Annotated in this window: 210 protein-coding genes, 9 tRNA genes and 3 pseudogenes (2 of these 222 only partly in view); 128 read left to right on the top strand and 94 right to left on the bottom strand. The window is 75.7% G+C overall.

What is annotated here, in order from left to right; all coding sequences use genetic code 11:
* From P9841_RS04590 to P9841_RS04535, 12 genes and pseudogenes are all read left to right on the top strand, one after another.
* On the top strand, positions 1–287 hold the 3' portion of the coding sequence (locus P9841_RS04590) for an Rne/Rng family ribonuclease (RefSeq protein ID WP_349306925.1). Its footprint begins 2,494 nt before the window's first position; only the last 287 of its 2,781 coding nucleotides appear in the window; its start codon lies beyond the left edge, outside the window; its stop codon occupies positions 285–287.
* 166 nt (positions 288–453) lie between these two features.
* The gene (rplU, locus tag P9841_RS04585; RefSeq protein WP_222172616.1) at positions 454–762 is read left to right on the top strand and encodes a 50S ribosomal protein L21; all 309 of its coding nucleotides are present in this window, start codon (positions 454–456) and stop codon (positions 760–762) included.
* Between the two features lie 65 nt (positions 763–827).
* On the top strand, positions 828–1,082 hold the full coding sequence (rpmA, locus tag P9841_RS04580; protein WP_147796066.1) for a 50S ribosomal protein L27: 255 nt from the start codon (positions 828–830) through the stop codon (positions 1,080–1,082).
* A gap of 87 nt (positions 1,083–1,169) precedes the next feature.
* The gene (obgE, locus tag P9841_RS04575; RefSeq protein WP_283320904.1) at positions 1,170–2,681 is read left to right on the top strand and encodes a GTPase ObgE; all 1,512 of its coding nucleotides are present in this window, start codon (positions 1,170–1,172) and stop codon (positions 2,679–2,681) included.
* Between the two features lie 58 nt (positions 2,682–2,739).
* Positions 2,740–3,879 carry a glutamate 5-kinase gene (proB, locus tag P9841_RS04570; RefSeq protein ID WP_283320903.1) on the top strand — a complete coding sequence of 380 codons (1,140 nt, stop codon included), beginning with the start codon at positions 2,740–2,742 and terminating at the stop codon, positions 3,877–3,879.
* 112 nt (positions 3,880–3,991) lie between these two features.
* A pseudogene (locus P9841_RS04565) lies at positions 3,992–5,342 on the top strand (glutamate-5-semialdehyde dehydrogenase).
* Positions 5,343–5,402: 60 nt separating this feature from the next.
* Positions 5,403–5,558 carry a hypothetical protein gene (locus tag P9841_RS04560; protein WP_222171850.1) on the top strand — a complete coding sequence of 52 codons (156 nt, stop codon included), beginning with the start codon at positions 5,403–5,405 and terminating at the stop codon, positions 5,556–5,558.
* A gap of 24 nt (positions 5,559–5,582) precedes the next feature.
* Positions 5,583–6,184 (top strand): annotated as a pseudogene (gene nadD / locus P9841_RS04555) (nicotinate-nucleotide adenylyltransferase).
* A 1,248-nt stretch (positions 6,185–7,432) separates the two neighbouring features.
* Entirely contained in the window at positions 7,433–7,741 is a 309-nt protein-coding gene (locus P9841_RS04550; RefSeq protein WP_283320902.1) for a hypothetical protein, read from the top strand.
* Positions 7,742–7,772: 31 nt separating this feature from the next.
* Positions 7,773–8,168 (top strand): ribosome silencing factor, encoded by a 396-nt coding sequence (rsfS, locus tag P9841_RS04545; protein WP_283320901.1) that lies wholly within the window; start codon positions 7,773–7,775, stop codon positions 8,166–8,168.
* Complete coding sequence (locus P9841_RS04540) at positions 8,165–8,860, top strand: histidine phosphatase family protein (RefSeq protein WP_283320900.1); 696 nt, start codon at positions 8,165–8,167, stop codon at positions 8,858–8,860. The genes rsfS and P9841_RS04540 overlap by 4 nt, the downstream gene beginning before the upstream one ends.
* A gap of 87 nt (positions 8,861–8,947) precedes the next feature.
* Positions 8,948–9,020: transfer RNA gene (locus P9841_RS04535), tRNA-Ala, on the top strand.
* Between the two features lie 225 nt (positions 9,021–9,245).
* Here the strand turns inward: P9841_RS04535 and P9841_RS04530 are convergent.
* On the bottom strand, positions 9,246–10,169 hold the full coding sequence (locus P9841_RS04530) for a CE1 family esterase (protein ID WP_283320899.1): 924 nt from the start codon (positions 10,167–10,169) through the stop codon (positions 9,246–9,248).
* Positions 10,170–10,645: 476 nt separating this feature from the next.
* On the opposite strand from P9841_RS04530, the gene P9841_RS04525 reads away from it, so the two are divergent.
* Both P9841_RS04525 and P9841_RS04520 read left to right on the top strand, forming a co-directional pair.
* Positions 10,646–11,440 (top strand): hypothetical protein, encoded by a 795-nt coding sequence (locus P9841_RS04525; protein WP_283320898.1) that lies wholly within the window; start codon positions 10,646–10,648, stop codon positions 11,438–11,440.
* A 461-nt stretch (positions 11,441–11,901) separates the two neighbouring features.
* Positions 11,902–12,900, top strand: a complete 999-nt coding sequence (locus P9841_RS04520; RefSeq protein ID WP_283320897.1) for an alpha/beta hydrolase — start codon at positions 11,902–11,904, stop codon at positions 12,898–12,900.
* A 60-nt stretch (positions 12,901–12,960) separates the two neighbouring features.
* On the opposite strand, the gene P9841_RS04515 is transcribed toward P9841_RS04520, so the two are convergent.
* Positions 12,961–13,431 carry a DUF2000 domain-containing protein gene (locus P9841_RS04515; RefSeq protein WP_283320896.1) on the bottom strand — a complete coding sequence of 157 codons (471 nt, stop codon included), beginning with the start codon at positions 13,429–13,431 and terminating at the stop codon, positions 12,961–12,963.
* Between the two features lie 101 nt (positions 13,432–13,532).
* On the opposite strand from P9841_RS04515, the gene P9841_RS04510 reads away from it, so the two are divergent.
* Positions 13,533–14,006, top strand: coding sequence for an Lrp/AsnC family transcriptional regulator (locus P9841_RS04510; protein WP_283320895.1), 474 nt, complete (start codon positions 13,533–13,535; stop codon positions 14,004–14,006).
* Positions 14,007–14,071: 65 nt separating this feature from the next.
* Here P9841_RS04510 and P9841_RS04505 read toward each other — a convergent pair whose 3' ends face one another.
* The 5 genes from P9841_RS04505 to P9841_RS04485 form a co-directional block, all read right to left on the bottom strand.
* Positions 14,072–15,547 carry an FAD-dependent oxidoreductase gene (locus P9841_RS04505; RefSeq protein ID WP_283320894.1) on the bottom strand — a complete coding sequence of 492 codons (1,476 nt, stop codon included), beginning with the start codon at positions 15,545–15,547 and terminating at the stop codon, positions 14,072–14,074.
* A gap of 32 nt (positions 15,548–15,579) precedes the next feature.
* Entirely contained in the window at positions 15,580–16,587 is a 1,008-nt protein-coding gene (locus P9841_RS04500) for an electron transfer flavoprotein subunit alpha/FixB family protein (protein WP_283320893.1), read from the bottom strand.
* Complete coding sequence (locus tag P9841_RS04495; protein WP_283320892.1) at positions 16,584–17,384, bottom strand: hypothetical protein; 801 nt, start codon at positions 17,382–17,384, stop codon at positions 16,584–16,586. The genes P9841_RS04500 and P9841_RS04495 overlap by 4 nt, the downstream gene beginning before the upstream one ends.
* A gap of 167 nt (positions 17,385–17,551) precedes the next feature.
* Positions 17,552–18,208 carry a response regulator gene (locus P9841_RS04490; RefSeq protein WP_283320891.1) on the bottom strand — a complete coding sequence of 219 codons (657 nt, stop codon included), beginning with the start codon at positions 18,206–18,208 and terminating at the stop codon, positions 17,552–17,554.
* 5 nt (positions 18,209–18,213) lie between these two features.
* Positions 18,214–19,413, bottom strand: a complete 1,200-nt coding sequence (locus P9841_RS04485; RefSeq protein WP_283320890.1) for a GAF domain-containing sensor histidine kinase — start codon at positions 19,411–19,413, stop codon at positions 18,214–18,216.
* Positions 19,414–19,522: 109 nt separating this feature from the next.
* On the opposite strand from P9841_RS04485, the gene P9841_RS04480 reads away from it, so the two are divergent.
* The 6 genes from P9841_RS04480 to P9841_RS04455 all read left to right on the top strand — a co-directional run bounded on the left by P9841_RS04480 (position 19,523) and on the right by P9841_RS04455 (position 23,670).
* Entirely contained in the window at positions 19,523–19,888 is a 366-nt protein-coding gene (locus tag P9841_RS04480) for a DUF2200 domain-containing protein (RefSeq protein ID WP_222171866.1), read from the top strand.
* A gap of 46 nt (positions 19,889–19,934) precedes the next feature.
* Positions 19,935–20,795 (top strand): NAD-dependent epimerase/dehydratase family protein, encoded by an 861-nt coding sequence (locus P9841_RS04475; protein ID WP_283320889.1) that lies wholly within the window; start codon positions 19,935–19,937, stop codon positions 20,793–20,795.
* 10 nt (positions 20,796–20,805) lie between these two features.
* Positions 20,806–21,297 (top strand): NUDIX hydrolase, encoded by a 492-nt coding sequence (locus tag P9841_RS04470; protein ID WP_283320888.1) that lies wholly within the window; start codon positions 20,806–20,808, stop codon positions 21,295–21,297.
* A 35-nt stretch (positions 21,298–21,332) separates the two neighbouring features.
* Positions 21,333–21,932, top strand: a complete 600-nt coding sequence (locus P9841_RS04465; protein WP_283320887.1) for a GNAT family N-acetyltransferase — start codon at positions 21,333–21,335, stop codon at positions 21,930–21,932.
* 108 nt (positions 21,933–22,040) lie between these two features.
* Entirely contained in the window at positions 22,041–22,679 is a 639-nt protein-coding gene (locus P9841_RS04460; RefSeq protein ID WP_283320886.1) for a CYTH domain-containing protein, read from the top strand.
* Positions 22,680–22,767: 88 nt separating this feature from the next.
* Positions 22,768–23,670 carry a VOC family protein gene (locus P9841_RS04455; RefSeq protein ID WP_283320885.1) on the top strand — a complete coding sequence of 301 codons (903 nt, stop codon included), beginning with the start codon at positions 22,768–22,770 and terminating at the stop codon, positions 23,668–23,670.
* A gap of 107 nt (positions 23,671–23,777) precedes the next feature.
* Here the strand turns inward: P9841_RS04455 and P9841_RS04450 are convergent, their stop codons facing one another.
* Positions 23,778–24,833 (bottom strand): glutathione S-transferase family protein, encoded by a 1,056-nt coding sequence (locus P9841_RS04450; RefSeq protein WP_283320884.1) that lies wholly within the window; start codon positions 24,831–24,833, stop codon positions 23,778–23,780.
* Between the two features lie 120 nt (positions 24,834–24,953).
* Between P9841_RS04450 and P9841_RS04445 the strand changes: the two genes are divergently transcribed.
* Positions 24,954–26,819 carry a hypothetical protein gene (locus tag P9841_RS04445; protein ID WP_283320883.1) on the top strand — a complete coding sequence of 622 codons (1,866 nt, stop codon included), beginning with the start codon at positions 24,954–24,956 and terminating at the stop codon, positions 26,817–26,819.
* A gap of 22 nt (positions 26,820–26,841) precedes the next feature.
* Here the strand turns inward: P9841_RS04445 and P9841_RS04440 are convergent, their stop codons facing one another.
* A complete protein-coding gene (locus P9841_RS04440) occupies positions 26,842–28,047 on the bottom strand; it encodes a hydroxymethylglutaryl-CoA synthase (protein ID WP_283320882.1) in 1,206 nt (401 codons plus the stop codon).
* A gap of 242 nt (positions 28,048–28,289) precedes the next feature.
* Positions 28,290–29,363, bottom strand: coding sequence for a hydroxymethylglutaryl-coenzyme A reductase family protein (locus P9841_RS04435; protein ID WP_283320881.1), 1,074 nt, complete (start codon positions 29,361–29,363; stop codon positions 28,290–28,292).
* A 214-nt stretch (positions 29,364–29,577) separates the two neighbouring features.
* On the opposite strand from P9841_RS04435, the gene P9841_RS04430 reads away from it, so the two are divergent.
* A complete protein-coding gene (locus P9841_RS04430) occupies positions 29,578–30,354 on the top strand; it encodes an LLM class F420-dependent oxidoreductase (protein ID WP_283320880.1) in 777 nt (258 codons plus the stop codon).
* A gap of 145 nt (positions 30,355–30,499) precedes the next feature.
* On the opposite strand, the gene P9841_RS04425 is transcribed toward P9841_RS04430, so the two are convergent.
* Positions 30,500–32,233, bottom strand: coding sequence for an alpha/beta hydrolase (locus tag P9841_RS04425; RefSeq protein WP_283320879.1), 1,734 nt, complete (start codon positions 32,231–32,233; stop codon positions 30,500–30,502).
* Between the two features lie 127 nt (positions 32,234–32,360).
* Here P9841_RS04425 and P9841_RS04420 point away from each other — a divergent pair, with 127 nt between their 5' ends.
* From P9841_RS04420 to holA, 7 genes are all read left to right on the top strand, one after another.
* Complete coding sequence (locus tag P9841_RS04420) at positions 32,361–33,053, top strand: metal-dependent transcriptional regulator (protein WP_283320878.1); 693 nt, start codon at positions 32,361–32,363, stop codon at positions 33,051–33,053.
* A gap of 179 nt (positions 33,054–33,232) precedes the next feature.
* Complete coding sequence (locus tag P9841_RS04415; protein WP_283320877.1) at positions 33,233–34,438, top strand: MFS transporter; 1,206 nt, start codon at positions 33,233–33,235, stop codon at positions 34,436–34,438.
* A 245-nt stretch (positions 34,439–34,683) separates the two neighbouring features.
* Positions 34,684–37,629, top strand: a complete 2,946-nt coding sequence (gene leuS / locus P9841_RS04410) for a leucine--tRNA ligase (protein WP_283320876.1) — start codon at positions 34,684–34,686, stop codon at positions 37,627–37,629.
* A gap of 2 nt (positions 37,630–37,631) precedes the next feature.
* Positions 37,632–38,693, top strand: a complete 1,062-nt coding sequence (locus P9841_RS04405; RefSeq protein WP_283320875.1) for a DegV family protein — start codon at positions 37,632–37,634, stop codon at positions 38,691–38,693.
* Between the two features lie 487 nt (positions 38,694–39,180).
* A complete protein-coding gene (locus P9841_RS04400) occupies positions 39,181–39,915 on the top strand; it encodes a ComEA family DNA-binding protein (RefSeq protein ID WP_283320874.1) in 735 nt (244 codons plus the stop codon).
* 142 nt (positions 39,916–40,057) lie between these two features.
* A complete protein-coding gene (locus tag P9841_RS04395; protein WP_283320873.1) occupies positions 40,058–41,629 on the top strand; it encodes a ComEC/Rec2 family competence protein in 1,572 nt (523 codons plus the stop codon).
* Between the two features lie 4 nt (positions 41,630–41,633).
* Positions 41,634–42,671, top strand: a complete 1,038-nt coding sequence (holA, locus tag P9841_RS04390) for a DNA polymerase III subunit delta (protein WP_502848451.1) — start codon at positions 41,634–41,636, stop codon at positions 42,669–42,671.
* Positions 42,672–42,737: 66 nt separating this feature from the next.
* Here holA and P9841_RS04385 read toward each other — a convergent pair whose 3' ends face one another.
* Positions 42,738–43,490, bottom strand: a complete 753-nt coding sequence (locus P9841_RS04385; RefSeq protein ID WP_283320872.1) for an EAL domain-containing protein — start codon at positions 43,488–43,490, stop codon at positions 42,738–42,740.
* Positions 43,491–43,698: 208 nt separating this feature from the next.
* Here P9841_RS04385 and P9841_RS04380 point away from each other — a divergent pair, with 208 nt between their 5' ends.
* Positions 43,699–43,836, top strand: a complete 138-nt coding sequence (locus P9841_RS04380; RefSeq protein WP_283320871.1) for a hypothetical protein — start codon at positions 43,699–43,701, stop codon at positions 43,834–43,836.
* Between the two features lie 136 nt (positions 43,837–43,972).
* The gene (locus P9841_RS04375; RefSeq protein ID WP_283320870.1) at positions 43,973–45,304 is read left to right on the top strand and encodes a helix-turn-helix domain-containing protein; all 1,332 of its coding nucleotides are present in this window, start codon (positions 43,973–43,975) and stop codon (positions 45,302–45,304) included.
* 307 nt (positions 45,305–45,611) lie between these two features.
* On the opposite strand, the gene rpsT is transcribed toward P9841_RS04375, so the two are convergent.
* Entirely contained in the window at positions 45,612–45,872 is a 261-nt protein-coding gene (rpsT, locus tag P9841_RS04370) for a 30S ribosomal protein S20 (protein WP_283320869.1), read from the bottom strand.
* Positions 45,873–46,088: 216 nt separating this feature from the next.
* On the opposite strand from rpsT, the gene P9841_RS04365 reads away from it, so the two are divergent.
* The 3 genes from P9841_RS04365 to P9841_RS04355 are packed head-to-tail and all read left to right on the top strand — an operon-like array spanning position 46,089 to position 49,473.
* Positions 46,089–47,705 (top strand): circularly permuted type 2 ATP-grasp protein, encoded by a 1,617-nt coding sequence (locus P9841_RS04365; protein ID WP_283320868.1) that lies wholly within the window; start codon positions 46,089–46,091, stop codon positions 47,703–47,705.
* The gene (locus tag P9841_RS04360; protein ID WP_283320867.1) at positions 47,699–48,628 is read left to right on the top strand and encodes an alpha-E domain-containing protein; all 930 of its coding nucleotides are present in this window, start codon (positions 47,699–47,701) and stop codon (positions 48,626–48,628) included. Before P9841_RS04365 ends, P9841_RS04360 begins: the two co-directional genes overlap by 7 nt.
* Positions 48,628–49,473, top strand: coding sequence for a transglutaminase family protein (locus P9841_RS04355; RefSeq protein ID WP_283320866.1), 846 nt, complete (start codon positions 48,628–48,630; stop codon positions 49,471–49,473). The genes P9841_RS04360 and P9841_RS04355 overlap by 1 nt, the downstream gene beginning before the upstream one ends.
* A gap of 39 nt (positions 49,474–49,512) precedes the next feature.
* Here P9841_RS04355 and P9841_RS04350 read toward each other — a convergent pair whose 3' ends face one another.
* Positions 49,513–50,322 (bottom strand): maleylpyruvate isomerase N-terminal domain-containing protein, encoded by an 810-nt coding sequence (locus tag P9841_RS04350; RefSeq protein ID WP_283320865.1) that lies wholly within the window; start codon positions 50,320–50,322, stop codon positions 49,513–49,515.
* 43 nt (positions 50,323–50,365) lie between these two features.
* Here P9841_RS04350 and lepA point away from each other — a divergent pair, with 43 nt between their 5' ends.
* Together lepA and hemW are read left to right on the top strand one after the other, a co-directional pair.
* A complete protein-coding gene (lepA, locus tag P9841_RS04345) occupies positions 50,366–52,246 on the top strand; it encodes a translation elongation factor 4 (RefSeq protein WP_283320864.1) in 1,881 nt (626 codons plus the stop codon).
* Positions 52,243–53,487, top strand: coding sequence for a radical SAM family heme chaperone HemW (gene hemW, locus P9841_RS04340; protein ID WP_283320863.1), 1,245 nt, complete (start codon positions 52,243–52,245; stop codon positions 53,485–53,487). The genes lepA and hemW overlap by 4 nt, the downstream gene beginning before the upstream one ends.
* Before the next feature lie 6 nt (positions 53,488–53,493).
* On the opposite strand, the gene P9841_RS04335 is transcribed toward hemW, so the two are convergent.
* Entirely contained in the window at positions 53,494–53,865 is a 372-nt protein-coding gene (locus P9841_RS04335; protein WP_283320862.1) for a DUF4870 domain-containing protein, read from the bottom strand.
* 567 nt (positions 53,866–54,432) lie between these two features.
* On the opposite strand from P9841_RS04335, the gene P9841_RS04330 reads away from it, so the two are divergent.
* Complete coding sequence (locus P9841_RS04330) at positions 54,433–55,104, top strand: hypothetical protein (protein ID WP_283320861.1); 672 nt, start codon at positions 54,433–54,435, stop codon at positions 55,102–55,104.
* A gap of 67 nt (positions 55,105–55,171) precedes the next feature.
* Here P9841_RS04330 and P9841_RS04325 read toward each other — a convergent pair whose 3' ends face one another.
* Complete coding sequence (locus tag P9841_RS04325) at positions 55,172–56,023, bottom strand: DUF3097 domain-containing protein (protein ID WP_283320860.1); 852 nt, start codon at positions 56,021–56,023, stop codon at positions 55,172–55,174.
* 48 nt (positions 56,024–56,071) lie between these two features.
* Between P9841_RS04325 and P9841_RS04320 the strand changes: the two genes are divergently transcribed.
* The 6 genes from P9841_RS04320 (at position 56,072) to P9841_RS04295 (ending at position 64,739) form a co-directional block, all read left to right on the top strand.
* A complete protein-coding gene (locus tag P9841_RS04320) occupies positions 56,072–57,679 on the top strand; it encodes an MFS transporter (RefSeq protein ID WP_283320859.1) in 1,608 nt (535 codons plus the stop codon).
* 132 nt (positions 57,680–57,811) lie between these two features.
* Entirely contained in the window at positions 57,812–58,846 is a 1,035-nt protein-coding gene (gene hrcA / locus P9841_RS04315) for a heat-inducible transcriptional repressor HrcA (RefSeq protein ID WP_283320858.1), read from the top strand.
* Positions 58,847–58,928: 82 nt separating this feature from the next.
* A complete protein-coding gene (dnaJ, locus tag P9841_RS04310; protein WP_283320857.1) occupies positions 58,929–60,056 on the top strand; it encodes a molecular chaperone DnaJ in 1,128 nt (375 codons plus the stop codon).
* 3 nt (positions 60,057–60,059) lie between these two features.
* Positions 60,060–60,827, top strand: a complete 768-nt coding sequence (locus P9841_RS04305) for a 16S rRNA (uracil(1498)-N(3))-methyltransferase (protein ID WP_283320856.1) — start codon at positions 60,060–60,062, stop codon at positions 60,825–60,827.
* 108 nt (positions 60,828–60,935) lie between these two features.
* The gene (locus tag P9841_RS04300; RefSeq protein WP_502848443.1) at positions 60,936–63,674 is read left to right on the top strand and encodes a sodium-translocating pyrophosphatase; all 2,739 of its coding nucleotides are present in this window, start codon (positions 60,936–60,938) and stop codon (positions 63,672–63,674) included.
* A gap of 6 nt (positions 63,675–63,680) precedes the next feature.
* On the top strand, positions 63,681–64,739 hold the full coding sequence (locus tag P9841_RS04295) for a glycosyltransferase family 1 protein (RefSeq protein ID WP_283320855.1): 1,059 nt from the start codon (positions 63,681–63,683) through the stop codon (positions 64,737–64,739).
* Between the two features lie 83 nt (positions 64,740–64,822).
* On the opposite strand, the gene pgi is transcribed toward P9841_RS04295, so the two are convergent.
* A complete protein-coding gene (gene pgi, locus P9841_RS04290) occupies positions 64,823–66,505 on the bottom strand; it encodes a glucose-6-phosphate isomerase (RefSeq protein ID WP_283320854.1) in 1,683 nt (560 codons plus the stop codon).
* Between the two features lie 94 nt (positions 66,506–66,599).
* The gene (locus P9841_RS04285) at positions 66,600–67,649 is read right to left on the bottom strand and encodes an LLM class flavin-dependent oxidoreductase (RefSeq protein ID WP_283320853.1); all 1,050 of its coding nucleotides are present in this window, start codon (positions 67,647–67,649) and stop codon (positions 66,600–66,602) included.
* A gap of 133 nt (positions 67,650–67,782) precedes the next feature.
* Here P9841_RS04285 and P9841_RS04280 point away from each other — a divergent pair, with 133 nt between their 5' ends.
* The 10 genes from P9841_RS04280 to P9841_RS04235 all read left to right on the top strand — a co-directional run bounded on the left by P9841_RS04280 (position 67,783) and on the right by P9841_RS04235 (position 78,010).
* Positions 67,783–68,985, top strand: a complete 1,203-nt coding sequence (locus P9841_RS04280) for an ROK family transcriptional regulator (protein ID WP_283320852.1) — start codon at positions 67,783–67,785, stop codon at positions 68,983–68,985.
* Positions 68,986–69,089: 104 nt separating this feature from the next.
* Complete coding sequence (locus P9841_RS04275; RefSeq protein ID WP_283320851.1) at positions 69,090–70,385, top strand: extracellular solute-binding protein; 1,296 nt, start codon at positions 69,090–69,092, stop codon at positions 70,383–70,385.
* Between the two features lie 73 nt (positions 70,386–70,458).
* Entirely contained in the window at positions 70,459–71,415 is a 957-nt protein-coding gene (locus P9841_RS04270) for a carbohydrate ABC transporter permease (RefSeq protein WP_283320850.1), read from the top strand.
* Complete coding sequence (locus tag P9841_RS04265; protein ID WP_283320849.1) at positions 71,412–72,362, top strand: carbohydrate ABC transporter permease; 951 nt, start codon at positions 71,412–71,414, stop codon at positions 72,360–72,362. Before P9841_RS04270 ends, P9841_RS04265 begins: the two co-directional genes overlap by 4 nt.
* Position 72,363: 1 nt before the next feature.
* Positions 72,364–73,347, top strand: a complete 984-nt coding sequence (locus tag P9841_RS04260) for an ROK family protein (RefSeq protein ID WP_349306924.1) — start codon at positions 72,364–72,366, stop codon at positions 73,345–73,347.
* Entirely contained in the window at positions 73,347–74,141 is a 795-nt protein-coding gene (gene nagB / locus P9841_RS04255) for a glucosamine-6-phosphate deaminase (protein WP_283320848.1), read from the top strand. The genes P9841_RS04260 and nagB overlap by 1 nt, the downstream gene beginning before the upstream one ends.
* 244 nt (positions 74,142–74,385) lie before the next feature.
* Positions 74,386–75,390, top strand: coding sequence for a PDDEXK family nuclease (locus P9841_RS04250; RefSeq protein ID WP_283320847.1), 1,005 nt, complete (start codon positions 74,386–74,388; stop codon positions 75,388–75,390).
* 109 nt (positions 75,391–75,499) lie between these two features.
* Positions 75,500–75,880, top strand: coding sequence for a DUF3039 domain-containing protein (locus tag P9841_RS04245; protein ID WP_283320846.1), 381 nt, complete (start codon positions 75,500–75,502; stop codon positions 75,878–75,880).
* Complete coding sequence (locus P9841_RS04240; RefSeq protein ID WP_283320845.1) at positions 75,877–77,682, top strand: DEAD/DEAH box helicase; 1,806 nt, start codon at positions 75,877–75,879, stop codon at positions 77,680–77,682. Before P9841_RS04245 ends, P9841_RS04240 begins: the two co-directional genes overlap by 4 nt.
* 172 nt (positions 77,683–77,854) lie before the next feature.
* On the top strand, positions 77,855–78,010 hold the full coding sequence (locus P9841_RS04235; RefSeq protein WP_222171906.1) for a hypothetical protein: 156 nt from the start codon (positions 77,855–77,857) through the stop codon (positions 78,008–78,010).
* A 111-nt stretch (positions 78,011–78,121) separates the two neighbouring features.
* Here the strand turns inward: P9841_RS04235 and P9841_RS04230 are convergent, their stop codons facing one another.
* On the bottom strand, positions 78,122–79,447 hold the full coding sequence (locus P9841_RS04230; RefSeq protein WP_283320844.1) for a nicotinate phosphoribosyltransferase: 1,326 nt from the start codon (positions 79,445–79,447) through the stop codon (positions 78,122–78,124).
* A gap of 57 nt (positions 79,448–79,504) precedes the next feature.
* Between P9841_RS04230 and clpS the strand changes: the two genes are divergently transcribed.
* The 7 genes from clpS (at position 79,505) to P9841_RS04195 (ending at position 85,456) form a co-directional block, all read left to right on the top strand.
* On the top strand, positions 79,505–79,792 hold the full coding sequence (clpS, locus tag P9841_RS04225; RefSeq protein WP_283320843.1) for an ATP-dependent Clp protease adapter ClpS: 288 nt from the start codon (positions 79,505–79,507) through the stop codon (positions 79,790–79,792).
* On the top strand, positions 79,793–80,554 hold the full coding sequence (locus P9841_RS04220) for a DUF2017 family protein (protein ID WP_283320842.1): 762 nt from the start codon (positions 79,793–79,795) through the stop codon (positions 80,552–80,554).
* Between the two features lie 10 nt (positions 80,555–80,564).
* Positions 80,565–81,380, top strand: coding sequence for a glutamate racemase (murI, locus tag P9841_RS04215; protein WP_283320841.1), 816 nt, complete (start codon positions 80,565–80,567; stop codon positions 81,378–81,380).
* Positions 81,381–81,509: 129 nt separating this feature from the next.
* The gene (locus P9841_RS04210; protein ID WP_283320840.1) at positions 81,510–82,310 is read left to right on the top strand and encodes an MBL fold metallo-hydrolase; all 801 of its coding nucleotides are present in this window, start codon (positions 81,510–81,512) and stop codon (positions 82,308–82,310) included.
* Between the two features lie 40 nt (positions 82,311–82,350).
* Positions 82,351–83,184: a ribonuclease PH gene (gene rph, locus P9841_RS04205; protein ID WP_283320839.1), complete on the top strand. Its 834-nt coding sequence runs from the start codon at positions 82,351–82,353 to the stop codon at positions 83,182–83,184.
* Positions 83,181–83,831: an RdgB/HAM1 family non-canonical purine NTP pyrophosphatase gene (gene rdgB / locus P9841_RS04200; RefSeq protein WP_222171913.1), complete on the top strand. Its 651-nt coding sequence runs from the start codon at positions 83,181–83,183 to the stop codon at positions 83,829–83,831. Before rph ends, rdgB begins: the two co-directional genes overlap by 4 nt.
* Positions 83,832–83,839: 8 nt before the next feature.
* Positions 83,840–85,456: an ABC-F family ATP-binding cassette domain-containing protein gene (locus tag P9841_RS04195; protein ID WP_283320838.1), complete on the top strand. Its 1,617-nt coding sequence runs from the start codon at positions 83,840–83,842 to the stop codon at positions 85,454–85,456.
* Positions 85,457–85,459: 3 nt separating this feature from the next.
* Here P9841_RS04195 and P9841_RS04190 read toward each other — a convergent pair whose 3' ends face one another.
* Both P9841_RS04190 and P9841_RS04185 read right to left on the bottom strand, forming a co-directional pair.
* A complete protein-coding gene (locus P9841_RS04190; RefSeq protein ID WP_283320837.1) occupies positions 85,460–86,167 on the bottom strand; it encodes a Pr6Pr family membrane protein in 708 nt (235 codons plus the stop codon).
* 10 nt (positions 86,168–86,177) lie between these two features.
* Positions 86,178–86,732, bottom strand: a complete 555-nt coding sequence (locus tag P9841_RS04185; protein ID WP_283320836.1) for an NUDIX hydrolase family protein — start codon at positions 86,730–86,732, stop codon at positions 86,178–86,180.
* Positions 86,733–86,830: 98 nt separating this feature from the next.
* On the opposite strand from P9841_RS04185, the gene trxA reads away from it, so the two are divergent.
* Positions 86,831–87,256, top strand: a complete 426-nt coding sequence (trxA, locus tag P9841_RS04180; protein ID WP_283321849.1) for a thioredoxin — start codon at positions 86,831–86,833, stop codon at positions 87,254–87,256.
* Positions 87,257–87,331: 75 nt separating this feature from the next.
* Here the strand turns inward: trxA and P9841_RS04175 are convergent, their stop codons facing one another.
* Entirely contained in the window at positions 87,332–89,014 is a 1,683-nt protein-coding gene (locus P9841_RS04175; RefSeq protein ID WP_283320835.1) for a methyl-accepting chemotaxis protein, read from the bottom strand.
* Positions 89,015–89,240: 226 nt separating this feature from the next.
* Positions 89,241–89,993: a potassium channel family protein gene (locus P9841_RS04170; protein WP_283320834.1), complete on the bottom strand. Its 753-nt coding sequence runs from the start codon at positions 89,991–89,993 to the stop codon at positions 89,241–89,243.
* Positions 89,994–90,087: 94 nt separating this feature from the next.
* On the opposite strand from P9841_RS04170, the gene P9841_RS04165 reads away from it, so the two are divergent.
* A complete protein-coding gene (locus P9841_RS04165) occupies positions 90,088–90,450 on the top strand; it encodes a hypothetical protein (protein WP_283320833.1) in 363 nt (120 codons plus the stop codon).
* 68 nt (positions 90,451–90,518) lie between these two features.
* On the opposite strand, the gene P9841_RS04160 is transcribed toward P9841_RS04165, so the two are convergent.
* Positions 90,519–90,601 (bottom strand) — tRNA-Leu (locus P9841_RS04160).
* Positions 90,602–90,640: 39 nt separating this feature from the next.
* The gene (bcp, locus tag P9841_RS04155; protein WP_283320832.1) at positions 90,641–91,108 is read right to left on the bottom strand and encodes a thioredoxin-dependent thiol peroxidase; all 468 of its coding nucleotides are present in this window, start codon (positions 91,106–91,108) and stop codon (positions 90,641–90,643) included.
* Between the two features lie 136 nt (positions 91,109–91,244).
* Between bcp and P9841_RS04150 the strand changes: the two genes are divergently transcribed.
* From P9841_RS04150 to P9841_RS04135, 4 genes are all read left to right on the top strand, one after another.
* A complete protein-coding gene (locus P9841_RS04150) occupies positions 91,245–91,541 on the top strand; it encodes a GroES family chaperonin (protein ID WP_255596302.1) in 297 nt (98 codons plus the stop codon).
* A gap of 87 nt (positions 91,542–91,628) precedes the next feature.
* The gene (locus P9841_RS04145; RefSeq protein WP_283320831.1) at positions 91,629–92,021 is read left to right on the top strand and encodes a hypothetical protein; all 393 of its coding nucleotides are present in this window, start codon (positions 91,629–91,631) and stop codon (positions 92,019–92,021) included.
* A gap of 93 nt (positions 92,022–92,114) precedes the next feature.
* Positions 92,115–92,187 (top strand) — tRNA-Lys (locus tag P9841_RS04140).
* 291 nt (positions 92,188–92,478) lie between these two features.
* Entirely contained in the window at positions 92,479–93,987 is a 1,509-nt protein-coding gene (locus P9841_RS04135; RefSeq protein ID WP_283320830.1) for a GH1 family beta-glucosidase, read from the top strand.
* Between the two features lie 33 nt (positions 93,988–94,020).
* Here the strand turns inward: P9841_RS04135 and P9841_RS04130 are convergent, their stop codons facing one another.
* On the bottom strand, positions 94,021–94,233 hold the full coding sequence (locus P9841_RS04130; RefSeq protein WP_283320829.1) for a hypothetical protein: 213 nt from the start codon (positions 94,231–94,233) through the stop codon (positions 94,021–94,023).
* Between the two features lie 264 nt (positions 94,234–94,497).
* On the opposite strand from P9841_RS04130, the gene P9841_RS04125 reads away from it, so the two are divergent.
* Positions 94,498–95,982 carry a dihydrolipoyl dehydrogenase family protein gene (locus P9841_RS04125; RefSeq protein WP_283320828.1) on the top strand — a complete coding sequence of 495 codons (1,485 nt, stop codon included), beginning with the start codon at positions 94,498–94,500 and terminating at the stop codon, positions 95,980–95,982.
* Positions 95,983–96,102: 120 nt separating this feature from the next.
* On the opposite strand, the gene P9841_RS04120 is transcribed toward P9841_RS04125, so the two are convergent.
* From P9841_RS04120 to P9841_RS04110, 3 genes are all read right to left on the bottom strand, one after another.
* Positions 96,103–97,107, bottom strand: a complete 1,005-nt coding sequence (locus tag P9841_RS04120) for a glycine betaine ABC transporter substrate-binding protein (RefSeq protein ID WP_283320827.1) — start codon at positions 97,105–97,107, stop codon at positions 96,103–96,105.
* Between the two features lie 154 nt (positions 97,108–97,261).
* Positions 97,262–98,092: an ABC transporter permease gene (locus P9841_RS04115; protein WP_283320826.1), complete on the bottom strand. Its 831-nt coding sequence runs from the start codon at positions 98,090–98,092 to the stop codon at positions 97,262–97,264.
* Positions 98,093–98,094: 2 nt separating this feature from the next.
* Positions 98,095–98,808, bottom strand: a complete 714-nt coding sequence (locus tag P9841_RS04110) for an ABC transporter permease (protein WP_283320825.1) — start codon at positions 98,806–98,808, stop codon at positions 98,095–98,097.
* A gap of 137 nt (positions 98,809–98,945) precedes the next feature.
* Between P9841_RS04110 and P9841_RS04105 the strand changes: the two genes are divergently transcribed.
* The gene (locus tag P9841_RS04105) at positions 98,946–99,986 is read left to right on the top strand and encodes an ABC transporter ATP-binding protein (protein ID WP_283320824.1); all 1,041 of its coding nucleotides are present in this window, start codon (positions 98,946–98,948) and stop codon (positions 99,984–99,986) included.
* A gap of 10 nt (positions 99,987–99,996) precedes the next feature.
* Positions 99,997–100,914 carry an ATP-grasp domain-containing protein gene (locus P9841_RS04100; RefSeq protein ID WP_343301170.1) on the top strand — a complete coding sequence of 306 codons (918 nt, stop codon included), beginning with the start codon at positions 99,997–99,999 and terminating at the stop codon, positions 100,912–100,914.
* 39 nt (positions 100,915–100,953) lie between these two features.
* On the opposite strand, the gene P9841_RS04095 is transcribed toward P9841_RS04100, so the two are convergent.
* The 6 genes from P9841_RS04095 to P9841_RS04070 all read right to left on the bottom strand — a co-directional run bounded on the left by P9841_RS04095 (position 100,954) and on the right by P9841_RS04070 (position 105,109).
* The gene (locus P9841_RS04095; protein WP_283320823.1) at positions 100,954–102,618 is read right to left on the bottom strand and encodes a phospholipid carrier-dependent glycosyltransferase; all 1,665 of its coding nucleotides are present in this window, start codon (positions 102,616–102,618) and stop codon (positions 100,954–100,956) included.
* Between the two features lie 82 nt (positions 102,619–102,700).
* A tRNA-His gene (locus P9841_RS04090) sits at positions 102,701–102,776 on the bottom strand.
* Between the two features lie 56 nt (positions 102,777–102,832).
* The gene (orn, locus tag P9841_RS04085) at positions 102,833–103,495 is read right to left on the bottom strand and encodes an oligoribonuclease (RefSeq protein ID WP_283320822.1); all 663 of its coding nucleotides are present in this window, start codon (positions 103,493–103,495) and stop codon (positions 102,833–102,835) included.
* Positions 103,496–103,553: 58 nt separating this feature from the next.
* Entirely contained in the window at positions 103,554–103,736 is a 183-nt protein-coding gene (locus P9841_RS04080; protein ID WP_283320821.1) for a hypothetical protein, read from the bottom strand.
* Between the two features lie 93 nt (positions 103,737–103,829).
* Complete coding sequence (locus tag P9841_RS04075) at positions 103,830–104,489, bottom strand: alpha/beta hydrolase (protein WP_283320820.1); 660 nt, start codon at positions 104,487–104,489, stop codon at positions 103,830–103,832.
* Between the two features lie 2 nt (positions 104,490–104,491).
* Complete coding sequence (locus P9841_RS04070; RefSeq protein WP_283320819.1) at positions 104,492–105,109, bottom strand: NADPH-dependent F420 reductase; 618 nt, start codon at positions 105,107–105,109, stop codon at positions 104,492–104,494.
* 88 nt (positions 105,110–105,197) lie between these two features.
* Here P9841_RS04070 and P9841_RS04065 point away from each other — a divergent pair, with 88 nt between their 5' ends.
* Complete coding sequence (locus P9841_RS04065; protein ID WP_283320818.1) at positions 105,198–105,728, top strand: MarR family winged helix-turn-helix transcriptional regulator; 531 nt, start codon at positions 105,198–105,200, stop codon at positions 105,726–105,728.
* A gap of 6 nt (positions 105,729–105,734) precedes the next feature.
* On the opposite strand, the gene P9841_RS04060 is transcribed toward P9841_RS04065, so the two are convergent.
* Positions 105,735–106,082 (bottom strand): PGPGW domain-containing protein, encoded by a 348-nt coding sequence (locus P9841_RS04060; RefSeq protein ID WP_283320817.1) that lies wholly within the window; start codon positions 106,080–106,082, stop codon positions 105,735–105,737.
* 199 nt (positions 106,083–106,281) lie between these two features.
* Between P9841_RS04060 and exaC the strand changes: the two genes are divergently transcribed.
* The 3 genes from exaC to P9841_RS04045 all read left to right on the top strand — a co-directional run bounded on the left by exaC (position 106,282) and on the right by P9841_RS04045 (position 109,742).
* On the top strand, positions 106,282–107,805 hold the full coding sequence (exaC, locus tag P9841_RS04055; protein WP_283320816.1) for an acetaldehyde dehydrogenase ExaC: 1,524 nt from the start codon (positions 106,282–106,284) through the stop codon (positions 107,803–107,805).
* A gap of 64 nt (positions 107,806–107,869) precedes the next feature.
* Positions 107,870–108,325, top strand: a complete 456-nt coding sequence (locus P9841_RS04050; RefSeq protein WP_283320815.1) for a DUF779 domain-containing protein — start codon at positions 107,870–107,872, stop codon at positions 108,323–108,325.
* A 148-nt stretch (positions 108,326–108,473) separates the two neighbouring features.
* Positions 108,474–109,742 carry a sigma-54-dependent transcriptional regulator family protein gene (locus P9841_RS04045; protein ID WP_283320814.1) on the top strand — a complete coding sequence of 423 codons (1,269 nt, stop codon included), beginning with the start codon at positions 108,474–108,476 and terminating at the stop codon, positions 109,740–109,742.
* 32 nt (positions 109,743–109,774) lie between these two features.
* Here P9841_RS04045 and P9841_RS04040 read toward each other — a convergent pair whose 3' ends face one another.
* The gene (locus P9841_RS04040; RefSeq protein WP_283320813.1) at positions 109,775–110,173 is read right to left on the bottom strand and encodes a histone-like nucleoid-structuring protein Lsr2; all 399 of its coding nucleotides are present in this window, start codon (positions 110,171–110,173) and stop codon (positions 109,775–109,777) included.
* Between the two features lie 346 nt (positions 110,174–110,519).
* On the opposite strand from P9841_RS04040, the gene P9841_RS04035 reads away from it, so the two are divergent.
* Positions 110,520–112,160, top strand: a complete 1,641-nt coding sequence (locus P9841_RS04035; RefSeq protein ID WP_283320812.1) for an ArnT family glycosyltransferase — start codon at positions 110,520–110,522, stop codon at positions 112,158–112,160.
* Positions 112,161–112,184: 24 nt separating this feature from the next.
* Here the strand turns inward: P9841_RS04035 and P9841_RS04030 are convergent.
* Positions 112,185–112,257: transfer RNA gene (locus P9841_RS04030), tRNA-Arg, on the bottom strand.
* Between the two features lie 146 nt (positions 112,258–112,403).
* Here P9841_RS04030 and P9841_RS04025 point away from each other — a divergent pair.
* The 7 genes from P9841_RS04025 to P9841_RS03995 all read left to right on the top strand — a co-directional run bounded on the left by P9841_RS04025 (position 112,404) and on the right by P9841_RS03995 (position 122,990).
* The gene (locus P9841_RS04025) at positions 112,404–114,092 is read left to right on the top strand and encodes a dynamin family protein (RefSeq protein ID WP_283320811.1); all 1,689 of its coding nucleotides are present in this window, start codon (positions 112,404–112,406) and stop codon (positions 114,090–114,092) included.
* A gap of 1 nt (position 114,093) precedes the next feature.
* Positions 114,094–115,620: a GTP-binding protein gene (locus tag P9841_RS04020; RefSeq protein ID WP_283320810.1), complete on the top strand. Its 1,527-nt coding sequence runs from the start codon at positions 114,094–114,096 to the stop codon at positions 115,618–115,620.
* A gap of 182 nt (positions 115,621–115,802) precedes the next feature.
* Positions 115,803–116,342 carry a single-stranded DNA-binding protein gene (locus P9841_RS04015; protein WP_283320809.1) on the top strand — a complete coding sequence of 180 codons (540 nt, stop codon included), beginning with the start codon at positions 115,803–115,805 and terminating at the stop codon, positions 116,340–116,342.
* 205 nt (positions 116,343–116,547) lie between these two features.
* Positions 116,548–118,230: an energy-dependent translational throttle protein EttA gene (gene ettA / locus P9841_RS04010; RefSeq protein WP_283320808.1), complete on the top strand. Its 1,683-nt coding sequence runs from the start codon at positions 116,548–116,550 to the stop codon at positions 118,228–118,230.
* Positions 118,231–118,586: 356 nt separating this feature from the next.
* Positions 118,587–120,641 (top strand): dynamin family protein, encoded by a 2,055-nt coding sequence (locus P9841_RS04005; protein WP_283320807.1) that lies wholly within the window; start codon positions 118,587–118,589, stop codon positions 120,639–120,641.
* A complete protein-coding gene (locus P9841_RS04000) occupies positions 120,638–122,359 on the top strand; it encodes a GTPase family protein (RefSeq protein WP_283320806.1) in 1,722 nt (573 codons plus the stop codon). Before P9841_RS04005 ends, P9841_RS04000 begins: the two co-directional genes overlap by 4 nt.
* A gap of 115 nt (positions 122,360–122,474) precedes the next feature.
* Positions 122,475–122,990, top strand: coding sequence for an acyl-CoA thioesterase (locus P9841_RS03995; RefSeq protein ID WP_283320805.1), 516 nt, complete (start codon positions 122,475–122,477; stop codon positions 122,988–122,990).
* A 63-nt stretch (positions 122,991–123,053) separates the two neighbouring features.
* Here the strand turns inward: P9841_RS03995 and P9841_RS03990 are convergent, their stop codons facing one another.
* The gene (locus tag P9841_RS03990; RefSeq protein ID WP_283320804.1) at positions 123,054–124,718 is read right to left on the bottom strand and encodes an SDR family oxidoreductase; all 1,665 of its coding nucleotides are present in this window, start codon (positions 124,716–124,718) and stop codon (positions 123,054–123,056) included.
* Between the two features lie 86 nt (positions 124,719–124,804).
* On the opposite strand from P9841_RS03990, the gene P9841_RS03985 reads away from it, so the two are divergent.
* Positions 124,805–125,467: an O-methyltransferase gene (locus tag P9841_RS03985; protein WP_283320803.1), complete on the top strand. Its 663-nt coding sequence runs from the start codon at positions 124,805–124,807 to the stop codon at positions 125,465–125,467.
* Between the two features lie 13 nt (positions 125,468–125,480).
* On the opposite strand, the gene P9841_RS03980 is transcribed toward P9841_RS03985, so the two are convergent.
* The 3 genes from P9841_RS03980 to P9841_RS03970 all read right to left on the bottom strand — a co-directional run bounded on the left by P9841_RS03980 (position 125,481) and on the right by P9841_RS03970 (position 127,945).
* Positions 125,481–126,476: a DNA topoisomerase IB gene (locus P9841_RS03980; protein ID WP_283320802.1), complete on the bottom strand. Its 996-nt coding sequence runs from the start codon at positions 126,474–126,476 to the stop codon at positions 125,481–125,483.
* Between the two features lie 61 nt (positions 126,477–126,537).
* Positions 126,538–127,434, bottom strand: a complete 897-nt coding sequence (locus tag P9841_RS03975; protein WP_283320801.1) for an acyl-CoA thioesterase — start codon at positions 127,432–127,434, stop codon at positions 126,538–126,540.
* A gap of 13 nt (positions 127,435–127,447) precedes the next feature.
* Positions 127,448–127,945: a globin gene (locus P9841_RS03970; protein WP_283320800.1), complete on the bottom strand. Its 498-nt coding sequence runs from the start codon at positions 127,943–127,945 to the stop codon at positions 127,448–127,450.
* Positions 127,946–128,068: 123 nt separating this feature from the next.
* Here P9841_RS03970 and P9841_RS03965 point away from each other — a divergent pair, with 123 nt between their 5' ends.
* Positions 128,069–128,299, top strand: coding sequence for a PTS sugar transporter subunit IIB (locus P9841_RS03965; protein ID WP_222171944.1), 231 nt, complete (start codon positions 128,069–128,071; stop codon positions 128,297–128,299).
* A gap of 183 nt (positions 128,300–128,482) precedes the next feature.
* Here the strand turns inward: P9841_RS03965 and P9841_RS03960 are convergent, their stop codons facing one another.
* The gene (locus tag P9841_RS03960; RefSeq protein ID WP_283320799.1) at positions 128,483–129,544 is read right to left on the bottom strand and encodes a mechanosensitive ion channel family protein; all 1,062 of its coding nucleotides are present in this window, start codon (positions 129,542–129,544) and stop codon (positions 128,483–128,485) included.
* A 70-nt stretch (positions 129,545–129,614) separates the two neighbouring features.
* The gene (locus tag P9841_RS03955) at positions 129,615–131,819 is read right to left on the bottom strand and encodes a prolyl oligopeptidase family serine peptidase (protein ID WP_283320798.1); all 2,205 of its coding nucleotides are present in this window, start codon (positions 131,817–131,819) and stop codon (positions 129,615–129,617) included.
* A gap of 118 nt (positions 131,820–131,937) precedes the next feature.
* Between P9841_RS03955 and malQ the strand changes: the two genes are divergently transcribed.
* Both malQ and P9841_RS03945 read left to right on the top strand, forming a co-directional pair.
* Positions 131,938–134,094: a 4-alpha-glucanotransferase gene (malQ, locus tag P9841_RS03950; protein ID WP_283320797.1), complete on the top strand. Its 2,157-nt coding sequence runs from the start codon at positions 131,938–131,940 to the stop codon at positions 134,092–134,094.
* A 3-nt stretch (positions 134,095–134,097) separates the two neighbouring features.
* Positions 134,098–134,655: a P-loop NTPase family protein gene (locus P9841_RS03945; protein WP_283320796.1), complete on the top strand. Its 558-nt coding sequence runs from the start codon at positions 134,098–134,100 to the stop codon at positions 134,653–134,655.
* 15 nt (positions 134,656–134,670) lie between these two features.
* Here P9841_RS03945 and pepN read toward each other — a convergent pair whose 3' ends face one another.
* On the bottom strand, positions 134,671–137,301 hold the full coding sequence (pepN, locus tag P9841_RS03940) for an aminopeptidase N (RefSeq protein WP_283320795.1): 2,631 nt from the start codon (positions 137,299–137,301) through the stop codon (positions 134,671–134,673).
* A 226-nt stretch (positions 137,302–137,527) separates the two neighbouring features.
* Here pepN and P9841_RS03935 point away from each other — a divergent pair, with 226 nt between their 5' ends.
* Positions 137,528–138,154 (top strand): mycothiol-dependent nitroreductase Rv2466c family protein, encoded by a 627-nt coding sequence (locus P9841_RS03935; RefSeq protein WP_283320794.1) that lies wholly within the window; start codon positions 137,528–137,530, stop codon positions 138,152–138,154.
* 15 nt (positions 138,155–138,169) lie between these two features.
* The gene (locus P9841_RS03930; protein ID WP_283320793.1) at positions 138,170–138,721 is read left to right on the top strand and encodes a hypothetical protein; all 552 of its coding nucleotides are present in this window, start codon (positions 138,170–138,172) and stop codon (positions 138,719–138,721) included.
* A gap of 122 nt (positions 138,722–138,843) precedes the next feature.
* Here P9841_RS03930 and P9841_RS03925 read toward each other — a convergent pair whose 3' ends face one another.
* Both P9841_RS03925 and P9841_RS03920 read right to left on the bottom strand, forming a co-directional pair.
* Positions 138,844–139,752 (bottom strand): EamA family transporter, encoded by a 909-nt coding sequence (locus tag P9841_RS03925; RefSeq protein ID WP_283320792.1) that lies wholly within the window; start codon positions 139,750–139,752, stop codon positions 138,844–138,846.
* 68 nt (positions 139,753–139,820) lie between these two features.
* Positions 139,821–141,797 carry a M13 family metallopeptidase gene (locus P9841_RS03920; protein WP_283320791.1) on the bottom strand — a complete coding sequence of 659 codons (1,977 nt, stop codon included), beginning with the start codon at positions 141,795–141,797 and terminating at the stop codon, positions 139,821–139,823.
* A gap of 149 nt (positions 141,798–141,946) precedes the next feature.
* On the opposite strand from P9841_RS03920, the gene P9841_RS03915 reads away from it, so the two are divergent.
* Complete coding sequence (locus P9841_RS03915) at positions 141,947–142,399, top strand: ribose-5-phosphate isomerase (protein WP_222171950.1); 453 nt, start codon at positions 141,947–141,949, stop codon at positions 142,397–142,399.
* A gap of 95 nt (positions 142,400–142,494) precedes the next feature.
* On the opposite strand, the gene P9841_RS03910 is transcribed toward P9841_RS03915, so the two are convergent.
* Entirely contained in the window at positions 142,495–143,766 is a 1,272-nt protein-coding gene (locus tag P9841_RS03910) for a GNAT family N-acetyltransferase (protein ID WP_283320790.1), read from the bottom strand.
* 96 nt (positions 143,767–143,862) lie between these two features.
* On the opposite strand from P9841_RS03910, the gene P9841_RS03905 reads away from it, so the two are divergent.
* Both P9841_RS03905 and P9841_RS03900 read left to right on the top strand, forming a co-directional pair.
* On the top strand, positions 143,863–144,972 hold the full coding sequence (locus tag P9841_RS03905; protein WP_283320789.1) for a PP2C family protein-serine/threonine phosphatase: 1,110 nt from the start codon (positions 143,863–143,865) through the stop codon (positions 144,970–144,972).
* 5 nt (positions 144,973–144,977) lie between these two features.
* Positions 144,978–145,349, top strand: a complete 372-nt coding sequence (locus P9841_RS03900) for an MGMT family protein (protein ID WP_283320788.1) — start codon at positions 144,978–144,980, stop codon at positions 145,347–145,349.
* 8 nt (positions 145,350–145,357) lie between these two features.
* Here the strand turns inward: P9841_RS03900 and P9841_RS03895 are convergent, their stop codons facing one another.
* The 4 genes and pseudogenes from P9841_RS03895 to P9841_RS03880 form a co-directional block, all read right to left on the bottom strand.
* Positions 145,358–147,007: an ABC transporter permease gene (locus P9841_RS03895; protein WP_283320787.1), complete on the bottom strand. Its 1,650-nt coding sequence runs from the start codon at positions 147,005–147,007 to the stop codon at positions 145,358–145,360.
* Positions 147,004–147,858, bottom strand: a pseudogene (locus P9841_RS03890) (ABC transporter ATP-binding protein); the annotation flags it as partial. The gene P9841_RS03895 and the pseudogene P9841_RS03890, both read right to left, overlap by 4 nt.
* A gap of 212 nt (positions 147,859–148,070) precedes the next feature.
* Positions 148,071–148,742 carry a TetR/AcrR family transcriptional regulator gene (locus tag P9841_RS03885; protein ID WP_283320785.1) on the bottom strand — a complete coding sequence of 224 codons (672 nt, stop codon included), beginning with the start codon at positions 148,740–148,742 and terminating at the stop codon, positions 148,071–148,073.
* Positions 148,743–148,902: 160 nt separating this feature from the next.
* Positions 148,903–150,399, bottom strand: coding sequence for an MFS transporter (locus P9841_RS03880; protein WP_283320784.1), 1,497 nt, complete (start codon positions 150,397–150,399; stop codon positions 148,903–148,905).
* A gap of 136 nt (positions 150,400–150,535) precedes the next feature.
* Here P9841_RS03880 and P9841_RS03875 point away from each other — a divergent pair, with 136 nt between their 5' ends.
* On the top strand, positions 150,536–151,201 hold the full coding sequence (locus P9841_RS03875; protein WP_283320783.1) for a TetR/AcrR family transcriptional regulator: 666 nt from the start codon (positions 150,536–150,538) through the stop codon (positions 151,199–151,201).
* Between the two features lie 86 nt (positions 151,202–151,287).
* Here P9841_RS03875 and P9841_RS03870 read toward each other — a convergent pair whose 3' ends face one another.
* From P9841_RS03870 to P9841_RS03825, 10 genes are all read right to left on the bottom strand, one after another.
* Positions 151,288–151,779 carry a CoA-binding protein gene (locus tag P9841_RS03870; protein WP_283320782.1) on the bottom strand — a complete coding sequence of 164 codons (492 nt, stop codon included), beginning with the start codon at positions 151,777–151,779 and terminating at the stop codon, positions 151,288–151,290.
* Positions 151,776–153,191, bottom strand: a complete 1,416-nt coding sequence (locus tag P9841_RS03865; RefSeq protein WP_283320781.1) for an O-acetylhomoserine aminocarboxypropyltransferase/cysteine synthase family protein — start codon at positions 153,189–153,191, stop codon at positions 151,776–151,778. The genes P9841_RS03870 and P9841_RS03865 overlap by 4 nt, the downstream gene beginning before the upstream one ends.
* Complete coding sequence (gene acs, locus P9841_RS03860; protein ID WP_502848411.1) at positions 153,188–155,251, bottom strand: acetate--CoA ligase; 2,064 nt, start codon at positions 155,249–155,251, stop codon at positions 153,188–153,190. The genes P9841_RS03865 and acs overlap by 4 nt, the downstream gene beginning before the upstream one ends.
* Positions 155,248–156,135: an ABC transporter permease gene (locus P9841_RS03855; protein ID WP_283320780.1), complete on the bottom strand. Its 888-nt coding sequence runs from the start codon at positions 156,133–156,135 to the stop codon at positions 155,248–155,250. The genes acs and P9841_RS03855 overlap by 4 nt, the downstream gene beginning before the upstream one ends.
* A gap of 61 nt (positions 156,136–156,196) precedes the next feature.
* Positions 156,197–157,255: an aliphatic sulfonate ABC transporter substrate-binding protein gene (locus P9841_RS03850; RefSeq protein ID WP_283320779.1), complete on the bottom strand. Its 1,059-nt coding sequence runs from the start codon at positions 157,253–157,255 to the stop codon at positions 156,197–156,199.
* 67 nt (positions 157,256–157,322) lie between these two features.
* A complete protein-coding gene (locus P9841_RS03845; RefSeq protein WP_283320778.1) occupies positions 157,323–158,216 on the bottom strand; it encodes an ABC transporter ATP-binding protein in 894 nt (297 codons plus the stop codon).
* A 644-nt stretch (positions 158,217–158,860) separates the two neighbouring features.
* Complete coding sequence (locus tag P9841_RS03840; RefSeq protein WP_283320777.1) at positions 158,861–160,069, bottom strand: benzoate/H(+) symporter BenE family transporter; 1,209 nt, start codon at positions 160,067–160,069, stop codon at positions 158,861–158,863.
* A 54-nt stretch (positions 160,070–160,123) separates the two neighbouring features.
* Positions 160,124–161,179 (bottom strand): LLM class F420-dependent oxidoreductase, encoded by a 1,056-nt coding sequence (locus P9841_RS03835; RefSeq protein WP_283320776.1) that lies wholly within the window; start codon positions 161,177–161,179, stop codon positions 160,124–160,126.
* A gap of 96 nt (positions 161,180–161,275) precedes the next feature.
* Complete coding sequence (locus tag P9841_RS03830) at positions 161,276–162,298, bottom strand: DUF1648 domain-containing protein (RefSeq protein WP_283320775.1); 1,023 nt, start codon at positions 162,296–162,298, stop codon at positions 161,276–161,278.
* A complete protein-coding gene (locus P9841_RS03825; protein ID WP_283320774.1) occupies positions 162,295–162,663 on the bottom strand; it encodes a GntR family transcriptional regulator in 369 nt (122 codons plus the stop codon). The genes P9841_RS03830 and P9841_RS03825 overlap by 4 nt, the downstream gene beginning before the upstream one ends.
* A gap of 120 nt (positions 162,664–162,783) precedes the next feature.
* On the opposite strand from P9841_RS03825, the gene P9841_RS03820 reads away from it, so the two are divergent.
* Positions 162,784–163,230: a methylglyoxal synthase gene (locus P9841_RS03820; protein WP_222171968.1), complete on the top strand. Its 447-nt coding sequence runs from the start codon at positions 162,784–162,786 to the stop codon at positions 163,228–163,230.
* Positions 163,231–163,293: 63 nt separating this feature from the next.
* On the opposite strand, the gene epsC is transcribed toward P9841_RS03820, so the two are convergent.
* Together epsC and cysK are read right to left on the bottom strand one after the other, a co-directional pair.
* Positions 163,294–164,016 carry a serine O-acetyltransferase EpsC gene (gene epsC / locus P9841_RS03815; protein ID WP_283320773.1) on the bottom strand — a complete coding sequence of 241 codons (723 nt, stop codon included), beginning with the start codon at positions 164,014–164,016 and terminating at the stop codon, positions 163,294–163,296.
* 13 nt (positions 164,017–164,029) lie between these two features.
* Positions 164,030–164,965 carry a cysteine synthase A gene (gene cysK / locus P9841_RS03810; protein WP_283320772.1) on the bottom strand — a complete coding sequence of 312 codons (936 nt, stop codon included), beginning with the start codon at positions 164,963–164,965 and terminating at the stop codon, positions 164,030–164,032.
* Positions 164,966–165,419: 454 nt separating this feature from the next.
* Between cysK and P9841_RS03805 the strand changes: the two genes are divergently transcribed.
* The 3 genes from P9841_RS03805 to P9841_RS03800 all read left to right on the top strand — a co-directional run bounded on the left by P9841_RS03805 (position 165,420) and on the right by P9841_RS03800 (position 167,468).
* Positions 165,420–166,415: an alpha/beta hydrolase gene (locus P9841_RS03805; RefSeq protein WP_283320771.1), complete on the top strand. Its 996-nt coding sequence runs from the start codon at positions 165,420–165,422 to the stop codon at positions 166,413–166,415.
* A gap of 199 nt (positions 166,416–166,614) precedes the next feature.
* Complete coding sequence (locus tag P9841_RS19065) at positions 166,615–166,839, top strand: DUF8758 domain-containing protein (RefSeq protein WP_502848405.1); 225 nt, start codon at positions 166,615–166,617, stop codon at positions 166,837–166,839.
* Positions 166,755–167,468: a DUF8757 domain-containing protein gene (locus tag P9841_RS03800; RefSeq protein WP_502848848.1), complete on the top strand. Its 714-nt coding sequence runs from the start codon at positions 166,755–166,757 to the stop codon at positions 167,466–167,468. The genes P9841_RS19065 and P9841_RS03800 overlap by 85 nt, the downstream gene beginning before the upstream one ends.
* Here the strand turns inward: P9841_RS03800 and P9841_RS03795 are convergent.
* The 5 genes from P9841_RS03795 to P9841_RS03775 form a co-directional block, all read right to left on the bottom strand.
* Positions 167,454–167,900: a DUF488 domain-containing protein gene (locus P9841_RS03795; RefSeq protein ID WP_283320769.1), complete on the bottom strand. Its 447-nt coding sequence runs from the start codon at positions 167,898–167,900 to the stop codon at positions 167,454–167,456. The two genes, P9841_RS03800 and P9841_RS03795, sit on opposite strands and share 15 nt — an antisense overlap.
* Positions 167,901–168,008: 108 nt before the next feature.
* The gene (locus tag P9841_RS03790) at positions 168,009–168,800 is read right to left on the bottom strand and encodes an SCO1664 family protein (protein WP_283320768.1); all 792 of its coding nucleotides are present in this window, start codon (positions 168,798–168,800) and stop codon (positions 168,009–168,011) included.
* Positions 168,797–169,348: a DUF3090 domain-containing protein gene (locus P9841_RS03785; protein ID WP_283320767.1), complete on the bottom strand. Its 552-nt coding sequence runs from the start codon at positions 169,346–169,348 to the stop codon at positions 168,797–168,799. Before P9841_RS03785 ends, P9841_RS03790 begins: the two co-directional genes overlap by 4 nt.
* 9 nt (positions 169,349–169,357) lie before the next feature.
* Positions 169,358–170,077, bottom strand: a complete 720-nt coding sequence (locus P9841_RS03780) for an MSMEG_4193 family putative phosphomutase (RefSeq protein ID WP_283320766.1) — start codon at positions 170,075–170,077, stop codon at positions 169,358–169,360.
* A gap of 50 nt (positions 170,078–170,127) precedes the next feature.
* Positions 170,128–170,198: transfer RNA gene (locus P9841_RS03775), tRNA-Gly, on the bottom strand.
* Positions 170,199–170,274: 76 nt separating this feature from the next.
* On the opposite strand from P9841_RS03775, the gene P9841_RS03770 reads away from it, so the two are divergent.
* Positions 170,275–170,348, top strand: a tRNA-Pro gene (locus P9841_RS03770).
* A 59-nt stretch (positions 170,349–170,407) separates the two neighbouring features.
* Entirely contained in the window at positions 170,408–170,983 is a 576-nt protein-coding gene (locus P9841_RS03765) for a hypothetical protein (protein WP_283320765.1), read from the top strand.
* A 31-nt stretch (positions 170,984–171,014) separates the two neighbouring features.
* Here P9841_RS03765 and P9841_RS03760 read toward each other — a convergent pair whose 3' ends face one another.
* Positions 171,015–172,433: an MFS transporter gene (locus tag P9841_RS03760; protein ID WP_283320764.1), complete on the bottom strand. Its 1,419-nt coding sequence runs from the start codon at positions 172,431–172,433 to the stop codon at positions 171,015–171,017.
* A 101-nt stretch (positions 172,434–172,534) separates the two neighbouring features.
* Here P9841_RS03760 and P9841_RS03755 point away from each other — a divergent pair, with 101 nt between their 5' ends.
* The 8 genes from P9841_RS03755 to P9841_RS03720 all read left to right on the top strand — a co-directional run bounded on the left by P9841_RS03755 (position 172,535) and on the right by P9841_RS03720 (position 180,595).
* A complete protein-coding gene (locus tag P9841_RS03755) occupies positions 172,535–173,464 on the top strand; it encodes a phosphotransferase family protein (RefSeq protein ID WP_283320763.1) in 930 nt (309 codons plus the stop codon).
* Between the two features lie 125 nt (positions 173,465–173,589).
* Positions 173,590–174,051 carry a DoxX family protein gene (locus tag P9841_RS03750; protein WP_283321846.1) on the top strand — a complete coding sequence of 154 codons (462 nt, stop codon included), beginning with the start codon at positions 173,590–173,592 and terminating at the stop codon, positions 174,049–174,051.
* A 237-nt stretch (positions 174,052–174,288) separates the two neighbouring features.
* On the top strand, positions 174,289–175,656 hold the full coding sequence (gene tig / locus P9841_RS03745) for a trigger factor (RefSeq protein ID WP_283320762.1): 1,368 nt from the start codon (positions 174,289–174,291) through the stop codon (positions 175,654–175,656).
* A gap of 279 nt (positions 175,657–175,935) precedes the next feature.
* Positions 175,936–176,556, top strand: coding sequence for an ATP-dependent Clp protease proteolytic subunit (locus P9841_RS03740; protein WP_222171979.1), 621 nt, complete (start codon positions 175,936–175,938; stop codon positions 176,554–176,556).
* Between the two features lie 40 nt (positions 176,557–176,596).
* Complete coding sequence (locus P9841_RS03735) at positions 176,597–177,301, top strand: ATP-dependent Clp protease proteolytic subunit (RefSeq protein ID WP_283320761.1); 705 nt, start codon at positions 176,597–176,599, stop codon at positions 177,299–177,301.
* 269 nt (positions 177,302–177,570) lie between these two features.
* On the top strand, positions 177,571–178,857 hold the full coding sequence (clpX, locus tag P9841_RS03730) for an ATP-dependent Clp protease ATP-binding subunit ClpX (RefSeq protein ID WP_283320760.1): 1,287 nt from the start codon (positions 177,571–177,573) through the stop codon (positions 178,855–178,857).
* Between the two features lie 31 nt (positions 178,858–178,888).
* Positions 178,889–179,224: a chorismate mutase gene (locus P9841_RS03725; RefSeq protein WP_283320759.1), complete on the top strand. Its 336-nt coding sequence runs from the start codon at positions 178,889–178,891 to the stop codon at positions 179,222–179,224.
* A 168-nt stretch (positions 179,225–179,392) separates the two neighbouring features.
* Positions 179,393–180,595, top strand: coding sequence for a baeRF2 domain-containing protein (locus P9841_RS03720; protein ID WP_283320758.1), 1,203 nt, complete (start codon positions 179,393–179,395; stop codon positions 180,593–180,595).
* Positions 180,596–180,647: 52 nt separating this feature from the next.
* Here P9841_RS03720 and P9841_RS03715 read toward each other — a convergent pair whose 3' ends face one another.
* From P9841_RS03715 to P9841_RS03685, 7 genes are all read right to left on the bottom strand, one after another.
* Positions 180,648–181,901 (bottom strand): TM2 domain-containing protein, encoded by a 1,254-nt coding sequence (locus P9841_RS03715; protein ID WP_283320757.1) that lies wholly within the window; start codon positions 181,899–181,901, stop codon positions 180,648–180,650.
* Between the two features lie 130 nt (positions 181,902–182,031).
* On the bottom strand, positions 182,032–183,843 hold the full coding sequence (locus tag P9841_RS03710) for an AMP-dependent synthetase/ligase (RefSeq protein WP_283320756.1): 1,812 nt from the start codon (positions 183,841–183,843) through the stop codon (positions 182,032–182,034).
* A 119-nt stretch (positions 183,844–183,962) separates the two neighbouring features.
* A complete protein-coding gene (locus tag P9841_RS03705) occupies positions 183,963–184,736 on the bottom strand; it encodes an amino acid ABC transporter ATP-binding protein (RefSeq protein WP_283320755.1) in 774 nt (257 codons plus the stop codon).
* On the bottom strand, positions 184,733–185,575 hold the full coding sequence (locus P9841_RS03700) for an amino acid ABC transporter permease (protein WP_283320754.1): 843 nt from the start codon (positions 185,573–185,575) through the stop codon (positions 184,733–184,735). The genes P9841_RS03705 and P9841_RS03700 overlap by 4 nt, the downstream gene beginning before the upstream one ends.
* A 1-nt stretch (position 185,576) precedes the next feature.
* Positions 185,577–186,392: a transporter substrate-binding domain-containing protein gene (locus P9841_RS03695; protein WP_283320753.1), complete on the bottom strand. Its 816-nt coding sequence runs from the start codon at positions 186,390–186,392 to the stop codon at positions 185,577–185,579.
* A gap of 155 nt (positions 186,393–186,547) precedes the next feature.
* On the bottom strand, positions 186,548–189,253 hold the full coding sequence (gene valS, locus P9841_RS03690) for a valine--tRNA ligase (protein ID WP_283320752.1): 2,706 nt from the start codon (positions 189,251–189,253) through the stop codon (positions 186,548–186,550).
* Between the two features lie 183 nt (positions 189,254–189,436).
* Positions 189,437–190,873, bottom strand: coding sequence for an MFS transporter (locus P9841_RS03685; protein WP_283320751.1), 1,437 nt, complete (start codon positions 190,871–190,873; stop codon positions 189,437–189,439).
* Between the two features lie 190 nt (positions 190,874–191,063).
* Between P9841_RS03685 and P9841_RS03680 the strand changes: the two genes are divergently transcribed.
* The 3 genes from P9841_RS03680 (at position 191,064) to P9841_RS03670 (ending at position 193,848) form a co-directional block, all read left to right on the top strand.
* Positions 191,064–191,912, top strand: coding sequence for a LysR family transcriptional regulator (locus tag P9841_RS03680; protein ID WP_283320750.1), 849 nt, complete (start codon positions 191,064–191,066; stop codon positions 191,910–191,912).
* A 155-nt stretch (positions 191,913–192,067) separates the two neighbouring features.
* On the top strand, positions 192,068–193,039 hold the full coding sequence (locus P9841_RS03675) for a TIGR03557 family F420-dependent LLM class oxidoreductase (protein ID WP_459349090.1): 972 nt from the start codon (positions 192,068–192,070) through the stop codon (positions 193,037–193,039).
* A 2-nt stretch (positions 193,040–193,041) separates the two neighbouring features.
* Positions 193,042–193,848 carry a coenzyme F420-0:L-glutamate ligase gene (locus P9841_RS03670; protein ID WP_283320748.1) on the top strand — a complete coding sequence of 269 codons (807 nt, stop codon included), beginning with the start codon at positions 193,042–193,044 and terminating at the stop codon, positions 193,846–193,848.
* A gap of 11 nt (positions 193,849–193,859) precedes the next feature.
* On the opposite strand, the gene P9841_RS03665 is transcribed toward P9841_RS03670, so the two are convergent.
* The 3 genes from P9841_RS03665 to P9841_RS03655 are packed head-to-tail and all read right to left on the bottom strand — an operon-like array spanning position 193,860 to position 195,310.
* Positions 193,860–194,060 (bottom strand): type II toxin-antitoxin system PemK/MazF family toxin, encoded by a 201-nt coding sequence (locus tag P9841_RS03665; protein WP_283320747.1) that lies wholly within the window; start codon positions 194,058–194,060, stop codon positions 193,860–193,862.
* Positions 194,057–194,887 (bottom strand): SAM-dependent methyltransferase, encoded by an 831-nt coding sequence (locus P9841_RS03660; protein WP_283320746.1) that lies wholly within the window; start codon positions 194,885–194,887, stop codon positions 194,057–194,059. The genes P9841_RS03665 and P9841_RS03660 overlap by 4 nt, the downstream gene beginning before the upstream one ends.
* 51 nt (positions 194,888–194,938) lie before the next feature.
* Complete coding sequence (locus P9841_RS03655) at positions 194,939–195,310, bottom strand: YbjQ family protein (protein ID WP_283320745.1); 372 nt, start codon at positions 195,308–195,310, stop codon at positions 194,939–194,941.
* Positions 195,311–195,562: 252 nt separating this feature from the next.
* Here P9841_RS03655 and P9841_RS03650 point away from each other — a divergent pair, with 252 nt between their 5' ends.
* From P9841_RS03650 to P9841_RS03640, 3 genes are all read left to right on the top strand, one after another.
* Complete coding sequence (locus P9841_RS03650; RefSeq protein WP_283320744.1) at positions 195,563–196,297, top strand: SDR family oxidoreductase; 735 nt, start codon at positions 195,563–195,565, stop codon at positions 196,295–196,297.
* Positions 196,298–196,327: 30 nt separating this feature from the next.
* Positions 196,328–197,263: an RNA polymerase sigma factor SigJ gene (sigJ, locus tag P9841_RS03645; RefSeq protein WP_283320743.1), complete on the top strand. Its 936-nt coding sequence runs from the start codon at positions 196,328–196,330 to the stop codon at positions 197,261–197,263.
* Positions 197,264–197,357: 94 nt separating this feature from the next.
* A complete protein-coding gene (locus P9841_RS03640) occupies positions 197,358–198,116 on the top strand; it encodes an SDR family oxidoreductase (RefSeq protein WP_283320742.1) in 759 nt (252 codons plus the stop codon).
* Between the two features lie 32 nt (positions 198,117–198,148).
* On the opposite strand, the gene P9841_RS03635 is transcribed toward P9841_RS03640, so the two are convergent.
* Positions 198,149–198,721, bottom strand: a complete 573-nt coding sequence (locus tag P9841_RS03635; protein WP_283320741.1) for an HhH-GPD-type base excision DNA repair protein — start codon at positions 198,719–198,721, stop codon at positions 198,149–198,151.
* 60 nt (positions 198,722–198,781) lie between these two features.
* On the bottom strand, positions 198,782–199,003 hold the full coding sequence (locus tag P9841_RS03630) for a hypothetical protein (protein WP_283320740.1): 222 nt from the start codon (positions 199,001–199,003) through the stop codon (positions 198,782–198,784).
* Between the two features lie 199 nt (positions 199,004–199,202).
* On the opposite strand from P9841_RS03630, the gene P9841_RS03625 reads away from it, so the two are divergent.
* Both P9841_RS03625 and cofC read left to right on the top strand, forming a co-directional pair.
* Positions 199,203–199,568: an iron chaperone gene (locus tag P9841_RS03625; protein WP_283320739.1), complete on the top strand. Its 366-nt coding sequence runs from the start codon at positions 199,203–199,205 to the stop codon at positions 199,566–199,568.
* A 25-nt stretch (positions 199,569–199,593) separates the two neighbouring features.
* On the top strand, positions 199,594–200,274 hold the full coding sequence (gene cofC, locus P9841_RS03620; protein WP_283320738.1) for a 2-phospho-L-lactate guanylyltransferase: 681 nt from the start codon (positions 199,594–199,596) through the stop codon (positions 200,272–200,274).
* A gap of 55 nt (positions 200,275–200,329) precedes the next feature.
* Here cofC and cofD read toward each other — a convergent pair whose 3' ends face one another.
* The 5 genes from cofD to P9841_RS03595 all read right to left on the bottom strand — a co-directional run bounded on the left by cofD (position 200,330) and on the right by P9841_RS03595 (position 205,955).
* On the bottom strand, positions 200,330–201,307 hold the full coding sequence (cofD, locus tag P9841_RS03615) for a 2-phospho-L-lactate transferase (protein WP_283320737.1): 978 nt from the start codon (positions 201,305–201,307) through the stop codon (positions 200,330–200,332).
* Entirely contained in the window at positions 201,304–202,113 is an 810-nt protein-coding gene (locus P9841_RS03610) for a putative F420-0 ABC transporter ATP-binding protein (protein WP_283320736.1), read from the bottom strand. Before P9841_RS03610 ends, cofD begins: the two co-directional genes overlap by 4 nt.
* The gene (locus P9841_RS03605) at positions 202,104–203,120 is read right to left on the bottom strand and encodes a putative F420-0 ABC transporter permease subunit (RefSeq protein ID WP_283321845.1); all 1,017 of its coding nucleotides are present in this window, start codon (positions 203,118–203,120) and stop codon (positions 202,104–202,106) included. The genes P9841_RS03610 and P9841_RS03605 overlap by 10 nt, the downstream gene beginning before the upstream one ends.
* A gap of 112 nt (positions 203,121–203,232) precedes the next feature.
* Positions 203,233–204,243, bottom strand: coding sequence for a putative F420-0 ABC transporter substrate-binding protein (locus P9841_RS03600; RefSeq protein ID WP_283320735.1), 1,011 nt, complete (start codon positions 204,241–204,243; stop codon positions 203,233–203,235).
* 314 nt (positions 204,244–204,557) lie between these two features.
* Entirely contained in the window at positions 204,558–205,955 is a 1,398-nt protein-coding gene (locus P9841_RS03595) for an aminotransferase-like domain-containing protein (protein ID WP_283320734.1), read from the bottom strand.
* Between the two features lie 217 nt (positions 205,956–206,172).
* On the opposite strand from P9841_RS03595, the gene P9841_RS03590 reads away from it, so the two are divergent.
* The 9 genes from P9841_RS03590 to P9841_RS03550 all read left to right on the top strand — a co-directional run bounded on the left by P9841_RS03590 (position 206,173) and on the right by P9841_RS03550 (position 215,921).
* Complete coding sequence (locus P9841_RS03590) at positions 206,173–207,021, top strand: nitrilase-related carbon-nitrogen hydrolase (RefSeq protein WP_283320733.1); 849 nt, start codon at positions 206,173–206,175, stop codon at positions 207,019–207,021.
* 31 nt (positions 207,022–207,052) lie between these two features.
* Complete coding sequence (hydA, locus tag P9841_RS03585) at positions 207,053–208,486, top strand: dihydropyrimidinase (RefSeq protein WP_283320732.1); 1,434 nt, start codon at positions 207,053–207,055, stop codon at positions 208,484–208,486.
* 29 nt (positions 208,487–208,515) lie between these two features.
* Complete coding sequence (locus tag P9841_RS03580; RefSeq protein ID WP_283320731.1) at positions 208,516–209,547, top strand: TIGR03842 family LLM class F420-dependent oxidoreductase; 1,032 nt, start codon at positions 208,516–208,518, stop codon at positions 209,545–209,547.
* Positions 209,544–210,491 carry an ABC transporter permease gene (locus P9841_RS03575; protein WP_283320730.1) on the top strand — a complete coding sequence of 316 codons (948 nt, stop codon included), beginning with the start codon at positions 209,544–209,546 and terminating at the stop codon, positions 210,489–210,491. Before P9841_RS03580 ends, P9841_RS03575 begins: the two co-directional genes overlap by 4 nt.
* Entirely contained in the window at positions 210,488–211,339 is an 852-nt protein-coding gene (locus P9841_RS03570; RefSeq protein WP_283320729.1) for an ABC transporter ATP-binding protein, read from the top strand. Before P9841_RS03575 ends, P9841_RS03570 begins: the two co-directional genes overlap by 4 nt.
* Positions 211,336–212,106, top strand: a complete 771-nt coding sequence (locus P9841_RS03565; RefSeq protein WP_283320728.1) for an ABC transporter permease — start codon at positions 211,336–211,338, stop codon at positions 212,104–212,106. The genes P9841_RS03570 and P9841_RS03565 overlap by 4 nt, the downstream gene beginning before the upstream one ends.
* A gap of 117 nt (positions 212,107–212,223) precedes the next feature.
* On the top strand, positions 212,224–213,390 hold the full coding sequence (locus tag P9841_RS03560) for an ABC transporter substrate-binding protein (RefSeq protein ID WP_283320727.1): 1,167 nt from the start codon (positions 212,224–212,226) through the stop codon (positions 213,388–213,390).
* A gap of 192 nt (positions 213,391–213,582) precedes the next feature.
* Positions 213,583–214,899 (top strand): aspartate aminotransferase family protein, encoded by a 1,317-nt coding sequence (locus P9841_RS03555; RefSeq protein ID WP_283320726.1) that lies wholly within the window; start codon positions 213,583–213,585, stop codon positions 214,897–214,899.
* Positions 214,900–215,156: 257 nt separating this feature from the next.
* Complete coding sequence (locus tag P9841_RS03550) at positions 215,157–215,921, top strand: SDR family oxidoreductase (RefSeq protein WP_283320725.1); 765 nt, start codon at positions 215,157–215,159, stop codon at positions 215,919–215,921.
* An 88-nt stretch (positions 215,922–216,009) separates the two neighbouring features.
* On the opposite strand, the gene P9841_RS03545 is transcribed toward P9841_RS03550, so the two are convergent.
* Both P9841_RS03545 and P9841_RS03540 read right to left on the bottom strand, forming a co-directional pair.
* Positions 216,010–217,533, bottom strand: coding sequence for a peptide MFS transporter (locus P9841_RS03545; RefSeq protein ID WP_283320724.1), 1,524 nt, complete (start codon positions 217,531–217,533; stop codon positions 216,010–216,012).
* A 265-nt stretch (positions 217,534–217,798) separates the two neighbouring features.
* Positions 217,799–217,872 (bottom strand) — tRNA-Ile (locus tag P9841_RS03540).
* Between the two features lie 62 nt (positions 217,873–217,934).
* Between P9841_RS03540 and P9841_RS03535 the strand changes: the two genes are divergently transcribed.
* Together P9841_RS03535 and P9841_RS03530 are read left to right on the top strand one after the other, a co-directional pair.
* Positions 217,935–218,438: a hypothetical protein gene (locus P9841_RS03535; protein WP_283321844.1), complete on the top strand. Its 504-nt coding sequence runs from the start codon at positions 217,935–217,937 to the stop codon at positions 218,436–218,438.
* Between the two features lie 87 nt (positions 218,439–218,525).
* A tRNA-Asn gene (locus tag P9841_RS03530) sits at positions 218,526–218,598 on the top strand.
* Positions 218,599–218,677: 79 nt separating this feature from the next.
* Here P9841_RS03530 and P9841_RS03525 read toward each other — a convergent pair.
* The 5 genes from P9841_RS03525 to P9841_RS03505 form a co-directional block, all read right to left on the bottom strand.
* Positions 218,678–219,268 carry a signal peptidase I gene (locus P9841_RS03525; protein WP_283320723.1) on the bottom strand — a complete coding sequence of 197 codons (591 nt, stop codon included), beginning with the start codon at positions 219,266–219,268 and terminating at the stop codon, positions 218,678–218,680.
* Entirely contained in the window at positions 219,265–219,957 is a 693-nt protein-coding gene (locus tag P9841_RS03520) for a hypothetical protein (RefSeq protein ID WP_283320722.1), read from the bottom strand. Before P9841_RS03520 ends, P9841_RS03525 begins: the two co-directional genes overlap by 4 nt.
* Positions 219,954–221,408: an RCC1 domain-containing protein gene (locus P9841_RS03515; RefSeq protein ID WP_283320721.1), complete on the bottom strand. Its 1,455-nt coding sequence runs from the start codon at positions 221,406–221,408 to the stop codon at positions 219,954–219,956. The genes P9841_RS03520 and P9841_RS03515 overlap by 4 nt, the downstream gene beginning before the upstream one ends.
* A 92-nt stretch (positions 221,409–221,500) precedes the next feature.
* On the bottom strand, positions 221,501–222,184 hold the full coding sequence (locus tag P9841_RS03510) for a hypothetical protein (protein ID WP_283320720.1): 684 nt from the start codon (positions 222,182–222,184) through the stop codon (positions 221,501–221,503).
* 84 nt (positions 222,185–222,268) lie between these two features.
* Positions 222,269–222,910 carry a hypothetical protein gene (locus P9841_RS03505; RefSeq protein WP_283320719.1) on the bottom strand — a complete coding sequence of 214 codons (642 nt, stop codon included), beginning with the start codon at positions 222,908–222,910 and terminating at the stop codon, positions 222,269–222,271.
* Positions 222,911–223,306: 396 nt separating this feature from the next.
* Between P9841_RS03505 and P9841_RS03500 the strand changes: the two genes are divergently transcribed.
* The 3 genes from P9841_RS03500 to P9841_RS03490 form a co-directional block, all read left to right on the top strand.
* Entirely contained in the window at positions 223,307–224,440 is a 1,134-nt protein-coding gene (locus P9841_RS03500; RefSeq protein ID WP_283320718.1) for a hypothetical protein, read from the top strand.
* Positions 224,441–224,620: 180 nt separating this feature from the next.
* Positions 224,621–227,221: a hypothetical protein gene (locus P9841_RS03495; protein ID WP_283320717.1), complete on the top strand. Its 2,601-nt coding sequence runs from the start codon at positions 224,621–224,623 to the stop codon at positions 227,219–227,221.
* Positions 227,222–227,478: 257 nt separating this feature from the next.
* Positions 227,479–228,414, top strand: the beginning of a protein-coding gene (locus P9841_RS03490) for a DUF4118 domain-containing protein (RefSeq protein WP_283320716.1). The gene runs 1,689 nt beyond the window's last position; only the first 936 of its 2,625 coding nucleotides appear in the window; it begins with the start codon at positions 227,479–227,481; its stop codon lies beyond the right edge, outside the window.

Here is a 228,414-nt window from a genome sequence, read left to right as displayed (position 1 = left end):
GGACGTCTTCGCCGCGCTCGGCGACCTGGCCACCCGCGCCGGCACGTCCGGCGAGGGCGCGAGGTCGACCGGGGAGCGGCCGCCACCGCGGACGACGCGCCGGACCGGCTCGAGCTGACCCCGGTGGACCCCGGCCTGTTCGAGCTCCCCGAGGCGGACGAGCCCGACGAGGCCTGAGGTGCGGGGCCCGGTGCACCGGCACCGGGCCCCGCACCCACCCCGGGATACCGGTACGGTTTGACCCTCGGGGACGGGCTTGCGTATCCTTGAACGTCGGTGCGTTCTGACGAGAGCCGCTCGTGCGGTCCTCGCCGGAGAGCACCGTTCGCGCGTACCGCCCCTGCGGTGCCGACGCTCCCGAGTCCCGCTGCCACCGCGGTGGCGCGCCGGGACGCGGCCCGGGTCGGGACGCCCCCAGAACCTGTAGTTCGACGAGCAGAGATGAGCAGCAACGTGGTGTACGCGATCGTGAAGGCCGGCGGCCGTCAGGAGAAGGTCGCCGTCGGCGACGTCGTCGTCGTGGACCGCATCGCGGCCGAGGCCGGCTCGACGGTCCAGCTGCCGGCGCTGCTGCTGGTCGACGGGGAGGCCGTGACGTCGGACGCCGCGGCGCTCGCCAAGGTCACCGTCACCGCGGAGGTCGTCCGGGACGAGAAGGGCCCGAAGATCGACATCCTGCGGTACAAGAACAAGACCGGCTACCGCCGCCGCCAGGGCCACCGCCAGGCGCTCACCCGCCTCAAGGTCACCGGCATCAAGTGACCCCGCGGGCCGCGCGCGCCGTGACCGACCTCCCGTAGACAGCACCGCAGGAAAGCAGGCCTGAGATGGCACACAAGAAGGGCGCGAGCTCCTCGCGCAACGGTCGCGACTCCAACGCCCAGCGCCTCGGCGTCAAGCGCTTCGGCGGCCAGGTCGTCAACGCCGGCGAGATCATCGTCCGCCAGCGCGGCACGCACTTCCACCCCGGCGTGAACGTCGGCCGTGGCGGCGACGACACGCTGTTCGCCCTCGCCGCCGGTGCGGTGCAGTTCGGCACCCGTCGTGGCCGCAAGGTCATCGACATCGTGACGGCGGGCTGACGCCGCCGCACCCCAGCACGCAGGCCGGAGGGGCGCACCGCACGACGCGGTGCGCCCCTTCGTCCATGAGGAAGGAACCACCCGCACATGGCCGCGTTCGTCGACCGAGTCGTCCTCCACGCCAGCGGCGGTGACGGCGGCCACGGCTGCGCGTCCATCCACCGCGAGAAGTTCAAGCCGCTCGCCGGCCCCGACGGGGGCAACGGGGGCAACGGGGGCAGCGTCGTCCTGGTCGTCGACCCGCAGGTGACGACGCTCCTGGACTACCACCACGCCCCGCACCGCCACGCCCCGTCCGGCACCCAGGGGATGGGTGACCACCGGCAGGGCTCCACGGGCCAGGACCTGGTGCTGCCCGTGCCGGACGGCACCGTCGTGAAGTCGGCCGACGGCGAGGTGCTGGCCGACCTCGTGGGCGCCGGCGCGCAGTTCGTCGTCGCCGAGGGCGGTCACGGCGGTCTGGGCAACGCCGCGCTGTCCTCCCCGCGGCGCAAGGCCCCCGGCTTCGCGCTGCTCGGCGAGCCGGGCGAGGCGCGCGACGTCGTGCTGGAGCTCAAGACGATCGCCGACGTCGCCCTCGTCGGCTTCCCGAGCGCCGGCAAGTCGTCGCTGGTCGCGGCGATGTCCGCCGCCCGGCCCAAGATCGCCGACTACCCGTTCACGACCCTGGTGCCGAACCTCGGTGTCGTGCAGGCGGGCGACGCGCGCTACACGGTCGCGGACGTGCCGGGCCTCATCCCCGGTGCGAGCGAGGGCAAGGGCCTGGGCCTGGAGTTCCTGCGGCACGTGGAGCGCTGCGCGGTGCTCGTGCACGTGCTCGACTGCGCGACCCTGGAGCCGGGGCGCGACCCGCTGACCGACCTCGAGGTCATCGAGGCCGAGCTCGCCGCGTACGCCGGGGACCTCGGCATCGAGGGCGGCCGGGTGCCGCTGACGGAGCGCCCGCGGCTGGTCGTGCTCAACAAGATCGACGTGCCGGAGGCCCGCGAGCTCGCGGACCTCGTGCGGCCGGACCTCGAGGCGCGCGGGCTGCGCGTGTTCGCGGTCTCGACGGCGAGCCACGAGGGCCTGCGCCCGCTGACGTTCGCGCTGGCCGAGCTGGTCGAGCAGGCCCGCCGGGAGGCCCCGGCGCCCGAGGCCACGCGCGTGGTGCTGCGTCCGCGCGCCGTCAACGAGTCGGGGTTCACCGTCACGCGCCGGGCCGAGGGCGACCACGAGTACTTCCAGGTCCGCGGCTCGAAGCCCGAGCGGTGGGTGCGCCAGACGGACTTCGCGAACGACGAGGCGGTCGGCTACCTGGCGGACCGGCTGGCGCGGCTGGGGGTCGAGGACGCCCTGCTGAAGGCCGGTGCCGTCGCTGGCGCCGAGGTCGTCATCGGCGACGGGCCGTCCGCGGTGGTGTTCGACTGGGAGCCCACGCTGCTGACCGGCGCGGAGCTGCTCGGCGGCCCGCGCGGCTCGGACGTGCGGCTGGAGGACCACAACCGGCCCACCCGCGGCCAGAAGCGCCAGGAGTACAAGGAGCGCATGGACGCCAAGGCCGAGGCCCGGGCCGAGCTGTGGACCGAGCGCGAGGCCGGTCTCTGGACCGAGGACTGAGGCGTCCGGCCCGCGGAATCCCGTGGGGCCGCCGCCGTCCCCGGGGCAGAATGCCCGCGTGAGTGCCGCCGCGCTGTCCGACCGCCGCCTGCTGCCCCAGGTCCACCGCGTGGTGGTGAAGGTCGGCTCCTCGTCGCTGACGGACGCGGACGGCCGCCTCGACCCCGAGCGGCTGCGGGCGCTGGTGGACGTGCTGGCGTCCCGCGTCGCGGACGGCCGTCAGGTCGTGCTCGTGTCCTCCGGGGCCATCGCGACCGGCATGGACCCCCTGGGTCTCGCTCGGCGCCCGCGGGACCTCGCGACGCAGCAGGCCGCCGCGTCGGTGGGCCAGGGGCTGCTCGTCGCGCACTACACGCGGGCGTTCCACGCGCACGGCCTGCGGGTGGGGCAGGTGCTGCTCACGGCCGACGACACGATGCGGCGCGGGCAGTACCGCAACGCGCAGCGTGCCCTGGACCGGCTGCTCGACCTGGGCATCGTGCCGATCGTCAACGAGAACGACACCGTGGCGACCGACGAGATCCGGTTCGGCGACAACGACCGGCTCGCCGCCCTCGTGTCGCACCTGGTCCACGCGGACGCGATGGTCCTGCTCACCGACGTCGACGGGCTCTACACGGGCCCGCCGTCCCGGCCGGGCTCGCGCCGCATCCCGGAGGTCCGCGGGCCGCGCGACCTGGAGGGCGTCGACGTGTCGGCGCGCGGCAGCCACGTCGGCACCGGCGGCATGGTGACCAAGCTCGAGTCCGTGGCCATCGCGACGGCGTCGGGCGTGCCCGTGGTGCTGACCTCGGCCGCGCAGGTCGCGGCGGCGCTGGCGGGCCAGGACGTGGGCACGTGGTTCGCGGCGACCGGGCGCCGCACGTCGACGCGGCTGCTGTGGCTCGCGTACGCGGCCCGGACCCGGGGTCGGCTCGTCCTCGACGACGGGGCGGTGCGGGCCGTCGTCGAGCGCGGCACGTCGCTGCTCCCGGCGGGCGTCACCGCGGTCGAGGGCGACTTCGAGGCCGGCGACCCCGTGGAGCTCGCGGGGCCGGACGGCACGGTGGTCGCCCGCGGCCTCGTCGCGTACTCCGCGCAGGAGGCGCCGGGGCTGCTCGGGCGCTCGACGCAGGACCTGCGTGCCGACCTCGGGGAGGGGTACGACCGGGAGCTCGTGCACCGGGACGACCTCGTGCTGGTGCGCCGGCGGCGCTGAGCGCGGAGCGGGGCGCCGGGGCGGGCGCGGTGGGCCGGGCGCGTCGGCGGCCGCCCGACCAGCCCCCGGACGGCTCCGGGGCGTGTCCGGCGCCCGGGACTACCCTGGTGCGATGACGACCTCCCTCGACGCCCCGGCCACCGACGGGGCGCAGCACCTCGACGCGGCCCCGGCACCGGGGAGCGGCACGCAGCCCGACGTCACCGAGCAGGTGCTCGCCGTGGCCCGGCGCGCGCAGGTCGCCGCCCGCGCGCTCGCCGTGGCCACCCGGGCCACGAAGGACGCCGCGCTCGGGGCGCTCGCGGACGCGCTCGTCGCGGACGCCGACGCGATCGTGACGGCGAACGCCGAGGACGTGGCCCGCGGTCGCGAGCAGGGCACGTCCGTCCGCCGGCCTGCTCGACCGGCTCACGCTCACGCCCGAGCGGATCGCCGGCATCGCGGACGCCCTGCGGGAGGTCGCGGCGCTGCCCGACCCGGTCGGGGAGGTCGTGCGCGGCTCCACGCTGCCGAACGGCCTGCGGATGCGCCAGCTCCGGGTCCCGATGGGCGTGGTCGGCATGATCTACGAGGCGCGGCCCAACGTCACCGTCGACGCCGTCGGGCTCGCGCTGAAGAGCGGCAACGCGGTGGTGCTCCGGGGCGGGTCGGCCGCCGCGCGCAGCAACGAGCGGATCGTCGCGGTGCTGCGGGCCGCCCTCGAGGCCCGCGGGCTGCCCGCCGACCTCGTCCAGTCGATCGACGCGTACGGCCGCGCGGGCGGCGTCGCGCTCATGCACGCCCGCGGCCTGGTGGACGTGCTGGTGCCGCGCGGCGGCGCCGACCTGATCCGGACCGTCGTGCGCGAGGCCACCGTGCCGGTCATCGAGACCGGCGTCGGCAACGTGCACGTGTACGTCGACGCCACGGCCGACCCCGCGGTCGCCCTGCCGATCCTGCTCAACGCGAAGACGCAGCGCGTCGGCGTCTGCAACGCGGCGGAGACGCTGCTGGTCCACCGTGACGCCGCCGCGGGGTTCCTGCCGTCGGCGCTGACCGCGCTCGCGGACGCCGGGGTCACGGTGCACGGCGACGCCGCGACCGCGGGCCTCGCGCCCGCGGGGTTGGACGTCGTGCCGGCCACCGACGAGGACTGGGCGACCGAGTACCTGTCGCTCGACCTCGCCGTGCGGGTGGTCGACGACCTCGACGCCGCGCTGGAGCACATCCGCACCTGGTCGTCGGGGCACACCGAGGCGATCGTCACGCGCGACCTCGCCGCGTCCGAGCGGTTCGTGGCCGAGGTCGACTCCGCGGCCGTCATGGTCAACGCGTCCACCCGGTTCACGGACGGCGGCCAGCTCGGCCTCGGCGCCGAGATCGGCATCTCCACCCAGAAGCTGCACGCCCGCGGCCCCATGGGGCTCGCCGAGCTGACCACCACCAAGTGGGTGGTGCACGGCGACGGGCACGTCCGTCCCTGACGGGGACCCGCCGGACGTGCGACACTGGACCCTCACTTCGACCCCTCCCGGGAGGACCACGTGAACGCTGCGCTGCGCGCCGCCGAGGCCGCCGCCGAGCAGACCGTCGAGCTGCCCTTCGAGCCCGTCGTCTTCGGCATCGCCGGCTTCGGCGTCCTCATCGCCCTGCTGCTCGTGACGTTCGCCTTCCGGAGCGTCGGCACCCGCCACGACTGACCGGCCGCGAGGGACCCGCCACCGATGACGCAGCGACGATCCCGGCTCGGGGTGATGGGCGGCACGTTCGACCCGATCCACCACGGCCACCTCGTCGCCGCCAGCGAGGTCGCCGCGCAGTTCGACCTGGACGAGGTCGTGTTCGTCCCGACGGGCGCCCCGTCGTTCAAGCAGGACGTCGAGGTCACGCCCGCCGAGCACCGCTACCTGATGACGGTGATCGCGACCGCGTCGAACCCGCGGTTCACGGTCAGCCGCGTCGACATCGACCGGCCCGGCCTGACCTACACGGTCGACACGCTGCGGGACCTGGCGCACGAGCGGCCCGACACCGACCTGTACTTCATCACCGGCGCCGACGCCATCGAGCAGATCCTCACCTGGAAGGACTCCCCGGAGCTCTTCGAGCGCGCCCAGTTCGTCGCGGTCACCCGGCCCGGCCACGCCCTGTCCACGGACGGCCTGCCGTCCGACCGGGTCAGCCAGTGGGAGATCCCGGCGCTGGCCATCTCGTCCACCGACGTGCGCGCCGCGCGCGCGCCGGGAAGCCCGTCTGGTACCTCGTCCCGGACGGGGTCGTCCAGTACATCGCCAAGCACGGTCTGTACCGAGGAAGTCAGTCATGAGCACACCCGGCATGCCGCTGACCCGTCGGGAGCTGCGGGAGCGCGAGGCCGCACGGCGCGCGGCGGAGCAGGCGGCCGCAGCAGGCGGGACGCCGGCCGACGCCGGGCGCCCCGGTTCCCCGTGCAGCCCGCCGCCGGTGCCGCCCGCGCCGCGGCGGCGTCCGGTTCCCCGCTCCCGCGGTGCGCCCCGACGTGCCGGCGGGAGCCGGTGCGGCGGGCGGTGGTGAGGCGACGCCCGCCCGCGGCACGAGCCGGGCCGGCGAGGCGCCGTCGACGGGGAGCGCCCCCGGCGCACCCGGTGCCCCGGGTGCCGCGGCGACCGGCGGGGCGGGTGCAGCAGCCGTGGCCTCGCGCCGCGCCCTGCGCAACCGCCCGGTCTCCGCGGTCGGCCCCGACGGCCGCCCGGGCGGGTCGACGCCCTACCAGGTGCCGGGCCTGCAGCCGGAGGCACCCGCGCGCACGCGCCGTTCGATCCGCACCGCCTCGGCCCCTGACGCGACCGCGGGCCCGGGGACGGCGCCCGGCGGGACGGAGCCGCGGGCCGCTGCGTCCGGCGGCCGGGACGCCGCCCCCACGGCCGCACCACGGCCTGCTGCGCCTGCCGCGCCTGCCGCGCCTCGGCCGGAGGCACCGGCCGCCGGATCGCGTCCGGCCGCCCCGACGCCCGCGCGCCCCGACCCCGCCGGGCGTCCCGGGGTGGCCGCCGGCCCCTCGGCCGCAGGTGCCCCGGCGCCTGGCGCTACCCCCGCGGGTGCCGTGCCGCCCCGACCCGACCGCGCCGCCCGCTGGGCCGACCGGCCCGCACCCGTCGCCCCCGCGCAGGGGAGCCGCGCCGGGAGCGGACCCGCGGGGCAGGAGCGCGCGTGGGTGCCGTCCGGCGGCGTCGCGCCGGCTGCACCCCCGACCGCCGTCACCCCCGCCGCACCGGTCTCCGGCGCGCCGCAGGGTCCCGGGCAGCCCGGGTCCCGGACGTCCGCACCCGACGCCGCGGCGGGGAGCCGGCCGGGACCCCGGTCGTGGTCGCCCGCCCCGCAGCCCGGCGCGCCGTCCGCGTCCGGGGCGCCGGTTGCCGGGACGCGTCCGGCGAGCCCCGCCGGCCCCGCGGCCACGGGCGCCGCCGCTCCGCCGTCCGCAGGTGCCGCGCCCGGCGCACCGGCTCCGGCCCCGTCGCCGTGGGCGTCGCTCCCTCCCGCCGCCGCGAGCCCCGCCCCGGCCGCGGAGCAGGCGTCGGACGAGGACGACGTCCCGGTGCCGCAGTGGCAGAGCCTGCTCAAGGCGATGGCTCCCGCGCCGGTCCCCGAGGCCGAGCAGACCGACCCGACCGGCACCCTGGTGCCCGCGTCGGTCACCGAGGACGCCGACGACGAGCCGGAGCAGCCCGAGCGCCTGCGCCGGCCGCTGCCGTTCACGTGGCTGCAGTGGATCATCCTGGCGGTCGTGGCGTTCGTGCTCGGCTTCCTCATCATCTTCGTCGCCAACACGGCGTCGGACAGCGCCACGGCCGCCGGGCCGTCGGTCCCCGCCGTCGCGCTCGCGGCCACCAGCGCCGCACCCTGACCTGCCCCACCCCATCGAACCGAGGAGTGCCGTGCCGGCATCCGACCGCGCCGTCGAGCTCACCGTCGCAGCAGCCCGTGCTGCCGCCGACCTCAAGGCCCAGGAGATCATCGCCCTCGACGTGAGCGGCCAGCTCGTGCTGACCGACGCGTTCGTCATCGCGTCGGGCACCAACGAGCGGCAGGTCGGCGCGATCGTCGACGCCGTCGAGGAGTCCCTGCACAAGCTCGGCGCCAAGCCGCTGCGCCGCGAGGGCAAGCAGGAGGGCCGCTGGGTCCTCATCGACTTCGGCGACGTCGTCGTGCACGTGCAGCACGCCGAGGACCGCGTCTACTACGCGCTCGAGCGGCTCTGGAAGGACTGCCCGGTCATCGAGCTCCCGGCGGACGTGCACGGGACGCCCGAGGGAGCCGAGGCGGGGGAGTGACCGCCGGGCGCGTCGTCCTCTGGCGCCACGGCCGCACCGCCCACAACGCGAGCGCGCGGCTGCAGGGCCAGTCCGACATCCCGCTGGACGACGTCGGCCGGTGGCAGGCGGAGACCGCCGCGGCGGCGCTCGCGAGCCGGTACGCCCCGACCCGCATCGTGTCGTCCGACCTCGGGCGCGCGCGGGAGACGGCGCAGGCGCTCGCCGACCGCACGGGCCTGCCCGTCCACACCGACACGCGGGTGCGTGAGCGGTCCTTCGGGGAGTGGGAGGGCATGACGTCCGCGGAGATCGCGGAGCGCTGGCCCGAGCAGCACGCCGCGTGGGTGTCGGGCCGTGAGCCGGAGCGGGTCGGCGCGGAGACGCGCGCGGACGTGCTCGCCCGCATGGTCGAGGGCGTCACGGAGCTGGCCGGCGCGCTGGAGCGAGACGACACGCTCGTCGTCGTGTCGCACGGCGCGGCGATCACCCTCGGCGTCGTGGGGATGCTCGGGCTGCCTCCGACGTGGAAGGGCATCTCCGGCATGTCGAACGCCCACTGGACGGAGCTGCAGCCCGGGCGCCCCGGGTCCGGCCTGGCGTGGCGCCTGGAGGCCCTGAACGTCGGCCCGGTGCACGCGTCGTCGGACTGGAACGCCGGCCCCGACCGCCCCGCGCCGACGATGGACGAAGAGGTGCGAGACCCCGCGTGACCTGCCGATTCGCGTCCGGGCGAGGCGTCGAGTAGAGTTCAGGTCGCCCGCTCAGCGGGTGGTGTGACGGTCTACGGGCCTGATCACGGGGCTGTGGCGCAGCTGGTAGCGCACCTGCATGGCATGCAGGGGGTCAGGGGTTCGAGTCCCCTCAGCTCCACCGACGTAGCAGGTCAGAGGCCACGCCGGCATCCTGGAGACAGGGCCCGGACGTGGCCTCTTGGCATGTGATGACACGTGAGGACCGCGACGTGCCGTCGTGCGCTGCGACCTGGATCGGCGTGGTCCCGGGGCGCGCGGAGGTGCCCAGGAGCACCTCGCGGATGTCACAGATCCCGTCGTCCGGCGTCGGCCGGGCCCCCTTCAGGCCGACCCACGCCCGACGTCAGGCCTTTCCGTGCGCCAGCATCCAGTCGGTCACGTCAGGGGCGAACGCGTCCGACCACGTCGGACCGTGCTTGCCGCCCACGATCGTCCAGAGACCGACCTCGGTGCCCTGGGAGCAGGACCAGCTGCTCGTCACGGTCTCGGGGCCGGCGAGCGTCGAGTCGTAGTCCGCGGTGCCCTGTGTCGCGCTGTCCTCGCACTCGTCGATCGCTCGCCAGTCCGCGACCGTCTGCTCAGCCCCCGGATAAGGATCCCCCGGGCCGACACTGCCGCCCGTGTAGCTGATGACCTCGTCGGTGTCGGCCTGCACCTGCAGGACGCTGACGGGTTGGCCCGGGGCGCACGCCGACGGGTCGACGTCGTTCTCTCCGGCGACCGACACGGCCGCAGCGATCAGGTCGGGGTGGTGGCACGCCATGCGCAGCGCCATGAACGCGCCGTTCGAGTGGCCGATGACGAAGACCCGCTTCGCGTCCACCGCGTACTGCGCCCGGATCGTCTCGATGACGCTGGTCAGGAAGCCGTCGTCGTCCGGGTCGACACCGTCGAAGGAGCAGCAGGCGCCTGTCGCGTTCCAGTACTGCTTGCCCGCCCTGTCGACGAGGCCCTCCGGGTAGGCGAGCAGGTAGCCCTTCGCCTCCGACTGGTCCCGCAGGCCGAGGTAGGTGGCCGTGCTCTCTCCGACCTCCGAGTAGCCGTGCAGCGACACGACCAGGGGCGCAGGTTCGGCGGCGTCATAGCCGGAGGGGACGTCGAGGGTGAACGTGCGGTCGTCGAGGTCGATGGTGCCCGAGCCACCCGGTGCGACCAGGGTGGGCGTCGGCGTCGGCGCAGCGGCGTCCGAGCCGCCGGTGCACGCAGCCAGCACGAGCAGCAGGGCAGCGGCCCATGCACCGGTCTTCCGCGCGGACGTCATCGTCATGGGCGGATGATTGCGCAGGTCAGAGCGATTGAGCAAATGGCTCCTGCGTCGATTCCTGCGCGGTGACCGACCAGACGGGCGAAGGAATTCGCCCCGGGTTCCAGGGGACACTCCGTCCCCGGAGGGTGGGCATCATGGCTGCGCCGAGGACGCACCTCGACGCGCCGGGTGTGCGCGCATTCAGGCTCGTTGAACGCGAAGAGAGCCACGATGACGCCCGGTGGCGTCCCGGCGGATAGGGGACCGGTCGGGCGCGGAGGGCGCGCAGTGGATCGAGCGTCAGGGCGGAGATCGCGCACGGGAGGAACCTGATTCCCCACTGATCGTCGTTCTCGGCGTTCACTCGAACGGGGTGGCGTGGGGACCAGGAACGGCAGGACCAGCCCGACCGGCCGGCGTCGCCTCGTGATCCGCGGGCGGGTGTCCGGGGTGGGACACCCGTGCGCGTCCCGGAGCTCGCCCCTACCCTCGGGGCCGTGACCCGACCCGTCCGCGCCGCCGTCGCGCTGTCCGCCGTCCTGCTGCTCGCGTCCTGCGGTGGGGGAACCGCGTCGCCGGAGCCGGGCGCCTCGACCGCCTCCCCGTCGTCGCCCCCCGCAGCCCCGAGCAGTGCGCCGCCGGCCGCAGCGGCCCCCGGCGTCGTGGCCCCGTCGGAGTGCGACGACGTCGACCTCTCACCCGGCGCCGCCGTGCCGGGCGATGTGCTCGCGGCGTGCGTGGTCGCGTTCTCGACCGCCGCGGGGACCGGGCACGAGCACCTGGAGTCCGGGTCGGACTCGGCGGAGGTCGACTTCGTCTACGGCGAGCGGCCCGAGATGGCGGGGACGATGACGACCAGCGAGGGCCCGCGGCAGTTCGTGCTCACGCAGGACGAGGCGTGGGTCACGTTCGACGGCGTCTGGGTCCGCGGGGACCTGACCAGCAGCGACCCGCAGGCCCTGCTCGCCGCGACGGTCGGGGAGGCGTACCGCGCCGCCGCGGACCCGTCGATGACCGCGGCCATGATCGGCTCGGTCGGCTGGGAGGTGCAGCCCGACCAGGACGTCCTCACCCAGGAGGACGGCACCGGGCTGCACGCCTGGCGGCTGGAGGCGACCGAGCCGTTCGACGCGCTCGGCGCCCGGGTCGTCGAGATGGTCGTCTGGCTGGGGTCGGACCACACGGTCGCGGGCAACCAGGCGACGGTCGACGTCGGCGGCATCCAGACGACGACGGTGCAGCGGTACAGCCGCTGGGGTCTCCCGGTGACGATCGAGCCGCCCCGCCCCTGACGGGCCCCGCGCGCCCGGCCCTCGCCCTGTCTCACTCGTCCCGCGCGCCCCCGATCGAGCCCGCGCGCCCCGGACTCTCGCCCCTTCCGCGCTGCCCTCGCACGTCCGCGCGGCGTCGCCGAGAGACCAGGACACGCCCGGGATGAGCACGCGCACGCGGCGTGTCCTGGACTCTCGGCGCGGGGGCGCGAGTGCGGAGTGCGGGTGGTGGGCGCGCGCGTGAGTGCGCGCGTCCGTGCTGGCCTCGCACGCCCGCGGGGCATCACCGAGAGTCCAGGACATGCCCGGGACGAGCGTGCACACACGGCGTGTCCTGGACTCTCGGCGCGGGGGTACGGGTGCGAGTGCGGGTGGTGGGCACGGGTGCGGGGCTGGGTGAGGTGCGCGGGGGTGGGTGCGGGGTGCGGGGGTGGGCACGGGTGCGAGGTGGGTGCGGGGTTGGGTGAGGGGTGCGGGCGCGGATGCGGGTCCGCGAGGGGTCCGGCGCGGTAACCTCGCTGGTCGTGGAGCTGGACCCGGAGTTCGTCGACGCACCCCCGCAGCCCGACCCGTCGGCGCCGCCCGAGACGTTCCCGAGCGGGACGCACGCCGAGCGCGTGACGACCGCCCGGCGGATGCGCGCGGCGGACACCGGGCAGTTCGGGCCCGTGCCGGCGCCGGGGGTCGAGCGCTCGGAGCTGTCCGTGCCGACCCGGGCCGGCTCGATCGCCGCCCGCCTCTACCGGCCGCACAGCGTCTCCGCCCCCGGCGCGGGGTTCGCGGTCTGGGTGCACGGTGGCGGCTTCGTGCTCGGTGACCTCGACACGGCCGAGCACACGGCGGCCGAGCTCGCCCGGTGCTCGGGGCTGCCGGTCATCAGCCTCGACTACCGGCGCGCGCCCGAGCACCCGTTCCCGGCGGCCGTGGAGGACGCGCAGGACGCCGTGACCTGGCTGACGGGAGAGGGTGGCGCCGGCCTGGGTCTGCGCGGGCCGTGCGCGGTCGCGGGCGACTCCGCCGGCGCGTCGACGGCGCTCGCGGTGTGCCAGCTCGCGGTGCGCGGCGAGGTCCCGCGGCCGGCGTTCGCGCTGCTCGCGTACCCGGACGTCGACCACGTGACGACGCGCGCGGACGAGCGCGACGAGATCGGCCTGCTGTTCGAGCGGTCGTACCTGCCCGACGACGCCGCCCGGACGGACCCGCTGGTCTCGCCGGTCCTCGCGTCGCCGGAGGTGCTGGCCGCGCTGCCGCCGAGCCTGCTGCTCATCGCGGAGCGCGACGGGTTCCGCGCCGGCGAGGAGCGGTTCGCCGAGCGCGTGCGCGCGGCGGGCGGCCCGCTGACGGTGCTCACGGCCGGCGGGATGCCGCACGGGTTCCTCGACCAGACGTGGCGCTCGCCGGTGGCCCGCACGCACGCCGTCGCGGCGTTCGGCCTGGTCGGTGCGGCGGTCCGGGAGGCCGCGGCGGCCGACGTCGGCTGAGCCCGGCCCCACCCGGCCCCACCCGGCCCCACCCGGCCCGGCCCGGCCCGGCCCGGCCGCTCAGGCCAGCAGCGGCAGCCGCCCGACCACGCGGTCGACGCGGTTGCGCGGCCCCACGACGCCGACGGCGAGGTAGCCCAGGTCCGGCCCGGTGCGCCGCGCCACCTCCGCCAGGTACTCGTCGTAGACGCGGGTGTGCTGGGCCGCGGCGGGCATGTCGACCACCAGGACGCCGTCGGAGGCGCCGGCCTTCTGGCGGACCGCCGCCAGCTGCTCGGGCGTCGCGCCCAGCACCGTGCACCCGGCCCACGGCAGGCCGGGGTGGACGGTGCCGTCCGCGTCCGTGGCGTCAGGGCCGAGCAGCCCGGTCACGGCGGCCCCGGTCGCCGCAGCGACGCAGACGGCGGCGTTGGTCGCCCGGCCCGCGGGCAGGGACGCGTCGACGACGACGACCCACTTGAGGCGCGCCCGGCGGGTGGGTGCGGCGGTGTCGATCTCCTCGGGCGTGAACCCGAACGGTGTGGCGCTCATCGGTGCTCCAGGGGGACGGAGTGCGGCGGACCCGGCGAGCGTAAGGACATCCGTCGGCTGCCGTTGACCGCTGCCGGACTTCGTCCGGATGATGGGGCCGCATGGAGCACATCGACGAACTTGATGCGGCGATCCTGGCGGAGCTGCAGTCGGATGCACGGCAGACGAACCGCGGCGTGGCAGCCGCCGTCGGGGTCTCGCCCACCACGGCGCTCGACCGGACGCGCGCGCTGCGCCGGCGGGGGATCATCCGCGGCGCGCTGCTGGACGTGGACCTCGCGAAGGCCGGGCGCCCCGTCCAGGCGCTCATCAGCGTCCGCGTGCGGCCGCCGTCGCGCCGCACCATCGAGGCGTTCCGGGACTGGGTCAGCGCGCTGCCGGACGTGCTGGGGGTGTTCGTGGTCAGCGGGGACGACGACTTCGTCATCCACGTGGCCGTCCCCGACAACGACAGCCTCTACGCGTTCGTGATCGACCGGCTCACGCAGCGCTCGGAGATCAGCAACGTGCGCACGACGGTCGTGTACGAGCACCTGCGGAACCGGAAGGTGCAGGTCCCGCCGCGTCGTGGGTGACCGGGACGCGCCGCGGCCGGCCGGGACCCGCGCGCCCCGGCCGGCCGCCGTCCGTCCCCCTGCGGCTACAGGCTCCCGGCCCCGATCCGCTCGGCGATGTCGTCGGCCGTCAGCCAGCCCGACGTGAGCGCGAAGCCGTTCGCGGACCCGGGGATCGGCAGGCTGTACGACTCGCCGAACAGGCCGCCGGCGTCGCACCCCACGCTGTACAGGCCGGGGATGGGCCGGCCGTCGGCGTCGAGGCACCGCATGCGGTCGTCGATCCGGATCGCGCCCATCGTGACCATGATCCCGGTCTCCATCTTCACCGCGTAGAACGGCGGCGTCGCGACCGGGAGCAGGAACTTCGCGGGCTTGTGGAACCGGCTGTCGACGCCGTCCCCGCAGGCGGCGTTGTACGCGTCGACCTCGGCGCGCAGCACGGCGGGGTCGACGCCCATCGCGGCCGCGAGGTCCTCGATCGTGTCCGCGCCGACGACGTTGGTGCGCGCGGGGTCGGCGGCGTCGGCCGCGATCTCGTCGGGCAGGCCGACCAGCTTCTCGCCGTTGCGCACGTAGATGCCGAGCCCGACCTCGTTGCCGTCCTCGACGAGGTGGCGCACCGTCCCGGAGTCGAACACCGACCAGAACATCGCGCCCGGCAGGCCCGCGACCACGTCGCCGGCGTTGCCGAAGCTCAGGGCCACGGCCTCGTCCGTGAAACGGCGGCCGTCCGCGTCGACCCAGAGGTACGGCTGGAACCCCGCCGCGTTGGTCTGGCTGGTGATGGTCTTGTCCCGCATGAACGGGAACAGCAGCAGCGTGCCGATGGACCGGTGCTCCGTCCCGCCGGCGTCGAGCACCATCCGCAGGCCGTCCCCGGTGTTGCCGGGGCCGCCGACGTTGATGAGCTTGCCGCCCAGCGCGTCGTAGCGCGTGTAGCGGTCGATCAGCTCCGGGTTGCCCGCGTAGCCGCCGGTGGCGACGACGACGGCCCGTGCCCCGAGCCGCACCTCGGCGCCGTCCGCGTCCCGGGCGGTCACGCCGACGACCCGGCCGGACCCGTCCTGCAGCAGGGACGTCGCGCTGGTGCCGAGGAACACGTCGACCCCGCGGTGCCGCGCGTCGGCCTCGAGCAGCTCGATGAGGTGGGCGACCTCGCCCTGGGGCAGGTGCCAGGTCACGAGCTCACCGGGCTGGTCCACCGCGGTGACCGTGACGTCCTCGTAGACGGCGCCCTCCTCGTCGCGCATCTTGGCGATCGTCGTCGCCGCGTTCTCCACGAACCGGGACACGATCGACGCGTCCGCCCGCCAGTGCGAGTAGTCCAGGTACGTGTCGAACGCCTGGGTCTTCGTGACGGTGATGCCCCGCTTGGCCTGCTCGTCGGACTCGAACGCCGCGTGGCCCTCCGCGAACGCCGAGCTGCCGCCGGTGCGCTCCTCCTTCTCCAGCAGGGCGCACGTCAGGCCGTCCTTGGCCGCCTGCACCGCGCACGACAGGCCGGAGGCGCCCCCGCCGATGACGACGACGTCGTAGTGGGAGTCGAACTGCTCGCTCATGATGCTCTCCTGATCCGGAACTCGTGACTGCTTCAGCCCTGCAGTGCCGTGATGAGCGCCGGCACCACCTCGTACAGGTCGCCCACCACGCCGTAGTCGGCGACGCGGAAGATGCGGGCGGCCGGGTCCTGGTCCACCGCGGCGACGACCTGCGCGCCGCGGACGCCCTCCAGGTGCTGCGGCGCCCCGGAGATGCCGACCGTGAGGTACAGCCGGGGCGCGATGTGCCGGCCCGACCGGCCGACGTAGCGCGACCGGTCCAGCCAGCCGCGGTCGTCCGCCACCGGCATGGAGCAGGCCACCTGCGCGCCGAGCGCGTCCGCCAGGCGCTCGATCAGCGCGACGTCGTCGCGGGAGCGCACGCCGCGCCCGAACGCGACGACCACCCGGGCGTCCTCCAGGCCGCCGGCCGGCTCCGCGGACGGGACCGTGGTCAGGGTCATCGCCGCGGGCGCCGCGGCGACGGGCCGGACGGTCCCCGCGACCGGGGCGGGCGGGGGTGCGTCGTCGTCCGCCCCGGCACCCTGGACGAGCAGCGCCACCGGGGACGGCGAGTCGAGGGTCTCGACGACGGCCCCGTCGAGCAGCGTGCGCCGGACCGTCCACGCGGAGCCGCCCGCGCCCGTCGAGCCGCCCGTGCCGTCCGTGCCGCCCGTGCCGCCGGTTGTCGGCTCGGCGGCGACCGCACCGGTGAGCAGCCGGGCGCCGGCGAGGGCCGCCGCGGCTCCGAGGAGCGCGCGGGAGGCCGGGTGGGTCGTGCCCACCAGCAGGGCGGGGCGCTCGGCCGCGAGCTGCTCGGCGAGGGGTGCGGCGTACGCCTCGGCCGGTGTCCCGCCGGCGGGCTCGGCCCACAGCACCGGGACCCCCGCCGCGGCCACGGCGTCGGCGAGCGCGCGCGGTCCCACGACGGCGGCGCTCACGCCGGACGACGTCCCCCGCGCGACGCGCAGCGCCGCGGGCCACCCCGCGTCCGCGACGACGAGCCAGGCCCCGCCCCCGGGACCCCCGGCCGGGCGCACGTCGCCCGCGCCGGCGCTCACAGCACGCCCCCGGCGCGCAGGGCCGCCACGAGCTGGCCCGCCACCTGGTCGGGAGGGCCCTCGAAGACGCGCGTCGGCGCCGCCGGCGGCAGCTCGGTGCCGCGGCTGGTCACGTCATCGGCGCCGGCGCCGATCCGGGCGAGCGTCAGGGGCGTCACCGGCCGACGGCGCGCCGCCAGCAGCTCCTTCATGCCGGGCGCACGGTGGGTCCCGGACTCGGCGGCGACGCCCAGCACGAGCGGCGGCGCGGCGGTGATCGTCTCGGTGCCGGACGGCGACGGGCGGGTGACGCGCACGGCGGTCGCGTCCGCCGCGCCCACCCCGTCCGTCGCGCCCGCCGTGCCCGCCGTGCCCGCCGCGCCGGGCGCCTCCCCGACGGCGCTCGCGGCCGTGACACCGAGCAGGGCGGGCCACCCCAGCAGCCCCGCGAGAGCCGCGGGGACGCCGGCGCGCTCGGCCGCGTCCCCGACGACGACCACGTCCACGTCGCCGATCGCGCGGACGGCCGCCGCGAGGATCCCGGCGGTCGCCGCGTCGTCGGCCAGCAGGGGCGCGTCGCCGACCGACCACGTCGACCCGACGCCGCGGGCGAGCACCCAGCTCGCGTCCCCGTCGCCCAGGGTCAGCCCGGTGACCTCCCCGCCGGTGTCCTCGGCGAGCTGCCGCGCGACCGCGAGCGCCGCCGGGTCGTCCTCGCCCGGGGCCGTCCTCCCGCCGCGCCAGTCCACGGACCCGTCGGCCCGGACGCTCGCGGCGCCCGTGTCGCGGGCCCACGAGTACACGATCACCACACGCACGCCGGACCTCCTCGTCGACCGGGCGCACGGCGGCGTCCGGGTGCACGCGTGGGCACCGCGCGGCGCCCGCCCCCGTGCGGTTCCACGATGTCGCCGCGCCGCCCGCGCTCACCAGCACCGACCGGTCCGGCCGGGGCGACCGATCGGCTACCCCCGGGGGGTAGGGGTCAGGGCACGAGCCCCTGGCGGACGCTGTAGACGGCCACCTGCACGCGGTTGCGGACGTGGAGCTTGTCCATGACGCGGCCGAGGTGCTTCTTCACGGTCGTCTCACCGAGGTGCAGGTCGCGGGCGATCTCCTCGTTCGACAGCCCGTCGACCAGCAGCCGCAGCACGTCCAGCTCCCGGGGGGTGAGGGTGTCGCAGACCCGGGGGCCGGGGTCGTGGCCGACGGGGCTGCCGGTGAGCTCGGCCAGCACCTGCGCGGCCAGCGCGCTCGACAGGGCGGTCTCGCCGCGCATGACGGCCGCGAGGTAGTCGTGCAGCCGGTGCGCCGGCTCGTCCTTGATCACGTACCCGTCCGCCCCGCTGCGCAGCGCCTGGTAGACGTCCTCCCCGAGGCGCGACATCGTCAGCATGACGACCTTGACCGACGGGTCCTCGGCGCAGATGCGGGCGGTCGCCTCGACCCCGCCCACCGGCTCCATGCGGACGTCCATCAGCACCAGCCGGGGGTGCAGGCGGCGTGCCAGGCGGATCGCCTCCGCCCCGTCGGCGGCGGCGGCGACGACCTCGAAGTCGGTCCACCGGCCGATCAGGGACGTCAGGCCGTCCCGGAACAGCGCGTGGTCGTCGGCCACGAGGACACCGGTGGGCTGCTCCACGCGACTCAGATCCTCTCCCGCACGTCGACACCCGGGCCGCCGACCACCCGGCCGGCCGGGTCCAGCGGCGCCTCGGCGACGACCAGCGTGCCGCCGCCCCGGACGGAGACCAGGGACAGCGAGCCGCCGACCTGCTCCATCCGCTCGCGCATGATCGACAGGCCGAGCCGCGAGTCCGGCACGCTCGCCGGGTCGAACCCGGCGCCGTCGTCCTGGACCTCCAGCCGCACCCGCGTCCCGGACGCCAGCAGCCGCACGACCACGGCCGTCGCGGCCGCGTGCAGGTGGCAGTTCGACAGCGACTCCTGGAGCACCCGCAGCAGCTGGGCCGCCACGGCCACCGGCACGCGGTCGGCGGCCGCCGTGTCGGGGCAGACCAGGTGCGTCCGGATCTGCAGCTCGCGGCTGAACGTGTCGAGGTGCGCCCGCACCGTCTCGAGCAGCCGCCGGGCGCCCAGGCCCGCGTCCGCGCGCAGCCCCAGCATCTGGTGGCGCAGGTTCTGCTGCAGGCTGCCGACCGCCCGCCGCAGCGCCTCGAGGTCCTGCGGGAGCAGCTCGGAGCCGGTCGCCACGTCCAGGCGGACGGCCTCCTCCTGCATCCCCAGCGCCGCGGCCTGCTGGGCGAGGTCCACGTGCAGCTCGTCGCTGAGCCGCCGCCGCTCCTGCAGCGCGCCGAGCTCCTGCTCGCGCTCCCCGGCCTGCCAGCGGTACAGCGCGTTGCCGATGATCCGGCCGGCGACCGCCAGGAACGCCCGGACGTCCGCCGGCAGCCGGTACTCGCCGTCGAACGCCAGCAGCACCGCCCCCAGGTGACGCCCGTCGGCGTGGATCGGCGCCACGATGCCGGACGTCCCGAACCAGGCCCGGAAGTCCTCGGGCAGCACCTGCCACGACGCGTGGTCCAGGTGGTCGGCCGCGGAGACCGGCCACTCCTCGGTGTTGATCCACGGGGCGCGCAGGTGCTGGTACGCCGGCATCGTCCGGAACCCGTCGCCCAGGACGCGGCGCTGCGCCTCGTCGGCGACCAGCTCCAGCCGCGTACCCGTCCGGTCGAGCAGGAAGACCGGGGACAGCCGCGCGCCGACCACCTCCCGCAGCACCTCCGCCGCGCCGGTCAGCCGGTCCGCCCGGTCGCCGGGCGTGGCCAGCACCTCGTCGACCCGGACCAGCCGCGTCAGGAGCGCCACCACGTCGGCGTCGTGCACACTCCCGAGAGTAGGGAGGCGCCGCCGCACCGCCAGGGACCGTGGGCCCACGCCGCCCGCCCCGGACGGGCCGTCGGCGATACTGGGCGGGACGCCCGAGGAGGACCCCATGCCGCGGCACGACATCTTCGCCACCAGCCTCGCCAGCATCTACCCGCACTACGTCGCCAAGGCCGAGCGCAAGGGCCGGACACAGGCCGAGGTCGACCAGGTCATCACCTGGCTCACCGGCTACGACGACGCCGGGCTGCGCCGCGTGCTCGACGACGGCACGGACCTGCGGACGTTCTTCGCGCAGGCGCCCGCCATGAACCCGAACGCCGGGCTCATCACCGGGGTCATCTGCGGGTACCGGGTCGAGGAGATCGAGGACCCGCTGATGCAGCAGATCCGGTGGATGGACAAGCTGGTCGACGAGGTGGGGCGCGGCAAGAAGATGACGTCGATCCTGCGCGGGAGCGACGCGACCGTCTGAGCCCTCCGGTGGACGCGCCCGCCGGGCCGCGGCGAGGATGGCGGCCATGACCGAGACCGTCGCCGTCACGGGCGCCCTGGGCAAGGTGGGCCGGGCCGTCGTGCAGGACCTGCTGGACCACGGCTACGCCGTCCACGCCACCGACGCGCAGGGGCCGTTCGGGGAGCGCGCCGGCCTGGGCGTGGACGTGATGCGCGCCGAGCTGACCGACTACGGGCAGGCGGTGGAGGCGCTCGCGGGCTGCACGGCCGTGGTGCACCTGGCGAACATCCCGCAGCCCGGCATGGAGTCGGCGCCGGAGACGCTGAGCCGCAACCTCGCCGCGAACGGCAACGTGTTCCTGGCGGCGCAGCGGCTGGGGCTGCGCAAGGTGGTGTGGGCGTCGAGCGAGACGACCCTCGGCCTGCCGTTCGACGTGCCGCCGCGCTACGCGCCGGTGGACGAGGACCACTTCCCGTACCCGACGTCCACGTACGCGCTGTCGAAGGTGCTGAGCGAGGACCTCGCGGCGCAGGTCGCGCAGTGGTCGGGCATCCCGTTCGTCGGGCTGCGGTTCTCGAACGTCTTCCCGCCCGAGGCGTACGCCCGGGTCCCCGCCTTCCACGGCGACCCCGCCCTGCGGCGGTGGAACCTGTGGGGCTACATCGACGCGCGCGACGCGGCGGCGTCCTGCCGGCTCGCGCTGGAGGCCACCACGTCCGGCTCCCGGAACGTCATCATCGCGGCGGCCGACACGATCATGGACACCCCGTCCGCCGAGCTCCTGGCCGCGGAGTTCCCCGACGTGCCGGTGCGGCGGGACCTCGGCACGTACGAGACGCTGCTCGCGATCGACGCGGCGCGCGAGCTCATCGGGTTCGAGCCGCGGTACTCGTGGCGTGACGAGGTCGGGTCGCCGCGCCCGTAGCATCGCAGGCGTGCCCACGCCTGACTTCGTCCTGGACCTGCGCGAGAAGATCGGCCACGACCTGCTGTGGCTGTCGGGGGTGAGCGCGGTCGTCGTGCGGCCGGTCGCCGGCGGTGCGCCCGGCGCCGAGGAGGTCCTGCTGGTGCGGCGCGCCGACAACGGGGCCTGGACGCCCGTCACCGGGATCATCGACCCGGGGGAGGAGCCGGCGGTCGCGGGTGCGCGCGAGGTCCTCGAGGAGACCGAGGTGGTCGCGGTCGCCGAGCGCCTGGCGTGGGTGCACTCCCTGCCGCCGATGACGTACGCGAACGGCGACCGCTCCCAGTACCTGGACCTGACGTTCCGCTTCCGCTGGGTGTCGGGGGAGCCGGGGCCCGGTGACGGCGAGAACTCCGAGGCGCGGTGGTTCCCGCTCGACGCGCTGCCGGAGATGTCCGCGGAGATGCACGCGCGCATCGCCCACGCGCTCTCGCCGGAGGAGGCCGCGCGCTTCGCGGTCTGAGCGGGTCGGCGGGCCCCGCGGGTAGGGTCGCGGACATGCAGGTGAGACCGTTCTCGACGTGCGACCTGGCGGGCATGTACCGCGTGTGCCTGCTCACCGGTGACGTGGGTGCCGACGGGACCCGGTTCTACCGCGACCCGGACCTGCTGGGTCACGTGTACGCCGCCCCGTACCCCGTGGCCGACCCGGGGCTGACGTGGGTCGTCACCGACGAGGACGGCGTGGCCGGCTACGTCGTGGGCACCGCGGACTCGCAGGCGTTCGCGCGCTGGCAGGAGGACGTGTGGTGGCCCCCGCTCCGGGAGCGGTACCCGCTGCGGCCGGAGGTCGCGGGTCTGCGCGACCACGACCTGCTGCGGACGATCCACGACGGCTCCCGGTACGAGGAGGAGCTCACCGCGGCCTACCCGGCGCACCTGCACATCGACCTGCTGCCGCGGGCCCAGGGGCGCGGCCTGGGGCGCACGCTCATCGAGACGCTCACCGGTGCGCTGCGCGGGCGTGGTGTCCCGGGCGTGCACCTGAAGGTCTCGGAGCAGAACACCGGCGCGATCGCCTTCTACGCGCGTGTCGGGTTCCACGAGGTGGCCACCGCGCCGTGGGGCCGGACGCTGGGGATGGACCTGCGCGCCTGAGGGTCGCGCGCGGGCGCGGGGTCCCGCTGCGGAGCGGGGCGGTCGCGTAGCGTGACCTGCAGCGGCGCCCACGCCCCGGGTGCCGCGCGGACGAGCGGGGAGGCTCCGGTGAGCGACACCGGGTACGGCGACTTCGAGTTCGAGCGGCGGTTCTTCGTGCGCACGCCGCCGATGGAGCTGCTGGCCGAGCCCGAGCCGGTGCTCATCGTCCAGTCGTACTTCCTGGCGCAGGACGGCTACGCCCTGCGGCTGCGGGTGCAGGCGGACGGGCTGCGGCTGCCGCTCGGCCCCGACGCCGACCCGCTGGCCGTCCTCGAGGAGGCCCGGGACGCGTTCGAGTTCTGCGCCGTCACGCTCAAGGGCCCGATGAACGTGGGCACCCGCTACGAGGCGGAGCGCGAGATCGACGTGACCGTCGGCATCGAGATGATCCGGCGCGGCGGCCACCGCATCGTGAAGAACCGCTACGCCGTCTGGCTGGGCGCGGACGGCTGGGTGGTCGACGTCTTCGGCGGGGCGAACGCGCCGCTCGTGGTCGCGGAGTGCGAGCGCTCCGGCCCCGTCACGGACCTGCAGATCCCGGCGTTCTGCGTCACGGAGCTGACGGACGACGCCCGGTTCGCGAACGACGGGCTGGCCCGGGCGCCGTACAGCGGCTGGGCGGCGGACTTCGAGGCGGAGCTGCGCGAGCACGGGCCGCGCTTCCTCACCGACTTCGGCCACAACGACCTGCAGCGCCGGGGCTGACGGGCACCGTCGGGCACCGCCGGGCACCGGTGCGGTGGTGTGGCCGACGTCTCTGGTCAAAGGTTGAAGGCTCAACTATTGTGGGGACATGACCGCAGCAGCCGCCACCCAGGACCGCCTCGCCGCCGACACCGCGATGGGACCCGTGACGCTCCTCGTCGCGGACCTCGACGCCCAGCTCCGCTACTACCGCGACGTGCTCGGGCTCGACGTCGTGGAGCGGCCGGACGCGCGGATCGAGGGCGTCGGGCGTCCCGACGTCGTCGTCCTGGGGCGGGGGAGCCGGCCGCTCGTCGTGCTGCGCCACACGCCGGACCTGCCGCCGACGAGCCGCGGCCAGGCCGGGCTGTTCCACACGGCGATCCTCTTCGACACCCGGGAGGCGCTCGCGGCCACGCTCGCGTCCGTCGCCTCCCGCGCCCCGCAGACGTTCGTGGGCAGCGCCGACCACCTGGTCTCCGAGGCGTTCTACCTCACCGACCCCGAGGGCAACGGCGTCGAGCTGTACTGGGACCGCGCCCGTGACCTGTGGCAGTACGACGCCCACGGACGCGTGGTCATGGACTCGCTGCGGCTCGACCCCAACGAGTTCATCCGGGGGAACGTCACCGACGCCGCGCTGGCGGCCCCCGCGGGCGCGCCCGTCGTCGGGCACGTGCACCTGCAGGTCGGCGACGTCGCCGGGGCGCGGGCGTTCTACGTCGACGCCCTGGGGTTCGACGTCATGGCCGAGTGGCACGGGGCGCTGTTCGTGTCGGCCGGCGGGTACCACCACCACATGGCGATGAACACGTGGAACTCCGCCGGCGCCGGCCCGCGCGCGAGCAGCCTGGGGCTCGGCGAGGTCACGCTGGTCGTCCCCGGGAGTGACGACGTGGGCGCCCTGCGGGAGCGGCTGGCGGCGCACGGCGTGGCGGTCCGCGACGACGGCGCCACGGTCACCTTCGACGACCCCTGGCGCAACGTCGTCCGCGTCCGCCCGTCCGCCTGACAGCACCCCCGTCCCCGCCCAGCTCGGCACGCCCAGGCGGCACGCCGGCGCGACACGCCGGGCCGGCGCCCGGAGCTGCCGAGCTCGGCGGTGGTGGGGGCGGGGTGTCAGCCCGCCATCGCCTCCGCCGTGTGGGCCGGGTCGACGCGCTCGGACTCGCGGACCGGGCCGGGCGGGGTGCCGTCGCCGAACGGGCGGCCGCCCAGCGCCTCGCGGCCGTGCGGGGTCAGCCAGCCGCGCAGGTCCGGGCCGGCGGGGACGATCTGCGTGGGGTTGATGTCCTCGTGCACCACGTAGTAGTGCCGCTTGATGTGGTCGAAGTCGATCGTGTCGCCGAAGCCCGGGGTCTGGAACAGGTCCCGCGCGTACGCCCACAGCACCGGCATCTCGGTGAGCTTCGACCGGTTGCACTTGAAGTGCCCGTGGTAGACGGCGTCGAACCGCACGAGCGTGGTGAACAGCCGGACGTCCGCCTCGGTGATCGTGTCGCCGACCAGGTACCGCTGGGTCGACAGCCGCTCGGACAGCCAGTCCAGCCGGGAGAACAGCCGCCGGTACGCCCGCTCGTACGCCTCCTGCGACCCGGCGAACCCGCAGCGGTAGACGCCGTTGTTCACGTCGGTGAACACCTTCCGGGCCACCTGGTCGATCTCGTCCCGCAGGTGCTCCGGGTACAGGTCGGGGGCGCCCTCGCGGTGGAAAGCGGTCCACTCGGTCGACAGGTCGAGCGTCATCTGCGCGTAGTCGTTCGTCACCACCGCGCCGGACGGCACGTCGACGATCGCGGGCACGGTGATGCCGCGGTCGTACCCGGGCACGCGCCGGAAGTACGCGTCCTGGAGGCGGGGGATCCCGAGCACGGGGTCGACGCCGCCGGGGTCGAGGTCGAACGTCCAGGACCGCGCGTCGTGCGTCGGGCCGCACACCCCGAGCGAGATCGCGTCCTCGAGGCCGAGCAGCCTGCGCACGATGATCGCGCGGTTCGCCCACGGGCAGGCCCGGGACACCACCAGGCGGTAGCGGCCGGGCTCGACGGGGTAGCCGTCCCGGCCGTCCGCGGTGATGCGGGTCGTGAGGTAGTTCTGGTCCCGCACGAACTCCTCGCCGGACGTGACGTACGACCCTGCGGTGGTGAACTCCTGCTGCGTGCTCTCCGTGCCCATGGGGACGATCATCCCGTGCCGTGACGGCGTGCGCTCGGCGTCACGGGTGCCGCGGGCGTCGCGGGTGTCGGGAGGCGCACCTACAGTGGCAGGGAACCCTGTCCCCGGCCCCGGAGACCCGTGCCTGCTGCGTCCGCCCCCGCCGTCCGACCGTCCCGTCCCCGCCTCGTGGGCGCCGTCGTGGCGTCCGTGCTCGCCGTCGCGCTGGCGGCCTGCACCGGCGGGCCGACCCCGCCCGGTCCCAGCGCGACGCCGACGCCCACGGCCGAGCCGGTGAGCGCGCAGACCCGGGTCCCGGAGGAGCGCACGACCGTGCTGCCGAAGCGGTCCGCCGCGCAGACCGCGCTCGCGGCCAGCCGCGCGCTGTTCGCCGACGCCCCGGCCGTGGTGCTCGCCGCGGACGACGACCCCGCGACGATCGCCCCGGCGGCGTCCCTGGCGGTGGCGATCGGGGTCCCGGCGCTGGTCGCGGGGGTCGACGGGCTCGCGGACGAGATCGAGCGGCTCGGTGCCACCGACGTCGTCGCGGTCGGCGGGACCCCGGACGACCTGGACCCCTCGCTGCAGGTGCACGCCGTGGACCCCGGCGACGCGCCGGCGCTCGCGGAGCTCGGCGTCGCGGTCGAGGAGCCGCACGAGGTGGGGCCCGCACGGCTCGCCGGCGCGGTGGCCGCTCTCGACCGCCCCGGCACGACGCTGCTGGTCGGGCCGGCGCCGGACCCGGCCGCCGAGCCGTCGGGGAGCCCGACCGCGGCCCGCTCGACGCGGGCACCGGAGGCGACCGCCTCTCCCCGGGCGTCACGGGGTCGCACGTCGTCCCCGGAGGCGTCGAGGACCCGCGCGCCGTCGGGCGGGTCCTCGACCGCGACCACCGCCCCCGGCGCCGCGCCGTCGGACGGCGTCCTGCTCGACGGTGCGGGCCCGCGCGTCCTGCCGCCCGAGGCACCGCGTCGCGCCGCGGTCCTCGTGGACCTCGCCGAGGACCGCGCCGGCCGCACCGCCGCCGCGCTCGCCACCGCCCGGGCGGCCGGCGTCCCCGTCGTGGACGTGCCCGGGGGCGACCCGCGTTCGACCTCCGAGACCGTGGGCGCGCTCGACGGCGTCCGGACGGTCGTCGCCCTGGCCCCCGGCTTCGGCGCCGCCGCGGTCCTCGGCCCACGGGTCGCGGCGGCTGCGACCGGCGTGGAGCTCCCCGGCGGGGGGCAGCTCGTGTTCCCCCGCGGCGAGGACGGCAAGCGCTACGTGGCGCTGTACGGGACCCCCGGCACGCCGGCGCTTGGCGTCCTGGGGGAGCAGGACGTGCCCGCGACGATCGCCCGCGCCCGGCAGACCGCCGAGCCCTACGAGGCCCTGACCGACGACACCGTGGTCCCCACCCTCGAGATCATCGCGACCATCGCCTCGTCCGCCCCCGAGCCCGACGGCTCCTACTCCCGCGCGCGCAGCGTGCAGGACCTGCGCCCGCTGGTCGAGGCCGCGCAGGAGGCGGGCCAGGCGGTCGTCATCGACCTGCAGCCCGGACGCACCGACTTTGTCACCCAGGCGAAGCAGTACGCCGAGCTGCTCGCGTACCCGCACGTCGGCCTCGCGCTCGACCCCGAGTGGCGGCTCGCACCCGACCAGGTCCACCTCCGGCAGATCGGATCGGTGGGCGTCGACGAGGTCAACGCCACCGCCGAATGGCTCGCCGGGTTCACCCGCGAGCACCACCTGCCGCAGAAGATGTTCCTGCTCCACCAGTTCTCGCTGCGGATGATCACCGACCGCGAGCGGCTCGACACCAGCCACGACGAGCTGGCGGTGATCATCCACGCCGACGGCCAGGGCTCCCAGCCCGCGAAGGCCGACACGTGGCGGGCGCTGCGCCAGGGGGCGCCGGACGTGCACTGGGGGTGGAAGAACTTCTACGACGAGGACCAGCCGATGCTGGACCCGGCGCAGACCTACGCGGTGCAGCCGACGCCGGACCTGGTGACGTACCAGTAGCGCCGCGCGGTCAGGCGGGCGGTCAGGCGACCGCGCTGCCTGCCGCCGCCGCGGCTGCCCGCTCGTAGACCCGCTGGTGCCCGGTGATCGCCGCGAGCCGGAAAGGTCCGCGCGTGGTCGGCTCGACGACGTGCTCGCCGCCGTCCACCGGGTTCACGGGCGCGACGATCTCCAGGTACTCCGCGTGCGAGATCCGCTCGCGGTCGTCGAGCAGCCGGCGGTGGGCCGCGGCGCGCAGGTGCTGCCGGTACCCGGGCTGGACGACGCCGGTGAAGAACTCGCCGACGGAGCCGGAGCCGTACGAGAAGAACCCGATGCGCGAGCCGGCGAGGTCCTCGGTCGCGTGGTCGAGCAGCGACGCCAGCCCGATGTACATCGACGCGGTGTAGGAGTTCCCGATCTCGCGGTTGTACCGCAGGGTGTCCGCGATCTGCGCGGCCTGCGCCTCGGCGTCCCGGGGGCCGCCGGCGACGCGGGCGAGGTGGGCGTGCGCCTTGACCGCCATCTTCGTGAACGGCTGGTGGTAGACGAACGCGTCGATGTCGGCCAGCGCGGCGCCGCCCTGCGCCTGGAAGTCCTGCCACGCCCCGGCCAGCGAGTCCGTGTAGGCGCGCAGCGAGAGCCGGCCGTCGACCACCGCCGTCGAGCGGTAGTTCGGCCGCCAGAAGTCCATGACGTCCGTGGTGTGCAGCCCGGACACCGGCTCGATCGCGACCAGGCGCGGGTCTGCCGTGACCAGCATCGCGACCGCGCCGCAGCCCTGGGTCGGCTCCCCGGAGGAGCCCACGTCGTACCGCGCGACGTCCGAGCAGATCACGAGCACCTTCTGCTCCGGGTTGCGCGCGACGAGGGCGAGCGCCATCTGCAGCGCCGACGTCCCCGCGTAGCACGCCTGCTTCAGCTCGACGACGCGCGCCGACGGCGACAGGCCAAGCAGCCGGTGCACGTAGACGCCGGCTGACTTCGACTGGTCGATGCCCGACTCGGTGGCCAGCAGCACGGTCCGGATCGCGGCGCGGCCGGCGTCGTCGAGGTCCTCGACCAGCGGCAGCGCGGCCGCGGCGGCCAGCGTCACGACGTCCTCGTCGGGGGCGCACACGCTCATCCGGTCCTGGCCGAGGCCCACGGTGTACTTCGCGACGTCCACGCCGTGCACGGGCGCGAGGTCCGCCAGGTCGAGGTACCGGTCCGCGGTCGCGAAGGCCAGGTCGTCGATGCCGAGCTGCATGTCGGGGTGGGATCCTCTCGGGCTGGTCGCCGCCCGTCGGGCGGAGGGGCCCGGGGCGGGTGGCCCCGGGGCGTGGTGCTGAGTCACGGCGCCACGCGAGGCCCGGACGACTGTAGCCCCGCGCGCGGAGCCCGACCAGCGACGGCCGGGGTCTTCACGCGCCTCACACGGAACGCCCCCGAGGGCCGGATCCATCCCGGCGGTCGCGGGAGCCCGGCGCGGCCGGCGCCCCGCGCGTCGGGTCAGGCGGTGGTCGTGGGGCCCGCCGCGCCGCGCTCTAGGCGCAGGTGCGCGGCCATCAGCTCGCCCTGGTTCGTCTGGGCGGCCATGAGCGACAGCTCCCCGCACAGCACGGTCGCGGCGCACAGCACCGCCAGGCGCCGGGCGTTCGCGCCGGGCTCGCGCTCCTCCCGGCACCCGAGCCGCGCGAGGTTGTCCTCGACGAAGCCCAGGCCCTTGCCGTTGCCGACGGTCCCGACGACGAGGTTCGGCAGCGTGCAGGAGAAGTACAGGTCGCCGTCGCGGACCTCCGCGTGGGTGAGACCCTGCGAGCCCTCGACGATGTTGGCCGCGTCCTGACCGGTCGCCAGGTAGAACGCCAGCAGCATGTTCGCGTAGTGCGCGTTCGCCGAGCGCAGCCCGCCGGCCAGCATCGTCCCGATGAGGTTCTTGCGGATGTTGAGCTGGACGACCGCCTCGGGCGTGGTGTGCAGGAACCGCTCGACGAGGCGCCGCGGGACGACGATCTCCGTCACGACGTTCTTGCCGCGCCCGAGGATGCCGTTCACGGCGGTGGCCTTCTTGTCGGAGCAGTAGTTGCCCGACACCGACCCGTACCGCACGCCCGGCACCGTCGCCAGGACGTGGTCCATGAGGCGGTCCGCCGCGTTCGTCACCATGTTGTGGCCGGACGCGTCGCCCGTGGTCAGCTCGAACCGGACGAACAGCAGGTTCGCGGCGATCTGCACGTGCAGGTCGATCAGCCGGGCGAACCGGCTGCTGCCGGCGACGACGGCCTCGAGCTCCGCCCGGTGCGACGTCAGGTGCTGCCAGGCGGCCAGCGCCACGCCCGCGTCGTCCGCCTCCAGCAGCACCGAGCGGGACATCCGCTCGTCCACCAGCGTCGCGCGGATGCCGCCCTCGACCATCGTGGAGATCCGGGCCCCGCGGCGCACCGACGGCCACAGCGGGGACTCGTACGTCGCGAGCGGCACCTCCGACTCGCCGGTCATGACGTTGCCGCTGACCCGCACCGGGCCGACCCAGCGCAGCGGGACGGGCGCCGAGAGCTCGGACGCGTCGGCGACGGCGGGCATGGGGACCTCCGGGGTCGGGAGCGGGGCGTGCGGCGGCGCGCACGGGCCGGCAGGTGCCGGTCGATCGGGCGCGGCCGGCCGGGTGCGCGCCGGCGACGGCACGCGGGCGCGGTCGACCGCACCGCCTCAGCGTAGACGCCGTGCGGCACCGCCCCCGCGCCGCGCACCGGTCGGGCCGGGCGCGGTCCGCCGGAGCGGACGTACGGTGACGCCCATGACACGACCCCTCCGCATCGGAGTCCAGATCCAGCCCCAGCACGCCGACTACGCCCAGATCCGCGACGCGGTCCGCCGCGCCGAGGACCTGGGGGTGGACGTGATCTTCAACTGGGACCACTTCTTCCCGCTCTACGGCGACCCCGACGGCAAGCACTTCGAGTGCTGGACGATGCTCGGCGCGTGGGCGGAGCAGACCAGCCGCGTCGAGATCGGTGCGCTCGTGACCTGCAACTCGTACCGGAACCCCGAGCTGCTGGCCGACATGGCCCGCACGGTCGACCACATCAGCGGCGGCCGCCTGATCCTCGGCATCGGGGCCGGCTGGTTCGAGAAGGACTACGACCAGTTCGGCTACGAGTTCGGCACCGCCGGCTCCCGCATCGCGGACCTCGCGCAGGCGCTGCCGCGCATCAAGGCCCGCCTCGCGGCCGGCAACCCGGCGCCGACGCGCGACATCCCGGTGCTGATCGGCGGCGGCGGCGAGCGCAAGACGCTGCGGGTCGTCGCGGAGCACGCCGACGCGTGGCACTCGTTCGGCGACCTCGAGACGCTGACCCGCAAGAGCGCGATCCTCGACGAGCACGGCACCGCCGTCGGCCGTGACACCGCCGCCCTGGTCGAGCGGTCCGTGGGCGTCAGCGCCCCGCCGTCCGAGGTCGCGGCGCCGCTGGTGGAGGCGGGCGTGACCCTCTTCACGGTCGGCGTCGGCGGCCCCGACTACGACCTCTCCCTCGTCGAGCAGTGGGTCCGCTGGCGCGACACCCGCGCCTGACCCCGCCACCGCCCCGCCACCGCCCCGCCACCCCCCGCCGAGTTCGGCAGTCCGGGTGCGAGTTCGGCAGTCAGAGCTGCCGAACTCGCCTCGGAGTGCCGAATTCGCGGGCTGGGGCCGCGGTGGGGCGGTCGGGCGCGGGTGGTCAGCCGACGTCGGCGCCCGGGAGGGTCGGCAGGGTCAGGGTCTCGTCGATCAGGGACTGCAGGTCCGCCAGCTCCGCGTCCGTCCAGCCCGGGGGCTCCGTGACGGCGGCCCACGCCGCCACCACCTGCGAGGCGTAGTTGTGCCCGTGCCCGTCCGGGACACTGACGCCGAAGAACTGGTCCACGGTCACCTGCACGAACGTCAGGACGGGGAACCAGCGCACCCGGCCGGACACGTCGGGCCCGCGCGGCTCGGCGAGCCAGTCGGGCTGCCGGGTGAGCAGGTCCCACGACCACCAGACGACGGGGTCGGACGCGTGCTGCAGGTACGCGACGCGCGGGGAGTCCCAGGTCCCGGCTTGCGTGACGAGCCCCGTGCCGTCGGACGCGAACCGCACCGTGCGGCCGTCGTCGACGACCGGCTGCCACTGCGGGCTGCCGGGGTCGCGCTCCGCGGTGATCGTGCGCCAGAGCGGGGTGAAGTTGGGCGTGCCCACGTAGAGGGCGCCGTCGACGCGCGCGGTGAGGTCACCGACGGATCCGAACGGCGCCTGCGCCGCGAACGACCCGAGGCTCAGCCCGTAGGACACGAGCTGCGGCCGGTCGTCCTCCGGCAGCTCGGCCCACCGGGCGTGCACGGCGTCGAACAGCAGCCGCCCGGCCTCGGACGCGCGGTCGGCGTCGACCAGGAACGACAGCCAGCTCGGCAGGAACGAGTACTGGATGGTCGCGATCGCCGTGTCGCCGCCCCACAGGTACTCCAGGGCGGCCATCTGCTGCGGCTCCGTCCACCCGGTGCCGGTCGCGCCGGCCACCACGAGGACCGACCGGTCGAACGCCCCGGTGCGCTCCAGCTCCTCGACGGCGAGCTGCGCCCGACCCGCGGCGTCGTCGGCCGAGTCCAGCCCGGCGTAGACGCGGATCGGCTCGGTCGCCCGCTCCCCGGTGACCTCGGCGATCTCGTCCGTCGAGGGGCCTCCGGCCACGAACGCCCGCCCCTGGCGGCCGAGGGAGTCCCACGAGACCGCCGAGGCGGGCGACCCGGAGCGCAGCGGCGACGTGACGGGCTCGACCCCGTCGGGGGTGCCGGCGTTCGTGCCCGCGTACACGGAGTCGGCGACGTCGACGACCACCCGGAACAGCACGCCCGCGGCGAGCCAGTACACGAGCAGCGTCACCACGACGACCCCGAGCAGCGACGCCACGGAGGCGGGCACCCAGCGACCCAGCAGGCGCGACACCCGGCGGGAGAGCCGGCGCAGCGCGCGCCCCAGGGCGATCAGCGCCAGTCCGACGGCGAGCGCGAGGACCCCGACGAGGAACGCCGAGGACGTGCGCCGCTCCTCGCCGACCAGCACGCGGACGTCGTCCTGCCACTGGCAGCCCACCACGACGACGACCACGGCGAGCACGGGGCCGGCCCAGGACAGGACCCGCCACGCGACGCGGCGCACCCGGGCGGGCGGCAGGGGCAGCCCGGTGCGGCGGACCACCCACGCGACGAGGACGCCGAGGGCGTACCCCAGCGCGGCGCCGACGCCCGCGATGAACCCCAGGTAGAGCGTCGGGCGGGGGAGCAGCGACGGGGTCATCGCGGCCGCCAGCCCGAGCAGCGCGCCGAGCATGCCGGGCCACGACAGCTCCCGGCGGGCGAACCAGCGACCCACCGCCCCCAGGACGCTCCCGGCGGCGCGTCGCGCCCGGTCCACGGCGGTCGGTCGGTCGGCGTCCACGGGCGTCCTCCGTCGAGCGGTCCGGGCCGTTCGGCGAACGCGGACGGCCTCCGCGATTCCTACCACAGGGCCCCGCCGTCGCGGCCGGTCCGCGTCCCGCAGGTGCCACGGCCCTACGCTGGACGCCGTGAGCGAGACGAGCGACCTGACCCCCGTCGCGCAGGACTACCTCAAGGTCATCTGGACCGCGCGGGAGTGGTCGACGGCGCCGGTGACCACCAAGATGCTCGCCGAGCGGCTCGGGGTGGGCGCGTCGACGGTGTCCGAGACGGTGCGGCGCCTCGCCGACCAGGGCCTCGTGGAGCACGCGCCGTACGCCGCGATCACCCTCACCCCCGAGGGCGTGCGCCACGCCGTCCAGGTGGTCCGCCGCCACCGGCTCATCGAGACGTTCCTGGTCAGCGAGCTCGGCTACGCCTGGGACGAGGTCCACGACGAGGCGGAGGTCCTGGAGCACGCCGTGTCCGACCTCATGGTCGAGCGCATCGACGCCCGGCTCGGCCACCCGACGCGGGACCCGCACGGCGACCCGATCCCCGCGCCCGACGGCACGGTGCCCGCCCCGGCGGCGCGCATGCTGTGGGAGCTCGACGGCGGGGCGGGTCGGATCGCCCGCATCTCCGACGCCGACCCCGGGCTGCTGCGGTACCTGGCGTCCGTCGGGGTGGTGCTGGACGCGGGCGTGGAGGTGGTGGAGCGGCGCGACTTCGCCGGCATGACGTCCGTGCGGGTGCTGCCCCCGGACGGCGGCGGCGACGCGCGCGCCGTCGAGCTGGGGGAGGTCGCCGCCCGGGCGATCTGGGTGCTGCTCGACGCCTGAGAACGGGGCCCGGGCGCCCGGAGCCGTCCGGGGCGGCCCGGCGCGCTGCCGGTAGGCTGGCCGCACCGGGACGCCCCGCCGACGCGGCTCACCGGACGGGCCGCCGCACCCGTCGGCCGTGCCCCCGCACGACCGGCCCGCGCGCGGCCGCACACCGACCTCGCCGCGGGAGCGCCCCCATGCACACCACCACCGGCACGCCCGCGGGCGACGCCGTCCTCGACCCGCACCTCGTGCGCCGTCGCGCCCGGCTGCCGCTGCTCGCCCTGGCGCTCGGCGGCTTCAGCATCGGCACCACCGAGTTCGCGACGATGGGCCTGCTCCCGATCGTCGCCGACGACCTGCGGGTCTCGATCCCGACCGCCGGGCACGTCATCACCGCCTACGCCCTCGGCGTCGTGGTCGGGGCGCCCCTGCTCACCACCGTGGCCGCCCGCATCGAGCGGCGACGGCTCCTGCTGCTGCTCATGGCGGCGTTCACCGTCGGCAACGTCCTGTCCGCCCTCGCCCCCACGGCCGGCTGGCTGGTCGCCGCGCGGTTCGTCGCCGGGCTGCCGCACGGGGCGTTCTTCGGTGTCGGTGCCGCGATGGGCGCCCACGTCGCCGGCCCCGGGCGCCGCGGGCAGGCCGTCGCGACGATGATGGCCGGGCTGACGGTGGCGAACGTCGTCGGCGTGCCGCTGTCGACCGTCCTCGGGCAGGCGATGGGCTGGCGGGCGGCGTTCCTCGCCGTCGGGGCGCTCGGGCTGCTGACGCTCGCGGCGCTGTGGCGGTGGCTGCCCGGCCTCGCCGTGCCGGACGGCGCGAGCGTCCGCTCGGAGATCGGGTCGCTGCGCAACGCGCGCCTGTGGGTCGCGGCCGGAGCGGGTGCCGTCGGGTTCGGCGGCATGTTCGCGGTGTACTCGTACGTCTCGCCGCTGCTCACCGAGGTCACGGGCCTCGCGGTCACCACCGTGCCCGTCGTCCTCGCGCTGTTCGGCGTCGGCATGACCGTCGGCACCCTGCTGGGCGGGCGGCTCGCCGACCGGTCCGTGCCGCGCACCGTCCTGCTCGGCTTCGCGGCGACCACCGTCGTGCTGGTCCTCGTCGCGGTCCTCGGGCGGTCGCCCGTCCCCGGCGTCCTGGCCGTCGTCGGGCTCGGCGTCGCGTCGCAGGTGCTCGGCCTGGCGCTGCAGTCCTGGCTCATGGACCTCTCGCCGCACGCACCGTCCCTCGGCGCCGCCCTGTGCCACTCCGCGCTCAACGTCGGCAACGCCGCCGGCGCCTGGGCGGGCGGCCTGGTCATCGCCGCCGGCCTCGGCTACCTCGCGCCCGCGTGGGTCGGCGTGGCGCTGACCGCCGTGGGCCTGACCGTCGCCGCCACCGCCCTCCGCCGCCCCCGCTGACCCACCCCGTTCTCCCTCTCCCTCCCCTCCCCTCCCTCCCCTCCCCTCTCCTCCCTCCCGTCGGAGGCTCCGAACGGGCTCGGAGGGTGTCCCGCGGGATCGTGGTGCTCCGCGGACCACCCCCATCCCGCGTGGGAGCCTCCGACGGGGCGGAGGTCGCGCGTGCGTGGGTGGGTGTGGGTGGTGCGCGCGCGGGGCGGGAGGGGGCGGCGTCGGGGAGGGGGCGGCGTCGATAGACTTGCCCGGTGACCTCGCACGCCTCCGCCCAGCCCAACTCCGCCCCCGCCACCGGCCAGGACGTGCCGTTCCGCTACACGGCCGACCTCGCGCGCGAGATCGAGCTCCGGTGGCAGGACGAGTGGGTGGAGCGCGGCACGTTCTTCGCGGCGAACCCCACGGGGGCGCTGACCGACGGTGACGGAGCGCCGGCCCGCGCGGGCGCCCGCCCGTTCTTCGTCATGGACATGTTCCCGTACCCCTCGGGCGCGGGCCTGCACGTCGGGCACCCGCTGGGCTACATCGCGACCGACGTCGTCGCGCGGTTCCGCCGGATGCAGGGCGACAACGTCCTGCACGCCCTGGGCTACGACGCGTTCGGGCTGCCCGCCGAGCAGTACGCGGTGCAGACGGGGCAGCACCCGCGCACGACCACCGAGGCGAACATCGAGATCATGGCGCGCCAGCTCAGGCGCCTGGGCGTCGCGCACGACCCGCGCCGCTCGTTCGCCACGATCGACCCGGACTACGTGCGCTGGACGCAGTGGATCTTCCTGCAGATCTTCGAGTCCTGGTACGACGAGGACGCCGTGCGCCCGGACGGCGGGACGGGCGCGGCCCGGCCGATCTCGACCCTGGTCGCCGCGTACGAGGCGGGCCGCGCGCTGCCCGAGGGGCTGGACGGCGTGCCGGAGGGCGCGACGTGGGCCGACCTGGACGAGGTGCAGCGCCGCCGCGTCGTGGACTCCCAGCGCCTGGCGTACGTGTCCGAGACGCCCGTGAACTGGTGCCCGGGCCTGGGCACCGTGCTGGCGAACGAGGAGGTCACCTCCGAGGGCCGGTCCGAGCGCGGCAACTTCCCGGTCTTCCAGCGCACGCTGCGGCAGTGGAACATGCGGATCACCGCGTACGCGGACCGCCTGGCGGACGACCTGTCGCTGATCGACTGGCCGGAGAAGGTCACCGCGATGCAGCGGAACTGGATCGGCCGGTCCGAGGGTGCGCACGTCGACTTCGAGGTCACCGACGCCGACGAGCCGCTGACCGTGTTCACCACCCGCCCCGACACGCTGTTCGGCGCGACCTACGTGGTGCTGGCGCCGGAGCACCCGCTGGTCGACGCGATCGTCGCGGAGGCCGAGCCGGCGTGGGACGAGGACGTGCCGGAGGCCTGGCGCGGGGGCGCCGCCTCGCCCGCCGATGCCGTCGCCGCCTACCGCCGCGAGGCCGCCGCCAAGACCGCCGTCGAGCGGCAGGCCGACGCCGGCCGCAAGACCGGCGTGTTCACCGGCGGGTACGCCCTGAACCCGGTGAACGGCGCCCAGCTGCCCGTGTTCATCGCCGACTACGTCCTCATGGGCTACGGCACCGGCGCGATCATGGCCGTGCCCGGCGGTGACACCCGCGACTTCGCGTTCGCCGAGGCGTTCGGCCTGCCGGTCGTCCACACCGTGCAGCCGCCCCAGGGCCACGAGGGCGCCTGGACCGGCGACGGCGCGATCATCAACTCGTCGAACGACGAGATCAGCCTGGACGGCCTGTCCGTCGCCGAGGCCAAGGCGCGGATCGTCGACTGGCTGGCCGAGCGCGGCGCCGGGTCCCGCACGACCACCTACCGGCTGCGCGACTGGCTGTTCAGCCGCCAGCGGTACTGGGGCGAGCCGTTCCCCATCGTCTACGACGAGAACGACCTGCCGATCGCGATCCCGGAGCAGTCGCTGCCCGTCGACCTGCCGGACGTGCCGGACTACGCGCCGCGCACGTTCGACCCCGACGACGCGGACTCCTCGCCGGAGGCGCCGCTGAGCCGCAACGACGACTGGGTGAACGTCACGCTGGACCTGGGCGACGGCCCGAAGGTCTACCGCCGCGACACCAACACGATGCCGAACTGGGCCGGCTCGTGCTGGTACTACCTGCACTACCTGGACCCCCAGCACGCGACCGACCAGGTCGTCGACCCGGTGCTCGAGCAGTACTGGATGGGCCCGGGCCACAACCCCGGCGACACCCACGGCGCGGGCGGGGTCGACCTCTACGTCGGCGGCGTCGAGCACGCCGTGCTGCACCTGCTGTACGCCCGGTTCTGGCACAAGGTGCTGTACGACCTGGGGCACGTGTCCAGCCGCGAGCCGTTCTACAAGCTGTTCAACCAGGGCTACATCCAGGCGTACGCGTACACCGACTCCCGCGGGGTGTACGTCCCGGCGGCCGAGGTGGTCGAGGACGAGTCGGTCGCCTCCGGGTTCAGCTGGAACGGCGAGGAGGTCCACCGCGAGTACGGCAAGATCGGCAAGTCGCTGAAGAACGCCGTGTCCCCGGACGAGATGTACGCCGAGTACGGCGCGGACACCCTGCGCGTCTACGAGATGTCGATGGGTCCGCTCGACCTGTCCCGTCCCTGGGAGACCCGCGCGGTCGTGGGGGCGCAGCGGTTCCTGCAGCGCGTCTGGCGCAACGTCGTCTCCGAGGAGACGGGCGAGGTCACCGTGGTCGACGCGGAGCCGTCGGTCGAGACCCTGCGCGTGCTGCACCGCACCATCGCCGAGGTCCGCGAGGACATGGCCGGCATGCGGATCAACACCGCGATCGCCAAGCTCATCGTCCTCAACAACCACCTGACGTCGCTGGCCGCCGTGCCGCGCTCGGTCGCCGAGCAGCTGGTGCTGATGACCGCGCCCGTCGCCCCGCACCTGGCCGAGGAGCTGTGGTCCCGCCTGGGCCACGAGCGCTCGCTGGCGCACGAGCCGTTCCCGGTCGTCGACCCGCAGTACCTGGTCGAGGACACCGTCACCTGCGTGTTCCAGGTGCAGGGCAAGGTCCGCGGGCGCGCCGAGGTGAGCCCGGACGCCGACGAGGCCACGCTGCGGGAGCTGGCCCTCGCCGACCCGGGCGTCCAGCGCGCCCTGGCCGGCCGTGACGTGCGCACCGTGATCGTGCGGGCGCCCAAGCTCGTCAACGTGGTCCCGGCCTGACGGTGCCCCGCGACGCCGGCGGCCCGCCGGACAGCCGGGAGGACGTCGCAGCAGCCACGTCCTCCCGGTCGTCACGCCGGCTGCTGCCGGCGGCCCGGGCGGCGCTGCCGGGGACGTGGACGGCGCGGATCGCCCGCCTGCTCCGGCGGGACGTCACCGCACCCGACGTCGTCGCCGGTGCGGGGCCCGACGGTCGCCCGGTGCCGCCGCGCGTCGCCGTCGTGACCGACTCCACCTCCTGCCTCACCGCCGCGGACGCCGAGGAGTGGGGGATCATGGTCGTGCCGCTCGACGTCGCCGCGGACGGTGAGCGCTACCGCGACGGGGTCGACCTGGGGCCGGGCGACCTCGCGGCGCTGCTCACCGCGGGCCGCCGGATCACGACCTCGCAGCCGCCCCCCGCCGCGTTCGCCCTGGCCTACGAGGCCGCCGCGGCGCACGGGGCCGTCGAGGTCGTCTCGGTGCACCTGTCGGGCGAGCTGTCGGGAACCGTGCGGGCGGCCGGCCTCGCGGCGCAGCTGGCCCCGCTGCCGGTGCACGTCGTGGACTCCCGCTCCGCCGGCATGGGCCTCGGGTTCGCGGCGCAGGCCGCCGCCGAGGCGGCGCGCGGGGACGCCTGGGGCGGACAGCCCGACGGGGCCGCCGTCGCGGCCGTGGCCGAGCAGGTCGCGCTGTCGACGGCCGCCTGGTTCGTCGTGGACTCGCTCGACCACCTGCGCCGGGGCGGCCGCCTGTCCGGAGCCGCCGCGGCGTTCGGGACGGTGCTCGGCCTGCGTCCCGTGCTGACCTTGCGCGACGGCGTGATCGAGGTGGCCGAGCGGGTGCGGACCCGGCGTGCGGCCCGGGACCGGCTCCACGACCTCGTGGTGGCCGAGGCACGGCGTCGCGGACCGGGCGTGCGGCTCGCGGTCCAGCACCTCGGGCGCGCGGACGACGCGGCGGCGCTCGCGGCACGCGTCGGTGCGACGCTCGGCACGGCGGACGTCGTCGTCCGGGAGGTGGGTGCGGTGCTCGGCGGGCACCTCGGCGTGGGGGCGATGGCGGTGACGGTCACCGACCGCTGACGCCGGGCGACGCGGCGGCGGCACGGCACCGGGTCCTCCCCAGACGACTCGCTCGTGCGTGGTCCCCAGGCATGCGCACCCGGGAAGGCTACGCGGCGGCAGGGCTCCTACCGTCGCGGGCATGACCTGGTACGACGGCGGACCCGCCCCCGAGCCCGCGTCCCGGCGCGCTCGGGGACGGCACGTCGCCGCGGGAGGTGACACCGCGCGCCCGGGACGTCTGCCGGCCGGGTGGTCGGGCACGGAGACGGAGACCGCAGATGGGGACCGGGCGGTCCGGGAGCCGGCGGACCCGGATGGGGCGACCCTGGGTGTGGCGTCCTCGGGTGTGGTGTCCTCGGGTGCGATCTCCTCGGGTGTGGCAGCCCCGGGTGCGATGTCCTCGCGTGCGGCGGCCTCGGCGACTCCGGGTGCAGCGACCCCAGGTGCGGCGGCCTCGGGTGCGGCAACCCTTGGTGTGGCGGCCTCAGGTGCGGCTGCCCCTGGTGTGGCGGTCCCGGGTGCGGCCGTCGGGTGGTCGGCGTCCTGGGCGTCCGCAGCGGACGAGGTCGAGACGTGGCAACGCGACGGCAGGAGCGTCCTCGGCGCCGTCCGCTGGTGGGTGACCCCGCGGGTGGCGGTCGCCGCCGTCCTCGTCCTCGCGCTGGTCGGGGGAGCGGTCGCGCTGCGGGTCGCCGCGGCGCCCAGCGCGCCCGCCGTGGTCCTGCCCGAGCCGTCCGCCACGGGACCGGCGCCGACCGCGACCGACCCGTCGGACGCCGACGCGGTGGTGTGGGTGCACGTCGTCGGTCAGGTGGCCGCTCCCGGCCTCGTGGAGCTGCCCCCGGGATCGCGCGTCGCGGACGCCGTCGCCGCCGCGGGCGGGGCACTGCCGGACGCGGACCTCGCGGTCGTCAACCTCGCCGCCCTCGTCGTGGACGGTGCCCAGGTGAGGGTGCCTGCACCCGGCGAACCGGCGGTGCCCGCGGACGGGACGGCCGCGGGCACCGGTCCGGTGTCGGGGGCGGCGCCCTCCGGGCAGGGGCCCGGAGGGCAGGTCGACCTCAACACGGCGACCGCGGCGGAGCTCGAGGCGCTGCCGGGCATCGGTCCGGTGCTGGCGGAGCGGATCGTGTCCTGGCGCGGTGAGCACGGGGCGTTCGCGGACGTCGACTCGCTCGAGGACGTCCCGGGGATCGGCCCGGCGCTGCTCGCCGGGCTGCGCGACCAGGCGCGGGTCTGACGTGGCGAGGGCGACGTCGGCTCCCGACCGTGCCGAGGCAGGCGACACCGCTGCGGCGACCGGCCCGGGCCCGGGAGCGGAACGGACCGACCTGCGGCTGGTCCCCGCCGCCGGAGCCGTCTGGGCGGTGGCGCTCCTCGCCGTGGCACGACCTGCGGCGGAGCTCGCCGCCGCGGGAGCCGTGTGCGCGGTGCTCGCGCTGGGGCTGGTGGCGTCGGCGTGCGGGTGCTCGGGCGCCCGGCGTGGTCGCGCTACCGGGACGGCGTCGATCGGCGGGGCACGTACGTGCGACCAGGGGTGGCGTGCCGGTCGCGGGCAGGCGGTCCTCGTCCTCGGCACGGTCGGCGTCCTGCTCCTCACGACCGCCGTCCAGGTCCGCGCCCGCGAGGCCGGGGGCCTGCGTGACCTCGCCGAGCTGCGCGCGTCCGTCCGGATCACGGGCGTCGTCCGGACGACGCCGATGCCGGTCGGGGGTCCGTCCGACGACGGCGGAGAGCGCGGCGACGGCGGTGGCCGGGCGCCTCCGGGGCGGGTCCGGCTGCTGCTCGCGGTGACGGAGGTGGCGGTGGGCGCCGGACGACCGGGCCGCGACGGACCACCCGGTGACCACACGGTGCGGACCCGCGCCGCCGTGGAGCTCGTCGCGCCGGGCCCGGCCGCGGGGTTGCGCTACGGCACCGTCGTGACCGTGCCCGTGCGCCTCGCGCCGGCCCGTCACGCGGCGGACCGTGCGGTCGCCCGGGCGCACGCGACCGCCGCCCCGCAGGCCGGCGGTGGTCCTCCGGGCCTGCTCGTCGTCACCGAGCGGCTCCGGGCCGGTCTCGGCGAGCTGTCCGCCGGGCTCCCCGGGGACGCCGGGCGGTTGCTGCCCGCCGTCGCGGTCGGCGACACGCGCGGCGTCGGCGACCTGGAGCAGGCGATGCGCGACTCGGGGCTGGCGCACCTGACGGCGGTCTCCGGGGCGCACTTCTCGCTGCTCGGCGCGCTGGTCCTGGGGATCGCGGCGCGGCTGCGCATCCCGCGGTGCTGGCGGTGGGTGCCGACCGCTGTCGTGATGGCGGGGTTCGTCGCTCTCGTGCACCCGGGCGCCAGCGTGGTGCGCGCGGCCGTCATGGGAGGCGTCGGGCTGCTCGGCCTGGCCGTCGGGCGACCGTCGCGGACGGTCCCGGCGCTGGCGTGCGCGGTCGTCGTGCTGCTCGTCGTCGACCCCTGGCTCGGCCGGGACCTCGGCTTCGTGCTGTCGGTCGTCGCGACCGCAGGCATCGCCGTGCTGGCCGGACCGATCGCCCGCCGGTGGCAGGACGCGGGCGCCCGGGGCGGACGGCGCGGCCCTCCGGCCTGGTGGGTGCTGGCGTGCGCGGTGCCCGTCGCCGCCCAGGCGGTCTGCGCGCCGGTTGTCCTGCTGCTCTCCCCGCAGGTGCCGGTCTACTCCGTGCCCGCGAACCTCCTCGCCGCGCCCGCGGTCGCGCCGGCCACCGTGGGCGGCCTGGTCGCGGCCCTGCTCGGGCCCTGGTGGCCGGGCGGCGCGGCCTGGGCCGCCGGGGTCGCCGGGGCGGCCTGCTGGTGGATCGCCGGTGTGGCACGGACGGCGGCCGGCCTGCCCGGGGCGCTCGTGACGTGGGCCGGTGGACCGGTCGGCGTCCTGCTGCTGGCAGCGGCGTCGGCCGCGTCGGTGGTGCTGGTCCTGCGCTGTCGGCGGCGCGTGGCACCCTAGGCACGTGCCACCCGCGTCGACCTCCGCCCCGCGCCGTCCCTCCCGCGGCGGAGCCCGGTCGTCCGCCCCCGCGGGCGTCGCGTGGGACGAGGTGGGGCTCGCGCCGGTCGTGCTGGTCTCCGGTGCGGAGGAGCTGCTCGCGGACCGCGCGGTGGAGCGCCTCGTCGCCCTCGCCCGGGAGCAGGCCCCGGACGTCGAGGTGACGCGCGTCGACGGCGCGGCGTACACCGCAGGCGAGCTGACGCTCGCGACCAGCCCGTCGCTGTTCGCCGAGGACCGCGTCGTGGTCGTGGAGAACGTGGAGAAGGCGACCGACGACCTGGTCCTCGACGCGACGGCGTACGTCGCCGCCCCGCAGACGGACGTCGTGCTCGTGCTGCGGCACGGCGGTGGTCAGCGCGGCAAGCGGCTGCTCGACGCCGTCCGCGCGGCCGGGCACCCGGTGGCGACGTGCGAGCCGCTCAAGAAGGACGCCGACAAGGTCGCGTTCGTCACCCAGGAGCTCCGGCGCGCGCGCCGTCGCATGGAGCCGCGCGCCGTGCGCGCGCTCGTCGACGCGGTCGGCAGCGACCTGCGCGAGCTCGCGGCGGCGTGCAGCCAGCTGGTCGCGGACACCACGGGCGTGATCAGCGTCGAGGTCGTCGAGCGCTACTACGCCGGGCGCATCGAGGCCACGGGCTTCCGGGTCGCCGACGCCGCCGTCGAGGGGTCCTCCGGCGAGGCCGTCGCGCTGCTCCGGCACGCGTTCGCCACCGGCGTCGACCCGGTCCCGCTCGTCGCCGCGCTCGCCGCCCGTCTCCGCGTGCTCGCCAAGGTCTCGGCGGTGCGGGGGCGCGGTGCCGGCGCGGAGCGCGAGCTCGGACTGGCGCCCTGGCAGCTCGACCGATCGCGCCGGGAGCTCGCCCGCTGGACCCCGGAGGGCCTGGCGCAGGCCATCACCGCGGTGGCGCAGGCGGACGCCGAGGTCAAGGGCGCCGGCCGGGACCCGCACTTCGCCGTCGAGCGGGCCGTGCTCCGGATCGCGGCGGCCGTGCGGCGCTGAGCCCGTCGGCCCTCGGTCAGCCGCCCGGGCAGTGGGGCGCGCGACGGCTACGAGGCCTGCGACGGCCTAGAGGTACCGGCCGATCGAGTCGTGGTCGGGCCCGAGCAGGGGAGCGGACGACCGGTCGAGCAGCAGGCTGCGCTCGAGCAGGTTGCCCTGGTACAGGTCGAAGCCGAGGCGGCGACCGGCGCGCAGCTCCTCCGACGACTCGACGAACTCCGCGACGAGCAGCGCCCCGTGGGAGCGGGCCAGGTCCACGACGGGCTCACCCTCGACGTCGAGGTCGCGCGCGTCGATCTTCACGAAGTCGGCCTGGGGGAGCAGGGCCCGCTGGTCGGGGCGCGACACGAACCCGGCGAGGGCCACGCGGAAGCCCTGCTCGCGCAGGTGCCGCACGCCCCGCAGCACGTCGCCGTCGATGCGGGTGCCCGCGGCGATCTCGACGACGAGCCGGTCGGGCCGGGCGGGCAGGTGCAGGTCTCCCACGAGGAACGCCCGGGGGCACCGGACGAACAGCCAGCGGCCGTGCCCCACCTCGTCGACGTCCGCGCGCCCGAAGGTGGCGCGCAGGACGGCGCTGGTGGCCCGCTCGTGCTGGAGCTCCGACCAGGCCGCGGCGTCGACGGACGTGGCGCCCGGGGCCCGGAAGCCGAGCTCGTAGCCGAAGGGGTGCAGGCGCGGGGAGAAGATGCCCTGGCGGCCGACGACGACCTGCTCACCGGCGAGCCGGCGGTCCCACTCGCGGCGCAGCGCGTCCGGGATCGCTGCATCGATCTCGGCGGCGAGCCGCCGCTCCGCCTCGCCCTGTCCCCTGGTCATGCGCTCTATGACATCACAGTCGCTCCGGCATGACACGGGCGAAATCCTCCGACCGGCGCAGTTGCCCCGGAATCTCCCGTCACAGAGCGCGACAATTCACCCATTTGGGCGGACCTCCGGCGAATCCCTGGAAGAGGTGGTGCCGGTGCCCGTCCATCAGTCATGATCGACGTGACAGAGAGTCAACGTTCTGTGACAGGAGAGACCCATGCGCACCTCGATCAAGGCCCTCGCGACCGCCGCCCTCGCTCTCACCCTCACGCTCGGCGCCTCGGGCGTCGCCAACGCCGGCGGCGGCTTCACGATCCAGAGCGGTGCGACGGGCTGCTGCCGCATCATCGCCTGATCGCCCACGGTGCCGTCCCGGCCCGCTCCGCTGGCTCTCGGTGCGCGGAGCGGGCCGGTTCCGTGTCGGCGGCTCCCGGATCGGCGGACGGGTGACGTGCTCGCCCCCGGACCACGTCATAGGTACAGTGACACGCATGACGACCATTGCTGACCGCGTCCGCCAGGCGCGGTTGGCCGCTGGGCTCTCCCAGACGGCCCTCGCAGGTGACGCGCTCTCGCCGAGCTACATCTCGCTGATCGAGTCCGGCCGCCGGGAGCCGACCGACGCCGCGCTCGGGATCATCGCCGAGCGGCTCGGCTCGACCATCGAGTACCTCAAGCACGGCGACGAGGGACCGGCGGAGGCCCGCGCGCGGCTCGCCCTGGACTACGCGCGACTGGACCTGGTGTCCGGCGAGGCGACGTCCGCCCGCGACCGGATCATCGCGCTCGACCTCGAGGCGGTCTCGCGCCAGGTCCGCGTCGACGCGCGGCTCGCCCTCGCACAGGCCTACGAGATGCTCGGCGACCTCGAGTCCGCCGTCGGCGTCCTCGAGCCGCTGCTGAGCCAGGCACGGTCCGAGGGGCACCACCTCGACGCCGCCTCGGCCGCGACCGCCCTCGTCGCCTCCTACGTGGAGGCCGGCGACCTCGGGCGCGCGATCGAGCTCGGCGACCGCCAGCTCGCGGAGCTCGAGGAGGCCGGGCTCACCGGCACCGACGAGCACCTCCGGCTCGGGTCGACGACGCTGTGGGCGTACGTCGAGCGCGGCGACCTGCTCTACGCGACGCACCGCGCTGCCGAGCTGATCCGCCAGGCGGAGTCGCTCGGCACGCCGCGCGGTCGCGGCTCCGTGTACTGGAACGCCGCGCTGGTGGCCGAGCAGCGCCACGACTACGCGCTCGCGAAGCGCTACACGGAGCGCGCCCTCGCGCTGCTCGGCGAGGGGGAGGTCAGCCGTGACATCCCGCGTCTGCGCCTCAACTACGCGTGGCTGCTGCTGCGCAGCGACCCGGCCGAGCCGGCGATGGCCCTCGAGCAGCTCGAGCGCGCGGCGCCGGAGCTCGCGGTCTCGGGCTCCGAGGTCGAGATGTCCCGCCTGGACGTCGAGCGGTCCCGGGCGCACCTCATGCAGGGCGACCCGGTCGCGGCCGAGGGCTACGCCCGTGCCGCCCTCGAGCGGCTCGGCGACCAGCCCCGGCTCGAGAGCAGTGCCGCGCAGCTCGCGCTCGGCGACGCGCTGCACGCCCGCGGGGAGGTGCCGGCGGCGTCCCGCGCGTACCGCTGGGCGGCCGACATGCTCGGCATGATGTCTGCGTCCCGGCAGTCCGCGGCCGTCTGGCGGGAGCTGGGCGACCGGTTCCTCGGGCACGGGGACGTCACGGGCGCGGCGCAGGCGTTCGACCGGGCGCTGCGCGAGGCAGGGTTCCGGCCCGCGGTCCCCGCGGTGCTCTGGGAGGCGTGGAGCGCGGTGGCGCAGGACTGACCACCGCGTTCCCCACGGGGCGGCCGCGACGGTCGTCCCCCCACAGAGGGCGTCACCCCGCAGGGGGGGTGACGCCCTCGGGCGTCTGCGGACGCTCGCCGTCGACCGCCCGCGACCGCGCCGGCCGGGAGTCCCGAGGTCGCCCTCGCCGAGTGGTCGTTCGGATCCGTTCGCGCGGACCCGCCGGGCGTGTCGGCGCCTTCGGATCCGAACGGCGCGCGGGAGGCCGGGAGACGGAGGGCGAGGCGGCACGACGGAGGGCGCCACCCCTCAGGGGTGGCGCCCTCCGGTCAGGACTGCGGGCGCGTCAGAGCGTGTTGACGGCCTTGGCCAGCGCGGACTTCTTGTTCGCGGCCTGGTTGGCGTGGATGACGCCCTTCGAGACGGCCTTGTCGAGCTTCTTCGACGCGGCGACGAGCGCGACACCGGCCGCGTCCTTGTCGCCGCCGGCGACGGCCTCGCGCACGCGGCGCACGTATGTCTTCAGCTCGGACTTGACGGCCTTGTTGCGCAGGCGCGCCTTCTCGTTGGTGCGGATCCGCTTGATCTGGGACTTGATGTTGGCCACGGTGTGGTCTCTCTCGTGTGTTCGCCGGAGCGAAAGGAACAGGTCGTAGAGGGCGCGTCCAGCTCCGGGACTGGGGCGTGGGGACACCCGCGGAGAGGCGCTGGACGAGTGCCCGCCGACCCGGGCGGACACGCGACTGACGATTCTAGCAGGCCCGTGACGTCGCCGTTCCGCGCCGGACACACGCCCGTGACACGCGCGGGCCACGATCGCCCGATGGCGGACCTGTTCGACGCGTACCCCACCGGGGGCCCGGCCTGGGACGAGATGCTCGCGCCCCCCGACCCGTCGTCGGGCTCGACCGCCCCGGTGCCCCGGGCGCCCTACCGCCGGGTGCACGCCGCCCTGGCCGGGCAGAGCCCGCTGGACCTGCGGGCGCGGGCGGAGGCGCTCGCGCGCTCGTACCTGGCGCAGGGCGTGACGTTCGACTTCGCGGGGGAGGAGCGCCCGTTCCCGCTCGACGTGGTGCCGCGGGTGGTCGACGGGCCGGAGTGGGACCACGTCGCGTCGGGCGTCGCCCAGCGGGTGCGCGCGCTCGAGGCGTTCCTGGCCGACGTGTACGGGCCGCAGCGGGCGGTCGCGGACGGGGTGGTGCCGCAGGGGCTCGTCGTGTCCTCGACGCACTTCCACCGGGAGGTCGCCGGCATCACGCCCGCGAACGGGGTCCGCGTGCACATGTCCGGCATCGACCTGGTGCGCGACGCCGCGGGCACGTTCCGGGTGCTGGAGGACAACGTCCGGGTCCCGAGCGGCGTGTCCTACGTGCTGTCGAACCGGCGCGCGATGGCGCAGAGCTTCCCGGAGCTGTTCGCGGCCCTGCGCGTGCGCCCGGTGCAGGACTACCCGCGCCGGCTGCTCGCCGCCCTCACCGCCGCGGCCCCGGACGGGGTCGACGACCCGACGGTCGTGGTGCTGACGCCGGGCGTGTACAACTCCGCGTACTTCGAGCACGCCCTGCTGGCCCGCACGATGGGGGTGGAGCTCGTCGAGGGGCGGGACCTGTTCTGCGCGGGCGGGCGGGTGTGGATGCGCACGACGCACGGCCGCCGGCGCGTCGACGTCATCTACCGGCGCGTGGACGACGAGTTCCTGGACCCGGTGGTGTTCCGCTCGGACTCGGTGCTCGGCAGCCCGGGGATGGTGAGCTGCGCGCGCGCCGGGACGGTCACGATCGCGAACGCGATCGGCAACGGGGTGGCGGACGACAAGCTCGTCTACACGTACGTGCCGGCGCTCATCCGGTACTACCTCGGCGAGGAGCCGGTGCTGCCGAACGTCGACACGTGGCGCCTGGAGGAGCCCGAGGCGCTGGCGGAGGTGCTGGACCGCCTGCACGAGCTGGTGGTGAAGCCCGTCGACGGGTCGGGCGGCAAGGGGCTGGTCGTCGGGCCGCAGGCGTCCCGGGCGGAGCTCGGCGCCCTGCGGGACCGGCTGCGGCAGGACCCGCGCGGCTGGATCGCCCAGCCGGTGATCCAGCTGTCCACGGTGCCGACGCTCGTGGAGGACGGCCTGCGTCCCCGGCACGTCGACCTGCGGCCGTTCGCGGTGAACGACGGCGAGCAGGTGTGGGTGCTGCCCGGCGGGCTGACGCGCGTCGCGCTGCCGGAGGGGCAGCTGGTCGTCAACTCCTCCCAGGGCGGCGGGTCCAAGGACACGTGGGTGCTGGGCGCCGCCGTGCCGCACCGGGGTGCGCCGCGGGTCGTGCCGCGGACCGTGGCCGTGGCGGCCGCGGTCCCGATCGACGCGAACCCCAGCGACGCCGGGCCGCACGCCGAGCAGCAGCAGCAACAGCAGCAGCAGGAGCAGGAGCCCGGGGGTGGTGCGCCGTGCTGAGCCGGATCGCCGAGTCGCTGTTCTGGATCGGCCGCTACGTCGAGCGCGCGGACGACACCGCGCGGCTGCTCGACGTGCACGTGCAGAGCCTGCTCGAGGACCCGTGGGCGGAGGAGGACCTGGCGTGCCGGTCGCTGCTGTCGGTGATGGACCGGCCGGTGCCGCCGCCGGAGGTGCACGTGGGCCGGCAGCAGGTGCTGGAGGTCCTGGCGTACGACCGGGTGGCCCCGTCGTCGATCGTCGGCTCGCTGGCCGCCGCCCGTGAGAACGCCCGCCGCGCGCGCGAGATCGTGTCGACCGAGCTGTGGGAGTGCCTGAACTCGGCGTGGAACCAGCTGCCGGCGCAGCTGCGCCCGACGCGTCCGCACGACTACTTCACGTGGGTGCGGGAGCGGGCCGCGATCGTCGCGGGGCTGACGGACTCGGCGACGTCGCGGGACGACACGTGGCGGTTCATGGTGCTCGGCCGGTCGATCGAGCGGGCGGACATGACCGCCCGCCTGGTCACGACGCAGGCGCTCGCCGGGTCCGGCGGGCCGGGCTGGACCACCCTGCTGCGGTCCTGCGGCGCGCACGAGGCGTTCCTGCGGACGTACCGCGGCACGGACTCCGCGGAGCGGGCGGCGGCGTTCCTGCTGCTGGACCGGACGTTCCCGCGGTCCATCGTCTACGCGCTCGGGCAGGCCGAGGAGTGCCTGACCGCGCTGGAGCCGACGCTCGCGCCCGCCGGGGCGGTGGAGGCGATCCGCCACCTCGGGCACGCCCGCACGAGCCTGGAGTACCGCCCGCTGACGGAGGTGCTGGAGGCCCTGCCGGCGGAGATGGAGCGGGTGCAGCGCGCGTGCGCCGCCGCGAGCGACGCGATCCGCCGCCGGTACTTCCCGTCCGGGAGCGTCACCACCTGGGTGGGGGAGGTCGTCTGATGGGCACGAGCACGCTGCACGTGGTGCACACCACCGCGTTCCGGTACACGGGCGCCGTGACCGCGTCGTACAACGAGGCCCGGATGACGCCGCTGCCGCAGCCGGGCCAGCGGGTGCTCGACGCGCGGCTCGACGTGCAGCCGCACACCTGGGCGCACGAGTACCGCGACTACTGGGGCACGGCGGTGACGGCGTTCGAGGTGCTGGCGCCCCACGAGTCGCTCGTCGTGACGGCCGAGAGCCGCGTGGAGGTCACCGCCCCGCCCGCCCCGCGCTCGGCCGGCGACTGGGCCGTGCTGCGCGACCCGGCGCTGCGGGACCGGCTGGCCGAGTTCCTGGCCGACACCCCGACGACGCGCGCGCCGGAGGAGGTCGTGGAGCTCGCCGCGACCACCGCGGGTGCGCTCCCGCCCGCGGACGCCGCGCTCGCCGTGAGCCACGCCGTGCGGGACGCGCTGGAGTACGTGCCCGGCGTGACGGCCGTGCACACGCCCGCGGCCGACGCGTGGGCCGCCCGCACCGGCGTGTGCCAGGACATGGCGCACCTGGTGACCGGCGCGCTGCGGAGCATCGGGATCCCCGCGCGGTACGTCTCGGGGTACCTGAACCCGCTGCGGGACGGCGAGCCGGGTCGCACCGTCGTGGGGGAGTCGCACGCCTGGGTCGAGTGGTGGACCGGGGAGTGGACGGCGTTCGACCCGACGAACCGGGTGCCGGCGGGGGAGCAGCACGTGGTGCTCGGGCGCGGGCGGTGCTACGACGACGTCCCGCCCCTGCGGGGGATCTTCGCCGGGGCGGGCACGCAGTCGCTGGAGGTGGAGGTGCGGATCACCCGGGAGGCGTGAGCCGCGCGCCGGCCGCGCCCGGCCCGGGCGTCCGCGCCGTCAGGGCGTCAGGGGCCGCGCGAGCGCCTCGTCGAGCGCCGCGCGGTCGCCCCCGACCGTCAGCGCCGGGTCGTCCGCCGTGGTGCGGCCCCACAGGAGCAGCGCCAGCACGCGGGCCGGCCCCGCGAGCGTCACGGGCGCGGGCGACGGCGCGTCGGCCGCGTCGGCCGCGCCCGCAGCGCCCGCAGCGCCCACAGCACCCGCCGCACCCGCAGCCCCGCCGAGCACCCACGACCGCCCCGCGTCCACCGCCACGAGCGCCACGGGCGCGTCGAGCGCCGGCATCCGCCCGAGCCGCACCTGCCGCGGCGTCATGACCGTCACCACCTCGTCCACCGTGTCCGCCCACAGCGCGGGGTCGTCGAGCGGGTGCGGCACCCCCGCGGCGCCCGCGAGGTCGTGGAGGTGCACGAGCGTCTCGTGGAGCTGGCGCCGGTGCCAGAACGCCGCGACGCCCGGGCCGTCGAGCGTGAGCGCCGGCGCGTCGGCCGGCAGCGTGCGCAGGGTGTCCAGCAGCGCGGCGGCCTGCTCCCGGTAGGACGCCCGCACGGCCGCCGGCTCGCGCGCCGCCCCGGCGGGCTCGTCGCCCTCGTCGTCGACCCCGCGCGCCATCCCCGCCGCCCAGCGGTGCACGCCGGCCAGGTGCAGGCCGAGCTCGGTCACGGTCCACGGGGCGCAGGCGGGCACGGGTGCGCCCGGGTCGGCGTCGGCGAGCAGCCGGGCGAACGCGTCCTGCGCGGCGGCGAGGGCGTCCAGCAGGGGCGTGGCGCGGGGCGCGGGCGCCCCGGCTCGGGTCTCGCTCGTCGGCATGGGACCATGGTGGCAGTCCGACCCTGCGAAACCGAGGGAGCACGTGTCCCCGATCCCGAGCGCCGAGCTGTCCCGGCGCATCACCCCCGCGGCGACCCCGCCCGAGCTGCTGCGCAACTTCTGCATCATCGCGCACATCGACCACGGCAAGTCGACGCTCGCCGACCGCATGCTGCAGCTCACGGGCGTCGTCGAGGCGCGCGCGATGCGGGCCCAGTACCTCGACCGCATGGACATCGAGCGCGAGCGCGGCATCACCATCAAGTCGCAGGCCGTGCGGATGCCGTGGCAGCTCGGTGACACCCCGTACGCGCTCAACATGATCGACACGCCGGGCCACGTGGACTTCACCTACGAGGTGTCCCGGTCGCTCGCGGCGTGCGAGGGCGCGGTGCTGCTGGTGGACGCCGCGCAGGGCATCGAGGCGCAGACGCTCGCGAACCTGTACCTGGCGATGGAGAACGACCTCCAGATCATCCCGGTGCTGAACAAGATCGACCTGCCGGCCGCGCAGCCGGAGAAGTACGCCGAGGAGCTCGCGGGGCTCATCGGCGGCGACCCGGCGGACTGCCTCCGGGTGTCAGGCAAGACGGGCGAGGGCGTCGAGGCGCTGCTGGACCGGATCGTCGAGCTGGTCCCGGCCCCGACGGGCGACCCCGGTGCCCCGGCGCGGGCGATGATCTTCGACTCGGTGTACGACACCTACCGCGGCGTCGTGACGTACGTGCGGGTGAAGGACGGCAACCTCAACCCGCGCGAGCGCATCGCGATGATGTCGACCAAGGCCACGCACGAGCTGCTCGAGATCGGCGTGATCTCCCCGGAGCCCGTCCCGACGCAGGGCCTGGGCGTCGGCGAGGTCGGCTACCTCATCACCGGCGTGAAGGACGTCCGCCAGTCGAAGGTGGGCGACACCGTCACCAACGCGGGCAAGCCGGCCACGGTCCCGATCGGCGGGTACTCCGACCCGAAGCCGATGGTGTTCTCGGGCCTGTACCCGATCGACGGCTCGGACTACCCGGCCCTGCGCGACGCGCTCGACAAGCTCAAGCTCAACGACGCCGCCCTGAACTACGAGCCGGAGACCTCGGTCGCCCTCGGGTTCGGGTTCCGGGTCGGGTTCCTCGGCCTGCTGCACCTCGAGATCATCCGGGAGCGGCTGGAGCGCGAGTTCGGTCTCGACCTCATCTCGACGGCGCCCAACGTGGTGTACGAGGTGACGATGGAGGACCGCACCGTCGTCACCGTCACGAACCCGAGCGAGTTCCCGGGCGGCAAGATCCGCGAGGTCCGCGAGCCGGTCGTGAAGTCGACGATCCTCGCGCCGAGCGAGTTCATCGGCGCGATCATGGAGCTCTGCCAGGGCAAGCGCGGCGACCTGCAGGGCATGGACTACCTGTCCGAGGACCGCGTGGAGATGCGGTACACCCTGCCCCTCGCGGAGATCGTGTTCGACTTCTTCGACCAGCTGAAGTCGCGCACGCGCGGGTACGCGAGCCTCGACTACGAGCCGCTGGGCGACCAGGTCGCGGACCTCGTCAAGGTCGACATCCTGCTGCAGGGCGAGCAGGTGGACGCGTTCAGCGCGATCGTCCACAAGGACAAGGCGTACGCGTACGGCGTGATGATGGCGTCGAAGCTCAAGGACCTCATCCCGCGCCAGCAGTTCGAGGTGCCGATCCAGGCGGCCGTCGGCTCGCGCGTGATCGCCCGCGAGACCATCCGCGCCATCCGCAAGGACGTCCTCGCGAAGTGCTACGGCGGTGACATCACCCGCAAGCGGAAGCTGCTGGAGAAGCAGAAGGAGGGCAAGAAGCGCATGAAGACGATCGGCCGGGTCGACGTGCCGCAGGAGGCCTTCATCGCCGCGCTGTCGTCCGACGCGGGCGGCGGCAAGGACGCCAAGGACGCGAAGAAGAAGTGAGCCCGGCGCTCCCGGACGGCGACGCCGCCCCGGACGACGGCGCGCTGCCGGCCTCGGTGGCCGACGGGGCGGCCGGGCGGGCGTTCGGGGTGTACCTGCACGTGCCGTTCTGCACGGTGCGGTGCGGCTACTGCGACTTCAACACGTACACCGCGACCGAGCTGGGCGGCGGGGCGAGCCAGGTGGCGTACGCCGACACCGCGCTGGCGGAGGTCGCGCTCGGAGCCCGGGTGCTGCGCGACGCGGGCCTGCCCGAGCGCCCCGTGTCGACGGTCTTCGTCGGCGGCGGCACCCCGACGGTCCTGCCGCCGGGCGACCTGGTGCGCATGCTCGACGGGGTGCGCGACGCGTGGGGCCTCGCGCCCGGTGCCGAGGTCACGACGGAGGCCAACCCCGACTCCGTGACGCCGGAGTCGCTGGCGGCCCTGGCGCGCGGGGGCTTCACGCGGGTGTCGTTCGGCATGCAGTCGGCCGTGCCGCACGTGCTCGCCACGCTGGACCGCACGCACGACCCGAGACGGATCCCGGACGTCGTGCGGTGGGCGCGCGACGCGGGGCTGGCGGTGTCGCTCGACCTCATCTACGGCACGCCGGGCGAGTCCCTCGACGACTGGCGCGCGTCCGTCGAGGCGGCGCTCGCGACGGGTGTCGACCACGTCTCCGCGTACGCGCTGGTCGTCGAGCAGGGCACCCGGATGGCCGTGCAGGTGCGCCGCGGGGAGCTGTCCCTGCCCGACGAGGACGACCAGGCCGCCAAGTACGAGCTCGCGGACGACCTGCTCACCGGGGCGGGTCTGCGGTGGTACGAGGTCAGCAACTGGGCGCGCACGCCGGACGACGCGTGCCGGCACAACCTGGCGTACTGGCGCAACGACGACTGGTGGGGCGTCGGCCCCGGCGCCCACAGCCACGTCGGCGGCGTCCGGTGGTGGAACGTCAAGCACCCGCGGGCCTACGACGCGCGGCTCGCGGCGGGCCTCAGCCCGGCGGCCGGGCGCGAGGTGGTCGAGGACGCGTCGGCGCGCCTGGAGCGGGTGATGCTCGGCGTCCGGCTCGGCGAGGGGCTGCCCCTCGACGCGCTGTCGGCCCGCGCCCGCGCGGCGGTCGGGACCCTCGTGGCCGACGGCCTCGTCGACGGGCGCGCGGCGCTGGGCCGGGGCGACCGACCCGGCGCCCGCGTCGTGCTCACCCGCAGGGGGCGGCTGCTCGCGGACGCCGTGGTGCGGACGCTGACCGACTGAGCCGGCTCAGCTCACGAACCGGATGTTCACCGGGTAGCGGTACCACTCGTACCGGCTCGCGGCGACGGCCGCCAGGATCTGCAGGACGAGCTGCCCGACCGCCACCAGCAGCAGCAGCGGCGTCCCGAAGCCGAGCGTGACGAGCGCGATCACGCCCGCGGCGACGTAGGCGACGAGCAGGGTGAGCTGGAAGTTCAGCGACTCCTTGGCCTGGTTCTCCAGGTACGGGCCGCGGCCGCGGAACACCAGCCAGATCACGAGCGGCGCGAGGAACCAGGCCACCAGCCCGCCCAGGTGCGCGACGATCGCCCAGGTGCGCTCCTCGTCGGGACGCAGCGGCTGCGGTCCGGCGGGCGGGTACGGCGGGGGGTACGACACGGTGGCGCTCCCGGGAGGTCGGCGACGGGTCGTGGCGAGGCTACCCGCCGGAGGTGGCGCCGTGTCCGAGCTGTCCGATTCGCACCCGTCCGGCCGCGTTCCTTGACACGCGACCTGCGGCTTCGGTTCGCTGTCGCGACGGACGAGCGACGTCCGGACCAGGAGGACTCCGATGACCGAGAACCCCGGCACGAACCCGCCGCGCGACGACGAGCCGTCGACGCCTGACGCCCCGACCCCGCCGAGCACACCGGAGCCGCCTGTCGCGGAGCCGCCGTCGGCACCGCCCGCCGGTGCGCCGGGCGGGCCCACCCCGCCTGCCGCGCCGCCGGTCCCGCCGACCGCGCCCCCGACGGCCGCCGGCGCCCCGGCGCGTACCCGCCGCCGCCCGCCGGTGCGCCCGGCTACCCGCCCGCCGGGGGGTACGGCGCCCCCGCCGGCGGCTACCCGCCGCCTCCCGGGGGCTACCCGCCGCCGCCGGCCGCCGGCTACGGCCAGCCCGGCCAGGACCCCTACGGCCAGCAGCCCGGCTACGGCCAGCCCGCCTACGGCCAGCCCGGCGCCGGCGTGACGGTCGGCGACTCGTTCAACTGGGGCTGGACCAAGTTCACGCAGAACTGGGGCCCGTTCGTGCTCGGCGTCCTCGTGTACGTCGTCGTCATCGGCATCGTCGCGGCGGTGCTGTTCGCGATCCTCGGGGCGGGCACCGCGGCGTCGATCGACCCGGTCACGGGCGAGCTGCGCACGGGCGGCGCCGTGGGGCTCGGCTTCGGCTGGCTCCTGGTCCTGGCGGTCGTCGTGCTGCTGTCGGCGTTCCTCCAGGCGGGCGTGATCCGCGCGTCGCTGGAGGTCGCGAACGGCCGCCGCATCGAGTTCGGCACGTTCTTCCGGTTCGACGACCTGGGCAAGGTCGTCGTCGCGGTCCTGCTCGTCGGCGTGGGCACGGCGATCGGCACCCTGCTGTTCGTCCTGCCGGGCATCGTGTTCGCGTTCTTCGCGCAGTTCACGCTGTTCTTCGTGCTCGACAAGGGCATGGCGCCGGTGGACGCCCTCAAGGCCAGCTTCACGCTGGTGAACCGCAACCTCGGCACCGTCGTGCTGCTGTACCTGGGCGTGCTCGCGGCCAACGCGGTCGGCAGCTTCCTGTGCTACGTCGGCCAGCTGGTGTCGTTCCCGTTCGGGCTGCTGGCGACGACGTACGTGTACCGCCGGGCGCAGGGCGACCCCGTCGCCCCCTGACCCCGGCCGCACGCGGCTCCGCACCGACCGGCGCCGTCCCCACCCGGGGGCGGCGCCGGTCGGGCGTTCAGGGGGCGGTCACGAAGTCGATCAGCTCCTCGACCCGCCCCAGCAGCGACGGCTCGAGGTCCGCGTAGCTCCGGACGCCGCGCAGGATGCGCTGCCAGGCGCGCGCCACGTCGGCCTGCTCGTCCGCCGGCCAGCCCAGCTCGCGCAGGATGCCGCGCTTCCACTCGGTGCCGCGCTCGATGGTCGGCCACGCGCGCAGGCCGACCCGCTCGGGGCGCACGGCCTGCCACACGTCGACGTACGGGTGGCCGAGCACCAGGACGGTGCCGCGCGGCGCGACCCGCAGGGCCTCGTCGGCGATCCGCTGCTCCTTGGACCCCGGCACCAGGTGGTCGACCAGGACGCCGACGCGGCGGGACGGCTCGGGCCGGAACTCCCGCAGCGCGTCGACCAGGTGGTCCACGCCGTCGAGCAGCTCCACGACGACGCCCTCGGCGCGCAGGTCGTCACCCCAGACCTTCTCCACCAGCTCCGCGTCGTGCTTCCCCTCCACCCAGATGCGGCTGCCCACGGCGACGCGGGCGCGCTGGTCGGGGGCGGCGATCGAGCCGGAGGCGGTGCGGCGCGGACCGGTGGGCGCGGCGGCGCGCGGCGCGACGAGCTCGACGGGGCGCCCGTCGACCCAGAACCCGGGGCCGAGCCGGAACGTGCGGGTGCGGCCCCGGCGGTCCTCCAGGACGACGACGTGCTCCCCGCCGGACTTCTCGACCCGGACGACCGCCCCGACCCAGCCGGTGGTGACCTCCTCGACGACCAGGCCGCGCTCGGCGGGGGTGGGGACGGAGGTCGGGCGGCGGTGCGCGCGGGCCGACCCGGCGGCCAGCACGTCGGGTCCGTAGCGGTCGGTCACCGCGGCAGCCTAGGTGCCGACCGCGCGGGCCCGTGGTACGACACGACGGTGACGTCCACCCCGCACCCGCCTCCGGACCCGCAGCGCCCGGCCCCGCAGCCGCCCACCGCCCGGTCGCCGGAGGCCCCGGAGCCCGGCCCGCGCGCGCCGGCACGGCAGGAGCCCGACCCGCACCGCTGGCGGGCGCTCGGCGTCTGCCTGGCGATCGGCTTCATCACGATGCTCGACGTCTCGATCGTCAACGTCGCGCTGCCGTCCATCGAGCGCAGCCTCGACGCGGGCGCGAGCCAGCTCCAGCTCATCGTCGCCGGGTACACCCTGGCGTTCGGGCTGGTGCTGGTGCCGGCGGGCCGGCTCGGGGACGCCCGGGGCCGGCGCACGCTGTTCCTCGTGGGGCTCACCGGCTTCGCGCTGACCAGCCTCGGGGCGGGTCTGGCGCCGTCGGACGAGGTGCTCGCGGCGATGCGCCTGCTGCAGGGCGCGAGCGCGGGCCTGCTGAACCCGCAGGTGGTCGGCACGATCCAGCAGCTGTTCTCGGGGTACGAGCGCGGCCGGGCGTTCGGGTACTTCGGCGCGACGATCGGGGTGTCGACGGCCCTCGGCCCGCTGCTGGGCGGGCTGATCATCCAGGCGTTCGGGGCCGAGCACGGCTGGCGGTGGGTGTTCTTCGTGAACGTCCCCGTGATCGCGGTGGTGCTGCCGCTGGCCGTGCGGTTCCTGCCGCGCGGCCGCCCCGGGCCGTCGGCCGCGTCCGCGCGCTCGGGCCGCCCGCGCCTGGACGTGCCGGGCCTGGCGCTGGTCGCGGTGACCACGACGGCCGTGATGGTGCCGTTCGTCATCACCACGGGCGAGGGCGGCGACGACCCGGCGCGCTGGTGGTGGCTCGCGGTGGCGGCGGTGCTGGCCGTGGCCACGGTCGCGTGGGAGCGCGGGTACCAGCGGCGGACCGGCGCGGCCGTCCTCGACCCGCGGGTGCTGGGGGAGCCGTCGTTCCGCAACGGCGCGCTGCTCGGCATGGCGTACTTCGCCGGGTTCACGGCCGTGTTCCTCGTCACCACGCTGTACCTCCAGCAGATCGCGGGGTTCACGCCGCTGCAGGCCGGGCTGGTGGGCATGCCGTTCGCGATCGCGTCGGCCGTCGCGGCGCAGCAGTCGGGCCGCCTGGTCGCGACGCGGGGGCGGGCGCTGGTGGTCGTGGGGCTGGTGCTCGTGCTCACGGGCCTCGTCGGCACCGACCTGGCGATCCGCCTGGTGGACCCGCCGGCGGTCGGGCTCGTGGTCGCCGGGACGCAGATGGTCGCGGGCGCCGGCAGCGGCCTGGTCATCTCCCCGAACCAGACGCTCACGCTCGCGCGCGTCCCGCTGGACCGGGCGGGCGTCGCGGGCAGCATGCTGCAGGTCGGGCAGCGGGTGGGCTCCGCGCTCGGCGTGGCCGTCGCGCTGTCGACCTACTACACGGCGCTGGCCGCGGGCGTCGAGGGCGGCGTGGCCGCCGGCCGGGCGCTGCTCGTCACGGTGGCGCTCGTCGCGGTGGCCCTCGTGGTCGGCGTGGTGGACCTGGTCGCGCGGCGCCGCGACCCGGCCGCGACCGGCGGGACGTCGGGGCCCGGGGCCGTGGTCGCGGGCGGCAGGGCACCTGCCCGTGCGGCCGAGTAGAATTGGCACTCGCGTCGGGTGAGTGCCATCCCGGCCGCGCGTCGCCGGCGGCCGCCGGACGGCGCGGTGGCCGGACGTGGGGCGAGGCGGACCCGGCGTGACGGGCGGCCGGACAGGCATCGGGAGGTGGCGATGAGCGAGGACCGCAGGCTGGACGTGCTGCGCGCGATCGTGGAGGACTACGTCGCCACCCGCGAGCCCGTCGGCTCGCGCGCGCTCGTCGAGCGGCATGCGCTCGGCGTCTCGCCGGCCACCATCCGCAACGACATGGCCGCGCTCGAGGAGTCCGGCTACATCGTGCAGCCGCACACCTCCGCCGGCCGGGTGCCGACCGACAAGGGCTACCGGCTGTTCGTCGACCGGCTCGCGACCGTCAAGCCGCTGTCCGCCCCGGAGCGGCGGGCCATCGAGACCTTCATGGAGGACGCGGCCGACCTGGACGACGTGGTCGACCGCGCCGTCCGGCTGCTCGCCCAGCTCACCCACCAGGTGGCCGTCGTGCAGTACCCGTCGCTGCGGCGCACTGCCCTGCGGCACGTCGAGCTCGTCCCGGTCGGCGACCGGCACCTGCTCGTCGTCATCATCACCGACCACGGCCGCGTGGAGCAGCGCACGCTGGAGCTGGCGGACCCGCTGGACGAGGCCGTCGTGGCCCGGCTGCGGGTCCGGCTCAACGTGGCGGCAGCCGGCCGGCGCCTCGCCGAGCTGGACGCCGTGCTGTCCGGGCTGTCCGACGAGTTCGAGCCCGTCGCGGCCCCGCTGGTGCGCGCCGTCGTCGCCGTCGTGGAGGACACGCTGGCCCGCGAGAGCGAGGAGCGCGTGGTGCTGGCCGGCACCGCGAACCTCGTGCGGGGCGGCGGCCAGGACTTCGCCCGCACCATCAGCCCCGTGCTGGAGGCGCTGGAGGAGCAGGTCGTGCTGCTGCGGCTGCTGACCGAGATGGCCGAGGACGAGGCCGCCGTGGCCGTCCGCATCGGCCGGGAGACGCAGCACGAGGGCCTGGTGGAGACCTCGTTCGTCACCACCGGCTACGGCGGGCCCGGTGACGGCGGCGGTGCCGCTGTCGCCCGCATCGGATCGGTCGGCCCGCTCCGCATGGACTACCCCGGGACCATCGCGACGGTGCGTGCCGTCGCCCGCTACCTGTCCCGGATCCTCGCCGGGTGACCGGCCCCGACCGCACGCCCCGCGCCCGCCCCCGCGGCGCCCCCGACCCGCGTCGACGCGCGCGACCGACAGGAAGTGACGAGTGAGCGACTACTACGAGGTGCTCGGCGTGGACCGCGACGCCACGCCCGAGCAGATCAAGAAGGCCTACCGCCGGCTGGCGCGCGAGCTGCACCCGGACGTGGCCGGCGCCGACGCCGCGTCGGAGGAGCGGTTCAAGGACGTCTCCCGGGCGTACGACGTGCTCTCCAACCCGGAGAAGCGCCGCATGTACGACATGGGCGCCGACCCGTCGTCCCCGGGCGGCGGCATGGGCGGGGGCTTCGGCTTCCAGGACATCTTCGAGACGTTCTTCGGTGCCGCGGCGGGGGGCGGTGCGCAGCGCGGCCCGATCCCGCGGGCGCGCCGCGGGCAGGACGCGCTCGTGCGGCTCGACATCGACCTCGCGGAGGCCACGTTCGGCACGCACCGCGAGGTGCCGGTCGACACGGCGGTGGTCTGCCCCACCTGCGGCGGCACCTGCTGCCGTCCCGGCACGTCCCCGCGCACCTGCGACGTGTGCGGCGGGCGCGGCAGCGTCCAGCGCGTCGCGCGCTCGTTCCTCGGCCAGGTCATGACGTCGCAGCCGTGCGCGGCCTGCCACGGGTTCGGCACCGTCATCCCCGAGCCCTGCACCGAGTGCGCCGGCGAGGGGCGCGTCCGGTCGCGCCGGGTCCTGGAGGTCGACGTCCCCGCGGGTGTCGACACCGGCACGCGCATCAAGCTCACGGCGCAGGGCGAGGTCGGCCCGGCGGGCGGCCCGGCCGGCGACGTGTACCTGGAGATCCGGGAGCGCCGCCACGAGACGTTCGTCCGGGAGGGCGACGACCTGCACTGCACGCTGCAGGTCCCGATGACGGCGGCGGCGCTCGGCACGGTGCTCACGCTGGAGACGCTGGACGGCCCCCAGGAGGTGGACCTGCGTCCCGGTACGCAGCCCGCCCAGGTGGTCACGCTGCGCGGGCTCGGGGTCGGCCACCTGCACGCCGGCGGCCGCGGCGACCTGCACGTGCACGTGGACGTCCAGGTGCCGACCGCGATGGACGACGAGCAGGCGGAGCTGCTGCGCCGGCTCGCGGCGCTGCGCGGCGAGGAGCGCCCGGAGGCGCGGCTGAGCGCGTCGGCGCCGGGGGTGTTCGCGAAGCTGCGCGACAAGCTCGCCGGACGCTGACGCGTGACGGCACCCGTCTTCCTGGCCGAGCCGGGCGGCCTCGCCGCGCTCGCCCCCGGCGACCTGTACCTGCTCGACGGCACCGAGGGGCGGCACGCGGGCGTCGTGCAGCGGCGTGCGCCGGGGGAGCGCGTCGACGTCGTCGACACGGCCGGCGTGCGGCTGGTCGGCGAGGTCGAGCACGTGGGCCCCGAGGGCGTGCACCTGCGCGTCCAGGAGGTCGTCGTGGAGGCGGTGCCCGCGCCGCGGCTCGTCCTGGTGCAGGCCCTCGCGAAGGGCGACCGGGACGAGCTGGCGATCGAGGCGGCCACGGAGGTCGGCGCCGACGGCGTCGTGCCGTGGCAGGCCGAGCGGTCGGTCGTCGTGTGGCGCGGGGACCGGGCGGCGAAGAGCCGGGCGCGCTGGCTCGGCACCGTCCGCACCGCGGCGAAGCAGGCCCGCCGGGCGCACGTGCCCGAGGTGGAGCTCGCGCTGGACTCCCCGGCGCTGGCGCGGCGGGTCGGCGACGTGGTGGCCGCGGGCGGGGCCGCGCTGATGCTGCACGAGGAGGCGACGGTGCCGCTGGCCGAGGCCGGGCTGCCCGCCGCCGGCACCGGGACGGACGTCCTGGTCGTCGTCGGCCCGGAGGGCGGCATCTCGGAGCGGGAGGTCACGGCGCTGGTCGGCGCCGGGGCCGTCACCGTCCGGCTCGGGCCGCACGTGCTGCGCACGTCGACGGCCGGTCCTGTGGCCCTCGGGCTGCTCGCGCAGCGGCTCGGCCGCTGGGGCTGAGGCGCCCGCCCGGGACGTCGGTCCTGGGCCGTACGTCTCATCCGTGACCTGCGTCACGGTCCTAGCGTCGAAGGTGGCAGCGAAGGCGCTCTCACCAGGGAACCGACCGTGAACACTGACGTACGGACCGGCAACGACGACCTCGCGGCGGGGGCAGCAGCACCTCGCCGCACCTCCCGGCGCTCCCGGCGCCTGCCCGTGCTGGGCGGGGCCGCCGGCGCGCTGACCCTCCTGCTCGCCGGGTGCGGCGAGGCCGGCGCGGGTGCCGGCGGCGGCGCCGGATCGGGCGCCGGCGCGGGCGCCGTGCACGGCGGCGAGGCGAGCCTCGTGCTGCCCGACCTCGGCGCCGTGACCGTGCTCGGCGGCGTCTCCGGGCGCCTGCTGCTGGGCCTCGGCCTGGTGGTGTGCGTGCTGGGGCTGGCCTTCGGCGTCGCGTCGTACGTGCAGCTCCGGCGCCTGCCGGTGCACGCGGCGATGCGGGAGATCTCCGAGCTCATCTACTCCACCTGCAAGACGTACCTCACGCAGCAGGGCCGGTTCCTCATGCTGCTGTGGGTGTTCATCGCCGCGGTGATCGTCGTGTACTACAAGGCGCTCGTCGGCTTCGAGTGGGGCCGGGTCGCGATGATCATCGCCTTCAGCCTGCTCGGCATGGCGGGGTCCTACGCGGTGGCGTGGTTCGGCATCCGCGTCAACACGTTCGCCAACTCCCGGACGGCGTTCGCGTCGCTGCGGGGCCGGCCGCTGCCGGTGCACCGCATCCCGATGAAGTCGGGCATGTCGATCGGCATGGTGCTCATCAGCCTCGAGCTGTTCATGATGCTCGTGATCCTGCTGTTCCTGCCCGCGGACGTGGCGGGCGCGTGCTTCATCGGGTTCGCGGTCGGCGAGTCGCTGGGCGCCTCGGCGCTGCGCATCGCGGGCGGCATCTTCACCAAGATCGCGGACATCGGCTCCGACCTCATGAAGATCGTCTTCAAGATCAAGGAGGACGACGCCCGCAACCCCGGCGTCATCGCCGACTGCACGGGTGACAACGCGGGCGACTCCGTCGGCCCGAGCGCGGACGGGTTCGAGACCTACGGCGTGACCGGCGTGGCGCTGGTGACGTTCGTGCTGCTGGCCGTCGACGACCCGGCGGTGCAGGCGACGCTGCTGGTGTGGCTGTTCGTCATCCGCGCGGTCATGGTCATCGCGTCCGCCGTGTCCTACCTGGCCAACGACGCCTGGACCCGCCGCCGCTACGCCACGGCCGACCGCATGGACTTCGAGAAGCCGCTGACGTCGCTGGTGTGGCTGACCTCGCTGGTGTCCATCGTCTTCACCTACGTGACGACCTGGGCGGTGCTCGGGCACCTCGAGGGTGCCGGGGACGGGCTGTGGTGGAAGGTCGCGGCGATCATCTCCTGCGGCACGCTGGCCGGCGCGCTCATCCCGGAGCTCGTCAAGGTGTTCACCTCGACCAACAGCCGCCACGTGCGCGAGGTCGTCACGTCCTCGCGCGAGGGCGGCCCGTCGCTCAACATCCTGTCGGGCCTCGTCGCCGGCAACTTCTCGGCCTACTGGCTCGGCATCACGGTGGTCGGCCTCATGGGCGGCGCGTTCCTCATCAGCGAGCAGGGCCTCGGCGACCTCATGGTCGCGCCGGCGGTGTTCGCGTTCGGCCTCGTCGCGTTCGGGTTCCTCGGCATGGGCCCGGTGACCATCGCGGTCGACTCCTACGGCCCGGTCACGGACAACGCCCAGAGCGTCTACGAGCTGTCGCTCGTGGAGGAGCTGCCGGGCGCCGCCGAGCAGATCGACACCGAGCACGGGTTCCTGCCCCAGTGGGAGAACGCCAAGCGGATGCTCGAGGAGAACGACGGCGCCGGCAACACGTTCAAGGCGACGGCGAAGCCCGTCCTCATCGGCACCGCCGTCGTGGGCGCGACCACCATGATCTTCTCGATCATCGTGGCGCTCACGCAGGGCCTCACCACCGGCCTGGAGAACCTGTCGCTGCTGCACCCGCCGTTCCTGCTGGGTCTCATCACCGGCGGCGCCGTGATCTTCTGGTTCACCGGCGCGTCCATCCAGGCGGTCACGACCGGCGCGTACCGCGCGGTGGAGTTCATCAAGGGCAACATCAAGCTCGACGGCAGCACCCGGGCGTCCGAGGAGGACTCCCGGCGGGTCGTGGAGATCTGCACCCAGTACGCCCAGAAGGGCATGCTGACGATGTTCCTCGCGATCTTCTTCGCCACGCTGTCGTTCGCGTTCGTGGAGCCGTTCTTCTTCATCGGCTACCTGGTGTCGATCGCGGTGTTCGGCCTCTACCAGGCGATCTTCATGGCGAACGCCGGCGGCGCGTGGGACAACGCGAAGAAGATCGTCGAGGTCGACCTGCACGCCAAGGGCACCGCGCTGCACGACGCGACGATCGTCGGCGACACGGTGGGCGACCCGTACAAGGACACCTCCTCCGTCGCGCTCAACCCGGTCATCAAGTTCACGACGCTGTTCGGCCTGCTGGCGGTCGAGCTCGCGGTGAGCCTCACGGACGACGGGCGCGGCACCCTGGTGCACGTGCTGGCGGCGGTGTTCTTCGTCGTCTCGGCGTACTTCGTGTACCGGTCGTTCTACGGGATGCGCATCGGGTCGGCGCCGGTCGGGGACGCGGAGCCCGTCGAGCCGGCCGAGCCCGCCGGCGGCGACGCGGGCACGGGCGACCGCGTGGACGACCGTGACGCCACCGCGGACCGGTCGGCCGGCGACGGCCTGCCCCGCCAGGCGGCGACCGAGCGCGACGTCCTGCCCGACGACGTCCCGGCCGGCGCCGACGAGCTGGTCGAGTCCGAGGGGCGGTGACCGGCCGTGCGCGTCGCCGTCAAGCACGACGCGGTCCTCGTCGGGCCTGACGGGCAGGTCGCGGGGCACGACGCCGCGGCCACGCTCGTCCGGCGGCTGCTGCGGGTGTTCCCGGGGTCGGTGCTGGTCGGCCCCGGGCCGCGGCGGTGCGCGGGGTTCGACATGCTGCCGCTGGAGTTCCTCGACGGCGACGGCACCGTGGTCGTGACGATGGACGTGCTGGACTCGGTGCAGGTGTGGCAGACGCTGCGCGCCGGGGGGTGCGAGCGGCCGCAGATCATGAACTTCGTGTGGTGGGACGCCACCCGCTACCCGCACGACGTGGAGCGCGCGGCCCTGGCGCTGTCGTGCGCGCTGTTCCCGACGTTCGCCAACTCCGCCCGCACCGCGTCGGAGATCCGCGAGCTGGTGGCCCGCAGCACCGTGCCGGCGCTGGGGGAGCGGGCGCGCATCGCCTGGGTGAACCTCGGGTTCCGCGTCGACCACATCCGGCCGCGGCGGGAACCGCCGGTCCCGGTCGTGCTGTACCCGGCGATCTACGTCTCCGAGCGCAAGCAGCCGCGGCTGTTCCTCGAGGTCGTCGACCGCGTGCACAAGCGCACGCCGATCCGGGTGGAGGCCCGCCTGCACGAGTCGCACCTCGTCTCCGAGACCGCGATGCGGATGTCGGAGCGGGACTGGTGCTGGGTGGGCCCGCTGACCGCCAGCCGCGACTCGTACTGGGAGGCGCTCGCGCGCACCACGGCGTTCCTGGCGACCGCGACCGAGGAGTCCTACGGGCTGGAGTACGTGGAGGCGCTCGCGGCCGGTGCCGTCGGGGTGTTCCCCGACCTGCCCTGGGCGCGGGCCCTGCTGCCCGAGGGGTACCCGTTCTGCTACCGGACGCCGGACGAGGCGGTCGACCTGCTGCACCGCGCCGTCACCGACACCGCGCGCTGCCGCAAGGAGCTCGACGCGGTGGCCGGCGGGTCGTTCGTGCAGTGGCTGATGACGCACCACGACGACGACTCGTTCGACCGCGCGGTGACCGAGCGGGTGGAGGAGTGGTTCGGGGCCGCCCGCTGAGCGCTCCCGTCCCGGACGCGGCGGAGGCCCGCACCCCGAGCGGGGTGCGGGCCTCCGGCACGTCGTGCCCGGTGCGCGGGGGCTCAGCCCTGCCGCAGCTCCAGGTAGCGCGCGATGAGGGCGCGCGTCGACGGGTCCTGGCCCCCGAGCGCATCCGCGTCGCCCTCGACCGCCGGGGCGATCTCCAGCGCGAGCTTCTTGCCGAGCTCGACGCCCCACTGGTCGAACGAGTCGATGCCCCACACCACGCCCTGCACGAACGTGATGTGCTCGTACAGCGCGATGAGCTGGCCGAGCACCGACGGCGTGAGGGACGGCGCCAGGATCGACGTGGTCGGGCGGTTGCCGCTGAACACGCGGGCCGGGACGATCGCCTCCGGCGTGCCCTCGGCGCGCACCTCGTCGGCCGTCTTGCCGAACGCCAGCGCCTTGGTCTGCGCGAAGTAGTTCGCCAGGAACAGCGCGTGCACGTCGGTGTCGCCGTCCTTCAGCGGGTGCGCGGGGTTCGCGACCGCGATGAAGTCCGCCGGGATCAGCCGGGTGCCCTGGTGGATGAGCTGGTAGAACGCGTGCTGGCCGTTGGTGCCGGGCTCGCCCCAGAACACCTCGCCGGTCTGCGTCGTGACCGGCGTGCCGTCCCAGCGGACGGACTTGCCGTTCGACTCCATGGTGAGCTGCTGCAGGTACGCCGGGAACCGGTGCAGGTACTGCGCGTACGGCAGGACGGCGTGCGTGTGCGCGTCGAGGAAGTTCACGTACCAGACGTTGAGCAGGCCCATGAGGACCGGCACGTTCTGCTCGAACGGCGTGGTGCGGACGTGCTCGTCGACGGCGTGGAAGCCCTCGAGGAGCTCGCCGAACGCGTCCGGGCCGATCGCGATGGCGAGCGACGTGCCGATGGCCGAGTCGACGGAGTAGCGGCCGCCGACCCAGTCCCAGAACCCGAACGCGTTCTGCGGGTCGATGCCGAACGCCGCGACCTTGTCGAGCGCCGTCGAGACCGCCACGAAGTGCTTGGCGACCGCGCCGGTGCGGGCCTCCTCGGTGTCCTCGATCGCGCCGGCGGCGACCAGCCCGCGCCACAGCCAGTCACGGGCCAGGCGCGCGTTGGTCAGCGTCTCCAGGGTGCCGAACGTCTTGGACGCGACGATGAACAGCGTCGTCGTCGGGTCCAGGTCCTTCGTCTTCTCGGCGATGTCCGTCGGGTCGATGTTCGACACGAACCGGACCTCGAGGCCCTCCTGCACGTACGGCTTGAGCGCCTCGTACGCCATGACGGGGCCGAGGTCCGAGCCGCCGATGCCGATGTTGACGACGGTCGCCACCCGCTCGCCGGTCACGCCCGTCCACTCGCCGGAGCGGACCTTCTCCGCGAACGCGGCGACCTTGGCGAGCACCTCCTGCACGTCCGCGTCGACGTCCTGGCCGTCCACGACCAGCGGCGGCTCGGCGTCCGCGGGGCGGCGCAGGGCCGTGTGCAGCACCGCGCGGTCCTCGGTGACGTTGATGTGCTCGCCGGCGAACATCGCGTCCAGGCGGGCCTTCAGGTCGACCTGGTCGGCCAGCGCCAGCAGCAGGGACAGCGTCTCGTCGGTGACGAGGTTCTTCGACAGGTCGACGGTGAGGTCCGCCACCTGGCGGGTCAGGCGGTCCGCGCGCTCCGGGTCGGCGGCGAACCAGCCGCGCAGGTCCGGGGTCAGCGCGTCGCGGTGCGCGGTCAGGGCGGTCCAGGCGCCGGTGGTGGTGGCGTCGACGGGTGCAGTCACGGGGAGTCCCTCTCGGAAGCAGATCCAACGGGGACCACCGTATCCGCGCGGCGACCCCGGGCGAGCGGGACCGTCGGCCCCGCGGGCGGCCGACTCAGCCGCCCAGCGCCTCGCGCACCAGCGGCGCCACGCGCGTGCCGAGCAGCTCGATCGCCCGCAGGCTCTCCCGCTGCGGCACGCCGGACAGGTCCATCTGGAAGATCTGCCGGTCGTGGCCGAGCGCGCCGTGCAGGGCGACGATCCGCTCCGCGACCTCCTCGGGCGCCCCGACGAAGTACGCCCCGCCCTTGGCGGCCTGCGACTCGAACGCGATGCGGTTGGGGATCGCGAAGCCGCGCTCGGACGCGATGCGCCGCATGGAGTCGAGCCAGTACGGGAAGAAGAACTCGCGCGCCGCGCGGCCGTCGTCGGCCACGAACCCCATCCCGGCGACCTCGACGCGTCGCGTGGCCGGGTCGTGGCCGGCCTCCTCGTGGGTGCGCCGGTAGAGCTGCACGAGCCCGGCGAAGTCCGCGGGGCGGCCCCCGATGATCGCGTAGGACACCGGCAGGCCGAGCAAACCCGCGCGCTCGGAGGACGCGGGGTTGCCGCCGGTCGCGATCGCGATGCGCAGGTGCTCGCCGAGGCCCGGCTTGTCGAGCGGGCGCGGCAGGACGTCGACGCCCTGCAGCGGCGGGCGGAACCGGCCGGACCACGTCACCGGGTTGCCGCGGTCGATGCGCAGCAGCAGGCGGATCTTCTCCTCGAACAGCGCGTCGTAGTCGTCGAGCGAGGCACCGAACAGCGGGTACGACTCGATGAACGACCCGCGGCCGGCCAGCAGCTCCACCCGCCCGCCGGACAGCAGGTCCATCGTCGCGAACTGCTGGTACACCCGCACCGGGTCCTCCGTGGACAGCACCGTCACGGCGCTGCCGACGCTGATCCGCTCCGTCTGCGCGAGCGCGGCGGCGATGACGGTGGCGGGGGAGGAGATGGCGTAGTCGGGCCGGTGGTGCTCTCCGACGCCGACGTGGTCGAGCCCGACCTGCTCGGCGAGCCGCACGCGCTCCAGCACGTCGCGCAGCCGCTGGGCGGGGGAGGTCACCGCGCCGGTGACCGGGTCGGGGTGGATGTCGCCGAAGGTGTACAGACCGAGCTCCATGGCAGGTGGAGCGCTCGCGGCGCCGCGGGCATTCCGGGAGGCGGATGTCAGGGCGGTGAACGGCCGGTCACGATGTGGTCACGGTCACAGGAACTGCTTGACGGTAGTTAGTAAGGAAGGTCTACTAACAAACATGTCGGCGACAGAGACGACGCGGACGACGCGTCCCGGGGCACCCGCACCGCGGGGGGTGGGGCGCGCGCTGCGGCCCACCACCAAGGTGCTCCCCGAGCACGCCCGGGCGCACAACCGCGCGCTCGTCCTGCAGCACCTGTTCCACGAGGGGCCCTCCTCGCGCGCCGACCTCGCCCGCAGCACCGGCCTCACCCGGGTCACCGTCTCCGACCTCGTGTCCGTCCTCATCTCCGAGGGCCTCGTGCAGGAGCTCGGACTCCGGCCGGAGGGCCGCGTCGGCAAGCCCGCGACGCTCGTCGGGATGCGCACCGAGGAGTTCCACGTCGTCGCCGTGGACCTGGCGGACGACGCCAGCCTGCGCGGCGCCGTCATGACGCTCACCGGCGCCGTCGTCGCGCGCCGCGCCGTCTCGCTCGACGGGCGCACCGGGGACGCGGCCGTCGCCGTGCTCGAGGACCTGTGCCGCGAGCTGCTCGCCGCGGCCGACCGGCCCGTCGTGGGTGTCGGCATCGGGTCGCCCGGCGTCATCGACCCCACCGGCCTCGTCGTGGCCGCCCCCAACCGCGGCTGGTACGACCTGCCCCTGGCCGCGCTGCTCACCGAGCGCCTCGGCGTGCCGGTGCAGGTCGCCAACGACGCGAACGTCCACGCGCTGGGGGAGTACACCTACGGCGGCGCGACCGGCACCGGCCTCATGGTCGTCACCGTCGGGCAGGGCGTCGGCGCCGGCATCGTCCTGGACGGCGCGCTCGTGCGCGGCCGGGCCGACGCGGCCGGGGAGATCGGGCACGTGACCGTGGTCGACGACCGCGACGTCCGCGCCGGCGACCCGCTGCCGCAGCCCTGCGCGTGCGGGCGCGAGGGCTGCCTGGAGACCCTGCTCTCCCTGCCCGCCCTGCGCCGCGCCACGGCCGGCCGCACCCCCGAGGAGTCCGACGCGGTGCTCGCGTCGGTCGGACGGAAGCTGGGCATCGCCCTGGCTCCCGTCGTCAGCGCGCTCAACCTCGCCGAGGTCCTGCTCTCCGGTCCCCCGGAGCTGCTCGACGGAGCCCTCAGGGTGGAGGCGCTCGCCACCGTCCGGGCCCGGACCATGCCCCTGCTGGGGCAGGACCTCGTGCTGCGGATGGGCTCGCTGGACGAGGACGGGGCGCTCTCCGGCGCCGCGGCGCTCGTGCTGTCCGGTCAGCTCGGGGTCACGTGACGACCCCGAGCCGACCGCTTGCAGTGCCGGTACCACCACCCCGGCGACGCCCGGACGGGCCTCGCCTCGCATCAGGGAGGAACACCAACGTGAAGATCGTACGGATGGCAGCCGTCGGTGTGGCGGCGACGCTCGCGCTCACGGCGTGCTCGTCGGGCGACGACGGCGGCTCGACGTCGTCGGACGGCACCCCCGAGGCCGCGGACATCACCCTCTGGCTCGCCGGCGCGGACACGCCCGACGAGCTGCGCGACTACCTCAAGACGACGTTCGAGGAGGAGAACCCCGGCTCGACGCTCACCATCGAGGAGCAGGAGTGGGGCGACCTCGTCACGAAGCTGACCACCGCGCTGCCGGACGCCGAGAACACCCCCGACGTCGTCGAGATCGGCAACACGCAGTCGCCGACCTTCACCACGATCGGCGCGTTCCGCGACCTGACCCCGCTGTACGACGAGCTCGGCGGTGACGACCTGCTGCCCTCGTTCGTCGAGGTCGGCAAGGCGGACGGCAAGAACTACGCGCTGCCGTACTACTTCGGCTCGCGCTACATGTTCTACCGCAAGGACATCTGGTCGGCCGCGGGCCTCGAGCCGCCGACGACCCTCGCCGAGTTCTCCGAGGACGTCACCAAGCTCCGCACCGACTCGCAGTCCGGGTTCGCCATCGGCGGCCAGGACTGGCGCAACGGCATCTCGTGGGTGTTCGCGAACGGCGGCGAGCTCGCCACCGAGGACGGCGGCGAGTGGACCTCCACGCTGTCCGACCCGAAGACGATCGAGGGCCTCGAGCAGTGGCAGGCCGTGTACGAGGGCTCGTCCAACGTGCCGGCCACCGAGCGCGACGTCGCCTACTGGGACTTCCTCAACGACGGCACCGACGGCGCAGCGCCGGCCGCCGCGACGATCATGGCGCCGGGCTGGGCCCGCTGGTCCATCGGCGACCTGACGACGAACGACGCCGGCGAGGAGGTCCGCGACGGCATGGCGGACACCGACAAGTTCGGCATCTTCGCGCTGCCGGGCGCGGACGGCGGCCTCGCGCCGGTGTTCGCGGGCGGCTCGAACATCGCGATCTCGGCGAAGTCCCAGCACCCGGAGCTGGCCGAGAACCTCATGCGGATCATCTTCTCGCCCGAGTACCAGCAGATGCTCGGCGAGAACGGCCTCGGGCCGGCCAACTCGCAGTACGTCTCCTCGCTCGGCGACGACGAGTTCGCGCAGACGATGATCGACACCGCCGCGGCGTCCAAGCTCACCCCGGCGGCGCCGGGCTGGGCCGCGGTCGAGGCGGCGTTCGTCTACGAGGAGCTGTTCCAGAAGATCGCCGAGGGCGGTGACGTGACCGAGCTCGCCGCGCAGTACGACGAGCAGATCACGCCGATGCTGAACGGCCGGTGACCGACCGCCGGCCGCGGGGACCAGCGCCCCGCGGCCGGCGCCGGCCGGCACGTCGCCCGTCAGGAGAGAACGCATGTCCACCACCGAGGCGCGCCCCGCGCCCCCCGCCGCCTCCCCGGCCGCGCCGCCCGCGGCCCGCCGGCGCCGCGGCCCCCGCGCCACCCCGTACGTCCTGCTGGTGCCCGCCGTCGCCGTCCTGCTGCTCGGCATGGGCTACCCGCTGTTCTGGCAGGTCGTCACGTCGCTGCAGGAGTTCGGGCTCGCGCAGCAGTTCGGCCAGCCGCCCACCTTCGTCGGCCTCGACAACTACGCCCGCATCTTCAGCGACGACGCGCTGTGGGCGGTCGTCGTGCGGTCCGTCGCCTTCTGCCTCGTCAACGCGTTCGTCACCGTCGGCATCGGGGTGCTGCTCGCGCTGCTCATGAAGGCCGTGCACCCCGTCGTGCGGGTCGTGCTCCAGGTCGCCCTGCTGCTCGCGTGGGCGATGCCGCTCGTCGCCGCCGTCACCGTCTGGAAGTGGCTGTTCGACTGGCGCACCGGCGTCGTCAACTGGCTGCTCGTGCAGGTCGGCTTCGACTCGTACGCCGGGCACTCGTGGCTCGCGCAGCCGCTGTCGTTCTTCTTCGTCGCCACCGTCGTCATCGTCTGGATGTCGGTGCCGTTCGTGGCGCTGTCCGTCTACGCCGCGCTCACGCAGGTGTCCGACGAGGTGCTCGAGGCCGCCCGCATCGACGGCGCCCGGCCCGCGCAGATCTTCTGGTACGTCACCATGCCGCTCGTGCGGCCCGTGCTGTCGATCGTGCTGCTGCTGCAGATCATCTGGGACCTGCGGGTGTTCGCGCAGATCCGCCTGCTGCAGGACAGCGGCGCCCCGGTCAGCGAGACGAACCTGCTGGGCAACTTCATCTTCGAGCTCGGCATCGGCCGGCAGGACTTCGCGGGCGCGGCGGCGGTGTCGATCTTCGTGCTCGCGCTCACCGTGCTGCTCAGCTGGCCCTACGTCCGCAGCCTGCTCAAGGAGGACCGATGAGCTCCGTCGAGACCGGCGCCGCCGCGCCGGCCCGCCCCGTGGCCGCGGGGGCCGCCCGCGGCGGGACCCCGGCCGTGCCGGTCAGCCGGCGCCCCGCCGCGCGACCCCGCCTGCGCCGCCGCCTCGGCCGCGTGCTGCTCGGCGCACTCGGCATCGCGGTCGCCGCCCTGTGGGCGTTCCCCGTCTACTGGATGGTGCTGTCCGCGCTGACGCCCGACGCGCGCCTGCGGTCCGCGACACCGTCGTTCCTGCCGACCAGCCCGACGCTCGCCAACTTCCGCTCGGTGCTCGAGGGCGGCTCGTTCGGGTCGGCGCTGCGCATGAGCCTCGCGATCACCGGCACGACCGTGGTGGCCGTGCTCGTGTTCGCGTTCCTGGCCGCGCTGGCCATCAGCCGGTTCCGCTTCCGCGGGCGGCTGACGTTCGTCGTGGCGGTGCTGTTCGTGCAGATGCTGCCCGCCGAGGGCCTGTTCATCGCGCAGTACAAGATGCTGTCGACCGCCGGGCTGCTCAACAGCGTCATCGGCGTCTCGGTGCTGTACACCGCGGCCGTCGTGCCCTTCACCATCTGGATGCTGCGCGGGTTCGTGGCCGGCGTGCCCATCGAGCTCGAGGAGGCCGCGATGGTGGACGGCCTGTCGCGCACCCGGGCGTTCCTGCGGATCACGTTCCCGCTGCTGGCTCCCGGGCTCGTGGCGTCCGGGGTGTACGCGTTCCTGCAGGCGTGGAACGAGTTCACCGTCGCGCTGGTCGCCCTGCCCGCGGAGTCCGCGCGCACGCTGCCGCTGTGGCTGCGCTCGTTCCTGGCCGCCAGCACCAACCGCGGCGTCGACTGGGGCGAGGTCATGGCGGCGTCCACGCTCATCGCCGTGCCCGTCATCGTGTTCTTCCTCGTCGTCCAGGGCAGGATGACCTCGGGGCTCGTGTCCGGAGCGGTGAAGGGCTGACGTGGACGAGGTGATCACGCGGTCCCGGGCGAGCGGCCCGGGGCCGGCAACGACCGGCGCGTCCGCCGGCTGGTCCGTCGGGCTCGACGTCGGCGGCACCAAGACGCTCGGCGTGCTCGTGGACCCCGAGGGCACCAGCGGACCCGGGCTGCGGCTCGCGTCGCGCCCCGGGGGGGACGCCGTCGCGGCCACCGCCGCCGAGGCCGTGCACCGGCTGGTCGCGGACGCCGGGCTCGCCGTCGCCGACCTCGCGGGCGTCGGCATCGGCCTGCCCGGCATCGTGGATCCCGGCGCCGGGCGCGTCGAGCACGCCGTCAACCTCGGCATCGAGGGCTCCGTCCCGCTGGCCGCGCAGGTGTCCGGCCTGCTGGACGGCGTGCCGGTGCGGCTCGAGAACGACCTCAACGTCGCCGCCGTCGGCGCCGCGCACCTGCTGCCCGACCCGGCGCCCGACCTGGCGTTCCTCGCGCTCGGCACCGGTCTCGCGGCGGGCCTCGTGCTGGACGGCCGGCTGCGGCGCGGCGCGAGCGGCGTGGCCGGGGAGATCGGGCACCTCGTGCACGTCCCCGGCGGGCTGCCGTGCCCGTGCGGCCAGCGCGGCTGCCTCGAGCAGTACGCGTCCGGCAGCGCGCTCGGCGCCGCGTGGCCGACGTCCGACGGACGGCCCGCGCCGGTCGCGCTGTTCGAGGCGGCCGAGGCCGGGGACCCCGCGGCGCTCGCGGTGCGGGCCCGGTTCGCCGACGCGCTCGCCGCCGCGGTGCGGGTGCTGCTGCTGACCACCGACGTCGCGCACGTCGTCGTGGGCGGCGGCGTCAGCGAGCTCGGCGCGCCGCTGCTCGCCGTGCTGCGCGACGAGCTGGACCGACAGGCCAGGGACTCCGCGTTCCTGGCCGCGATGCAGATGGCGGAGCGGGTCACCCTCGCGCCGCGTGGAGTACCGGTGGGTGCCGTCGGCGCCGCACTGGTCGGACGGAGGGAGTCCTGATGGAGGTCGTCATCGCGCCCGGGCCCGAGCTGGCCCGCCTCGCGGCGGACACGATCGAGCGGGTGCTGCGCGCCCGCGCCGCGGAGGGGCGGCACGCGGTGCTCGGCATCGCCACCGGGTCCAGCCCGCTCGCGGTCTACGACGAGCTCGCGCGGCGGCACACGCAGGAGGGCCTGTCGTTCGCGGGCGTGCAGGCGTTCATGCTCGACGAGTACGTCGGGCTCGCCGCCGACCACCCCGAGCGGTACCGCAACGTCATCGAGACGGAGTTCGCCTCCCGCGTCGACATCGACCCCGCCGACGTCCACGGCCCCGACGGGCTCGCGGAGGACATCCCCGCGGCCTGCGCGGCGTACGAGGCCGCCATCGCGGAGTCCGGCGGCGTCGACGTGCAGATCCTCGGCGTCGGCACCGACGGGCACATCGCGTTCAACGAGCCCGGGTCGTCGCTGGCGTCCCGCACCCGCATCAAGACGCTGACGCGCCAGACCCGCGAGGACAACGCCCGGTTCTTCGGCGGCGACGTCGCGCAGGTGCCGACGCACTGCCTCACGCAGGGGCTCGCGACCATCATGTCCGCGCGGCACGTCCTGCTGCTCGCGACCGGCAAGCACAAGGCCGAGGCCGTGCACCAGCTCGTCGAGGGCCCCGTCAGCGCCATGTGGCCCGGCACCGTCCTGCAGCACCACCCGCACGCCACGGTCCTCGTCGACGAGGCGGCGGCGAGCCGCCTCCAGCTCGCGGCGTACTACCGCGAGACCTTCGCCGCCAAGCCCGCCTGGCAGACCATCTAGCCCCACCCCGCGTCGCCCCGGGTCGCCCGCCCCGCCCGCCCCGCACCCGTCAGGTCGTCAGCTGCGGCCGAGGTCGTCAGCTGGACATGACGACCTCGGCCCGACCTGACGACCTCGGTCCGACCGGGTGGCCGCGGCGCGACCGACGGTCTCCTCGTGTGGCGGGTCGAGGGTGCGGCGGCGTCGTCCACAGGCCGTGCACCCCGCCTGGCCCAGGGTGACGCCGGGCGGGCAGAGTGGCGCGATGTCAGACGTGGAGACGGGACGGCCGGTGGCGGGCGCACGGCGTGAGCCGCTGCCGAGCCTGGTCCTCGCGCAGGGGGAGGACCAGGCACGGCTGCGTCGGCTGCGTCGTGATCCGGCGTGGACGAAAGTCGGCCGGGGCGCGTACCTGCCGCCGCCGCCGGCCGAGCGGACCCCGGCGGAGCGGGACCGCCGTGCGGCCCTGGCTCGTGTGCGGGCCGTGCACGAGCGTCGGACGGCGACCGGGTGGTTCAGCCACCAGACCGCCGCGCTGCTGTGGGGTTGCGACCTGCTGGACGTGCCCTCGACGACCCACCTGGTCCAGCGCTCGAGGCCCTCCGACCACGGCGACGCCTCGGTGGCGCGACACCACGGGACCGTGCCGGTCGGCGAGCAGGTCGTGCTCGACGGGCTCCCTGTCACGAGCCTGGAACGCACCGTCGTCGACTGCGCCTGCCTCCTCGACCCTCCTGCGGCACTCGTCGTCGCCGACTCGGGCCTGCGCATCGGGGCGGACCCGGAGCGGATCGACGCCCTGCTGCGGGCTCGGGCCGGTCGTCGCGGAGCTGCCCGCGCCCGCGGGGTGCTCGACCTGGCCGATGCGCGGGCGGAGTCGCCGGGTGAGTCCTTGACCCGGTGGCACCTGCTGCGGGCCCGGCTCCCCGCGCCAGACCTGCAGGTCCCGCTCCCGACCCGTCTGGGGTTGTTCCGCGGCGACCTCGGGTGGGACGAGCCGCGCGTGGTCGTGGAGTTCGACGGGTTCGTGAAGTACTCCGGGGCATACGGGAGCACTGCGCCTGACGCGGTGTTCGCCGAGAAGAGACGTCAGGACGCGATCGAGGAGGCCGGCTGGCGAGTCCTGCGCGTCACCTGGTCCGACCTTCGCGACCCGGCGGCGCTGGCGGGCAGGGTGCGGCGCGCGCTCGGTCGGGGCGACCGCGACGGGCGGCGGGTCCCCGCGGCCGCGAGGTCGTCATCTCGGGCCGAGGTCGTCAGGCCGACCTGACGACCTCGGCCCCATGTGACGACCTCGCCGGGCTGAGGAGCGGGGCCGGGCGCGGGGGGCGGGGGTGGGCGCGGGGGGTGTGGGGGTGGGGGGTCGTACGATGGCGGGCATGAGTGAGCCCCTGCCGCCGAGCACCGAGCCGGACCGACTGTCGGAGCCGGGCGGCGGGTCGACGGGGCTCCTCGAGCGCGTCGAGCAGGAGCAGGCCGTCGAGCCGGGCGACCACGAGCGCTTCGCGCACTACGTGCGCAAGGAGAAGATCATGGAGTCGGCGCTGTCCGGCAAGCCCGTGGTCGCGCTCTGCGGCAAGGTGTGGGTCCCCGGGCGGGACCCGAACAAGTTCCCGGTGTGCCCCGTCTGCAAGGAGATCTACGAGGGTCTGCGCGAACCGCAGGACGGCGGGGACGGCGACAAGGGGTCCGGCGGTGGGGGACGCCGCTGGGGCTTCGGCCGCGGCAAGGGCTCGGGCGACTCCTCCGGCGGACAGTGAGCGCCGCGGAGCGCCCCTCGTCCTCATCCGCCTCGCACGCCTCAACGTCGGCAGCATCGCAGCTGCCGCCGGCGTTCCCCGGGCGTGCGCCGTGGGGGACGGCGGGCAAGCTGCGCGCCTGGCAGGCCGAGGCGCTCGAGCAGTACCTGACGACGTCGCCGCGGGACTTCCTGGCGGTCGCGACCCCGGGCGCCGGCAAGACGACGTTCGCGCTGCGGATCGCCACGGAGCTGCTGCAGGCGCGGATCGTGCGCCGCGTGACCGTGGTCGCGCCGACGGAGCACCTCAAGCACCAGTGGGCGGACGCGGCGGCCCGCGTCGGCATCAAGCTGGACCCGAACTTCAAGAACGCGCAGGGCCGGCACGGTCACGGGTTCGACGGCGTCGCGCTGACGTACGCGGGCGTGGCGTCGAAGCCGGCTCTGCACGCCGCGCGCACCACCGCGGCGCCGACGCTGGTGATCCTCGACGAGGTGCACCACGGCGGTGACGCGCTGTCCTGGGGCGACGCGGTGCGGGAGGCGTTCGAGGGCGCGACGCGGCGCCTGGCGCTGACCGGCACCCCGTTCCGCAGCGACACGGCCGCGATCCCGTTCGTCGAGTACGAGCGCGGCGTGGACGGCATCCGGCGCAGCCGCGCGGACTACACGTACGGCTACTCCGAGGCGCTGCGCGACCACGTCGTCCGCCCGGTGCTGTTCCTCACCTACTCGGGCTCGATGCGCTGGCGGACGAAGGCCGGCGACGAGGTCAGCGCCCGCCTGGGCGAGCCGCTGACCAAGGACATGACCGCGCAGGCGTGGCGGACGGCCCTCAACCCGGACGGCGAGTGGATCCCGTCGGTGCTCGCCGCGGCCGACCGCCGGCTGACGGAGGTGCGGCGCACGGTGCCGGACGCCGGGGCCATGGTCATCGCGACCGACCAGACGGACGCCCGCGCGTACGCCGGCCACCTGGCCCGGCTGACGGGGGAGTCGCCGACCGTCGTGCTGTCCGACGACGACGGGGCGAGCGCCCGCATCGACGAGTTCTCCGCGTCGGAGTCCCGCTGGCTGGTGGCCGTGCGGATGGTCTCGGAGGGCGTCGACGTCCCGCGGCTCGCCGTCGGCGTGTACGCGACGAGCACCGCGACGCCGCTGTTCTTCGCGCAGGCCGTCGGGCGGTTCGTCCGCGCCAGGCGCCGCGGGGAGACCGCCTCGGTGTTCCTGCCGAGCGTCGCACCGCTGCTGGCCCTGGCGAACGCGCTGGAGGTCGAGCGCGACCACGCCCTGGACCGGCCGCTGACCGCGGAGGAGCAGGGCGAGGGATACAACCCGGAGGACGCGCTGGTCGCGGACGCGAACCGGTCGGAGAAGGCCTCGGACGCCCTGCAGGGCACGTTCGAGGCGCTCGAGGCGCAGGCGTCGTTCGACCGCGTGCTGTTCGACGGCGGCGAGTTCGGCACGGGCGCGGACGTCGGCTCGGAGGAGGAGCTGGACTTCCTCGGGCTGCCCGGCCTGCTCGACCCGGACCAGGTGACGACCCTGCTGCGGCAGCGCCAGGCCAGCCAGGTCAACGCCCGCCGGAGCAAGGGGCAGCCGGAGCCGGACCGCGCCGAGATGGACCACCGGCGGCAGGCGGAGCTGCGCAAGGAGCTCTCCCAGCTGGTGGGCGCCTGGTCGCGCCGGAGCGGGCAGCCGCACGGCGCGGTGCACGCCGAGCTGCGTCGCCGCTGCGGCGGCCCGGAGGTCCCGCTGGCGGACCCGGCGCAGCTCGAGGCGCGGGTGTCGATGGTCCGGGGCTGGTTCGTCGGCAAGCGCTGACTCCCGGTATCCGTGCAGGTCAGCGCGCTGCTACTACCACGGTTCGGCCGGCGCGCAACCGCTGCTCCCGGCGTGCGGACCGCGCTGACCGGTGAGAACGTCGTCCCCGTGACAGACGTCCGCCGGGTCGACCGGCGGACCACGGAGCAGGGGGACGAAGGGAGATCGTCAGATGCCCACGTGGCTCATCCTCATCATCATCGGTGTGGTCCTGCTGATCCTGGGCGTCGCGGTCGAGGCCGCGAAGTTCCTGCTCTGGATCGGTATCGCGGTGCTCGTCGTGAGCCTGATCCTCGGCCTGGTGCGCCGCGGAGGCTCGCGGGTCTAGCCCGCCACCGCCGGTAGCCGGTGCCCGCGTCCCCGTCCCGGGGGCGCGGGCACCGTTGCGTCCGGGCCCGTGCCGTCAGCGGCCCGTGCCGTCCGGGCCCCGCGCCCGGGCTCAGACCGTCAGCGTCACCGTGGGCAGCGCCGCCTCGTCGGCCGACAGCCGCCGGGCCCCGCGGGGCAGCTCGTCCCGGGACGCGGCGTGGCGGGCGGCGGCCGCGGCGACACCGTCCGCGCCCGTCCAGCCCGGCTGCACCGCGCCGTCCACGACGAGCGGCACGACGAGGCCCCGCAGGTCGTCGGAGTCCGGCGCCCAGGCCCGCACCGCGTCGTCGCCGCCGCTGATCACGACCTCGGCGACCGCCCGCCCGTCGCCGTCCAGCCGCCGTGCCGCGGTCTTGCGGCCCCCGGTGGACGTCTTGGCGGTCGAGGCCTTGGCCACCGGGGCGAGCCGGCCGTCGGCGCCCTCGCGGGCCACGAGCTTGTAGACCATGCCGCACGTGGGCGCGCCGGACCCGGTGACCAGCGACGTGCCGACCCCGTAAGAGTCCACCGGTGCGACAGCGAGCGCGGCGATCGCGTACTCGTCGAGGTCGGACGTGACGACGATGCGCGTGTCCCGGGCACCGAGCGCGTCGAGCTGGGCGCGCACCTCCTGCGCGAGCACGCCGAGGTCCCCGGAGTCGAGCCGCACCGCCCCGAGCCCCGGGCCGGCGGCCGCGACGGCCCGCTCGACGCCGCGTCGCACGTCGTAGGTGTCGACCAGCAGCGTGGTCCCGGCGCCGGCCGAGGCGACCTGTGCCGCGAAGGCGGCCTCCTCGTCGTCGTGCAGCAGCGTGAAGGCGTGCGCGGCCGTGCCGATCGTGGGGATCCCGTAGCGCCGGCCGGCCTCGAGGTTCGACGTCCCGGCGAACCCGGCGACGGCGGCGGCTCGCGCGGCGGCGACCGCGGCCTGCTCGTGGGCGCGCCGGGCACCCATCTCCAGGCACGGCCGGCCGATCGCGGCGCTCGTCATGCGGGACGCGGCCGACGCCACGGCGGAGTCGTAGTTGAGGACGGACAGCACGACGGTCTCCAGCAGCACCGCCTCGGCGAAGCTGCCCTCGACGGTCAGCACGGGGGAGTGCGGGAAGAACATCTCCCCCTCCGCGTACCCCGTGATCGTCCCCGTGAACCGGTAGTCCGCGAGGTACTCCAGCGTGGTGTCGTCGACGACGCCCTCGCGCGCGAGCCAGCCGAGCTCCTCGGGCCCGAAGCGGAAGTCCGCCAGCGCCTCGAGGACGCGGCCGGTGCCCGCGAGCACGCCGTAGCGCCGCCCGTGCGGCAGGCGCCGCGTGAACACCTCGAAGACGCAGCGGCGCTCGGCCGTCCCGTCCGCGAGGGCGGCCTGCAGCATGGTGAGCTCGTACCGGTCGGTCAGCAGGGCGGTGCTCGACGTCATGGGCACACGGTAGGCGCGCGGGGGCGGCGTCGCCGCCAGGGAACCTAGAGTGGTCCGGTGTCCGTGGAGATCGCACCCGAGGAGACCGCCCACGCCGAGGGCGCCGTCGCCGAGCCCTGGGTGACGGTCGTCTGGAACGACCCGGTCAACCTCATGTCGTACGTCACCTACGTGTTCCGCTCGTACTTCGGCTACCCGCAGGCGAAGGCGGAGAAGCTGATGCTCGAGGTGCACGAGCAGGGCCGGTCGGCAGTGTCCACCGGCAACCGCGAGCAGATGGAGGTCGATGTGCAGGCGATGCACGGGTTCGGGCTGTGGGCCACGCTCCAGCGGGGCGACGCGTAGGTGCGCGCGTTCCGGCGGGAGGGCGACGACCTGGTGGCGGAGGTCGACGCCGGGGAGCGCGAGGTGCTGGCGACGGTCGTGGCGGACGTGGCGGAGCTGCTGGGCGACCGCCCGGGCGGCGCGGGGGGCCGGGGCGGCGACGTCGACGGGGATCCCGACCCCGGCGGCCCCTCCGACGCGCTCGAGGAGCTGCACCTGCGCCTCGACCCGCTGCCCGCGCCGGACGACCCGGCCGTCCACCGGCTGCTGCCCGACGCGTCCCGCGACGACCCCGAGGTGACCGCGGAGTTCCGCCGGCTGACCGAGGACGACCTGCGGGCGCGCAAGCTCGCGCGGCTGCGCGCGCTGCACGACGCGCTCGTGGGCGGCACGACGGCCGGCGCGACCCCCGGCACGACCGACCCCGCCGCGCGCGGGGACGGCGGCCCGGCCGACCGCGGCCCGGCGCCCACGGGGCGGCACCTGGCGGGCACGGTCGTCCGGGTGCCGCGCGGGCGGGCCGCGGAGCTGGCGGCGACGCTCACCGACGTCCGGCTGGTGCTCGGGGAGCGGCTCGGGGTGGCCGACGAGGACGCGAGCGAGCGGCTCGAGCAGGAGGTCGTGCACGGCGACCCCGCCCCGGACGACCACGCGGCGCAGGCCCGGCAGTACCTCGGCTCCGTGTTCCTCGCGCTGGGCTGGTGGCAGGAGACGCTCATGGCGTGCCTGCTCGCGGACCTCCCGGGCGCCCCGGAGCACGACGACGACCCGGGGCGGGACTAGGATCGAGGGCGTGAACGACGCACCCATCGGGATCTTCGACTCGGGGGTGGGCGGTCTCACCAACGCGCGGGCGATCATCGACCAGCTCCCGCACGAGTCGGTGCTCTACATCGGCGACACCCTCAACACCCCGTACGGACCGAAGCCGCTCGCGGCGGTCCGCGCCCACGCCCTCGAGGTGATGGACGACCTGGTGGACGCGGGCGTGAAGATGCTCGTCATCGCGTGCAACACGGCGTCCTCCGCGGTGCTGCGCGACGCCCGCGAGCGGTACACGCTGCGCAAGGGCCTGCCGGTCGTCGAGGTGATCCTCCCGGCGGCGCGGCGCGCGGTCGCCGCGACCCGCACCGGCCGCATCGGCGTCATCGGCACCAAGGCGACGATCGAGTCGCGGGCCTACGACGACGCGTTCGCCGTCGCCCCGGGCGTGCAGCTCACGACGCAGGCGTGCCCGCGGTTCGTCGAGTTCGTCGAGGCGGGCGTGACCTCCGGTCCCGAGCTGCTGAGCGTGGCGAGCGAGTACCTGCAGCCCGTCAAGGACGCGGGCGTCGACACGCTGGTGCTGGGCTGCACGCACTACCCGCTGCTCACCGGCGTGATCTCGTACGTCATGGGCGAGGACGTCACGCTCGTGTCCTCGGCCGAGGAGACCGCGAAGGACGTCTACCGCACGCTCGTCGCGCACGACCTGGAGCGGGACCCGGCCGCGGGCCCGCCGCAGCACCGGTTCCTCGCCACCGGCGACCCGGACTCGTTCGCGCACCTCGCGCGGCGGTTCCTCGGCCCCGAGGTGCAGCACGTGGAGGCGCGCGGCGCCCTGCGCTGAGGGCCGGGTGACGAGCGCCACGTCCGGGGCGGGACCGTCGACCGCCCGCCGCGGCGACCTGCACGGCATCATGGCACCCGGACCGCCGAGGGTCGTCGGTCCTGCCGGTCATGCAGGGGAGAGGTGCCGATGAGGCTGGTCGTCGTGGGCAGTGCCGGGTCGTTCCCGGGCCCGGACTCCGCCGCGTCCAGCTACCTGGTCCAGGCCGAGGGCCCGGACGGCGAGGGCGGCACCCGCACGTGGAGCGTGCTGCTCGACCTCGGCAACGGCGCGCTCGGGCCCCTGCAGCGGCACCTGGAGCCGGCGACGCTCGACGCGGTCGCGATCAGCCACCTGCACGCCGACCACGTCGCCGACGTCGTCGTGCTCGGCGTGATGCTGCGCTACGACCCGCGGGGCTGCCGCACGGCGCCGCTGCCGCTGTTCGGTCCGGACGGCACCGCCGAGCGCCTCGCGCAGCTCTCCGGCCACGACCCGGCCACCGACACCGGCGCGCACCTGGCGCTGCGCACGTGGCGGGCGGGCGAGGCCGTCCGGGTCGGTCCGCTGACGATCGAGCCCGTCCCCGTCGAGCACCCCGTGCCCGCGTTCGGGTTCCGGGTGTCCGGCCCGTCGTCCGTCCACCCGGGCCGGACCGTCACGCTCGGGTACACCGGCGACACCGACGAGTGCCCGGGGCTGGACGCGATCGCCCGCGACGCGGACCTGCTGCTCGCGGAGGCCGCGTACCTGGAGTCGTCGGACGCCCCCCGCGGCGTGCACCTCACGGGGCTGCGCGCCGGACGTGCCGCGCAGCGGGGCCGCGCGCGCCGGCTGCTGCTCACCCACCTGGTCGCCTGGAACGACCCGCGGGCCAGCCTCGCGGAGGCGGCCGGCGCGTACGACGGGCCGCTCGACCTGGCCCGGCCGGGCACGGTCGTCGACCTCTGACCGCGCGGCGCCCCCGGCGCTCCGGGCTACCCTCGGGGGCATGACCACCGAGCCCACCACCTCGACGTCCGCCGTGCCCGCGACCCCGCGCGCCGACGGTCGCACCCCGGACGCGCTGCGGCCGATCGCGATCACCCGCCGCTACCTCGACGCCGGCGAGGGCAGCGTGCTCGTGGAGTTCGGCGGGACCAAGGTGCTGTGCGTCGCGTCGTTCACCGCCGGCGTCCCGCGCTGGCGCAAGGGGTCGGGCGAGGGCTGGGTCACCGCGGAGTACGCGATGCTGCCGCGCTCCACCACCACCCGGTCGGACCGGGAGTCGGTGCGCGGGAAGATCGGCGGCCGCACGCACGAGATCTCCCGCCTGATCGGCCGCTCGCTGCGCGCGGTCGTGGACGTCGCCGCGCTGGGCGAGAACACGATCGTGCTGGACTGCGACGTGCTGCAGGCCGACGGCGGCACGCGGACCGCGGCCGTGACCGGCGCCTACGTGGCGCTCGCGGACGCCGTGGCGTGGGGCGTCGCGCAGAAGCAGGTGGACCGCAGGCGCACCGTGCTGCGGGACTCCGTCTCCGCCGTGAGCGTCGGCATCGTGGACGGCCGCCCCGTGCTGGACCTGCCGTACGTCGAGGACGTCCGCGCCGAGACGGACATGAACGTCGTGGTCACGGGCTCGGGCTCGTTCGTCGAGGTGCAGGGCACGGCCGAGCACGCGCCGTTCGACCGGGCGGAGCTGGACGCGCTGCTCGACCTGGCGCTGGTCGGCACCGGTGAGCTCGCGCGCGTCCAGGCGGAGGTGCTGGCGCTGCCGGTGGCGGACGGCCCCGTCACGGTGCGCGGCGGCTCGGCGGCGCCGGGCCCGGTGGTGCCCGCGTGACCGCGCCCGCCCGCCTCGTCCTGGCGACGCACAACGCCCACAAGCTGACCGAGCTGCGGGCGATCCTCGTCCCGGCGCTGCCCGGCCTGGACCCGGCGTCCGTGGTGGGCGCGCGCGACGTCGGCGCCCCGGAGCCCGTCGAGGACGGCGTGACGTTCGCGGAGAACGCCCTCATCAAGGCGCGCGCGCTGGCCCGGCACACCGGCCTGCCCGCCGTCGCGGACGACTCCGGGCTGTCGGTGGACGTGCTCGGCGGTGCCCCCGGCATCTTCTCGGCGCGCTGGGCCGGCCGGCACGGCGACGACCGCGCGAACCTCGACCTGCTGCTCGCGCAGCTCGCCGACATCGCGCCCGAGCACCGCGCGGCGCGGTTCACCTGCGCGGCGGCCCTCGTCACCCCGGACGGCGCCGAGCACGTGGAGCTCGGGCACCTGCGCGGCACGCTCGCGCGGGAGCCGCGGGGGGAGCACGGCTTCGGGTACGACCCGGTGCTGGTGCCCGAGGGGGAGACGCGCACGTGCGCGGAGCTGACGCCGGACGAGAAGAACCGCATCTCGCACCGCGGCCAGGCGTTCCGGGCGCTCGTGCCCGCCGTGGTCGCGGTGCTCGCCGGGGCGCCCGCGGGCGGTCCGGCGGCCGGCGGCTGAGCGCGCCCGTGGCCGAGGTCCACCTCGTCGCGGACGCCCTCACGTTCGGCTACCCGGGGCGCCCGGTGCTCGACACCGTGAGCGTGTCGGCGTCGTCGGGCGACCGCGTCGGGCTGGTGGGGGAGAACGGCGCCGGCAAGACGACGCTGCTGCGGCTGCTGGCGGGCGACCTCGTCCCCACGGCGGGCGAGGTGCGGCGCGCGGGCTCGGTCGCGGTGGTGCAGCAGGAGCTCGACGTGCCGCCGGGCGCGACGGTCGGGGACCTGGTGCGCCGCACCGCGGGCGAGGTGCGCGCGGCCGCGGCGCGCCTGGACGACGTCGTCGCGCGCTTCGACCACGAGTCGGGCGACCTCGCGGAGCTGACCGAGGCGCTGGCCGCCGCGGAGCGGCTCGCGGCCTGGGACGTCGACCGCCGCGTCGACGAGGCGCTGACGCGGTTCGGGGCGCCGCGGGACCCGGCGCGGCGGCTCGACACGCTCAGCGTCGGGGAGGCCTACCGAGCGCGGCTCGCCTGCCACGTCGCGGAGCGGGCCGACATCCTGCTCCTCGACGAGCCGACGAACCACCTGGACGCCGGCGGCATCGAGTACCTGACCGCCGAGCTCCAGCAATGGCCGGGCGTCGTCGTCATCGTCACGCACGACCGCCGGCTGCTCGACGACGTCATGACCGCCGTGCTCGACCTCGACCCGTCGATGGACGGCCGGCCGGTGCTGTACGGCGCCACCCGGTACGCGACGTACCGGTTCCAGAAGGACCAGGCGCTGCGCCGGTGGCGCGCCCGGTACGCGCAGGAGCGCAAGCGGGCCGCGCGGCTCGCCGAGCGGCTCGACGCGTCCTACGAGGGCCTGTCCGACGAGTGGCGCCCCGCGAAGGGCTCGCAGAAGCACCGCCGCGCGACGCGCGCCCGCCTGCACGTCAAGGCCGCCGACCGCCTGGTGCAGCGCCTGGAGGCGGAGGCCGTCGAGGTGCCCGTCCCGCCGCCGGCGCTCGTGTTCCCCGACCTGCCGTCGATCCCCGCGGGCTACGAGGGCGGTCCGCTGCTCGAGCTCCGGGCCCCGCGGGTCGCCGGCCGGCTGGACCTGCCGGGTGTGCGCGTGGACCTGCCGCCCGCCGGCCGGCTGCTCGTGACGGGCGCCAACGGGGCCGGCAAGTCCACCCTGCTGGCGGCCCTGGCCGGTCAGGTGCCGCTCGACCGGGGGCACCGCGCCGTCGCGCCCGGCGTCCGCCTGGGCGTGCTGGTCCAGGACGACGACAACCCCGCCCGGCTCGGGACGACCGGGTTCGAGGCGGCCGCCCGGCGCGCGCTGGACCTGCTGGAGGCGGGCTCGCTCGACCCGGCCCACGTGGTGCCGGTGGCCGCGCTCGGCCTGCTGGACGAGGAGGACCTGGACCGCCCGCTGCGCGAGCTCTCCGTGGGCCAGCGGCGGCGGTTCGAGCTGGCGGCGGCGCTGGTGTCCGCCCCGCACGTGCTGGTGCTCGACGAGCCGACCAACCACCTGTCGATCGCGCTCGTCGACGAGCTGACCGAGGCGCTGCGGCTCACGTCGGCGGCCGTGGTCGTCGCGACGCACGACCGCGCGATGCGGGCGGACCTGGCGGACTGGCCGTCCGTCGAGCTGTAGGCGTCAGGTCGCCGGGGCGTCCGCCGCGGAGGGCTCCCGGGGCGCTCCGGGCAGCACGCGCTCCAGCAGCCGCACCAGGACGGCCAGCACCAGGAACCCCACGGCGACGACGGTCGTGTTGAGGGCCGCCCGCGTCCCGCCGACCGCGCCGACGTCGAGGAACGGGTACGGGTACCAGCCGGTGGCCGCCCCGCGGGCGAACGTCCACGCGATCCACGCGAGCGGGTAGACGACCGCCCACACCGCGGTCGCGCCGCCGAACCGCGGTCGCGGCCCGACGAGCAGCCAGACCAGCCACGTGGTCACCGGGGCGACCGTGTGCAGCAGCAGGTCGGCCGTCCAGCCGCTCGGCGTCAGGCTCGCCGACCCGTCCGCGAGCACCGCGTGGTAGACCACGCCCGTCACGGCGATGCACAGCAGCGCGTCCAGGTGCAGCACCGCCACCAGGCGTCCCGCGCGTGCCGGGCGCGCGACCAGCAGCACCGAGGCGGCGAGCACCAGCAGGTTCGACTGGATCGTGAAGTACGAGAACAGGCGCACCAGCCGCTCGGCGGTCGTCCCCGCGTCGCCGGGGCCCTCGACGAGCGCGCGGCCGATCTCGAGCGCGAGGCCGCCGCCGGACGCCAGCGCCGGCACCGCGTGCAGCAGCCGCGCGAGCGCGGGCGCGCGGCCCCCGGGTGCGGGGGCGGCTCCGTCGGCGCGCGCGGTCACGGCACGGGCCTCAGGGCATCCGGCCGACGTGCGCCATGGCCTGCCGCAGCAGGAGGCCCTGCCCGCCGTTCATCTCCACCTGCACCTGCTCGCTGCACGCCTCCTCGGGCGTCAGCCACGCCAGATCGAGCGCGTCCTGCTGCGGCCGGCAGTCTCCGGTCACGGGGACGACGTACGCCAGCGACACCGCGTGCTGCCGGGGGTCGTGGTACGGCGTCACCCCCGGCGTCGGGAAGTACTCGGCCACGGTGAACGGCTGGGGCGTCGGCGGGACCTGCGGCAGGGCGACCGGCCCGAGGTCCTTCTCGATGTGCCGCAGCAGCGCGTCGCGCACCCGCTCGTGGTACATCACGCGGCCCGACACGAGCGCGCGCGACATCACGCCCTCCGGGGTCACGCGCAGCAGCAGGCCCACGGCGACGACGTCGCCCGACTCGTCCACCCGCACCGGCACGGCGTCGACGTACAGCAGGGGCAGCGACCGCCGGGCGGCCGCGATGCCCTCGGGGCTCAGCCAGCCGGCGGGGCGCTCGGGCTCGGGGGGCAGGTCGGCGGTGTCGGTCACCCGGCAGTTGTACCCCGCAGGCACCCGGGCGCACACCCCGACGCGCGGACGGCCCGGGCGGCGGGACCCGCGCGCGGGCGTCCGGGGCTCCGGGAATACTGGGCGGGGTCCGGGCGCTCTACTGGCGTCAAACCGACAACAGGAGGCGACTGATGGCCACGACCGAGCTGACGGCCGACACCATCCAGAAGACGATCAGCGAGAACGACATCGTCCTGGTGGACTTCTGGGCCGACTGGTGCGGTCCCTGCAAGCGCTTCGGACCGATCTTCGAGCAGTCGTCGGAGCAGCACCCCGACGTCGTGCACGCCAAGGTCGACACCGAGGCCGAGCAGCAGCTGGCTGCCGAGCTGCAGATCACGTCGATCCCGACCCTGATGGCGTTCCGTGAGGGCGTCCTCGTGTTCAACCAGGCGGGTGCCCTCCCGGCGCCGGCCCTGGAGCAGGTCGTCGACGCGGTCAAGGCGCTGGACATGGACGACGTCCGCGCCCAGATCGCGGCCGCAGGGGCTGCGCAGAGCTGAACCACCCGACGACGCCCCCGTGCACCACGTGCACGGGGGCGTCGTCGCGTCCCGGCCCGGTCGGGCGCCCGGAGGTCAGTGCCGGAACTGCGCGATCCGGGCGCGCAGGTCCTCCGCCATCCGCGCGAGGTCGGCGACCGACGCGCTCATCCCGCCGAGCACGGTCGAGCTCTCGCGCGCGCTGTCCGCGACGGCCGTGATCGTCGAGGCGATCTCACCGGACCCCGCCGCGGCGTCGCCGACGGAGCGCGACATCTCCGCCGTCGTGGCCGTCTGCTCCTCGACCGCCGACGCGATGGTGGTCTGGTAGTCGTCGATCCGCGCGATGACCTGGGCGATCCCCGCGATGGCGGCGACCGCCCCGTCCGTGTCCTGCTGGATCGCGTCGACGCGGCGGGCGATGTCCTCCGTCGCTCTGGCGGTCTCCTGCGCGAGCTCCTTGACCTCACCGGCGACGACCGCGAACCCCTTGCCGGCCTCGCCGGCGCGCGCGGCCTCGATGGTCGCGTTGAGGGCCAGCAGGTTGGTCTGCTCCGCGATCGTCGTGATGACCTTCACGACGTTCCCGATCTCCTGCGACGACGCGCCGAGACGGCTGACCTGGGCGTTCGTCGCCGCGGCGGCGTCCGTGGCCTGCCCGGCGACCTTCGCGGCCTCCGCGGCGTTGCGTGCGATCTCGCGGATGGAGGAGCCCATCTGCTCCGCCCCCGCGGCCACCGACTGCACGTGGGTGTTCACCTGGGCGGCCGACGACGCGACGACACCGGCGCGCTCGGCCGTGCCGTCCGCCTCGGCCACGACCTGCTGCGCGGCCCCCGCGAGGGTGCCCGCCGCGTCGGCGACCGCGCGCGCGGTGTCGTCGATGCGGCTCACGGTCGTGCGCAGCGCCTCGGTCGCCCGGTCCAGCGCCTGCGCCGTACGGCCGATCTCGTCCGGCCCGTCGTCGTCCGTCCGCCCGGTCAGGTCGCCCGCGGCGATGGCCTGCGCGGCGCCCTGGAGCCGCTGCATCCGCCGGCTCAGCCGCCGCGCGACCACCACGGCGACGAGCGTGGGCACGATCGCGGCGACCGCCAGGGCCACGAACTCGATCCGCACGCTGAGGTCGCCCGCCGCGGTCGCGGCGTGCGAGGCGTCCCCGGCGAGCCCGCCCTGCAGCGTGATGAGGTCGTCGACCCGCTGCACGGCCTCCCGCGCGGCGGTCTCCGCGCCCTGGCTGGACGCCACCAGGCCGCCGAACGTCGTCAGGGCCGCCTGGACGCCCTCGACGGCGTCCGTCTGCTCGGCGGTCAGGTGCGGCAGCGCCGCGTAGTCGTCCAGCGCGGCCGCCGCGGCGTCGAGCGCCGTCGCGCGGTCCGGCTCCAGCGACGAGGCGCGGAACGGGTCGCCGTTGCCGAGGGCGTCCTGCATGTCGGCCCCCAGCTGCTGTGCCCGGCCGAGCTCGGTCCGCACCTCGCTGGCCAGCACCATCCCCGCGACGTGGTCGGAGTACATCCGCTCCGTCCGGGCGGTGCTCTGCCAGAGCGTGAGGATCGACACCCAGCCGAGCAGCCCCGTCATCCCGACCGCCACCGAGACCGTCAGCAGGATCTTGCCGGTGAAGCCGAGCCCGCGCCGCCGCACCCGCGGGGTGCGCGGCGCCCGTGGGTGCCGTCGGCCCGGAGGGGTCGCGGGCACGCGCGCCTCCCGCGCGTCGCTCGCGTCCGGGCTCGTGCCGGCGTCCTCGTCCGCCCCGGCCACCCGGTCGGTCGTCGTCGTCATCCCCGGCCTCTCGTCGTCGCGCCATCGCGCCGCGGCCGCCTCACCTGCGAGGCTGCACCGCCGCGTCTCCCGTCCTCGTCGCGCGGGTGAGAGGAGAACTGAGGAACCGCGGTGCACCTCACCCGGTCGCCGAGTGCGCGGTCGCCACGTGCGGGTGAGGCGCGGGGCGAGCGGGTGAACGGCGGAGGCTCGGGGAACGGGGCATGGTCGGCGGGCCGACGCGGGATCACCGGTCGGGTTCGTCGTCGTCCTCTCGGCCGGGGGCCGGGATCAGAGCCTGGACCCTGGCCGACAGGTCCTCGACCTGGCGGGACAGCTCCGCGACCTGCGTTCGCGTCGCCGATGCCTCGTGCGCTCCTTCCGCTGCCACCCGGTCGACGAGCCATGAGGCCAAGGACGCGGTCACCACGCCGAGAAGCGCCACCCCGCCGATCATCAGGCCGACAGCGACGAGCCGTCCGGTCGGCGTCGTGGGGTACTCGTCCCCGTAGCCGACCGTGGTCACTGTCGTCGCTGCCCACCAGAGGCCGTCGCCGAAGCCGTCGATCGTGGCGCCGGCCGCGCCGCGCTCAGCGTCCGTGACAGCCAGAGCCCCCGTGAGCACGAGGAGCGCGGTACCTCCTGCCACATAGGTCGCGACGCGTCCACGCAGGGTGTGCGCCCCCGCTCGGTTCAAGACGGACAGCAGCGCGACCAGGCGCAGCAGACGCAGGGGGCGCAGCACGGGCAGGGCGATCGTGACGAGATCGAGCAGGTTCGTGCGCACGAAGCTCCGGCGGTCGGTCGACAGGACGAGCCGCACGACGTAGTCGACGCCGAGGAGGACCCAGGTCGCGGTGATCACCCAGCCACACACCAGGACGAGCGCGCGAGGGGAGCTGGGACTGACGATCGGAACCGCGTAGGCGACGAGGAACGCCACCGCTGCCCACACCAACGGTGTTTCAGTGCGTGCCTGCCAGCGATCGAGGCGCGTCATCAGCGCACGCTAGCTCGGGCACGGAGCGGCGTCCCGAAGCCACTCCGCGCGGAGGTCGGGGGTGGGAGCATGCGACCGGGCTGACGCGGTTGTCGTGCCGGCCGTCCGCGAGCTGGGGGAGATCATGAGCTGGAAGCCGACGAAGTCGTCCGGATACCTCGGCTGGGGCATCACGCTGCTGATCATCGGGCAGGTCGCCTACGACTCGGGCCAGAGGCAGTCGTTCCAGGCAGCCCTGCGCTCCAGCCTGTGGAGCGCTTCCGACGACGGGTCTGCATGGATCATCGTCGGGCTGATCGTGTCCTTCGTCGGGCTGGTGCTCCTCGTCTCAGGGGTGGTGTACCTCGCGCAGTCCGTCGACTACCTCGCTCAACGCGAGCACGCACGGTCGATGATCGCGCCGCCGACCACGGAAGTCTCCGACCCGGACGGCGGGTCACCTGACGGCCGCTCGTGAGCGGACGGGTCCCTCGGCCGCCGGAACCCGTCGGGTCGGCCGGCGCTGATGCGGGGAGGCACCTGGGGTGCGGGAGGCGGGAGTCGAACCCGCACGCCCTCTCGGGCACCAGGACCTAAACCTGGCGTGGCTACCGTTTCACCACTCCCGCGTCGGCCCGGTCACTCTGCCAGAGCGCCGGGCCGCGGCGTCAGTCGATGCCGAGGTCGCGGCGCAGCTTCGCGACGTGACCGGTCGCCTTGACGTTGTACCGGGCGAGCTCGACGACGCCCTGCGGGTCGACGACCACCGTCGAGCGGATGACGCCCGTGACCGTCTTGCCGTACAGGGTCTTCTCGCCCCACGCCCCCCAGGCCTCCAGCACCTGGCGGTCCGGGTCGGACGCCAGGGGGAACGTCAGCGACTCGGCCTCCGCGAAGCGGGCGAGCGCCTCGACGCCGTCCGGGGAGACGCCGAGCACGCGGTAGCCGTGGGACTGCAGCGACGCGAGCGAATCGCGGAAGTCGCAGGCCTGGGTGGTGCAGCCCGGCGTGCCGGCCGCGGGGTAGAAGTACACGACGACGTGCTCCCCGCGCAGGTCGGACAGCGTCACCGAGCCGCCGTCCGCGGTCGGGAGGGTGAAGTCGGGCGCGGTGTCGCCGGGGGCGAGGCGGGGCATGGTCGTCTCCTGCGTCTGCGGGCTGCCCGGGCGGGTGCCCGGCGCGGTCAGCGTACGACGCGCGCGGGGTACCGTCTGCCGGGTGAGTGCACAGCGTCCCGAGGCCGCCGCGGCCCGTCCCGAGCTGCCGATCCGCATGCTGAACGACCGCCTGCTCGTGCAGCTCGACGCCGACGCCTCGGAGCGCCGCTCGACCGCCGGCATCGTGATCCCCGCCACCGCCGCGGTGGGCAAGCGCCTGACGTGGGGCGCGGTGGTCGCGGTCGGGCAGCACGTGCGCCAGGTGGCGGTCGGGGACCGGGTGCTGTTCGACCCGGACGAGCGCGCGGAGGTCGAGCTGGAGGCGCGCACGTACCTGCTGCTCCGCGAGAAGGACGTGCACGCGGTGGCCGAGCCGCGCGGTGACGGCCAGGGGACCGGCCTGTACCTCTGAGCAGCGCGGACCCCGCCGTGGCGGCCCTGTTGCGCGGGCCCGAGGGGGGTGTTCCCATGGTCGTCTGGAGCGACCGGGGGAGAGGCCGTGGAGCACGACGAGGGGCGGCCGCAGGAGCAGCCGCAGGACCGCCGACCCGAGGACGGTGACGGGCCGGCCGAGCCGCCGGCGGTCGCCGAGGACGCGGCGGGGACGGTGATGGAGCTGCTCGCCGAGCACGTGCCCCTGACCCTGCTCGCCGACCTCGCGGTGGCCGAGCCCCGCTCGGAGGCGATCCTGCGCGCCGAGGGGCTGCCCGAGGACGCGTGGTGGGTCGAGCCGCGCGCGGACGCCGCGGACGACGCCGACGCCGCGGACGACGCCGACGCCGGCGACGCCGCCGGGGACGAGCCGGGTGCCGGACCGGGCGCCGACGACGAGCTCCCGGTCGACCCGGACGCCGCGTCCGGCCCCCTGCCGGAGGGCCTGCGGCCGGCGTGAGCCCAGGTCAGCCGTGACGTGCACCACAACGGCCGTCCGGGGCGGGAGTGGATTCGCGTCCGGCGGCGGGGCGGTGCTAACGTTCTCAACCGCGCGCCATTAGCTCAATTGGCAGAGCAGCTGACTCTTAATCAGCGGGTTCGGGGTTCGAGTCCCTGATGGCGCACAGGAAGAGGCCCCGTCCGGTGAGATCCGGACGGGGCCTCCTGCATGTCCCGCGGGTGCTGACGGTTGCCGCCGGCCGGTTGCGGGGCCGGGCGCCGAGCCCGCCCTCGCGTCCGGCGTCCTGACATCCGGCGCCGGGCGTCGGGCGCGGGGCGCCGGCGTCCGGGACCGCCGCGCCGGCGTCCGAGACGGCCGCCCGGTTCGCCCACGGTGCGCCCCGTCCCGTCGCTACGCTGAGACGCACCCGGCGCGGGAGCGCTCCCACGCCGCTGACCTCGAAGGAGAGCGTCCGGTGCCGTCCACGACCCCGCCCACCCCTGCCCTCGCCGACCTGCTGGCGCGGGGAGGCCCCGTCCTCGACCGCCGCACCGTCCTCGGCCTGGGCGCCGCCGCGGGCGTGGCGCTGCTCGGTGCCTGCTCGGCCGGTCCGGGCCCGTCGCCGTCCGCCTCGCCCACCGCCTGGGCGCCCTCCGGGGAGCCGCTGCGGTTCCCCACCGGCTACACCTGGGGCGCCGCCACGTCCGCGTTCCAGGTCGAGGGCTCCACGACCGCCGACGGGCGCGGGCCGTCGGTCTGGGACACGTTCTGCGCGACGCCGGGCAAGGTGAAGGGCGGGGCGACGGGGGACCCGGGCGCCGACGTGTACCGGCGGTGGGCGGACGACATCCGGCTCATGTCCGAGCTCGGCATCGGGTCCTACCGGTTCTCGGTCGCGTGGCCGCGCATCCAGCCGACCGGGACGGGTGCGGTGAACCCGGCGGGCCTCGACTGGTACCGACGGTTCGTCGACGGCCTGGTCGACGCCGGCATCCGGCCCGCGATCACGCTGTTCCACTGGGACCTGCCGCAGGCCCTCCAGGACGCGGGCGGGTGGGCGCAGCGGGACACGGCCGCGCGGTTCGCGGACTACGCCGGGATCGTGGTCGACGCGCTCGGCGACGTGGACGCCGACTGGTTCACGATCAACGAGCCCAAGACGCACGCGTACGTCGGCCACTGGTACGGCGCGCAGGCGCCCGGCCTCCACGACCCCGCGACGGCGGTGGCGGCGGTGCACCACCAGCTGCTGGCGCACGGGCTGGCGGTCCGGCGGTTCCGGGAGAGCGGGGCGCGGGGCCGGATCGGGATCGCGCTGAACCTGCTGCCCGTGTACCCGCTGGAGGGCGCCGAGGAGGCCGCGGCGCGGGTGGACGCCCGGGAGAACCGGCTGTTCCTCGACGCGGTGCTGCGGGGGTCCTACCCGCAGGACGCGATCGGGCCGGAGTCCGGTCAGGTCCCGGCCGACCCCGACGCGTTCGCCGCCCTCGTGCAGGACGGGGACCTCGAGGTGATCAGCACGCCGGCGGACCTGCTGGCCGTCCAGTACTACGGGGTCACCGGGGTGGGCGTCACCGGCGAGCAGGTCGAGATCCACCCGACGTCGGCGGCGACGTGGCAGCAGGTCTGGCCCGAGGGCCTGTACGACCTGCTGGTGCGGCTGCGGGACGAGTACCCCGCGATCCCCCTGCTGCTCACCGAGAACGGCATCCCCGACGAGTCGCCGGAGCTCACCACCGACGACCCGTACCGCACGGAGTACCTGCGCACCCACATGCAGCAGGCCGCCCGGGCGATCGCCGACGGGGTGCCGCTCGAGGCGCACTACGTCTGGTCGTTCCTCGACAACTTCGAGTGGGGGGAGGGGTACGAGCAGCGCTGGGGCATCGTCGGCGTCGACTTCGACACCCAGGAGCGTGTGCCCAAGGACAGCTTCCGGTTCTACCAGCGGGTCATCGCGGACAACGCGGTGGCACCGGGCTGAGCGCCGGCACCGGGGGCGAGGTCCCGGTCCCGGTCAGTCGGCGTCGGGGGTGCGCGCCCGCCCCGCGTGGGCCCGGACGTCGTCCGCGAGCTGCTGCGCCTGCGCGTGGACGAGCATCCGCAGCAGGTCGTACCGGCGTGCCACCTCGGCGTCCGTGGCGTCGCCGTCGCGGGCGGCGACCCACTCGCGCTTCGCGGCGCGGACATCGGCATCGGTCACGTCGATCCGCCACTCGTCCCGTTCCATGGGTCAAAGGTCCCACCACTCGGCGGCTCACCACAGGGGGACGGGCGGGTTTCACCCGGGTGCATCCACCCGGAACCGTCACGTCACCCCATCGGCGGCCGACGCGCCCGGCCCGGGTCGACCTGCCGACCGGCGCGGACCGGGCCACGATGGGTCCGCACGCCGCGACCCGCTCTGCCTCGTCGCGGCGGCGGCACCCGCGGGCCGGCCACCTGCCGCGTCGCGGGCGACCCGACCGCGCACGCCAGGGAACGGAGCGAGCACATGACCGAGAGCCCCCAGGACCCCGGGACCGCAGGAGCCGGCGACACCACCGTCACGTACGACGTGGTCGTCATCGGCGCCGGAGCGGTCGGGGAGAACGCCGCGGACCGTGCCGGTCGGCTCGGGCTGACCGTCGCGGTCGTCGAGCACGAGCTCGTCGGCGGCGAGTGCTCCTACTGGGCGTGCATGCCGTCGAAGGCGCTCCTGCGCCCCGGGGCCGTCCTCGCGGCGGCGCGGGCGGTGCCCGGCGCCGCGGAGCTCGTGACCGGCACGCCCGACCCGGCGCAGGTGCTGGCCCGCCGCGACGTCTTCACGTCGCACTGGGACGACCACGGGCAGGTCGAGTGGCTGGACTCCGCGGGCATCGCGCTGGTGCGCGGCACCGCGCGGTTCACCGGTCCGCGGGAGCTGCTCGTCGAGAGCGAGGAGGGGGCCGTCCGGGTGATCGCCCGGCACGCCGTCGTCGTCGCCACCGGCAGCGAGCCGGTGATCCCGCCCGTCCCGGGTCTGGCGGAGTCCGCCCCCTGGACGTCGCGGGAGGCCACGGCCGTGCAGGACGTGCCCGAGCGGCTCGCGATCCTCGGGGGCGGCGTGGTGGGCGTGGAGATGGCGGTGGCGTACCGGGACCTCGGGGCCGCCGTGACGCTGCTGGTCCGCGGCGACCGGGTGCTCACCGGCGCGGAGCCGTTCGCGGCGGACGAGGTCGCGGCCGGTCTCCGCGACCTCGGCGTCGACCTGCGGCTCGGCACGGCGGTGACGGCGGTGCGCCGGGACGAGGACGGCGTGCACGTCGCCACCACCGGCCCGCAGGGCGAGGACGAGGTGCACGCCGACGAGCTGCTGGTCGCGACCGGACGCCGCCCGCGCACGGCGGACCTGGGGCTCGACGTCCTCGGGCTCGAGCCCGGCGCGCCGCTGGCCGTCGACGACGCGCTGGAGGTCACCGGGGTCGAGGGGGGCTGGCTGTTCGCGGTCGGGGACGTCACGGGACGCACCGCCACCACCCACCAGGGCAAGTACGACGCGCGGGTGGCGGGTGACGTCGTCGCCGCGCGGTTCTCCGACGGGCACGCGGACGCCGAGCGGGACGCCGGGCCGTGGACGCGCTACCGGGCCAGCGCGGACGCCGCCGCGGTGCCGCAGGTGGTGTTCACGCGCCCCGAGGTGGCGTGGGTCGGGCGGACCGAGCAGCAGGCGCGCGACGCGGGTCTGCGCGTCCGGGCCGTCTCGTACCCGATCGGCTCGGTGGCGGGCGCCTCCGTCGCGGCCGACGGCTACAGCGGGACCGCGCACCTGGTGCTCGACGAGGACCGCGGTGTCGTCGTGGGGGCCACGTTCACCGGGCCCGACGCGGCGGAGGTGCTGCACGCCGCGACGATCGCCGTCGTGGGGGAGGTGCCGCTCGACCGGCTCTGGCACGCGGTCCCGGCGTACCCCACCGTCAGCGAGCTGTGGCTGCGGCTGCTGGAGACCGCCGGTCTCTGAGCCGGCGACCCGCGCTGGACACGCCGACGGCCCGGCAGGAGGACTCCTCCTGCCGGGCCGTCGGTCGCGAGCGGTCGGGCGACGCCGGGCACGGTGCCCGCCGCCGCCCGCCCGCTGCGGTCAGCTCGCGAGCGAGCCGTCGCTGGACAGGACGAGGCCGATCGACGCCTCGCCCTGACGCACGGCGTCCCCGATGAGGCCGAAGTCGTACGAGCGGAACTCGCTGAAGCTCAGCCCATACGTCTCCTCCAGGCCCGGCTGGCAGAACGGCCGCTCCGGGCACTCGGCCGGCCCGGCGAGCACGAGACCGCCGCCGCAGGCCGTCGCCAGGTCGGACAGCGTGGTCACGCCGTGCTCGTCGGCGAACGCGCTCGTCACGGCGAACGCGTTCTGGTCCTGGGCGGCGGAGACCGCCCCGAACGTCAGACCGGCGTCCGCACCCAGCGCGGTCAGGGCCTCGACGGTCGCGTCGGGGTCGGCGCTCGCGACCGGCTCGGCGTCCGGGCCGTTGGCCGAGGCGTTGAGGAACTCCGCGAGCGTCGCGGCGTACTCCGGGGTCAGCGTGATCTGGCCGCTCTCGAGCGCCGGCAGGTAGGTCTCCCGGTTCCCGATCGTCTGCACCTCGGCGGTGTAGCCGGCCGACCGCAGCACGGCGGCGTAGATCTCGCCGAGCGTCGCGCTCTCGGAGAAGTTGGCGGCACCGACCACGACGCTCTTGCCGGCGCCCGCCGCGTCGTCGTCGGCCGCCAGGCCCTCGTCCTCGACGAACTGCGCGGCGGCCTCGGAGGAGGTCTGCCGGTCGATGTCGACGGCCTTGTTGAGGGCGATGAGCTTGTCGGTGTCGAGGGCCTCGGAGACGGTGTCGAGCAGCGGGACCAGGCCCGGGTCCGCCTCGGCTGCCGCCGCGTTCACGGCCGGGATGACGTTGTCGGCGTTCTGCAGGCCCTTGTCGTCCTCGAGCACGACGAGCTGGTCGCCCGCGACGGGCTCGCAGACCGCGCCGGACGCGTCGGAGCCGGAGGTGGGGTCGGCGCTGCCGCCGCCCGAGCCCGGGTCGCCGCAGGCGGCGACCAGGAGCAGGAGCCCGGCCGCCGCGGTCGGGAGCGTCGATCGGCGGAGGTTCATGTGCGTTCCTCTGTTCTCGGGATGGGGGCACACGGTCGGGGTCGCGGTCGTCCGGCGCCGTCGTCCGGCGTCGGGACCGCGGAGGGCACGCGGAGCGCGCCGTTCATGGAACCGGTGAACACGGGCACCGGCAACCGCTGGGGGCGCCGGGCGGTCACGAGGGCCTCCCGGCGACGTGGCCGGCCGCCCCGGTGGCGGACGCGCGGGCGGGGTCCGCCGCGCCCGTCGCCCCCGGGCCGGCGGTCGGGACCGGGTCGGCGGAGCCGGACGAGCCGCCCGACCCGTGCCCCCCGGAGCGACCCCGGGCCGCACGCCGCCGGGCGGAGGCGCGCATCGGCTCGGGCGTGGCGGCGTGCTGCGCGAGGGCCAGCACCCCCTCCACCAGCAGGCAGAGCCCGGCGACGAGCACCGCGCCCGCGACGACCTGGCCGTACCGCTGCAGCGCCATGCCCTCGACGATGACCGAACCGAGGCTGGTGCCGCCCACGAGCGCGGCCAGCGGGACGGTGGCGAGCACCTGGGTGGCGGCGGTGCGCAGCCCGGCCCCGACGAGCGGCAGCGCGAGCGGCAGCTCGACGAGGGCGAGGGAGCGGGCGCCCGACATGCCCATGCCGCGGGCGGCCTCGCGCACGTCCGCGTCGACCTCCATGAGCCCGGTGAAGGTGTTGGACAGGATGGGCGGGACGGCGAACACCGCGACGGCGAGGATCGTCGCGCCGGCGCCGAAGAGGCCGCTCGCGGCGAAGATCGTCAGCAGGGCGAACGTCGGCAGGGCGCGCGAGGTGTTGGCCAGCACGACGGTGAGGACCCCGCCGCGGCGCCGGTGGCCGAGCCAGACGCCCGCGGGCAGCGCGACGACGGCGGCCAGCAGCACGGCGAGCGCGCTGATCCGCAGGTGCTCCGCGGTCAGCGCCAGCACGCCCCGGCGCCCCGTCCAGTTCAGCGGGTCGTTGAGCCACGCCACCGCGTCCTGCAGCACGTCCACGCTCAGGCCTCCCGTCCGCGCGCCCACGGCGTCACCGCGCGCCCGATCAGCCACAGCACGAGGTCGAGCACCAGCGCGAGCGCGAGGCACAGCAGCGTCGCCGTGAGGATCTCCGCGTGGTACTTGTTGTTGCGGAAGCCCCGGAACATGAGGTTGCCGAGCCCGCCGTAGCCGACGACCACGCCGACCGTGACGAGCGCCACGGTGGTCACCGTCGCGAGCCGGATCCCGGTGACGATCGCGGGGAGGGCGTTGGGCAGCTCGACGGTCAGCAGCAGGCGCAGCCGCCCGTAGCCGAGGCCGCGCGCCGCGTCGCGGACGCTGTCGTCCACGCCCGCGAGCCCCACCAGCACGTTGCGCACGAGCACCAGCAGCGCGTACAGCACGAGGCCGACGAGCACCGGGGTGCGGCCGATCCCGGTCCACGGCACCAGCACCGTGAACAGGGCGAGCGACGGGATCGTGTAGAGCACGCCGGTGGTGCCGACGACCGGTGCGGCGAGCCGCGGGCGCAGGTGGGCGAGCATCCCGAGCGGCAGGGCGATGAGGCACGCGATGAGCACCGCCTGCACGGTGAGGCCGGCGTGCTGCTCGAGCGCCCGGCTGATGTCGCCCCAGTTGCGCTGCACGTACTCCCACGACAGCCACGGGTTCGCAGCCGGGTCGCCCGCGGCGGCGGCGCGCGCCACGGTGGTGGCCGTCGGGTGTCCAGTCACCTGCGTGACGCTACCCGGGAGGTCCGACACGCGCGGCCCGGGACGCCACCCACGTGCGCGGACGTCGCCGGAGGCCCGGCCGCCGGGGGGAGCGCTCCGCGCGGCGGCTGTCGGCGGGCCCGGATAGCGTGGTGCGCATGGCGACGGCGATCGGGTTCGAGCACGTGCGCAAGGAGTACCCCGACGGCACGGTGGCCGTCGGGGACCTCTCGCTGGAGGTGCGCGAGCACGAGCTCCTCGCGCTCGTCGGGCCCTCGGGCTGCGGCAAGTCCACGACGCTGCGGATGGCGAACCGCCTGGTGGAGCCGTCCTCGGGCCGCATCCTGCTCGACGGCGAGGACGTCACCGACGTCGACGCGGTGGGCCTGCGCCGCCGCATCGGCTACGTCATCCAGAACGTCGGGCTGTTCCCGCACCGCACGGTCGCGCAGAACGTCGGCACCGTCCCGCGCCTGCTCGGGTGGGACCGCGCGCGCACCCGCGCGCGCACGGCGGAGCTGCTCGAGCTCGTCGGGCTGGAGCCCGGCCGGTACGCGCGCCGCTACCCGCACGAGCTGTCCGGCGGGGAGCGGCAGCGCGTCGGCGTCGCGCGGGCGCTGGCGACGGATCCGCCGGTGCTCCTCATGGACGAGCCGTTCGGGGCGGTCGACCCGGTGGGCCGGCGCCGGCTCCAGACGGAGTTCCGCCGCATCCAGCAGGAGCTCGGCACGACCGTGATGCTCGTCACGCACGACGTCGACGAGGCGGTGCGGCTCGCCGACCGGGTGGCGGTCCTCAGCCGCGGAGGGCGCCTGGAGCAGCTCTCCGACCCCGTGCGCCTGCTCGCCGCGCCCGCGTCCGCCGCCGTGGCGGACCTCGTGGGGACCGGTGCGGCGGTCCGTCTGCTGTCGCTCGGGACGGTCGAGCGGCGTGACGTCCGGCCGCTGCACGGGTCGGCGGAGGGCACCGGGACCGGTGCCCCGTCCGTCCGGCTCGGCGACCCCCTGGACGCCGCGTTCGCCGCGCTGGCGGCGGAGCCGTCCGGGCGCGTCCCGGTCCACGCGCCCGACGGCGGCGGCGCCGTCGGGGAGCTGGACGCCGCGGGGCTGCTCGCCGCGCTGCACCGCCTGGTGGACGACGCGCAGGAGCGCGCGACCGGCACGGTCGAACCGGAGCCGTCCGCGGGGGTGCGTGGGTAGTCTGCCGAGGGTGAGCACACGGATCGCCCTGGCCACCTGCGCCGCCCTGCCGGACCTCGACCCGGACGACGCGCCGCTGGTCGCCGCGCTCCGGGAGCGCGGCCTCGAGGTCGAGTCGCCCGTCTGGAACGCCGCCGACGTCGACTGGTCGTCGTACGACGCCGTCGTCGTCCGCTCGACGTGGGACTACACCGAGCGCCCGCGGGACTTCCGCTGGTGGGCGCAGCGCGTCAGCCAGTCCTCCCGCCTCATCAACCCTGCCCAGGTGCTGACCTGGAACATCGACAAGATCTACCAGCGCGCGATGGAGGCGGCGGGCCTGCCGATCGTCCCGACCATCTGGATGGACCCGGCGCGCAACTTCGACGCCCGCGCGATCCACACCCGGTTCCCGGCGTTCGGCGAGTTCGTCATCAAGCCGACCATCAGCGCCGGCTCCCGCGACACCGGGCGCTACGACGCCAGCCAGACGCCGTCGCGGGCCCTGGCGATCCAGCACGTGAAGCACCTGCTGGACGCCGGGCGCCACGTCATGGTGCAGCGGTACCTCAAGCAGGTCGACACGGTGGGGGAGACCGCCCTCGTGTACTTCGACGGCGAGCTGAGCCACGCCGTGCGCAAGGCGCCGCTGCTGGAGGGCCCGTACCGCGAGGGCGACACGGACGGTGTGCTGTACAAGGAGGAGGTCATGGCGCCCCGCGAGGCCTCCGAGGCGGAGCTGGCGCTGGGCCGGCGCGTCGTCGACGCGCTGCCCGAGCTGGTGCCGGGCGTGGAGCAGCCCCTGGCCTACACCCGCGTCGACCTCATCCCCGACGACCAGGGGAACCCCGTGGTGCTGGAGCTGGAGCTCATCGAGCCCTCGTTCTTCTTCGCGCAGGCGCCCGAGGCCGTGCAGCGGTTCGTGGACGCGGTGGTCCGGCGGCTCTAGGCGTGCGGCACCGGGCGTCCGCCCGGCCCGAGCGCGGCGTCAGGCCGGGTCGGGAGCCGGCGCCGGCGCCGGCTCCGCAGCGACCGCGGACGCCGTCGGGCGCGCCACCCGGACCAGCGCGACGACGAGCCCGGCGCCGCAGACCGGGACCGCCGCGAGCACGAGCACCGTGAGGGCCGGCGGCAGCGGGGACCAGGCCCCGAGCGCGGCGAGCCGTCCGAGGAGCCCGCTGCCGGCCCAGTGGAAGTCCAGCACCTTCAGCATGGCGGACCCGGTGAACGCGAGCGCGGCGCAGCCGAGCACCACCGGCAGGCGGGAGACCCACGTCCGGGGCAGCAGCGCGGTCGCGCCGAGCGCCGCCGCGACGGCCATCCCGGTGAGGGTCGGGAACAGGTACCGGCCCTGGAGCCCGCGCGGGGCACCGGTCGCCAGGTACAGCGTCCAGGTGGACTGCAGGAGGATGAGCACGTTCAGCACGAACGGCGTCACCAGGAGCCACCCGTCGACCCGCCGGGCGTCCCACGTGCGACGGCGCACCAGGACGACCGCGACGGCGGCGAGCGCGAGCACGCTGAGCGTCGTCGTGAACCACAGCGGGTAGGGCTGGACCGAGGCCTCGGAGACGCTCGCGGCGTCGCCGGGCTTGATCGACAGGGCCGCCCAGAACCGGGAGACCATGAGGACGAACGCGTCGTGCGCGTAGCGCGGCCACGCCTCCGCGGCCTCCAGCGGTTCCGCGAGGCGCCGGAGGTGGCCGGCGGGCTGGAGCGTGCCGTACCGCAGGAGGTTCGCGATCCACCACCACCCGCCGAGCGCGGCCGTCGCCCCGGCCGTGACCAGCGCGGCGGCGGCGCGTCCGGGGGACCGGGTGCGCCGCCACCCGATGACGTACGCCAGCACGACGACCGGCACGAACAGCAGCGCCCACGCCTTGGTGAGCAGGCCCACGGCGAGGGCCAGCCCCGTCCAGACCGCGGTGCGCAGGCGCAGGTCGCCCCGGGAGGCGAGCACCGCTCCGAGCGTCACGGTGGCGCAGGTCGCCACGAGCAGGTTGTCGTTGTTGACGGCCGCACCCAGCGCGCCGAGCTGCGGGACGGCGAGCGGGGCGAGGGCGGCGGTCACGATCACGGCCCGGTTGCGGGTCAGCGCCCGGGCGGTGGCGGCGGCGAGCAGGGGCAGCGGGGTCAGCGCGAGGACGTTGAGCAGCCGCAGGACCCAGACCTCGAGGTCGTACGGCGTCGAGTCGGGCAGCGCGGCGGTGACGACGCCGAGCAGCACGTAGTAGCCCGGTGGGTGCTGCCCCATGTTGCTGAGCTCGGGCCCGAACCCCGGCGGGGCGAGCTCGTCGAACGACGGGCGGTCCGCGCGCGGCACCGCGTCGCCCCGGAGCAGCGCGGGATAGCCGTCGCGCCGGGCCAGCTCCTCGGCGGCGTCCGTCTGCGCCCAGGCGTAGAGCTCCTTGAACCCCGGCCACTCCCGCGTCTGCTCCCAGGCGAGGGACGCGCCCACGTGGCTCGGTTCGTCGGCCGACCGGAACGTCGGCAGCAGCACCGACCAGCACAGCAGCACGGCGAACCAGGTCGCGGTGACCGCCCACACGGCGCGGGGGAGCGGCTCCGGGCGGGCCGGGGGTCGCCGCTCGGCCTCCCGTCGCGCGCGACGGCCGACGGGCGCAGGGAGCTCGTCCTGCTGCGCCACGGTCACGTGCACGTCCTGTCTGGAGGGCGGGACCGCCGGCGGCGGGCGATCCGCGACGGACAGGGCGGCAGGCCGACGGCCTGCACGATGGGGTGGCTAACGGGACTTGAACCCGCGACCCCCTGGACCACAACCAGGTGCTCTACCTACTGAGCTATAGCCACCATGCGGCCCCGGTTTCGCAGGGCCGACGAGAAGTGTACCGGTTCCCGCGGGGTCCTCAGGACGAGGACGTCGAGGCGCGGTGAGCGGCGGCCACGGAGGTCGCCTCGATGCGGGCGGCGACGGCCTTGGCGGCCTTCGAGTCGGGCCCCGGCTGCGGCACGAGCAGCGCCTCCCGGTAGTAGCGCAGCTCGTCCACGGACTCGAGGATGTCGGCCAGCGCCCGGTGCCCGCCGTGCTTCTGCGGCGAGGCGAAGTACACGCGCGGGTACCAGCGGCGGGCGAGCTCCTTGATCGACGACACGTCGACGACCCGGTAGTGCAGGTGCGCCACGAGCTCCGGCATGTCGCGGTCGAGGAACACCTTGTCGGTGCCGACGGAGTTGCCGGCCAACGGGGCCTTGCCCGGCTCCGGCACCCACTCGCGCACGTACGCGAGCACCTGCTCCTGCGCGTCCGCGAGGGTGGTGCCGGTCGCGAGCGCGTCCAGCAGGCCGGAGGTCGTGTGCATCGTCCGGACGAAGTCGCCCATCTGCGCGAGCGCCTCCGGCGGCGGGGCGATGACCACGTCGACGCCCTCGCCGAGGACGTTGAGCTCGGAGTCCGTGACGACCGCGGCGACCTCGACGAGCGCGTCCGCCACGGAGTCGAGCCCGGTCATCTCGCAGTCGATCCACACGATGCGGTCGGCGCTGCCGTTGCCGTTGCTGAGGGTGCTCACCCGCCCAGGGTACGGGCGGGCCCGCCGGACGGAGGTCCGGCGGGCCCGCCTGTCGTGGTCAGCGCGCCGCCGCGGGGCGACGCAGGAGGTGGCGGGACCGCCGTTCCGGCGGGCGACCGCGGGTCTCGGCGACCCGTCTGGACTCCCGGGCGGCGAGCAGCCGCTCGGAGTGCAGCAGGGAGGCCTCCAGGCGCGCCTGGTGGTCGGCCCGGACGAGCTCGAAGGTGAGGGTGGGGTGCATGGTGGTGGTCCTGTCGTGCTGCTGGGAGGGGCCTGGCCGGGCCCCGGGACTCACCGCGGTGACCACTACGGTTCCACCGCTGCACCCCACGGGTCACGCTGTTTTTCCGCCCCGCGCACCCGTTCCCGCGACCACCGTGCGCTCCAGGAACGCGGCGACGTCGGCGAGCCCGTCGCGGCCGATGCCGTGCCCGAGACCCGGGTACGTGTGGTGCTCGGCAGCGGTGTGCCGCGCGAGCCACGCCGCGGTGCGCGCGGTGGCGTCGGCGGGGATGACGGTGTCCGCGTCGCCGTGGCCGAACAGCACCGGGACGCGCAGCCCCGCGAGCTCGGCGTCGCCGGGCTCCTCGGTGTCGAGCGCGAACCCGGACAGCACCACGGCGGCCGTGATGCGCCCGGGGCGCGCCCGCAGGACCTGCGTCGCGAGCAGCCCGCCCTGGGAGAACCCGAGCAGTGCGAGCGGGCGGGCGGGGTCGACGGCCCCGTCCAGCCAGGTCAGCAGGGCGTCGGCCGCGTCGCGCACGGCTGCGGGGTCGGGCCGTCCGGGTGTCGCGAGCGGCGCCCAGGCGTAGCCCGGCCCCCCGCGCAGCGGGCCGCGCGGCGCGACGAGGGCGAGCTCCCGCGGCAGGGACGGGGCGAGGCCCAGCAGGTCGCCCTCGTGCGACCCGTACCCGTGCAGCAGCACGAGCACGGGCGCACCGGGTGCCGTGGCGCCGGCGGTCCGGACCGGGCCCGGGTCGACGCGCAGCGGCACGCTCAGCGCTCCAGGGCGAAGCCGGTGGTCCACGAGGTCTGCTCGCAGGCGGCGAGCGTGAGCTGCAGGAAGCCGAGCGCCTCGAGCTCGTGCGCGCGGCGCAGCGGACCGGCGTCGACGGCGCGCAGGCCGCCGCCCTCGACCACGCCGGCGAGCGCGGCCTTGGCGTCGGCGTCGTCCCCGGCGATCAGCACGGTGGTCGGCACCTGCCCGACGGTGCCGCCGGCGAGCGTCGCGGCGAAGTTCGTGTTGAAGGCCTTGAGCACGCGGGCCTGCGGGAGGCGCGCGGCGAGCTCGGCGGTGGCGGAGGACCCGGCCGGGACCACGAGGGAGTCGAAGGTGGCGAAGTCGACGGGGTTGGTGGTCTCCACGACGACCTTGCCCGCGAACCCGTCCGGGTACCGGTCCGCGACCTCGGCGAGCGCGGGGTAGGGCAGCGCCAGCACGACGACGTCGCCGGTGACGGGGTCGCCGACGGTGCCGGGGGTGACGGCGGGGTCGACCGCGGCGGCCTTGGCCGCGTCCCGGGCGAGCACCTGGACCGGTGCGCCCGCCTTCAGGGCGGTGCGCGCGACGGCGCTGCCGATGTTGCCCGCACCGATGATCGTGACGCTGGTCATGTCCTGCTCCTCGTGCTCGTTGTTGTAGCGACAATCGTCACCGTACGCGGACTAGATTGAAGCGTCAACCATTGCGTAGGATGCCGCCATGACCGACGACACGCGCTGGCTGAGCACCGGCGAGCTGCAGGCGTGGATGCGCCTGGAGGCCGTGGCCGAGCTGCTGCCCGCCGCGCTCGACCACCAGCTCCAGCGGGACGCCGACCTGACGCACTTCGACTACCTGGTGCTCGCCAAGCTGTCCGAGGCGCCCGACCGGACGCTGCGCATGACGGCGCTCGCCTCCAGCACCAACGCCACGCTGCCGCGGCTCTCGCACGTCGCCGCCAGGCTCGAGGCCCGCGGGTACCTCCGCCGCACGCGCAGCGCGACCGACCGCCGTGCCACGCTCGCCACGCTCACCGAGGAGGGCTGGGCGAAGGTCGTCGCGACGGCTCCCACGCACGTCGCCGAGGTGCGCCGGCTCGTGGTCGACCGGCTCACCGCCGAGCAGATCGAGCAGCTCGACGCCATCGCGCTCGCCGTGCTCGGCGCCCTCGACCCGGACAACCGCCTGCAGGCCCGGACCCCGGTGGCCGACCCGACCGACGGGTGCGGGAACGCCGCCGTCGCCTCCTGAGGCCCGTCAGGCCGCGTCGCCGGCGGCGCGACGCGCGCGGCGGGTCCGCCAGCGGTGCCAGACGCGCAGCACCAGCGCCTTGAACCGGTCCGTCAGGCGCCGCACGGCCGGGAACTCCGTCCCCAGGATCCCCAGGCCGAGGAAGATCACGAGCCAGCCCGGTCCCGGCAGCACGAGCAGGGCGATGCCCACCGCCACCACGGCGCCGCCCACCAGCGTGACCAGCACCTTGTAGGTCAGCCGCAGCCACGGCGAACCGTCCAGCCGGGCGCGCGCCCGGGCGAGCAGGCGGTGCGCACGGCCGTCCGTGCGCTCCCCGGCGGCGATCTCCGCGGCCAGGCCGTCGTCCGTCATGCGGGCTCCAGGGTGTCGGGGGTCCTCGGAGAGTAGACGCACCGCGACGCCCCGGTGTTCCCGGCGGGGTCCTACCTGCGCTGCAACGGTGCTGCAACGGTGCGCGGCCTACCGTCGCGCCACGGCGCACCGCAACGACGCGGTGCCCCCGGCCCCGGCCGCACCCCGGCCCGGCCGGACACCTGCACGGAGGGCGCACATGACCGTCTACGCAGCACCGGGCCAGCCCGGCAGCCCCGCCACCTACCGCGAGCGCTACGACCACTGGATCGGCGGGGAGTTCGTCGCCCCGGCGTCCGGACGCTACTTCGAGAACCCGACGCCGGTGACCGGCCGGACGTTCACCGAGGTGGCCCGCGGGGACGCCGCCGACATCGAGCGCGCGCTGGACGCCGCGCACGGCGCCGCCCGCTCCTGGGGCCGGACCACGGCGACGGAGCGCGCGGTGATCCTCAACAAGATCGCCGACCGCATGGAGGCGAACCTCGAGATGCTCGCGGTCGCCGAGTCGTGGGAGAACGGCAAGCCGGTCCGCGAGACCCTGGCCGCGGACCTGCCGCTGGCCGTCGACCACTTCCGGTACTTCGCCGGCGCCGTACGCGCGCAGGAGGGGTCCATCTCGGAGATCGACGCGGACACCATCGCGTACCACTTCCACGAGCCGCTCGGGGTGGTCGGGCAGATCATCCCGTGGAACTTCCCGCTGCTCATGGCGACGTGGAAGCTCGCCCCGGCGCTCGCGGCCGGCAACACGGTGGTGATGAAGCCCGCCGAGCAGACGCCCACGTCGATCCTCATGCTCATGGAGCTCATCGCCGACCTGCTCCCGCCGGGCGTCGTCAACGTGGTCAACGGGTTCGGCGTCGAGGCCGGCAAGCCGCTCGCGTCCAGCCCCCGCATCCGCAAGATCGCGTTCACCGGCGAGACCACGACCGGGCGGCTGATCATGCAGTACGCCAGCCAGAACATCATCCCGGTGACCCTCGAGCTGGGCGGCAAGAGCCCGAACATCTTCTTCGAGGACGTCGCCCGCGCGAAGGACGACTACTACGACAAGGCGCTCGAGGGCTTCACGATGTTCGCCCTCAACCAGGGGGAGGTCTGCACCTGCCCGTCGCGGGCCCTCATCCAGGAGTCGATCTACGACGGGTTCCTCGCCGACGCCATCGCCCGCACCGAGGCCGTCAAGCAGGGCAACCCGCTGGACACCGAGACGATGATCGGCGCGCAGGCCTCCCACGACCAGCTCGAGAAGATCCTGTCGTACATCGACATCGGCCAGGCCGAGGGGGCCAAGGTGCTCACCGGCGGCACCCGCGCGGAGCTCGACGGCGACCTGGCGGCCGGCTACTACGTCACCCCGACGATCTTCGAGGGCAAGAACTCGATGCGGATCTTCCAGGAGGAGATCTTCGGGCCGGTCGTCGCCGTCACGTCGTTCTCCGACTACTCGGACGCGATCCACACGGCCAACGACACGCTGTACGGGCTCGGCGCGGGCGTCTGGTCCCGTGACGGGTCGATCGCCTACCGGGCGGGCCGGGACATCGAGGCGGGCCGCGTGTGGACGAACTGCTACCACGCGTACCCCGCGGCCGCGGCGTTCGGCGGCTACAAGGGCTCCGGCGTCGGCCGCGAGAACCACAAGATGATGCTCGACCACTACCAGCAGACCAAGAACCTGCTGGTGTCCTACTCCGGGCAGAAGCTCGGGTTCTTCTGATCGGCACCCCGCGCGCGGCCCCGCCCCAGCCCGGCGGGGCCGCGCGCGGGCGGGACGGAGGCACGTGGACGACGACGAGACGCCCGGCCGGGTCGCGCTGACCCCGGCGGCGGCTGACCTGCTGCGCCGGCTGCACGACCAGCACGGCGACCTGATGTTCCACCAGTCCGGGGGCTGCTGCGACGGCTCCTCGCCGATGTGCTACCCCGCGGGCGAGCTCCTCACCGGCGACGCGGACGTGCACCTGGGCGACCTGCGCGTGGACGGCTTCACGGTGCCGGTGTGGATGAGCCGGGCGCAGTTCGCGTACTGGCGCCACACGCACCTGACGATCGACGTGGTGACCGGGCGCGGCGCCGGCTTCTCGCTGGAGGCGCCCGAGGGCGTCCGGTTCCTCATCCGGTCCCGGCTGCTCACCGACGAGGAGTGGCGCGCGACGTCGGCGGGCGAGGAGCCGCCGGAGCTGCTCGTGCGCGGGCCGGGGCGCACGGGCACGGCGCCGGCGGCGGCAGGGAGCTGACCGTCCGCACCGCGGCCCCGGGCGCGGGTCCGGGTGCGCCACGTGCCCGCCCGCGGCGTTCACCCGGCGCCGGCGGTGCCCGGCTCTGGCGCGCCGGGGCCGGCCGGGTCAGACTGGCGGCGCGACGACGACGTCGAGGGGGTGGGCCGTGCGGACCGACGAGCCGGCGGCGCTCGCGCGCACCCGCGTCGCCCACGAGCGGTTCCTGCACACCGGGGTGCGCGCCGACGGCGTCCGCCCGCTCGTCGCCGACTCGTGGCTGCGGAGCCTGCGCAGCGGCGTGGACCCCGAGCGGCCCGCGCCGCCGGTCACGCTCTCGGACGCCGACCTGCGGGCGTACCGCGACGAGCACCCGCTGCGCCACGCCCTGCCCCTGGTGCGGGGCCTGCTGCTCGACGCGGCCGTCGAGGAGGGGTTCGTGGTCGCGCTCACCGACGCCGACGGCCGCCTGCTGTGGGTCGCGGGCGACGCGCGGGTCCGGCGGGCGGTCGAGGAGGTCGGGTTCGTCGAGGGCGCCGCCTGGGACGAGCGGCACGCCGGGACGAACGCCCCCGGCACCGCGCTGGCGACCGGCCACGACGTGCAGGTGCGCGCCGCCGAGCACTTCACGCGGGCCGTCCAGCCGTGGAGCTGCACCGCCGCGGTGCTGACCGGACCGGACGGGCGGGTGCTCGGCGCGCTCGACGTCACCGGCCGCGAGCAGGCCGCGTCGGTGCTCATGGGCTCCCTCGTCCGCGCGACCGCCGTCGCGGTGGAGGCGGACCTCCGGGCGCGCAGCCTCGCGCGCACCCGCCCCGTCACCGCAGGACGGACGCGGCTCGAGGTGCTGCGCCCCGGGTCGGGCGTGCTCGTCGGGCCCGGCGGCGCCCCGCGCACGCTGTCCCTGCGGCACGCCGAGCTGCTGCTCCTGCTCGGCGAGCACCCGCAGGGCCTGCACGCCGACGAGCTCGCGGTGCTGCTGCACCCCGACGCGATGTCCGACGTGGCCGTCCGCGCGGAGGTCTCGCGGCTGCGGCGCGTCGCGGGGTCGCTGGTGGCGCACTCCCGGCCGTACCGCCTCGCCGCGCCGCTCGACTCCGACGTCGCGACCGTGCGGGAGGCGCTCGCGTCCGGTCGCGTGCGGCAGGCGCTCGACCAGTACCCCGGGCCGGTGCTGCCCCGGTCCCGGGCGCCGGGGGTCGAGCGGGTGCGCGACGCGCTCGCGGCCGACGTCCGCGGCGCCGTGCTCGGCGGCGACGACCCCGTCGCCCTCGAGGCGTGGCTCGACCGCGACGACGGGGCGGACGACTGGCAGGGCTGGGAGCGGCTGGTCGCGTGCACCCGGCCGGGCACCGCGGTGCACGCCCGCGCGCTGTCGCGGCTGGACCTGCTGGTGCGGCGGCTCGGGGTGGGGCCGGCACCGTACCCGTGGCGGTGACGGGCGCGGTGCGTCGGCCGACGGGTGGTGCGTCAGCCGCCGGGGCCGTCGGTGCCGGGGTCGGGGGCGGGGCTCGTGCCGCCCGCGTCGTCCGTGCCGCCGGTGCCGCCCGTGCCGCCCGTGCGGGTCTGCGCCTCGACGTACGCCCGCAGCACCTCGTGCGGGATGCGCCCCGTGGCCGTGACGGCCATGCCCTGACGCGCCGCCCACGTGCGGATCACGGACGCCTCCCGCAGCGGCGCCGCCGCGCGGGGCCGACGGGTGGTCCGTCCTGCCTCGAGGAACGGCGCCACGGCCGCGGCGAGCCGGGTGGCGTTCGCGGGGGACAGGTCGAGCTCGACGACGTGCCCGTCGAGCGCCAGCACGTGGCTCGACGTCGCCGGGGACCCGTCCAGGTCGTCGACGAGCGCGACCTGCGTGCGTCGTGCCACGTCCGCCCCCCGGGTCCGCCGTGCCACCGGCGCACGGATCGGCACGACGCTAGGGCCGCGGCCGCACGGCCAGGGGCGGCCGGCGCGCAGGACAGGGGCGGGGCGGGGCGGTTCTGAGTACCGCGCGGGCGCAGTCGGGGGTGCCGGAGCACGGGATCGAGGCGCGCGGGCGTGGTCGGGGGTGCCGGAGCACGGGATCGAGCACCGCGCGGCGCACCAGCGTGCTGCGCGGTTCCCCCGGATTCCTGCTCCGGCCGGGCGATCTGGTGCCGTAGGATCCGTCCGCCGGTCGGGCCCCGCCCGCCGCCGGATCCCCATCGTGCCCCGCATCCCAGGCAGGTCGGTCGTGACAGTGCTCGAGCAGACGGGGCAGCACCCGGACGCGTCCTCAGCCCCCCGCCCGGGAGTGCGCGCCCTGGCCCGGTCGCTGCCGAGGACCGTCGGGCTGGTCACGGCGGTGTGGGTCGCGGTGCTGCTGGCGTGGACCGTCGTCCTGCCGGCGTTCCGCTCGGCCGACGAGGCGAGCCACATCGGTGCCGCGATGTCGTGGGAGCACACCCACGAGTGGCCGGGGTTCAAGAAGCTCTACGCGTGGCGGCAGATCAACCCCGCCCTCGGGCCGGCGCAGTGGCGCGGGTACCCGCAGCTCGACGGCGCGACCGCGAGCCTGCGGGACGAGCGGCCGTCGTTCGACGAGCTCGGGCCGGCGCAGTCGTCGTCGTGGATCAACAACCTCGGTCAGCACCCGCCGGGCTACTACATGGTCATCGGCGTGGCGACCGGCGTGCTGCCCGACTCGACACCGTACGACCTCGAGGCGTGGGTCCTGCGCCTGCTGAACGTGCTCATGATGGCGCCGCTGCCGTTCGTCCTGGCCCTGGCCGCGCGCGCGCTCACCGACCAGCGAGCCGTCGTCCTGACGGCCTCGCTCATGCCGCTCGCGATCCCGCAGCTCGCGGCGCTCGGCGCCGCCGTCAACAACGACAACCTGCTGACCATCGCGTGCGCGGTCGTCACCCTCGGCGCGGTGCTGGTGGCGCGGGGGGACCTGCGCGCGCGCACCGGCGTCTGGACCGGCCTCGCCCTGGCCGTCGGGCTCCTCACCAAGGCCTGGGCGCTGCTGTTCGTCCCCGTGGTCGTGCTCGCCTACGTCGTCGCGCTGGTCCGCACGCGCGACCTGCGTCGCAGCCTCACCGGCCTCGTCGCGGCCGGGGCCGCCGCGGGCCTGGGCGGCTGGTGGTGGATCGCGAGCCTGCTGCGGTACGGCACCCTGCAGCCCGCCGGGCACGTCGACCACCTGCCCGTGCCCCTGGAGGCCGCCGACGCCTGGCGGACCTACGTGCACGACGCGACCGTCCTGGTGGTGTCGCGGTTCTGGGCGGCGCTGTCGATCCGCACCCCTCCCGACGTCCCGGCCGCCGACCCGAGCGCGCAGCCGTACCCGCTGTGGCTCACCGGGGGGCTCAGCGTCCTGGCGCTCCTGCTCGCGGCCGTCGTCCTCGTCCGGCGCCGCACGTTCGGGGCGGGACGCGCGGACGGCCTGCTGCTCGTCACGCCGTTCGTGCTCAACGTCGCCGTCCTGGTGGAGTCCACCTGGGGCCTGTACCTCGCGACCGGCGTGCCGCGCGGACTGCAGGGCCGCTACCTGTTCACCAGCGTCGCCGGGCTGGCCGTCGCGGCTGCCCTCGGTCTCGGCGTCCTGGTGCGGGGGCGGGCGCGGCGCTGGCTCCCGCTCGCCGTCGGCGCCGGCGCGCTCGCCTTCACGGCCTCGGCGATGCTCAAGGCGCTCGAGTTCCACTGGGCGGGTGACTCGCTGCTCGACAGGATCGCGTCCCTCGGCGCGTGGTCGCCGCTGGTCGCCCCGGTCACCGGGGCGATCCTCGTCGCCGTGCCCGTGTGCTCGATCGCGCTGCTCGTCGCGCTCGCCCGGCCCGGGCGCACCGACACCGGCGACGTGGTCTCCGGCGGTCCGCGGCACGCCGCGTAGCCGGGTCCGGGACGGGACCGCGCGTGCCCCCAGCAGGACTCGAACCTGCAACCGACGGATTAGAAGGCCGTTGCTCTATCCATTGAGCTATGGAGGCGGGGGACGGCCCGCCGGCGGGCGTCCGTCCGGCGCACCAGCCTACGCGCCCCGGGCCCGCCGCCCCGGGGCCGTCTGCCCCACGGAATCGCAGGTCGCGCGGCGCGGGGGTTTGGTCGGTGCCCGGTCACGGGCGAGGATGTGCCCGTGCACGCAGAGGAGGGGAGCTCGGCCGCGGGGGACGTCCTCGACCGGCCGCTCGCCGCCACGTCGCTGCTCGACGCGGTGACCGACCTCCTGCGGGACACGCGGGCGACGGCGTTCCCGCTGGACGTGCCGGGCGCGGAGCAGGCGTGGGCGTCCCGCACCCGGCTCGTGGACCAGCTCGCCGACCACCTCGTGCCGCGGCTCCGCCAGCTGTCGGCGCCGGCCGTCGTCGTCGTGGCGGGGTCCACCGGCGCGGGCAAGTCGACGCTGGTCAACTCGCTGGTGGGGTCGGAGGTGAGCGCCGCGGGCGTGCTGCGGCCGACCACGCGGCGGCCCGTGCTGGTGCACCACCCCGACGACGCCGAGCTGGTGCGCGAGCACCCGGTGACCGACGCGGTCGACGTCGTGGCCTCCGAGCAGGTGCCGCGGGGCATCGCCCTGATGGACGCCCCGGACCTCGACTCGGTGCTGGAGAGCAACCGCCGGTCCGCCCAGCGGCTCCTGGAGGCCGCTGACCTGTGGCTGTTCGTCACGACGGCTGCGCGGTACGGCGACGCGCTCCCGTGGCGGGTGCTCGGCGAGGCGACCGCACGCGGGGCGTCCGTGGCCATGGTGCTGAACCGGGTCGACCCCGCGTCGCTGCCGACCGTGCGGGGCGACCTGCTGGAGCGGCTCCGGACGCACGGGATGCAGGGCTCGCCGCTGTTCGTGGTGCCGGACGTCGGCCCGCACGAGGGCCTGCTCGAGCCGGCGCGTGTGGCGCCCGTGAAGCGGTGGCTGGCGATGCTCGCCGGACCCGACCGGGCGCGGACCGTCGTCGCCCGCACGCTGCGCGGCTCGCTCGCGGCGCTGCGCCCCTGGGTCGACGAGCTCGCCGACGCGGTCGAGCGGCAGGCCGAGGCCGCCACCGCGATCCGGACGGCGCTGGACGACGCGGTGCGCGGACCCGCGGAGGAGGCCCGGCGCACGGTCACCAGCGGGGCGGTCGCCCAGGGCAGCGCCCAGGCGCGCTGGGTGGAGCTGACGGCGCCGGGCGCGCCGCTGGCGGACGCCGTGCGTGCCTCGGGCCGGGTCGACCGGTCGCGGCGCGCCGGGAAGGACCGCGCGACCGCCGTGCTGCCGCTCGTGCAGGACCTGGTCTCGTCGGCGTCCGCGACGCTCGCCGCGGTCGGCGCGGCGGCGGAGCGGACCCTGCGCGACGCGCTGGCGACCGGCCCTGACGGGGCACCGTCGGCCGCGCGGGCGTGGTCGTCGGCCGACCGGGCCGCGGACCGGCCGCGCGAGGTCGAGCGTGCCGCCCGGGAGTGGGTCGCGGGAGCCGTCGAGGTGCTGGAGGACGAGCTGGCGCGCGCGCGTCCGGCGCCGGCGGACCGCTCCGGGCGCCGCGCGGCCGCCCGTGCGGACCGGCGTGCGGCCGCCGGTCGGCCCGCGCGCTCGGCGACGAGGGCCTGGCTGCGCTGGCGCTCGCCGCGGCCGCGGGGCTCGACGCCGCCGACCGCATGCTCCGCGGTCTGCTCGGTGACCGCGGGGACGCCGCCGTCCGCGTGCTGCGCGACCGCCTGGCCGACCAGGCGGCCGCGCAGGCGCACCGCGAGCGTGACGCGGCCGCGGCCGTGCTGGACCGGCCGGAGCTGCGGCCCGACGCGGCGTCGCTGCTGCGCCTGCGCCTCGCCGTCGTCAAGGGGCTGACATGAGCGGCACGACCCCACCGCCGGACGGTGCCGCCATCCCGCCGGCGCCCGCCGCAGGCACCGAGACGGCGGCACTGAGCCGACGTCTCGCGCAGCTCGACGAGGCGCTCGCGGTGGCGGGCGACCGCGTCGACGCGCGGACGGCGTCCCGGGCGCGCGTCATCGGCGACCAGGTGCGCGCGCGGCTCGCGCTCGGGGTCGACCACACGGTCGTCGCGCTGCTCGGGGGGACGGGGTCCGGCAAGTCCAGCCTGTTCAACGCGATCTGCGGGCTGGACTTCGCGGAGGTGGGGGTCCGCCGGCCGACGACGGCGGAGGCTGCCGCCTGCGTCTGGGGCGCGGGCGGCGATGCGCTGCTCGACTGGCTGGAGGTCGAGGCCGACCGGCGCATCGAGCGCGAGAGCGCCCTGGACGGCGAGACCGAGGCGCCGCTGCGCGGCCTGGTGCTGCTCGACCTGCCCGACCACGACTCGATCGAGCCCGCCCACCGCGCGGCGGTCGACCGGCTGCTGCCGATGGCGGACCTCCTGGTGTGGGTGGTCGACCCGCAGAAGTACGCCGACGACGCGCTGCACTCCGGGTACCTGCGACGCCTCGTCGGCCACGAGGGCGCGATGGTCGTCGTGCTGAACCAGGTCGACACCGTCCCCGCGGACCAGCGTGAGTCGCTGGTGCGCGACCTGCGTCGGCTGCTCGTCGAGGACGGGCTCACCGACGTGACGGTGCGGACCGCGTCCGCCCGCACGGGGGAGGGCGTCGCGGAGATGCGGGACACGCTCGCCGACGTGGTCTCCCGCCAGAGCCTCGCGGCGCGCCGCGGGTCCGCCGAGGTCGCGGACGCGGCGCGGCTGGTCTCCGCCGAGGTCGCGCCGGGCGAGCCGTCGGAGGAGGACCTGGACGTCACCCCGGTGGCCGTGACGCTCGCGCAGGCCGCCGGCCTGCCCGCCATCGCGGACGCGGTCGCGGCCGTGGTGCGCGGCAGCGAGGACCCGGTGCCGGCGTTCGTCGCGGTGCAGCCGGGTACCGTCTCGCTGGCCCGCGCCCAGTGGGCCGATGCCGTGACCGCCCGGCTCCCGCGACGGTGGGCGGACGCGGTGCGGACGAGCGTGGCCGGCACCGACGAGATCCGGGCGGCCGCGGACGACGCGCTGTCCCGCGTGGCGGTCGTCGCGCGCCGGTCCGCGCGTGCGGCGGTGCTGTCCGTGCTGACGTTCGTGCTGGCGGTGTCGGCGGTCGCGTCGGCCGCCGTCGGCGTCGGCCTGGCACTGGGCTCCGGCGGGGTGGACGACGCGCTGCGGCCGGCCTGGCCGGCTGCGGCGGCGCTCGCCCTGCTCGCGGTGCTGTGCGGCGTCCTGGCCGTGCGGGCGCGCCGGTCGGCGGCCCTGCGTCGGGCCGAGGCGGTGCGCCGGGACGGCCGGACGGCGCTCGAGGCCGTGGCCCGGCGCTGCCTCGCCGACCCGACGCGGGCGGTGCTGGCGGACCACCGGCGGGTGCGGGAGCTGCTCGCGGGGGCGCGCGGCAGCTGATCTGCGTGCCGGGCCCGACGCGGACCGGCTCGCCACCTGCGGCCGCCGAGTCCTCCACAGCGCGTGTCGGCGGACCGGGTCCCCAGGCGACGGGTCGGAGGCCGGCGGCGGGGGAGCGCCCCGCGGGACGGTGCGTCCACGGCCGGCCCGACAGGTGCGCCGGCCACGGACGAGGAGGACGCATGGCGGTCAACGAGCTCAGCCTGACGGTGGTCGGCTGGGTGGGCAACGAGCCCACCCTCTACCTCGGCGAGGACGGGCAGGTGCCCTTCACGAAGTTCCGGCTCGGCAGCACGCCGCGGCTGTACGACCGGGAGCAGGACGCGTACGTGGACGCCGCGACGAGCTGGTTCACGGTCAAGGCGTTCCGCCACCTCGCCCAGAACGTCGCGGCGAGCATCCGGCGCGGGGACCCGGTGGTCGTGACCGGGCGGGTGCGGCTCGTCGACTGGGTCGCCCCCGATGGGCACACGCGCACGACGGCCGAGCTCACGGCGGACACCGTCGGGCACGACCTCACGCGGGGGACGACCCGGTTCGCGCGCACGGTGCACGAGCAGCGCGGCGGGCCCGGCGACGCGGCGGGCGGGGCCGCCGACCGGACCGACGGGGAGCACGCCGGGGCCGCAGCCCGGGGCGCCGGGCCCGTGGACGTGAGCGGTGCCGTCGTGCTGGACGACGAGACCGCCGACGACCCCCGCGCGGCGCCCGCGCCCGCGTGAGGGTGCGCCCGCGCGCCCGCCGGGTGGGCCGTGGCGGGACGGGCGGGAGGGCGAGAGCGTGCCCGGTCGCCCGGGCGGTGTCCCGGGCACGCCGATCGCCTAGGCTGGGTGACCGCGACGTCGCCCGGCCCCAGCCCGTCCGCCCACCCGGCGGACCCGACGCGCACCCCGATCACCGACGAGCACCGAGGCGGACGAGAAGCCAGTGGCTGAGTTCATCTACAGCATGTACAAGGCGCGCAAGGCGCACGGCGACAAGGTCATCCTCGACGACGTCTCGCTGAACTTCCTGCCCGGCGCCAAGATCGGCGTCGTCGGGCCGAACGGCGCGGGCAAGTCGACGATCCTCAAGATCATGGCCGGTCTCGACCAGCCGTCGAACGGGGAGGCGCGGCTCAGCCCCGGCTACACGGTCGGCATCCTGCAGCAGGAGCCGCCGCTCAACGACGAGAAGACCGTGCTCGGCAACGTCGAGGAGGGCGTCGCCGAGATCAAGGGCAAGATCGACCGGTTCAACGAGATCTCCGCCCTGATGGCCGAGCCCGACGCGGACTTCGACGCGCTGCTCGCCGAGATGGGCCAGCTCCAGGAGGCGATCGACGCCGCCGACGCGTGGGACCTCGACGCCCAGCTCGAGCAGGCCATGGACGCGCTGCGCTGCCCGCCGCCGGACGCGGACGTCAAGGTGCTGTCCGGCGGTGAGCGCCGCCGCGTCGCCCTGTGCAAGCTCCTGCTCGAGAAGCCCGACCTGCTGCTGCTGGACGAGCCGACGAACCACCTGGACGCCGAGAGCGTGCTGTGGCTCGAGCAGCACCTCGCGTCCTACCCGGGCGCCGTGCTCGCGGTCACCCACGACCGGTACTTCCTCGACCACGTCGCCGAGTGGATCTGCGAGGTCGACCGCGGGCGGCTCTACCCGTACGAGGGCAACTACTCCACCTACCTGGAGAAGAAGCAGGCGCGCCTGGAGGTCCAGGGCAAGAAGGACGCGAAGCTCGCCAAGCGCCTCAAGGACGAGCTCGAGTGGGTCCGGCAGTCCGCGAAGGGCCGCCAGGCGAAGTCCAAGGCCCGTCTGGCTCGCTACGAGGAGATGGCGGCCGAGGCCGACCGCACCCGCAAGCTCGACTTCGAGGAGATCCAGATCCCGCCGGGCCCGCGCCTGGGCAACCTCGTGCTCGAGGCCACCGACCTGCGCAAGGGCTTCGGCGACCGCGTGCTCATCGACGGCCTGTCGTTCACCCTGCCCCGCAACGGCATCGTCGGCGTCATCGGCCCGAACGGCGTCGGCAAGACCACGCTCTTCAAGACGATCGTGGGCCTCGAGCCGCTCGACGGCGGGACGCTCAAGGTCGGCGAGACCGTCTCGGTGTCCTACGTCGACCAGTCGCGCGGCGGCATCGACCCGAAGAAGACGCTCTGGGAGGTCGTGTCCGACGGGCTCGACTTCATCAAGGTCGGCAACGTCGAGATGCCGTCCCGCGCGTACGTCGCGTCCTTCGGGTTCAAGGGCCCGGACCAGCAGAAGCCCGCCGGCGTGCTGTCCGGTGGCGAGCGCAACCGCCTGAACCTCGCGCTCACCCTCAAGCAGGGCGGCAACCTCCTGCTGCTCGACGAGCCGACCAACGACCTCGACGTCGAGACGCTCGGTTCGCTGGAGAACGCCCTGCTCGAGTTCCCGGGCTGCGCCGTCGTGGTCTCCCACGACCGCTGGTTCCTCGACCGCGTCGCGACGCACATCCTCGCGTACGAGGGCACCGAGGAGGACCCGGCGAGCTGGTACTGGTTCGAGGGCAACTTCGCGGCCTACGAGGAGAACAAGGTCAGCCGGCTCGGCGCCGACGCCGCGCGCCCGCACCGCGTGACCTACCGCAAGCTCACGCGGGACTGACCGCAGGGCCCTCCGCGGCCCGGCCCACCCCCCGACGCGCACGCGCCGTCGCCCCACGGGGCGGCGGCGCGTCCGCGTGCATGCGGAGGCGTGCACCGATCCCGTGCACGCCTCCCGTGCACCAGCCGCGCGAGCGACTCCACCCGCCGCCCCGGTGCACGTTCGGAGGCTCCCAACGTGCTCGGAGAGGTGCGCGCGTCATCGAGGTGGTCCGCGGACACCTCCGAGAGCACGCGGGCCCCTCCGAGCACGCTCGGAGCCTCCGAACGGGGACGCTGGGAGTGGCGTGGGAGTGGCGCCGCGCGGGTGTGCGGCGCTGACCGGCGCGGACGCCCGTCGGCGGGCACACTGGCCCCATGGCCGACCTGCCCCAGGACGCCGCCGACCCCGCAGGCGGCGCGCCCGCCCCGGCGCCCCCCGCCGACGACGCGGGCGCGGCTCTCCTCGGGCCCGTCGAGCAGGTGCACCTGCGCCTCCGCGAGCTCGCGCTGCCGCTGGAGGTCCCCGGCGCCGCGCAGGCGCGCGCGGTCCGGGAGGCGGCGGCCCGCCAGGTCGACGACTACCTGCTGCCACGTCTGCGGTCGGCGGCGGCGCCGCTGCTCGTCGTCGTCGGCGGCTCCACCGGCGCGGGCAAGTCGACCCTGGTGAACTCGCTGCTCGGCGCCACCGTGACCGACCCCGGGGTGCTGCGGCCGACGACGCGCGCGCCCGTCCTGGTGCACCACCCGCTGGACGGGGCGTGGTTCTCGGGTGACCGGGTGCTGCCCGGGCTGGCGCGCGTGACCGGGTCGGCGTCGACGGCCCCTGCCGCGGAGCCCCGGGAGAACCGGCCGACGGACCGACCGACGGACCGACCGCCCGCGCCGGCCGTGCGGCTGGTGCCGAGCGAGGCGCTGCCGCGCGGGATGGCGCTGCTCGACGCGCCGGACGTGGACTCCGTGGAGGCGGCGAACCGGGCCCTGGCCGCGCAGCTGCTCGCGGCGGCGGACCTCTGGCTGTTCGTCACCACCGCCGCGCGGTACGCCGACGCGGTGCCGTGGGAGCTGCTGCACGACGCCGCCGCCCGGCACGCCGTGGTCGCGCTCGTCGTCGACCGCGTGGACCCGGGCGCCGAGGCCGCGGTGGCGGACCTGCGCCGGATGCTCGACGAGCACGGGCTGGCGGGCGCGCCGTCGTTCGCGCTGCCGGAGGGGCTCGACGCGGACGGCCTGCTGCCGGAGGCCGCGGTGGGGGAGCTCGCGGCGTGGCTGTCGGACCTCGGCGGCGACGTAGGCGCCCGGCAGGAGGTGGCGCGCGCGACGCGGGACGGGGCGGTCGCGGAGCTCGTGCGCCGCGCCCTGGCGCTGGCGGACGCCGCGGACGCCCAGGTCGACGCCTCGGCGAGGCTCCGCGAGTCCGTGACCCGCGCGTACGGCGAGGCCGGCCGGCAGGTCGCCGCGGCGACGTCCGACGGCGCCCTGCTGCGCGGGGAGGTGCTGGCCCGCTGGCAGGAGCTCGTCGGCACGGGCGACCTGCTGCGTGCCGTGGAGCGAGGCGTCGGGCGGCTGCGGGACGCGGTGACGGGGTTCCTGCGCGGGCGGCCGGCGCCGGTCCCGCCGGTCGAGCAGGCGATCGCGCACGGGCTGGCGGCCGTTGTGCTCGACGCGGCGGACGGGGCCGCGGAGCGCACCCACGCGGCCTGGCGCGGTGACCCCGCGGGCGAGGCGCTGCTGCCCGACCTCGGGCTGTCGCGGTCGTCGGCGTCGCTGCGGGCCACGGTCGACGCTGAGGTCCGCGCGTGGCAGGGCGACGTGCTCGACCTGGTGCGCGAGCAGGGCGAGCGCCGGCGCGGGGCCGCGCGGGCGCTGTCGTTCGGGCTGAACGCGCTCGGCGTGAGCCTCATGGTGGTGGTGTTCGCGTCCACCGGCGGGCTCACGGGCGTCGAGGTGGGTATCGCGGGCGGTACGGCCCTGGTCGCCCAGCGGCTGCTGGAGGCCGTCTTCGGTGACGACGCGGTGCGCCGGCTCACGGTCGCGGCCCGCGAGCGCCTGGACACGCGGGTGTCGCAGCTGCTGGCGGCGGAGGCGGAGCGGTTCACGGCACAGCTCGACGCGCTGGGTGCGTCCTCCGGCGACGCCCTCCGTGCGGCCGCCCTCGCCCTGCAGGAGGCGGCCCGGCGGCACGTCCCGGGACCACCCGCGCCGGGGGCGGACGACGACGCCGCGCTCACGCGGGGTGCCCGCGCGGCGCCCGCGCCCGGTTCGGGCCGGGTGGAGCTGCGGGGCGCCGCCGCCTGGCGCGCGGTGGCGGCCTCGCCCGGACGCGGCGGGGTCGGGGACGGTGCGCCCACGGGGCACCCCGACGGAGCCGCCGCCGCGCCTTCGCGTCCGGGGTTCTGGCGCCGCCTGCTCGGACGTGGGGGTGCGGGGTGAGCGCGACGCCGGCCGAGCGGGTGGCGGCGCTCGACCGTGCGCTGACGGCGGGTGAGGGCCGGCTGCCGCGCGAGGTGGTCGACGCGGGTCGCGCCGTCGTGGCGCGCGCGGGGGAGCGTGCCGCGCTGTCGGCGGAGCACACGGTGGTGGCGCTCGCCGGGGCGACCGGGTCGGGCAAGTCCTCGCTGCTCAACGCCCTGGCCGGTGAGGAGGTCGCCCGCACGGGCGTGCAGCGGCCGACCACCTCCGAGGCGCTGGCCGTGGTGCGGGGACCGGGTGCGGGCCCGCTGCTCGACTGGCTCGGTGTGCGGCGCCGGCACGAGCTGGCGGGCGGCCGTTCGCGCCGCGGCGCGGGGCTGGTGCTGCTCGACCTGCCGGACCACGACTCAGTGGTGACCGAGCACCGGCTGCGCGCCGAGCACCTCGTCGACCGCGTCGACCTGCTCGTCTGGGTGGTGGACCCGCAGAAGTACGCCGACGCCGTGCTGCACGAGCGCTACCTGCGCCCGCTGGCACGGCACGCCGAGGTCCTGGTGCTGGCGCTCAACCAGGCCGACCGGCTCTCGGCCGCCGAGGTGGACGCCGTGCTCGCCGACCTGCGACGGCTGACGGCGGTGGACGGTCCGGCGGGCGCCCGCGTGCTGGCCGTCTCGGCGCGGACGGGCCTGGGCCTCGACCGCCTCGGTGCGCTGCTCGACGAGGCCGCGGAGCGCCGGGAGGCGGCGACCCGGCGCCTCACCGCGGACGTCGAGGTCGTGGCGCTGCGCGTGCTCGAGGCGTGCGGTGACGAGGCCGGCTCCGCGCGGCAGCGCGTGCTGCCGTCGCGCGGCGCCGCGACGGCATCGGGGAGGGCGGACCGCGCCGTCCCGCCCCCGGAGCTTGTCGCGGCGCTGGCCGACGCCGCCGGTGTGCCGGTCGTCGTCGAGGCGACACGTCGGTCCGCGGTGCGGCGCGCGACCGCGGCGGCCGGCTGGCCGCCGGTGCGGTGGCTCCAGCGCCTGCGCCCCGACCCGCTGCGGCGGCTCCACCTCGGCGCGGGTTCCGTCGGCAGGGGTTCCGCCGGCACGGGTTCCGCCGGCGCGGGTGCCGTCGGGCCGGGAGCCTCGGGTGCTGGTGCTGGTGCTGGTGCTGCCGCTCCCACCGGGCGCACCTCGCTGCCCGCACCCGGCCCCGCCACCCGGGCGGCTGCCGCCACCGCGGTGCGGCGGTCGCTCGACGCCGCGACGGCGGGCGTGCCGGACGCGTGGGCGCTCGCCGTGCGGTCGTCGGTCGGCGACCCGGACCTCGCCGACCCGCTCGACGCCGCGGTCTCGTCGACCCCGCTGCTGCCGGACCGGGTGCCGTGGTGGGCGAGGGCGGCGAACGTGGCGCAGACCGTGCTGCTGACGGCCGCCGCTGCCGGGGCGCTCTGGCTCGGGGTGCTGGCCGTCCTGGCCTACCTGCGGCTGCCCGAGCCCCGCACGCCACAGTGGGGACCGCTGCCCGTGCCCACGGCCCTGCTCGGCGGCGGCCTCCTCGTGGGCATCGTCCTCGCGCTGCTCGCCGGGGCGCTCGCCCGGTTGACCGCCCGACGCCGCGCGCGGGTGGTGCGCGCGCGTCTGCTCGGCGCCGTGGCGGAGGTGGCCCGCGACCGCGTCACCGGGCCTGCGGCGGCGGTGCTGGACGACCTGGACGCGTGCCGCACGCAGGCGCGGGTGGCCGCGGGCCGGTCACGCTGACGCGCACCGCCGCGCGGACACGCCGCGTCGCGCTGCCGGTGCGCGCCGTGCCGCCCGCGGGTGCAGGATGCTGGACGGCCCGCCGCGCGGCGGAGCCGGGACGGACGGAGGACGCATGACGAGGCTGCAGGTGCCGGTCCAGCTGCGGTGGTCCGACATGGACGCCTACGGGCACGTGAACAACGTGGAGCTGCTGCGCCTGCTCGAGGAGGCGCGCATCGAGGCGTTCTGGGCGCACCCCGCCGAGGCGGGTCCCTCCGGTGCGGCCGACCGGCCGGTGTGGCCGACCGCCGTGCTCGACGCGGGACCGGGCGCGCAGACGTTCACGCTGGTCGCCCGGCAGGAGGTCGAGTACCTGCGTCCGGTCGGGTACCGGCGGGCACCCGTCGTCGTCGACATGTGGATCGGTCACCTCGGGGGCGCGAGCATCGACGTCTGCTACGAGCTGCACGACGCCGCGCCGGCGGCCGACGGGACGGCGGACCCGGACGGGCCGTACGCCCGCGCGGTGACGACGCTCGTGCTCGTGGACGCCGCGACCGGCGCACCCCGCCGGATCGGGGAGGCGGAGCGCGCCGCGTGGACGCCGTACGTGGAGGCGCCGCCGGCGTTCCGGCGCCGCGGTCGCTGACGCCGCCGCGCCGCCCCCGCCCGGCGCCGCGGTCGGCGACGCCGACCCCCGCCCGGCCCCCCGTCACCGGTCCCGGCGCGCCCGCTCCGCGGTCTCCGCCGCTCGGGCGATGTTCCGCTGCATGCCGCCGAAGACGACGCCGTGGAACGGGTAGACCGACCACCAGTAGAGCTGCCCGAGCAGCCCGTGGGGGTGGAACACGGCGCGCTGCGCGAACGTCACGGGCGGGGTGGTCCAGCGGGCGTCGTCGCCGGGGTCCGCGCCGTCGTCCCCCGGCTCCACGCGCAGCTCGAGCCACGCGAGCCCGGGCAGCCGCATCTCGGCACGCAGCCGCAGCAGCCGCCCCGGTCGGACGTCCTCGACGCGCCAGAAGTCGACCGCGTCGTCCACGACGAGCCGGCCGGGGTCCCGGCGGCCGCGCCGCAGACCGGGGCCGCCGACGACGCGGTCCAGCAGGCCGCGGACCCGCCACGCGAGCGTCCAGGAGTACCAGCCGCGTTCGCCCCCGACCGCCTCCAGCACCCGCCACAGCGCCGCGGGGGAGGCGTCCACGGTCGTGCGCCGCTCGTCGACGTAGAGCGAGCCGCCGGCCCAGTCCGGGTCCGAGGGCAGCGGGTCGCTCGGGACGCCGGGGATCCCCGCGGAGGACCACCGGGTGGTCACGTCGGCCTCACGGATGCGGGTGAGCGCGAGGCGCACCGCCCGGTCGAAGCCGATCAGCCCGCCGGGCGGGTCGGGGACGTGCTCGGCGATGTCGTGCTCGCGGCACACGACCTCGTGCACGAGGGACTCCACGAGCGGCCGGGCGATCCCGGACGGCACGGGCGTCACCAGCCCGACCCACAGGCTCGACAGCCGCGGGGTCAGCACGCCGACGCCGACGATGATCCGCCGGGGCAGGCCCGCGGCCTCGGCGTACCCCTGCATCATGTCGCGGTACGTGAGGACGTCCGACCCCCCGATGTCGAACGCCCGGTTGACGTCCGGCGGCATCGACGCGGAGCCCACGAGGTAGCGCAGCACGTCGCGCACCGCGATCGGCTGGATGCGGTTCTCCACCCAGCGCGGCACGGTCATCGCGGGGAGGCGCTCGGTGAGGTAGCGCATCATCTCGAACGACGCGGAGCCCGACCCGAGGATGACGGCGGCGCGCAGCACGGTCGTCGGCACGCCCGAGGCCAGGAGGATCTCCCCGACCTCGGTGCGGGAGGCCAGGTGCGGCGAGAGGTCCTCGACGTCGGGGGCGAGCCCGCCGAGGTAGACGATCCGGCCGACGCCGGCCTCGCGCGCCGCGCGGCCGAACGTGAGGGCCGTCGACCGGTCGCGCTGCTCGAACCGCCGTCCCGTGCCGAGCGAGTGGATGAGGTAGTACGCCACGTCCACGCCGTCGAGCGCGGCGCGGATCTGGCCGGGGTCGGACGCGTCGGCCTGCGCGATCTCGACCGCGTCGTACCAGGGGCGGCCGCGCAGCCGCTCGGGTCGTCGGGCGACGGCGCGCACCCGGTACCCGGCGGCCAGCAGCTCGGGGACCAGGCGGCCGCCGACGTAGCCGGTGACCCCGGTGACGGCGACCAGCGGCGCGTCCTCGCGCGGGCGTCCGTCGTCGCCGACCCCCGGGACGAGGCCGGCGAGGCTCCCCGCGACCGGTTCCGGCAGCAGGTCCTCGCCGGTCGGGCCGGAGCCCGTCGGCCGGGTGCGGGTGGGTGCGGGGGTGTCGTCGTGGGGCACGGTCGCAGTCTGCGTCGCGCGGGGGTGCGACGCATCCGGGCGCCGGCCGGGTGGTCGCGGCCGGCCGGCCGGCGCCATCATGGGGGATGGACGACTGGGCAGCGGTGGACGCGTACCTGACCGGGACCCTGGTCGACGAGGACCCGGACCTCGTCGCGGCGCGGGAGGCGGGGCGGGCCGCGGGCCTGCCGGCGATCGAGGTGTCGCCGCTGCAGGGCAAGCTCCTCGCGCTGCTCTGCACGATGACCGGCGCGCGCCGCGTGCTCGAGTTCGGCACGCTCGCGGGGTACAGCGCGCTGTGGTTCGCCCGGGCCGTGGGGCCGGAGGGGCACGTCACGACGCTCGAGCTCGACGCCGTGCACGCCGCCGTCGCCCGGGAGAACCTCGCCCGCGCCGGTGTGGCGCACCGGGTGGACGTGCACGAGGGCCCGGCCGCGGAGACCGCCCGCGCCCTGGTGGACGCGGGCACCGAGCCGTACGACCTGGTGTTCATCGACGCGGACAAGCCGGGCAACAGCCGGTACCTGGAGCTCGCGGTGGCGCTGTCCCGTCCGGGCACGGTGGTCGTCGTCGACAACGTGGTGCGCGCCGGGGCGGTGGCGGACGCCGGCTCGGACGACCCGCGCGTGCAGGGCTCCCGCGCCGTCCTGGACGCGATGGCCGCCCACCCCCGGCTCGAGGCGACCGCGCTGCAGACCGTGGGGAGCAAGGGCTGGGACGGCTTCGCGCTCGCGGTGGTCACGGACTGACCACGCCGGCGCGTCACGCCCGCAGCAGCGCGAGCGTCTCCTTCTCGCCGACCGCCTGCGAGCGGGTGGGCCGGATCGTGGTGCCGTGCTCCCACAGGTCGACGACGCGCGGGTCGATGTACGACGCGCGGCACACCGCGGGGGTGTTCCCGAGCTCGCCGGACACGTCCTTGACCACCTGCGCGACGACCCGGCGCCGCGCCCGCTCGGACGCCGGGGCGGGCCCGGCCGCCGCGAGGCCGCGCGCCGCCAGCACGGTCGCGTGCCACGTCCGGAAGTCCTTCGGGCTCGCGTCCGGGCCCAGCCGGTTCTTGACGTCGGCGCCGACCTCGGCGCTGGTGATGTCGTGCCAGCCGGCCTCGTCCTGCCAGGCGAGCAGCTCGGGCCCGCCGCCGCGCCGCCGCAGGAGCGTCCCGACCAGCTCCGCCACCTGGGCGTCCTCGACGACGACGTCGCGCACCTGGCCGGACTTCGCGGGGTAGCAGAACCGGACGGCGACCGCGGCGCCGCCGGGGTCCGCGAGCACCTGCACGTGCTCGCGGCGCAGGGTGGCGAGCCCGTACGAGCCGTTGCGCTGCGCGTAGCCCTCGCCGCCGGCCCGGAAGTACGCGAGGTCGAGCAGCCGGAACGCCAGCGCGAGGGCCTTCGCCCGGGGGAAGCCGTCCGCCGCCAGGTCCCGGCGGACCGACCGCCGGGCCGCGGGCAGCCGGCGGGCGACGTCGAGCACGTGGTCGTGCTTGAGGCGGTCGCGGCGGCGGCGCCACTGCTCGTGGTAGAGGTACTGCCGCCGCCGGGCGTCGTCGAGCCCGGCGGCCTGGATGTGCCCGTGAGGCCACGGGCTGATCCACACGTCCCGCCACGCGGGCGGGATGGCGAGCGCCGTGATCCGGTCCAGGTGCACCGGGTCGGTGATCCGGGCGGCGTCGGCGTCCAGGTACCAGAACCCGCGGCCGGCGCGCCTGCGCGTCCACCCCGGGGAGTCGATCCGGACCCGTCGCAGCCTCACCACCGGGACACTGTGCACCGGGGCACGGGCGCCCGCCAGCGGAGCGGGAGGGGCGCCGCGCCGGTCAGGACGGGACCCGGACCATGCCCTCCTGCGCGATGGTCGCGACCAGCACGCCCTGCTCGCTGAACACCCGCGTGGTGCCCAGGCCGCGCCCGCCCTGGGCGGTCGGGCTGTCCTGGTCGAACAGCAGCCACTCGTCCACCCGGACGTCCCGGTGCCACCACATGGCGTGGTCGAGGCTCGCCACGGACAGCCCCGGCGTCAGCCAGGACAGGCCGGCGCGGCGCAGCACGGGCTCGAGCATGATCTGGTCGCACGCGAACGCGAGCACGGCGCGGTGCAGCAGCGGGTCGTCCGGCAGGGCGCCCTTGGTGCGCATCCACACGCGCTGCCGGCCGTCGGGCGCGGGAGCGGGGCCGAGGTACAGCGAGCCGCCGACGTGCCGGACGTCGAACGCGCTCTCGTGCGTCCAGAACCGGGCGAGGGGGTGATCGAGGTGGCCCATGCGGTCCATGGCCGACTCGACGTCCTGCGGCGCGGGGACGTCCGGCATCGGCTGCGTCAGCTCGATGCCCGGCTGGTCCTCCTGGAACGACGCGATCATCGACAGGATCGGCTCGCCGTCCTGCAGGGCGTGCGTGCGGCGGGCGGAGAACGACCGGCCGTCGCGCAGGCGCTCCACGGACAGGCCGATGGGCGAGGCGACGTCCCCGGCGCGCAGGAAGTAGCCGTGCATCGAGTGCGGCAGCCGCCCGTCCGGCACGGTGCGGCCCGCGGCGACGAGGGCCTGCGCGACCACCTGCCCGCCGAACACCCGGCCCCCGGGCTTCGGCAGGTTGGCGGCCACGAGCTCGTCGGGGGTGCCGGAGGGCTGCACGTCGAGGACGGCGAGCAGCGCGGCGATCGGGTCGGGGGTGGGCTCCTGCGCGGTGGTGGCGCCCTGGGCAGCGTCGGTCACGCGCGCCAGGATCTCACGGCCGCGACGCGGTGTTGACGAGCGAGTGCGCGGCCCGCTCCAGGTAGTCCCACAGGACCTCGTGGTGCAGCGGCGGCAGGTCGAGCGCGTCGACGGCGTCCCGCATGTGGCGCAGCCACCGGTCGCGCGCGTCGGCGTCGACCGGGAACGGCGCGTGGCGCATCCGCAGCCGGGGGTGGCCGCGCTCGGCGGAGTACGTCGTGGGACCGCCCCAGTACTGCTCCAGGAACATCGTGAGGCGCCGGCGCGCGGGGCCCAGGTCCTCCTCCGGGTACATCGGCGCGAGCACGGGGTCGGCCGCGACGCCCTCGTAGAACCGGTCCACGAGCCGCTCGAACGTCGCGTGGCCCCCGACGGCGTCGTAGAACGACTCGCGCACGCGCTCGGGCGCCGCGCCGGGTGCCGGGGCTGCGGGCGCCGGGGGTGCGGCCGCGGTGAGCGGCAGGGACGGGCCGGCCGGGCGGGGCGCGGGCGTCGGCTGGTCGGCGGTCATGCGTGCCAGTGTCGCACCGGGCAGGACCCGGACCGCCGCCCCCGCCCCCCGCGGACTAGGCTGGTCGCCGAGGCCGCCCTCCGGCGGTCGCGGGGGCGGGACCGGCAGGACGACGGGGGTTCGATGAGCAAGGCAGAGCAGATCCTGGTGGCGCTGGGCGGCGGCGGGAACGTCGTCGACCTGGAGCCGTGCATCACGCGGCTGCGGGTCGAGGTCACCGACCCGCAGCGCGTGGACGAGGCCGCCCTCAAGGCGACCGGCGCGTTCGGCGTGGTGCGGTCCGGCCGCATCGTGCAGGTCATCGTCGGCCCGGAGGCGGACAACCTGGCGGCGGAGCTCGACGGCCTGCGCTGACGCGGGCGCGCGGCGAGCCGCGACGGCACGCAGCCCCGGGACCCGGACGACCGGCCCGGGGCTGCGCCGCGTCCGGGCCCGGTGGGCCGCGCGGGGACGGCGGCAGCGCGCGACGGGGAGCAGCCCGGCCCGGCGGTGGTCGCCGACCGGGGGCGCCGGGGGTGGTGGTCGCCGGACGTGCCCTCAGCCCTGCCCGCCGGGCGCGGCCCCCTCGTCCGCGGGCGGCGCGTCGGCGCCGTCGACGACGACCGCCCCCTGCGCCTGCACGCGCTCGCGGTGCGCCGCCAGCAGGTCCCGCTGCCCGGCGAGCGGCACGTCGGCCTCCTCCAGCGCGTCCCGGACCGCGGCGCGCAGGGCCCGCGCCACGGCCCACTGCCGGGAGGGTGCCGTGCGCTGCGCGATCCGCACCGTCACGGCGTCGAACGTGAGGTCCTCGGCCGTGGTGACCGTCGCGGCGCCCTCGAGCGCGTCGCCGATCTCCGGGTCGGACGCGAGCCGGGCGGCGGCGCCGACCAGCAGGTCCCGCACGCGGTCGAGGTCCGCGAAGTAGTCGACCTTCACCTCGACGACGGCGTTCGCCCAGCCCTGCGTCTTGTTGCCGACCCGCAGCATTGAGCCGTTGGGGACGTACCAGAGCGTGCCGTCCGCGTCGCGGAGCTTCGTCACGCGCAGCCCGACCGCCTCGACGGTGCCCTGCGCGGGACCCGCGTCGACGACGTCACCGACGCCGTACTGGTCCTCCAGCAGCATGAACATGCCGGACAGGAAGTCCTTGACCAGGCTCTGCGCGCCGAAGCCGAACGCCACGCCGACGATGCCCGCGGAGGCGATGAACGGTGCGATGTTCACCCCGAGCTGGTCGAGCACCAGCAGGACGACGATCGAGCCGATGACGATCGCGGCGGTCGACCGCAGCACGGAGCCGATGGTGCGGGCTCGCTGGGTGCGGCGGGCGCTGGCCACGGGGCTGACCTTGCGCAGGGCGGCGGCGACCTCCGTGCCGCCGAGCGGCCGGGTGATCCCGCGCTGGAGCAGCGACGTGCCGTCGGCGATGTGCTCGGTGACGGCCCGGATCAGCCGCCGCACCAGCAGCAGCGACACGACCCCGGCCACCACGATGATCGCGATGCGCAGGCCCGGGCCGAGCAGCCAGTCGACGAACGCGTTCGCGCCGTCGGCGAGCTGCTCGGAGGGGGCGGGGTCGGGAGCGGCGGGCAGCGCGGGGCGGAGGAGGGCGGAGGTCACCGGGCCACGCTAGCCCGGCCGCCGCGGGGGCCGCCCGCCCGTGCCGCCCCGGGTCCCGCGCCGCGCCCGGTCAGCGCGCCGTCACCAGCCCCGTCCGGTCGCCGACGAACTGGAGCTGCTCCACGGTCAGCGCGATCGTGCGCGACAGCGCCCGCCCGCCGTGCCCGACGCCGCGCTCCCGGCGGACGAGCACCGGGGCCTCGTCCGCGGGCGCCGACGTCGCGGCCTGCAGCGCCGCCGCCAGCTTGCGGGCGTGCAGCGGGTCGACGCGCGTGTCGCCGTCGAACACCGTGAACAGGGTCGCGGGGTACGCGGTGCCGTCCACCACCCGGTGGTACGGCGAGTAGGACAGCAGCCAGTCCAGCTCGGCGGGCGTGTCCGCGTCGCCGTACTCGTCGGTCCACGTCACGCCGAGCCCGAACCGCTGGTAGCGCACCATGTCGAGCAGCGGCGCCGAGCAGACGACCGCCGCGAACGTCTCCGGGTGCTGGGTGAGCGCGGCCCCGACCAGCAGGCCGCCGTTCGACCCGCCCCAGCACGCGAGCCGGTCGGTCGTCGTCCACCCCTCGTCGACCAGCAGGCGCGCGACGGCGTGGAAGTCGTCGAAGACGTGCTGCTTGCTGCCGCGCCGCCCCGCGCGGTGCCACGCCTCGCCCTCCTCGCCGCCGCCGCGCAGGTTCGCGACCACGTAGACGCCGCCGGCCTCCACCCACGCGAGGGTGGTGGCCGAGAACGCCGGGTCGAGCGAGATCTGGAAGCCGCCGTACCCGTAGAGCACGGTCGGCGCGGGGGCGAGCGGCCGGCCGGCCGCGTCGAGGGCGTCGGCGCGGGCCACGACGAACGCCCGGACCTGCGTGCCGTCGGCGCTCGTCGCCACGACGCGCTGCACCCGGACGTCCGGCAGGTCGGCGAGCGCCCCGGGCGGTGCGGCCCACAGGGAGGTCGTCCCGGTGGTCGCGTCGTACCGGTGCACCTCGGTGACCGTGGTGTGGTCCGTGTACGTGAACCACACGTCCGGCCCGCCGTCGGGGCGGGTGACGAGACCGCCGACCGAGCCCAGCCCGGGCAGGGCCACCTCGCCCGCGGGCCCCGGGAGCTGCTCGCCCGTGGCGGGGTCGTGCACGGTGAGCTCGCTCACCGCGTGCCGGCGCCAGGCCGCCACCAGCCGCACCGGGCCGGCGTCCTCGCCCCCGCCGTCCGTGAGCGCGACGTCCTCCAGCACGGCCTCGGGGTGCTCGGCCAGCAGGGTCCGCCAGTGCGGGACGCCCGGCTCCCGCGGGTCGGCCACCGCGAGGCGCCCGCGGTCGGCGTCGAGGGTGGTGTGCAGGTAGAGGCGCCCGTCGCGCCCGACCCACGCCGCCACCTCGGCGTCGTGGCCGACCGCGACCTCCCGCAGCTCCGGGACCGTCCCCGGCTCCGACGCCGCGAGGTCCGCGATCCACACGTCCGTGCGCGGGGCGGTCCCGGCGGCCGCGGACACGATCAGCCAGCGGCCGTCGCGGGAGACCGAGACGCCGTAGTAGTTCGTCATGTCGAGCCCGGCGCCGAAGACCTCGAGGTCCGCGGCCGGGTCGGTGCCGACCACGTGGCGCCAGACCCGCCGGTGGTACTGCCGCTCGTCCTCGGGCAGCAGCTCCGGCGCCAGCCGGCGCACGTAGTAGAACGCCCGCCCGCCCGGCTCCCACGCCACGGGGGAGTAGCGCGCCCGGTCGATCGGGCCGTCCACCGGCTCGCCGGTCGCGACGTCGAGGACGTGCAGCACGCTCTCCTCGGTGCCGCCGTGCGACACCTGGTACGCGAGCAGGTCGCCCTCCTTGCTGGGCTGCCACGCGTCGAGCGTCGTCGTGCCCGCGGGGTCGATCGCCACCGGGTCGACGAGCACCCGCTCGCGCTCCCCGCCCGGGACGGCGGGGTCGGGCTCGGTGACGACCACCACGGCGTGCTCCTGGTCGCCGGCGCGCCGCGCGGTGAACCGCCGCTGCCCGCGCCACGCCGGTGCCCCGACGAAGCCCGCGCCGAGCAGCTCGCCGAGCCGGGCCGTGAGGCGCTCCGACGCGAGCGGGTGGTCCGCCGGGACGCGGGCCGTCACCCCGGCGCGGTACGCCGCGTACAGCGCGTCCTGCGCCGCGGACCACGCGCCGGTCTCGTCGGAGCCCGCGTCCTCCAGCCAGCGGTACGGGTCGGCGACGGCGCGGCCGTGGAGGTCCTCGACGAGGTCGCTCCGGCGGGCGTCGGGGTAGGCGGGCAGGCCGGTGGGGACGGGGTCGGCGGTCATGCGCGCCACCCTACGGCGGGGCGCGCGCCCGACGGCGCCGGTGCGACCTGCGCGTCCGTCCGCCCGGCCCCCTGCGCGGCGACCGGCGCGAGCAGCACCGCTCTGGCAGGATCGTGATGTGGCACCGCACACACCGCCGTCCGAGTCCCTGGTGCGCCTCGCGCGGGCGCACGGCGTCGCCCCGGAGTTCCAGGAGTTCGGCGGCGGGCTGCGTGAGGTCCCCGCGGCCACGCTGGTCGCCGTGCTCGCCGCCCTGGGCGTCGACGCCTCGACGCCGGAGCGGGTCGAGGTCGCGCTGCGGCACGCCGAGGACGCCCCGTGGCGCCGGGTGCTGCCGCCGGTCGTCGTCGTCCGGCAGTCGCAGGGCACGACGGTGCCGGTGCACGTCACCCACGGCGACCCCGTGCGGGCGTGGCTCGAGCTGGACGCCGCGGAGGGCCACGGCCGCCGCGCCGCGGGCGCGGAGCCGCGCCGGGTCGACCTGGAGCAGGCCGACGTGTACGTGGACCCGCGGACCGTCGACGGCCGCGAGGTCGGCCGGGCGACGTTCGTGGTCCCGGCGGACCTGCCGCTCGGCTGGCACCTGCTGCGGACCGCCGGCCCCTCCGGCGAGGCCGCGAGCCCCCTGGCCGTGACCCCCGACCGGCTGGAGCTGCCCGCGGCGCTGGACGGGCGGCGGGCCTGGGGCCTGATGCTGCAGCTGTACTCGGTGCGGTCCAGCCGGTCCTGGGGCGCGGGCGACCTGCGCGACCTGGCCGACCTGGCGTGGCTGGCGGGGCGCGAGGCCGGGGCGCAGTTCCTGCTGGTGAACCCGCTGCACGCCGCCGAGCCCGTGCCGCCGCTGACCCCGTCGCCCTACCTGCCGACCACCCGCCGGTTCGTGAACCCCCTGTACCTGCGGGTCGAGGACGTCGACGAGGCCGCGTACCTGTCCTCGGCGGACCGGGCGCTCGTCGAGTGGTCGGCGGAGCAGGCGCTCGCCCTCGACGCGGACGACGGCCCGATCGACCGGGACGTCGTGTGGGCGGCGAAGAAGGCGGCGCTGGACGTCGTGTTCGCGGTCCCGCGCTCCGCGGCCCGGCAGTCGGCGTTCGACGACTTCCGCCGCCGCGAGGGCCGCGGGCTGGAGGACTTCGCGCTCTGGTGCGCGCTGGTCGAGCGGCACGGCCCGGGGCCGTGGCCGGCGGACCTGCGCGACCCCGCGGCGCCCGGCGCGCTGCGGGCCCGCACCGAGCTGGCCGACCGGGTCGAGTTCTTCTGCTGGCTGCAGTGGCTCGCGGACCAGCAGCTCGCCACGGTGCAGCGCACCGCGCACGAGGCCGGCATGGGCCTGGGCGTGATGCACGACCTCGCCGTGGGGGTGCACCCGGGCGGCGCGGACGTGTGGGCGCTCGGGCCGGTGCTCGCGCGCGGCGCGTCGGTCGGCGCCCCGCCCGACATGTACAACCAGCAGGGCCAGGACTGGTCGCAGCCGCCGTGGCACCCCGCCGAGCTCGAGCGCGTCGCCTACCGGCCGTACCGGGACCTGCTGCGCACCGTGCTGCGGCACGCCGGCGCGGTGCGGATCGACCACATCATCGGGCTGTTCCGGCTGTGGTGGATCCCGCAGGGCAACAGCCCCGCGGACGCCGCGTACGTCCGGTACGACCACGACGCGATGATCGGCATCCTCGCCCTGGAGGCGCACCGGGCCGGTGCCGTCGTCATCGGCGAGGACCTCGGCAACGTCGAGCCGTGGGTGCGGGACTACCTGTCGGAGCGCGGGGTGCTCGGCACCTCGATCCTCTGGTTCGAGAAGGACGGCGAGGGCCGCCCGCTGCCGCCCGAGGACTACCGGCGCCTCGCGCTGTCCAGCGTCACGACGCACGACCTGCCGCCGACCGCGGGCTACCTGGCCGACGAGCACGTCGCGCTCCGCGAGCGGCTGGGCCTGCTGACCGAGCCCGTGGAGCAGGTGCGGCGCGCCGCCCGGGCCGAGCGCGAGGCGATGCTGGCGGCGCTCGCGGCGCGCGGGCTGCTGGGCGACGACCCCTCGGAGCGCGAGGTGGTCGAGGCCCTGCACCGGTACGTGCTGCAGACGCCCAGCGTCCTGGTCGGGGTGTCGCTGGCCGACGCGGTGGGGGAGCGGCGCGCCCAGAACCAGCCCGGCACCGACCAGGAGTACCCGAACTGGCGGGTGCCGCTCGCCGACGGCGCGGGGCGCCTGGTGCTGCTCGACGACCTGTTCCGCACGGCCCGGTTCCGCTCGCTCGCGGCGGTCCTCGGCGAGGCCTGACCCGTGACCTCGGCACAGCCGCGGCTGCGGCGCGTCCGGGTGGTGGGCAACTCCGGCGCGGGCAAGACCACGTTCGCCCGGGAGCTGGCGCGCCGGCTGGGGGTGCCGCACCGCGAGCTCGACGAGGTGTTCTGGGGCCCGGGCTGGGTCAAGAAGGAGCCCGAGGTCGGCCGCGCGCTGCTCCGGGAGTTCCTCGACGCCTCGCCGGACGGCTGGGTCGTCGACGGCAACTGGACGACCGCCCGGCAGGGCCTCGCCGACGACGTGGACGCGATCGTCTGGCTGGACTACCCGCGCCGCGTCGTCATGCCGCGGGTCGTGCGGCGGACCCTCGCGCGGGCGGTGCTGCGCCGGCCCGTCTACCACGGCAACACCGAGTCGCTGCGCTCGTTCCTGCGGCGCGACCCGGAGCAGAACATCGTGCTGTGGGCGTGGACGCAGCACGGGGCCTACCGGCGGCAGTACCTCGCGCTCGCGGCGTCCGGGACGGTGCCGGTGGTCCGGCTGCGCAGCCCGCGCGCGGCGACGCGGTGGCTCGCGGGGGTCACCGGCACCCGGTGACCCCCGCCGTGCCCGTCAGGCCTCGTGGTAGTGGCGGTCCGCGGCCTGCGCGGCGAGCGTGCGGCGGACGCCGTCGCGCGCCTCGACCACCAGCCGGCGCAGCGCGGGCGCGGCGTCCGGGTGTGCCGCCAGCCACGCGTCGGTCGCGCCCGCCACGTCGGCCTCGGCGTCGTCCGCGAGCTCCGTCGGGTACAGCCCCGTGACGATGTTCTGCGCCATCTCGTTGGTCTTCTCGGCCCAGACCTTCTCGAGCACCTCGAAGTACGGCGCCACGTACGGCCGCAGCAGCGTGCGGTCGTGCACCCGGCCGAAGCCGCCGATCGTCGCCGCCTGCAGCGCGTTGGGCAGCGCGTCCGACTCGACGACGGCCTGCCAGGCGGCGGCCTTCGCCTCGGCGGTCGGCACGGCGGCGCGGGCGGCGGCCGCGGCGCGCTGCCCGGTCGCGGTGGGGTCGGCCTCGAGCTGGGCGTCGATCTGCTCGGCCCCGGCACGACCGCCCGCGACCAGGGACGTCAGCAGCTCCCAGCGCAGGTCGGTGTCGATCGACAGGCCGTCCAGCCGGGTGCCGCCGTCCAGCAGCGCCTCGACCGCGTCGAGCTGCTCGGGCGTGGACGCCCGCGCCGCGAACGCCTTCACGAGCTGGAGCTGGGTGTCGCTGCCGCCGGGGGCGTCGGTGGCGAGGGTCCACAGGCGGTCCGCGGCGGCGACCTCGGTGGCCGACCGGTGCTCGGCCGCGACGTAGAGGTCGAGTGCGGTGTGGAGCTGGCGCAGCAGCACCAGGACGACGGACGAGTCCGTCTCGTGCGCGATGTTGCCGAGCAGCAGGTCCACGTAGTCGCGGGCCGGGGTCTCGCCGTCGCGCGTCGCGTCCCAGACGGCCGCCCACACGAGCGTCCGCGGCAGGGACCCGCCGAAGTCGCCGAGGTGCGCGATCGCCGTGGCGAGCGAGCGCTCGTCCAGGCGGACCTTGGCGTACGCCAGGTCCTCGTCGTTGAGCAGCAGCAGGTCGGGGCGGCGCTCGCCCACGAGCTGCGGGACGGGCGTGAGCTCGCCGTCCACGTCGAGCTCCACGCGCACGGTGCGCTCCAGGCGCGAGCCGCCGTCCGGGCCGGGCACCACGTCGTAGCCGCCGACCACCAGGCGGTGCGGGCGCTGCACGGGGTGCGTGGCGGGGACCTCCTGGCGCACGGCCAGCGCGGTGATGCGCTCCACGCCGTCCGCACCGGTCTCCGAGGCGATCTGCGGGCGCAGCAGCGTCACGCCGGACTGCTCCAGCCACAGCGCCGACCACGCCGACAGGTCGCGGCCGGAGGTCGACTCGAGCTCGGTCAGCAGGTCGCGCAGCTCGGTGTTGCCCCACGCGTGCTTCTGGAAGTACTGCCGGACACCGGCGAAGAACTGCTCCTGGCCGACCCACGCGACGAGCTGCTTGAGGACGCTCGCGCCCTTCGCGTACGTGATGCCGTCGAAGTTCACCTCGACGTCCTCGAGGTCGCGGATGTCCGCGGCGATCGGGTGCGTCGACGGGAGCTGGTCCTGGCGGTACGCCCAGCCCTTCTCCAGCGACGAGAACGTCGTCCAGGCGGTCGTCCACGGCGTGGCCTCGGCGGTCGCGAGCGTCGAGGCGTACTCGGCGAACGACTCGTTCAGCCACAGGTCGTCCCACCAGCGCATGGTGACCAGGTCGCCGAACCACATGTGCGCGAGCTCGTGCAGGATCGTCACCGCTCGGCGCTCGACCGTGGCCTCCGGCACCTTGGACCGGAACACGTACGACTCGAGGAACGTCACCGCGCCGGCGTTCTCCATCGCGCCGGCGTTGAACTCCGGGACGAAGAGCTGGTCGTACTTCGCGAACGGGTAGGGGACCGCGAACTGCTCCTCGTAGAACGCGAAGCCCGCCCGCGTGACGTCCAGGATGTTGGCGGTGTCCAGGTGCTGCGCCAGCGAGCCGCGGCAGTAGACGCCGAGCGGGATCGTCCGGCCGTCGCTGCTGGTCAGCTCGCCGTGCTCGTGGTGGTACGGCCCGGCGACGACGGCGGTGACGTAGGACGAGAGGCGCGGCGTCGGCTCGAACGTCCAGGTGGCGGTGCCCTCGTCGCGGCCGCCGTTGCGGTTGCTGCCGCCCTCGACGGGGACCGGGGCGCCGGCCTCGGGGGAGTTCGACACGACGACCCAGTGCGCCGGCGCGGTGACCGTGAACGCGAACGTCGCCTTGAGGTCGGGCTGCTCGAACACCGCGAACACCCGGCGGGAGTCGGCGACCTCGAACTGCGAGTACAGGTACACCTCGTCGTCCACCGGGTCCACGAACCGGTGCAGGCCCTCGCCGGTGTTCATGTAGGCGCAGTCGGCCTCGACCACGACCACGTTCTCCTCCGCCAGGCCGTCCAGGCGGATCCGCGAGTCGGCGACGACGTCGGCCGGGTCCAGCTCGGTGCCGTTGAGGACGACGCGGTGCACCGCCGGCGCGATGAGGTCGAGGAACGTGCTCGCCCCCGCCTCGCGGCTGGTGAACCGGACCGTGGTCGTCGACGCGAAGGTCGCCGGTCCCGTGGTCAGGTCGAGCGTCACGTCGTAGGACCGGACGTCCACCAGGTCGGCCCGGGTGCGGGCCTCGTCACGGGTCAGGTTCTCTGCGGGCACGCGCGGGTCTCCTCGTGGGGTTGGGTGAGCGGCCGTCGCCGCATCATTCCACCAACGGACGGGTCCGTGCGCCGGGCTCCCCGCCCGCCGCGACCGGTCCCGGGCGTGACAGCGCCCCGGGGTGTCGGGGCATGATGGCGGGGCGCGCCGGTCCGTCCCCGCGGGGGCACCGCGCGCCCCGGCACCAGCGCACCAGCCCGCAGCCCCGCCCACGAGGAGCCCCTCCGTGACCGACACGCAGCCGCCCGCCACCCGCGACACCGCCGACTTCTGGTTCGACCCGGCCTGCCCCTGGGCCTGGATGACCTCGCGGTGGATGGACGAGGTGCAGCGGGTGCGCGACGTGGACGTGCGCTGGCACGTCATGAGCCTCGCGGTGCTGAACGAGGGGCGCGACCTCCCCGAGGAGTACCGGGCGGCCATGGACGACGCCTGGGCTGCGGTCCGCGTGCTGATCGCGGCCCAGGAGCTGTACGGCGCCGAGCACCTCAAGCCGCTGTACGACGCGCTGGGCACGCGGCGCCACCCCGGTGGCAGGACGGACACCTGGGCGGTCATCCGGGAGTCGCTCGACGAGGTCGGCCTCCCGCAGTCCCTCGTCGCGTACGGCGACACCGACGAGTTCGACGAGCAGCTGCGCGCCTCGCACGCGGAGGCGATCGCCCTGGTCGGCGACGAGGTCGGGACGCCCGTGGTCGCCGTCAACGGCACCGCGTTCTTCGGGCCGGTCATGACGCCCGCGCCGCGCGGCGAGGACGCCGGCCGGCTCTGGGACGGGTTCGTGCTGGTCACCGGCGTGCCCGGCTTCTACGAGCTCAAGCGCACCCGGACCAAGGGTCCGGTCTTCGACTGACCCGGGAGGGGAACCATGGGAGCGTTCGCGGGGATGAGCCGCGGGATGAAGGCGTTCGTCGCGGTCGACGTGGTCCTCGTGCTCGCGCTGGTCGTCACGGCGGTGCTCGTGCTCGGCGGACGCGGGGACGACAGCCCCGCGGCGTCGCCGACCACCGGCTCGGCGCCCGCCACCGTGGGCGCGACGACCGGCGCGACCGACCGGGCCACGAGCGACACGGCGCTGTCCTTCGCGTCCCCGACCGGCAACATCGCGTGCACGATGTCGCCCGACGGCGTGACCTGCACCATCGCGAACATCCGCTACACCGTCCCGGCGTCCGAGGGCTGCACCGGCACCACCGGCCACGTGATCGTCCTCAACACCGCGGACGGCGTCACGACCCCGTGCGTCGACGGCCCCGGCCCCGCGGTCGCCTCGGCGGACACCCCCGTCCTCGACTACGGCCGCGCCCAGACCGTCGGCCCGTACACGTGCACCAGCGCGTCCAACGGCATGTCGTGCGTCGTCGACGAGACGGGCACCGGCTTCCGCGTCGCGACGGCGGCCCTGACCACCCTCCCCTGACCCACCCCGCGCCACCCCGCCCGCCCCGTCCGGCGAGTTCGGCACTCCGGTGACGAGGTCGGCAGCTCCAGGTGCCGACCTCGCCTCGGACTGCCGAACTCGCCGGGGGAGCGGGGACGGGGTCAGGGGGTCGGGGCGGGGTGGCGGTCGCGGCCGGAGACCGCGACCAGGAGGGCGCCCGCGAGGGACACCACCGCGATGCCGGCGACCGCCGCCGGGCCGGTGCTCTGGCCGAGCACGACCAGGGCCACGAGCGCGCCCATCGCGGGGTCGATGCTGAACAGCGTGCCGACCACCCGGGCCGACGTGAGGCGCGCCGCGACCGTGTCGACGCTGTAGGGCACGACGACGCCGATCACCGCGGACGCCGCGAGGACGCCCCACTGGCCGGCCGTGACCTCGGCGACCCGGCCGGCGCCCCACGGCAGGGCGACCAGCGCGGCGACCGTGACGGACAGCGCCAGGCCGGACAGCCCGTCGTCGGCCTTGCCCACCCGGTCCGCGAACACGGTGTACAGCGCGAAGAACACGGCGGCGGCCAGGGCGAACGCGTAGCCCGCCAGGTCGAACGCCCCGCCGGGCCCGGAGATGAGACCGACGCCGACCAGCGCCGCGACGGCGCACAGCCCCTCCCGGAGGTGCCGGGACGCGAGCAGCGCCACCGCGCACGGACCGAGGAACTCGAGCGTGACCGCGACCCCGAGCGGGATCCGGTCGATCGCCGCGTACAGGCTGAGGTTCATCGCCGCCATCGCGACGCCGTACACGACGATGCCCGCCCACTGGGTGCGCGACCGCCCGCGCAGCCGCGGCCGGAGCACGACCAGCAGCACGGCCGCGGCCAGCGCCAGGCGCAGCGAGCTGACCGACGCCGGGCCGAGCGCCCCGAACAGGCCCGCCGACAGCGCGGACGACGTCTGGATGCCCAGCGAGCCCAGCGCGATGAGACCCATCGCCTGGAGCACGCGGCGACGCCCGGGCGACCGGAGCAGCGGGCCGGCGTCGGGCACGTCGGCGGTGCCGGTGGTCACGGCCGGGCCGTGCGCGGGCGCGCCGGGGACCGGGGCCGGCGGCGTGCCGGCCCCGGGGACGACGCCCGTCACCAGATCCGGACGCGCTGCTCCGGCGCGAGGTAGAGGCCGTCGCCGGGCTGCAGGTCGAACGCCTCGGCGAACTCGTCGACGTTGCGCACCACGGCGTTGCAGCGGACCTCGTCGGGGGAGTGCGGGTCGGTCGCGAGGCGGCGGATGATCTCCTCGTCGCGGCCCTTGGCGCGCCACACCTGCGCCCAGCCGAGGAACACCCGCTGCACCCCGGTCAGCCCGTCGACCACCGGCGCCTCGTCCAGCGGCCGGCCGAGCGCGATCCGGTACGCCCGCAGCGCGATGGACAGCCCGCCGAGGTCGCCGATGTTCTCGCCGATCGTCAGGGCGCCGTTGACGTGGTGCGACCCGTGGAGCTGGGAGGGCGAGAAGCCGTCGTACTGCGCGACCAGCGCGGCCGTGCGCTTCTCGAACTCCGCCCGGTCCGTCTCGGTCCACCAGTCCTCGAGGCGGCCCTGGCCGTCGTACTTCGAGCCCTGGTCGTCGAACCCGTGGCCGATCTCGTGGCCGATCACCGCGCCGATGCCGCCGTAGTTGACCGCGTCGTCCGCGTCGGCGTCGAAGAACGGCGGCTGCAGGATCGCGGCGGGGAACACGATCTCGTTCATGCCGGGGTTGTAGTACGCGTTCACGGTCTGCGGCGTCATGAACCACTCGTCGCGGTCGATCGGCCGGCCGATCTTGCGCAGCTCGAAGTCCTGCTCGAACGCGGACGCCCGGCGCACGTTGCCGACGAGGTCGTCCGCGCGCAGGTCGAGTCCCGAGTAGTCGCGCCACTTCACGGGGTAGCCGATCTTCGGCGTGAAGGCGTCGAGCTTCGCGAGCGCCTTGGCCTTCGTCTCCTCGCCCATCCAGTCGAGCCCGGTGATCGACTCGCGGTACGCCTCGACGAGGTTCGCGACCAGCTGCTCCATCCGCTCCTTGTGGGAGGGCGGGAAGTGCCGGGCGACGTACACCTCGCCGACGGCCTCGCCGAGCACGCCCTGCACCAGGGACACGCCGCGCTTCCAGCGGTCCCGCAGCTCCTGCGCGCCGGTGAGGGTGCGGCCGTGGAAGTCGAAGTTCGCCTCGACCAGCTCCGACGACAGGTACGGCGCCCGCGCGGTGGTCGCGTGGTACGCGAGCCACGCCTGCCACGACTCGACCGGCTCGGACGCCCACAGCTCCGCGAAGGCGGCCGCGAACGACGGCTCGCGGACGACCAGCGCGTCCAGGGCGCCCTGCGGTGCGCCGAGCGCCCGCACCCACGCGTCCCAGTCGAAGCCGGGCGCGGCGGTCGCGAGCTCCGCGAGCGTCGTCGGGTTGTACGTCAGGTCGGCGTCACGGTCCTTGACGACGTCCCAGTGGCCGGCGGCGAGCTGCGTCTCGAGCGCGACGACGCGCCCCGCGGCCTCGTCCGCGGCCGCCTCGTCCGCGGCCCAGCCCCCGAGCCGCAGCATCCGCGCGACGTGCGGGCGGTACGCGGCCAGCACCGCGGCGTACTGCTCGTCGCGGTAGTACGACTCGTCGGGGAGCCCCAGCCCGGACTGGTGCAGGTAGACGACGTACCGCTCCGGGTCCTTCGCGTCGTTGTCCACCCAGAAGACGGTGGCCCCGGCGGCGCCGGTGCGCTGCAGCGACCCCAGCACGCCGGTGAGCTCCTCCCGGGTGGTGGCCGCGGCGATCGCGTCCAGGTCGGGGCGCAGCGGCGCGGTCCCGGCGGCCTCGACGGCGTCGGTGTCCATGAAGCTCGCGTAGAGCGCGCCGATCTGCGCCTGCACACCCGTGGCGTCCGGCACCCCGCCGGCCTCCACGATGATGTCCCGGACCTGCTCCTCCGCCTGGTCGTGCAGCGCGCGGAACGACCCGTCCATGGCGCGGTCGGCGGGGATCACGTGCTCCGCCACCCAGCGGCCGTTGACGTACGCGTAGAGGTCGTCCTGCGGGCGCACCGCGGGGTCGAAGGCCGAGGTGTCGATGCCGCTGCGGGTCATGGTCGGGGGGCGTCCCTTCGGTCGGCGGTGGCGCGGGCGCGCGCCGGGCCCAGCCTAGGTCCCGGCACCGGGCCGCCGCCCGGCCGACCACAGGGTGACGACGCCGGGCGGGGGCCCGCGCGGCCCCCCGGGTGCGGCAGGATGGCCCCATGCGTATCCATGTCGCCGCCGACCACGCCGGATTCGAGCTCAAGGTCGCGCTCGTCGAGCACCTGCGCGCCGGGGGTCACGACGTCGTCGACCACGGTGCCGCCGAGTACGACCCGCAGGACGACTACCCGGCCGTGTGCTTCGCCGCCGGCGAGGCCGTCGTGGCAGACCCCGGCAGCCTCGGGGTCGTCATCGGGGGGTCGGGCAACGGCGAGCAGATCGCCGCGAACAAGGTCACCGGCGTCCGCGCCGCGCTCGCCTGGAACCTGGACACCGCGCGCCTGGGCCGCCAGCACAACGACGCGAACGTCGTCGCGATCGGCGCCCGCCAGCACTCCGTCGACGAGGCGCTGGAGCTCGTGGACGCGTTCGTCGCGGAGCCCTTCAGCCAGGACCCGCGGCACCAGCGCCGCATCGACCAGCTCGCCGCCTACGAGGCCGCGCGCGCCTGACGCGCCGCGGGTGCCCCGGCACGGCCGGGGCACCCGCGCCCAGCACACCCGGGTCGCTCAGAACACCCCGGGTCGCTCAGAACACCCCGGCTCGCTCAGAACACCCAGGGGCAGACCGGGGCGACGGGCCACCCGAACGCGGTCGTCGCGCGGTGCAGCGCCCCGGCGCTCGCGGCGTCGACCAGGCCGGCCGTCGCCAGGGCGGTCAGGCTCCGGCCGCCGAGGTAGGCCGCGCCGAGCTCCCGCACGTCGAGCGTGAGGTCCGGGGCCGCGTCGGTGCGCTCCACGCGGGCCGGGTGCGTGCCGTCCGCGACCGGGTCGCCCGTGACGAGCCGCCAGGACCCGTCGTTCCCGGGCAGCCGCGCGTCGCGCACGCCCAGCACCAGGTCGACCGGGGCCGCGTACCGGCGTCCCGCGAGGGCCGCGGGCACGTCGAGCAGCCGCAGCCACAGGTTGTCGCTCAGCTTCGGCACCGCCCGCCGGGAGTCGACGAGCAGCGCGAGCAGCGGGTCGTCCACGGCGAGCATCCCCGTGCTGACGGTTGTCGTCAGGTCGAGGTCCAGCAGGAACGACCACAGGCGGTGCGCGGCCGGGGCGTCGACGGCCGCGGCGGCGCGCACCTGCACGGTGTACTCCGCGCCGCCGTCGCCCCACGTCGCCGTGCGGCGGAGGATCGCGTACGCGCGCGGCGCCCCCGTCGCGTCGTGCACGGTGGCGAGGCGCGCCTGCTCGCCGCCGCGGCGCCACGCCGGCGGGTCGACGACGGCGGTGCGCCGCAGGGCGTCCGAGCCGCGCTGCAGCCACCCGGGGCGCCCCCGCCCGGCGGCGGCGTGCACCTCGGCGACGAGGCCCTCGTGCCGGTCGGCGTCCAGGGTGGTGAAGCGCACGGTCAGGGCGTCGGACCCCGGGACGTCGCGCAGCGCCGCGCCGCGCGGGAGCGTCAGCCGCACGTCGTCGCACGCCGACCCGTAGCCGAACCGGCCGTAGATCCCCGGCTCGGCGGCGAACAGCGCGGACACCACCTCGCCGCGGCCGGCGGAGCGCTCGTGGTGCGCGGCGATCATCGCGGTGAGCAGCCCGCGGCGACGGTGGTCGGGGCGCACACCGACCCAGGTGAGGCCGGCGCACGGCAGCTCGCCGCCCGGGACGGGCAGGCTGAACACGTACGAGCCGTGCACCGCGACGATCTCGTCGGCGGCGTCCTCGACGGCGACGGCGCGCTCCAGCGGCACGGTGAACGGCACCGCCGCGAGGGTCTCGGCGTCCTGCGCCGGCTCGGCGAACGCCAGGGCGTCGAGCGCCCGGAACTCGGGGAGGCGGTCGGCGGTGATCTCGGTCAGGCGGTAGCCCTCGGGTGCGCTGGTCATGGGCCCATCCTGGCCGGGGCGTGCGGCGCGGGCACGCCGTTTTCCGGCCCGGCGCGGCTCTGCCGGCGGTCGCGGCCGGCTGGATACCCTCGCGGGATGAGCCCGAGCGACGCCCCGGCCCCGCAGCGGTCGCGCCGGGCCCCGGGCGTGCCGGACCGCGTGCGCCGGGTGCTGCTCCGCTGGGGCCTCGGGTCGCAGGGGGCGCTGACGCTCCTGCTCGTCGGGCTGACCCTGCTGGCCTCGGCCGGCATCGTGCTGGCCCGGCCGTGGTTCCCGCCGTCGACGTTCGTCCTCATCGAGCTGCTCGGGGCGTTCCTGCTGCGGCTGCGGGGCATGGTGGTGCTGTGCGCCGCGATCGTCGCGCAGGTGCTGGCCATCCCGCTGGCCGGCCTGGGGGTGTTCACGCCGGGGACGTTCGTGCTGCAGGGCATCGCGGTCGCGGCCGTGCTCGCGTTCGCGACGCACCGGGAGCGGTTGGGGCTGCAGGGCGCACCGGGCGGCCTCATGATCGTCGACCTGCGCGACCGCCTCGCGGCGCACGGCGTGGTGCCGGCGCTCCCGGACGGCTGGTCCGTGCAGACGGCGCTGCGGTCCGCCCACCGGGAGGCGTTCTCCGGCGACTTCGTCGTGACGGCCACCCGGGAGCACGGCCGCGTGCTCGAGCTCGTGCTGGTGGACGTCTCGGGCAAGGGCCAGGGCGCGGGCGTGCGGTCGCTGCAGCTCTCGGGGGCGCTCGCCGGGCTGGTGGGGCAGCTCGAGAGCGCGGACTTCCTGCCGGCCGCGAACGCGTACCTGCTGGGCCAGGCGTGGGAGGAGGGGTTCGCGAGCGCCGTGCACCTGTCGGTCGACCTGGCGACGGGTGACTACGAGGTGGCGTCCGCGGGGCACCTCCCGCCGGTGCACCTGCACTCCGGGTCCGGGGTGGTGGAGCTGCTCACCGTGCCGGGCGGCCCGGTGCTGGGTGTCGTCGAGGGCGCGCGGTTCCCGCGGGTCGGCGGGCGCATCGACCCCGGGGACGCCCTGCTGCTGTACACCGACGGGCTGGTGGAGACGCCGGGCGGCGACCTGGACCTCGGCATCGACCGGCTCCGGGGTGCCGCGGAGGACGTGCTGGCGACGCGGCGCGGCGGCGCGGACGACGTGATCGCGCGGATCGGCGCGAGCGAGGGCGACGACCGGGCGCTCGTCCTGGTGCGCCGGGACTGACGGCCGTGGACGAGGACTACCTGGAGGCCGTGCTGGACGTCGTGGGGGCGATCCCGCCGGGGCGCGCGATGACGTACGGGCTGGTGGCCGAGGTGGTGCAGGACCGCCTCGTGGCGTCCGGGCTCCCCGCGCGCGGCGGCCCGCGGCAGGTGGGCCAGGTCATGGCGCGCGGCGGCAGCGGCGTGCCGTGGTGGCGGGTGGTGAACGCGGCCGGGTCGCCGCCGGCGCACCACGCCGTGGCGGCCCTCGAGCGGCTGCGGGAGGAGGGCACGCCGCTGACCGCGGACGGGACGCGCGTCGCGCTGCGGCGCGCCGTGTGGTTCCCCGACGACCCGCCCGCCGGAGACCCGCCCGCCGGCGACCCGCCCGCCGGCTGAGCGGGCGGTCAGCCCCGCAGGTCCCGCCGCCGCACGGCGGCCAGGGCACCGGCCGTCAGCGCGACCGCGACCGCCGTCAGGGCGACCAGCGGCGCGAGGTCCAGCGCGGCGGCGGGCACGGCCGGGACCAGCCCGAACGGCGCGACGTCCAGCACCGCGTCCGGCAGCCCGAGCACCGGCCCGTACACCCCGACGACCACCGAGGCGACCAGCAGCGCCCACCCCGGCCACGCCGGCGCCCCGGTGCCGTGCAGCAGGGCGGCGAGCGCGGCGAACGCCGCGACGACCGGCAGGTGGGCGAGCGAGGCGAGGGTGCACGCGGTCACCGCGCCGTCGACCGCTCCCGCCGCCCCGAGGCCGAGACCCAGGCCGCTCGCCAGCAGCAGCACGGTCGCCCCCGTGACCGCGACGCCGAGCTGGGCGCCCAGCCACGCACGCCGGTCGACGGACGCCGCGAGCACGGCGGACGCCCGGCCGTCGGTCTCCTCGCGGCGCAGCCGCCCGACGACCGTGACCGCGTACACCGCGACCGCCATCGCCAGGATCCCCAGGAACGTCGAGACGGTGCGCAGCACGAGGTCGTCACCCGGGGCGGACCCGAACGCCTGCGCGAGCTGCGGCTGGTCCGCGAAGCTGTCGACCACGCCCTGCGTCATCGACCCGGTCAGCGCGGCGAAGGCGAGCAGGGAGACCGCCCACCAGGCCAGTCCCGCGCGCTCGAGGCGTGCGGCGAGGCCCACCGGACCGGCCAGCCACCGGGAGGCGCGGGCGGCCCCGCGGCGCTCGGGGACGAGCCCGGCGCCGACGTCCCGGCGGGCGGCGAGCGCGGCCGCGACGGCCAGGAGCACCGCCGAGGTGACGACGTGCAGCAGCAGCGGCCACCACCGCAGGTCGACGAAGGCCCGCGTCTGCTGGGCCCAGCCGACCGGGGACGCCCACGAGAGCGCGCTGCCGCCGGTCCGCCGCGCGTCGCCGATGCCGCGGAGCAGGAACGCGAGGGCGAGGACGGCGCCCGCCGACCCGCTGGCGGCGCGGGCGCCGGTGGTGAGCTGCGCGGTCACGGCGGCGACCGTGCCGAACGTGACGCCGACCGCCGCGACGCCGAGGGCGACGGCGGCGCTGTCGCGCGCGTCGAGGCCGTTCGCCGTCAGCGCGCCCAGCAGCCCCGCCGCCACCGCGGCGTCCGCGACGAGCATGACGGCGAGCGCGGCGGCGAGCGGCGCGGCCCGGCCGACCACCCCGGCGCGCACCAGGTCCGTGCGCCCGTCCTCCTCCTCCGCGCGGGTGTGACGCACCACCAGGAGGATCGACATGAGGGCGGCGGCCACGGCGAGCATGCCGAGCATCTCGTTGGCGATCATCACGCCGAACGTGTAGTCGTCGAGCCCGTACCCGGGGCCGGTCAGGAGGGCACCGGACGGCTCGCGCATGATCGCGGCGCGGGTCTGGCGGGCGGCGGCGTCCGGGTAGACGGTCGGCACGACGGCGCCGAAGTACGCCACGAGCCCGCCGAGGGACAGCGTCCACACCCCGATCCGGACGCGGTCCCGCCGGAGGGCGAACCGGGTGAGGTGACCGGTCCCGGCGAGCGGGCCGCCGGGGGCGGGTCCCGTGCGGCGGGGCCGGGTCGCCGCGGTCGTGGCGGTCGCGGCGGTCACGACGACGCCCCGGCACCGGCGCTGCTGCGGCCGTACTGCTCGACGAACAGCTGCTCCAGCGAGGGCGGTGCGGTGGTCAGCGCGGTCAGCCCGAGCGAGGCCAGCGCGGCGGTCACGGGGGAGAGCGCCTCGGCGTCGACGGACAGGTGCACCGTCCGGCCGTCCACCCGCACGTCGTGCGTCCCGGGCAGCGACGCGACGGCGCCGGGGTCGCCGGTGACGGTCGCGGTGACCGTCGTGCGGTGCAGGTGGCGCAGCCCGGAGAGCGTCCCGGTCTGCACCGCGCGCCCGTCGCGGATGATCGTCACGCGGTCGCAGAGCCGCTCGACCTCGGCCAGGATGTGCGACGACAGCAGCACGCTGCGGCCCTCGTCCCGGGCCCGCGTGATGCACTGCTGGAAGACCAGCTCCATGAGCGGGTCGAGGCCGGCGGTCGGCTCGTCCAGCACCAGCAGCTCCACGTCGGAGGCGAGCGCGGCGACCAGCGCGACCTTCTGGCGGTTGCCCTTGGAGTAGGTGCGGGCCTTCTTCGTGGGGTCGAGGTCGAACGCGTCCAGCAGCTCGGCCCGGCGTGCCGGGTCCGCGCCGCCCCGCAGCCGCGTGAGCAGGTCGATCGCCTCCCCGCCCGTGAGCTTCGGCCAGAGCGTCACGTCGCCGGGCACGTACGCGAGCCGGTGGTGCAGCGCGACCGCGTCCGCCCACGCGTCGCCGCCGAGCACGCGCACCGTCCCGGCGTCCGGGCGCAGCAGGCCCAGCAGCACCCGGATCGTGGTGGACTTGCCGGCCCCGTTCGGGCCGAGGAACCCGTGCACCTCGCCCGCCTCGACCCGCAGGTCGAGCTCGTCGAGGGCGCGCACGGGGCCGAAGGACTTGGTGAGCCGGACGACGTCGATCACAGCGGGCACGGGGATCACGGGCTTTCGTCGCGGGGCCGCGCCGGGGCCGGCGGGCGGGACGGTGGGCGGGGTCGGACGGGTGGGCGGGCTCGGACGGGTGGGCGGGGCCGGACGGGCGCGGGGTGGGCGCCCCGGGGACGACGCGGACGCCGGGGCGCACGGACGGGTCAGGCGGCGGGCGGCGGCGCGTGGCCGCCGGCCGGCGGTGCGCCGGCGTGCCCGACGTAGGCGTCGAGCAGGGCGCGGTCGGCCAGCAGCCCCTCGGTGTAGACCTCGAGCGCGGGCAGGGTCGCCGCGTCGGCGTACGCGCGCAGCGCCGGGCCCAGCCCCTCGGGGCCGGCCGGGTGCAGGCTGAGGTGCACGAGGAGGGCCCCGATGCCGCTGAGCGCGAGCCAGCGCGCCCGCGCCTCCTCGTCGCGGCTGGGGCGGATGGTGCCGGCCGCGACCCCGTCCGCGAGGTACTGCCGGGCGTCGGCCACGAACGTCTCGACGAAGCGCTGCGCCATGCCGCCGCCGTCCTGGAGGCTCCGGACCGCGTAGGCCGCGAGCGGTGCGAACGACTCGACCCGGGCGAGCGCCGCGAGCACCGCCCCCGCGCCTCCCGGGCCGAGCGCCTCGGCCTTGTGCGACGCGATCGACGCGAGGACGTGCTCGTCGCACGCCTCCCGCAGCCGCTGCTTGCTGCCGAAGTGGTGCAGCACGAGCGCGGGGCTGACGCCGGCGTCCTCCGCGACCGTGCGGACGCCGGCCCGGAACCCGTCGCGCCCGAACCGCGCCACGGCGGCGTCCCGGATGCGGGCGCGCGCGGTGAGGTCGTCCGGGCCGGCGACTGAACGCATGTTCAGGATGCTAGCCAGCCGTTCAGCCGGGCGCAACGGACCCGCGCGCACCCCATCCGGACGCCGACGAGGGCGGACCCCTCGGGGGTCCGCCCTCGTGCCGCGTCCGGTGGCGGCCCGGGCCGGCGGTGACCGGCGCCCGGCCGCCGCCGGCCCGTGATCAGTGCGCGACCACCGCCGCCTCGGCCGCCACGACGGCGGGTACCGCGGCCGCCCGGGCGCGGCGGTCGGCCAGCCGGCGGAACAGCACGGCGGTGAGGACGGCGCCGCCCGCGAAGATCCCCGCGGACCACGTGTACGCGGTGTCGAAGCTGTGCAGCGCCGCCTCGGCGAGCACCTCCGGCGTGGCCGGGGCGTGCGCCGCGACGTAGGTGGTCGCCGCGGTGGCGGCCAGCGTGTTGAGCAGCGCCGTGCCGATGGCGCCGCCCACCTGCTGGCTGGTCGAGACCAGCGCCGAGGCGGCCCCGGCCAGGCGCGGCTCGACCCCCAGCGTCGCGAGCTGGAACGACGCGGGCATGATCGAGGCCATCCCGACTCCCATGAGCACGAGGCCCGGCAGGACGTGCGCGTAGGTGCTGTCGGTCTCCAGCGTGGTGAGCGTCAGCATCGCCCCGGCGGCGAGCAGCATGCCGATCGGGACCAGCACCTTCGGGCCGAAGCGGGGGATGAGCAGGTTCGACTGGATCTGCGCGGTGACGATGATCGACACGACCATCGGCAGGAACGCGACACCGGTGCGCATCGGGGAGTAGCCGAGCGTCGACTGCAGGTAGTACGTGAGGAACAGGAATACCCCGAACATCCCGGAGCCCGCCACGAGGATCGCGAGGAACGACGCGCCGCGGTCCCGGTCCAGCACCACGTCCAGCGGCAGCACGGCGTGCGACGCGGTCCGCTGCCGCAGCACGAACCCGACGAGCAGGACGACGCTCGCGGCCAGGGGGCCCCACGTGGCCGGGGAGTCCCAGCCCTGCGGCTCGGCCTGCGAGAAGCCGAGGACCAGCGCGAACAGCCCCGCGGAGCCGAGCAGCACGCCGGGCAGGTCGAGGCGGTGGCCGGCCGTGCCCCCGGCCCGGGGGAGCAGCGCGATGCCGGCGGCCAGGGCGACGGCGGCGATGACGACGTTGACGTACAGGTTCCAGCGCCAGTCGAGGTTCTCGGTCAGGTACCCGCCGAGCAGCAGGCCGATGGCGCCGCCCATGCCGGCGATCGCGCCGAACACGCCGAACGCGCGCGCCCGCTCCCGGGGGACGGTGAACGTGGTGGTCAGCACGGACAGGGCGGAGGGCGCGAGCACCGCGCCGAACACGCCCTGGAGCGCGCGGGCGGCGACGAGCAGCTCGAACGACCCCGCGGCCCCGCCGAGCGCGGACGCGACCGCGAACCCGACGAGCCCGATGAGGAACATGCGGCGCCGCCCGAACATGTCGGACAGCCGCCCGCCGAGCAGCAGCAGGCTGCCGAACGCTAGGGCGTAGGCGGTGACGACCCACTGGCGGTCGTTGTCGGAGAAGCCGAGCTCGGCCTGCGCCGAGGGCAGGGCGATGTTCACGATGGTCGCGTCGAGCACGACCATGAGCTGGGCGAGCGCGGCGGTCGCGAGGACGAGCCAGCGCCGCGGGTCGGGTGCCGGCAGGGCGGCGTCGGGTGTGGACACAGGTGTGCTTCCTCAGGACGTCGGTGTGGGGATGGGACGACGGTAATCCAAGACCGCCTAGTTCCGAAACCCATCAGTCTCGATTTGTCTCCGGGGGGCGCGGCGGGCACAATGACCGCGACGGAGAGGAGCGGGCATGACAGCGCGTGGCGACGACGCGGACGTCGCGCTGCCCGCGCCCGCGCCGGCCTCCCGCCCCGGGCGCCCCCGCGACGAGGCGAAGGACGAGGCGATCCTCAGCGCCGCGCGCGAGCTGCTGCGCGAGCGCGGGTACGCCGGCATGACCATGGACGCCGTGGCCGAGCGGGCCGGCGCCGGCAAGGCCACCGTCTACCGCCGCTGGTCGTCCAAGGTGCAGCTCACGGTCGACAGCATGCTCTGCGCCAAGCAGCTCACCATCGACGAGGTCCCGGACACCGGCTCGCTGCGCGACGACCTGCTGGCCGTGGCCACCCGCGCCTCCCGGCTGAAGAACGACGACCTCATGCACGGCGTCATGTCGGCCATCCGCGAGGAGCCCGAGGTGGCCGCCGTCTTCCACGAGCAGTTCGTCGCGAGCCAGGCGCGGCTCATGCGGGACGTCCTGGAGCGCGCCGAGCTGCGCGGCGAGACGTCGCCCGACGCGGACGTCGAGATGATCACGGCCGTCGCGCTCGCGATGGTGCACTACCGCAAGGTCGTCGCGCACCGGCCGATGGACGCGGCGTTCGCCGCGCGCCTCGTCGACGCCGTGATCCTGCCGCTCGCGACCGGCCGGCTGACGTCGGCCGCTGAGCGCGAGGCCGTCGCGGCCGACGCCTGAGGCGGCGTCGGCCGCGGTCCGCCGGCCCCAGCCGGGACGCCGCCGGGCGACCCGCCGGGGCGGACCCGGCCCGGCGGCGCCGCGCGTCAGCCCGGCGCGCGCCGGGAGCTGATGACCCCCGTGTCGAACCCCGCGAGGTGCAGCCCGCCGTGGAACCGGGCGTGCTCGATCTTCACGCACCGGTCCATGACGACGGTCAGCCCGGCCTCCTCGCCGCGGCGCGCGACGTCCTCGTGCCAGGACCCGAGCTGGAGCCACAGCGCCCGGGCGCCCACCGCGAGGGTCTCGTCGAGCACCGTCGGCAGGTCGTCGTGGCGGCGGAACACGTCGACGAGGTCCGGCACCACCGGCAGCGCGTCGAGCGACGGGTAGACGGGCAGGCCGAGGATCTCCGTCTCCCGCGGGTTCACCAGGTACAGGTCGTACGGGGAGCTGGAGCGCAGGTACGTCGTGACGAAGTACGACGCCCGGGACGGGTTGTTCGACGCTCCCACGATCGCGATGGAGCGGGTGCGGCGCAGCAGCGCGAGCCGCTCCGGGGCGGACGGGCCCTGCCAGGTGCGGGTCGCGGTGCTCATCGGGTGGCCTCCGGGAGGGCGCAGGCGTCGGCGGTCCCGACGGCGGGGACGGGGAGGACGGCCTGACGGCCGGGGGAGCCGCGGCCGTCGTCGGTGGCGTCGTCGGGGGCGGTCGCGACCCTCAGCGCCTGGTCGAGGTCCCAGAGGATGTCCTCCGGGTCCTCAAGCCCCACGCTGATGCGCACCAGGTCCTCCGGGACGCCCGCGGCCTCGAGCTGCGCGGCGGACAGCTGCTGGTGCGTGGTGGACGCGGGGTGGATGACGAGCGTGCAGGCGTCGCCGACGTTCGCGAGGTGGCTCGCGAGCTGGAGCGCCTCGATGAACCGGCGCCCGACCTCACGGCCGGATCGCTCGGGCGTGGCCGCCAGCCGGAACGCGAACACCGACCCGGGGCCCAGCGGCAGGTAGTGCACGGCCCGCTCGTGGTGCGGGTGGGACGGCAGCCCCGCCCAGTGCACCGCGCCCACGCGGGGGTCCGCGTCGAGCCACTCCGCGACCGCGCGGGCGTTCGCCAGGTGCGCGTCGAGCCGCTGCGGCAGGGTCTCGACGCCCTGGAGGAGCTGGAACGCGGACTGCGCCGACAGCGTCGGGCCGATGTCCCGGAGCTGCTCGGAGCGCAGCTTGGTGAGGAACCCGTACTCGCCGAAGTTCCCCCACCAGGACACGCCGTTGTACGACGGCACGGGCTCGGTCATCTGCGGGAACTTCCCGTTGCCCCAGTCGAACCGGCCGGACTCGACGACCACGCCGCCCAGCGTGGTGCCGTGCCCGCCCAGGAACTTCGTCGCCGAGTGGATGACGATGTCCGCGCCGTGCTCGATGGGTCGCACGAGGTACGGGGTCGACAGCGTCGCGTCCACGACCAGCGGGATCCCGGCGGCGTGCGCGACCTCGGCCAGCCCAGCCAGGTCCGCCACGTCGCCCGACGGGTTCGCGACCACCTCGGTGTACAGCACCTTCGTCTCCGGGCGGATCGCCGCGGCGAAGTCGGCCGGGTCGGTGCCGGGCACGAACGTGGTGTCCACCCCGAACCGGCGCAGCGTGACGTCGAGCTGCGTGACCGTCCCGCCGTAGAGCTGCGCGGAGGCGACCACGTGGTCGCCGGCCCCGACGAGCGCGGCGAACGTCACGAACTCCGCGGCCATCCCGGACGCCGTCGCCACGGCACCGATGCCGCCCTCGAGCGACGCGATGCGCTCCTCGAACGCCGCCACGGTGGGGTTGCCGATGCGGGAGTAGATGTTCCCGTACTTCTGGAGCGCGAACAGGTTGGCCGCGTCGGTGGTGTCGGCGAACACGAAGGACGTCGTCTGGTAGATCGGCACGGCGCGCGCGCCGGTCGCGGCGTCGGGGATCGCCCCGGCGTGCAGCGCGCGGGTGCGGAAGCCGAAGCGGTGCTCCTCGGTGGTCATGCGGGCAGGGCCTCCTCGGCCGTCGTGGGGTGGGGGCGGGCGGCGCGGGGCAGCAGGGCGGCCACCTGCTCCACGGCCCAGGGGTTCTGCAGCGAGGTGCTGTCGCCGAGCGGCCGGCCGTCGTGCAGGTCGGCGAGCAGGCGGCGCAGGATCTTGCCCGAGCGGGTCTTGGGGACCTCCGGGACGAGGACGACGTGCCGCGGCTTGGCGACCGGCCCGATCTCGCGGGCGACCTGCGCCCGCAGCTCGTCGCGCAGCGCGTCGGCGGCGGCGCGCCACGCGGCGACGTCCTCGACGGGGCCGGGTGGCACGGCCGGCACGACGAACGCCGCGACGGCCTGCCCGCCCACCGCGTCCGCCACGCCGGCGACACCGGCCTCGCCGACCGCGGGGTGCGCGACGAGGGCCGACTCGATCTCGATGGTCGACAGCCGGTGCCCGGCGACGTTCACGACGTCGTCCACCCGGCCCAGCAGCCACACGTCGCCGTCGGCGTCCCAGGACGCGCCGTCGCCCGCCAGGAAGTACCCCTGAGCGGCGAACGGCCGCCAGTAGGAGTCGAGGTACCGCTGCGGGTCGCCCCACACGGTCCGGGCCATGCCGGGCCACGGGCGGTCGATCACCAGGTACCCGCCGGACCCGCGCGGGACGTCGGCGCCGTGCTCGTCGACCACGCGGGCGGACAGCCCCGGCAGCGGTCGCGTGGCCGAGCCGGGCTTCAGCGTCGTCACACCGGGCAGCGGGGCGATCACGGCCGCGCCCGTCTCGGACTGCCACCAGGTGTCGACCACGGGCGCCCGGTCGCCGCCCAGCTCGCGGCGGAACCACACCCACGCCTCGGGGTTGATCGCCTCGCCGACCGTGCCCAGCAGCCGGATGCTCGACAGGTCGTGGCGGTCCGGCAGGCCGTCGGGGAACCACGTCATGAACGTCCGGATGAGGGTCGGCGCCGTGTAGTACACCGTGACGCCGTACCGCTCGATCACCTCCAGGTGGCGCTCGCGGTGGGGCGTGTCGGGCGTGCCCTCGTAGATCACCTGCGTGAGGCCGTTGGTCAGCGGGCCGTAGATCTCGTAGGTGTGCGCGGTCACCCACGCGAGGTCCGCGGTGCACCAGTGGACGTCGTCCGGCTTGGCGTCGAACACCGCCCAGTGCGACCACGACGCGTGCGTGAGGTAGCCACCCGTGGTGTGCACCAGGCCCTTCGGCTTCCCGGTGGTGCCCGAGGTGTAGATGATGAACAGCGGGTGCTCGGCGTCGAACGCCTGCGCCTCGTGCCGGTCGGAGGCGGTGTCCACGACGTCGTGCCACCAGACGTCGCGCCCCGTGGTCCAGGCGACGTCCTGCCCGGTGCGCCGCACCACCAGCACGTGCTCGACGTGGTCCAGGCCCTCGACCGCGGCGTCGGCGGCGGACTTCACCTCGACGGCCTGCCCGCGGCGGAACTGCCCGTCGCTGGTGACCAGCAGCTTCGCCCCGGTGTCCTGCACCCGGAACCGCACCGCCTCCGCCGAGAACCCGCCGAACACCAGCGAGTGCACCGCGCCGATCCGGGCGATCGCCAGCGTGACGATGACCGTCTCCGCGATCACCGGCAGGTAGACGACGACCCGGTCGCCCGGCCCGACGCCCAGGTCGGTGAGGGCGTTCGCCGCCCTCGCCACCTCGCGCTGGAGGTCCGCGTACGTGTACGAGCGGCGGTCGCCGCGCTCGCCCTCCGCGTGGATGGCGACCTTGTCGCCGCGGCCGGCCGCGACGTGCCGGTCGACGCAGTTCACCGCCGCGTTGAGCCGGCCGCCGACGAACCAGCGCGCCTCCGGCACGGTCAGCTCGCCGTCCGGGCCGGGCACGGCGGGGGACCAGGTGTGCGCGGTGTGCCAGGGCTCCGCCCACTCCAGGCGGCGGGCGGCGTCCTCCCAGAACCCCACCGGGTCGGCAGCGGCGCGCTCGCGCAGGGCGGCGTCCGCCGCGGGGTCGACGTTCCAGCCGCCGGCCACCCCGACGGGGCGGTCGGGCGCCGGGTAGGTGCGGGTCTCGGACTGCAGGGCCGTGAAGGTCACGACCACCTCCTCAGCAGGCGCTTCTCGGCCAGGCCGATCAGCGCGTCGGTCGTCTTGCCCAGCAGCGCCAGCAGCACGATCGCCAGCAGGATCCGGTCGACGCGGCCATTCTGGCCGGAGTCCGTGAGCAGGAACCCGAGACCCATCGACGACGCGATGAGCTCCGCGGCGACCAGGAACAGCCACGCCTGTGCCATGCCGAGCCGGAGGCCCGCCACGACCGCGGGCAGCGCCGCGGGGAGCTGCACGCCCCCGAGCAGCCGCGGCCCGCGCAGCCCGTACGCGCGCCCGGCCTCGACCAGGTGCGGGTCGACGTGCCGCAGCGCGGCGACCACCGTCGTGTACACCGGGAAGAACGCGCCGATCGCGACGAGCGTGATCTTCGAGTCCTCGCCGAGCTTCAGCCACAGGATCAGCAGCGGCACCCACGCGAGGGACGGCACCGCCCGCAGCGCGGCGAGCGCGGGCTCCAGCAGCGCACCCGCGAGCCGGGACAGCCCGACCAGCGACCCCAGCGCCAGCCCCAGCGCGGCGCCCGCCAGGAAGCCGAGCAGCACGCGCTGCGTCGAGATCGCCACGTACGGGCCCAGCAGGCCGCGCTCGGCGAGGTCCACCGCGGCGGTCCACACCGACGCGGGGCTGGGGAGCTGGTACGGCGCGACGCGCCCGGTCGCCGTCGCCCACTGCCACGCGAGCAGCAGCAGCGCGGGCACGACGAGCCCGAGGGCCACGCGCACCGGACGCCGGGCGAGCGGCCCCGCGGCGCGGGGCCCGGAGGCCGCCCCCGGGCTGAACGGGTTCCAGCCCGGGCGGACGCGGCCGCGGTCGTCGGTCACCGGGGCGGACGTGCCCGCGACGGTGGCGGTGCCGAGCACGGAGGACATGGCGGTCTCCTCGGGAGGGGTGGGGCCGGCGGCCGCGGGTGACGCGGCCGCCGGCGGGGGGTCAGTCCGCGATCGTGGACGGGTCGGCGGCCTCGGCGAGCTGCGGGTCGAACAGCCCGTCGAGCGCGGTGTCGATGAGGTCCTGCGACGCCACGTCGCCGGACTCCACGAAGATCGGCCCGACCACGTCGAGCACCGCGCGCTGCGCCTCGCCCGGCACCGGGTCGATGTCGAGGGTCGTGCGCTCGGTGATGACCGTCTGCGCCACGGCCGGGTCGATGCCGGCGACGTCGGCGAGGATCGCCGCCACCTCGTCGGGGTTCTCCTGGGCCCACGCCCGCGCCTTCTCGTAGGCGTCCACCACCAGCTGCGCCAGGTCCGGGCTGGCGTCGAGGAAGTCCTGCGTGGCGTTGAGGAACCCGTAGGTGTTGAAGTCGACGTTCCGGTACAGCAGCGTCGACCCGGCCTCCGCCTCGCTGGCGGCCATCAGCGGGTCCAGGCCCGCCCACGCGTCCACGGAGCCGTTCTCGAGCGCGGCCTTGCCGTCGGCGTGCTGGAGGTTCTGGACCTCGACGTCCGCCGGGTCGACGCCCGCGGCGTCCAGCGACTGGAGCAGGAAGAAGTACGGGTCGGTGCCCTTCGTGGCGGCCACCGACCGGCCCGCGAGGTCCGCGACGTCGGTGATGTCCGAGCCCGCCGGCACGACCAGCGCCGACCACTCGGGCTGCGAGTAGATGTCGATGGTCCGGATGGGGGAGCCGTTCGCCCGGGCCAGCAGCGCGGCGGAGCCGGCCGTCGAGCCGACGTCGATCGCGCCGGCGCGCAGCGCCTCGTTGGCCTTGTTGGAGCCGGCCGACTGCACCCACTCCACCGCGACGTCGTCGCCGAGGGTGTCCTCCAGCCAGCCCTGGTCTTTGATGACGAGGCTCAGCGGGTTGTACGTGGCGAAGTCCAGCGTGAGGGTGTCGGCGCTCCAGCCGGAGTCGTCGCCCTCGGGCGCGGAGCCGGCCTGCGCCTCGCCCTCGCCGGCGACGCAGCCGCCGAGCAGCAGGGTCGCGGCGAGCACGGAGGCCACGGCGGCGGCGGGGCGGCGCACGGCGGTGCGGGGTCGGGCGGTCATGTCGGTCGTCTCCTCGGTGGGTGGGGTGCTGCCCGCGGGGGCGGGCGGGGCGTGCGGGGTGTGCGGGTCAGATGGCGTGGTGCAGGTCCGGGTCGTGCACGTGGTGGTGGGTCGGGACGCCGAGACCGTCGAGCAGCTCGGCGCGCAGCTCGGCCAGCCGCGCGTCGGCGCGGTCCCGCGGGCGGGCTCCCGGCACGCGCAGCACCCGGCGCACCGACGTGCCCCCCGCGTCCGGGGTGCCGAGCAGGACGACGCGGTCCGCGAGGAACAGCGCCTCCTCGACGTCGTGGGTCACCAGCAGGACGGTGGTCGGGCGCTCGGCGTGCACGTCGAGCAGCAGGTCCTGCATCCGCAGCCGGGTGAGGGCGTCCAGGGCCCCGAACGGCTCGTCGAGCAGCAGCACCGCCGGCCGCCGGGCGAGGGCCCGGGCGAGCGAGGCGCGCTGGGCCATGCCGCCCGAGACCTGCCGGGGACGCAGGCCCGCGGAGCCGGACAGCCCGACGAGGTCCAGCAGCCGCGCCACCTGGTCGCGGGCCTCGCGCCGCGGCGTGCCGCGGGGGAGCCCCAGCGCGACGTTCTGCGCGATCGTGCGCCACGGCAGCAGCCGCGGCTCCTGGAACGCGACGGCCGTGCGCGGGTCGAACGGCGCGACCGGCGACCCGTCCAGCAGGATCACGCCCGCGTCCGGCCGGTCCAGGCCGGCGACCTGGCGCAGCAGCGTCGACTTGCCGCAGCCGGACGGGCCGATGACGGCGACGACCTCGCCGGCGGCGACGTCGAGGTCGACGCCGGCGAGCACGGTGCGGGTGCCGGTCGGCGTGGGGAACGCGCGGCCGACGCCGCGCAGCCCGACCGGGCGGGCGGTGCCGGCCGGGGCGGGTGCGGCGGGTGCCGAGGACGCGGCGGCGTCGGCGGTGGTGGCGGCGTCGGGCGCCGTGGTGGAGCGGGTGGGGGAGGTCATGCGAGGTCCCGGGTCGTCGGGCCACCGGCGGTGGCGGGCGGCGGTGCAGGGCGGGTGGTGCAGGGCGGGTGGCGCGGGGCGGGCGCTGCGGTGCCCGGCGGCGCCCGTGGCAGGCAGCGCCGGGGCCCGCGGGCAGGCGCCTGCTGGCGCCGGGTCGGCGGGCCGACTGCGGCGGCCGACCGGCGCGTCGTGCGCGGTGCCGGCGGTGCCGGGCCCGTGCGTGCCGTGGCCGGGGCCACCGGTCAGGGTGGACGGCGGGTCCGGCGGTGCGGCCTGTCGGGCCGGGTCCGGCGGGACCCGGGGCGTCCGGGGCGGTGCCGGTCGGGCACCGCAGTGGGCGGCTCCTGCGCGGAGCCGGGGTCACCGGGTCCGGTCAGGCGGCGCGACAGGCCCGCGGACAGCGCGGACAGCTCGCGGCGGCGCGGCGACAGCGGCCGGGCATCGGCAGGCCCGGGCGCTGGGTCGTGCTGGGGTGCGTCGACCGGGCCACGGGCCGCCTCCTCTCGTTCGCCTGCGAGATGTCTCGCGATGTGAGACGTATGCGTTCACGCCTCGGGATCGACGCCGACAGTAGCGGGCCGCGCGGGCGCACCACAACCCCGGCGCGCCGGGAACCTGCTGCGGCGAGCGGTGCGGAGCGGGGCTCAGCGGCGCGCGGCACCGAGCACGACGTGGCACGCGAGCCCGGCGAGCAGGCCCCAGAACGCCGCCGAGATGCCCGCGACGGTCACCCCGGACACGGTGACGAGGAAGGTGACGGCAGCGGCCTCCCGGTGCCCGGCCGTCCCGAACGCGCCGCCCAGCGACGCGGCGAGCGTGCCGACCAGCGCCAGACCCGCCGCGGCGGCGATCAGTCCTCCCGGCGCGGCGAGCGCGACCGCGGCCACGGCCGACGCCCCGGCGCCCAGCACGACGTAGCCGGCACCCGCCACCACGGCGGCCCGCCAGCGCCGGCGGGGGTCGGGCCCGGCTGCCGGGCCCGCCGCGAGCGCGGCGCTGATCGCCGCCAGGTTGATCGCGTGGCCGCCGAACGGCGCGGCGAGCGCCGTGCCGAGACCGGTCACGAGCATCACCGGGCGCAGCGGGGCGGTGTACCCGAAGCCTGCGAGCACCGCGACGCCCGGGATGTTCTGCGACGCCATCGTCACGACGAACAGCGGCACGGCGACCGACACGACCGCGGCCCAGGACGGCTGCGGCGTCGTCCAGGCGAGGGTCGGGAGCAGGCTCGCGGGGTCCAGGTGGCGCACCGCCGGCGACGCCACGGCCAGGCACACGGCGAGGCCCATCGCCGCTGGGGTCGCCCAGCGCGGCGCCAGGCGCAGCAGCACGAGCCACACCAGCACGACGGGCCCGACGAGCAGCGGGCGGTCAGCGACCGCGCGCACCGGCTCCAGGCACAGGTCCACCAGGACACCCGCGAGCATCGCGTTCGCCAGCGGCACGGGGATCAGCCGCACCCAGCGCTCGAGCCGCCGCCACAGCCCCACGGCGGCGAGCAGGGCGCCGCACAGGACGAAGCCCGCGACCGCCTCCGGCCAGCTCCCGGCGGCGGCACCGGTCCCCGCCAGCAGGGCGGCGCCGGGCGTCGACCAGGCCACCGTGATCGGCAGCCGGGTCCGCCACGCCAGCAGCAGCGTCGCGGCGCCCATCGCGACCGTGACCGCCAGCAGCCCGGACGCCGCCTGCGCGGGGCTCGCCCCGACCGCCCGGAGCCCGCCCAGCACGACCGCGAACGCGCTGGTGAAGCCGACGAGCGCCGTGACGACGCCGGCCGACACGGCCGTGGCGGTGTCGCGCGGCGCGGCGCGCCCCTCCGGCGCGACCGTCTCCAGGGGTGGCGGGGTGCTCACGCGGCGGACCGTAGCCGAGCCGTGTGTCGGCGACGTTGCGGGCGCCCCGGGCGGTCAGCCGTCCGTCGGTGCCCCCGGCCCCAGCAGGGCGGCGATGTCCGGCAGCTGCTCCGGGCTCGCCTGCACCAGCAGGGTCGTGACGACCGTGCTCTCCCACGCGCGGGCCTGCGCCCGCACCGCGTCGGGCGGCCCGACCAGCGCGATGTCCTGCACGAGCTCCGTCGGGACCGCGGCGGCCGCCCGCGCGCGGTCGCCGGCCCGGTAGTGCGCCTGGATCTCCGCGCACGCCTCCCCGTAGCCCAGGCGCTCCAGGGCGTTCGCGTGGAAGTTGGCGCCCCGGGCGCCCATGCCCCCGGCGTACAGCGCGACGAACGGGCGCACCGCGTCGGCGGCGGTCTCGACGTCCGGCGCGAGCACCACCGGCACCGTGGCCGTGACCTCGAACTCCTCGACGGGCCGGGTCCCCGCCGCCCGCCGGGCGAAGCCCTCCGCGAGCAGCTCCCGCATCTCCCCGTCGAGCCGCGGGGTGCAGAACAGCGGCAGCCAGCCGTCGGCGATCTCCGCGGCCAGGGCGACGTTGCGCGGCCCCTCGGCGGCGAGGTGGATCGGCAGGTCGGCGCGCAGCGGGTGCACGGTGGACCGCAGCGCCTTGCCGAGCCCGCTGCCCTCGCCCTCGGGGAGCGGCAGCCGGTAGAACTCCCCGTCCGCCCGCACCGGCGCCTCGCGGCGCAGCACGTCCCGCACGATCGCGACGAACTCCCGGGTGCGCGCCAGCGGTCGGGGGTAGGGCAGCCCGTACCAGCCCTCGACCACCTGCGGGCCGGACACCCCGAGCCCGAGCGTGAACCGCCCGCCGGACAGGTGGTCGAGCGTGAGGGCCGCCATCGCGGTGGCCGTCGGGGTGCGGGCCGCGATCTGCGCGACGGCGGTGCCGAGCCGGACGCGCGACGTCGCGGACCCCCACCAGGCGAGCGGGGTGAACGCGTCGGACCCGTATGCCTCGGCGGTCCAGACGGAGTCCAGGCCCAGCCGGTCCGCGTCGCGCACCGCCTCGGCGGCGCCCGGGGGCGGGCCGGCGGACCAGTAGCCGGTGTGGTAGCCGAGCCGCATGCGTGCCTCCTCGTCGGCGCGCTCGCCGCTGAGCGCGCGTCGGGCCCATGCTGCCCCATGCCGCCGGGCGGGGCCGGACGGGGCCGGACGGGGCCTTCAGGCGGTCTCGGTGCGCTTCCGGTCCGCGAGCGTCGTGAGCAGCGCCGCGCCCGTGGCGGCGTCGTCCACCGTCACGACGAACGACCGCCCGCGGGTGCGGCCCACCTCGATGGCCTCGCCGGTGCGGACCACGTAGCCCACCTGCCCGTCCAGGCCGACGCGGAACCCCCAGCCGCCGAACTCCCGCAGCGGGCGGACCTGCCGGACGGTCACGGACTCCACCTCGTCGAGCGGCACGTGGAAGCGGGGCCAGCCCAGGGCGGACCGTGCGCTGAGCCCGCGGGCGTCCACGGTGACGACGATGACGGTGCTCGTCAGCACGAGCAGGAGCAGCGCGAGGACCAGCAGGATCAGCGCGGGCATGTCGAGCACGGCGACCAGGACGGCGACGGCGAGCGTCGCGCCGCCTCCGACGCCGAGCGCGACGCGGCTGACGACGCGGCCGGTCCAGGCCGCGCGCTCCTGGGCGCCCAGCGGCAGGCGCGCGCCGGCCAGCGGCACGTGCCCGGCGGACGCGGGTACGGGGGCGTCCCCGGGGGCGGCCCAGGCGCACAGGCCGCCGGCGACCAGCCCGGCGGCGAGCGCGAGGCCGATCACGGGGTCGACGTCGGGGGTGTCGGCCGCGTCGGTCAGGCCGCGCTGCAGCCACAGCGTCCCGCCCAGGACGAGCGAGCCGAACACGGCCAGGCCGGTCGCCGTGCCGACGGCGATCCGGCGCGTCATCGAGTCCCGGCCCCGCAGCACCGCGAGCAGCCACATCGCCACGGTGAGGGTGCCGAACACCCCGAGCATGAGCGCGAGCGTCCCGCCGACCGACCCGTACCCGTCGGGGCGGTCCTGGCCGAAGTGGACCGCGACCGGGTCGGGCAGGTCGTCGCGCCACGAGGTGACGACCAGCGCCGTCGCCACCAGCACCGTCAGCCCCGGCACCAGCCCGAGCAGCGTGGTGGACAGCCGGTGCGGCACCGGCGGCCGTGCGGGCGTCCGGGCGGCGGTGGCGCGCGGGTCGGTGGCGGTCATCGGGTCTCCTGCGGGGCGAGGGCGTCCTTGACGAGGCTGAGGGTGGTGCTGGGGGCGAGGCCGGCCGAGCCGGCGGCGGCGACGAGCGCCGCGACCGCGTCGTGCACGGGCGCGAGGTCGGCCGGCGGCCGGTGGGAGACGACAGCCCCGCGTCCGCGCCGGAGGTCGAGCAGCCCCTCGTCGCGCAGGTCCTGGTAGGCCCGCAGGACCGTGTGGAGGTTGACGTCGAGGGAGGCGGCGAGGTCCCGCGCCGACGGCAGGCGGGTCCCCGGGCGCAGCTCGCCGTGCAGCACGCCCGCACGCACCTGGGCGGCGAGCTGCGCGAACAGCGGCTCGGCGGAGGTGGGGTCGATGCGGAACAGCACGAGGCCACCCTAGTTGTTCGATGACAACTAGAACAAGTGAGCGGCCGCACGGCCGTGAGCCCTAGGGTGTGCCCCGGGGCGTGCCGCACGTCCCGCCAGCCGCACGGAAGGACGCCCACCATGCCCGGTGCAGCCCACCACATCGCCCTCGTGGCGCACGACAACAAGAAGGTCGAGCTGCTGCGGTGGGCGGAGTTCAACCGCGGCACGCTCTCGCGGCACCACCTCTACGCCACCGGCACCACCGGCACCATGATCGAGTACGAGCTCGGCCTGCCCGTGACGCGGCTGCTGTCCGGCCCGGTCGGCGGCGACCAGCAGATCGGCGCCAAGATCGCCGAGGGCCTCATCGACATGCTGATCTTCTTCTGGGACCCGCTGGAGCCGCAGCCGCACGACCCGGACGTCAAGGCGCTGCTGCGCATCGGCGCGGTGTGGAACGTCCCCATGGCGAGCAACCGCGCCACCGCGGACATGCTGATCTCGAGCCCGATGCTCGCGGAGCGGTGGACGCACCGGCCCGAGCTCACCCCCCGCGGCTGGGACGGCAGCGCTCCGACGGAGTGACGCGACACCGCGAGCCGGCCCCGTCCGGGGGTCGGCTCGCGGTGCGTCAGGTCGCGCGGTGCGTCAGATGTAGATCGCCGGGTCGTCGACCTCGGGCTCCGGGGGAGCGGACGCCGGGCGCTGGCGGATCCTCGCCGGCACCCCCACGGCGACGGCCCCCGGCGGCACGTCCTTGAGCACCACCGCGTTCGCCCCGACCTGCGCGTCGTCGCCGATCCACACCGGCCCCAGCACCTTCGCCCCGGCGCCGACGACCACGCGGTCGCCGACCGTGGGGTGCCGCTTGCCCCGGCGCATCGTCTTGCCGCCGAGCGTCGCCCCGTGGAACAGCACGACGTCGTCGCCGATCACCGCCGTCTCGCCGACCACCACGCCCATGCCGTGGTCGATGAACAGCCGCCGCCCGATGGTCGCGCCCGGGTGGATCTCCACCCCGGTCACGGCGCGGGACGCCTGGGACAGCAGCCGGGCCGGCAGGCGCAGGCCCGGCCGCTGCCACAGCCGGTGGGCCACCCGGTGCACCCACACCGCGTGCAGGCCCGGGTAGGCGAGCGCGACCTCCAGCCCCGACCGCGCGGCCGGGTCGCGGCGCTGGGCCGCGTCCAGGTCCTCGCGCAGCGTCCGGGCGAACGCCCGCAGGCGGCGCCAGTGGTCCGACGCGCCGCGGGGGCCGCCGGCGACGGGCCGCCCGGCCGCGGGCGCCGGGCGCACGGGGGACGGCACCCCGCGCGCCCCCTCGGGGCGGGAGGCGCCGTCCGGGCGCGGCAGCCGGGTGGTGGAGGTCATCGCGATCGTCCGATCAGTCCAGGAGGTCGGCGTACAGGATGGAGGACAGGTAGCGCTCGCCGAACGACGGGATGATCACGACGATCAGCTTCCCCGCGTTCTCGGGGCGCTTGCCCAGCTCGATGGCCGCGTGCAGCGCCGCGCCGGACGAGATGCCGACGAGCAGGCCCTCCTCCTTCGCGGCCCGGCGGGCCACGGCGACCGCGGTCTCGGCGTCCACGTCGATGATCTCGTCGTAGACGCCCGTGTCGAGGATCTCGGGCACGAAGTTGGCGCCGATGCCCTGGATCTTGTGCGGGCCGGGCTGGCCGCCGTTGAGGATCGGCGACTCGGCGGGCTCGACGCCCACGATCTGCACGCCCGGCTTGCGCTCCTTGAGCACCTGCCCGACGCCGGTGATCGTGCCGCCCGTGCCGATGCCGGCGACGAGGATGTCGACCTCGCCGTCCGTGTCCGCCCAGATCTCCTCGGCGGTCGTGCGGCGGTGGATCGCCGGGTTCGCCTCGTTCGCGAACTGGCGGGCGAGGATGGCGCCCGGCCGCTCCTGGACGATCTCGTTCGCCCGGTTCACCGCGCCCTTCATGCCCTCGGCGGCCGGCGTGAGGATCAGCTCCGCGCCGTACGCCCGCAGCAGGGCGCGCCGCTCCTTCGACATGGACTCCGGCATGGTCAGCACGACGTCGTACCCGCGCGCGGCGCCGACGAACGCGAGCGCGATGCCGGTGTTGCCGCTGGTCGCCTCGACGATGGTCCCGCCCGGCTTCAGCTCGCCGGACGCCTCGGCGGCGTCGACGATCGCCACGCCGATGCGGTCCTTCACCGAGCTCGCCGGGTTGTAGAACTCGAGCTTGCCGACGACCGTCGCCCCGACACCCTCGGTCAGCTTGTTGATGCGGACCAGGGGGGTGTTGCCGATGAGCTTCGTCGCGTCGTCGTAGATGCGTGCCATGTCGCGTCCGTCCTTCTCTCGTCAGGTGGTGGGAGTACCGGGGATGACGGGTCCTGCAGCGCACGGCACGGGCGGACGCCCTGCCGTGGGGTCCGAGGCGAGCGCTGGCCGGGGCGTGGCGGACCCGTCAGGGGCGCGACGCGGACGGCTTCGGGCCAGCGCTCTACCGACAGCGACAGGTGCGCCGCGGGGCACGGGACGTCGCGGGGCGCGACAGGGAGCGCACGGTGCTGAACGCGGTGACGCGCATGCCCGGCTCCTTCTCCCGTGAGGTCGGCGTCGCGGCCGACAGGCCCGACAGTAGCCGTAACGCGGGGACCACGACAAAGATGCCCGCGTCGTCCGCCGGGTGCCGTCACCAGGGGTTCCTCCGCGCCGTCGTCACCCGTCCACGGTGAGCCACGCCCCGCGTCCCCGCCACCGGGTGGTGCGCCGCCGTGGCACGATGCGCGGCATGAGGCTGGACGACGCGGTCCCGGACGTGCTCGGCGGCGACTGGGTGCGGCGCACGATGCACCTGCGACCCGACGCGCAGGGCGACCCCGTCGCGACCCTGGTGCACCGCCGCGACGCCGGGGCCGACCGCAGCCGCCCGGCCGTGCTGTACGTGCACGGGTTCGTCGACTACTTCTTCCAGACGCACGTGGCGGACGCGCTCGCGGACCGCGGCTACGACCTGTACGCGCTCGACCTGCGCGACTACGGCCGCTCCATCCGCCCGGGACGCGTGCCGAACGACACCCACGACCTCGCCGTCCACGCCGAGGAGATCGACGCCGCCGTGCGGGTGCTGCGCGCCGGGCACGACCGCGTGGTGCTGCTCGGCCACTCCACCGGCGGACTCGTCGCCGCGCTGTGGGCGCACCACCGGCGCGGCCTCGGGCGGGTCGACGCGGTGGTGCTCAACAGCCCGTGGCTGGACCTGCGGGGCACCCTGCTGGAGCGCACCGTCGCGACCTGGGGGATCGTGCACGTGCTGGGACGCGTCGCGCCGCGGGTGGTCGTCTCGCACCTCGACGAGCACTACGGCCGCGCCCTGCACCGCGCGTCCGGAGGCGAGTGGGACTACGACCTGGCCTGGAAGCCGCACGAGGGGTTCCCGGTGCGGGCGGGGTTCGTCCGCGCCGTGCGCCGGGGCCACGCGGCCGTCGCGGCGGGGCTCGCCATCGACGTGCCCGTGCTGGTCCTGTCCTCCGACGCCACCGGCCCGGACGACCGCTGGCACGACGCGCTGCTCACCACCGACTCGGTGCTGGACGTCGCCGACATGCGGCGGCTCGCCCCCCGCCTCGGCGAGGACGTCACGAGCGTCGAGGTCCCGGGCGGGGCGCACGACCTGGCGCTGTCGCCCCTGCCCGCCCGCACCCGGTACCTGGACGAGGTCCTCGGGTGGCTGGACGTGACGCTCGCGCGGCTCCCATCTCCCGCTGAGAGTCGGCGCCGCCTCTGACCGCGGCTTCGCCGTTCGACAGCTACCGACGAGGTGCCCCACGCGACCTTTCTTGGTGATTGTCGCGTCGCCCAGACGACCAACAGCACAATTCGGGATAAAAGTGTCCGCACCGTGTGTCGATGTCGCGGCCAGCCATTTTCGCGATAGGCATCTGCCCGAGGGAGTCGCGTGAGCGATCTCGAGGTCGGGAGGGCTTGTGGACGAGGACGTGCGTGCGGCCAGGAGTGCCGATCGTCATGGCCGAGCGATTGACGTCCTCGTCACGGTCAAGGCGACGCCTCAACCGTCCACGTCGTACGGTGAGACCGTCTGCGTCGCGGGCGTGGCTCTCGACCCCTGCGACTCGTCCGCCTGTATCCCGTCCCTTTCCGATTCCTCACCGAGGCGCAGCGATTTCCCAAGTACTCAATCGTCCGTGTGAGGGTGCGTGACGCGGGGACAGACGCGCGCCCCGAGAGCCTGAAGATCGACGCGACGAGCGTGACGATCCTCCGTTCGGTTGACGGGTGGCCGGCCCGGGCTCCGTACATCGAGCCCGTGATCGGCGGCAGCATGTGCTCGCTCGCGGCGGGCGCTGGCGCCGATCCCAACGCGGCCTCCCTCGGGCTCGTCGCCGTCGGCAGCTTCCTGGGCGTCGACGTCGCACCGCACCCAGGCTGGTCTCCGGCGGAGCTCGAGCGGTTCAGCCGGTTCGCCGAGCAGGGCGACTTGTTCCGTGCTGACGTACCTCGGATGCGTCAGGCACCCCGGTTCAAGGCGTGGCTGCGGTTCACGTGTCCGGAGGCTGCGTGCGTCCGTCCTCACCGTGCCGGGATCCTCGACTGGGAGCTCACTGCATTGCAGGGGCGTCTCCACGACAGACCCGATTCGGAGGTGGTTCACGCCATCCGGAACAAGTTCGGGACGCAGATGTTCGCACCGGGTCGAGCCCCCGCGCTGTATCTGGGGAACCAGGAGAACATCGTCCGGCGTCGACAGTTCATGGTCCTGGGGACGTACTACCCGCCCGCCGGCCTCGCACGCAGTCCGCTCTTCCTAGACGGTCTGTAGGGCACGGGACTGCAGCGCGTCCATCACGAGAGACCTGTGGCAGCAGGAGGCCGCGGCCTCGAAGCACAGCAGGGCGACCACTCCCTGTGCCGCGAGTCGCTCGATCTCGGCGAGCGCCGTCTGCGCGTCTGCGCCGCGCAGGACCTCGTCGACGAACCGGCTGTGCGCTGCGGACGCCTGCGCACTTCCCGGGTGGGCGAAGCCTGAGCGGTTGTCGACGGGGTTGCCCAGTGCTCGCAGGTGGACGTAGCCGATGCCCTGCTCGCCGAGGGCCGCAGCAAGGGACTTCCGCGAGAAGCCGCGCTTCCGGGACACGGGGTTGAGGCGCACATCGACGACGGTGCTGCACTCCCAGATGCGCAGGGTCGACATCACCTCGTCGAGGCTCCGGCCCTCGTAGCCGATACCCATCACGTTCCCCACAGCGCGCATCGGGCCATCCTCTCACCACCATGCTGACGCTCTGGCCGCGCGCTGGGCTTGTGCTTCACCACCGCAGACGCATGTCGAGGGGCCCTTCGGTTGGCGAGGTGCTCGGACCTAGAACAGCGGCCACGGCACCGCGGGCATGTCCCCCTCCGGCCCCGGGAACCGGCCCTCGCGCAGCAGCCGCGCGCACCGGGCCGCCAGCGCGGCGACCTCCGCCTCGGTGAGGAGGTCCGCCAGCGCCGGACCGAGGTCGCCCGCCAGCCCGTCGCGCACCCGCCCGACGCCCGCGCGCTCGTCGTCGTCCAGCGGCGCGCCGACCCAGCCCCACAGCACCGTCCGCAGCCGCGGCTCGACGTGGAACGTCACGCCGTGGTCGACGCCGAACCGGTGGCCGCCCGGTACCGGCAGCACGTGCCCGCCCTTGCGGTCGGCGTTGTTGAGCAGCACGTCCAGCACCGCCATGCGCCGCAGCGCCGCGGAGTCCTCGTGGACCAGCACGACGGGGGAGCCGTCCTCGTCCTCGCCCTCCACGACGGCGCGCCAGCCCGTGGCGGGGACGCGGGCGGCGGGCAGCACGTCGACGGGGTCCTGCGCCGTGTCGGGCTCCTGCCAGAGCTGCACCATCCCGGCGCCGAGCGGGCCGTCCCGCAGCCACGTGCGCGGCACGACGCCCCAGCCGGTGGCCTCGGAGACGAGGTACGCGGCGACCTCGCGCCGGGCGAGCGTGCCGTCCGGGAAGTCCCACAGCGGCTTCTCGCCGGCGACGGGCTTGTAGACCACCGACGTCCCGCCGATCCGGGCCAGGAACGTCGCGTTCGAGGCCGTCGTGATCCGGCCCACCACCTCGAGGTCGCCGCGCTCCAGGTCCTCCTGCGGCGCGTCGCGGGTGTCGGGCGCGGTCACGCGTCCCCGGGGTCGCACACGTGGCCGTCGGGGTCCACCGGCTCGCCGCACCGCGGGCACAGCGGACGGCCGGCCCGCACGACCCGGCGCGCCCGCTCGGCGAACGCCCGGGCGCTGCCCACCGGCATCCGCAGGATCATCGCCTCCTCCGGCTCGATCTCCTCGAGCGCGGCGGCCTCCTCCTCGGACTCTACCTCGACCAGCGGGAACGCCTCCACGACGACCTGCCCGGTCGCGGCGTCCCAGCTCAGCCGCATCGAGCCGAGCCGGAAGTCCTCCTCGACGGGCTGCTCGACCGGGTCCTCGTCGACGAGCTCGGGCGTGGCCTCCGCCGGGACGCTGTAGCGGTTGCCGTCCTCCGTCATGAGCTCGTCGAGGATGAGGTCGATCTTGTCCGCCAGGACGGCGGCCCACTCCTTCTCCATCGCGACGCTCGTGGTGCGGCGCCCGGTGCGGGCCTGCAGGTAGAACGTGCGCTGACCGGGACGGCCGACCGTGCCGATCACGGCGCGGTCGGGCCAGTCGTGCAGGTGGACGAGGGTCGGCATGCACCCATGCTAGGAGCGCGGTCCGACACCGTCACGGGGAGCGCTGGCGGGCCCGGCGCCGCCACCGACCGGCGCGTCCCCGGCGGGCGCCGCGCCCCGCAGCCACGACAGGTCGCCGGCGTCGGTGTTCACCGCGACGACCTCCGGCCGCGCCGGGCCGTACCGCACCACGGACACCGACGCGGGCCCCGCCGCCAGCCGCTGGAACAGGTCCAGGTGCATCCCGAGCGCGTCCGCGAGCACCGCCTTGACGATGTCGCCGTGCGTGACCGCCGCCCACACCGCCCCGGGTCCGTGCTCCGCCTCGACGGCGGCGTCCTGCTCCCGCACCGCAGCCACCGCCCGCGCCTGCATCGCGGCCAGCGACTCGCCGCCCGGGAACGTCGCGGCGCTCGGCTGCGTCTGGACCGTCGCCCACAGCGGCTCGGCGGCCAGGTCCTTCAGCGTCCGGCCCTGCCAGGAGCCGTAGTCGCACTCCGTCAGGCGGGCGTCGACCCGGGTCGTGGGGGCGTCGGCCTGGCGGTCCGTGACCGCGCGCGCCGTCTGCCGGCACCGCTCCAGGGGGCTGGTCACCACCGCGACCAGCGGGACGGCGGCGAGCCGCTCCGCCGTCCGGGCGGCCTGGCCCCGGCCCACCCGGTCGAGGCGCACCCCGGCGGTGCGGCCCGCGAGGAGCCCCGAGGCGTTCGCGGTGGTGCGGCCGTGGCGGACGAGGAGGACGGTGGCCATGGCGCGAGCCTAGGCGGCGGGGTCGCCCCAGGCCGGGTTCGGGGAGTCGGAGCGGATGACGGGAATCGAACCCGCGTAGCCAGTTTGGAAGACTGGGGCTCTACCATTGAGCTACATCCGCGCAGGCCCGGCGTGCGGGCTGCCGGACAAGGGTACCCGCTCCGGCGGCATCGTCCCCGCCACTAGACTCGCCGCGACGGGATGTGGCGCAGGTTGGTAGCGCGTCCGCTTTGGGAGCGGAAGGTCGTCGGTTCGAATCCGTCCATCCCGACCGAACCGCCGACGTGTCGCGCCTCCCGGTCGCCCGGCCCGCCGCCGTAACCTGGCGCGATGCTCCACCTCGTCCCGCGCCGCCCCGCCTCCTCGTGGCGCGAGGAGTGCCTGACGCTCCTCGCCGCCGGCGACTGGTACCCGCTGTCCCGGACCGCGATGGCCTGGCGGCTGGACGGCGGGGCGTACACCCCGGAGGCGTGGCTGGCGGACGTCAGCGCCGCGCTGCTGAACCGGCAGCCGAAGACGGCCGTGCACTGCTGCGACATGGCGCTGCACGTGTGGGTGGAGCGCCCGCAGGACCGGGCGGTGCTGCACCACGTGCGCGGCCTGCTGGTCGCCGACCACCTCCGGGACCCGGCGAGCGCTGTGGCGGACCTCGAGCTCGCCGCGGACGGCCCGGCGTGGCTGCGCGACGACACACGTCGCGAGCTGGAGCGGGTCCGGGGGCGCGCCGCCACGTCGCGGGTGCGGGTGCCCCGGGCGGAGCCCGCACCGGAGTACGACGCCGACTACCTGGACCTGATCTCGGGCCCGTCGTCCTCGCCGCGGCCCCCGCGGCCGGACCCGTTCCCCGAGGACGGCGCGGAGCCCGCGCTGTGGGCCCGCACGCTGCCGCTGCTGACGCAGGCCTGACGCGGGCGGTCGCACCCGCGGCGGTGGTGGCTCAGGCCGCTCGCCGTCCCGCGCCGTCCGCCGCCGTGCCCGCGACGTCCGGCCGTGCCGCCGCGAGCAGCCGCCGCACGACCAGCACCGAGACCCCCAGCAGCACCGCGTACAGCACCCGGGCGCGGTCGACGGGCTCGGCCAGCAGCGCCGAGCCGCCCCCGAGCCACGCGTACGCGGCAGTGGTCGCCAGGGCCATGCCGACGGACTCCGCGAGGACGACCGCAGCGGCCACGCGGTCCTCGGAGATGCCGTCGCCGCGGGCGGGCGGGGTGAGGCACCGCCCGAGCAGGTCGGGGTAGACGGTGCCCATGCCGGCTCCGAGCAGCCCGCCGCCGGCGACGAGGGCCGCGAGGACGCCCGCCCGGCCGGGGCCGGCCACGAGCACCGCCAGCAGCAGCACGAGCACGCCCGCGGCGAGGCTCCCGGACGCGAGCGCCGCGCGTCGTCGGAACGCCGCGTCCGTCGACGCCGGGTGCGAGCCGGTCCACAGCGCCACGGCGGCCCACAGCAGACCCGGCGCGGCCACCACGACGGCGACGTCGCGCGTGCCGAGCCCCAGGGCGTCGTGCGCGACCACCGACAGCACCATCGTCGCGCCGAAGTACACGGCGGCCGTCACGCCCAGCGCGGTCAGCCCCGCCCGGCGCCCGGACCGCGCGCGGAGCGTCCCCGCGGGCAGGATCCGTGCCGCGGCGCCGACCATGAGCGCGGCGCCGGCGGGCAGGACGAGCGGCCACCAGACGCCGACGGGCAGCGCGAGCACGGCGGACCCGGCGGCGAGCACCAGCGCCCACCCCCACGGCGCGGGCTCGGTCGGCACGGACTCCGGCCGCTCCGGCGCGGACCGCGCGACCACGAGGCGCACGACGAGCAGCACGGGCAGGTACAGCACCATCGCCCACCGCCACCCCAGGGTGGTCGCGACCCCGGCCGCGTAGACCGGGCCGAGCACCGACGACACGAGCCACACGCCCGACATCGCGGCGAGCACGAGCTGCCGGTGCCGCGGCGGCAGACCCCGGGCGACGACCCCCATGCCGACGGTCGCGAGCGCCCCCGCCGCCGCCGCGCGGACGGCGGTGCCGGCGATGAACACGACCATGGAGGGCGCGAGCGCGCACAGCATCGCCCCGGCGACCGTCACGAGGGTCAGCACCACCAGCAGCCGCCCGACGCGGAACCGCGACAGCAGCCACGCGCCGAGCGGCATCGTGAGGAACGTCGGCGCCTGCGCGGCGGCGTCCAGCGGCCCGTACAGGTGCGCCCCGTCGAGGTCCGCGGCGACCAGCGGCAGCACGGTCTGGGACAGGTAGCGCTGCATCCCCGCGAGGAGCTCGACGAGCACGAGGGACACCGCGAGGGTGACGACGGAACGGCTCCGGGGCGGGGCGGCGGCCGACCGGTCGTCCGCCGTCATCGAGCACCCCCTCCGGTCCACGGCCCCCGTGCACCCCGGTGACCGCGGAGGTGCCGCGAGCGAGCCTACGGAGCACGGCACGGGCGCGCGAGGATGGGGACGTGCCCGTCGCCCCCGCCGTCCTGCGTGCCGCCCTGGACCAGCTCGCCGGGGACGGCCGGGTCGTGGTCCCCGACGCGTGGGCGCCGTCGGTGCAGGGCGCCGTCGGGCACGTCGTGGGTGTCACGGGGGAGGACGGGCCCGCCGTCCTCAAGGTGGTGGCGCCCGGCCTCGCGCCGCGGCTGCGCGTCGAGGCGGTGGCGCTGGGGCTGCTCGCGGGCGTCGCGGGAGTGCCGGCGCCCCGGGTGCTGGCGCTCGGGTACACCCCCGACGGCCACGCCTTCCTGCTGATGACGCGACTGCCCGGGGTGCGGTGGGCGGACCGCCGGAGCGCGCTGGACGCGGCGACGCAGACCGCGCTGACGTCGGCGGTCGGTGGCGTGCTGCGCCGGCTGCACGACGTCGCCGGGCCGGGCTTCGGGTCGCTCGGTGCCGGGGCGCCGCTGCGGGCGACCGCGTGGGACCGGGTGCAGGACCGGGCGGCGGAGCTGCTCGCGGACCACGACCGGGTCGGCGGCGCGGGGGAGGTGCGGGCGCGGGTCGGCGCGCTGCTGGACGCCCACCGCGCGGCGTTCGTCGCGTGCGACCGGGCCGTGCTGTGCCACCGCGACCTCGTCGACGCGAACCTGCTCGTCGCTGACGACGACCCCGCCCGGCCGTCCGGCGTGGTCGACCTGGAGCGCGCCGCCTGGGACGACCCGATGACGGACCTGGCGCAGACCCGGGTGCACGTCCGGCAGCACGTGCCCGCCGACGCCGCCGCGCTCGTCGACGGGTACGGCCGGCTGACCGCGCCGGAGCACGAGCGGCTCGCCGTGCACGAGGCGCTGCACCTGCTGGCCGAGCGGTCGTGGGTGGCCTGGGACCGGCCTGCGGGGTGGCGGGAGTCCGTGGCGCGGCTCGACGGGCTGCTCGACGCGGCGCTGCGTTGAACCCTGCCCCGACGTCCCGCCCGGTCGTCCCGCCCGGCTGCCCGCCCGACGCGCCGGACCGGGCGCGGCCGGCGCAGGACCGTGGTGGGATGCGAGCACACCCCGCGCCCACCTCGGAGGTCCCGATGCCCCGCACCCCGGCCGAGCCCGCCCGCCTGCTCGCCGACCCGCCCGGCGGTCGCCTCCGCACGGCCGGGCGCCTCGCGCTCGGCGCGGCCCTGGCGTTCGCGGGCACGGGCCACCTGACGTTCGCGCGCGAGGAGTTCCAGGCGCAGGTGCCGGGCTGGGTGCCGGCGGACGACGACGCGGTGGTGCTCGGCTCGGGCGTCGTCGAGATCGCGCTCGGGGCGGCGCTCGCCCTCGCGCCGCGGCGGTACCGGGCTGCCGGGGGCTGGGTGGCGGCGGCGTTCTTCGTCGCGGTGTTCCCGGGCAACGTGTCGCAGTACCTCACGCGCACCGACGCGTTCGGTCTCGACTCGGACGCGAAGCGCGCGGCCCGGCTGCCGTTCCAGGCGGGGCTGGTGGCGTGGGCGCTGTGGTCGACGGGCGCGTGGCGGGCCTGGCGGGACGCCCGGCGCGCGCGCTGAGGCCCGGGCGTCGCGAGGGCGTCCGGCCCGGGAGCGCCTGCCGTCCGCGCGCCCCCGCTTTGGCGGCGGTCCCGGCCCGTGGCGTAGGATCGTCGGGCCGGTGCGAGCGATCAGTCATGCCCGCACGCGCCGCAGCGTGCCGCCCACGGGGGAGCGAGGATCCGCCTCGCCGGTGCGCCCGAGCGCCCCACGCCGGACCCCCGGCACCGACCGTCCGAGCAGTTGGAGACCACTGAAGTGAAGAGCGCCGTCGAGACCCTGGAGCCCACCAAGGTCAGGCTGACCGTCGAGGTTCCGTACGACGAGCTCAAGCCGAGCATCGATCACGCCTACGCGCACATCGCGGAGCAGGTGACCATCCCCGGCTTCCGCAAGGGCAAGGTCCCGCCGCGGATCATCGACCAGCGCGTCGGCCGCCCGGCGGTCATGGAGCACGCCGTCAACGAGGGCCTGTCCGGCTTCTACGCCGAGGCCGTCCGCGAGAACAAGCTGCGCCCGCTCGGCCAGCCCGAGGTCGACGTCACGAAGGTCCCCGGCCTGGTGGCCGGCGACACCGACGGCGACCTGGTCTTCACGGCCGAGGTCGAGGTCCGCCCCGAGATCGAGATCCCCGAGATCGACGGCCTGTCCGTGACGGTCGACGACTCGGCGATCACCGACGAGGACGTGCAGGGCCGCCTGGACGCGCTGCGTGAGCGCTTCGGCTCGCTGGTCGGCGTCGACCGCCCGGCCGCCGAGAAGGACTTCGCGGTCATCGACCTGGTCGCCAAGATCGACGGCGAGGAGGTCGACACGGTCTCCGGCGTCTCCTACCAGATCGGCTCGGGCAACATGCTCGAGGGCCTCGACGAGGCGCTCACCGGGCTGTCGGCCGGCGAGACCACCACGTTCTCCACCACGCTGGTCGGCGGCGAGCACGCCGGCGAGCAGGCCGAGGTCACCGTCACCGCGACCTCCGTCAAGGAGCGCGAGCTGCCCGAGGCGGACGACGACTTCGCGCAGATGGCGTCCGAGTTCGACACCATCGACGAGCTCCTGGCGGACCTCCGCGAGCAGGCCGGCCGCATCAAGGGCCAGAACCAGGCCGTCCAGGCGCGGGACCTGCTGCTGGAGCAGCTGCTCGAGCAGATCGAGATCCCCGTCCCGCAGGGCGCCGTCGAGGCCGAGGTGCACCGCCACCTCGAGTCCGAGGGCCGCCTGGAGGACGACACGCACCGCGCCGAGGTGACCGAGCAGGCGCAGACCGCGCTGCGCAACCAGATCCTCCTGGACACCCTGGCCGAGAAGCTCGAGGTCAAGGTCAACCAGGGCGAGCTCGTCGACTACCTGGTGAGCGCGTCCCGCCAGTACGGCATGGACCCGAACACGTTCATCCAGACCATCGACCAGCAGGGCCAGATCCCGGCCATGGTCGCCGAGGTCGCGCGCTCCAAGGCGCTGGCCGTCGCCCTGCGCCACGTGGCCGTCGTCGACGGCTCCGGTGCCGCGGTCGACCTGTCCGAGTACATCGGCTCGGACGAGGACGACGCCGCCCAGGAGGCCGCCGAGACCGACCAGGCCGAGGCCACCGAGCCGGAGGCCGCCGAGGCCGACGCCAAGGCCTGACCCGGCACGACCCCGAGGGGCCCCGCACCACACCGGTGCGGGGCCCCTCGCGCATCCCCGCCCACACTTCCCGCCCCGCCCCGCGTCCCCGCGCGCCGAGGTCGTCACGTCCGGCCGAGGTCGTCACGCCGACCTGACGACCTCGGCTCGAGCTGACGACCTCGCGCCCTCCGCCCGACGGGTGCGCCGACAGCGAAACGGGGCGTCAGCGGGACGAACGGGCACCTGGGCGGGCGTTAGGGTCGGCGCAAGCACACCAAGCCTGACGAGGGAGCCTTCGTGAACGACCAGACGCCGGCGATCGCCCGGGCCGAGTCCGGGGGACTCGGCCTCAACGACTCCATCTACAACCGGCTCCTCAAGGAGCGGATCATCTGGCTCGGCTCGGAGGTCCGCGACGAGAACGCGAACGCCATCTGCGCGCAGATGATGCTGCTCGCGGCGGAGGACCCCGAGAAGGACATCTTCCTGTACATCAACTCGCCCGGCGGCTCGATCACGGCCGGCATGGCGATCTACGACACCATGCAGTACATCCAGCCGGACGTGGCGACGGTCGCGATGGGCATGGCCGCGTCGATGGGGCAGTTCCTGCTCTCGTCCGGCGCGAAGGGCAAGCGCTACGCCACCCCGCACGCCCGCGTGATGATGCACCAGCCGTCCGGCGGCATCGGGGGCACCGCGACGGACGTCCGCATCAACGCCCAGCTCATCCTGCACATGAAGACCGTGCTGGCCGAGCTGATCGCCGAGCAGACCGGCAAGACGGTCGAGCAGATCACCGCCGACTCGGACCGCGACCGCTGGTTCACCGCCCCCGAGGCGCTCGAGTACGGGTTCGTCGACAAGGTCGTGACCCACGCGGGCGCCGTCACCGGCGGCGGCGGCACCGCCTCCTGACGCGCCCCGCCGACCGACAGACCCCGCAGAAGGAGAACCCGTGAGCACCGAGTCGCAATTCATCGCCCGCGCCGGGCGCCTCGCCGGCGGCTGGGGCGGCACCGCGCCCGCCCTGGCGCCGTCGTCCCGCTACGTGCTGCCCCAGTTCGAGGAGCGCACCGCGTACGGCTTCAAGCGGCAGGACCCGTACACCAAGCTGTTCGAGGACCGCATCATCTTCCTCGGCGTGCAGGTGGACGACGCCTCCGCGGACGACATCATGGCCCAGCTCCTGGTCCTGGAGTCCACGGACCCGGACGGCGTCATCACGCTGTACATCAACTCGCCCGGTGGCTCGTTCACCGCGCTGACCGCGATCTACGACACGATGCAGTACATCAAGCCGCAGATCCAGACCGTGTGCCTCGGGCAGGCGGCCTCCGCGGCGGCCGTGCTGCTGGCGGCCGGCACGCCGGGCAAGCGGCTCGCGCTGCCGAACGCCCGCGTGCTGATCCACCAGCCCGCGATGGAGGGCGGCGGCTACGCCCAGGCGTCCGACATCGAGATCCACGCGAACGAGCTGATCCGGATGCGCGAGTGGCTCGAGGAGACCATCGCGCACCACACCGGCCAGCCGCTGGACAAGGTCCGCCAGGACATCGAGCGCGACAAGATCCTCACCGCCGCGCAGGCGCACGAGTACGGGATCGTCGACCAGGTGCTCGCCAGCCGCAAGGGCGTCACCGCCACGACCGTCGAGCCGTGACCGGTCCCCGCAGGCCCGTCCCACCCGGCTGAGCCGGGGCGGGGCGGGCCTGCGGGCCACCCGCCCGGGGGTCGTCGGCGCGACACGCCCGACACCCGGATGCGCGCAGGGGAGACACCGCGCCCGCCGTGGTGTGCAATGGTCGGATGGCGGCGACGCAGCCGGCGCCGTGACGGCGGGCCGCACGCACCGCGCGCACGACGCACCACGCACGACGAGACGCAGGACGACGCGACCGCAGCGGTCGCAACCGAGGGAAGGGGACGCACGTGGCTCGCATCGGGGACGGCGCGGACCTTCTCAAGTGCTCGTTCTGCGGGAAGTCGCAGAAGCAGGTGAAGAAGCTCATCGCGGGTCCGGGCGTCTACATCTGCGACGAGTGCATCGAGCTCTGCAACGAGATCATGGAGGAGGAGCGGGCGGAGGCCACCGAGATCGGCATGGTGGAGCTCCCCAAGCCGAAGGAGATCTTCGCGTTCCTCGAGCAGTACATCGTGGGGCAGGACGCCGCGAAGCGGTCGCTGGCCGTCGCCGTCTACAACCACTACAAGCGGATCCAGGCCGGCGAGGCGACCCCGACGGTGGGGACCGGCCAGGCCGAGGACTCCGTCGAGATCGCGAAGTCGAACATCCTGCTGATCGGCCCGACGGGCTGCGGCAAGACGTACCTCGCGCAGACGCTCGCCCGGATGCTCAACGTCCCGTTCGCGATCGCGGACGCCACGGCCCTCACCGAGGCGGGCTACGTCGGCGAGGACGTCGAGAACATCCTGCTCAAGCTCATCCAGGCCGCCGACTTCGACGTGAAGAAGGCCGAGACCGGGATCATCTACATCGACGAGATCGACAAGATCGCCCGCAAGAGCGAGAACCCGTCGATCACGCGGGACGTGTCCGGCGAGGGCGTGCAGCAGGCGCTGCTGAAGATCCTCGAGGGCACGACGGCGTCCGTCCCGCCGCAGGGCGGCCGCAAGCACCCGCACCAGGAGTTCATCCAGATCGACACGACGAACGTGCTGTTCATCGTCGCGGGCGCCTTCGCGGGGCTGGACGAGATCATCACGTCGCGCGCCGGGCGGCGCGGGATCGGCTTCGGCGCCCCGCTGCACACCGCGGACGACCGCGACGTGTACGGCGACGTCATGCCGGAGGACCTGCTGAAGTTCGGGCTGATCCCCGAGTTCATCGGCCGCGTCCCGGTCATCACGACGGTCTCGCCGCTCGACCGGGACGCGCTCGTGCGGATCCTCACCGAGCCGCGCAACGCCCTGGTGAAGCAGTACCAGCGGATGTTCGACATCGACGGCGTGCAGCTCGAGTTCACCGACGACGCCGTCGGGGCCATCGCGGACCAGGCGCTGCTGCGCGGCACCGGTGCCCGCGGCCTGCGCGCCATCATGGAGGAGGTCCTCCAGCAGGTGATGTTCGAGGTGCCGAGCCGCGACGACGTCGAGCGCGTCGTGGTGAACCGCGAGGTCGTGCTGGAGAACGTCAACCCCACCCTGGTGCCGCGTCAGGCGCCGGCCAAGCGCACGCCCCGCGAGAAGAGCGCCTGAGGCCGGCGGCGCGCCCCCTACGATCGGGGGCGTGACGACACCGGCCTCCAGCACCCCGCCCCCCGAGCTCGCGCGGCTGCGCGGCAGCATCGACAACATCGACGCCGCGCTGATCCACCTGCTCGCCGAGCGGTTCAAGGCCACGCAGCAGGTCGGCGTGCTCAAGGCCCGCCTCGGGCTGCCCGCGTCCGACCCGGGGCGCGAGGCGCAGCAGGTCGCCCGGCTGCGGGACCTCGCCCGCCAGGCCGACCTCGACCCGGTGTTCGCGGAGAAGTTCCTCGCGTTCATCGTCGAGGAGGTCATCCGCCACCACGAGGCGATCGCCGCCGGCCCCGACGGACGGCAGACCGGGCCCGACGCGGTCTGAGCGGACCTGCGGGCCCGCGGGACGCACCAGCGCGGACGCGGGTGCGCCGAGGGGTGGCGCGAGCGGCCCGGCTGTCAGAGGGTGGGAGGGGTCAGGACCGGTCGGCCGGTGCGGCCCGGCAGGCGCCCCGCCGGTGGACCGACCCACCCGAACCCTCGGAGGTCGCTCGTGGAACTGCACTGGCTCAAGCCCCTGCTCGGCCGTCCCGCCCCGTTCGTGACGGTCCACCTGGACGCCACCCGCGCGGACGCGTCCGGTGACGAGGAGGTCGCGGGCCGCTGGCGGGCGTTGCGCAAGGAGCTCGAGCGCTCGGGTGCGGCAGCTGCCGTCCTCGACGACATCGAGGGTCGGGTGACCCGTCCGACCGGGGTCGCCGGACCGCACGGGCGCGTGGTGATCGCGGACGCCGAGGGCGTCGTCGTGGACCGCGTGCTCAAGGAGTCGCCGGCGCAGTCGACGGCGGTGCTCGACGACGTGCCGGTGCTGCTTCCGGCCGTGCGCGCCGCCGACCAGGCGACCCGGTTCCTGCTCGTCGAGGTGGACCGGCAGGGCGCGGACCTCACGTGGTCCGACGGGTCGGGCCTGAAGACGGCGCAGAAGGAGACGGTCGAGGGCGACCACGACGAGCTGCGCAAGGTCAAGGAGACGGGCGACGGCTGGAAGAGCCGGCGCGTGCAGATGCGCGCCGAGGACTCCTGGGAGCGCAACGCCGAGACCGTCGCGGCCGACCTGGACCGCCAGGTGGTCGAGAAGAAGCCGGAGATCGTGCTGGTGACCGGCGACGTGCGGGCGGTGTCGCTGCTGTGCCACGCCGTCGCGCCGCGCACGCGGGACCTCGTCGTGGAGGTGCCGGGCGGCTCGCGCGCCGACGGGGTCAAGCAGGAGGTGTTCCACCAGCGCGTCGCGCAGACCCTCGAGGCGTTCCGGCAGCGGCGGCGGGAGGAGACGCTGGCGCGGTACCGCGAGGAGCTCGGGCGCGGGGGAGCGGCCGTCACCTCCGTGGACGACGTCGTGACCGTGCTGCAGCGTGGTCAGGTGCGGGAGCTCGTGCTGCACGAGGACGTCACGCTGCCGGGCTCGTCCCTGGCGGACCGGCACCTGTGGGTGGGCCCGGAGCCGCTGCAGATCGCGTCGCGCGAGGCCGACCTGGAGGGCATCGGCGTGACGTCGGGCGTCCGGCGCATGCCCGCGGACGTCGCGCTGCTGCGTGCCGCGCTCGGGCAGGACGCGGGCCTGACGATCGCGCTCGACGGCCAGGTGGAGCTGGTCGACGGCGTCGGCGCGGTGCTGCGGTGGAACGACGACTCCACGCCGAGCGAGGCCGTGCCCACGTCCTCGGAGGACCAGCGCCGGCTGCACCGCGTGGTGTGACCGCACGCGAGGGCGGTGTCCGGCAGGGGTCGGACGCCGCCCTCGCGGCTGCTCAGGGGAGCGTGGCGCTCCAGTCGCCGTCGGCGAGCACCACCACGACCGACGGGCCGGCGGACAGCGGCGCGGTGCCGGACCAGGCACCGACCTGGTCGGCGAGCAGGGCGGTGGCGTACTGCTCACCGGCCTGCTCGAACACCAGGAACCCGGAGGTGCCGGCGTGGCTGAGCGCCACGTCGCCACCCGGGCCGTCGTACAGGAACACGCCGTCGCCGTGGCCGGACGCCGGCAGGGCGGCCGCCTGCCCGACCGGGGAGATGGTGAGCGACCACGGGCCGCCCGCGGTGACCTGGAGCGCCTCGGGCTCGGTGGCCGCCGTGAGCCCCAGCGGCAGCGTGCCGGCGTACGGGCCGGTGATCTCGACGAGCAGCTCGGCCTCGCTGCCGTCCACGTCGACCACGGACAGCCGGAAGTCGCCCGGGCCGTCGTAGGTCACCTGCACCGCGCCGTAGAACACGCCGTCCGGCAGCGTGATCGAGGCGTCGCCGGTGCCCGACTGCTGCACGGGGACGTAGGTGCCGTAGCCCTCCAGGGCCCAGCCCATCACGTCGACGACCGGGGCGCCGTCCGCGGAGGCCGGCTGCTCGGCGTCGTCCAGGGCGTCCTGCGCCGCCTCCTCGGCCGCCTGCTGCTCGGCGGCCAGGTCCTGCGCCAGGTCGTCGGCGGCCTGCGCGGCGGCCTGCTCGACGGCCTCCTGGGCGGCGGACGCCGCGAGCGTGCCGGCCACGATCCCGCCGACGCCGGACAGCACCACCCAGATGCCCGTGACGACCCACGCCGTCACGCGGTGGCGCTGGTAGCCCGCGAGCCGCCGGCCCTGCCGGTCGCGCTGCACCCCGGTCAGCACCAGGACGAGGTCGACCAGCGACCAGACGCCGAGGCCGCCCACCGTGAGGAGCTTCGCGATGCCGGTGCCGACCTTGCCGAGGTAGAACCGGTCCACGCCGAGGGAACCGAGCAGCAGCGCGAGCAGCCAGGTGGCGACGAACGACTTGTCCGACTCCGGCTCGGCAGCGCCGGGCCACGGGGCGCCCCCGGGGTACCCGGGGGCGGGCGGGTACGCCGGGCCGGACGGGTACGGGTACCCCTGCGGGCCCGCGCCACCCGGCCCGGCCGGTGCGCCCGCCCCGGTCGCGGGCGTCCACGCCGCGCCCGGAGCCTCCGGTGCCGGCCCGGGCGTCCACGCGCCCGTCGGCGACGGCGGGGCGGGCGGCTGGGACGGTGCCGGCTCGGGAGGCGTCAGGGACATGGCGGTGCTCCGGGATGTCGTCGGGTCGCGGGAGTCGCCCGCGGGCCGAGGCTAGGGGCTGGCTGTGACCCCCGTCGGCCGATCGGGGGGTGAAGCACCGCGCGAACGGGTGAACGGCGTCCCGCGCGCGTCACTTCTCGCGGGTGTCGACGTACAGCTCCTCGACGTCCGCGGCGAAGTCCTTCAGCACGAGGGCGCGCTTCACCTTGAGCGACGGCGTGAGGTAGCCGTTGGCCTCGGTGAAGTCGCCGTCGAGCACGCGCACCTTCCGGATGGACTCCGCGCGGGACACGGCCTCGTTGGCCCGGGCGGCGGCGCGGTCCAGCGCGGCGAGCACCTGCGGGTGCCGGGCGGCGGCGCGCACGTCCATCGGGGGCAGGCCGTGCATGGACAGCCAGCCGGGCAGCATGTCGGCGTCCAGGGTGACGAGGGCGCCGATGAAGGGGCGGCCGTCCCCGACCACGACGACCTGGCTGACGAGGGGGTGGCCGCGGAACCGGTCCTCCAGCACGGCGGGCGCCACGTTCTTGCCGCCCGCGGTGACGATGAGCTCCTTGGCCCGCCCGGTGAGCCGCAGGTAGCCGTCGTCGTCGAGCGTGCCGATGTCACCGGTGGCGAACCAGCCGTCCCGCAGCACCTCCGCGGTGGCCTCGGCGTTGTCGTGGTAGCCGCGGAACACGTGCGGGCCCTTGGCGTACACGTTGCCCTCGTCGTCGACGCGCAGCGACGTGCCGGGGTACGCGGGGCCGACGGTGCCGATCTTGATGAGCCCGGGCCGGTTCACGCTGGAGGGCGCCGTCGTCTCGGTGAGCCCGTAGCCCTCGAGCACCACGAGGCCGAGCCCGCGGAAGTAGTGGCCGAGGCGCTCGCCGAGCGGCGCGCCGCCCGAGATGGCGTACCGCAGCGCGCCGCCCATGGCGTCCTTGAGCTTGCGCAGCACGAGCGCCGTCGCCACCGTGTGGGCCGCGCGGAGCTGCGCGGACGGGCCGGCCGGCGTGTCGAGCGCGCGCGAGTAGGTGATGGAGACCTTCGCCGCCCAGCGGAACATCTTGAGGCGGAACCCGTGGCCGGCCTTCTGCTCCGCGGAGTTGTAGACCTTCTCGAACACCCGCGGCACCGCGAGGATGTACGTCGGCCGGAACGACGCGAAGTCGGCGAGCAGGTTCCGGGTGTCCGGCGTGTGGCCGAGCGGGGAGCCCGCCTCGATCGCGACCATCTGGATGAACCGCGCGAACACGTGCGCCAGCGGCATGAACAGCAGGGTGCGCGAGCCCGGGGTGGCGCAGACCTCGGCGAGCGCGGCCACGCCGTTGCGGGCGTTGTCGACGAAGTTGCCGTGCGACAGCTCGACGCCCTTCGGGCGGCCGGTGGTGCCGGAGGTGTAGATGATCGTCGCGAGGTCGTCCGCGGCGGCCAGGGAGCGTCGCCGCTCGATCTCCGCGTCGGCCACGTCGGACCCGCCCGCGACGAGCTGGGCGAGGCCACCCTCGTCGATGACGGACACGTCCCGCAGGCCCGGCACGGCGTCCCGCACCTGCGCGACCACGGCGGCGTGCGCGGCGGTCTCGACGACGGCGAGCGACGCCCCGGAGTTCGACAGGATCCACTCGACCTGCTCCGCGGACGACGTCTCGTACACCGGCACGCCCACGCCGCCCGCGAACCACACGGCGAAGTCCGTGAGGGTCCACTCGTAGCGGGTGCGCGACATGATCGCCACGCGGTCCCCGGGCTCGAGCCCGCGCGCCACCAGGCCCTTGGCGAGCGCCGTGACCTCCGAGACGAACTCCGCGACGGTCACCGGCGCCCAGGAGCCGCCCAGCCCGGTCGACCGCTCGATGACGACGCTCGACGCCCCGCGCTCGAGGCGCCGCAGCAGCAGCCCCGGGACGTTCAGGGCGGGGTCGTGCGGGACGGGGGTGTCGGCGCTGAACTCGCGCATCGGTGCTCCTGGTCGAGGGGTGGGGGCCACGAGGTCGCCACGGTCCACCGCGACGTCCGGCCGGTCCGCCATGCTAGCGGCGCCACCGCCGGCCCCGGCACCCACCGGCCCGCGGGTCGTCAGGCCGGGCCGGAGCCGCCGGCGTGCGTCGGGTCGAGCACCCGCTGCAGGAACGCCTGCGTCCGCGGCTCCGTGGGGGCGCCGATGACCTGGTCCGCCGGGCCCTGCTCGACGACGACCCCGCCGTCCATGAACACGACCCGGTCGCCGACCTCGCGGGCGAACGCCATCTCGTGCGTGACGACCATCATCGTCATGCCGCCGTCGGCGAGGTCGCGCATGACCGCGAGCACGTCGCCGACGAGCTCCGGGTCCAGCGCGGACGTGGGCTCGTCGAACAGCATGAGCTGCGGGTCCATGGACAGCGCCCGGGCGATCGCCACGCGCTGCTGCTGCCCGCCCGAGAGCTGCGCGGGGTGGGCGTCGGCGCGGTCGCCGAGCCCGACCCGCTCGAGGTTCGCCCTGGCGATGCGCTCGGCCTCGGCCGCGGAGCGCCGGAGCACCTGCCGCTGCGCCATCGTGCAGTTCTCCAGCACGGTCTTGTGGCTGAACAGGTTGAACTGCTGGAACACCATGCCGACGTGGGTGCGCACCCGGTCGATGTCGACGTCCGGGTCGGTGACGTCCACCCCGAGCACGTCGATGCGGCCGGCCGTCGGCTGCTCCAGCAGGTTCACGCAGCGCAGCAGCGTCGACTTGCCGGACCCCGACGGGCCGATGACGCACACCACCTCGCCGGCGTGCACGTCCAGGTCGATGCCGGTGAGCACCTCGCGGTCGCCGAAGGACTTGTGCAGCCCGGCGATCCGGACGACGGGGGAGTCGGTGGTCATGAGCGGCTCCTCGCGCCGGTGCGCTTCTCCAGGTACCGGGCGAGCTGCCCGAGCGGCAGGGTGATGAGCAGGTAGCAGGCGCCGATGAGGAACAGCGGCGTCAGCCCGCCCTGGGCGGTGTTGAGGGCGTTCTGCCCGATGCGCGTGAGGTCGAACTGGTCCGTCGCCAGGCCGAGCAGGAACACCAGCGAGGTGTCCTTGGTCAGCAGGATGAACTCGTTCGTCATCGGCGGCAGCACGATGCGGAACGCCTGCGGCACGACGACGCTGCGCAGCGTCCGCCCGTGCGACATGCCGAGCGACCTCGCCGCCTCGACCTGCCCGCGCGGCACCGCCTGCAGGCCGGCGCGCAGCGTCTCGGCGATGTACGCCGCCGAGACCATGCCGAGCGCCAGCGCGGCCTTGAGGGTCACCGACCCGAGCTGGATGCCGAACGCCAGCGGGACCGCGTACCCGAACGAGATGACGACGAGCAGCGCCGGGATGCCGCGGAAGAACTCGATGTAGGCGGTCGCGACCCAGCGGTAGACCCGCACGGAGGACAGGCGCATGAGCGCGAGGGCGGTCCCGAGCGACAGGCCCACCGCGAACCCCGCCAGGGTGTACTGCACCGTGTTGAGGAACGCCTGCGGGATCGTCGGGGCGATCTGCCGCACCGTCTCCCAGTTGAAGAAGTTGTCCCCGACGGCCGACCAGTCGATCGCCAGCGCCACGGCGGCCAGGACGGCCACGGCCACGGCGTACTGGACGCCGCGCACCACGCGGGCGCGGCGGCGCGGGCTCCACCGGCGCCGGGGCGAGGAGATCTGCCCCGGCACCGGTGCGGGCGTGGTGGTCACCTCAGCTGTCCGCGGAGGCCGACGCGTCGCCCGACGGCGCGACGCCGATCCGGTCGGTGTAGATCGCGTCGTACGTGCCGTCCTCGCGGATGCGGTCGAGCGTGGCGTTCACGGCGTCGAGCAGGGCGGTGTTGCCCTTCTTCACGCCGATGCCGTACTGCTCGCCGGTCGGGAACGTCGCCGCGACCTCGAGGCCCTCGGACACGAACGGGCCGAGCACGGCGATGTCGTTGACGGCGGCGTCGACCTGGCCGGTCTTGAGCGCCTGGATCTGCAGCCCGAGGTCCTGGAACTGGATCGGGGTGAGCTCGTTGTCGGTCACCCAGGCCTCGCCGGTCGTGGCCTGCTGGACGGCGATCTGCTTGCCCTCGAGGTCCTCGACGGTGCTGAGGTCCGAGCCCTCCGGGACCAGCAGGCCCTGGTCGGCGTCGAAGTACGGCTCCGAGAAGTCGAACTTCGCCTTGCGCTCGTCGGTGATCGTGATGCCGGAGGCGACGACGTCGCAGTTGCCGCTGTTGAGGTCGGCGCCGGACTGGATGCCCTCGAACGGGGACACGCGCGGGGTCAGCGTGACGCCCAGGTCCTTGGCGACCTCGCCGACGATGTCCATGTCGAGGCCGACGACCGTGCCGTCCTCCTCGAACTCGAACGGCTCGAACGGCGGGTTGGTGCAGACGGTCAGCGTCCCGGCCTGCACCAGGTCGACACCGCCCTCGGTGGCGTCGCCGGAGCCCTCGGGGTCCCCGCCGCCGCACGCGGCGAGCAGGAGGGCCGCGGCGACGGCGGCGGGCAGGGCGGCGAGATGACGGGTGCGCATCGGAACTACTCCTCGTGTGGAAAACCGGCCGCAAGACTATACGTCGCAGACGATACGTATGCACAACGCGTCGTCCCGGGACCAGAGTCCCACCCGGGGGGGCCCGGGCGCCGCCGGGGCGAGCGCGCAGGCCGCCCCGGCGGCGCCCGAGGCGCTCAGGCCGTGGGCTGCTTCGGCTCCGGCGGCAGGAGCTCGGCGTCCCGGGCGACGACCGCCGCGTCGGGGGAGTCCGGGACCTCGGCCACGTCGAGCGGGCCGGTCACGCGGCCGGCCGCGCGGACGTCCGCGAGCGCCACCTGGACGCCCGGCAGCAGCGAGGCCGGGACCTCGAGGCGCGCCCGCAGGATCTCCGTGCGCATCGAGACCTTCGCCTCGGACTTCACCTTGCGCAGCGCCGCCAGGGCGGCACCCGCCGCGCCGACGACCGCCGGGTCGCCGTCGCCCGCCGCGGCGCGCAGCGGCTCCGCGACCGGCCACGGCGCGCGGTGCACCGAGCCCTCGCGCCACCACGACCAGACCTCCTCGGTGGCGAACGGCAGCACCGGGGCGAACAGCCGCAGCATCACGTCGAGCGCCAGGCTCAGCGCGGCCCGCGCCGACGCCGTCTCCGGCGTCACGTCCGCCGCCCCGGCACCCGCGCCGTACGCGCGGTCCTTGACCAGCTCCAGGTAGTCGTCGCAGAACGTCCAGAAGAACGTCTCCGTCAGCTCCAGCGCGCGCGTGTGGTCGTACGCCTCCAGCGCGGCCGTCGCGCGGTCCACCACGTCCGCCAGCCCCGCGAGCATCGCGCGGTCCAGCGGGTCCGTCACGAGCGAGGCGTCCAGCGCGGACGCGCCCTGCTCGGCGGGGCCGAACGACAGCGCGAACTTCGACGCGTTCAGCACCTTGATGGCCAGGCGGCGGCCGATCTTCATCTGGCCGACCTCGAACGCCGCGTCCGTGCCCAGGCGCGCGCTCGCCGCCCAGTAGCGGACCGCGTCGGAGCCGTGCTCCTCGAGCAGGCCCATCGGGGTGACGACGTTGCCCTTGGACTTCGACATCTTCTTGCGGTCGGGGTCGAGGATCCAGCCGCTGATCGCCGCGTCCGCCCACGGCAGCGAGCCGTGCTCCAGGTGCGAGCGGACCACGGTCGAGAACAGCCAGGTCCGGATGATGTCCTGGCCCTGCGGGCGCAGGTCCATCGGGAACACGCGCGCGAACAGGTCGGGGTCGGAGCGCCAGCCGCCCGCGATCTGCGGGGTCAGCGACGACGTCGCCCACGTGTCCATGATGTCCGGGTCGCCGACGAAGCCGCCCGGCACGCCCCGCTGCTCCGCCGTGTAGCCGGCGGGGACGTCCGAGGACGGGTCGACGGGGAGCTGGTCCTCGGACGGCAGCAGCGGGTGGTCGTGGTCCGGCTCGCCGTCCGCGTCCAGCGCGTACCAGACGGGGAACGGCACGCCGAAGAACCGCTGGCGCGAGATCAGCCAGTCGCCGTTGAGGCCGCCGACCCAGTTCTCGTACCGCACGCGCATGAAGTCCGGGTGGAACCCGAGCTCCTGACCGCGCTGCAGCAGCTCGGCGCGCAGCGACTCGTCGCGGCCGCCGTTGCGGATGTACCACTGGCGCGACGTGACGATCTCGAGGGGCTTGTCGCCCTTCTCGAAGAAGTTCGCCATGCGGTCGGTCTTCTGCGGCTCGCCGTCCAGGTCGCCCGTCTCGCGCAGCCCGGCCACGACGGCCTCGCGCGCCGAGAACGTCGTCCTGCCGGCGATCTCCTCGTAACGGGCGCGGCCCTCGTCGGACGTCACCCACTCCGGGACCTCGCGCAGCAGCCGGCCGTCGCGGCCGATGACGGAGCGCGTCGGCAGCTGGAGCTCGCGCCACCACTGCACGTCGGTCAGGTCGCCGAACGTGCAGCACATCGCGATGCCGGCGCCCTTGTCGGGCTCGGCGGCCGGGTGCGCCAGCACGGGCACCTCGACGCCGAACAGCGGGCTGGTCACCGTCGTGCCGAACAGGTGCTGGTAGCGCTCGTCGTCCGGGTGGGCGATCAGCGCCACGCACGCCGGGAGGAGCTCGGGGCGGGTGGTCTCGATGTGCACCGGCTCGGCGCCGGCGCGGTGGAACGCCACCCGGTGGAACGCGCCCGGGTACGGGCGGGCCTCCAGCTCGGCCTGCGCGACCGCGGTCTGGAACGTCACGTCCCACAGGCCGGGGGCCTCCGCCTGGTACGCCTCGCCGCGCGACAGGTTCCGCAGGAACGCCTGCTGCGCGACCGCGCGGGCCTCGGCGCTGATGGTCTGGTACGTCATGCCCCAGTCGACGGACAGGCCCAGCCGGCGCCACAGCGCCTCGAACTGCTGCTCGTCCTCGACGGTCAGGCGCTCGCACAGCTCGACGAAGTTGCGGCGGCTCACCGGCACCTGGTCGGCGGCCTTGACGCTCTTGCCCTCACCGCCGACGTGCGGCGGCTCGAAGTCCGGGTCGTACGGCAGCGACGGGTCGCAGCGCACGCCGAAGTAGTTCTGCACGCGGCGCTCGGTGGGCAGGCCGTTGTCGTCCCAGCCCATCGGGTAGAACACCTCGGCGCCCCGCATCCGGCGGAACCGCGCGACGACGTCGGTGTGCGTGTACGAGAAGACGTGGCCGACGTGCAGGGAGCCGGAGACCGTCGGCGGCGGGGTGTCGATCGAGTACACCTGCTCGCGCGTCGCCGACCGGTCGAACGCGTACGTGCCCTGCTCCGTCCAGGCGCCGTCCCAGCGGGCCTCGACGCCGTCGAGCGACACCCGGTCCGGTACCTCGCGGACCGCGCGTACGGCCGCGGCGGCGGTCGTCGTGGGGTCGGCGGCGGGCGAGGCGGGGGACAGATCGGTCATGGTCACCCATCTTCCCAGATCCGGACGCCCCACCCGACCGCGGGCGCCGCGGGTCGTGGGGCGGGGCGCGGCGAGGTCGTCAGGTCGGGCCGAGGTCGTCAGCTCGGGGTGACGACCTCGGCCCGAGGTGACGACCTCGGGCGGCGCGAGGCGCGAGGAGCGGGCCGTGTCGCGGGGCGGGGGTCAGGCGGCGGTGGGGGTCGGGCGGTGGGTGAAGCGGTGGAGCGTCGCGCGGGTGCCGCCCTCGCTGCGCCGGGCCAGGGCCAGGCCGACGACGACCGCGCCGAGCAGCGGCCCGACGCCGCACGCGACCATGCCGGCCCGCGCGCCGAGGTGCTCGCACACCCAGCCGATGAGCGTCCCGGACACGGCCTGCGCGCCGAGCAGCACCAGCACGTACAGCGCCATGACGCGACCGCGGACGTGGGGGGCGACCGTCGTCTGCACCAGGGTGTTCGAGCCCGTCAGGTACAGCAGGGTGGCGACGCCCATGGCGATGAGCACGGCGACGAACACCGGCCGGCTCGGCGCGGCGGCCGCGAGCAGCTGCAGCACGCCGACGACCCCCGCGAGCACGACCAGGTGGGTGATGCGGCTGCCCCGGCGTCGGGTGGACAGCAGGGCGCCGGTCAGCGCACCGACCGCGAGCATCGACGTCAGCAGCGCGTAGCCGCCGGCGTCGGTGTGGAACACCTGGTCGGTGTACGCGGCGAGCACGGTCGCCATGTTGACGCCGGTGACGGCGACGAAGCCGACGAGCACGACCGACCACAGGATGCGCGGCGTCCGGCGGACGTACGCCAGGCCCTCGCGGAGCTGGCCCTTGGCGCGCGCGACGACCGGGGCGGCGGTGAGCTCCGAGGTCCGCATCACGGCGAGCAGGGCGACGGCCACGAGGCACGCGACGGCGTTGAGCAGGAACGTCCAGCCCTCGCCGACCGCGCTGATGAGCCCGCCGGCGACCGCCGGGCCGACCAGCCCGCCGAGCTGGAACACCGCGGAGTTGACGCTGATCGCCTGCCGCAGGTGCTGCGGGCCGGCGACCTCGTGCACGAACGCCTGGCGCGCGGGGTTGTCGAACACCGTGGCGAGCCCGCTGACGAACGCCGCGACCAGGACGTGCCACGCCTGGACGTGACCGGACAGCGCGAGGACGCCGACGGCCAGCGTGGACAGGCCGAACACCGACTGGGTGACCATGAGCACGCGGCGCCGGGGGTAGCGGTCGGCGACGACCCCGCCGACGAGGCCGAGCAGCAGCATCGGGACGAACTGCAGCGTCACCGTCAGCCCCACCAGGGCGGCCGAGCCGGTGAGCGTCAGCACGAGCCAGTCCTGCGCCACGCGCGCCGCCCAGCCGCAGGTGTTGGTGAGCACCTGCGAGGAGACGTAGAGCCGGAAGTTCCGGACGCCGAGCGCGGCGAGCGTGGCGTTGCGGGGACGCGGGCCGGCGGCGGCGGCCGGCGCGGGCCGGCGGTGCAGCGCGATGCGGGGCCGGTGCAGCGTCCGGCGCAGGCGGCCGGCGGCGGAGCGGTCGGCCTGCGGCGCGCGGGTGCGGGCGCTGCGGGAGGGGCGGCGGGTGCGGGTCGGGGACGAGGACGGGCGGCGGGCCGAAGGCACAGGTGTTCCTAGCTCAGGTGGTGCGGAGGTGTGGGTGCGGAAGCGTTGCGGACGCGTCGGGGTGCCTCCAGACTACGTCGCGGCGAGCGATTTTCAGAGGTGATGACGGGAATGACTGTGATCACGTTCTGTGATGATGTGGTGGTGGCGCCGCAGGTCAGCGGCGCCGTCCCGGACCCGGAGGGCAGCCGTGTTTGACCCCGACCAGCTCCGCACTTTCCTCGCCGTTTCCGAGACGTTGAACTTCACGCGCGCCGCGGCCCGGCTGTCCCTGTCGCAGCCCACGGTCAGCCAGCACGTCCGCAAGCTCGAGGACGCCGCGGGCCGCCGGCTGCTCGACCGCGACACCCGCGGCGTGCAGCTGACCGACGACGGCCAGGCGATGGCGACGTTCGCCCGGACGATCCTCGCGGCGCACGACGAGGCCACGCGGTACTTCACGGGGTCGGCGATGCACGGCCGGCTGCGGTTCGGCGCGGCCGACGACCTCGCGCTCGCCCAGCTCCCGCGCGTGCTGCGCGACTTCCGGCGCCTGCACCCGCGCATCAACCTCGAGCTCACCGTGGCGCAGAGCGGCACCCTGCACCGCCGGCTGCACGCGGGCCAGCTCGACCTCGTCTACATCAAGGAGGCGAGCGGGCACTCCGAGGGGCAGCTCGTGCGCCGGGACCGCCTCGTGTGGGTGGCGGTCCCCGGCACGGCGGTCGAGGCGGACGCCCCCGTGCCGCTCATCACCTACCAGGGCGCCTCGCTCACCCGGCAGGCCGCCGTCCGGGCGCTCACCGAGGCGGGGCGGCCCTGGCGGACCACGTGCAAGGTCGTCGAGGTCAACGGCGTGCTGGCGGCGCTGCGCGCGGGTCTCGGCATCGCGGTGCTGCCGCAGAGCCTGCTGCCGGAGGACCTGGTGCAGCTCCCGGCGGCGGCGCTCGGCCTGCCGGATCTCGGCGACGTCGACATCACGCTCGTCGCGAACCCCCGGTCGCCGCGGGAGCCGATCGAGGCCCTCACGTCGGCGATCCTCGGGCACGCACCGCGCTGACGGTGCCGGCCGCGCCGGGTCGCCGGAAATACTGCCGTCATCGACGCTGGTTAGGCTCGACGAGGACCCGCGGCAGCGCGGGCGGACCGGCACGAGGGAGAGCGTTCGTGGCACAGGGTGTGGTGGCCGACGGCCTGCAGGTGGGGTACGCGGCGATGCTGGAGCAGTTCCATCCGACGGAGGCCGTGGAGCTGTCCGCGTACGCCGAGTCCCAGGGGTTCCTCGGGACGATGGCGGCCGACCACTTCCAGCCGTGGGTCCCGCAGCAGGGGCAGTCCGCGTTCGTCTGGAACGTGCTGGCCGCGCTCGGTGAGCGCACGACGGGCGACATGGGTCCGGGCGTCACCGCCCCGACGTTCCGGTGGCACCCCGCGATGGTGGCCCAGGCGTCGGCGACGCTCGCGGCGATGTACCCGGGGCGGCACTGGCTGGGTCTGGGGTCCGGCGAGGCGCTGAACGAGCACATCACGGCGCAGTACTGGCCGGAGGCGCCCGAGCGCATCAACCGGATGTTCGAGGCCATCGACATCATCAAGAAGCTGTTCTCGGCGTCGCTGGCCGGCAAGGACGTCAAGCACGCCGGGCAGTTCTACAAGCTCGAGTCGACGCGCCTGTGGACGATGCCGGAGGTCCCGCCGGAGATCCTCGTCGCGACCGCCGGGCCCGTCACCGCCAAGCGGGCGGGCCGCCACGCGGACGGGCTGATCACGGTCGGCGCGCCGCTGGAGAAGATCAGCGGGCTGTTCGGCAAGTTCGACGAGGGCGTGCGCGAGTCCGGCCGGAACCCCGAGGACCTGCCGAAGGTGCTCCAGCTCCACCTGTCGTGGGCGGAGACCGACGAGCAGGCCATGGAGAACGCCATGGTCGAGTGGCCGAACGGCGGCATGAAGTTCCCGAAGGGCGACATCCGCTCGCCGTTCGACTTCGCGCAGATGGCCAAGCTGGTGCGCCCCGAGGACTTCGAGGGCCGCATGGTCATCTCGGCCGACCCCGACGTGCACCGCGCGGAGATCCAGAAGTACGTCGACCTCGGCTTCGACCGCGTCTACCTGCACAACGTGGGCCGCAACCAGCGCGAGTGGATCGACGTGTTCGGGCGCGACGTGCTCCCGAAGCTGGTGCGCTGACCGTGCCCGACGACGCCCGGTCGTCCGCCGCGGACGTCCTGACCGCCTGGGCCGTGCCCGGGATCGGTGAGGTGCGTCCCGGCGACGACCTGGCGACGCTGCTGGGCGACGCGCTCGCGGGGGACGCGGCCGCCCGGCCCGCGACGGCGCCCGCGGACGGCGACGTGGTGGTCGTGACCAGCAAGATCGTGTCGAAGGCCGAGGGGCGCGTCGTGCGGGCCGCCGACCGCGAGGCGGCGATCACCGCCGAGACGGTGCGCGTCGTCGCGACCCGCGAGCACCCCGGCGGCGTCACGCGCATCGTGGAGAACCGGCTCGGCCTGGTCATGGCGGCGGCCGGCGTCGACGCGTCCAACACCGACGAGGGCACGGTGCTGCTGCTCCCGGAGGACCCCGACGCCACCGCCCGCGCGCTGCGGTCCGCGCTGACGGAGCGGTTCGGCGTGCGGCTGGGCGTGCTCGTGACCGACACCGCCGGGCGGCCGTGGCGGCAGGGGCAGACCGACATCGCGATCGGCGCCGCCGGCGTGCGCGTGCTGGAGGACCTGCGCGGCACCACCGACACGCACGGCCGCACCCTGCAGGTCAGCGTCGCGGCGCTCGCGGACGAGATCGCCGCGGCCGCCGAGCTCGTCAAGGGCAAGGCCACCGGCCGGCCGGTCGCGGTCGTGCGGGGGATGGCCCACGCGGTCACGGCCGAGGACGGGCCGGGTGCGCGGGCGCTCGTGCGGGTCGGGCCGGACGACATGTTCGCCGAGGGCACCGCCGAGGCCTACGCCCGCGGCTGGAAGGACGCGACGGAGCGCTGACGCGCGCGGCGTCAGGCGAGCGCGAGGTGGATCAGCAGCGCGTCGTCGAGGGCGGCCGCGGTCTCGGCGTCGAGCGACCCGAGGCGTTCGCCGAGGCGTGAGACGTCGACCGCCCCGAGCTGCTCGGCCTGTGCCGTGGACTCGACGGTCGGGCCGGTGCGCCGATCGGGCCGGACCAGGACCTGGACGTCGAGGACCCGCGCCGTCGTCACGCCCGCCGCGCGAGCACCGCCAGCCACTCCGCGTCCGCGTGCCAGGGGTCGCCGGACAGGGACGCCCAGTGCGCGTCGACCCGCAGCCCGGCGTCGGCGAGCACGGGGGTGAGCGTCCGCGGGACGTAGTCGCGGAACCACATGCGGTACGTCGTGACGTCGTCCGCCCCGGTCACGACGGTGTACTGCCGGCACCGCACGTCGCCCGGGTACCGGTGCGTGCGCGCGAGCACCAGGTGGCGCCCGGGACGCCACAGGCCGCCGTCGGCGACCGCCCACTCGTCCTGCGGGCCGGTGCCGGCCTGCGCGGGGGTGGAGACGTCGAGCACCAGGGCACCGCCGGGGGCCAGCGCGGCGCGGGCGCGGCGCAGCACGTCGTCCCGGACGTCGTCGGGGAAGGTCGAGAGCTCGCCGTACGCCTGGAGCACGAGGTCGAACCGGCCCGGCTCGTCGAGGGTCCGGAAGTCCTGCTGCCGGTACTCGATGTCCAGGCCCGCCGCCCCGGCCTCGCGGCGCGCGTGGGCCAGCGATCCCGGGCTCAGGTCGACGCCCGTCACCCGGCACCCGAGCGCGGCCAGGCGCTGCGCGACCAGCCCCGGCCCGCACCCCAGGTCCAGCACCCGCGCCCCCGGGACGGCGATCCCGAGCGCGGCGAGGTGCGCGACGGTGCGGTCGAGCTCCGCGGGGCGGCGGCTCGCGGCGTCGTGCGTCGGGTCCAGGTGGGCGGCGAGCAGCTGCGTCGCGATGTACGGGTCGTCCCAGAACGGGCCGTCACCCGGGGCGAACGGCTCCGGGCGGGCGGTCGCGGCGGCGAGGTCGGTCGGCACCGGGCCAGCGTGGCGGACCCGGCGCCGACCGCGCCACGGGATTCGGGCCGGTCAGCCCTGCGCGGCGATCTGCGCGGACTGGCCGGTCGCGCCCGGCTCGCCGGCCGGGATCGGCTCGGCGATCACCGCGGTGCCGTAGGCGCAGACCTCGGAGAACTGCCCGATGGCGTCGGTGTCGAACCGCATCGCGACGATCGCGTTCGCGCCGCGCTGCGCCGCCTCCTCCGTCATGCGGCGCATCACCTCGTGGCGGCTGTCGTACATGATCTTCGTGAACTCGGGGATCTCCCCGCCGCCGATCGACCGGAACCCGGCCGTGAAGCTCTGGCCGATGTTCGTCGACCGGACCGTCAGGCCCATGACCTCGCCCAGCACGGCCTGGATGCGGTAGCCGGGGATCTCGTTGCTCGTCACCACGATCATGCGCCGATGGTGCCAGCCCGCGCCGCGCGCCGCTCGGACCGCCGCACGGGGAGCAGTCCCTCCGCACGTTCGGATCCGGTCGCACCGACACGCTCGGCGTGTTCGCGCGAACGGATCCGATCGCCCCGGGGCGCGGCGCGTGCGCACGTACGGATCCGATCACCCCGCGGCGCGGCGACCTCACACGGAGCGGGGCTGCGTCGTCAGGACGTCCGAGGGCAGCAACCGTGCGCCCACGGGAGGAGCAGCAACGTGAAGGTCTTCATCGCCGGTGGTCGTGGCAGGGTCGGGTCGAGGCTCGGCGAGCTCCTGGTGGCACGTGGCGACGAGGTCGTCGTGGGAGAGCCCGCGGACGGTGTCGACGTCCTCACCGGAGCGGGGCTCGACGAGGCGCTGGCGGGGGTCGACGTCATCGTGAACGTCCTGAACACCGGCCGGTTCGACGCGGAGGGCGCCCGGGCGTTCTTCACGACGTCGACCCGGCGGCTGGACGAGGCCGGTGCCCGGGCGGGCGTGCGGCGGCACGTGCTGCTGTCGATCGTCGGCGTCGGGTCGGGGACGGCGTCCTCGAACGGCTACTACGTCGGCAAGGTCGCGCAGGAGCAGACGCTGCGGGCCGGCGCCCTGCCCTGGACGATCGTGCGGGCCACGCAGTTCCAGAGCTACGTCCCGGTGCTCGCCGACCAGCACACCGTCGACGGCGTGGTGCGCGCGCCGCACTCGCTCGTCCAGCCCGTCGACCTGGACGAGGTGGTGGCGCTGCTGGCCGAGGCGGCGACGTCGGACGACCTCGGCGAGGTCGAGATCGCCGGTCCGGTGCGGTACCACCTCGACGAGCTGATCCGCGGGGCGCTCGCGGCCGCCGGGGACCCCCGCGAGGTCGTCACCGTCGACGCCGACGGCGCACCCGACGCGCTGGTGCCGCACGGTGAGCACCGCGTCGGCGCCGTGCGGTACGCGGACGCGGACGTCCCCGCGGCACACTGACGCCAGTCGCCGCCGACCCGAGGAGCCCAGGTGACCGAGCAGGACCCGACCGCGAGCGAGGCGCTCGACGACGTCTCCGCCGAGCGCCGGCGCCTGCTGTCGCTCGCGTACCGCATGACCGGGACCCTGAGCGACGCCGAGGACGTCGTGCAGGAGACGTACCTGCGGTGGTACCGGCTCGACCCGGGGGAGCGCGCGGCGGTCCGGGTGCCCGCGGCGTGGCTGACCCGGGTCGCGAGCCGCGTCGCCCTCGACCACCTCGGGTCCGCCCGGGTGCGCCGCGAGACCCACGTCGGGCAGTGGCTGCCCGAGCCGGTGCCGGCCGACCTGTTCGCCGGGACCGCCCCCGTCACCACGCTCGGGGGCGGTCCCGCGGCCGACCCGCTGGACCGGGTCACGCTCGACGAGTCGGTCAGCACGGCCCTGCTCACCCTGCTGGAGGCGATGACGCCGGCGGAACGCGTGGCGTTCGTGCTGCACGACGTCTTCGGCCTCCCGTTCGACGAGATCGCCGAGGTCGTCGGGCGGTCACCGGCCGCGACGCGCCAGCTCGCGACGTCCGCCCGCCGGCACGTGCGCGAGGGCCGCCGGGCGCGGGTCGGCGTCGGCGAGCACGACCGGGTCGTCCGGGCGTTCCTCGACGCGAGCGTCGGCGGCGACCTGGGCCGGCTGCTGCGGGTGCTCGCGCCGGACGTGGAGCTGCGGGCCGACGGGGGCGGGGTGGTGCAGGCCGCGCCGAACGCCGTGCGCGGGCAGGACAACGTGGCGCGGTTCCTGCTGGGCGTGCTCGCGAAGCAGCCGGCGCTGCGGTTCGAGGAGCGGCGGACCGCCGACGGCCTCGGCTACGCGATGCGGCTGGGCGAGCAGCTGTTCGGCATCGTGACCTTCGCCGTGGACGCGGGGCGGGTCACCCGGCTGTGGCTCGTCGTCGACCCGCGCAAGCTCACCCGGTGGGCGCCCGCGTGAGCGGACCGCGCCCCGGCCTCACATCCGCGGTGGCCGCGTCGTCGACACGGCGGGGTGCGGCACCCGTCGCGCGCACGAGCACGAGGAGGGGCAGATGAGGATCGCCGTGTGCGGCGGGACCGGGACGGTCGGACGGCACGTGGTGCGGGTCGCCGGCGAGCGGGGGCACGACGTCGTCGTGGTGAGCCGGGCCGCGGGCGTCGACCTGGTGGCGGGGCCGGACCGGGCGGCGGACGCGGCGCTCGCCGGGGCGGACGTCGTGGTCGACGTGCTCAGCACCACGACGCTGTCGGCCCGGGGGTCGGTCGCGTTCTTCACGGCGACCAGCCGCCGCCTGCTGGCCGCCGAGCGGCGCGTCGGGGTGCCGCACCACGTCGCGCTGTCGATCGTCGGCATCGACCGGATCGACGCGGCGTACTACGCGGGCAAGCTCGCCCAGGAGCGGCTGGTCGCTGGCGGCGCCGTGCCGCACACGATCCTGCGGGCCGCCCAGTTCCACGAGTTCGCCGGGCAGGTCGTCGGCCAGGCGTCGATCGGGGCCGTCACGCTCGCACCGCGCACGCTGACCCGGCCGGTCGCCGCGGCCGAGGTCGCCGAGCACCTGGTGCGCGTGGCCGAGGGCGCGCCGGCCGGACGGGCGCCGGACCTGGTGGGGCCCTCGGACGACACGCTGGCGGCGATGATCCGCCGGCTGTCCGCGCACGACGGGGTCCGGCGCCGGGTGCTCGAGGTGCGGCTGCCCGGCGGGTACGGCGCGGGGCTGGCGTCGGGCGCGCTGCGCGGCGGACCGGACGCGGTGCGGGGCCGGCTGTCGTTCGACGACTGGCTGGGCTCGGAGGCGCGGACCGGCTGAGCCCGCGCCCGCGCCCGCACCCGCACCGGCGCTCAGGCCCGGGCGGCGCGCGCGGCGGCCTTCGCGGCCTTCTTCGTCTCGCGGACCTCGCCGAGCGAGACCGGGTCGCGCACGTCCGCGATCGAGCGCGGCACGTCGTCCCCGTACGCCCCGGCGGCCTCCCGCCAGCCCGCGGGTTCGACGCCGCGCTGCTTGCCGAGCAGGGCCAGGAAGATGCGGGCCTTCTGGTCGCCGAACCCCGGCAGCGCCTTCAGGCGCCTCAGCACGGTGGCGCCGTCGGGGTCGCCGTCGGTCCACAGCCGGGTGACGTCGCCGTCGTACGCGTCGACGACCGCCCGCGCGACCGCCTGGATGCGCCCCGCCATCGAGCCCGGGAACCGGTGCACCGCCGGCGGCGTCGCGCACAGGGCGGCGAACTCGTCGGGGTCGGCCTCGGCGATGCGGTGGACGTCGAACCCGCCCATGCGCGCGGCGATCTTCGCCGGGCCGGCGAAGGCCGACTCCATCGTGACCTGCTGGTCGAGGAGCATGCCGGTGAGGAGCGCGAACGGGTCCGCGTCGAGCAGGTCGTCCGCCTCGGGGTCGCCGGTGAGCCAGAGCGTCATGCCCTCATCGTCGCACCCCGCCGGGACCGGGTCACGGGCGCGGCGAGGCGGTGCGTGTGGTCAGGGCCGGGCCGCGGCGACGGGGTCCGCGCCGCCGCCGGGGAGGGTGTCGCCCGGCGCCGGGACGGCCGTGCCGGTCGGCCAGCGCAGGTCCGGGCACTCGGCGGCCGTGCGGCAGAACCGCGGCGGCTCGTGCGCGCCCCAGCCCAGCGGGATCGCGACGATGCCCGCCAGGCAGCCGGCGAGGGTGAGCACGGACATCGCGCGCTGGCGTCGGCCCACGTCCCCACCTCCCGTCGCGTGCCCGCCCGGTGCGTCCGCGTCCACCTCTCCCATCGGCCGGGCAGCGGGGCGGTGCAGCGCCCGTCCGGGTGAGACGCGCCGCACGCGGGTGGTGGCGCGCGCGCCGGCGGTGCTGCTGGGCAGGCGCCGCGCCGGGGAGGACGATCGTCGGGACGCAGCGAGGAGAGGGGAGCGGCGGGTGGGCGAGGTGACGGAGTACCTGGCGACGCTGGACGGCGCCGAGCGCGAGGTGGTCGGGCGGCTGCTCGACCGGGTCCGCGCGGCGGTGCCGGAGGTCGAGGAGGGGCGGTCCTACGGGCTCGCGGCCTACCGGTACCGCGGCCGGCCGCTGATCGCGGTGGTGACGGGGTCGCGCGGGTGCACGGCGTACCCGTTCAGCGCGGACGTCACGGCGGCGGTGCTGGCGACGCTCGAGGGGTTCGACGCGACGAAGGGCGGCATCCGGTTCACGGTCGGGCGGCCGCTGCCGGACGGGGCGCTCGACGCGCTGGTGCAGGGGCGGCGGACGGAGATCGACGCCGCGCTGGGCCGGGCGCGGGGCTGAGGCCGCGGGCGCGTAGGGTGCCTGCGTGCTGGTCGGTCGGTGGGTGGTCGTCGTGCCCGTGAAGGACGCGCGCCGCGGCAAGTCGCGCCTCGCGGACGTCCTGGAGCCGGGCGCCCGCGCGGCCCTGGTGCGGGCGATGGCGCTCGACACGGTGGACGCCGTGCTCGCCGCGCCGCGCGTCGCCCGGGTGGTGGTCGTGACGGCCGACCCCGAGGTCGCCGCCGCGGCCGGCGCGCTGCCGCGGGTCCGGGTGCTGCCCGAGCCGGCGGCCGGTGCCGCCGACCCGCCCGGCGGCTGGCACGCGCTGAACCGGGCCGTCGCCGCGGGGGTGGCCGCCGCACGCGCCGAGGCCCCGACGGCGCACGCCGGCGTGCTGCTGGGCGACCTGCCGGGGCTCGACCCCGCCGAGCTGGACGCCGTGCTCGGGGACGCCGAGGCCCACCCGCTCGCGGTGCTGCCGGACGCGGACGGCACGGGGACGACGCTGCTCACCGCGGCGCCGGGCGCCGGGGTGGAGCCGCGGTTCGGCGGGGGGTCGGCCGCCGCGCACGCCGCGGCGGGGCACGTAGTGCTCGACGTGCCGGCGGGATCCGCGCTGCGCCACGACGTCGACGTGCCGGCCGACCTCGCGGCGCTGGCCGGACGCGGCGTCGGCGGGCGCACGGGCGCGCTGCTGCGTCGCCTGGCGCCGCTGCCGCTGGACTGAGCGGCGGTGCGATCACCGGACGGTCGCGCGGCCTCCGGTCCCGGGGGTCACCGCGTCAGCGCCCGACCAGCGCCAGCGCGGCGGCGGCGATCCGGGCGGTCGTCGGCACGTCCCGCATGAGGGTGTCCGCGGCGGCGGCCCGCCAGCCGACCGCCCGCAGCCGCCCGACCGCGTCCTCGTCGGCCGTGTCGAGCAGCCAGGCGTCGAGCACGCCGGGCGCCCCGTCGGACGGGCCGCCGCGCAGCCCGTAGTGCCGGGCGACGGCCTCGGCGGTCGCCTCGACGCCGATCGCCGCGAGGCACTCGGCGGCCATGCCGCGCACCGGCGCGCCGCCGATGATCGGGGACACGCCCACGACCGGCGCCGGTGTCGTCGCGAGCGCCTCGCGGACGCCCGGGACGGCGAGGACCGTGCCGACCGAGACCACGGGGTTCGACGGCGGCACGACGACGACGTCCGCGTCCCGGATCGCCTCCAGCACGCCGGGCGCCGGGGCGGCGGACTCGAGGCCCACCTGGACGAACGCGAGCGCCGGCAGCGCGGCGCGGTGGCGCACCCACCACTCCTCGAAGTGCAGCAGCTCGCCGCCCGCCACGCGGACGTGCGTCTCGACGGGCTCGTCCGCCATCGGCAGCAGCCGGACGCCCTGCGCGGCCAGGCCCCAGCGCCGGCACAGCCGCTCCGTCGCCTGCGACAGCGTCAGCCCCTCGCGCAGCCACTGCGTGCGGGCGAGGTGCGTCGCGAGGTCCAGGTCGCCGAGCGTGAACCACTCCCAGCCGACGTCGTAGGCGGCGAGGTCCGCCGACACGCGTGACGACTCGTCGCGGCGGCCCCACCCCTGCTCCTCGTGGACGGCGCCGCCCAGGGTGTACATCAGCGTGTCGAGGTCGGGGCAGACCCGCACGCCGTGCAGCCACATGTCGTCGCCGGTGTTCGCGACGACGGTGACGTCGGCGTCGTCGTCGAGCAGGGCCAGCAGCCCCCGGGTGAACCGGGCGCCCCCCACGCCGCCGGACAGGACGGTGACCTTCATCGGGCTCCTTCGACGGCGGCGAGCGGGCGGTCGGCGAGGGCGGCGGGGCCGGCGTCGCCGAACGCGATGACGGGGCGGCCGGTGCGCGGGTGGGTCATCACCTCGGCGTCGACGCCGTACACCCGGCGCACCAGGTCCGCGGTCAGCACGTCGCGGGGGTCGCCCGCCGCGACCAGCCTGCCCTCCGCGAGCACGAGGACGTGCGCGCAGTAGGCGGCCGCGAGGTTGAGGTCGTGCAGGGCGGCCACGGTGGTGCGGCCGAGGTCGCGGACGAACGCCAGCAGGGACAGCTGCGCGCTGACGTCCAGGTGGTTGGTGGGCTCGTCGAGGAGCAGCAGGTCGGGCTCCTGGGCCAGTGCCCGCGCGATGTGCACCCGCTGCCGCTCGCCGCCCGACAGCGCCGACCACGGCCGGTCCGCCAGGTGCGCGGCGTCCGCGGCGGCCAGCGCCCGGTCGACGGCCTGCTCGTCGGCGTCGGCCCCCCACAGCGTGCGGTAGGGGATGCGGCCGAGCGCGACCACCTCCCGCACGGTCAGCGGCACCGTCGACGACGACTCCTGCTCCAGCAGCGCGATGCGGCGCGCCCGCTCCCGGCGGCCGAGCGCGTGCACCGGCGCGTCGTCGACCAGCACGGACCCGGCCTCCGGGTCCAGCAGCCCGGCGACCAGGCGCAGCAGCGTCGTCTTGCCCGCGCCGTTCGGCCCGAGCAGACCCGTCAGCGCGCCGGGCGGGGGCGTGGCGTCCACGCCGTCCACCACCCAGCGGCCGCCCAGCCGGACGCCGACGCCCGCGATGCTCACGTCCACGCGCTGCCCCTCCCTCGTCGCAGCAGCACCGCGAAGACCGGCACCCCGATCAGCGCGGTCACGATGCCCACCGGCAGCTCGCGCGGGTCGAACAGCGTCCGCGCGCCCGTGTCGGCCCACACCAGGAAGATCGCGCCCGTGACGGCGGCGACCGGCAGCAGCCGCCGGTGCGCGGGCCCGGTGAGGGCCGACACGGCGTGCGGCAGCACCAGGCCGACGAACCCGATGGACCCGCTGACCGCCACCATCGCGCCGGTCAGCAGCGCGACGAGCGTCATCAGGGTCCACCGGGTGCGGTCGACGTCGATGCCGAGCGCCGCGGCCGCCGTGTCGCCGAACGCGAACGCGTCCAGCCGGACCGCCGACGCCACCAGCACCGTGCCGACCACCAGCAGCGCCACCCCCGCGATCGCCACGGACTGCCACGTCGACCCCGCCAGGGACCCGAGCAGCCAGTTGAGGATCTCCCGGTAGGAGTCGCCGGTCGCCGACCAGAAGATGACGAACGACGTCCCCGCCGCCGCGAGCTGCGACACCGCGAGGCCGGCCAGCACCGCGCGTCCCGGCGTCAGCACGCCACCGACGCGCGCCAGGCTCAGCGTGGCCACCAGCGCGGCGAGGGCCCCCGCGAACGCGGCGACCGGCAGCAGCAGGCCGACCCCGACCACCAGCACCGCCACGGCGCCGAGCGAGGCCCCCGACGACAGGCCCAGCAGGTAGGGGTCGGCCAGCGGGTTGCGCGTCAGCGACTGCATGACCGCGCCCGCCAGCGCCAGCCCGGCGCCGACCGCCGCACCCGTCAGCACGCGCGGCAGCCGCAGGTCCCAGACGATCGCGTCGGTCAGCACCGGCACACCGCCGTCCGCGCCCGCGGCCGGGCCGAGCCCGAGGTGCCCGGCGATGCTCCGGGCGACGTCCGGCACCGCGATGTCCGCCGACCCGATGGTGACGCAGACCAGCACCGTCGCCACGAGCAGCAGCAGACCGACGCCGAGCACCGGCAGCAGCGGCGGGCGCCGGGGTGCGCGGGCGGGCGGGGGCGCGGCGGCCCGGCCCGGCCCGGAGGCGGGGGCGGCGGGCGCGGCGGGTGCCGGGCGGCGGTCGACGGGCACGGGCGGGTCAGCCCTCCAGGTCCGCGAGCTGCTCGGACAGGCTCACGACGGCCTGGGCGTTGCGGACGCCCGCCTCCGCCGCGGGGAACGGCAGCGTCAGGTAGCGGTGCTCCCGGACGGCGGTGAGCTGGGAGGTCGCCGGGTTGGACTCCAGCAGCTCGATCTTCGACTCCGCGGTGTTCCACGACGCGTCGACCAGCACGATCACGTCGGGGTCGGCGGCGACGACCTGCTCCCAGCCGGCCGACGTCCAGGTGTCGTGGACGTCCGCGAAGATGTTCGTCAGCCCCGCGGCGTCCAGCATCATCTGCGGGGCGCCGATGCCCGCCCCGACGTACGGGGTGTCGGTGCCCGAGGAGTACCAGAGCGCCGTCGTCTCCTCCGCCGGGGGCGTGACGGAGTCGAGCAGCTCCTGCTCCTGGGCGATCAGGTCCTCCGCGCGGTCCGTCACGCCGAACACCGAGGCGATCTCGCGCTGCTCGTCGAACAGGCCCTCGAACGTGAGCGGGTCGGGCATGTAGCCCTCCTCCTTGCAGGCGGCGGGGGACACGTACGTGCCGATCCCGAGGCCCTGCAGGGCGGAGCGCTCACCGGCGCCGTCGTCGGAGAAGTTGGACTCCCAGCCCGCGTAGACGAAGTCGGGCTGCACCTCCAGCAACGCCTCCTGGCCGGGGACCTTGTCCGACAGCACCGGCACGGCGTCGTAGGCGTCCGCCCACTCGTCGGGGACGGGGCCGTCGGCGAACGCGGTGCCGACCAGGCGGTCCTGCAGCCCGAGCGCGAGCATGGTCTCGATCGACGTGGACTTGATCGCGACCACGCGCTCCGGCGGGGTGTCGACCGTGACGTCGGTGCCGCAGTTGTCGAGCGTGACGGGGGTGAAGGCCGCGCCGGTCGACGACGCGGTCGGGCCGCCGGGGGACACGCCCGGTTCGGCCGGGTCCCCGGCGCACGCCGCGAGGGCGAGGGCCAGGGCGGCGGCAGGGACGGCGAGGACGAGACGACGGGTGCTGCGCACAGGGGCTCCTGAGGGTGCGGCGACGTCGCGCGGTCGGCCCGCGGCGGCGTCGCGGTGCGGCCCGCGGCGGCCGGTGCCGGCGCTCGCAGGCCGGACGGCGGGTGCCGCGGTCCGACGGTGGACGCTGGACGGCCCGCGCGGGACCGGGGGGTCCGCCGCGGCGGGTCGGGGGAGGGTGCACGTCGCGCCCGGTGGCTGCGCCGCCCATGCGCGGGCGGCGACGTCCAGGCCAACGTCCGGCCTGGTCCGGGGCCCACCCTACGCCCGCTGCCGACCCCGCGTCCCGCCCGGCCCGCGCGTCCCGCCCGGGCCGGTCAGGGCGTCGCGGCCAGCGCGAGGGCGCGGGCCACGCGCGCGACCACGTCCGGCCCGCCCGCGAGGGCGCCGACCGTGACCCGCACGTGCCCGGGCCCGTCCGGCGGGGGCACCGCCCGGAACGGCCGACCGCGCGCGACCTTGATCCCCGCGGCCTCCAGCCGCACCAGCGCGGTGGCCTCGTCGGCGACGGGCACCCACACGTTGATGCCGTCGCCCGGGTGCACCTCCAGCCCGTGCTCCGCGAGCGCGGTCGTCAGCGCCCGCTGCCGCGCGTAGTAGATCCGCCGGGCCTGGGCGACCGCCGCGAGCGCCTCGCCGTCGACGAGCAGGTCCGTCAGCAGCCGCTGCAGCAGCCGGCTGGTCCACCCGGGTCCGAGCATCCGGCGCGCGACGACCCGGTCGAGCACACCCGCCGGCCCCCCGACGGCCGCGATCCGCAGGTCCGGCCCGTGGGACTTCGAGTAGGAGCGCACGTGCACCACGCGGTCGGGCAGCGACGTCCCGAGCGACACGTCCGCGGAGGACGCGATCTCCCCGGAGTGGTCGTCCTCGATCACGTGCACGTCGGCGCCCGGCGTCGCCGCGAGGTGCCGGCGGATGACGGCCGCGAGCTCCCGGGCGCGCGTCGACGTCATGGAGACGCCGGTCGGGTTGTGCGCCCGCGGCTGCAGGACGACGACCTCCGCACCGGTGCGCAGCGCGGCCTCCAGGGCGTCGGGGCGCAGGCCGTGCCGGTCGAGCGGGACCGGGACGCGCTCGAGGCCGAGCTGGTCGCACAGGTCGAAGATCGGCGGGAACGACGGGTCCTCCACGATGACGCGGTCGCCGAACCCGGCGAGCTGCTCGAGCGTGCGGCTCATCGCGTCGACGGCGCCGTCCACGACGGTGACGCGCTGCGGCGTGAACGGCCACGAGGCGCGCAGCAGGCGCTCGAGCGGCTCGACCACGGGCGCGCCCAGGTAGGTGCCCGTGCCGGCGGCGGGGGTGGCGGCGGCGACCCGCCCGAGCGACCGCTCCAGCGGGGGCAGCAGGTCGGGGTCGGGAGTACCGGTCGACAGGTCGAGCCGGACCGCCGGGCGCACCGCAGCCGACGCCGCGGGGTCGGCCGCGGCCCGCCCGCCGGCGGCCATGTCGCGGTAGCGCGGGGGCAGCCACGCAGCCGGCTCCGGCAGCACGACCGTGCCCGCCCGCCCGCGGGAGGTCACCAGGCCGACGGCGGCCAGCGCCTGCCACGCGCCGGACACCGTCGCGGGGCTGACGCCGAGGTCCGCCGCGAGCCGCCGGACCGTGGGCAGGCGGTCGCCCGGGCGCAGCTCGCCGCTGCGCACCAGCCGCGACACGGCGGCGGCGATCCCCCGGGGACTGCGGTCCTCCACGTGCTGGGCCACGTCCATGGCGGTCATCGTGCCCCCCGCACGGGCGCCCGCCGCACCGGTGCCGGGGCCCGCGGCGCAGTGTTTACAGCCCCGTCATACGTGTTCTCGGCACCGAAACGGGCAGAAACGCCGCGGAAATGTTCAACCCCCACAGTCACATTCCCATCGGGGTCGAGCAGCCGGCGCGCAGGACGCGGCAGCCCCCCGGCTCGGGACGATCCAGCGGAGGTTTCACATGGCAGTCGTGCGCGTCGCCTTCACCCAGGCCACCTGGACGGGCGACAAGGAGTCGATGATCCAGCTCCACGAGGACTGGACCCGCAAGGCCGCGGCCGAGGGCGCGCAGGTCATCGGGTTCCAGGAGCTGTTCTACGGCCCGTACTTCGGGATCACGCAGGACACGAAGTACTACGAGTACGCCGAGACGATCCCCGGTCCGACCACCGAGCGGTTCAGCGCGCTGGCCCAGGAGCTGGGCATCGTCATCGTGCTGCCGATCTACGAGGAGGACCAGCCGGGCGTCCTGTACAACACGGCCGCGGTCATCGACGCGGACGGCACGCTGCTGGGCACCTACCGCAAGCACCACATCCCGCACCTGCCCAAGTTCTGGGAGAAGTTCTACTTCCGTCCCGGCAACCTCGGGTACCCGGTGTTCGAGACGGCGGTCGGCAGGATCGGCGTGAACATCTGCTACGACCGGCACTTCCCGGAGGGCTGGCGGGTGCTCGCGCTGAACGGCGCAGAGATCGTGTTCAACCCGAACGCCACCGCCCCCGGCATCTCGAACAAGCTGTGGGAGGTCGAGCAGCCGGCCGCGGCCATCGCCAACGGCTACTTCGTCATCGCGAACAACCGCGTCGGGCTCGAGGACAACGAGTACGGCGACGAGGCGGTCAACTTCTACGGCTCGTCGTACGCGGTGGGCCCGGACGGCAACTACGTCGGCGAGGTCGGCTCCTCCTCGGAGAACCAGCTGCTGATCCGCGACCTCGACCTGGACCAGATCCGCACGACCCGCGAGCGCTGGCAGTTCTTCCGGGACCGCCGGCCGGACGCCTACGGCCCCATCGTCGCGCCCTGACCCGCCGCGCCCGGACCTGCGAGGAGCCCGCATGAAGACCCTCATCACCGGCGGCACCGTCGTCAACGCGACGGGCCGCGGCGCCGCGGACGTGCTCATCGACGGCGAGACGATCGTCGCCCTGCTGCAGCCCGGCTCGACGGCGCTCGGCGTGGACCTGCGCGCCACGGTCGACCGCGTGATCGACGCGACCGGCAAGTACGTGATCCCCGGCGGCATCGACGCGCACACGCACATGGAGATGCCGTTCGGCGGCACGTTCGCCTCCGACACGTTCGCCACCGGCACGACGGCGGCGGCCTGGGGCGGGACGACCACGATCGTCGACTTCGTCGTGCAGTACCCGCACGAGAACCCGCTGGACCAGTACGCGCTGTGGCACCAGAAGGCGGCCGGGAGCTGCGCGGTGGACTACGCGTTCCACCAGATCCTGTCCGACGTCCAGGACTCGTCGCTGCAGGCGATGGACGAGCTGATCGCCGAGGGCGTGACCAGCTTCAAGCTGTTCATGGCCTACAAGGGCGTGTTCCTGTCCGACGACGGCCAGATCGTGCGGGCCATGCAGAAGGCGTCGGACAACGGCGCGATGATCATGATGCACGCGGAGAACGGGTCGGTCATCGACACCCTCGTGCAGCAGCACCTGGCCCGCGGCGAGACCACGCCGTACTACCACGGGGTCTCCCGGCCGTGGCAGGCCGAGGAGGAGGCCACCCACCGGGCGATCATGCTGGCGGACCTGACGGGCGCGCCGCTGTACGTCGTCCACGTCTCGGCGAAGCAGGCGGCCGAGCAGATCGCGCAGGCGCGCGACCGCGGCCAGAACGTGTTCGGCGAGACCTGCCCGCAGTACCTGTACCTGTCGCTCGAGGACCACCTCGCGGCGCAGGGCAAGGAGTGGGGCGACTTCGAGGGCGCGAAGTGGGTGTGCTCGACCCCGCTGCGCTCGAAGCACGAGGGCCACCAGCACCAGATGTGGAACTCGCTGCGGACCAACGACCTGCAGCTCGTGTCGACCGACCACTGCCCGTTCTGCATGAAGGACCAGAAGGAGATGGGGATCGGGGACTTCTCGAAGATCCCCAACGGCATCGGCTCCGTCGAGCACCGGATGGACCTGCTGTACCAGGGCGTCGTCACCGGCGAGATCTCGCTGGAGCGCTGGGTGGAGATCTGCTGCACCACGCCCGCGCGGATGTTCGGCATGTACGGGCGCAAGGGCGTCCTCGCACCCGGCGCGGACGCGGACGTCGTGGTCTACGACCCGGACGGCCACACGTCCATCGGCGTCGGGAAGACCCACCACATGGCCATGGACTACTCCGCCTGGGAGGGCTTCGAGGTCGACGGCCACGTCGACACGGTGCTGTCCCGCGGCGAGGTCGTCGTCGACGGCGGCGCGTTCCTCGGCCGCGTGGGCCACGGGCAGTACGTCAAGCGCGGCCTGTCGCAGTACCTCATCTGACCGTCCCCACCGCAGGAAGGAGACCCGGCATGGAGTTCGGCGTCGTCATGCAGAACGACCCGCCCGCGTCGCGCGTGGTGGACCTGGCCCGCCAGGCGGAGACGCACGGGTTCGACTACGTGTGGACCTTCGACTCGCACCTGCTGTGGCAGGAGCCGTTCGTGGTGTTCTCGCAGATCCTGGCCGCGACCCGCAAGGTCAAGGTCGGCCCGATGGTCACGAACCCGGCCACCCGGGACTGGACGGTGCTCGCGTCGTCGTTCGCCACGCTGAACGAGATGTACGGCAACCGCACCGTGTGCGGGATCGGCCGCGGCGACTCGGCGGTCCGCACGCTGGCCGGCAAGCCGTCGAACCTCGCGACGCTGCGCGAGTCCATCCACGTCATCCGGGAGCTCGCCAACTCCCGCGCGGTCGAGCACAACGGCCGCACGGTCCAGTTCCCGTGGTCGAAGGGGTCCGAGCTGGAGGTGTGGGTGGCCGCGTACGGCCCGCTCGCGCTGAAGCTCACCGGCGAGGTCGGGGACGGGTTCATCCTGCAGCTCGCGGACCCGGACATCGCGGCGTGGATGATCCGCACCGTGCGGGACTCCGCGGAGGCGGCGGGGCGCGACCCCGACGCGATCAAGTTCTGCGTCGCGGCCCCCATGTACGTCGGCGACGGCGACTCCCCGGCGGCCCGCGCGCACATGCGCGAGCAGTGCCGGTGGTTCGGGGGCATGGTCGGCAACCACGTCGCGGACATCGTCGCGAAGTACGGCCAGGGGTCGTCCGTGCCGAAGGCGCTGACCGACTACATCGCCGGCCGGCAGGGCTACGACTACAACGAGCACGGCCGCGCGGGGAACTCGCACACGCAGTTCGTCCCGGACGAGATCGTCGAGCGGTTCTGCCTGCTCGGCAGCCCGCGCGAGCACGTCGAGAAGCTGCAGGCGCTGCGCGAGCTCGGCGTCACGCAGTTCGCGGGGTACCTGCAGCACGACAACAAGGACGAGACGCTGCGGATGTACGGCGAGCGCGTCATCCCCGCGATGGCCGAGCACGTGGTGGCGACGGCATGACGGCCGGCGTCGACGCGGCGGTGGTGACCGCGGCGGCCGCACCGGCGCCCCGCGCCCGGCGGGCGTGGCCGCGTCCCGTGCGCGCGCTGCGGCCTGTGGCCCTCGGCCTCGTGGCGCTCGTGCTCCTCGCGGGGCTCTGGGAGCTGGTCAAGGCCGTGGTCCCGGACACCGGCTGGAGCATCGGGGAGCGCCTGGTGCTGCCGCGCACCACGGACCTCGCGATGCCGCACGTCACCGACATGCTCGCCCGCCTGGGCGAGCCGCTCACCGCCCAGCCGGGTGCCGACCCGCTGTGGCTGGCGGTGCTCCGCGCCGGGGGCACGAGCCTGCGGATCGCGGCCGTGTCCTGGGTCATCGGGGTCGTCGTCGGCCTGCTGCTCGCCCTGCTCATGGCGCGGTTCCGGATCGCGCGGTCGGCCGTGCTGCCGCTGGTCGTGCTGAGCCAGACCGTCCCGCTCATCGCCCTCGCGCCGCTGGTCAAGGGCTGGGGGTCCAAGCTCGAGCTCGGGTTCACCTGGGAGCCCTGGATGTCGGTGGCGGTCATCGCCTCCTACCTGGCGTTCTTCCCGGTGGCGGTCGGCGCCCTGCGCGGCCTGACCTCCCCGGACGCCCTGCACCGCGACCTGTTCGCGGCCTACGCCACCTCGTGGACCCAGGAGCTCGTGCGCCTGCGGCTGCCCGCGAGCGTGCCGCACCTGCTGCCCGCCCTCCGCCTGGCGGCCACGAGCGCCGTGCTCGGCGTCGTCGTCGCGGAGGTCTCGACCGGGATGCCCGGAGGTATCGGACGCATGATCCTCGAGTTCGCCAACTTCGCCAGCAGCGACCCCGCCAAGCCGTGGGCGCCGATCTTCGGCGCCGTGCTGCTCGGCCTGGTCGCCTCCGGGGCGGTCGCCCTGCTCGGCACCGGCCTGGGCCGGTTCCGCCGGGCGGAGGTGGTCGCGTGACGGCCCCGGCGGTGACGTCCCCGGGCGCGGCGCCCACGACCGCGCCGGCCGTGCAGGTCAGCGGCGTGTCCCGGGTGTTCTCCTCGGGCGGCGACCGGGAGGTCGTCGCGCTCGAGCACGTGGACCTGACCGTCGGCGCGGGCGAGTTCGTGTCCCTCATCGGGCCGTCCGGCTGCGGCAAGTCCACCCTGCTGCGCCTGGTCGCCGACCTCGACCGGCCCACCGGCGGCGCGATCTCGGTGTTCGGCCGCACGGCGGAGCAGGCGCGGCTCGGGCACGACTACGGCATCGCGTTCCAGCAGGCGGGCCTGCTGCCGTGGCGGACGGTGCGGGCCAACATCGAGCTGCCGCTGTCGCTGCACGGCGTCGGGCGCGCGGCCCGCCGGGAGCGCGCGGACGAGATGCTCGCGCTCGTCGGCCTGACCGACTTCGCGGACCACTTCCCGGACCAGCTCTCCGGCGGCATGCAGCAGCGCGTCGCGATCGCCCGGGCGCTCGCCGAGCGGCCCAGCCTGCTGCTCATGGACGAGCCGTTCGGCGCGCTGGACGAGATGACCCGCGAGCGGCTGCAGTCCGAGCTCGTGCGGATCTGCGCCGAGACGCAGGCGGCGGTCGTGTTCGTCACCCACTCGATCCCCGAGGCGGTGTTCCTGTCCGACCGGGTCGTGGTGATGTCCGCCCGCCCGGGGCGGATCGCGGGGATCGTCGACGTCCGGCTGGGGCGGTCGGGGGAGCGCGGGGACGACCTGCGCGAGGACGAGGCGTACTTCGCGGCCGTCACCGCGGTGCGCGAGGCGCTGCACGGTGGCGCCGGCACCGTCCCGAGCCGCGGGGTGGAGACTCGGTGAGCGGCGGCTGGTCGCGCGCGCTGCACCGCGCCGCGCCCGTGCTGCTCGCCGTGGCGCTGCTCGCGGCGTGGCAGGCGGTGGTCGTCGTCGGGGAGGTCCCGGCGTTCCTGCTGCCCAGCCCGACGGCCATCGCGGGGGAGTTCGCGACGTACCTGCCGACCATCGCGTCCGCGGCGCTCGTCACGGGCACCAACGCGCTCGTCGGCCTCGTGCTCGGCGCGGTCGTCGCGATCGCGGCGGCCGTGCTCGCCTCGGCCGTGCGGACCGTCGACGCGCTGCTCAACCCCGTCGTCGCGGCGCTCGCGGTCGTGCCGATCGTCGCGCTCGCCCCGGTGCTGTACACGATGTACGGCGCCTCGGTGGAGACCGGCCGGCAGATCGTCGTGGCGATCGCCGTCGCGGTGCCCGTGTTCGTCACGACGCTGCGCGGCCTGCGCCAGGTGCGGCCCGTGCACCGGGACCTCATGCGGGCCTACGCGGCCACGCCCCGCCAGGCGGTGCGGGCGGTCACCATCCCGACGGCCCTGCCGTTCGTGTTCACCGGCCTGCGCATGGCGTCCTCGCTCGCGGTCATCTCCGCGATCGTCGCCGAGTACTTCGGCGGTCCGCGCAGCGGCATCGGGTCGTTCATCACGACCGCGGCGGCCGGGTCCAACTACGCCCGCGCGTGGGCGTACGTGCTCGGCGGCGTCGTCGTCGGGCTGCTGTTCTACGGGGTCACCCTCGCCATCGAGCGGCGGGGGAGCCGCGGGGCGCCCACCACCTGAGGCGCCCGTCACCAGACGTCCCGCGGCCGGGGGTTCCGCGGGCCGGCCAACCCCTTCCTGCCGACGGCGTCAGGAGGGCCAGTCACGCAGGTCAGAGGCAGGACGGAAGGGGATGACATGAGGAACTCCAGGAGTCGCGCGTGGGCAGGGGCCGGCGCGCTCGGGCTCGCGGCGGCGCTCGCGCTCACCGCGTGCTCGAGCGGGTCCGACGACGACACGGCGGGGTCCGGCGGCGACGAGACGTCGGCGTCCGGTGAGCTCACACCGGTGAAGCTCCAGCTCCAGTGGCTGACCCAGGCCCAGTTCTCCGGCTACTACGCCGCGCTGGACCAGGGGTACTACGAGGACGAGGGCCTCGACGTCGAGATCATCCCGAGCGGCGGCGACATCGTCCCGCAGGACGCGCTCGCGAACGGGGAGGTCGACTACGCCATCGCGTGGGTGCCGAAGGTGCTCGGCTCCATCGAGCAGGGCGCGAACATCACCGACGTCGCGCAGATCTTCGAGCGCTCCGCGACGCTGCAGGTCTCGTTCGCCGACGCCGGCATCGACTCCGTCGCCGACCTCGAGGGCAAGAAGATCGGGTCCTGGGGCTACGGCAACGAGTGGGAGCTGTTCGCCGGGCTCAACAAGGCCGGGGTGACGGACTTCGAGATCGTCCAGCAGGCGTTCGACATGAACGCGTTCCTCGCCGGCGACATCGACGCCGCGCAGGCCATGACGTACAACGAGTACGCCCAGCTGCTGGAGACCGAGAACCCCGAGACCGGCGAGCTCTACACGCCCGAGGACTTCTCCGTCATCGACTGGAACGACGAGGGCACCGCCATGCTCCAGGACGCCATCTGGGCGGACGCGGGCCGGCTCGCCGACGACCCGGACTACGCCGAGACCACGGTGAAGTTCATCAAGGCGTCCATCGAGGGCTGGATCTACGCCCGTGACAACCCGCAGGAGGCCGCGGACATCGTCACCGCCGCGGGCTCGACGCTCGGCACCAGCCACCAGCTCTGGATGACGAACGAGGTCAACAAGCTCATCTGGCCGTCCACGGCCGGTGGCATCGGCATGATCGACACCGACGCGTGGGACGCGACCGTCGAGATGGCCAAGCAGACGTCCAACGAGACCGGGGCGACCATCATCACGGCCGACCCGCCGGAGACGGCCTACTCCAACGAGTACGTGCAGCAGGCGCTGGACGAGCTCACCGCCGAGGGCGTCGACGTCGAGGGCGCGGACTTCGAGCCCATCGAGGTCGAGCTGCAGCCCGGCGGGAACTGACCGGGCGACCCGGGCCGCGGACCGTCCGTCCGCGGCCCGGGCCGACCCGCGGGGCCCCGGACCCGCTCGCATCCGCGCCCCGCACGCCCGCACCCACCCAGCCCCGCGCCGAGAGTCCAGGACACGCCGAAGCGGCCGACCCTGCGACCGGCGTGTCCTGGACCCTCACCGACTCGAAAGGCCACCGCAGCCATGACTCTCGACGCCGACGGGCGGCTCGCGCTCGAGCTCGACCGCGCGCACGTGTTCCACTCCTGGTCCGCGCAGGGCTCGCTGTCACCGCTCGTGGTGGACGGGGCGTCCGGGTGCGAGGTGCACCTGGCCGACGGGCGCACGATGCTCGACTTCAGCAGCCAGCTCGTCAACACCAACATCGGCCACCAGCACCCCCGGGTCACCGCGGCGATCGCCGAGCAGGCGGGCCGGCTCGCGACCGTCGCGCCCGCGCACGCCGTGCTGCCGCGCGGCCGGGCGGCGGAGGCGATCCTGCGGCACGCGCCCGAGGGCTTCTCCAAGGTGTTCTTCACCAACGCCGGCGCGGACGCGAACGAGAACGCGATCCGGATGGCGCGCCAGGCGACCGGCCGGGACAAGATCCTGTCGTTCTACCGCTCGTACCACGGCAACACCGGCGCGGCCGTCGTCGCGACCGGCGACTGGCGGCGGGTGCCCAACGAGTACGCCCGCGGGCACGTCCACTTCTTCGGGCCGTACCTGTACCGGTCGGACTTCTGGGCGACCACACCGGAGCAGGAGTGCGAGCGCGCGCTGCACCACCTCGAGCGGGTGGTCGCGTCGGAGGGTCCGGCGTCGATCGCCGCGATCCTGCTCGAGACGGTCGTCGGCACCGGGGGCGTCCTGGTGCCGCCGCCCGGCTACCTGGCGGGCGTGCGGGAGATCGCGGACCGGCACGGCATCCTGCTGGTCCTCGACGAGGTCATGGCGGGGTTCGGACGCACCGGCTCGTGGTTCGCGTTCGAGCAGCACGATGTCGTCCCGGACCTCATCACGTTCGCCAAGGGGGTCAACTCCGGCTACGTGCCGGCCGGCGGCGTGGTGATCTCCGACGCCGTGGCCGCCGTGTTCGACGAGCGCGTCTTCCCCGGCGGGCTCACCTACTCCGGGCACCCGCTCGCGATGGCCGCCGTCGTCGCGACGATCGAGGCGATGGAGGACGAGAAGATCGTCGAGAACGCCGCGCGCATCGGCACGGACGTGCTCGGCCCGGGCCTGCGGGCGCTCGCGGACGCGCACCCCAGCGTCGGCGAGGTGCGCGGGACCGGCGTGTTCTGGGCCCTGGAGCTCGTCACCGACCCCGCCACCCGCGAGCCCGTGCCCGCGGCGGCGATGGGCGCCGTGAAGTCCGCGCTGCTCGCCGGCGGCATGCTCCCGTTCGTCCAGGACAACCGCATCCACGTCGTCCCGCCGTGCGTCGTCACGGACACCGAGGTCGCCCGCGCCCTCGCGATCTACGACGCCGCCCTCACCGCCCTGGACGCCACCCTCTAGCCCCCACCCACCCCACCCGCCCCGCCCCGTACCGTCCCCGTCCACCCAGCCCGCGAGCTCGGCACCTCCGGTGCGAGTTCGGCACCTGCAGCTGCCGACCTCGCCGCGGACCGCCCCCTGCGCGAGGTCGTCAGGTCGGGCCGAGGTCGTCAGGTGGGGATGACGACCTCGGCCGGAGCTGACGACCTCGGCGGCTCCGGGGGGCCGGCGACGGGGGGTCGGTACAGTCGTCGCCACCACCACGGAAGGACCTCCGCATGTCCAGCACCACCCCCGGCACCACCCTCCGCGCCGTCGTCACCGGCGCGTCCAGCGGGATCGGTGCCGCCACCGTCCGCCGGCTGCGCGCCGAGGGCTGGGAGGTCGTCGCCGTGGCGCGCCGCGCCGACCGGCTCGCCGCGCTCGCGGAGGAGACGGGCGCGGAGGCGTTCCCCGCCGACCTCACGTCCGACGAGGACGTCGCCCGGCTCGTCGCGCACGTCGAGGCCACGGGCGGCCTCACGTCGCTCGTGAACAACGCCGGCGGCGCGCTGGGCCTGGACCGGGTGGCGGACGCCGACGTCGAGGGCTGGCGCCGGATGTACGACCTGAACGTGCTCGGCACGCTGCGGGTGACGAAGGCGCTGCTCCCGGCGCTGAAGGCCAGCGGCCGCGGCGACGTGCTCGTCGTGACGTCGACCGCCGCGATCGCCCCGTACGAGGGCGGTGCGGGCTACACCGGCGTCAAGCACGCGGAGCGGATGCTCACGACGACGCTGCGCCTGGAGCTCATCGGCGAGCCGGTGCGGGTCATCGACATCGCCCCCGGCAACGTCGCGACCGAGGAGTTCTCGCTCGTGCGGTTCGCCGGCGACGCCGCGCGCGCCGCGAAGGTGTACGAGGGCTACCAGCCGCTGCTCGCCGAGGACGTCGCCGACGTGATCGCGTTCGCCCTCACGCGGCCGCACCACGTCAACATCGACACGCTCGTGGTCCGGCCGCGCGCCCAGGTCAGCAACACCCAGATCGCCCGCGACGCCTGAGGGCGTCACGTCCGGTCGGCGCCCGAGGCCCGGGCGCCGACCGGACGGCCCGGCGGGAGTCAGCCGCCCGCCGGAGCGCCCGTCCGGGTCACGCCCCCGCGGCCCCGGCGCGCTCGAGCTCGTCCGCGTGCCGGATGTGCCGCGTCACCCACGGCGAGAGCGCGAGCAGCAGCAGCGCGAACACCAGGGCGACGCCGCCGATCCCGCCGAAGTAGGCCGTGTCGGACGCACCCTCCGTGGCCGTGATGAGCTGGGCGGTGATCGCCTGCCCCGCGGCGGGTGCGAGGAACCACACCGCCATCGCCTGCGTGCGGAACGCGCGCGGGGCGAGCAGCGTCGTCGCGGCCAGGCCGACGGGGGACAGGCACAGCTCGCCCAGCGTCTGCACGACGTAGACGACCACCAGCACCCACGCGGGCGCCTTGCCGTCGCCGATCATCGCCGACGCCGCGGACATGACGAGGAACGACACCGCCGCCAGGCCCAGGCCCATCGCGAACTTCGTGGCGGTGGGGGGCCGGTCGTGCGTCTTCGTCCAGATCCACGCGAACACCGGCGCGAGCAGGATGATCGACAGCGGGTTGACGGACTGGAAGAACTCCGGGCTGATCGTGATCCCGAAGAACGACAGCTCGGTGCGGTTCTGCGCGAACGCCGCGAGCGTGGTGGCCGCCTGCTCGAAGATCATCCAGAACAGCATCGCCGCGACGAACAGCGGGATGTACGCGACCACGCGCGGGCGCTCGGCGTCGGTGACCTTCGGGGAGCGGTACATCGCCACGAAGTACGCCACCGGGGCGAGGAACGCCAGGTACGACATCGTGTCGATGAACGTGTCCAGGTTGAACCCGCCGGACACCAGCGCGGCGACCGCGGCCACGGCGACGACCGCCAGCACGATGACGAGCAGCCCCCGCAGCAGCGCCGCGTGCTCCTCGGGGCGGACCGGGTTCGGCGCCGTGCCGCCCGCCCGGCCGAGGTACCGGCCGCCGGCGACGAAGAACACCAGCGCGATCGCCATGCCGACCGCGGCGACGAGGAACCCGGCGTGGTAGCCGCCCCACGACCGCGCCGCCCCGACCAGGAACGGCGCGCTGAACGAGCCGATGTTGATGCCCATGTAGAAGATCGAGAACGCGGAGTCGCGCCGCTCGTCGTCGCGGGCGTACAGGTCGCCGACCATGCTCGACACGTTCGGCTTCAGCAGGCCGGTGCCCAGTGCGACCAGCGCGATGCCGAGGTACGACATCGTCGCCGCGGGCAGCGCCAGCGAGACGTGTCCCGCCGCGATGACGACACCGCCGATGAGCGTCGCGCGGCGCGACCCGATCAGGCGGTCGGCCAGCCAGCCACCGATCACGGACAGCAGGTAGACGCTCGTGCCGTAGATCGAGACCAGCGCGAGGCCGGTGCGCTCCCCGATGCCGAGGCCGCCGTCCGCGACGGCGTCCGTCAGGTAGTACAGCAGGATGGCGCGCATCCCGTAGTAGCTGAACCGTTCCCACAGCTCCGTGGTGAACAGCGTCATGAGCCCGCGCGGGTGGCCGAAGAACGCGCGGTCGCCCGCCAGCTCGCCGGCCGCGCGCCCCTGCGGGGTCGAGGGGGTGGTCATCGTGTCGTCTCCTGCACTCGTCGTGCCGGACGTGCGCAGGTCCCGCGACCCCTGGGCCCCGGGGCTCGCGCCGTTCCGGCGGGACCCGCCGTCCAGCATGTGGCCACGACGTGAGGGGCGGCAAGACGAAGGTCCCCGGAGCGGAGTCGTCCGTGGCATCTGCGGTGATCGACCGCGCCGGCGGTGACGCAGGTCACGGGCGTGCGGGCGGGGCCGCGCCGAGGCGGGCGCAGGCGGCCGCACGCGGGCAGGACACGGCCGGGCGTGGGCCAGGTGGGGCTTGAACCCACGACCGACGGATTATGAGTCCGCTGCTCTGACCGGCTGAGCTACTGGCCCCGGTTGGCGGCCAGGGTACCGGCCGCTCCCAGCGGCGCGGACTACGGTGTGTGCCCGTGCCGATGTTCTCGCGCCGCCGCGCGCTCCCCGACGACGTCCGCCGGTCCCTCGACCTGCCGTCCGGCGACAAGGTCCTGGCGTGGGCGGAGGCGTCCGGCGGTCGCTGGCTGGTCGCCACCCGGCGGGCGCTGCACGTCGTCGGCGCGCAGGACGTCGAGCGGCACCCGTGGTCGGACGTCGACCGCGCGTCGTTCGCGCCGGAGCCCGCCGCGATCACCGTGCACTGGGTGACGGGGTCGGTCGAGGAGCTGGCCCTGACGCCGCCGCTGCCGGTGGCGTTCGCGCAGACGTTCCGGGAGCGCGTGCAGTCCTCGGTGGTGCACGTGGAGACGGTGACCGTCCCGGGCGCGGGGCCGGTGCGGGTCGCGCTGCGGCGTGGTGACGGCGACGAGCTGTTCACGCAGGTCATCGGCACGGGGCGCGTGGACCTGCACGACCCGGCGGTGGCCGACCTCCTCGAGGCCGCGGAGGCCCGCGTCCGGGCGGAGGCGGGCCTGCGGGGCTGACCCCGGACCTCCGCGCGGGTGCCCGCGGGACGCCGTCGCCGGTGTCCGGAGCACCCCCGGCGGGCTGCTAGAGTTCTTCCCGCGCGATCCCTCGTAGCTCAATTGGCAGAGCATCCGACTGTTAATCGGACGGTTACTGGTTCGAGTCCAGTCGAGGGAGCACCCGACCCCCGTCAGCGAGCCGCTGGCGGGGGTCTCCTGCGTCTCCGGGCCGTCGTCCCGGGCGACGACCGTGCACGTCAGCGCCGCGCCGCCGCCCGTGCCGGGAACGTCACGAGCGCGGTCAGCGCGAGCAGCCCGGCCACGACGGCCACCAGGTTCTCCTGCAGGGCGACGACCGCGTACCCGACGTGCGGCACAGAGCCGAGCACCTGCCCGACCTCCACGACCGCGTACGGCTGGGCGTCGGGCTCGGTGTTCGCGTCGCCCTGCAGCCGCAGCTCGGTGGCGCCCGCGACGCCGCCGGGCAGGGGAGTCGTCTCGATGACGCGGTGGGTGACGAGCCCGCGGCCGTCGGTGCGGGGCACGGTGACGACGTCGCCGACGGCCACCGAGTCCGCGGGGACGGAGCGCGCGAGGGTGACGGCACCGACGGGGATGCCGGGGGCCATCGAGCCGGAGACGACGACCGCGGGCCGCACGCCCAGGGCCAGGCAGGCGGCGACGGCGAGCAGGCTCAGCACGCCGACGGCGGCGGCGAGGTTCAGCAGCAGGCGCTGGGCCCGCACCGCCAGGCGGGTGGCGAGGCCCGGGCGGCGGGTCGCGGCGGTCGCGCGCCGCGCGCGGCGGGTCGTCGGCAGGGGGGCGGGGGTGATGGCGGCGGTGGTCACGCGTCCTCCTCGGTGGACGTGGCGTCGAGACGGGCGGTCAGGTGCGCCTGGCCCCCGTTGAGGGCCTCGGTGGCGGGGTCGTCCAGCAGGTGCACGTGGACGGTCAGGCTGGTGACGGAGCGGGGCTCCGCGTCGAGCCACGCGCCGGCGTCCGGCAGCGGCTCGGCGCCGCGCGGGGCGAGCGTGCCCAGGTCGGCGGCGGCACCCGGCCGGGCGCCGTCCTGGGGCCGGTCGGCGCCGGAGCCGAGCAGCACGGTCCCGTCCTCGGCCAGCACCGTCACCCGCAGGAACGGGGTGATGTCCGGGGTGCCCGGCACGGGCTCCGCGGCGAGCGTCGCGGAGACCGCGGCGGCGATGTCGGGGTGGTTGTTCGCGACCCGGAGCGTCGCACCGACGGTGCGCCCGGGCACGAGCTGGTCGTGATCCGGCAGATCCAGCGGCAGCGGCGTCCCCGGGGCGGCCTGGTGGACCGTCCCGTCGGCCGCGAGCAGCACGACGTCGAACGGCTCGGCCGAGCCGACGCCCGCCGTCCCGAGGCCCAGGTGCGCCTCGTCGGTGTACGACGCGGCCGTGAGCGCGGTGGTGCCGAGCACGGCCGCCGTGACGACCGTCGTGGCGACGAGCGCGATCAGGCCGGTGCGGCGGGCGGCCCGACGGTCGCGGCGGCGGGGTGCGACGTGGCGGCTCATGCGGCGGCCCGCTCGGTGCCCGGCATGACCAGCTCGGTCAGGCCGTGCGACGTGGCCGCGGACGGCCGGGGGGACGCGAAGCCGTCGCGCACCAGGTGGTAGGTGTTGTGGCTGCCGCCCTGGGTGGTGCCGCCCCACAGCACGATCGTCCCGTCGCCGCGCAGCGCCGCACCGGAGTACCCGAAGCCCACGACGTGCTCGACGGGGCCGAGCGCGGCGATGCGGGTGGGGACGCGGATGTTCGCCGCGGAGGTCGCGCCGGTCGTGGGGTGCGGGCCCCAGGCGTAGGAGTACCGGCCCCAGACGTACACGAGGCTGTCGCTGCCGCGGACGAGCACGTAGTCCTCGGTCGCCGCGACCTGCACGGCGGTGACGCCCGGGGCCAGCGTCACGGCGGTGGGGCGGTTGTTGGCGACGAGGCCGCCGTCCGCGCGGGCGGTGCCCCACTCGACGTGGTTGCCCCACGTCAGCAGGGTGCCGTCGGCCAGCACGGCCTGGCTGCCGTAGTAGTGCCCCGTCAGCGACCGGATGCCGCACGTGTCCTGCGGCGAGCCGGCGACCACGCCCACGGCCTCGCAGCCGCTGGTGGTGTGCTGCGACAGGGCGACCGACTGCGTCGGGGTCCCGTGGCTCACCTGGACGTCGTCGCCCGACGGCGAACCGGCGTAGGACGCGGCGCTGTTGGCCCAGCCCCACCACAGCACGCCCGTCGACGGGTCGCCCGCGACGGTGTTGCCGCGCACGGCCCAGCCGTTCCAGACGCCGGCGCCGATCGAGTGCACGCCCGTCAGGATGCGGGCGGGCGTGGCCGACGACGCCGTCAGCGAGCCCTGACCGGTGACGCCGCGCGCCTGCGGGTAGCCCCAGGTGTACAGGTCGCCCGTCGAGGTCAGGGCCATGAACACGGACGCGGAGGACACCAGGTCCACCACGGTGCCCGGGATCGCGACCTGCCCCGGCTTCGTGAACGGCACGGCGCCGCCGGTGCGGCCCATGACGTGCACCGTCTGGTTCCCGCCCCACGTGTAGACGCGGCCGTCGTCGGAGAGCGCGGCCAGGCCGGTGTAGGCGGCGTCCGCGGCGAAGTAGTTGTCGAGGCTCACGCCGGCGAGCTTCACCGCGCGGCGCGCGCCGTCGGGGTGCCCGTCGGAGGGCAGCGTCACGAGGCTCACGGGCGCCGCGGAGTCGACGGTCGCGACGCCGGTGCCGGCCAGGCCGCCGCCGCGGTAGCCCCAGACGGCGACGGTGCCGTCGTCCTGGAGCGCGGTCGCGGTGCCGGCGAGGAACGTCTGCTGCGGGACGAAGCGGGTGGTGGGGGAGCGGAACACCTCGGTGACCGCCTCGGCGCGGTCGACGTAGGCGGCGGTGGTGGTGCCGACGGCGACGGCGGGCACGACGACGGCGAGACCGGCGACGGCGGCCAGGGCGCGGCGGATGCGGCGGTGGGTCACGGTTCCTCCTTCGGGCGTGCGGGCGGGGTGGTCGGGCGTGGCGTGGCGGCGTGCGGGGCGGTGCGGGCGGCCGGCGGCCGCGGAGACGCCCGTCAGCCGGTCGTCCCGTCGAACCGGAGGCCGAGCACCATCGCCCGGCCGGAGTAGTAGGGGTTGCCGAGCGCGGGCTCGAGCGTCGCGGCCACCTGGACGCGGCGGGGGACACCGGTCTCGAAGCCGGTGATCGTGAGGGCGCCGAGGCCTGCGGCGGGCTCCGACGCGACGACCCGGCCGTCCACCGACACGGTGAACCGGGCGACGTCGTACGGGTCGGCGCCCGGGCCGGGGACGCCCGGGTCGGCCGGCAGGGGTGCCGGGCGGGCGTTCTCGACGGTCAGCGTCACGGTGCCGGTCGCGGCGGTGGTGGTCACCACGTCCACCTCGATCGCCGTCGCCCCGTCGGGCCCCGGCACGACGGTGTCCACCACGAGCGGGTGGTCGTCGCCCTGGACGGTCGCCCCGGTGCCGTCGACGAGCGCGATGTCGTACGCGCCGCCCACGGTGCCCAGGTCGGCCTCCGCGGCGTCGGTGAACGCGGCGTGCGTGATCGACGTCCCGGCGGCGAGCGCGACGGCGCCGGCGAGGCCGCCGAGGGCGAGCAGCGCGCGGCGGGGACGTCGCGCGGGGCCGGGTGCACGGTGCCGGGCCCCGCCGGCGGGACGTGCGGTGGCGGGCGCCGGGCGGGAGGGGCCGGAACGCGCCGGGGCCGCGGTGCGGCGAGGGGCCGTGGTGCGCATCTGTCCTCCTCCTGGGGCGTCGGGTCGGGGTGCGGGCCGCGCCGGCGGCCGGGTCGGGTGCCCGGGCCGCCGGCGGGGCGGGCGTCAGATGGACGAGCCGTTCAGCGACGCCTGCAGGTAGGCGCCCTTCCCGGACAGGGAGTTGTCGTCGAACGAGGCACCCGACTCGGCCTGCGTCAGCAGGCTGACGCTGAGCTTCACGGTGCTCTCCTCGCCCGGCGCCAGCTGGTTCAGGACGAGGTGGGAGAGCTCGCCGAACGTCATGCTGGTCGCGCTGACCTGCGCCGCCTCGCGCGAGGTGGCCGGCATGTGCACGTCGAACCGCAGGCTCGACAGGTAGTCGGCGTCGGTCGCGCCGCCGCCGGGCAGGTCCGCCAGCTCGAGAGCGAGCGTCGACGGGTACGTCGGGGAGTCGTTCCGGACGGGGATGTCGACGCTGATCGGCCCGGAGCCCGGGAACAGCGACTCGGCACCGTCGAGCGCGATCGGCACGGCCGTGCCGGACGCCTCCTGCCAGCCCGGGACGAACTGCCCCTGGGCGTCGGTGGCACCGACCTGGATGTTGTAGCTGCTGTCCGCGCCGCCGAGGCCGTTGCTGCCGATCTGCAGGCGGGCCACGTCGGTGAACGCGGCGGTGGTGGCGAGGGCGGCGACGCCGGCGAGGGCGCCCCAGGCCACGAGGGCCTTGCGGCGGCGCGAGCGGTCGTCGGTGCTCTGTGCGGTCATGGGGTCCTCCTGGGGGATCCGTCCCGGTCGTTCCGGGGTCGACTCCAGTAGGCCCGTCGGGGGCGGTGCTGCCCCGTGTGACCCGCGTCATGCGTAGGTAGACGGGCCATCGCGACGAGCGGCGGGTGGCGTCCCCGCAGGTCGGAGCGCCGGGCGGCGCCCGGCCGGCGGGTCGGCCGCGCGGGGCAGGGGCTCCTGCTCAGTGGTGCCGGGCCGGTCTCCGTGGTGCCGCGCGGTCCGGCTGCGGACCGCGCGGGTGGCCGTGGTCCACAGGCGCGAGGCCCCCGCTGGGGTGGTTCGGGGGGCGGTGGGTACTGTCGGGACCTCAGCCGCGCTCACCCGACCTCGACCTCGGAGCGATCCTTGAGCGCACCCCACCCCGTGCCGTCCGGGCACGTGGACGCACCCGACCCCCGTGCCGTCCCCGACCGGGCGGACGGTGCCGACCGCCCCGGTCGGGCCCTGCCGCAGCGCGGCGCGTCGTCACCACCGCCGGGGCGCCGCCGCGCCGCCGTGGCCCTGGCGGTCCTCCTCGCGGCGGTCCTCGTCGCGACGGTCGCGCTGGTCCGCTGGGACGCCGGCCGGACACGCGGGCTCGAGACCGCGCTCACCGAGCTCGACCGCGCGGCGGCCTCGCTCGCCGTCGCCCGGCGGGACGGCAGCGGGGCGCTCGCGGCCTCGGCCGGGCGGGTGGACGACGGGCGACTGCGGCGCGACCTGGCCGCGCTCCTGGTCGGGCTGCCGCCGTCGGACCCCCCGGAGGACGGGTCGCGGCAGGCGCGGGCGGAGCAGGCCGCGATGCGTGCAGGTGCCGTCCGCGCGCGCGGCGCGGCGCTCACGGAGGCGACGGCGGCGGTGCGGGCGGGGCACGCGCGCTGGCTCCTCGCCACCGCGACCGCCGAGCGCATGGCGGCCCACGCGAGCCTCGGTGCCGCCGTCGCGGAGGCGGGGACGGCACTCACCGCCTCCGAGGGCAGGGTGCTGGACGACACGCCACGAGCGGCCCTGCGGGCGGCGGTCGACGAGGCCGGCGCCGCCCGGCAGCAGAGCTCCGGGGGCGCCCGCGTCGTCGCAGCGTCCGCGGGGCGGCCGGCTGCCGCTCGTCCCGCACCGCGCGTCGGCGGCCGTGCCCGGGCCGTGCTCGCCGCGGCGGAGGCGCGCGCGACGGTGCTCCGGGAGGAGACCGCCGCCCTGCGCTCGCACGTCGAGCGGCTCACGACGGCGCGCGCCGCAGTCGCGGCGTCCGAGAGCGCCTGGCAGGTGGAGCAGGACCGTCGTGCGGCGGAGCTCGAGGCGGCGGAGCGCGCGGCGCGGGTCCCGGCCCGGCCGGCCGGGGGCGGATCCGGGTCGGCGGCCGGGCGTGGCGGCGGCGGGGGCGGGGCGGCCGGCGTCGCGGACGCCACGGGCGGCGCCCCGGCGTCCGGGACGCCGTCGACCACCCCGGCGCTGCCTCCGGGCTGGACGACGGTCGTGGAGACCGAGGGCGGTGCGTGGTGCGGCGACGAGTTCGGTGCGTCGTGGGAGTGCTGACACCGCGACGACGTCGCGCCCACGCCTCCGGCCGGGCGAGGTCGGGGCCGTCGTCGGCCGCCGCCCCTGGACGAGGAGGCGCCGTGACCTGACCGCCGACCTCCCCCCTCGTCCGTGAGGGGCCCGGTGCTGGCACACCGGACCCCTCTGCCCGCTCGACAGCCCTTCTGGAGACCTGACATGCAAGCACGTCCATCCTGGCACGCCCCGAGACGGCCGGCCGCGCTGCTCGGCGCCGCCCTCGCCGTCGCCGCGCTGGCCGCGTCCGCCACCGTGGCGGTCCCGCCCGCCGCCTCCGCCGCCGTCCCGGCGCACGGCGTCGTCATCCACCCGGACGGCCACGGACCCGTCCGCCTCGGGCCGCTCGAGGGCACGGCCGTCTCGGACGAGCACGGCTACTGCCTGCAGGGCCGCGTCCTCGCCTCCGGTCCGGCCGACGTGCCGGTCGGCACCGACCACGTCCACGACCCGGTGCTCGCCGCGCTCCTCGCCCGGCACCGGTTCGACGCCGACGACCTGACGCAGGCCGCGATCGGGTACGCCGCGCACCAGCGCCACGAGCGGCCCGGCGTGCTCGCGGGCGGCGACGCGACCGCGGCCCGCGCGCTCATCGCGGCGGCGACCCCGCAGGCGGTGAAGGACCGCGCGGACGCCCTGCTGGCCGAGGCGTCGGCGTCCGCCGGGCCGTTCGCGGGCCAGGCGGGCGCGGTGACCGGTGAGGGCCGGCGCACCGGCTCGATCACCGGCATCGCGCTGCGGTCGGCGTCCGGGCAGCCGGTCGTCGGGGCGCGGTTCACGGTGACCCTGACCGGCCCGGCGGTGCTCGACGCGAGCGGGACGCGGACGTACGAGGGCACCACGACCGCCGACCCGGTCACGCTCACGTGGACGGCGACCGGCACCGGCGACGTCGGGTACCGCGTCGAGTTCGCAGACCTGTGGCGCACGACGATCACGGTCCTCGACATGGCGGGCGACCGGCAGGACCAGCTCACCTACGGCAACCGCCCCGGCAGCGACCCCCGGGAGGTGGTCGTGCCAGGGCCGTCGTTCCCCGTCGTCGACGACTTCCGGCCGCGCGCGACCACGACGGTCCAGGAGGTCCGCGTGGCGGACGGGGACCCACTGGTCGACCGCGTCGAGTTCAGCGCGGCACCGGGCGACTGGTGGGTCGAGATCGACGGCGACCCCGTGGACGTCCCCGCCGAGGTGACCTGGTACGGCCCCTTCGACGCGCCGCTGCCGCAGTCCGCCGCGCCCCCGGCGGGTGCTCCCGTGGCCGGGACGGTGCGGGTCGTGGCGGACGGCCCGGGCACGGTGACGACCCCGGGCACCGTCAGGGCGACCCGCGCCGGCTTCTACACGGCCGTGGTGACCATCCGGAAGGCCGACGCCGGCCGGTTCGCGCAGCACGTGCGCGAGGACTTCCGGGCGCCGTTCTTCGAGGCGGTCGAGACCTCCGTCAACCCGTTCGAGCTGCGCCACGAGTCGCAGACGCGCGAGTTCAACGTGGCGCCGGGAGGCCGGGCGTTCGACCGGATCACCGTCTCGGGCTACCCGGACGACCACGGCGGGTTCGGCGGCCTCGGGCCGTGGCAGCCCGACCTGGGCGAGGCGACGGTCACCGTGTACGGACCGCTGCCGGCGCTGCCCGACGGACCGGTGGTCCCGCAGGACGCCCCCGTGCACTGGCAGGGAACGGTCGCGGCGGTCGACGGCCGCTACGACGTGGGCTACGACCCGGCCCGGCCGATCGTCGCCCCGGCCACGGCGACCCACCCGGGCGGCGACTACTTCGTGTTCGTGTACGCGTTCGCCGGCGACGCCCGCGTGGCGCCGTTCGTCAGCCCGTTCGACGACCTGCGCGAGGTCTTCTACGTCCCCGGGTCCCCGGAGGTCGTCGTCCCGCCGCAGGCCGTGACGCAGGCCCAGGACGCGGCGCCGGCCGGCGGGACGATGCGGGACACCGCCCTGGTCACGGGCACCACCCAGCCCGGCGACCACCTCGTGTTCGAGGCGTACGGTCCGCAGGAGCCGGGAGCGGTCCCGGTCTGCGACGCCGGCACGCTGCTGTGGACCTCCGAGCCGGTCGAGGTCCGTGGCGCGGGGTACTACGACTCGGGCGACGCGCCCGCGCCCGACCGGGCCGGGCTCGTGTACTGGGTCGAGACGCTGGCCCGCGCCGACGGCACCGTGCTGGACCGCGGCGAGTGCGGGGCGCCGGCCGAGACGACGACGGTCACCGAGGACGTGACGGTCCGCACCACCGCCCTGGCGGCGGCCGAGGACCCCGTCGCCGGCACCGAGGTGTGGGACGTCCTCACGGTCCGCGGGACCGTGCCCGACGGCACGCTGGCGACGGTCGACCTCTTCCACGCGCCGCCGGGGGAGGACCTCGTCTGCCGGGAACCGGTGTGGACAGCCACGGTGCCGCTGTCCGACGGGGCCGGCGAGTACCGGACGGACGCCTACCGCACCACCGAGCCGGGCACCTACGGCTTCGTGGAGCGCACCACCGCGCCCGACGGGACCGAGCTGTCCGCCGGGCGCTGCGGCGAGGAGTCCGAGACGCTGACCGTGGGTCCGCCCCCGGCCACGCCGACGTCCCCGCCCGCCGCGCCGCCCCCGCCGGGCACGCCGGTGGCGGACGCACCGCCGCTCGCCGTGACCGGGGCCGACGCGGTGACCGCCGGAGCGGCGGCGCTGCTCCTCGTGACCGGCGGGGCGGTGGCGCTGGTGCACCGGGCACGTGTGCGGCGCGCCCTCGACGCGGCGGCGTGAGGCAGCACCGGCCGGCCCGTCGCACCACCGCGACGGGCCGACCGGCGGCATCGCGTCGCGTGCCGGCCGTGCCGGCCGTGCCGGGCGTGCCGGGCGTGCCGGGTGCGCCGGGCGTGCCGGGCGCCCCGGCCGTCCCGGACGCGCCGGCTGCGCCACCTCCCGGCCCACGCGACTACGATCCCCGCGGGGACCTGGGCGCCCCGCGCGGCCGCAGGGCCGGCACCCGCCCTCGGCGCGCAGGACCGGAGGACGGACGGATGGCGCGGGGTCGGTTGCGGGTCCTGCTGGGCGCTGCCCCGGGCGTCGGCAAGACGTACGCGATGCTCGAGGCGGGGCACGACATGCGCGCCGACGGCAAGGACGTCGTGGTGGCGGTCGTCGAGACCCACGGCCGCGCCGCGACGGCGGGCCTGCTGGGCGGGCTCGAGGTCGTGCCGCGGACCGTCGTCGAGCACCGCGGCGTCCGGCTGTCCGAGATGGACCTGGACGCCGTGCTGGCACGCCGCCCGCAGGTCGCGCTGGTCGACGAGCTCGCGCACACCAACGCACCCGGGTCGCGCCACGCGAAGCGCTGGCAGGACGTCTCGGAGCTGCTGGCCGCCGGGATCCACGTCGTGACCACCGTCAACATCCAGCACATCGAGTCGCTCAACGACGTGGTGCGCACCATCACGGGCGTCCCGCAGCGGGAGACCGTGCCCGACGCGGTGCTGCGGGCCGCTGACGACGTGGAGCTCGTCGACCTCGCCCCGCAGTCCCTGCGCGACCGCCTGGCCGAGGGCAACGTCTACCCCGCCGAGCGCGTGGACGCGGCGCTGTCGAACTACTTCCGGCTCGGGAACCTCACGGCCCTGCGGGAGCTCGCCCTGCTGTGGCTGGCCGACGAGGTCGACTCGGCCCTGCGCACGTACCGCGCCGAGCACGCCATCGACGCGCCGTGGGAGGCACGCGAGCGGGTCGTCGTCGCGCTGACGGGCGGTGCCGAGGGCGAGACGCTCCTGCGGCGCGGCGCGCGCATCGCGGCGAGGTCCGCGGGTGGTGAGCTGCTGGCGGTGCACGTCAGCGCGCAGACCGGTCTGCGGGACGGCGACCCGGGCGCGCTCACGGAGCAGGCGGCGCTCACCGAGCAGCTCGGCGGCACGTTCCACCAGGTGGTGGGGGAGGACGTCGCGACCGCGCTGGTCCAGTTCGCG

The sequence above is a fragment of the Cellulomonas sp. ES6 genome (assembly GCF_030053835.1).
GTDB lineage: Bacteria > Actinomycetota > Actinomycetes > Actinomycetales > Cellulomonadaceae > Cellulomonas.
This window is presented reverse-complemented; position numbering and strand designations above follow the sequence as displayed.

Coding starts and splice junctions, on each gene's coding strand:
- P9841_RS03550 (WP_283320725.1), top strand. CDS start 215,157: ATGTCCAGCACCACCCCCGGCACCACCCTCCGCGCCGTCGTCACCGGC.
- cofD (WP_283320737.1), bottom strand. CDS start 201,307: ATGAAGGTCACCGTCCTGTCCGGCGGCGTGGGGGGCGCCCGGTTCACC.
- rph (WP_283320839.1), top strand. CDS start 82,351: ATGACCACCGAGCCCACCACCTCGACGTCCGCCGTGCCCGCGACCCCG.
- P9841_RS04280 (WP_283320852.1), top strand. CDS start 67,783: ATGTCGGCGACAGAGACGACGCGGACGACGCGTCCCGGGGCACCCGCA.
- hrcA (WP_283320858.1), top strand. CDS start 57,812: ATGAGCGAGGACCGCAGGCTGGACGTGCTGCGCGCGATCGTGGAGGAC.
- P9841_RS04515 (WP_283320896.1), bottom strand. CDS start 13,431: ATGAGCGCCACACCGTTCGGGTTCACGCCCGAGGAGATCGACACCGCC.
- P9841_RS03575 (WP_283320730.1), top strand. CDS start 209,544: ATGACGGCCGGCGTCGACGCGGCGGTGGTGACCGCGGCGGCCGCACCG.
- valS (WP_283320752.1), bottom strand. CDS start 189,253: ATGACCGATCTGTCCCCCGCCTCGCCCGCCGCCGACCCCACGACGACC.
- P9841_RS04435 (WP_283320881.1), bottom strand. CDS start 29,363: ATGCCCGCCGTCGCCGACGCGTCCGAGCTCTCGGCGCCCGTCCCGCTG.
- P9841_RS04475 (WP_283320889.1), top strand. CDS start 19,935: ATGACCGAGACCGTCGCCGTCACGGGCGCCCTGGGCAAGGTGGGCCGG.
- P9841_RS03920 (WP_283320791.1), bottom strand. CDS start 141,797: ATGACCCGCAGCGGCATCGACACCTCGGCCTTCGACCCCGCGGTGCGC.
- P9841_RS03785 (WP_283320767.1), bottom strand. CDS start 169,348: ATGCCGACCCTCGTCCACCTGCACGACTGGCCCGACCGCGCCGTGATC.
- P9841_RS04250 (WP_283320847.1), top strand. CDS start 74,386: ATGTCAGACGTGGAGACGGGACGGCCGGTGGCGGGCGCACGGCGTGAG.
- P9841_RS04245 (WP_283320846.1), top strand. CDS start 75,500: ATGAGTGAGCCCCTGCCGCCGAGCACCGAGCCGGACCGACTGTCGGAG.
- P9841_RS04270 (WP_283320850.1), top strand. CDS start 70,459: ATGTCCACCACCGAGGCGCGCCCCGCGCCCCCCGCCGCCTCCCCGGCC.
- epsC (WP_283320773.1), bottom strand. CDS start 164,016: ATGACCTCCACCACCCGGCTGCCGCGCCCGGACGGCGCCTCCCGCCCC.
- P9841_RS04015 (WP_283320809.1), top strand. CDS start 115,803: ATGGCGGTCAACGAGCTCAGCCTGACGGTGGTCGGCTGGGTGGGCAAC.
- P9841_RS03495 (WP_283320717.1), top strand. CDS start 224,621: ATGCAAGCACGTCCATCCTGGCACGCCCCGAGACGGCCGGCCGCGCTG.
- P9841_RS03580 (WP_283320731.1), top strand. CDS start 208,516: ATGGAGTTCGGCGTCGTCATGCAGAACGACCCGCCCGCGTCGCGCGTG.
- exaC (WP_283320816.1), top strand. CDS start 106,282: ATGACCGTCTACGCAGCACCGGGCCAGCCCGGCAGCCCCGCCACCTAC.
- obgE (WP_283320904.1), top strand. CDS start 1,170: ATGGCCGCGTTCGTCGACCGAGTCGTCCTCCACGCCAGCGGCGGTGAC.
- P9841_RS04385 (WP_283320872.1), bottom strand. CDS start 43,490: ATGACCAGGGGACAGGGCGAGGCGGAGCGGCGGCTCGCCGCCGAGATC.
- P9841_RS04480 (WP_222171866.1), top strand. CDS start 19,523: ATGCCGCGGCACGACATCTTCGCCACCAGCCTCGCCAGCATCTACCCG.
- hydA (WP_283320732.1), top strand. CDS start 207,053: ATGAAGACCCTCATCACCGGCGGCACCGTCGTCAACGCGACGGGCCGC.
- P9841_RS04275 (WP_283320851.1), top strand. CDS start 69,090: ATGGCAGCCGTCGGTGTGGCGGCGACGCTCGCGCTCACGGCGTGCTCG.
- P9841_RS03640 (WP_283320742.1), top strand. CDS start 197,358: ATGAGGATCGCCGTGTGCGGCGGGACCGGGACGGTCGGACGGCACGTG.
- P9841_RS04080 (WP_283320821.1), bottom strand. CDS start 103,736: ATGCACCCCACCCTCACCTTCGAGCTCGTCCGGGCCGACCACCAGGCG.
- P9841_RS04285 (WP_283320853.1), bottom strand. CDS start 67,649: ATGGAGCTCGGTCTGTACACCTTCGGCGACATCCACCCCGACCCGGTC.
- P9841_RS04060 (WP_283320817.1), bottom strand. CDS start 106,082: ATGACGGACGACGGCCTGGCCGCGGAGATCGCCGCCGGGGAGCGCACG.
- P9841_RS04005 (WP_283320807.1), top strand. CDS start 118,587: ATGGCCGACCTGCCCCAGGACGCCGCCGACCCCGCAGGCGGCGCGCCC.
- P9841_RS03710 (WP_283320756.1), bottom strand. CDS start 183,843: ATGCGCGAGTTCAGCGCCGACACCCCCGTCCCGCACGACCCCGCCCTG.
- P9841_RS03715 (WP_283320757.1), bottom strand. CDS start 181,901: ATGTCCCTGACGCCTCCCGAGCCGGCACCGTCCCAGCCGCCCGCCCCG.
- P9841_RS03780 (WP_283320766.1), bottom strand. CDS start 170,077: ATGGCCACCGTCCTCCTCGTCCGCCACGGCCGCACCACCGCGAACGCC.
- P9841_RS04150 (WP_255596302.1), top strand. CDS start 91,245: ATGCTGAACGACCGCCTGCTCGTGCAGCTCGACGCCGACGCCTCGGAG.
- P9841_RS04070 (WP_283320819.1), bottom strand. CDS start 105,109: ATGACCAGCGTCACGATCATCGGTGCGGGCAACATCGGCAGCGCCGTC.
- P9841_RS04170 (WP_283320834.1), bottom strand. CDS start 89,993: ATGACGCGCCTCGATCGCTGGCAGGCACGCACTGAAACACCGTTGGTG.
- P9841_RS03765 (WP_283320765.1), top strand. CDS start 170,408: ATGCTCCACCTCGTCCCGCGCCGCCCCGCCTCCTCGTGGCGCGAGGAG.
- P9841_RS03845 (WP_283320778.1), bottom strand. CDS start 158,216: ATGACCTCCCCCACCCGCTCCACCACGGCGCCCGACGCCGCCACCACC.
- P9841_RS03595 (WP_283320734.1), bottom strand. CDS start 205,955: ATGGACGTGGCCCAGCACGTGGAGGACCGCAGTCCCCGGGGGATCGCC.
- nagB (WP_283320848.1), top strand. CDS start 73,347: ATGGAGGTCGTCATCGCGCCCGGGCCCGAGCTGGCCCGCCTCGCGGCG.
- P9841_RS03535 (WP_283321844.1), top strand. CDS start 217,935: ATGTTCTCGCGCCGCCGCGCGCTCCCCGACGACGTCCGCCGGTCCCTC.
- P9841_RS03910 (WP_283320790.1), bottom strand. CDS start 143,766: ATGACCAGCGCACCCGAGGGCTACCGCCTGACCGAGATCACCGCCGAC.
- P9841_RS03995 (WP_283320805.1), top strand. CDS start 122,475: ATGACGAGGCTGCAGGTGCCGGTCCAGCTGCGGTGGTCCGACATGGAC.
- P9841_RS03820 (WP_222171968.1), top strand. CDS start 162,784: ATGCCCGGTGCAGCCCACCACATCGCCCTCGTGGCGCACGACAACAAG.
- rpmA (WP_147796066.1), top strand. CDS start 828: ATGGCACACAAGAAGGGCGCGAGCTCCTCGCGCAACGGTCGCGACTCC.
- P9841_RS03675 (WP_459349090.1), top strand. CDS start 192,068: ATGCTGGAGCAGTTCCATCCGACGGAGGCCGTGGAGCTGTCCGCGTAC.
- P9841_RS03695 (WP_283320753.1), bottom strand. CDS start 186,392: ATGCGCACCCGTCATCTCGCCGCCCTGCCCGCCGCCGTCGCCGCGGCC.
- P9841_RS03505 (WP_283320719.1), bottom strand. CDS start 222,910: ATGACCGCACAGAGCACCGACGACCGCTCGCGCCGCCGCAAGGCCCTC.
- P9841_RS04375 (WP_283320870.1), top strand. CDS start 43,973: ATGACGACCATTGCTGACCGCGTCCGCCAGGCGCGGTTGGCCGCTGGG.
- P9841_RS03510 (WP_283320720.1), bottom strand. CDS start 222,184: ATGCGCACCACGGCCCCTCGCCGCACCGCGGCCCCGGCGCGTTCCGGC.
- bcp (WP_283320832.1), bottom strand. CDS start 91,108: ATGCCCCGCCTCGCCCCCGGCGACACCGCGCCCGACTTCACCCTCCCG.
- P9841_RS03560 (WP_283320727.1), top strand. CDS start 212,224: ATGAGGAACTCCAGGAGTCGCGCGTGGGCAGGGGCCGGCGCGCTCGGG.
- P9841_RS04235 (WP_222171906.1), top strand. CDS start 77,855: ATGCCCACGTGGCTCATCCTCATCATCATCGGTGTGGTCCTGCTGATC.
- P9841_RS04175 (WP_283320835.1), bottom strand. CDS start 89,014: ATGACGACGACGACCGACCGGGTGGCCGGGGCGGACGAGGACGCCGGC.
- P9841_RS04265 (WP_283320849.1), top strand. CDS start 71,412: ATGAGCTCCGTCGAGACCGGCGCCGCCGCGCCGGCCCGCCCCGTGGCC.
- P9841_RS03915 (WP_222171950.1), top strand. CDS start 141,947: ATGCGTATCCATGTCGCCGCCGACCACGCCGGATTCGAGCTCAAGGTC.
- P9841_RS03520 (WP_283320722.1), bottom strand. CDS start 219,957: ATGAGCCGCCACGTCGCACCCCGCCGCCGCGACCGTCGGGCCGCCCGC.
- P9841_RS03705 (WP_283320755.1), bottom strand. CDS start 184,736: ATGACCACCGACTCCCCCGTCGTCCGGATCGCCGGGCTGCACAAGTCC.
- P9841_RS04450 (WP_283320884.1), bottom strand. CDS start 24,833: ATGGGCACGGAGAGCACGCAGCAGGAGTTCACCACCGCAGGGTCGTAC.
- P9841_RS04520 (WP_283320897.1), top strand. CDS start 11,902: ATGCGGGTCCGCGAGGGGTCCGGCGCGGTAACCTCGCTGGTCGTGGAG.
- P9841_RS04130 (WP_283320829.1), bottom strand. CDS start 94,233: ATGGAACGGGACGAGTGGCGGATCGACGTGACCGATGCCGATGTCCGC.
- cysK (WP_283320772.1), bottom strand. CDS start 164,965: ATGGCACGCATCTACGACGACGCGACGAAGCTCATCGGCAACACCCCC.
- P9841_RS03795 (WP_283320769.1), bottom strand. CDS start 167,900: ATGCGCGCTGTGGGGAACGTGATGGGTATCGGCTACGAGGGCCGGAGC.
- P9841_RS03760 (WP_283320764.1), bottom strand. CDS start 172,433: ATGACGGCGGACGACCGGTCGGCCGCCGCCCCGCCCCGGAGCCGTTCC.
- P9841_RS04510 (WP_283320895.1), top strand. CDS start 13,533: ATGGAGCACATCGACGAACTTGATGCGGCGATCCTGGCGGAGCTGCAG.
- P9841_RS03830 (WP_283320775.1), bottom strand. CDS start 162,298: ATGACCGCCACCGACCCGCGCGCCACCGCCGCCCGGACGCCCGCACGG.
- P9841_RS03955 (WP_283320798.1), bottom strand. CDS start 131,819: ATGACCGCCGACCCCGTCCCCACCGGCCTGCCCGCCTACCCCGACGCC.
- P9841_RS03855 (WP_283320780.1), bottom strand. CDS start 156,135: ATGTCCTCCGTGCTCGGCACCGCCACCGTCGCGGGCACGTCCGCCCCG.
- P9841_RS04020 (WP_283320810.1), top strand. CDS start 114,094: ATGAGCGGCACGACCCCACCGCCGGACGGTGCCGCCATCCCGCCGGCG.
- P9841_RS03750 (WP_283321846.1), top strand. CDS start 173,590: ATGCCCCGCACCCCGGCCGAGCCCGCCCGCCTGCTCGCCGACCCGCCC.
- P9841_RS03985 (WP_283320803.1), top strand. CDS start 124,805: ATGGACGACTGGGCAGCGGTGGACGCGTACCTGACCGGGACCCTGGTC.
- P9841_RS04415 (WP_283320877.1), top strand. CDS start 33,233: ATGCACACCACCACCGGCACGCCCGCGGGCGACGCCGTCCTCGACCCG.
- P9841_RS04120 (WP_283320827.1), bottom strand. CDS start 97,107: ATGAACCTCCGCCGATCGACGCTCCCGACCGCGGCGGCCGGGCTCCTG.
- P9841_RS04505 (WP_283320894.1), bottom strand. CDS start 15,547: ATGAGCGAGCAGTTCGACTCCCACTACGACGTCGTCGTCATCGGCGGG.
- P9841_RS03545 (WP_283320724.1), bottom strand. CDS start 217,533: ATGACCACCCCCTCGACCCCGCAGGGGCGCGCGGCCGGCGAGCTGGCG.
- P9841_RS04065 (WP_283320818.1), top strand. CDS start 105,198: ATGACCGACGACACGCGCTGGCTGAGCACCGGCGAGCTGCAGGCGTGG.
- P9841_RS03905 (WP_283320789.1), top strand. CDS start 143,863: ATGAGCCCGAGCGACGCCCCGGCCCCGCAGCGGTCGCGCCGGGCCCCG.
- P9841_RS04350 (WP_283320865.1), bottom strand. CDS start 50,322: ATGCCGACGAGCGAGACCCGAGCCGGGGCGCCCGCGCCCCGCGCCACG.
- P9841_RS03850 (WP_283320779.1), bottom strand. CDS start 157,255: ATGACCGCCCGACCCCGCACCGCCGTGCGCCGCCCCGCCGCCGCCGTG.
- P9841_RS03635 (WP_283320741.1), bottom strand. CDS start 198,721: ATGACGCTCTGGCTCACCGGCGACCCCGAGGCGGACGACCTGCTCGAC.
- P9841_RS04440 (WP_283320882.1), bottom strand. CDS start 28,047: ATGCAGCTCGGCATCGACGACCTGGCCTTCGCGACCGCGGACCGGTAC.
- P9841_RS03655 (WP_283320745.1), bottom strand. CDS start 195,310: ATGATCGTGGTGACGAGCAACGAGATCCCCGGCTACCGCATCCAGGCC.
- P9841_RS03970 (WP_283320800.1), bottom strand. CDS start 127,945: ATGACCGCCGACCAGCCGACGCCCGCGCCCCGCCCGGCCGGCCCGTCC.
- P9841_RS04430 (WP_283320880.1), top strand. CDS start 29,578: ATGACACGACCCCTCCGCATCGGAGTCCAGATCCAGCCCCAGCACGCC.
- P9841_RS04230 (WP_283320844.1), bottom strand. CDS start 79,447: ATGACGTCGAGCACCGCCCTGCTGACCGACCGGTACGAGCTCACCATG.
- P9841_RS03835 (WP_283320776.1), bottom strand. CDS start 161,179: ATGCGGCTCGGCTACCACACCGGCTACTGGTCCGCCGGCCCGCCCCCG.
- P9841_RS04105 (WP_283320824.1), top strand. CDS start 98,946: ATGGCGACGGCGATCGGGTTCGAGCACGTGCGCAAGGAGTACCCCGAC.
- P9841_RS03805 (WP_283320771.1), top strand. CDS start 165,420: ATGAGGCTGGACGACGCGGTCCCGGACGTGCTCGGCGGCGACTGGGTG.
- P9841_RS03590 (WP_283320733.1), top strand. CDS start 206,173: ATGGCAGTCGTGCGCGTCGCCTTCACCCAGGCCACCTGGACGGGCGAC.
- P9841_RS04465 (WP_283320887.1), top strand. CDS start 21,333: ATGCAGGTGAGACCGTTCTCGACGTGCGACCTGGCGGGCATGTACCGC.
- P9841_RS03965 (WP_222171944.1), top strand. CDS start 128,069: ATGAGCAAGGCAGAGCAGATCCTGGTGGCGCTGGGCGGCGGCGGGAAC.
- P9841_RS03875 (WP_283320783.1), top strand. CDS start 150,536: ATGACAGCGCGTGGCGACGACGCGGACGTCGCGCTGCCCGCGCCCGCG.
- P9841_RS04380 (WP_283320871.1), top strand. CDS start 43,699: ATGCGCACCTCGATCAAGGCCCTCGCGACCGCCGCCCTCGCTCTCACC.
- P9841_RS03555 (WP_283320726.1), top strand. CDS start 213,583: ATGACTCTCGACGCCGACGGGCGGCTCGCGCTCGAGCTCGACCGCGCG.
- P9841_RS04210 (WP_283320840.1), top strand. CDS start 81,510: ATGAGGCTGGTCGTCGTGGGCAGTGCCGGGTCGTTCCCGGGCCCGGAC.
- P9841_RS04355 (WP_283320866.1), top strand. CDS start 48,628: ATGGGCACGAGCACGCTGCACGTGGTGCACACCACCGCGTTCCGGTAC.
- P9841_RS03930 (WP_283320793.1), top strand. CDS start 138,170: ATGGGAGCGTTCGCGGGGATGAGCCGCGGGATGAAGGCGTTCGTCGCG.
- P9841_RS04530 (WP_283320899.1), bottom strand. CDS start 10,169: ATGACGATGACGTCCGCGCGGAAGACCGGTGCATGGGCCGCTGCCCTG.
- P9841_RS04125 (WP_283320828.1), top strand. CDS start 94,498: ATGACCGAGAGCCCCCAGGACCCCGGGACCGCAGGAGCCGGCGACACC.
- P9841_RS04455 (WP_283320885.1), top strand. CDS start 22,768: ATGACCGCAGCAGCCGCCACCCAGGACCGCCTCGCCGCCGACACCGCG.
- P9841_RS04365 (WP_283320868.1), top strand. CDS start 46,089: ATGGCGGACCTGTTCGACGCGTACCCCACCGGGGGCCCGGCCTGGGAC.
- P9841_RS03865 (WP_283320781.1), bottom strand. CDS start 153,191: ATGACCACCGAGGAGCACCGCTTCGGCTTCCGCACCCGCGCGCTGCAC.
- P9841_RS03885 (WP_283320785.1), bottom strand. CDS start 148,742: ATGCGTTCAGTCGCCGGCCCGGACGACCTCACCGCGCGCGCCCGCATC.
- P9841_RS03870 (WP_283320782.1), bottom strand. CDS start 151,779: ATGAGCACCGCGACCCGCACCTGGCAGGGCCCGTCCGCCCCGGAGCGG.